We start from the raw sequence: 229,630 nt of genomic DNA, 5'->3' as shown, positions 1-229,630 counted from the left end.
GTTTTAACTCGCTGGCGCACTGGGACAATCCAAAGGCTGACCGCTATTCCGTTGAACTGGAGATCATTTCTGCGGAGCTGAATCTGCAGGGTGGCGCTGACGGCGAAGCGTTTCCGGCTATCGAAATTTTAAAAACCTATATCGTGGATCATCACACCGGTGAGCGCAGCGAAGGCATTGTGGGAAATAATTTCTCATCCTACGTGCGTGATTATGATTTCAGCGTGGTGCTGGCAGATTTTAATAAAGGGCAGACTGAATTCAGCACGCCCGCGGATTTTGGCCAGCTGCACGGTAACATTTTTAAAAGCTTTGTTAACTCAGCGGTCTATAAAGAGAATTTCAGCAAATCACCGGTTATCTGCCTGAGCGTGTCCAGCAAAAACACCTATGTGCGCACCGGCAATCAGCATCCCATTCTGGGCATTGAATATCAGCAGGATGCGCCCTCACTGACCGATTTCTACTTCGGGAAAATGGGCCTGAAAGTGCGTTTCTTTATGCCGCAGGGCAGCGTTGCGCCGCTGGCGTTCTATTTCCACGGTGATCTGCTCAGCGATTACACCGACCTTGAGCTGATCGGCACCATCAGCACTATGGAAACGTTCCAGAAGATCTATCGCCCTGAAATCTATAACGCGAATTCCGCTGCCGGTCACTGCTATCAGCCGACGCTGCAGCATCAGGATTACTCATTAACCCGGATTGTTTACGATCGTGAAGAGCGCAGCCGGCTGGCTGTTGAGCAGGGGAAATTTACTGAGGCCCATTTTATTAAGCCTAATCAGACCCTGCTGGCGCAATGGTCCGCTGAATCCGTTCTTTAATTAAAATTAAAAGGTCACCTGCTATGAAAACCTTATTACCGACATCCACCGCCGGCAGCCTGCCAAAACCCTCCTGGATTGCACAGCCAGAGGTGCTCTGGTCACCCTGGAAACTGCAGGATGATGAGTTAGTGGCGGGTAAATTAGATGCGCTGCGTCTCTGCCTGGACGATCAGGTGCGGGCGGGGATCGATATCGTCAGTGATGGTGAGCAAACCCGTCAGCACTTCGTCACGACCTTTATCGAACACCTCAGCGGCGTGGATTTTGAAAAGCGCGAAGTGGTGCGTATCCGCAATCGTTATGATGCCAGCGTCCCGACCGTGGTGGGTGAAGTCTCCCGTCAGAAGCCGGTCTTTGTCGAAGATGCAAAGGTTTTACGTAAGCTGACCGATCGTCCGATTAAATGGGCGCTGCCGGGGCCGATGACCATGATCGATACCCTCTACGACAACCACTACAAAAGTCGCGAAAAACTGGCGTGGGAATTTGCAAAAATCCTCAACCAGGAGGCAAAAGAGCTGGAAGCCGCAGGCGTGGATATTATTCAGTTTGATGAGCCGGCTTTTAACGTCTTTTTCGACGAAGTTAACGACTGGGGTATTGCGGCATTAGAGCGCGCTGTCGAAGGGCTGAAGTGTGAAACCGCCGTGCATATCTGCTATGGCTATGGCATCAAAGCGAACACCGACTGGAAGAAAACGCTGGGAACCGAGTGGCGCCAGTATGAAGAGGTCTTCCCGAAACTGCAGCGCTCATCGATCGATATCGTCTCACTGGAGTGTCAGAACTCGCGGGTGCCGATGGATTTGATCGAGCTGATTCGCGGTAAAAAAGTGATGGTCGGCGCCATCGATGTGGCAACCCATAATATTGAGACGCCGGAAGAGGTCGCCAGTACGCTGCGCAAGGCGTTGCAGTTTGTGGATGCCGAAAATCTCTATCCTTCGACCAACTGCGGCATGATCCCGCTGCCGCGTCATGTTGCCAATGGCAAGCTCAACGCGTTGAGCGCAGGCGCAGAGATTGTCCGCAGAGAAATTCTGGGCAAATAAGCGTTTCCTGAGCCCGTTCAGTCCGGCGAATGATTTCATTTTCACAATGCGATCGGCCGGACTGAATCTTAATCCTGCTTTTGCCCGTCTCATTTCCCGCTAAACTCTTCAGCACTGCGCCCGTGCGCGATGACAAATGCGCATATAAACCGCTCAACCTGCCGGATTTCACCCGGACTATCCTGACCTGATCTTTATCGTCGCTGAATGATTCCGCCCATCAGGCGGACGACAGCATCACTGGTAAATGTTCGCCACAACCGATATAACAGATTGATAACAATCAATCTCAGAGGCAGTTATGGCGCTTTCGCATGAATTACTCCTGATTTTCACCACCTACTTTGTCGCCACGGCCAGCCCGGGTCCCAGCAATATGGCGATAATGGGAACGGCGATGAAAAAGGGCAGGGGAGCCGCCCTGGCGCTGGCAGCAGGTGTGGTGAGCGGCTCGATGATCTGGGCGCTACTGGCCGCCTGTGGCGTGCTGACGGTGCTCGCCACCTTCGCAAAGTTGCTGATTGTATTGAAGGTTGGCGGCGGGTTATATCTGCTCTGGCTGGCATTTAAAGCGGGTAAATCGGCCCTGCGCCGCACGGAAGCGACAGACATTGATGCCAGCACTGAGCGGGTCGCCTGGGGCAGACTGTTTCGCCAGGGAATACTCATGCATGTCGGCAATCCCAAGGCGATTCTCACCTGGGTGGCGATCATCTCTTTTGCCCTGAAGCCCGATATGGCTGCCTCCACGGTACCGCTGATCATCGCTGGCTGTGCAACGATCTGTCTGCTGGTGTTCGGTGGATATGCGCTGCTCTTCTCGACGGCGGTGATGAGCGCGTTCTATCGCCGCATCCGTCGCGGACTGGAGGCGCTGTTAGCCTGCTGCTTTGCGCTGGCGGGGCTGAAACTGGTGTTCAGTCGCCACTAAGTCGGGGATGGCCGTTCGCGACTTCTGCATGAAAATGGCACACCCTGTGCTGATGCAAACAACGGTTTCGCCAGGGTGTCACTGCAATCAGGGGGGCATCCGCAGCGGTGGCCTCTCTCATTACATCAACAAGGCGGTGAAATGAAAGGCTCGTGCTTGTGTGAAACGGTGGTTTTTGAGCTGGCAGCGCCACCCACGCTTTACTACCGTTGTCACTGTTCGCTGTGCAGAAAGCAGAGCGGAACCGGCTATAACCTGGCGACGCTGGTGAAAGCGGGGGAGTTCCGCTGGACTGGCGGAGAAGATCACCTGGCGTCATGGCAAAAAGCCAGCGGTTATCGCAACGATTTCTGCACCCGCTGTGGCTCCACCGTGCCCAACCCGCTGCGTGACCGGCCTTATGTGTGGATTCCTGTGGGTTTACTCAATGAGGCGGTGGATATGCAGTGTGTCGGCGACTTCTGCACCGATGATGCGATGCCCTGGGACACGACCCGCTCAGCAACCACCCATGCCGGACCGGTGCCGTCGCTGACGGCGCTGCTGACCCATCTGAAACTTGCTGATGAATCGCCATAGTTTCTCTGACGGTTTCTGTCTGCATTCCTGGCCGTTGGCTGGTTATGTTCCAGGGTGTTTTAGCTGAAGTCCCCACTCTTCCGCGCAGATATTCATGGCGCGAGGAGAACTGAGCAGCAGTTTTGGCAGCGTGAGCGAGTCATAGAGCTGCCTGTGCCGCTTCCGGTTCTGAGGGGCGATGCGGGCAATGTAGTTTATCATCGCCAGGCTTACCGGCTCTCTGTGAGTCCTGAGTCCCCCGATCCGCGGCGTGGAGGAGTAGCATCGCCGGACATAGCGCAGCAGCGCTAAGGGCACGCTGACATCCAGAAGAATCAGTCCGGTGGCCCGGGCGAGCCGTGCTTCAATACACTTGGTGTAGTTGCCTTCCATGATCCATCTCTCCTGACTGACTGCTTCGGCGTGTAAACGAAGGAACTCGTCCGGCTCCCTGGGCACCCACTGACTGCCTGGAATATGATGTAACTGATCCAGGTGCACCACAGGCAGACCTGTTTTGCGTGACAGGGCCTCAGCCAGCGTAGATTTTCCGCTGTTAGAAGGCCCGAGAATACAGATGCGTGGTCCCAGCGCGTCTGACGAGATTAGCCTGTTCACAGATAGCTCCCTGTTAAAATCCGGTAAATGCGCGCTGAGGGTAATTGCGTCTGCATCCGGAACAGCAATCCTACTCCACGGGTTCATCGCCTGGCGATAAGTCTCTCATAACCTGATAAAATCGGGCACAGGACAAATAAAAATCCCATGAACACATTTACAAATTTAAATGTGTAAATATAATGTCGCCTCTTCAAACACCAGAGGATTTTTTAGTCATGCCATCACTTTTTACCCCCCTGAGCCTGGGCGACCTTCAGCTCCGTAACCGCATCGTTCTGCCGCCGCTGACCCGCTGCCGCAGTGAGCAGCCAGGCAATGTTCCCGGTCCGATGATGGTGGAATATTATCGCCAGCGCGCCAGTGCCGGACTGATGATCACTGAAGGCACCCAGATTGAGCCTCGCGGGCAGGGCTATGCATGGACGCCGGGGATACACAGTGAAGCGCAGATTGCGGGGTGGAAAAAAGTCACCGAAGCAGTGCATCAGGAAGGTGCCACTCTTTTCTGCCAGCTCTGGCACGTGGGGCGGGTGTCCCATAATGAGCTTCAGCCAGGAAAAGAGGCCCCGGTTGCGCCGTCAGCGATAGCCGCCGATAACGTCCGGGTCTTTATTGAAACCGGACCGGGTGCCGGAATGTTAACCGCGCCCAGCGAGCCGCGGGCACTGACGAACGCGGAAGTGAAAGAGATTGTGGCGCTTTACCGGCGGGCGGCGGAGAATGCCAAAGCGGCCGGGTTCGATGGCGTTGAGCTTCACTCCGCCAACGGCTATCTGATTAATCAGTTTATTTCTGAGCACACCAACTTCCGCACGGATGAATATGGTGGCTCGCCTGAGAATCGTCTGCGTTTTCTGCGTGAAGTGGTTGAAGCGGTAAGTTCGGTCTTTGGCAGTCATCGTGTCGGCGTCCGGTTTGCCCCGCTTTTCAGCAGCACGGACGAAGATCGCGTCTATCTGGGCCTGGTCGAAAGTGATCCGCATGCGACTTATATCCGCGCCGCGCAGCTGCTTAATGAGCTGGAAATCGGTTATCTCTCTATCGCCGAGGCGGACTGGGATAACAGTCCTGACCTGCCGGAGAGCTTCCGGATTGCGCTGCGGGAAACCTTCCGCTCGCCCATTATCTACTCAGGCCGTTACACCGCCGAAAAAGCACAGCGGATGCTGGATAAAGGCTGGGGTGACCTGTTTGGTTTTGGCCGCACCTTTATCGCCAACCCCGATCTGCCCGCGCGGATTAAAGCAGGCAATCCGCTGAATCCTGTGGATCACACCTCCCTGTATGGCGGAACGGAGAAAGGGTATACTGACTACCCTGTTTATCCATCCTGATGTTTTGTGAGGCGGCATGTCACCCGAAGAGGCCCTGAAGTTACTGGCCAATCCCACCAGAATGGCCGTGCTGATGTGGCTCAAAAACCCTGACGAAGCGTTTGCGGGCTATGCCCAGCTCTATCCCTTCGACCAGTATGGCGTCTGTGCCAGTCTCATCCAGGACAAGGCGGGCTTATCACAGCCCGCCACCTCGTTATGCCTGAAAGCCCTGCAGAGTGCCGGACTGGTGGAAACCAGCAAAGTGGGTAAATGGACCTACTATCGCCGCGCCGAACCGCGTATTCGGGAAGTCACCGACGCGGTGACGCACTCCCTGCAGGCGCTGCTATAGACGTCGCCGCGCGCCTCTGATCCGGTAGCGACATCTTTCCTTGTCTCTCTCTTTCTGCGTCGCGCCCCTGCACACTGCTTGACGAAGCTGTTCGCTTCACTTACAACTAAACCCGTCAGGGGAGTCTCGCCGGAGAGACTGAGAGGCTGATAGCGCACCCGCGCGGCTCAGCGACCCTTAGAACCTGACCCAGTTGATACTGGCGTAGGAAGACGGGTATCGCATCAGATACTTGCCGCAGGAGCGCATTCGCGTCGCTTCTGCCTATTCCCTCTGTATCACGGGTCTTCGTTAACGGATAACGAGGCGAATGTGACCCACTCAATCCTGAATCTCTCTTCTTCTGTGGCGGGCAGCCAGGGCCGCTGGTCGGTGCTGGGCAGCGGCGTCGCCGGACTCTGTGTCGCCACCCTGCTGGCGGAACGGGGAGAAGCTGTCGAAATTATTACTCAGCCTGACTGCCGGGCAGCCTCGCACTGGGCGGGCGGCATGCTCGCGCCCTGGTGCGAGGCAGAAAGTGCACCGCCAGAGGTGATCGAATGGGGCCAGCATGCCGCGGGCTGGTGGGCAAAGCGTGTCGATGGCGTGGTGCAGCAGGGCACGCTGGTGGTTGCACCGCCGCGTGACAGCCGTGAGCTGACGCGCTTTGCCAGCATGACGCAGCAGCATCAGTGGGTGGCCCCCGGCGACGTTGAACCGGCGCTGGAAAACCGCTTCGCTCGCGGCCTTTTCTTCGCCCGGGAAGCGCATCTCGACCCGCGTCGGGCGCTGCAGCAGCTGCAGGATACGCTCAAAGAGGCGGGCGTGCCGTTTCACAGCGGTCAGCCCGGCGGAAAGATTATCGACTGTCGCGGCATCCACGCCGCCGATCAGCAGCCCGCGTTGCGTGCCGTGCGCGGCGAAATGGTGATCCTCCATACCCCCGACATTTGCCTCTCCCGTCCCGTCCGGCTGCTCCATCCGCGCTTTCCCTGCTATCTGGTGCCTCGTGCCAATGGGCACTTCATGCTGGGTGCCACCATGGTCGAAAGCCATGACAGCAGCCCGATTAGCGCGAAAGCGATGATGGAGCTGCTGAGCGCCGCTTACAGCCTGCATCCGGCGCTGGCTGAAGCGCGTATCGTCGAGAGCGGCACCGGGTTGCGTCCTGCTTACCGGCAGAATCTGCCGGAGGTGCGCTACGAAAATGGCCGCTTCTCGCTTAACGGCCTCTACCGACACGGCTTTTTACTGGCCCCGATAATGGCTGAAAACCTTATGCGGCGACTGACTCAGGAGACACCCCATGCGAATTGAACTCAACGGACGCGCGATCGAAACCGGCGCAACAACCCTGGCGGAGCTGATGCAGGAGCAGCAGATCGATCCGCGCACCGTCGCCACCGCCCTGAACGGTGAGTTTGTGCCGCGCACCCGTTACGCCAGCCAGCGACTTGAGGCCGGGAATCAGCTGGAAATTCTGTCCCCGATGCAGGGAGGTTAATCATGTTTTATCAGTTTGCACCGACATCCCGTTTTCTGCTCGGCACCGCCGGTTACCCCTCGCCGGAGATTCTGCATCAGGCGATCGACGCGTCAGGCGCGGAGATCATTACCGTGAGCCTGCGACGAGAGGGGCGGGAAGGCGCGGCCTTTCGCACGCTGCTGCAACAGCTCAACAAACGGATTCTGCCGAATACGGCCGGCTGCCATTCGGTTAAGGAGGCGGTGACCACGGCGCAGATGGCGCGTGAACTGTTTGATACCCCCTGGATCAAGCTGGAGGTGATTGGTCATGCCGACACGCTGCAACCCGACCCCTTTGCCCTGGTGGAAGCCGCCCGCATTCTCTGCGCTGACGGATTTCAGGTGTTTCCCTACACCACGGAAGATCTGATTGTCGGTGAAAAACTGCTGGAAGCCGGCTGTGAAGTGCTGATGCCCTGGGGGGCGCCGATTGGCTCCGGCCAGGGACTGCGCAATATCGAGGGGCTGCGCGCCATGCGTGCCTGGTTTAAGGATATTCCGCTGATTATTGATGCGGGGATCGGCGCACCGGGCCAGGCGGCTCAGGCGATGGAGATGGGCTTTGATGGCGTGTTGCTCAACACGGCCGTAGCAAAAGCTCGCGATCCGGTCCGGATGGCCGGTGCCTTTGCCGCCGCGATCCATGGGGGACATGAGGCGTTTCAGGCCGGGCTGATGGAGCCGCGCGATATGGCATCGGCCTCCACGCCCCTGTTTGGTCTGGCACAGTTCAGTTAAGGAGCGCCAATGGATCGTTATCAGCGACAGACGATGTTACCGGAAATTGGTGATGCGGGGCAGCAGCGACTGAGCAGGGCGCGGGTGCTGGTTGTGGGCGCAGGCGGTCTCAGTGCCACGCTGCTGCCCCTGCTGGCAGGTGCCGGAGTAGGGTTCATTCGTCTTTACGACGGCGATCGGGTTGAACTGCACAACCTTCACCGGCAGACGCTGTTTGGTGTGGACGATGTCGGGCAGCCAAAAGCCCTCTGCGCGCAGCGTGCACTGGCGCAGCGAAACCCTGAGTGTGAAGTCGACGCGCATCCGCAGTCACTGAGCGCCAGTCTGCTGCCGCAGGCGCTGGCGGAGATTGATGTGGTGGTGGATGCGGCGGATAACTTTGCCATTACCTATCAGCTTTCGGACGCCTGTTATGCGCGCGGCCTGCCGCTGATCTGTGCCTCAGTGCTGGGGCGCAAAGGCTATGTCGGCGGATTCTGCGGTGGTGCGCCCGGCTATCGCGCGCTGTTTCCACACTTGCCCACTGCATCGGCTGACTGTAACACCGCGGGCGTTATGGGGCCTGCGGTGGCGACGCTGGGGGCCATGCAGGCACAGATGGTGCTCACGGTATTGCTGAAACTGACGCCTTCACCGCTGGGTTGTATGATCCACTGCGACCTGGCCTCGTGGCATATGCGACAGTTCCGCTTTGACGATGCCCCGGAACCGGAGGCGCCGGGCACGCCGTTCATCGACCTGGCCATGCTCACTGGTGAGGACTGCATTGTGGAGTTGCGCAGCGCCGAAGAGGCCCCGGTCAGCGTGGCGGAAGGGGCGTTGCGCATTCTGCCAGAGCAGATCGCCGGCTGGCAGCCGCCTGCCGATCGACGCGTGGTACTGGTGTGCGCCAGCGGAATGCGGGCCGCGCGTGCGGCTGAAAATCTTGCCGCACGCGGGGTCACGCGTCTGGCGCTGATGGCGGCAAAGGCGCTGTAACTGCCGGTTCAGATCACCTCGACCAGCTGGAACGTTTCGAAAATCAGCTCCATCTCAGGGTGAAAAGAGCCTTCCCGCTGAAAGTATCGCTGATGTTCCTGACGCCAGTAGTCGAGGCTGAGATCGCCTTCACCTTCAAGCATCGCCATCTCCGGCGTCACACGGTCAAAGCGCGTCAGGAACAGCCCGGTGGTGCGGATCACGCAGACGGGCTGCTGTTCACCGTTGAGAACAATGCTGTAACCGCCCGGCTGGGGCAGTTTTTCCTGATCCTGCCAGCTGGCTGCCGATCCACAGGTGGCCACTTTTTTACCCGCAATAATCAGCGTACTTAACGCGTTCGCCAGCTCGGGTGAATCACCAAATGCATCGACCATCGCATCCGGATATTTTTCCTGCAGTTGTTCCAGCGTCATCGCCATCAGCAAATCCTTATGAAAGTGGGTACGTGCCTGCATCATTGGAGCAGGCTGCCTGTCGCCGAACAGCTTACCCGGCATTCCGGCAGGAAAACAGGCGAATCTCCGGGATAAGCCGTTTTGCCCGCCGATGTCGTGCACAAGCGCCGCTGTCAGGCAAAGCAGTGGCTCAGGAGAGACGAACTAGCGTTTCAGGAAGCTCGCCCACTGCTCAATGTCATCACCGCTGCTAATCTCAGGCTGCACCAGGCCGTTAACCATAAAGGTAGGAGAGACGTGAATGCCATTCTGGCGGGCGTATTTGCAATGCCACTTGATGGCGTTCTGCAAATCGGGCCGATCAAATGCCGCCATGGCGTCGACGCCACTGTAGGTTTTCAGGCGTTCCAGAATCTGATTCGGGGTGGCATCGCGGTTCGGACCGGTGCAGTGGTCGGTAAATTCAAACTCTTCGCGGTGATCGGCAACGGCCTGCATCACCTGTCTGGCGGCCGTTTTACTTTCGCAGGCCGCGGCGAGGATATAGCGCACAACGAGACCCGAATAGAGGTGCCACGGCTGGGATTGCAGACGGATCTTCAGAGTGATGTTCTCTTCGCCTGCGTGCGCCAGTAAGGCGTCGAATTTATTGAAAGCGCGAACGGAAAACGGACAGGTAGGTTCCAGAAAGACTTCGAAGATCGCAGGACCCTGACCCCAGACCAGAACATCAGCGTGCTGATTCATTAACCACTCCTTAAGTTTAAACGTAACGGGAAGTCGTTTTACTCTGGCAAATCTGCGGCACAGCAGCCAGTTAAGAATGGGGCTCAATTGTTACAAAAATCGGCAATCAGAAGCGGAGCCGCAGGTAACAGGCGACAGGCAGGGCTCTGAATCGTTAGAATTATCCGTTCTGGCAATCTTCGCCGCGGGTTCTGGACGGCCGCTGGCGAGTCGCTATAGTTAATCAGCAGCGTTCATTCGCCTGAATGAGAAGATCCTTTCTGTGACTTCCCTGTCGGGGATACACGGGAAGCGGATACGTGTTAGAAGAGGCTAAATTTGTATACCGATCTCACCTGGAAAACACTCTATCGCATTATTAACCAGACGATCGCGGACATGCTGGATGAACAGCAGACCCTGGATGTCCTGTCACTGCGCGCCCGTCTGCTTGAACGGGCGGAAAAAGAGGAGGATGAGGTGATGGTGCTCTGCTACTGGCAGGCCTGCAAAATACTGAGGCGTTTACCTGCCACCGTGACTGCCAGCCAGTTAATGCTGGCTGCCCGCCATGCTTTTCGTGCGCCGCTGGATAACGATCTGCCCTGAGTGAAGCGGACTGGTGCGCGTCAGCCGTGAACATAACAGAAAGGGCGACGCCTGAACCGGAGAGAGATCCCTGCGGGTCTTAGCGCAGAGCGCCCATTCATACCTGATTTAACGATGGACTGCTTAAAGATCCCCATTCTGGAATTCATAAATATTTTTTGAAAATATAATGGGTAATTAAAGTGATCATATTATTTATCACATCCTGTCGTTTATTTTCCGACTATTTAAGTCGGGATTGCTGGAATTGATCCTGCTCAATTAACCTCCTCAATATTAAATCTCAGAGCCGGATAAATCTGCTCGTTTAAGTTTCGTCTATCTTTGTTTAATTAATATACCCGCAACATAGTAAACAGCGCGTTATTATGTTGGCGCATTCTTATCGATGCATATTTATCCATCAGGTGGTTGGTTGCGGCCACTTTGCATGTTCTGAAAAGAGAAACAGTTGATGAATATCAGAAAACGTATTCTGCCAGTGGCGCTGGCGGGCCTTATGATTTCCGGATCAGCATTCGCCACCCCGACTGACGGCCCATCCCCTATTAATACGAATCCGGGAACGGCAGCGGGAACGCAGGGAGCCGGTGGTGAAGTTAAATTTACCGGTGAAATTACCGATGTATCCTGCAACGTGACAACCGCCAGTAGTAAGCAGAGTATTGATTTAGGTAAATGGGCCAAATCCTATTTCGAAAGCCGTACGGAAACCACTGAAACGCCGTTCACTATTTCAGTCACAGACTGCCCGACATCCGTCAAAAAAGTGGCGGTGCTTTTCGATGGCGATAAAGACAGTGGCGACAGTACCCTGCTTAAAGTTGCCAGCGGCGGGGCGTCCGGTGTCGGCGTGAAACTTTATGAAGCTGACCGTCAGACTCAGGTGGCTATCGGCGCCGTCTCCAAAAACGTTGATGTAGTGGCAGCCAGCACGGGGGGGCACGCCGATTTAAAATTCTATGCTGATTACAAAAGTGACGGTGCCGCTATTAATGTGGGCGCGGCCAATGCCGTATCAAATTTTGTGATGGTTTATAACTGATTCATAGCAGGGGCAACCCTGCTTTCCCTCCGTAATTCAATGGCGTAACGCTCTATGATTAAGGTAATAAGAATTATTTCGCTCATTTCGGCGTGTCTGCTTCATCTTGCGGCGCATGCAGGTGTGGTGATGGGAGGGACCCGGGTTATTTTTACTGAAGGAAAAAAGGAAGCCACACTGTCGGTGACAAATCAGGATAAAACGACACCCTATCTGATCGAATCCTGGATCGAGAATGCTGATAAAAATAATCACACCCGCGTCCCTTTTATTGTGACGCCCCCGCTGTTTCGCCTGGATGCCAATAAAGAGAACCTGCTCAGGATTAATTATCTGGGCATGCCACTGCCGAAAGATCGGGAGTCTGTTTTCTGGCTGAATGTCAAATCGATCTCACCCACACCGCGCGATAAAAGCAATCAGCTGCAGGTCAATATTAAATCGAAATTTAAACTCTTTTTCCGGCCAAAAGGGCTGGCGGGAAATCCGGCTGACGCCTGGCAGGATATCGCGTTTCGCCAGCAGGGCAACCAGCTGGTTGCGCATAACCCGACGCCCTATTTCGTCTCCTTTTACACGCTGAGCGTGAATCATCAGGCGATCAACGATCCCGGCATGATTGGTCCGGGTGAAGATCGTCACTGGACGGTCAGCCATGCCGGCCCGGTGAGCTGGTCTGCCATCAATGACTATGGCGGCGTTACTGAAGAACGTACACGCTGATGGGTTTTGTTGTTGTTTTAATGATCTGATGCCGGGGCCTTAACCGTGAAAGTGACACAGCACGCGCAGTTAAAGAAGAGAAAACATGCAAAGACGTGGCATGCCTCTTCATGGCTGGCGGGTGTGCCGGGAGTGATACTGATGGTGTTCTGCCCGTTGCGGGCTGCCCGCGCCGACGACTACTTTAATCCGGCGGCGCTGGAGTTTTCATCCGATCAACACACGGCCGCCGATCTGCACTATTTCGCCCGTGAGGGCGGCCAGCAGCCCGGCACCTATCATGTCTCGCTGTTGCTCAACAACAGAGTGATCGATAGCCGTGATGTCTCTTTTATTGAGGGTAAAAACGGGCTGATTCCCCAGCTGACGGTAGCCGATCTCTCCGCGATGGGGGTAAACGTTGAGGGTTTCTCTGCATTCAGCCACCTGAAGAAAGATGAGGCGATTGCTGAGCTGGGCGATTATATTCCCGATGCCTCAAGTGACTTCGATTTTGCGCACCAGCAGTTAAACCTTTCCATTCCGCAGATTGCCCTGAAGATGAAAGATCGTGACTATGTCGATCCCGCCAGCTGGGATGAGGGCGTATCAGCGGCTTTCGTGGACTATAACCTCTCTGGCAGCAGCGGCCGCAATCAGAATGACCACTGGAACTCGACGCTGCTGAGCCTGCGCAGCGGGGCTAATCTTGGCGCATGGCGTCTGCGTAACACGTCCAGCTGGCGCTACGATCTGGTCAGTCACTGGCAGTCTCAGACGACCTGGCTGGAGCGGGATCTTAAGACGCTGAAAAGCCAGTTCCGGGTCGGTGATACCTACACCTCAGGTGACGTATTTGACAGCGTGCAGTTTCGGGGGGTGCAGATGATGTCTGATGACACCATGCTTCCCGAAAGTCAGCGCGGCTTTGCCCCGGTGATCCATGGCATTGCCCACAGTAATGCACGGGTGACGGTGAGTCAGCATGGTTATGTGATTTATGAAACCGTGGTCGCACCGGGTGCTTTCGAGATCAAAGATCTCTATCCCACCGCTCAGAGCGGCGATCTTGATATCACTATCCATGAAAGCGATGGTTCGGTGCGCACCTTCACCCAGCCTTACTCTGCGGTGCCTTATATGCTGCGTCAGGGACATCTGAAATATAGCGTCAGCGGTGGTCGTTATCACTATTCAGGCAGTCACAATCTGCGCTCACCTGAATTTGTCCAGTCCACGCTGTTTTACGGGCTGCCGCATGACTTTACTGCCTTTGGTGGCGTACAGCTCGCGCAAAACTATCATGCTGTGGCGGCGGGGCTGGGCAAGAGTCTGGGTGATTTCGGCTCGCTGGGAATGGATGTGACCTTCGCCAGCACCCGGTTACCGCAGGGGCTGAGCCGAAGTGGTCAGTCCGTGCGCGCACAGTATCAGAAAAATTTTGCCTCCACGAATACCACTTTCAGCATGGCCAGCTATCGCTACTCCTCCAGCGGATTTTATGCCTTCAGCGAAGCCAATGCGCTCACCAGCCCGGCGAGTTTTGTCGATAACAAGCGCAGTCGTTCAGAAATTGCCGTCTCCCAGGGTATCGGTGACGCTGGCAGTCTCAGTGCGTCTGCCTATATGCAGCGCTACTGGCGATCAAACAGAAACGACCGCACCCTGCATCTGGGTTTCTACAGCAATTATAAAGCCATCTCCTGGGGCGTGGCCTGGTTTTACACCGACTCGACCCAGGCCCGGAAAGCTGACCGCGCTATCTCCTTCAATATTTCGGTTCCACTGAGTGCCTTACTGCCGGACAGTTCGGTCAGTTACAGCATGAATGCCAGCAATCGCGGGGATGTCTCGCAGCAGGTCGGCCTGTCAGGCAGTGCATTGCAGAACAATAACCTGCACTACACCCTGCAGCAGGGCCACGACAGTCAGGGGCAGAATGTGAACAGTAGCGGCTCGCTGGACTATCGCGGCAGTCAGGGCAGCGTCAGTGTCGGAGTTGGTCATGATCGTCACAGTACGCAGTACAGCTATGGTCTCTCGGGCGGGATCGTGGCCCATGTGCACGGCGTGACGCTAAGCCAGCCGCTGGGGGATACCTTCGCGATTGTCCGGGTTTCGGATACCGCCAATGTGGGTATCCAGAGCGGCAGCAATGTGTTCACGGACGGCCGCGGCTATGCAATTGTGCCTTCACTCTCGCCGTATCATGAAAATGCCATCGAGCTGGAAACTGAAACGCTGCCCGACAATGTAGACGTGGAACTGGATGGGCAAACGGCTATCCCGACCCGCGGGGCGATTGTGCTGGCTGACTACGCGACCCATGTGGGGAACCGGGTGCTGTTCACGCTTACCAGGCAGCATACCTTCCCGCCTTTTGGTGCCACAGGGCAGATTGCAATCCATGCCGGGGGGAATCAGAGCAGCACAAGCGGCATTGTCGCAGAAAAGGGCGAACTCTATCTGAGCGGTGTGCCCGCTCAGGGGACGGTTGAAGTGAAGTGGCAGGAAGAGGGGAAACAGAAAAGCTGTCGCGCGCCGTTCCGCCTGTCTGACGCCAGCGGCACGAATCCGGTCAGACTGGTCTCTGCGGTTTGCCAGTAATTCACAGGAGTTTCAGATGAAATCAATTCAGCGTGTCATTAAAGGGATCGTGCTGCTCATCCCGGCACTGGTCTGCTGGCCCTCTCTGGCCCAGGAGTCGTGTCAGGGGGTAAGCCAGGTGGTCGTGCAGGTGCATAACGTCAATTATGTGCCGGGCGCCGCTGACGGCACCCCCATCTCTGCGCAGATGCCCGTGCAAAGTACGAATGCCTTTACCTGCAATAAAAACAGCGGTGAGCAGGGCTATGCCTGGAAAGATATGGGGTTTCAGATTAATGCTGAAGAGTCAGGATTACAGACCTCAATTGCGGGAGGGCACACGACGCCAATCTATCGCGTACCGGGTGTTGAGAGCATCGGATTCGCGATCGGATTTAAAGAGCCTTCATATTGCAACAGCGGCTTTTTCGACACTACCGGCAAAGGCAAAACCAGTTCGATCTGTAACTCGCAGGTCAGTCCACAGTTCAATGCGGCACACGACATCAAACTGCAGTCCTATGTGGTGTTTTACAAAATTCCGGGGCAGCGTTCACCACTGAATCCAGGCAACCAGCCTGCTAATGTCGGTGAGGTAAACATCGGTAATGCCAGCTTAAAGGTGGGGAACAGTGCGGCCAGCAGCCAGCCGATTAACGACAAGCCGCAGCTCTTTCTCTCCAGCTTCACGGTGCAATATGGCAGCTGTGCCGTTGTCACATCCCAGTCTGCGATTAACGTGGAGATGGGAAAAGTGAGTAAGGCGGAGTTCACCGGCATCGGCAGCCGGGCGGGAAGCGAAAAAAGTTTTCAGATTCAGGTGATGTGCGAACACAGCGCCGCAGTCAAAGTGGGCTTTTTTGGCATGGCGACCGCTGGCGACAAGGATGCCATCAGCCTGACACCACAGAGTAACGCCGCGTCAGGGGTGGGCATTGCCCTGACCTATGGGCCCGGTCTGCAGGTCGCAGAAGGCCAGCGCGTGCCGCTGAATGTGCCGACCGATCAGCTGCCGGTGCTGACTACCGTCTCCTCACCCAATCAGGCGAAGTCGATGTCGTTTAATGCCCAATATATTCAGACCGACAGCCAGGTGATGGCGGGTAAAGCGGACGGGACCGTCACCTTTAATCTGGTGTATAACTGAGCCGTTGCCGCTGACGCGGATTCACCGGTTATGGCGACCGGTTTCCCTTCCGGGTCCGGCTACCTGGGTTATCCGCTTTATCATCTGCAGTAATTGTTAAAACCCGCCAAACCCGCCCGGCTGTTTTGGCCAATCTCTGTTAAAATTGAACCTCTGCGCCACTTTGCAGGATGCATGTTCGGGAGAAGCTATGTTGTGGATTTGGAATGCCCTGATTGTTCTGGTCACCGTGATCGGCATGGAGATAACGGCTGCGCTGGCGCACAAATATATTATGCATGGCTGGGGCTGGGGCTGGCATCTGTCGCATCATGAGCCGCACAAGGGCTGGTTCGAGGTTAACGATCTTTATGCTGTGGTGTTCGCGGGCCTGTCGATTTTACTGATCTGGCTGGGCAGCACGGGCGTCTGGCCGTTGCAGTGGATCGGCGCCGGAATGACGCTCTATGGCCTGCTCTACTTTATTGTTCATGACGGCCTGGTTCACCAGCGCTGGCCCTTCCGCTATGTTCCGCGCCGGGGCTATTTACGTCGGCTCTATATGGCGCACCGGATGCATCACGCGGTGCGCGGAAAAGAGGGGTGTGTCTCGTTTGGCTTCCTCTATGCGCCACCGCTGTCAAAACTGCAGGCGACGCTGCGTGAACGTCACGGCGTTAAACGGGGCGCTGCCAGAGGTGAGCGGGGCGTGGAGCAGGACGCGCCATCCGGGAAGTGACCGCCTGACCTGACGCCGCCATCAGCATGACCAGTTTCTCGGGTGTGCTGGTGGACAGGCGCTGATCCCACGCCGCTGGCCCTGCCTGAATCACCTTCATGCCGATTTTACGATAGACCTGCTTCGCGGTTGCGATTGCCCATGCCGATCGCAGCGGCAGGCCTGGCAGACCTGCCGTGGCCGAGTGATAGTAGGGCTCCGCCGTTTCAACCAGGCGACGGGCGACGCGGCTTAGCGCCTGACGGTGTTGCGGCGCGGCCAGAGTTTCCCGTGTAAGCCCCTCTTCAGCCAGCCACGCTTCAGGCAGATAACAGCGGTCTGCGGCCGCATCTTCGACGATGTCCCGGGCAATATTGGTCAGCTGAAACGCCAGACCGAGATCGCAGGCGCGATCCAGCGTGACCCTGTCGCGCACCCCCATGATCTGCGCCATCATCAGACCGACCACGCCCGCCACGTGATAACAGTAGCGCAGCGTGTCGTCCAGGGTCTGATAGCGCGTCTCACGCACATCCATCGCAAAACCGGCCAGATGAGCAAAGGCGTAGTCAGGCAGAATATCGTGCGCCATCGCCACCTCCTGAAAGGCCGCAAAGGCAGGCTCATGCATCTGCAACCCGGCATAAGCCTGACGGGTTTTTGTCTCCAGCTGCGCCAGACGCTGTTCGGCGGAGAGTCGCGACGGCGTATCGTTGCTGAAGCCCAGCACCTGATCGTCAATCACATCATCACAGTGACGGCACCAGGCGTAGAGCATCAGCACACTGCGTCGGGTTTTGGCATCGAACAGTTTCGATGCCGTGGCAAAACTTTTTGAACCCACTTCCATAGTTTCTACAGCATGATCGAGCAGTGACGGACTGTTCAAGCCAGATCCTCCAGCATCAATCCTGCCGTGGCTTTCGCCGAGCCCACCACGCCAGGAATGCCTGCGCCCGGATGCGTGCCTGCGCCGACCAGGTAGAGGTTACTGAGGTGTTTATCGCGGTTATGTGGCCGGAACCAGGCGCTCTGGGTCAGGATGGGTTCAACCGAGAAGGCGGAGCCCTGATAGGCGTTCAGCTCATCGCGGAAATCGAACGGCGTAAAGATGCGGTGCGTCACCAGCTGACTGCGCAGGCCCGGCATGTAGTGCTGTTCCAGATAGTCAAAAATACGGTCGCGCAGGCGCGGACCTTCAACCGCCCAGTCGATATCAGCCGTGCCGAGATGCGGCACCGGGGCCAGCACGTAGTAGCTGCCGCAGCCTTCCGGAGCCAGTGAGGGATCGGTGACACAGGGGGCATGCAGGTAGAGCGAGAAGTCCTCGGCCAGGCCATCACGATTGAAGATCTCATCGATCAGTTCACGATAGCGCGGGCCGAAGCAGACGGTGTGGTGAGCCAGCTGGTCATGATGATGATTCAGGCCAAAATAGAGCACAAACAGGGAGTTGCTCATGCGCTTGTTCTGCAGTGTCTTTCCCTGAGCCACAGAAGGGGGATGCTGACGCAGCAGATCATGATAGGTGTGTACCACGTCTGCGTTGGAGGCGACGGCGCGGGTCGGGAGTACCCGGCCATCTTCGAGATGGACGGCCGTAATCCGGTTTTCCTGCGTTTCCAGTCGGGCCACGCTGGCATTCAGTTCCACTTCGCCGCCCAGATCCTCGAACAGTTTTACCATGCCCTGCACCAGTGCGCCCGTGCCGCCGCGCGGGAACCAGACTCCCCATTCACGTTCCAGCGCATGAATCAGCGTGTAGATGGAGGAGGTGGCAAAGGGATTGCCGCCGACCAGCAGCGAGTGAAAGGAGAACGCCTGACGCAGGTGTTCATCCTCAATGTAGCTTGCCACCTTGCTGTAAACACTGCGCCAGGCCTGCAGTTTTGCCAGCTGCGGCGCGGCACGCAGCATGTCGCGGAACGAGAGAAACGGCACGGTGCCCAGTTTCAGATAGCCTTCGGCGAACACAGCGCGGGAGTAAGCCAGAAAACGGCGATAGCCTTCGACATCACGCGGATTAAAGGCGGCGATCTGCGCTTCCAGTTCGGGCTGATCGTTGTCATAACTGAAGACCCTGCCGGACTCCCAGCAGAGACGATAAAAGGGCCTGACCGGCAGCAGCTCAACATAGTCAGCGAGCTTTTTACCCGCCAGCGTAAATAACTCTTCAATCGCGCTGGGATCGGTGATCACCGTCGGGCCGGCATCAAAGGTGTATCCCTGGTCCTGATAAACATACGCCCGGCCGCCTGGCTTATCGCGCTTCTCCAGCAGTCGGGTGGGAATGCCTGACGCCTGAAGGCGAATCGCCAGCGCCAGACCACCAAAGCCTGCGCCAATTACTGTCGTTCTGTTCATTGCATCGCCTGTTGACGGTGAGGAGTCATGATAGCCTGTAACGCCGCCAGTACGGGGACCGGGGGCTTGCCGCTTAAAATACGCAGCCGATCAGGCAAAGTAAGTTTTCCCGCATAAAAACGGGCGATCAGACCTTCGGGAAGGCCATAAAAACGTTGCATCACCTGCCAGCGCTGCCCGGCCGGCCCCGCCAGAAACAGCATCCGGTTCAGCATGCGAAAGAAGCGCTGCTGCTGCCAGGCCTGGGAGGCCACCTGTCTGATAGTGGCGTTGAGTGAGGCCGATGTCATTACGGGCATCTCCGCCAGCCGATCAGCCAGCGCCACTGCCAGCGGCAGTGAGTAGCCGGTGGTGGGATGAAACAGCCCGGCGCGTAAGCCGCTGCACGGCAGGTCACGCTTCTGCCAGAATGCGTCAACGTCGCCTGTCAGCGTGATGGGCAGGGCACCCTGTTCCTCGCGCAGCAAACGGGCCAGCTGCCAGCCCTGCTGCGCCGCATAGTCACGAATATTCTGGCGGGCGCGTTCACCGTCCAGCGTGGCGCGGTCGATATAATGGGTGTCTTCAATCAGCAGCGTATCGGCCGAAAAGGGCAGGCTGTAGACAAAGCGATAGCCGGCCTGCTGGTCAACCGTGGCATCCATAATAATTGGCGCGGTCAGCCCGTGTGGAGCACCCAGCTGCCACTCCTGGCCGACAAACGACTGGAAGCCCATGCGCAGCGCGCCATCGGGCTGGTAGCCCCGGCCATCAATCACGGCACCCGCTTCCACTACCCGCCCATCCTCCAGCGTAACCGAGTGTGAATCGAGCGTTGCGACACGCGTATTCAGCAGCAGGTCAGCGGCAAAGTGATCACGCATGACCTGAGCGAAGCGCTCTGCGGTGACACAAAAATAGCCACTGTTCAGATGGCGCTGACGTTGCGGAAAGCGCACCTCATAACCGGGCCAGTGATGCACCACCAGCGGGGCGATCCAGCGGTGCTGCGCTTCAGTCAGGTCGTCTGCATGAAAGGACCAGGTGTGATGGGCGCCAGGCTGACTCTCCGCGTCAATCAGCAGTATGCGCAGCGACGGGCGCTGCTGGCGTAGGCGCAGCGCAATCAGCCCGTTGGCCAGCCCCGCGCCCACCAGGATCAGATCATACCGTGGCATAGGCACTCCCGTTCAGCACGGGCTGGCGGGTCAGCATCGCCTGCTCGACGATATCCGCTGCCAGCGAGGCACCACCCGCCTGACGAAGCGCGGCGCGCAGGGGCTTCATCTGCTCAGCATAGTGCGTATCCGTCAGTAAGGTCTGAAGCTGGCGGGCCATGGCGTGGCTGGTGGTAAAGCGTGAGGCGCGGCGCCCGATACCGTGCCAGACCACCCTGGCTGCCACGCCCGGCTGATCGAAGGCCAGCGGGATTGTCAGCAGAGGCGTCAGATGGTTAATCGCATCCAGCACCGTGTTCATGCCGCCGTGGGTAATGGCCAGGTCAGCCTGGGCCAGCGCGGCGGCCTGGTCAGCAAAATCGACAACCTGAACATGACTGGCCTGCGCCAGTTTCTCCGCCTGAAACGGCGACAGGCGGCCACAGTGGGCCAGCAGTAACTGCGCGTCGATCTCCTGACAGGCGCGGACGATCGTTTTAAACAGGCCGTAACGGTGTCCCTGCAGGGTGCCGAGGGAAGCAAAAATGCGCGGCCTGTTGCCATGCGGAAAATAGCGCGGCTGTGCGGCCTGGGGCGCGTCCGGGGCGCGCAGCGGGCCAACAGCATGAAAATGGTCGGGCAGCGCCTGACGGGGAAAATCCAGCGCCGGGATCAGCTGGCTGATCTGTGCCAGCGGAGAAAAACAGTGGTGCAGCTTTTCCCGCGGTGACAGCCCCATTGCATGGGCGTTACGGGCGATTACCCTGTCGTGGCGGCGCATCAGCCAGTCGTAGATTTTTTCACTGGCACGATAACGTTCGCGCGCCTGGTCGCTGGTGCCATAGTCAAACGGCATCACTGCCAGCGGGAAATCCGCTTCACGGTTAAGCGGCAGGGCACAGGCCACCGAAACATAAGGCAGATCGAGTGCTTCAGCGGCCAGCGCGCCGGCAGGCTCCATCTGATCGACAATCACGCCATCCACTGCCAGCGTATTCAGCACCACCGGCAGTTCGCGACAGAGCATATCGCTGCTGCGCGCCATCTCACTGATCAGTTTCAGCATCGACGGGCCAAGGGGGTGTGCAGCCAGCTGCAGGGTATGCGCCAGACTCCCGGCAGGATGCGAGGTTAAGCCCAGCGGAAAAAAGCCGATGCGGCGGTCGGTGAGCAGTGCGCTGACGTCCGTCTGCTGAATAAAGGTAATACGGTGTCCGCGTGCTATCAGGGCCTGGCTGAGATGCTGAAGCGCCTGCACATGGCTATAGAAGGGCGGTGCAATAACCGCAAAGTGGCTCATGCAGCATCCTTAACTGACGGCAGCGAGTTTTTTCTCAAACCAGGCCTGAACAAAATGATGGGTGGCGTAACCGTCGCGGCAGGCGGAGAGCAGGTGTTCTCCGGCGCAGCGCAGATGGTCGCGCAGTTGCGATTCCACCGCTTTTGCGCCGAGAAGATTCACCAGCGTCGATTTTCCCTCATCCTGATGGGCATCTTTACCGGTGTCACTCATTCCATCAGTGAGATCGTCCAGCAGCTGAAACGCCTGACCGAGATTCAGCGAAAAGCGGTGCAGCTGTTCGCGGGCTTCTTTGGGGGCTTCCGCGACGATAGAGGCCATCTGCATAGAGGCGCAGAACAGGGTGCTGGTTTTGAAGTGATTGGTCATCAGAATGGCGTCGGCGCTGCGGGGTTTATCTCCCTCCGAGAGATCCTTGAACTGCCCCTGCACCAGCCCCTGCATCCCAACCGCCTGAGACAGCTCTGCAACCGCGTCCGTTCTGGCGCTGGCGGTTAAGCCCTCTGCCACGGCGACCAGACCAAAGGCCTTACTCAGCAGGGCCACAGCAGCGAGGATGGCGACATGTTCACCATACTGACAATGGATGGTAGGGCGTCCGCGCCGCAGCTGCGCATCATCCATGCAGGGCATATCGTCCAGGATCAGCGAAGCGGCGTGCACCATCTCAACCGCGCAGGCGAGGTCAAGCAGACCGGCTGCGCTGGCATTGCACCCCAGATCGCGCGCGGTCAGCAGCAGCAGCAGCGGACGAATACGTTTTCCCGGCGCCAGCGCGCCGTCACGCATTGCCGCGCCGACCAGGTCACGTTCACTGTCGACCGGTAAAAGCTGATCGAGCCGTTGCTCGATATCGTTCAACAGAATCGCTGCATCGCTGTGTATGACATTGACGTGTTTTTCTGCGCAGACCGTCATCAGGGCTGTCCTTATCTACAGAGGAAGTCACAGCAGGTCGAAATGATTCGATGCCATCTTCAATCATCGTCCCCGGCTGCCCCGGCATAGTGGGCAGGTTTTCAAAGAACGGCGGGTAAATCCATTACAACTAAGCGTAGCTTACGGTAATAAAAAATGTCGGGAAATTCAGGAGCATTCCGCAATTTGCGGCGTCAGCCGGGTGAAAACTAAGCGGTTATCAGCCCAGCAATGCCCGTAGCTGTTTCATCACGCTGGTGACGTTGTCAGCAGATAATGCGCCATCTTTAGCGAAGCGCACAATACCTTGCTGATCAACGACCACGACGGCTGCGCTTTCTGGCTGAAGATGCCAGCTATGCGCCGTCACGCCGCTGCTGTCGATGATGAATTGCTGCCAGGGAGCGGCTTTTTTGCTGGAGGCGATGCTGCGCACCACAAAAATGGCGCTGCCGGGCAGGGCGTCGTCGGTATTCACGATGGTGGTGGTCTGAAAGCGGTCGCGCGGCAGACTGGCCTGCTGAACGGCCTCAATCAGGGCAGCACTCTGCTCTTTGGCTGAAAGACGGCCCGCGACATGGATCACCAGCCGCACTTTGCCGGTCAGCGCCTGACTGTTCCAGCGCTGGTAGCTGATATCGCCCTGATTCAGGACCATTTCGCCTTTATCGGCCACAAAGACCGGCGGAACCGGCTGGCCGGGTGTCAGGGTGTGGGCGGACGCAACGCCGGAAAACAGCAGGGCTATCATCAATCCATAATGGCGCACAGGTTCCTCACTTCTTTCTCGGTTTGCGGTGGGCGAGGCGAGCTTTCTCATCAGCAGGCAGAAGATTAGTACCACATCCATGTTTCAGATCAATAAAAGCAGTAAAGAATTAGCCTGAGAATGCAGAGGAAAGTTAATTGCCGGAGGTGGAAGATGAGTGCTGCACTGATGACGTTGCCTGAATTTGCCCGTTACATTGGTATTGCCACGCCGACCCTGGCGCGCGCCTTTTGCTGTCGGGGTTCACTGGATGGGGTGCCGCTGCCGCAGGCACTGGATGATGCGCCGCTGACGCAGCGCCACTGGTTACTCGACGATGTGCGTCAGTTTGACCACGTTTATAAACGGGTTCAGGCGAAGCAGCCCCGTAACCGGGAGTAAGGAAGATGATCGCCGCACGGGAATCGTCCCGCGCGGCGCTTTTAATTGAAGCGTGGCGCTGCCTGCGACCTCACCGGGAAAGGCAGCGCGTTTTTTATGCAGCGTGATCGGGCCTGATCAGAAAGCAGACCAGATTGGCATCCCGGTCACCCGTGATTTCACTCCCGGCCACCAGCCCGCTGACCGCATCACCCCGACCCAGTCGCGCCTCGCCGATACGAATGCTGCCTTCCAGCACGACGAGATAAGCCACATAGCCCGACAGAGCGGGCACGTCCAGCGTGTGGTTGCGCTCCAGCAGGGTGTCATAGATATAGGCTGCCTGACGCAGTTCCAGCGGGGCGTCTGACTCCTCCGGCCCGGCCAGTTCGGTCCAGCCATTACTCATAATGCCCTGATCGCGCTCCAGCACCTGGGTCATCGCTTCACCCCCAGGCTGGGCGGGACGGATAACCGCCTGTAACAGTTCCGCTTCAAACAGAGGCACCGACTCTTCGTACTGAACGCCGTCACCCGCATTGACCACCATCACCCGCTTAGCGGAGAGCTGGGTCCGCTCGCCGTTACTGTCCTGATGCTGCATCGATCCCCGCCACAGATAGGTAAAAACCTCTTCATTCCAGTGCTGCTGCATCGGGATCCGGGCATCCAGCTTCAGCGTCATCAGGTCAACGCTGACCAGCGGGCTTAGCGCCTCGCCAGGTCGCTGACGGCGGACGGTAAAGGGGCCGTACTCAAACAGCTGTTCAGGATTAGCACGCAGGATGTTCATGATTTGCCTTTAAACAGAAGGGTAAGTGACAACGATCATAGCCTTTAGTGAGAGAATGAAAAGCCGGGAAATTTGCCCGGCTTCGTCAGTTATGTTGAAGGAGAGACTGCCAGCGGAGGCGACAGCCTATTTGCCCTGCTCATCGCTTTCACCCAGGAAGAAATACCAGAGTGGAATCGACAGCAGTCCGGTAAAGACCGTGGAGTAGAGCAGAATCATCATCGCCTGCGTGATATACATCGTCAGCGACCAGTGGCTGAAGGGGATCTGATACTGATCAATCACGCCGCCTATCATCGCATTCGCCATCACCGAGATCACAATCAGCGCCAGAACCGTCACACTGCGCAGAAAATAGCGCATCTCTTTGCGCTTCACGGCGAAGCGGGACTGCACGATCGCCAGCGGCGACTGCTTGTCGGGTGCAATCTCGGTGCGGGCCTGGCTGCGACGCCGGGCGCTGCGCCAGCGCTGAATATCCAGCAGCAGAAACAGCAGCAGGCTGATGCCCATGACCGGCAGGGCATAACCGAGCGCCAGCATCACAATCAGGCTGGTGCCCTGCGCATAGCGTGGCAGCGCCAGCCAGGCGGTTAACAGCGTCTGTGATGGGTTAAGCTGCGGAACCGCCGGACGACGAATCCACCACATGCGGTAGCCCAGCACAATCATCGTGCAGAGTCCGAAGCCAAAGAGCGCCAGAATCAGCTGATTAGGCAGGCCGAACAGCACACCCATGTGCGCATCGACGCCCCAGCGGGTCAGTTTCGCCACCAGCGGAAAGCTGGCGAACGCCACTTTGTCGACCACGGTGAAGTCGGCCGGATTAAGTGAAACGGCATCCACCTGACTTGGCCAGCTGCGGTCGATCTCCGAAACCGTCCATGCCTGTCCGGCGTTTTTGGGCTGGCGCAGTTCGAGTTTTGCCGCCTTCAGTCCTGCCTGACGGGCGGCAGACAGGGCCTGATCCCAGCGGGCATCCGGCTGATTAGGAATGACCCGCGCGGGAGTCTTAGCGGGCATCGTCATGCCCGACATGGTCATCCCTTCCATTGCGCCGCGATGCTCTGCGTGGGGATCGGCAGATTCAGCCGGGGCGTCACCGTTCAGCGCGGTTTTCACCTGCGGCGTTTTCCAGTTCAGGTCGCTGCGCATCTTTTCAATGTTGCTGCCCGCCCACTGCGACCAGGTCAGCCCGGTCACCGAAAAGAAGATCAGGCCCAGGGCCAGCAGCAGTCCCAGCGTGACGTGCCAGTGACGCACGGCGGCAAACCCGCTGCGGACGTTCTTTCGGGTACGGGGAGGGCGGGTACCGGCCCACAGGATGAGCCCGCCCAGCGCGGCGACCCAGAGCCAGGACGCGGCCAGTTCACTGTAGTTACGGCCGAAATCGCCCAGTAACAAGCCACGATGCAGCTGATCCAGCCACATGCGCAGCGGCAGCACGCCGCTGGTGCCATATACGGTCATATCCCCCCTGACCTGCAGGGTATAGGGATCGATAAACACCGAGCGTGACTCAGAGGGACCCGCATCCGCGGCAGTGAACTGCACCCGCGTCGTATCCCCGGGACCCGGCGCGGGACGTACGGCGTAGATGTGCACTGACTGGCCTGCCCAGGCCCGTGCAGCGGCAACCTGCGCGGAGAGCGCCTGCGGCTCGCCCTGCGCACGAGTCGTCAGGGCATCGTGATAGATCGCCTGTTCCAGCTGCGGAGTCAGAACGTAGAGCGTACCGGTGAGGGCCGCGATGAAAATGAACGGCGCAATAAACAGACCAATATAAAAATGCAGGCGGCGTAGCAGATTAAACAGCGTGCCGCGTGGTGCAGGGGATGTTTCCTGATAAGAGGACATAGCATTCCACACTTTTCAAAAGACAGGGGCGATCGGGTGACGTTGTCACGCAATCGAAATGTTATGGTGTCAGTGTGATGCGTAACAGGGCGGTGCCCGGGGGCGATGAAGGCGCAGCGTTCGCCGCCGCCGGAGCGGCGTGACCGCTCGGGGCGGCGGGGCGCGACTGATGAGGCACATCCACCAGATGAACGGGACAAAGTTCCAGAGCATCAGGGGCACATGCACCAGTAAATCACAGTATCCGCAGGCAAAGCCTGCATCGGACATCATCACAGGGTCCATCATGGACATCTCGCCGTGATGATGCATCATCGGCATCTCTGCGCTCATGCTGACGTGCTGCATCCTGGCATGATCTGCCGCAAGGTTTTTAGAGACCATCGGTGCAACAAACAACAGCAGCACGGCCAGTATCGCAATACCGGCTGTGAGTCGTTGTCTGAATAAGCATTTCGGCATCATTTACACAGGCACAATGGGACAAATTTCCGGGCGGCAGTGTAACGCGAAGGGAATAAAAGGGTTAAATAAAGTGGCTGCTGAAGCAAAGAAATTCGCACTCTTTGAACATATTCACTTTAATTTCAGCTTCATTTAACTTAGTTGTTACCCGCTGAACACATACAGGTAACATCACGGCTGAGCCTGTGGATGACACTCTGAGCAATTAAGGACAGATAATGAAAATAGTTATGCTGGATGGCGATACGCTGCCGCTCTCACTGCCGATCGAACAGCTCCAGGGTGAGTGGGAGATCCGCACACACACGCCGGTTAATGAGATCGTGTCTGCCCTGCAGGGGGCGACTATCGCGATCACCAATAAAGTTCCGTTACGCGCCGCCACACTCAGGCAACTGCCGGATCTGCGCTTTATCTGTGTTGCCGCAACCGGCTATGACTGTATCGATCTCGTCGCCTGTCGCGATCGCGGGATCACCGTCAGCAATGTGCCCGGCTACTCCACGCAGAGCGTCTCCGAGGCGGTAATTGCAGCCCTTTTCGCGCTGCGCCGGCAGTTATTTGACTATGCCAGCACCACCCGCCGGGACTGGCCGCAGGCGCAACACTTCTGTCTGCATCGTCGGCCGATTCAGGATATCGGCGGGGCCATGCTGGGTATCGCGGGCCGGGGCGAAATCGGTCAGGCGGTAGGAAGGCTGGCGCAGGCGCTGGGGATGCAGGTCCAGTTCGCCGAGCGCAAAGGGAGTCAGACTGTGCGTGACGGCTATGTCAGCTTTGAGCAGATGCTGGCCACCAGCGATGTGATTTCACTGCACTGTCCGTTAAGCGATCAGACCCGACAGATGATTGACCGTGAGGCGCTGGCTAAGATGAAACCGCAGGCGCTGCTGATCAATACCGCGCGTGGCGGATTAATCAATGAAGCCGATCTGGCGGCTGCCCTGGCGCAGGGCGTCATCGGCGGAGCGGCGCTGGATGTGCTGAGTAGCGAACCGCCTGCTGCCGATAATCCGCTGCTGGCGGATCTGCCGGGTCTGCTGCTGACACCGCACATTGCCTGGGCAAGCCGCAGCGGCGCAGAGAATCTGGTGAAGGGGGTGATGAAAAATATCGCCGCCTCTCTTCAGGGCGAGCCGATTAACGTAGTGAGCTGAACCTGGTCTGAGTGGGGGCATCTTCGGCAGTTTCGGCATGGGGCGGCGCAAGACGCTTTCTGCACTGAAAAGCGGTATGGACCGCCATACCATTCTGCAAATGACCGGGCTGAGCGAAGCGGAACTGGCGGATATCCGTCAAACAGACTGAGACATGCTCTCAGTCTGTTATGCAGACTATGATCCCACTCCCCGGCGTCCGGAGTCGTCGTGCCTGTTCATCATCATACCGCCTTGCACAGATGACTACTCTACTTCGTCGGGTCCCAGGGTCAGAAAATAGAGCGACCCAGCTTTTCCGTCAGTAACTCCAGCACCGCCGTGCCGGCCAGGGAATTACCCGCGCCATCGAGTCCGGGTGACCAGACGGCGATGCTCATCTCACCGGGAATAATGGCAATGATCCCGCCACCTACCCCTGACTTTGCCGGCATACCGACCCGCCAGGCAAATTCGCCTGCGCCATCGTACATCCCGCTGGTGATCATCAGCGCGTTAATCTGGCGCGCCTGACGCGCGGTAATCATCTGGCTGCCATCCAGCGTCCGGCCCTGATTCGCCAGATAGATAAATGTGCGTGCCAGTTCAACGCAGCTCATTGACAGTGAGCAGTAGTGAAAATAGGTCTGCATCACGCTGGTCACATCGTTATCGAAATTCCCGAACGACTTCATCAGCCAGGCAATCGCCGCGTTGCGGGCCGAGTGTTCAAACTCGGAACGGGCAACGTGGCGGTCATAGTTGATGTCCGGCTGCTGACTCAGCTGCCGGACAATCTCCAGCATACGCTGACGCGGCGCGGTCAGCCGGGTTTCCAGCAGGTCGCAGATCACCAGGGCACCCGCATTAATGAAGGGATTACGCGGTTTACCCTGTTCCAGTTCGAGCTGCACCAGCGAATTAAAAGGCTGACCCGACGGCTCTTTTCCGACCCGCTGCCAGATTTCGCTATCGTCATAGCGGGTCAGCGCCACGGTCAGCGACAGCGCTTTAGAGATCGACTGAATCGAAAAGCGCGTTTGGGCATCGCCCGCCTGAAAGAGGGTGCCGTCAGGCAGGCAGACAGCGATAGCCAGCCGGTCTGCGGCCACATCGGCCAGCGCGGGGATATAGTCCGCCACTTTTCCCTGATGAACCAGCGGACGCACCTCATCCAGGATCGCCTGTAACAGCGCATTATTCAGTTCAGACACACTCGCTTCTCCTGTCGCTTCCCGCCGGTCGCTGATGCTGTGCATCAGCGACCGGCAGATCATATTGTTAAGGTCTGATGGCGGCATGGCCGCACGTTCAGCTGATGGGTTTTGACTGTGCGGCCAGGGGGGCCAGCAGCATCTGAAGCAGGCTCAGCAGCACCAGTACGCTGAAGGGGATCGTCCAGTTTCCGCTCTGCTCATGGAGCACGCCAAACAACAAAGGACCGAGCGCGGCCAGCGCATAGCCGACGCACTGGGCCATACCGGAGAGCTGTGAAGCCTGACGATGATTGCTGGCCCGCAGATTAAAGAGGGAGAGGCAGAGCACCAGTGAGGCGCCTGCGCCCAGACCGGCCAGGGTCAGCCAGATCGCCGCCCACAGCGGGTTAAGCAGTAGCCCCAGCATGCCGAGAAAGATAGCCGACGAGGCGATGAAGGCGGTGAGGCGGGCATCCTTCACCCGCTTCAGCGCCATCATGCAGCCAAGATTGGCGACAATCGCGATGGCCTGATACCAGAACAGCAGCCAGCCCGCCGTGGCCTGACTGAAACCCTGGTCCTGGGCGAATAGCGTAAACCAGTCGATCAGGGTATAAAAGGCCAGCGACTGCAGCGCCATAAACAGGGCAATCTGCCAGCCGCCTGCCGAGCGCCACGGATGGCGATGGAGAACTGTCGTCTCGCCGGATGCCTGCTTTAACGGACGCTGGCGTAGCAGTGGCAGCCAGGCCAGTAGCGCAATCAGCCCTGGGATCGCCCAGACCACCAGCGACAGTCGCCAGCCTGCGGAGGAAAGCTGGCTCAGCGGAACGGCAATCCCGGAGGCCAGGCTGGCAGTAATCGACATGGTGGCGGCGTAAAGCCCGATATAGCGGGCAGTATGGGCGGTAAAATCGCGTTTAATCAGCGGGGGCAGCAGGACGTTGGCGGCAGCAATCCCGGCGCTGAGCAGCAGGGTCCCGCCCCATAACGCCGCCTCCACAGGCAGCCAGCGCAACAGGGAACCCGCGGTCATCAAGCAGAGTGCACCCCACAGGCTGCGTTCGAGTCCGATGCGATTACCGAGCCAGGCGGCTGGTGGCGCAAGCAGGGCAAAGAGGATCAGGGGAATAAAGTTGAACAGACCCGCTTCACCGGCACTCAGTCCAAAGGTCTGACGGATATCCTGCAGAACCGGGCCGACCACAGTCACCGGTGCGCGAAGGTTGGCTGCGGTCAGCAGCAGCACAAATAAAAAAAATGAGGCGCCGGAGAGCGCAGCATGAGGTTTAACACTAAGTTGCAGAGGCTTCATGGCAGGGATCATCACAGGCAGCAGCGCTGCGGGGGCGTTGGTTGACGTTAACGCTTACGCATCAGAAATGATGTCTGGGCGCTACTTTACTGACCGGCCCTCGGCGTGTAAAGCCTTGGTATGCGATGAAATAGCGCAAATGCGATCCCGTAACACAGTGTGCGGGTGTGTCAGTGAAATTCCGGTTCGGGAAAGTGACCGCAGTCATTCTGGCTGGGATTGGTGCCAGGCTGGCAGGTCTGCTGACGGGTTTCTGCCGCCGGGACCGGTTTTTCGGCGCCCCAGGGTCCGCTGCAGGCACTGAGAAGGGAAATCAGAATCGCTACACTGATTACGCGCATATCCGCTCCTTATATGAGTGATGAGCAAGCCGACATCAGCGATCGGCGCAGAGCGGGTCAATGACGTCTAATCTGAGTGTGGTCGGTAAGGCGAAAATGTCAATTAAAACAGCGCGAACATCAGCGCGACGGGAAAACTCATCGGCCAGGTGGCACCCACCAGAAAGGCGCTGAGCAGTTTAATGCTGAGCTTATCTTTGGCGATGAAGAAGGTGATCAGCGTAGCGAACAGTGCAACAACGGCATAAAAAATCAGCATACCCTGGTACAGTGTCATCAATATCTCCGCAGCATCGTAAAGGTTTTCGCTGCGCATGATGCGGATTTTTGTGATCCAGATCAAGTGACTAAGGGTTTAGCATCTAAAGAAATTATCCGGTCAGGTGGCGCATGCACCGCAACCTGCAGAAAACTCGCGGGCGATTTCAGGCTGAAACGGGCATCAGAAAATCGAGAAAACCCCGGCCGTCACCGCGCTGACTGGCTTTATCCGCCCTGGCGAATCGCGACAGATCCAGCACGATAAAAAAGCCCGCTGGCGTGAGCGGGCCTGACGTCAGCGGCGGATAAGCTGGCGCGCGTTAACTCTGACGGTAGAGCGCCATCACCGCCTCAAGATCGGGCGTGCGCGGGTTGCCACCGGTACAGACATCATCCAGCGCGGCCTGCGCCAGGGCCGGGATATCAGCCTGCTGTAAACCCACTTCACGTAAGGAACGCGGGATGCCCACATCCCGACAGAGCTGACGAACGGCATCAACCGCGGCCTCCCGCGCCTGCTCCAGCGAGAGGGTGTCGACCTGCTTCACGCCCATTGCGCGCGCAATGTCGCGATACTTTTCGCTGGTCCAGGCGGCATTCCACGCCATCACCTGCGGCAGCAGAATGGCGTTAGCAATGCCGTGTGGCACATCATAAAAGGCGCCCAGCGGATGAGCCATGCCATGAACCAGCCCGAGTCCGACACTGGAGAAACCCATCCCGGCGACATACTGTCCCAGCGCCATCTGCTCCACCGCGTCGGGATCCCCCGCCACCGACTTGCGCAGTGACTGGCTGATAATCTCAATGGCTTTGAGATGCAGCATATCGGTCAGCGTCCAGGCGCCACGCGTGATATAGCCCTCAATCGCGTGGGTCAGTGCATCAATACCGGTTGCGGCTTTCAGTGAGGCGGGCATGCTCGCCATCATTTCCGCATCAACAATCGCGACTTTCGGAATGGCATGCGGATCGACACAGACAAACTTACGGCGTTTCTCTTCATCGGTAATAACGTAGTTGATGGTGACTTCAGCGGCGGTGCCTGCGGTGGTCGGGATAGCGATAATCGGAACGCAGGGATGGCGGGTGGGGGCCACGCCCTCCAGGCTGCGCACATCTTCAAATTCGGGATTGTTAATAATTATACCGATCGCCTTGCTGGTATCCTGAGGTGAACCGCCCCCGATCGCTATCAGATAGTCTGCCCCCGATGCCCTGAAGGCCGCCACGCCCTGCTGCACCACCCGAATGGTGGGATTGGGCACCACCTCATCGTACACCGTCCAGGCAAGCTGGTGGCTGGCCAGCCGATCGGTCACCCGCTTCAGCGCACCCGCTGCCACCAGTGCACGGTCAGTAACAATCAGGGCTTTGCGCATTCCACGACGCTCTACTTCTTCCGGCAGATGGCGTAACGCGCCGGCACCAAACCAGGCCGTTTCATTCAGAATCATACGTTGAGTCATAAAAACATCCTCTGTTTGTGAATGCGCTCTAACTTCCACCATTCCCTATCAGGGTTCTGCGCAGAACCTCTCAGTTTCGGATAAAGATATTTGATAAAAATCAATAAATTAGTCAGGAGTGGCGCGATGCCTTTGCCTGATGCCGCGCCAGGCGCTGAACGAGACGGGCTGATACGCCGGGTTTCGCAGTGGATTTCTCCCCGTCTGGCGGTTATGTGCAACACTTGTTTACTTCCCCTTCGCACGCCCATGAGGAATAGAGAGATGACCCGATTTGTACTGAATAACAAGGACGACCTCGTCGACAGCGCGTTAGATGGCATGATTTACGCCAGCCCGTGGCGCAATCTGGTGCGGCTACAGGTCGCGCCGCGAATCCGCATTGTCATGCGCAGGGACTGGCAGAAACAGCAGGTGGCGCTGATCTCCGGCGGGGGAGCCGGACATGAACCGGCGCATGTCGGATTTATCGGTAAAGGGATGCTGACGGCCGCCGTTTGTGGCGATCTCTTTGCTTCACCCAGCGTAGACGCGGTGTATCACGCCATCGTCAATCTTACCGGGGAAGCCGGATGCCTGCTGATTGTAAAAAATTACACCGGCGATCGGCTTAACTTTGGCCTGGCGGCAGAGAAGGCGCGTAAGGCGGGATACAGCGTCAACATGGTGATTGTCGGTGATGATGTGGCCCTGCCGGAGAATCCTCAGCCGCGCGGGTTGGCCGGTACCCTGCTGGTGCACAAGGTGGCGGGCTTCGTCGCCGAACGGGGTGACGACCTGGCGGCGGTCACCGCGGCCGCGCAGGCGGCCAGCCAGGCCATCGCGTCGATGGGCGTGGCGCTCTCCGGCTGCCATCTGCCGGATGAGCCGGTCAGCCAGCGGGTGCCGGAAGGCAGTGTCGAAATGGGACTGGGCATTCACGGAGAACCGGGTGTTGAGGTGATGCAGAGCCAGAACAGTCAGCAGATTGTTCAGCAGCTGCTGGAGAAGGTGATGCCGGAGAATGAGGAACCCTGCGCGCTGCTGGTGAATAATCTGGGCGGTATGTCCGCGCTGGAGATGAGTCTGGTGACGCGGGACCTGATTGCGTCACCGCTCAGCCGGGGCAGTAACTATCTGATGGGGCCTGCGCCGCTGATGACCGCACTGGACATGAAAGGCTTTTCCGTGACCTGCATGAGGCTGACTCCCCTCTTCGAAGAGGCCCTCTGCGCGCCGGTTGAGGTCACCGGCTGGGTAACCCCAGTGAGAATCGCCCCACTGGAACCGGTAAGTGCCGCCACTCCGGCTTCAGCCCACCCGGTCCAGCCCTCTGCAAACCCCCAGGTTGCCGCTTACGTTAACACTATCTGTGAAACCCTGATGGCCTGCGAAAGTGAGCTGAACCGGCTGGATGCGCAGGTCGGAGACGGTGATACCGGTTCGACCTTTGCCGCGGGTGCGCGTCAGATCCAGCGCGAATGTACCGATAATCAGCTGCCACTGAATGCCTTACCCGAGCTGCTCGCGGTCACGGGAGAGCGGCTGGCGACGGTGATGGGCGGCTCCAGCGGCGTGCTGATGGCGATCTTTTTTACCGCTGCCGCCCAGCAACTGGCGGAGGGCGATACCCTGCCTGTTGCCCTGCAGCAGGGGCTGGAGAAGATGAAGGAGTATGGCGGGGCAAAGCCGGGCGACCGGACACTGATCGATGCCCTGCAACCGGCCATTGAGGCGCTGGTGGCGGGCCAGTCACTGGAGGCGGCAGCAGAAGCGGCGCAGCAGGGCAGTGAGGCGACGGCCACCATGGGAACCGCAAAAGCGGGTCGCTCCTCCTATCTGAACAGCACAAACCTCAATGGCGTGCCCGATCCGGGTGCTGTCGCGGTCGCACGCGTCTTTACGGCCCTGAACAAAGTGAAGTGAAAATGCTGACGCGGCTGTGCGGCCTTTGTTGCGTAGCCGTCAGAGTAAGCAGGCAATGACAAAATGTAGCGGGACAATTTTCTCAGGTACTATCTGATAAGGAGTGACGGTTGAAAAAATTACTCTGCGCGGCGGCGCTGGCCGTTCTGCCCATGACCACGCTGGCGGCATCCGTGTTTACGTTGCAATCCCGGGACTTCAGCGACAATGCGCTGCTGGACAAAAAGTTTGCCGGTGCTAATAAAAGTAATCCTTCCTGTACCGGTGAGAATGTCTCTCCTGAACTCAACTGGTCGGCTATTCCGGCGGGCACCCGCAGTCTGGCGCTGCTGATGACCGATCCGGTGGGGGCCAGGGGGCTGGGCGTCACCCACATGGTGGCTTACAACATTGCCCCCACGCGTTCATCGTTTGCTCAGGGCGCCCTGACGGAGGGGAAAGGGTATACCGGCGGAAAGAATACGCCGGGAACTACACACTATTATGGCCCCTGTCCGCCAGCGGGTAGCGGTCTGCACCACTATAACTTTGTGCTGATCGCCACCGATTTGCCGCCGGGCCAGTTAAAAGCGGGTTTAACCCAGGCGGAACTGATTGCACAGCTGAAGGGGCATGCGCTGGGCGCGGCCAGTACGGTCGGCCGGTTCAGTAATGAATAAAGGAAGGGAGAGGCACAGAGGCGGTATCGGATAGCTTCTGTGCCCCTTTTGTCAGTCGCCGCTGAACATCTCCCGGATACGCGTTGCAATGTGCTGAGTATGGGTCTCCAGCGCGAAATGCCCGCTATCCAGCATCTCAACCACCGCCTGCGGATTGTCACGCTGCCAGGCTGCTGCCCCCGGCGGGATAAAGAAGGGATCGTGTTTCCCCCAGATCACCAGCGTCGGCAGCTGCTTTTGACGGAAAAAGGCCTGAAATTCCGGGTAGCGCTGCAAATTACTGGCGTAATCGAGAAACAGCGCCTGCTGAATCGCTTTATTACCGGGTCGCTCCATCAGCAGGGTGTCCAGCGTATACGTCTCCGGCGCAATTAACTGCGGATCGCTGACGCCATGCGTGTATTGCCACTTGATCGCTTCCGGCGTCAGGACGGTGTCGCGCACCACCTGACCCTTAGCTTCGCTGGGGTCGTCCCAGTAAGCACGCACCGGCGCCCAGGCTTCTCCCAGTCCCTCCAGATAGGCATTGCCGTTTTGCGATATCAGTCCGCTGACACGCTCAGGCCGGGCGAGGGCCAGACGCAGACCGGCAGGGGCACCATAGTCGAAAACATACAGGGCATAACGTTTCAGACCCAGCGCATCCACGAAAGCGGTCAGCGTCTGACCGAGTGCGTCGAAAGTCCAGCTGTAGTGACGCTCAGCGGGAACGTCAGTAAAGCCAAAGCCGGGCAGATCGGGCGCGATAAGGTGAAACCTGTCAGCCAGCAGAGGAATAAGGTGACGAAACTGATGTGACGAGGTGGGAAAGCCATGCAGCAGTAACAGTACCGGGTGGGAAGGATCGCCCGCTTCCCGATAGAAGATATTGACCCCATCGGCCTGCAGATAGCGATGTTGAATAGCGTGGTCGGTCATAGCTGACACTCCTGTAACTGGTAAATTCGTTTATTAGAGGTTACTGATGCTGATTATGCTGCCTTTTGGTAACCTGTCAATGATGATTTAAGTGGTTACATGGTCTGTTTGTAACTGTATAATGCGTCTTTTATCGATGACACTGGTGTCAGGCGAGACTCCCAGGAGAGGCATTAACATGGCAGAAACACAATCATCCACCGCGCAGGGGCCGTGGTTTCTGGCCGATCATGCGGCGCTGGACTTCATTAATACCGTCGCCATCGTGGACGGTCAGCCGCACGATTTCTGGCAAACCGATGAGGATGTTGACGCATGGCTTCAGCAGGCCGGACTGGCTACAGACGGCCCGGCAGCGCACTCTGAAGCTGGCACGCTGTTGCAGGCTGCCCGTCAGCTGCGCGACAACATTCGCGACATGGTGCAGCAACAGAAGGCGGGTGAAGCGATAGATGTGCGGGTGCTGAATGCCTGGCTGGGCGAGGCGATCAGCCATATGCAGCTCGTCACAGAGCAGGGGACGTTGCAGATCCGCCGGATTTATCCTGCTCAGAGCGCAATGCAGCGACTGGGGCGGGTTGCAGAACAGGCTGCCAGCCTGCTGGCCCAGGCGGATTTCAGCCGGGTACGCGCTTGTGAACATCCCGCCTGTAACCTGTGGTTTTACGATCGTACCAAAGCGCATCGCCGTCGCTGGTGCAGCATGGCGCTGTGCGGTAATCGGGCGAAAGTGGCGCGTTTCCGGCAAGGCGTGAAGTCAGAGGGATGACGACTCCGGGCGCTGAGGTGATGCCGGAAAAAGAGGAAGAGGCGTCAGATAAAAAAACACCCTGCAGAGCAGGGTGTTTTCAGGCTTAATGCGCGGCGGGCGCTGAAGGTTTTGAGCGCTTGCGCAGCTTATCAATCAGGCGATGCGCTTCCGCTTTGGTCGCCACCGCTGGCGATGAACCGGTCAGCGGCTGCCGGGCGGTTTCACGGACGGTCAGAATAGTCAGCAGACCGATGATGCCTGCACCCATCATGTAGTAGGCCGGCATCATGGTGTTTTTACTGGTATCTACCAGCCACGCCGTAATCAGCGGGGTGGTTCCGCCAAACAGGGAGACCGACAGGTTAAAGCCAATGGCCAGCGCACTGTAACGAATATCGGTCGTAAACAGCGCAGGCAGCGTTGAAGGCATGGTGCCGCTGAAGCAGGTGTGCAGCACGCCCAGAATCAGCAAGCCGCCGAATACTGCCCACATGTTACCGGAACCGATCAGCATAAAGCTCGGAATCGCGAGCAGGATCAGACCCACCGCACCAAAGCCAATCACCGGCCGACGCCCGATGCGGTCCGTCCAGCGGCCCCACAGCAGCGTCAGTGGCATCATCACAAACATCGCCACCATCACCAGCAGCAGGCCACTCAGTTCAGGCAGACCCAGTACGCCGGTCAGATAACTTGGCATATAGGAGGTCAGCATGTAGTTAGAGACGTTAAACAGCAGCACCAGACCGATACATTTCAGCATCGGCGCACGGTATTTGCTCAGCATCTGCATCAGGGTCAGGCGCGGTTTGCTCTGCTCCAGCGCCTCCTGTTTTTCCATGTGCTGCTGGAAGGCCGGAGTCTCTTCCAGCTTCAGTCGCACATAGAGACCAAACAGACCCAGCGGCGCGGCGATAAAGAAGGGCACGCGCCAGCCCCAGGACATCATCGCCTCGTTTGACATCAGGGTAGTCATCACCGTCACCAGGCTGGCACCCAGCAGGTAACCACCAATAGTGCCGAACTCCAGGAAGCTGCCCATGAAGCCACGGCGTTTATCGGTGGAGTACTCCGCAATAAAGGTCGCTGCGCCGCCATACTCGCCGCCGGTCGAAAAGCCCTGGATTAGACGCGCCAGCAGCAGCAGGATCGGTGCCATGATGCCAATGGAGGAATAGGCCGGGATCAGCCCGATGCAGAATGTGCCAATCGACATCATGATCATCGTCATCGCCAGCACTTTCTGTCGGCCGATGCGGTCACCCAGCGGGCCAAACACCAGGCCGCCAATCGGACGGACCAGGAAGGCCGCAGCGAACGTACCGAAGGTGGCGATCAGCTGCACGGCGTTGTTGGCGTCCGGGAAGAAGACCTTGCCGATGATGACGGCGAGGTAGCTGTAAACGCCGAAGTCGAACCATTCCATCGCATTACCTAACGCGGCTGCGCCAACGGCACGCTTCAGCATGTCGTTATCGATCACGGTAATGTCATCAACAGTCAGCTCTTTTTGCTTCCTGTTCCAGAAATGTTTCTTTGCATGGTCAGACGATCTGTTTCTGGTGTCCATAAACTCCTCAACTGCTGAATGAAGGAGTCTTATAGCTTTCGCAGCCGAAAATAAGGGTCAGAAGAAACCGTGGAAATGAAAGCTATAAGAAGCCGAATAAGTTTTAAGTGAAGCGGCAATTAACCGCAGGGGCAAACCTTAGACCACAATTGTAAGGTATTGCAAGTTTTCAGCGGAAATAACTACTTTTACTGACAAAGTCAGCATAGTAATCTTATTCATCTCTGCTTACGGCCATAAACATTTCGTAACATCCGGCGCAGGATGATTCCGGCCAGCAGGCGTCGCCAGGCCTGACGCGCGCCAGAATGTCTCACCCGGCAACCAGAGTAATCTGCGGATCATTTGACTGGGGTGCAGCGCGATATTTCCGTTCGCCGCATATCCATAGCAGGATTAGTTGGTAGTTAACGCATAAATGCAGTGGCAGTGTACTGCTATTCCAGACCAACAGAGTGTTAAACATGGGCGCGTTAACATCAGCAGAATTACCGGTTATTGATTTCGCACTGTTATCGGGAGATCAACAGCAGCAGCAACAGTCACGCGAGAAACTCAGCCAGGCGGCGCGTGAGGTAGGTTTCTTCTATCTGATCAATCACGGGATCGACCGCGCGTTATCCGATGAGGTTCAGCAGGTCGCACGCCAGTTTTTTGCCCTGCCACAGGCGGACAAAAGTGCCGTCAGGATGGCCAATTCGCCTCATTTTCGCGGTTATAACCTGGCTGGCGTGGAGATAACCCGCAGCCAGCCCGATTTTCGCGAGCAGTTTGACATTGGTGCTGAACGCGAAGCGCTGCCCTTTACCGCCGACGCGCCCACCTGGCAACGGATGCAGGGCCCCAATCAGTGGCCTGAAGCCCTGCCGGAACTGCAGACCGTCGTCACCCGCTGGCAGCAGCAGATGACCGCCGTTGCGCTGGAGCTGCTGCGCGCCTTTGCCGAAGCGCTCCATCTGCCGCGCAACGCCTTTGACAATCTCTATGGCGACTATCCCAACGAACATATCAAGCTTATTCGCTACCCCGGCCGTAGCGAGGGCGAATCCCGCCAGGGCGTCGGCGCGCACAAAGATTCCGGCTTCCTGACGATGCTGCTGCAGGACGATCAGCCGGGTCTTCAGGTGGAAGTGACGCCGGACAACTGGATCGACGCCTTACCCAAACCGGGCGCGTTTGTGGTGAACATTGGCGAGCTGCTGGAGCTGGCGACCAATGGCTATCTGCGCGCCACCGTTCATCGGGTGGTATCGCCCCCGCAAAGCCGCGAGCGCCTCTCTATCGCCTTTTTCCTCGGTGCGCAGCTCGATGCCGTTGTGCCGATCTACCCGCTGCCCCCGCAACTGGCCGGGCTGGCTCAGGGACCGGCCAGCGATCCGCTCAACCCGCTGCTGCGTGAAGTCGGCTGGAATTACCTCAAAGGCCGGCTGCGTTCGCATCCGGAAGTTGCAGAGCGTTTTTATCCTGAACACACCTCCCACTAAAACCATAAGAGATAAATGATGATGATTAAAAAGCGCGTTCTGGCTCTGGCCGGTCTTTCACTGCTGATTGCTCAAAGTCTGCAGGCTGCGCCGCTGCGTGTGGCTGCGGATCCGGTGCCACATGCCGAAATTCTGGAGTACGTTAAAACGCTGGATCCCAAACTCGACATCAGGATCGTGGAGCTGAGCGGTGGGGTAAACGCCAATGAACTGCTCGCCTCCGGGGATGTGGATGCAAACTACTTCCAGCATCTGCCCTACCTGAAAGATCAGGAAAAGGCGCTGGGCAAAACCTTTGCCGTCGTCGCCAGTGTGCACATTGAGCCGCTGGGGATCTACTCGCGCAAAGTGAAGTCGCTGGCGGCGTTGCCAGAGGGTGCCAGCATTGCGGTACCCAACAACACCACCAACCTGAGCCGTGCGCTGTGGCTGTTGCAGGATAAAGGGGTCATTAAACTCCGGGCGCAGGGTGAGGCGGGCTCCACGCTGGTGACGCCGAAAGATATCAGCGAAAACCCGAAGAAAATCAAAATCATCGAGATTGAATCGCCTCAGTTGCCACGCTCGCTGGATGATGTTGATGCCGCGATCATCAACGGCAACTATGCGCTGGAAGCGGGGCTGAATCCGGCCAAAGATGCGCTGGGTCTGGAGTCCGCTGCGCATAACCCGTATGCCAACCTGCTGGTCACCACCCCGGCACTGGAGAAAGATCCCCGCGTCGTGCAGCTGGCAAAGGATCTGCGTTCGCCGCAGGTGGCCGCGTTTATCCGGAAAAACTACCAGGGCTCCGTGATTCCGGTCGCGGATAATCAGCATGATTAATATCCGTCACCTCAGCAAACAGTATGCTGGCGCACCCGCGCCAGCGTTAGACGATATCTCTCTCACCATCAGTGAAGGGTCGATCTTCGGCATACTGGGGCGAAGCGGGGCGGGTAAAAGCACGCTGCTGCGCTGCCTGAACCGGCTGGAGAGTCCCTCCAGCGGTCTGATTGAGATCGATGGGGAAGATATCTCCCGGCTGAGTCTGGCGCAGCTCCGTCAGCAACGGCAGCAGATGGGGATGATCTTTCAGCACTTTAATCTGCTTCATTCCCGCAACGTGCGGGACAATATTGACCTGGCGCTGGAGATTGCCGGGATACCCAGGGCCGAACGCCACGCCCGCGTGACTTCGCTGCTGGATCTGGTGGGACTGACAGCCTTTGCAACGGCCTGGCCCTCACAGCTCTCCGGGGGACAGAAACAGCGTGTCGGGATCGCCCGCGCGCTGGCAGCCCGTCCCCGCTATCTGCTGTGCGATGAGGCGACCAGCGCACTGGACCCGGAAACCACCCTCTCCATTCTTGATCTGCTGGCAGATATTCAGCAGCAGCTGAATATCACCATCGTCCTGATCACGCATGAGATGGCGGTCGTGAAACGTATCTGTGACGGTGCCGCGCTGCTGGAGAAGGGGCAGCTGGTGGAAAGCGGCACTCTCAGCCAGATCATGGGACGCGAAGAGGGCCGTCTCCGCACGATGCTGCTGAAGGATGGCGAGGCGGACAGGGCGTTTATCGAAAAATATCAGCGGGAGGCTCTTACCCGATGCGTAGCATGACCCGCGATCGTTTTCAGGAACTGCTGCTGAATGCCACAGGCGAAACGCTCTATATGGTGCTGCTGGCAGCGCTTTTTACCGTCGCTATCGGATTGCCGGTGGGTGTCCTGCTGTTTCTGACCCGTCCACAGGGTATTTTGCCCAATCGCGCTATCTCTCTCCTGCTGAATACGCTGGTGAATACCGGACGCGCGCTGCCGTTTGTCGTGCTCCTGATCGCGCTTATCCCCTTTACCCGCCTGCTGGTTGGCACCACGCTGGGCAGTACCGCTGCGATCGTACCGATTACCCTGGGGGCGTTTCCCTTCTTTGCGCGCATCGTGGAGAACGCGCTGGATGAAGTCGATCGCGGCCGCATTGAGGCGGTGGTGTCGATGGGGGGCAATCTGTGGCATATCGTCAGCCGCGTGCTGCTGCCGGAGGCGCTGCCTGCGCTGGTGGCAGGGATCACCCTGACGATTGTGATGCTGATCGGTTTCTCCGCGATGGCCGGCGTGGTCGGCGGCGGCGGACTGGGGGATCTGGCGATTCGCTACGGCTATCAGCGCTTCGATAATCAGATTATGGCAGCGACCATTGTCGTGCTGCTGGCGCTGGTGATGCTGATTCAGAAACTGGGCGACTGGCTGGTGCGCTCGCTGGCTTATCGTCGTTAACGGCTGGCCGCAGGGCGATGAGCGGGTTTAACCCTGAATGCGGTCAGCAGAATCTCTGCATACGTTGCCACTTGCTAACCTACTAACCGTAACCTACCTTTAGTAGCTTAATGGCTAATCAGGTAAGGTGACGACGATGCATGCACTCATAGTAACTGCCCATCCCAATCATGATGCTCACACCCACCGCATTGCGGACCAGCTTGCGCAGGGCGTTATGGCCTCAGGCCACCATACGGTTGAACAGGCCGATCTCGCCGCTGAGGGGTTCGACCCGCGTTTTACGCTCAGCGATCACCAGCGTTTTAACGGTAAGGCTGCAACTCCGCCGGATGTGCTGGCCGAGCAGCAGCGGCTGGATCGCGCTGATGCGCTGGTGCTGGTCTACCCGATTTACTGGTGGTCATTTCCGGCACAGCTCAAGGGCTGGATTGACCGGGTCTTTATTGCAGGCTGGGCCTTCGACGAGCAGGATGACCGGATAGTGAAACGCCTCGGACATCTTCCCGTGCATCTGATCGCGCTGGGTGCAGCCGATACGCGAACTTTCATGCGCCGCGGCTATTTCGGCAGCATGCGGAATCTGATCGATCACGGCATCTTTGATTATTGTGGCGCGCCGGTGGTTACCAGCGAGTTGCTACTGACCAGCGACGAGGGATTTCCTGAGTCACACTATCAGCGGGCGCAGCAATGGGGGCAACGGATTTTTGCCCGAGAGGAAACCGCATGACCGCGAAAAAGTCTTCCCCTAAACGTCTGTCACGCGAGGCGCGTCGCCGACAGCTGTCAGAAGTCGCCTGGCAGATCATGCAGGCCGAAGGCAGCGAGGCGCTGACGCTGGCCCGGGTGGGTGAGGCAGCGGGCGTCAGTAAGCCCGTCGTTTACGATCACTTCACGACCCGTCATGGTCTGCTGGCGGCATTGTATGACGATTTCGACCGCCGCCAGACCGATCGGATGGAAGCGGCCATGGAGGCTGCGCCGATGCAGATGCAGCAAAAAGCGGCCGTGCTCGCAGCCTGTTACGTGGATTGTGTGATGACGGAAGGACGTGAAATTCCTGAACTCCTTTCCGCGCTCAGCACCACGCCTGAACTCGCTGCGGTAAAACGTCACTATCAGCTCGACTTTATCGCCCGCTGTCAGCGCTGGTTTGCTCCGTTTACGGGCAGCAGTGGGATGGCCGAAGCAGGCATGTGGGGCTTGCTGGGGGGCGCAGATGCTATCGCAGGCGCGGTGGCACGGGGCGATATCGATAAACAGGCAGGCGAGCAGGCGATCACCGCGCTTGTCGTGGCGCTGGTGGCAGGCAGCCGTACACCGGCAGAGGAAGCGTAAAAAAAGGCGGCCCGCAGGCCGCCGAATCCTTCAACCACAACAGAGGTTGTGTAAGCAGTGGCAACGTACAATGATGATCGTTTAGCCTTTCACCCCGCCCGCGGTTAAGCCGCTGACCAGCCAGCGCTGGGCCAGCAGGAAGACCAGGGTAATCGGAATCGCAGAGAGCACCGCAGCGGCGGCAAAGTCGCCCCACAGATAGTTCTGCGGATTGAGATACTGCTGCATCCCGACCGCAAGGGTGTAGCTGTTAACATCGCGCAGCAGCAGCGAGGCGACCGGCACCTCTGTCACCGCCGCGATAAAGGCCAGAATAAACACCACCGCCAGAATCGGCACCGACAGCGGCAGCAGCACCAGCCGGAACGCCTGCCACGGGGTGGCACCATCCAGCGCCGCCGCCTCTTCCAGCGAACCGTCGATGGTTTCGAAATAGCCTTTTATCGTCCAGACATGCAGCGCAATGCCGCCAAGATAGGCGAAGATCACGCCGCCGTGGGTATTCAGCCCGATAAACGGAAGATACTGGCCGAGCCGGTCAAACAGCGCGTAGAGGGCCACCAGCGACAGAACCGCCGGGAACATCTGGAAAATCAGCATCCCCTTCAGCAGGCTGGCACGGCCGGTAAAGCGCATGCGGGCAAACGCATAGGCGCAGGTGGTGGAGAGCGCCACGATGCCCAGCGCACTGATGGCCGCGATCTTAACCGAGTTCCATAACCAGAGCAGCACCGGGAAGGGTGGCGGTGTGACCCGTCCATCCGCATGTTCCACACTGAAACCCAGCGCCAGACGCCAGTGCTCCCATGAGATCTGCTCCGGGATGAGGCTGCCGGTGGCGAAATTACCGGCGCGCAGCGAAATCGCCACCACCATCAGCAGCGGAAACAGAATCGCCGCGATAAATAACAGCAGCAGCAGATGCGTGGTCAGCAGACGCAGCCGTTGCGATTTGGGTTGTACCATAGCCATAACAACTCCTTAAACCTGGTCCATCAGGCGATTTGATTTGTCAGTCTGAACCCGGATCGTGCTTACCATCCTCACGGTCCGGGTCTGCGCCTGTCGGGCCAGACGCTTAGTCGAATTTCATCCGCGAGGCTTTCAGGTTGATCACCGCCAGCGCACCCACCAGCAGGAAGATCAGGGTGGCAATCGCCGCCGCCAGACCAAAGTCCTGCCCGCCGCCGCCTTCAAAGGCGATACGCCAGGTGTAGTTCACCAGCAGATCCGTATACCCGGCTGGCGTGGTGGTACCGAGACGATCGGGCCCGCCGTTGGTCAGTAACTGCACCAGCACAAAGTTATTAAAGTTGAAGGCAAAGCTGGCAATCATCAGCGGCATCAGTGGTTTCAGCAGCAGCGGCAGGGTAATCAGGAAAAAGTTCTGCAATGGGCCAGCGCCATCCATCGCCGAGGCTTCATAGAGATCGTCCGGAATCGCCTTCAGCAGCCCCATGCAGAGGATCATCATGTAGGGGTAGCCCAGCCAGGTATTCACAATGATCAGCATGGTACGCGCCAGCGTCGGATCGCTGAACCAGGCGGGTTTCACACCAAACAGCGCGCTGAGCATCACGTTGATCTCACCGAAGCTCTGGTTAAACAGCCCCTTGAAAATCAGAATCGAGATAAAGGCGGGCACGGCATAGGGCAGGATCAGCATCACACGGTAAACGGCTTTGCCGCGCAGCGCCTCCCACTGCACCAGACAGGCGAGCACCATGCCGACGGCGACGGTGAGCACCACGGTGATCAGCGAGAAGAAGAGCGTCCAGCCAAAAATCGCCAGGAACGGTTTCTGAATCCCTTCGTCGGTAAAGACCCGCGCGAAGTTTTTCCAGCCGGTATTCACGGTGAAGCCGGGGCTCAGCGTTTCGTTGTCCCATTTGTGCGCGGCGTTGACGGCCTGATAAAAACCGGTCTGCGGATTGGCGCGGTAGTGCACGCCACTCTGCTGATTGATCAGCTCATCGGGCGCGCCCACCCGGTAGAGCGGCTGAGTTCCGGAGAACTGGCGCAGCGAACTCATCCGCAACTGACGGCCATCCGGCAGTTCAGCACGGATCTGGCTCAGCGCCTGGCGATTGGATGTGATGACCCTCAGGGTCGCCCGCTCACCCGCTGGTGGCGTCGCGGGGGCCATTTTCAGCGTCTGTTCAGCGCCAAACTGAAACGGCGGCGAGACAAAGTCTGCTTTGCCATCGTTCAGCACCAGCTGCCAGCGGTCGCCTGCCGGGAAGAGTGCGAAACTGACGGCGTCCCCCGACTGGAAGGTGCGGCTCAGCAGTACCTGTTGAGCGCGCTCAAAGGTCAGCTGATTGGTGCTGCTGTAGTTGGTGAACGCAATGGCCACGGTGCAGGCGAGGGGGAACAGGACAAACAGCGCCATCCCGGCCACGCCGGGATAGACATAACGCCACGCATAGGCGCGACGGTTGGCGTAAATCCACAGCCCGGTCGCACTGAGGATCAGCGTCAGCAGCGCAAACAGATATTCGCCCTGCGCGTACATCAGCACCAGCAGATAGCCGACCAGCAGACAGCCCATTCCGATGAGAACGCCCTTTAACAGCAGACGGTGCGTTTTCGGTTTTCCTGACATGATGCGGTTTTCCTTAACGGTCACTCAGGCCGGGTTGCCCCGGCGGCGGGGAAAAATTATTTCTTCAGACGCGCCTGGGCATCTTTCAGTGCGGCGTCAACGCTCTGACGACCGCCCAGGGCATTCAGCGTGGCGGTGCGCATCGCGTACCAGAATGCGGCCATCTGCGGGATATTCGGCATGATGTCACCCTGACGGGCATTGGTCATGGTGGCGGCGATACGGGAATCTTTCTCCAGCGTCTGCTGGAACGATTTCAGCGCCACCGCGCCCAGCGGCTTATCTTTATTGACCGCATCCAGGCCGGCGTCGGTCAGCAGGTAGTTCTCCAGGAACTCTTTCGCCAGCTCTTTATTGGGACTGGCAGCATTGATCCCGGCACTCAGCACACCAACAAACGCCTTAGAGGGTTTACCGTTCAGCGTTGGCAGCGTGGTCACGCCATAATCGATCCCGCTCTTGTCGATGTTGCTCCATGCCCAGGGGCCGTTGATCGTCATCGCGGTTTCCCCTTTGTTAAAGGCCGCCTCGGCAATCGAATAATCGGTATCCGCATTCAGGGTTTTGGCTTTGACCTGATCGACCAGGAACTGCATCCCGGCTTTCGCGCCCGCGTTATCCACGCCGACATCCTTCACGTCATAGCGCCCGTCGGTCAGCTTAAAGGCGTAGGCTCCGCCAGCGGCCAGCAGTGGCCAGGTGAAGTAGGGTTCCTGCAGGTTGAACATAATGGCGCTTTTGCCCTTAGCGCGCAGTTGCTTATTGAGACCGGCCATCTCTTCCCAGGTTTTTGGCGGATTGGGCAGCAGCTTTTTGTTGTAGATCAGCGAGAGTGACTCGACCGAGATCGGATAGCCAATCAGCTTGCCGTCAAAGCGAACCGCATCCCAGGTGAAGGGGAAAATCTTCTGCTGGAAGCTGGCGTCCGGGCTGATTTCCGCCAGCAGGCCCGACTGCGCATAGCCGCCAAACCGGTCATGCGCCCAGAAGATAATGTCCGGACCATCGCCCGTCGCCGCTACCTGCGGATACTTCTCTTCCATTTTGTCAGGATGTTCAACGGTGACTTTGATGCCGGTCTCCTGCTCAAATTTCTTACCCACTTCAGCAAGACCGTTATAGCCCTTGTCTCCGTTGATCCAGATGACCAGTTTACCTTCCTCAATCTTTGCCATCGCGCTGGCCGAAAAGAGCACGGCAGAGAGGGCCGAGAGGGCCAGAATTCTTGCTCCGGTTTTCATCGTCATAAATTCATCCTGTTAGCGGAAGTGGTGAAGACTCTGTCGGCATCATTGTGCGTATCCACACCGGCATCTCATCCTCCTCTGCTCTACGCCCCGCCGCCCATCACTGTGATCGCGCTGGCAAAAAGCGTCCGGAGCGGGAGATGGCGCGGCAAAAAATCGTGCAGGTCTGCGTGAACGATCACAAAAAACCGCGGCGGCGCGCTGGCTGCCTCGTCTGCCACGGTTTCTCCTCCTCCCGTCTCCTCCCCCAGTGGATTGCGCTGCGGTGGAGGATGTGACCGCCAGTTTCCTCTCGCATAGTGAGCCCCGGAACCCGTCTGCCGCTGAGCAGACACGAATGTGCAGCTAAGAGGGAAGGGATCATGGCGAGCGTTGTGCTACGCAATGTCACAAAAGCCTGGGGCGAAACGGTGGTGTCGAAAGAGATCGATCTCACCATTCGTGAAGGGGAATTTGTTGTTTTCGTCGGCCCGTCGGGCTGTGGCAAATCGACGCTGCTGCGCATGATTGCCGGACTGGAAACCATCACCAGCGGCGAGCTGCTCATTGGCGACCGGCGCATGAATGAGGTGCCGCCTGCCGAGCGCGGCATCGGCATGGTGTTTCAGTCTTATGCGCTCTATCCGCACCTGTCCGTAGCGGAAAACATGTCTTTTGGCCTGAAACTGGCCGGGGTAAAAAAGGCCGAAATCCATCAGCGGGTCAATCAGGTGGCCGAAATTCTGCAGCTGGCGCACCTGCTTGATCGCCGGCCAAAAGCCCTCTCGGGAGGGCAGCGTCAGCGCGTCGCCATCGGCCGCACGCTGGTGGCGGAACCGCGCGTCTTCCTGCTGGATGAACCGCTGTCCAACCTCGACGCAGCCCTGCGCGTTCAGATGCGCATTGAGATCTCTCGTCTGCATAAGCGCCTGAAGCGCACCATGATTTACGTGACCCACGATCAGATCGAAGCGATGACCCTGGCTGACAAAATTGTGGTGCTCGATGCCGGGCGCATCGCGCAGGTCGGCAAGCCGCTGGAGCTCTATCACTATCCCGCCAACCGCTTTGTCGCCGGATTTATCGGCTCACCCAAAATGAATTTCCTGCCGGTCAAAGTGACCGCCACCGCCCTCGATCAGGTTCAGGTCCGTCTGCCGAATCAGCAGCTGGTCTGGCTGCCGGTTGACAGCGCCGGCGTACTGGTCGGCAGCAATATGTCACTGGGCATTCGCCCGGAACATCTGCTCTCCAGCGATATCGCCGACGTCACCCTTGAAGGGGAAGTGCAGGTGGTGGAACAGCTGGGGCATGAAACACAGATCCACATCGAGATTCCCGCAATCCGTCAGAACCTGGTCTACCGCCAGGAGGACGTCGTGCTGGTAAAAGAGGGCGCGATCCTGGCGATTGGCCTGCCGCCCGAGCGTTGTCACCTGTTCCGCGAGGACGGGAGCGCGTGCCGCAGGCTGTACCAGGAGCCGGGTGTGTAGCCCTGCCAAAACAATAAAAGCCATGACCTCAGGAGATAGAAAATGTTAACTCTGCGCAAACTTCCCCTTGCCGTTGCCGTCGCGGTGAGCACGCTCTCCGCCCCGACGATGGCGGTCGATTTCACCGGCTATGCCCGTTCCGGCATCGGCTGGACGGGCAGCGGTGGCGAACAGCAATGTTTTCAGGCCACCGGTGCTCAAAGTAAATACCGTCTGGGTAACGAATGTGAAACCTACGCCGAACTGAAATTAGGCCAGGAAGTGTGGAAAGAGGGCGACAAAAGCTTCTATTTCGACACCAACGTGGCTTACTCCGTAGCCCAGCAGAACGACTGGGAAGCCACCTCACCGGCATTCCGTGAAGCCAACGTAAAAGGAAAAAACCTGATCGATGCGCTGCCAGGATCGACCCTCTGGGCCGGTAAGCGTTTCTATCAGCGTCATGACGTTCATATGATCGACTTCTACTACTGGGATATCTCCGGACCGGGTGCCGGTCTGGAAGATGTCGATCTCGGCTTCGGTAAGCTCTCCTTCGCGGCAACCCGCTCCTCGGAAGCGGGCGGCTCTTACACCTTCTCCAGCGATCGTATCCGTGACTTCGCCACCAGCACCGCGAATGACGTGTTTGATGTGCGCCTGGCGGGTCTGGAAACCAACCCGGATGGCGTGCTGGAGCTGGGGGTCGATTACGGTCGTGCCAATACCCGTGACGACTATCGTCTGGAAGATGGCGCCTCAAAAGATGGCTGGATGTTCACCGCCGAACATACCCAGAGCATGCTCAAGGGCTACAACAAGTTTGTACTGCAGTACGCCACCGACGCGATGACCTCGCAGGGCAAAGGGGTGCCGCAGGGCACCAGTCTCAATAACAACGGGGACATGTACCGCATCCTCGACCACGGGGCGATCTCGCTGGCAGAACGCTGGGACCTGATGTACGTCGCCATGTATCAGAACATCGATCTGGATAACGACCGTGGCACCGAGTGGTACACCGTCGGCGTGCGTCCGATGTACAAATGGACGCCGATCATGAGTACGTTGCTGGAACTGGGCTATGACAATGTGAAGTCACAGCAGGCCAGCGAGCGCAACGGCCAGTACAAAGTGACGCTGGCACAGCAGTGGCAGGCGGGTGACAGCATCTGGTCACGTCCGGCGCTGCGTCTGTTCGCTACCTATGCCAAATGGGATGAGAAGTGGGGCTACAACAAAGACAGCGCCGGCGATCTCACCACCTTCGCCTCGGCTGACTCTACCGGCAACGGCATCCTGACCAACAGCCGCGGTAATAACGATGAATTTACCTTCGGCGCGCAGATGGAAATCTGGTGGTAAACCCGCACCGTTTCTGACGGGCGTGCCTGCACGCCTGATGAATCTCTCTGGTCGCGGTGTGCCATTGCCTGGTGCATGCCGCGACCTGTAATAAGGTACGCATAATGAAAATGAAAAAGACGCTGACCGCACTCTGCCTGAGTGCAGCATTACTGGCCGGACAGAGCCTGCCCGCCCTGGCGGACGTCAACCTGGTGCCGCAGGATCTCACCTCCGCCCCGGTTGTCCCTGCTGAAACCCTGCAACACCTGAGCTGGCAGCCGCTGGCCGCCTCACAGACCCAGACGACCAGACTCGCCAGCAGCGGGCAGACGCTCAACGCACCGCACATTGCCGGACCGGTGGCGGCCTACAGCCTGCCAGCGAATATCGGCGAACTGACGCTGACGCTGAGCAGTGAAGTAGCCAACGGGCAGGTTTTTGCGCCTAACGTGCTGGTACTGGATGAAACTCTGCGGCCCGCCGCCTGGTTCCCCAGCCGCTACTTTACCTACCAGAAGCCAGGCGTGATGGCGGCAGACCGGCTGGAAGGGGTGATGAAACTGACCCCGGCGCTGGGCCAGCAAAAAATTTACCTGCTGGTGTTCACCACCGACAGCGATCTGACCCAGACCACCACCCTGCTCGATCCGGCTAAAGCCTACGCGCAGGGCACCGGCCATGCTGTGCCGGACATCCCCGACCCTATCGCCAGCCACAGCCGGGAGGGCACCCTCAAACTGAAAATGCAGACCAGTTCCGGCTCCTCCATTCTGGTCGGGCCGCTGTTTGGATCGTCCGGTCCCGGCCCGGTCACCGTCGGTAACACCGCGCCTGCGCCCGCTTATCGTTCAACCCCTGCCGCCACGGCCGCGCCTTTGCCAGCGACGAAAACAGCGGCAGAACCGATCATGAGTGACACTGAGAGCTACTTTAATCAGCAGATCACTCAGGCGATTAACAGCGGCAATATCGACAAAGCGCTGAAGCTGCTGAATGAAGCTGAACGGCTGGGTTCTACCTCCGCCCGGCAAACCTTTATCCGTGGTGTTAAAGGCAAGGGGTGAAACCGCCCCGACACCAGGGATGTTGTCCCATCTGGTGCGCTCCGGCGCACCTTTTTTTGGATTGAAATAATGTTGAATGAGGGAGAGATATGACCTGTGAGCGGATTCAGTGACAGAGATGTCAGGAGAAAGAGCCGTTGTCTGCCATTAAGGTTAAAGCGTTATTCATGCAATACAGCGCGGTCATCCCTGATCCGCGCTGATTTCAGCTTTCCTGATTCATGCTGACTGCTTCCGTCGCGCCGTCAGATCCCGCAACAGTGCACGGGTTTCCGCATCACTGAACAGCGCCTCCAGCGTGACGCTCAGCTTGCGTCGCCAGTTCGGGTATTCATCGCTGGTGCCGGGGATATTGACCGGCGTGGCCATATCCAGCCAGTCCTCCGGTTGCAGACCCAGCAGGGCGCTGTGACTGTCCGCCAGATAGCGCTGCATCGCCCGGTTCAGCGCCTTGCTCATCCCGGTACGTCCGGCAGACCGTCCGGCCCGTTTCGGCAGGGCGCCCACCTGATGCAGGCTGTTCAGCAGCGCCTGCTTTGCCCGCAGCCGATCCTGATACAGCCCGGCCAGCACCACCTTGTCCGGGTAGAGGCCCAGCCGGGCACCCGTGGTCAGATCGTCGCTTTGCCACCAGCCGCGCAGCGTCGGGAGATCATGGGTGGTCGCGACGGCCATCGCCTGCCGCGGCCAGGCGGCGGGTGGACGGAATCCCGACGGGGAGGTCTGTTCAAACCAGAGCACTTTATAGGAGTAAACACCGCCATCCCGCAGCTTATCGACAATCGCCTCCGGCACCGTGCCGAGATCTTCCCCAATCACCATGCAGCGATGCCGCTGGCTCTCCAGCGCCAGAATCGCCAGCAGATCGTCGATGGGATAGTGAACATAGGCTCCGTGCATCGCCGGTTCCCCGGCCGGTATCCACCAGAGTCGCATCAGCGCCATCACGTGATCGATGCGCAGTGCGCCGCAGTGGCGCATATTCGCGCGCAGCAGGGCAATCCACGGCTCCCAGGCGCGCTGCTGCATGACCTGCGGGTCCATCGGCGGCAGTCCCCAGTCCTGACCGCGCGGGCCGAGGATATCGGGCGGGGCTCCGATGCTGGCCTCCATGCAGTAGAGGTCGCGATCGCTCCACGTCTCGGCTCCTCCTTTGGCCACCCCGACCGCCAGATCGCGGTAGAGGCCGATGGGCATTGCCTGCTGCTGGCAGCCGTGCCAGCAGTCAGCAAACTGCTGCGCGGCCAGCCACTGCAGCCAGAGCCAGAAACGCACCTGATCGGCATGCTGCTGCAGAAAGGTCTTCACCGCCGGGCTGGCAGGGTCCTGCAACGCCTCCGGCCACATCGGCCAGCCCCAGCGCTGACTATCCTGCGCAATCTGATCGGCGTGCAGGGCATCAAACAGCGCCTGATGCTGCAGACTGACGCCACCCTCTTTGATAAAGGCGTGGAATGCCTGCACCTCAGGATCGGTGGCCTCACGCCGGCTGAACTGCGGCCATGCCAGGCTCAGCGCCGTGATTTTCAGGCGGGTGACCGCCGCATAGTCGACCCACTCCGCGGCGCGCGCCTGCGTCAGCGCCTGCTGTGTCTCCGGCTGCTGCCACCAGGCCTGGGCGGCGCTGCTCTGCCGGAAGTCACTGACCGCATTCACATCGATATAGAGGACATTGAGCCAGCGCCGGGAGGAGGGGCTGTAGGGACTGGCACTCTCCGGGCTGGAGGGAAACAGCGCGTGAATGGGATTCAGCCCGATAAACGCGCCGCCGCGTGCCGCGACAGCGGGCAGCATCCGGCGCAGATCGCCAAAGTCGCCAATGCCCCAGTTCTCCGCCGAACGTAATGTATAGAGCTGCACACAGGCTCCCCACAGCGATTCCCCCGCCTGCAACGCTGGTGGCTCATAGCAGCGGGGCGGAGCAATGATGATTCGGCACGACCACTGCCGGGCACCCTGCTGCAGCGTCAGCTGATGGTAGCCCTCCGGCAGCGGCGGCAGATGCAGCGGCTGAGCGGGATGACAGCGACCCGAAGTGACTTCTCCCGCCTCACGGGTGAGTTGCCACTGCGCATCCTGCGTCAGCTGAGGGGAGAGGCTCAGCAGATCGCCGCTGCGAAAGATCACCACCGGCGGCAGCGGCGTGCTCTGCTGACGCGGTGGCTGCATCACCGCCAGCAGACGCTGGCGGGTCAGGGCCGGGATCGCCTGCGGTCTGCCGTGGGCGTTAATATATTCCGCAGCGATACCCGCCACGGAAAAATCATCCTTAACCGGATTCGTTTTCATGGCGTTCCTCAGCGTTTCGCTTGCCAGATGCGCTGCTGGTAATCGCGGATAGCGCGGTCGGCGCTGAACATCCCGCAGCGCGCGGTATTCAGGATAGTGGCACGGGTCCAGGCGTCCTGATCGCTCCAGAGGGCTTCCACCTGCGCCTGGGCCTCCAGATAGGGCTGAAAGTCGGCCAGCACCAGATAGGGGTCGCCACCCTCCGGGCCAAGACTGTGCAGCATCGCGTCAAAGGCGTGACGATCGCCCTGGCTGAAGGTGCCATCCTCCAGCGCCTGCAGCACCTGGTTAAGCTGCGGATCTTTTTTACGCCACAGAGCGGGATCATATCCGCCAGCTTTTAAGGCCACGACCTGTTCAACGGTATGCCCAAAGATAAAGATGTTGTCACTGCCAACCTGTTCAGCGATCTCAACGTTTGCGCCGTCGAGGGTGCCGATGGTCAGGGCACCGTTCAGCGCCAGTTTCATGTTACCGGTGCCGGAAGCCTCTTTGCCGGCGGTCGAGATCTGCTCGGAGAGATCGGCGGCCGGGATCAGCCGTTCCGCGACGGAGACGTTGTAGTCGGGGATAAAGACCACCTTCAGACGGTTGCCGATGCGGGGATCGTGATTGATCACCTCAGCCACTTTATTGATGGCATAGATGATGTTCTTCGCCAGGGCGTAACCCGGCGCGGCTTTGGCGCCAAACAGCACTACGCGCGGCACACGATTCGCCTGCGGATCGATCACCAGCGTCTGCCACAGCGCGATGATATGCAGCAGGCTCAGATGCTGGCGTTTGTACTCATGCAGGCGCTTAATCTGCACGTCGAACAGCGCCGTGGGATCGATCGCAATGCCGGTGCGGTTTTTGACCCAGCCGACCAGCGCCTGTTTGTTCTGCTGCTTGATGGCGTGGTATTCGGCGCGGAACGCGGCGTCATCCGCAAAGGCTTCCAGCCCCTGCAGCGCATCCAGATCGTTCAGCCAGGGTGTGTTCAGGGTTCGGGTAATCAGGGCACTTAGCGCCGGGTTGCACTGATTGATCCAGCGACGCGGGGTAATGCCGTTGGTCACGTTGTGAAATTTCTCCGGCCAGAGCTGGTGATACTCCGGGAAGAGATCCTGCACCACCAGTTTCGAATGCAGCGCGGCCACCCCGTTTACCGCAAAACCACTGGTGACGCAGAGGTTCGCCATCCGCAGCTGATTATTGTGGACCAGCGCCAGCTTCGCCCATTTCGCCTCATCCTCCGGCCAGCGTGCTGAGACCACGGCTTTCAGCCGGGCGTTGAGCGTGTTGATGATCATCATATGGCGCGGCAGCAGGCTGCGAACCAGCCGGACATCCCAGCACTCCAGCGCTTCCGGCATCAGCGTGTGGTTGGTGTAGGCAAAGGTGTGGCGGGTAATCTGCCAGGCCTGATCCCAGCTCAGCTGGTGCTCATCCAGCAGCAGACGCATCAGCTCCGGGATCGCCAGCGTAGGGTGGGTATCATTCAGCTGAATGACTTCATGATCGGGCAGGGTTTCAATCGACCGTCCGGCCAGATGATGGCGGCGCAGAATGTCCGCCAGCGCACAGGCGCACTGAAAATATTGCTGCATCAGACGCAGTTTTTTACCGTTCTGATGGTTGTCATTGGGGTAGAGCACCTTCGTCAGTTTTTCAGCGTCGATGCCCTGCTGCTCTGCGCGCAGAAAGTCGCCGTCGTTGAAGCGATTAAGGTTAAACGGCTGAGCGTGTTTCGCCTGCCACAAACGCAGCGGCTGGGTAATGCCATTCCGGTAGCCAACGACCGGCAAATCCCAGGCCTCACCCACCAGTTCAAACGCCGGTTGCCACTGAGGCTGCCCCTCTGTGGTGACCACTTTGCCGCCGAGTCCGACCCGAACGTTAAGCGCCGCGTTATGATTGAACCAGGGGTAACGATCGCGCTGCCACTCATCCGGCGTTTCGTGCTGCGCCCCCTGTTCAAAGCGCTGGCGGAACAGGCCATATTGATAGTTGAGGCCATAGCCGGTTGCAGGCTGGCCCACACTGGCCATAGAGTCGAGAAAGCAGGCGGCCAGCCGACCCAGTCCGCCGTTACCCAGCGCCGGATCGGTCTCATTTTCCAGCACGTCAGTCAGCGAAATATGCCACGCAGAGAGCGCGTCATTAACCGCGTCATACCAGCCCAGATTCAGCAGGTTGTTACCGGTCAGACGGCCAATCAGAAACTCCATCGACAGATAGTTAACGTGGCGCTGTGTTGCGGGTGCCGGGGCGCCTGGCTGTGCGGCCAGCATATCCGCCAGCGCACTGCTGAGGGCCTGCCACCACTGTGATTGCGTCATTTCCTGCGCTTCGCGCAGGCCAAAACGCTGCCACTGACGGGTCAGGGCGGCATTGAACTGAATCGGGTTAAATTCGGGCTGTGTCGTCATGGTTGATCTCCTGGAAAAACAGAAAAAGGGGTCAATATGGCGACAGTGTGCCCGCGCGAAAGCTGGCGCTCCTCCTCCTGAACAGAATTAGCGCAGGAGGATAGGGAGGGTGGAGAGGATGAGGCTAATCCGAAATCGGTTCAGGAGTGTGATAGCGCACACTTTTGTAAAGTTTAATTAATGGGTTTGCTTGCATTCATCTGACGAAATGCTGAACCTGTGTAAGGAATAATTACGAAGCGTAAAATAATGCTGCGCTCGACAAACGGAGATACGCGCGCCCATGTTAATACCCGCTAAACTCAGCCGCCCGGTGCGTCTTGATGGCACCGTCATCCGTGAGCGCCTGCTGCAAAAGCTCACCGCAGCCGGAAACTATCGTCTGGTGCTGGTCACCAGTCCGGCGGGCTACGGCAAAACCACGCTGGTGTCACAGTGGGCGGCGGGGAAAAGCGATCTGGGCTGGGTCTCTCTGGATGAGGGCGACAACCAGCCGGAGCGTTTTGCCGATTACCTGATTGCGGCCCTGCAGCAGGCCACCCACGGTGGCTGTCCGCGCAGCGAACAGCTGGCGCAGAAGCGGCAGTATGTCAATCTTAACGCCCTGTTTTCACAGCTGTTTATCGAGCTGGTGGAGTGGCAACAGCCGCTGTGGCTGATTGTCGATGATTACCACCTCATCACCAATCCGGTGATCCACGATGCGATGCGCTTTTTCCTGCGTCACCAGCCTGAAAATCTGACGCTGATCCTGATGTCGCGCAATCTGCCCCAGCTGGGTATTGCCAACCTGCGGGTGCGCGAGCAACTGATTGAACTGGGCAGTCAGCAGCTGGCGTTTACCCATCAGGAGGCGCGGCAATTCTTCGACTGTCGTCTGGCGGCCCCGCTGGAGAGCGAAGAGAGCAGCCGGTTATGTGACGATGTGGCGGGCTGGGCGACCGCGCTGCAGCTGATTGTGCTGTCGGCGCGGCAGGGAGCCAGTTCGGCTCAGCATTCGGCCCGTCGTCTCTCCGGCATCAATGCCAGCCACCTCTCTGACTATCTGGTGGAGGAGGTCCTGGATCATGTCGATCTCCCCACCCGCCATTTCCTGCTGAAAACCGCGCTGCTGCGCTCCATGAATGATGAACTCATCGCCCGGGTTACCTGCGAAGAGAACGGCCAGATGCGGCTTGAAGAGATCGAGCGTCAGGGGCTGTTCCTGCAGCGCATGGATGATTCCGGCTGCTGGTTCAGTTACCACCCGCTGTTCGGTAATTTCCTGCGGCAGCGCTGTCAGTGGGAGCTGGCGGCGGAGCTGCCCGCGCTGCACCGGGCGGCGGCTGAGAGCTGGATGGCGCAGGGTTTCCCTGGCGAGGCGATTCATCATGCGCTGGCGTCCGGCGACGCCAGCATGCTGCGCGACGTGCTGCTGGAGCACGCCTGGACACTGTTCAATCAGAGTGAGCTGCCGTTGCTGGAGAACTCCCTCAGGGCGCTGCCGTGGGAGATGATGCTGGAGAACCCGATGCTGGTGCTGCTGCAGGCCTGGCTGATGCAGACTCAGCACCGCTTTTCCGAGGTGGACAGCCTGCTGGCACGCTTTGAACAGGCCAGCCGCTGCGAGATTGATGCGGCGCTGCGCGGCGAATTTAATGCATTACGCGCTCAGGTAGCGATTAACGACGGCAACATCGACGAAGCGGAGCGACTGGCAAAAGTGGCGCTCGACACGCTGCCCGGCAATCGTCACTACAGCCGTATTGTGGCGATGTCGGTGCATGGCGAAGTGATGCATTGCAAAGGCGAGCTGGAGGATTCCCTCAAGCTGATGCGTCAGACCGAGCAGCTGGCGCGCCGCGATGAGGTGTGGCACTACGCCCTCTGGAGCCTGATACAGCAGAGCGAAATTCTGTTTGCCCAGGGCTTTTTGCAGGCAGCCTACGAAATCCAGAGTCGCGCCTTTGTGCTGGTGGAAGAGCAGCATCTGGCGCAGTTCCCGCTGCATGAGTTTTTGCTGCGCATTCGCGCTCAGTTGCTGTGGGCCTGGGGACGGCTGGAAGAGGCGGAACAGGCCGCCCGCGACGGCATCAGCGTACTGAACGGTTTTCAGCCGCAGCAGCAGATCCAGTGTCTGGGCCTGCTGGTGCAGTGCTCACTGGCGCGGGGCAATCTGGATAATGCCCGCAGCTACCTGAACCGGCTGGAAAACCTGCTGAACAACGGCAACTGGCACAGCGACTGGATTGCCAATGCCGATAAGGTTCGGGTGATCTACTGGCAGATGACCGGCGACAGTCAGAACGCACGCGACTGGATGCGCCAGACGCCAAAACCTGCCTTTGCCAACAACCATTTTCTGCAGGGGCAGTGGCGCAACATCGCCCGTGCGCAGATCCTGCTGGGCGATGTCAGCCAGGCGGAAGTGGTGCTGGAAGAGCTGAACGAGAATGCCCGCGCCCTGCGCCTGATGAGCGATCTGAACCGCAACCTGCTGCTGCTGAATCAGATCTACTGGCAGACTGAACGCAAAGCGGAGGCGCAGCGTGTGCTGATCGAGGCGCTGAAGCTGGCGCGCAGTACCGGTTTTATCAGTCACTTTGTGATTGAAGGCGAGATGATGGCACAACAGCTGCGGCAGTTGATTCAGCTGAATACCCTGAATGAGCTGGACAGCCATCGCGCCCGCCGCATCCTGCTGGAGATCAATAAATATCACCGTCACAAGTTTGCCCATTTCGATGAGGGGTTTGTCAGCCGGTTGCTCAACCATCCTGACGTGCCGGAGCTGATCCGCACCAGCCCGCTGACACAGCGTGAATGGCAGGTGCTGGGGCTGATCTATTCGGGCTACAGCAACGATCAGATTGCCGGGGAGCTGGCTGTGGCCTCCACCACCATCAAGACCCATATCCGCAATCTCTATCAGAAGCTGGGCGTTTCTCACCGCAGTGAAGCGATGAACCAGGTGCAGTCGCTGCTCAAAATGATGGGCTATGTCTGACGTCTGACGCGATGTCCGTCTCCCGAACAGCATCGCGTCACGATCCCGGTGACAGAAAGACAATATAGTTTTCCACCACCCTGTTTAATTATTCATCCGGTACAATTCTTATTAACGCTGTGTTAATATTCCGGCGCTTATTCAGGCGTCCTGCCGAGCGATCTATTTCCGGGAACGCAGTATGACCGTAAAATATCCTTTTTATCTGAATGCCTGTTTGCTGCATTCCCTGCGCCCTGTCTGCAGAAGCGTCCTGACACTCATTATTCTGCTGCTGCTCATTCCTCATCTGGCTTATGGCGAAATACGGGATGGCAAAGCCAACCGTATCGTCAGCGGAATTATCAGCTTCAGCCACTGGCCCGGCCTGAACAGTCCGCCCCAGTTATGTGTCTTTTCATCGGCACGGCATCTCTCCCTGCCGGAAAATAGTACTTCGCCTGCTGCAACCTTTACCGTTGTCTATATAGCGACTGTCAGCCAGCTTACGACGCGCCGGTGCGATGCACTCTATTTTGGCGCGGAAAACTCGCAGCAGCAGGCAAAAACTATTCAGCAGCTACAGGGCAGAGCGGTGCTTACCCTTGCAGAGAGCAGCCCGGAGTGCACCGTGGGGGCCGCTTTTTGCCTGATATTTCAACCGGACCGAACGCTTTTTTCCGTTAACCTTGACTCACTTGCCAGAAGTGGCGTCAGGGTGAGTCCGGATGTGCTTTTGCTCTCCCGCCAGAGAGTCGAATAATATGAAATTCGATAAAGTAAGAAACGACAAATCATCAATACGTAATAAGCTGCAGAAAATAAGCACCATCAATGCGGCGGTAATATTACTGTTGTGCTGGCTGCTGCTCTCCTCGACCTCGCTGCTCTTCATTAAAAATTATGAGAAATGTAATCTTGAACTGATCGGCTCCACGCTCAGCACGACGCTGACCGCCGCGACCGTTTTTGCCGACAGTTACGATGCGCGTAATAAAATTGAACAGCTCGGTGAGCAGGGCCTTTATGCCTCTGCAAAGCTCGTCACCCGGGATCATATTGAACTGGTCCGCTGGCATGCGCAGCAGGAACCGACGGGCTGGTATTCACGCTGGTTACGCGAGTGGATGTATAGCAAACCGCTTAATGTCGCCATCAATCACGCTGACGTCACGGTCGGCACACTGACGCTGGAAGGGACCGTGACCGGCGCGATGCGATTTATTCGCTACTCCTTCCTGATCCTGACCAGCGGAATGCTGTGTGTGCTGATTGTCTCGCTGATGCTGAGCGCCTTCCTGCATCGGGGGATCGTCGCGACGCTGCGCAACATTACCAGTTCCATTCACTATGTGATTCATTCGGGTGATTTTTCCCTGCGCATACCCGGCAGCCCGACGAGTGAGTTTCAGCTGTTCTCCGATGATCTCAATTCGCTGCTGAAGGAGATGCAGTCGCTGAAGGCTTCGCTGATCCGTGACAATCGCTCGCTGGCGGCCAAAGCGCTGGAAGATCCGCTGACCGGGCTGGCCAATCGCAGCGCCTTTACGGCGCATCTCGCCCGGCTTCTGGATCGACAGCAGGAGAAGGGGCGCTTTGCTCTGCTGTTTCTGGATGGCGATCGTTTCAAGAGCATCAACGACAGCTGGGGTCATGCCGCAGGCGATGACGTTTTAAAAGCGATAGGCTCACGCCTCCTGTCTCTGGCGGCCGATCAGGATCTGGTTGCCCGCTTAGGTGGCGATGAGTTTGCCATGCTGGTGAGCAGTCGCGTCAGTGAGGAGGAGCTTCAGCGTCTGGTGCAGTGCATTCATGAGGTTATCACGCAGGCGATCACGCTTGCCGGGGATACGCAGATAACGACCTCGGTGACCATTGGCTATGCCTGGTCACAGCAGGGTGACACGGTCGCGGCCATTCTCGAACGTGCCGATATGAACATGTACAGGAATAAACGAGCAGGTAAGGCGAAAAGATGAGAATGAAATTTTCCCTGGTATTACTTGTGATGGCGCTGGCGGGCTGTCAGTCGACTTCGCGCTTCAGTGAGGCGCAGATCGCTGCGATGAAAAGCGCCGGCTTTACGCAGAACATGGAGGGCTGGGGATTGGGCCTGTCCGATAAAATCCTGTTTGGTATCAACGAATCCGAACTGACCCCTGCCAGCAAAACGACCATTCAGACGATGGCGAGAAACCTGGCCTCGACCGGTATTGAGCATGTGCGCATTGACGGGCACACCGACAACTACGGCAAACCGGATTACAACCAGCAGCTGTCACTGAAAAGGGCAAACGCGGTTGCGGCGCAGTGGGCGCAGGGCGCGGCGATCCCCCCTGAGAATATCATCACTCGCGGGTTAGGCATGAGCGCCCCGGTGGCCAGCAACAGCACTCCTCAGGGGCGGGCGCAGAACCGCCGTGTGGCCATCGTGATCACGGCGCCGTAATCCTCCCGGCAGGCCGGACGCAGGGTTCCGGCCTCGCTATGACACGACGCTGGCAGCGTGGCGCGCCTGGCGCACGAAGAGAGATTAGCGGATGGTCAGTTCATTCAGCGCCGACAGCAGCGCGTCCACTTTGGGCAGGAACTGTTTGCGCCGTGGCCATACCACGCTCAGCGTCAGCCCGTCAGGCTGCAGTTCCGGCAGAATAATGTCGAGTTCACCCGCGTCCACGGCGCGCTGGATCAGCCAGGATGGCATCTGTGCCACACCCAGCCCGGCGATAACCGCCTGTAACTGCGCATCAACGTCCCCGACAGCCAGCCGCCAGGGCACCTCCCGCCAGTGCGCCTGCCCATCCTGGGTGGTAAACAGCCAGGGTTTGGTGCTGCCATCTACCCGCTCATAAAGGATGGCGGGGTGATTCAGCAGCGCCGCCTCATCTTCCGGGCGTCCCTCACGTGCCAGATAAGCGGGTGACGCACAGAACTGCATCTTCTCGCGACCCATATTGCGCCAGCCCAGAGAGGCAGGCAGGTCAGGTGCCCCGCCAATCCGTACCGCGACATCCACCCCCTCTTCAAACAGGTCAACAAAGCGATCGGACAGACTCAGGCTCAGCGCCAGTTCGGGGTGCTGCTGACAAAAGGGCATCAGCAGCGGCATGACGTTAAGACGGCCATAGGTGGTGGGCACTGCCAGCCGCAGGCGGCCGGAAGGAATGGTGCGCTGCGCCGCCAGCACCGCTTCTGCTTCGGCCAGATCCTCCAGCACCCGCAGGCAGGTCTGGTAATAGGCGCTGCCCGCGTCGGTCAGCTGCAGACTGCGCGTCGTGCGTTCCAGCAGGCGCGAGCCTAAGCGTGTTTCCAGCCGGCTGAGGCTTTTACTGACCGCCGAGCCGGTGACATGCAAACGTTCGGCCGCCGCGGTGAAACTGCCGCATTCGACGCTGGCAACAAACGGCAGGATATCTTTCAGGCGATGATCGTGCATCGATTCGTGAACTCAGGTTGAGAATGATGTGAATAAATGACAGAGATAAGAACTGAATTCTCTATTAGGCTTAGCATTACGCAAATTGAGGAGAAATCAAATGAAAAAGCACGCTTTGATTGTGGGCATCAGCGGCGTAATCGGTCGCGCACTGGCAGACAAATTACAGCAGGAAGGCTGGCAGGTCAGCGGCCTGTCACGCGGCCGTGGTGCCGTGCCAGCGGGTGCGACCAGCCTGACCGCCGATCTGACCGACGCCGATGCGGTGCGTGACGCGCTGAAATCGGTCAAACCGGATGCGCTGTTTTTCAGCGTCTGGGCGCGTCAGGAGAATGAAAAAGAGAATATCCGCGTCAACGGCGGCATGGTGCGCAACGTGATTGAAGCACTGGGCGATCGCCTGCAGGGTTCTCACGTGGCGCTGGTCACCGGACTGAAGCACTATCTGGGCCCGTTTGAAGCCTACGGTAAAGGTGCGGTGCCGGTTACGCCATTCCGCGAAGAGCAGGGCCGTCAGCCGGTTGATAACTTCTACTACGCGCAGGAAGATGAACTGTTCGCGGGCGCTGAAAAGTATGACTATCGCTGGAGCGTGCATCGTCCGCACACCATCATCGGCTATGCGGTAGGCAATGCGATGAACATGGGGCAGACGCTGGCCGTTTACGCCACGCTCTGTAAAGAGAAGGGCTGGCCGTTTATCTTCCCGGGTTCGCCTGAGCAGTGGAACGGTGTGGCGGATATGACCGATGCGGGTCTGCTGGCTGAGCAGCTGCTCTGGGCCGCCACCTCGCCTAATGCCGCTAACCAGGACTTTAACGCCGTAAACGGCGATGTCTTCCGCTGGAACTGGATGTGGCCGAAACTGGCAGAATACTTTGGTATCGAGGCCGCGGACTATCCGGCGCAGATGATGCCGCTGGAAGGGCGGATGGATGAGGCCGCCAGCGCATGGCAGGCGATTGCAGAGAAGCATCAGCTGCGTGAGGCGGATATCAATAAACTCGCCTCCTGGTGGCACACTGATGCCGATCTGGGACGTCCGATGGAAGCCTTTACCGACATGAGTAAGAGCCGCAAAGCGGGCTTTACCGGCTATCGCAGCACGCTGGACTCCTTCACCCAGCTGTTCGATAAGCTGAAAGCGGAAAAAGTGATCCCTGAGTAAAAACCTGCAGGCGCCCTATCCGGCGCCTGTTTCGTTTCCGGCATATTTGATCATTCAGTGGAGGTTCAGAACCCATGGCGAGATGTTTCATTATCGGGGCTGCGGGCAAGGTGGGTAAGCAGCTGACCCGTCAGCTGAGCAGCAAAGGGCACAGGGTAACGGCACTGCACCGCAAACCGGAGCAGGCTGAGACGTTGCAGGCAGCAGGCGCAACGGCTGTGTCAGGCGACCTTCAGCAGCTGAGCGTCCCGGAGCTGGCACAGCTGATGGCTGAGCATGATGTCGTGGTGTTTACGGCGGGGGCCGGTGGCGCCGGAATCGCGCTGACCAATGCCATTGATGGTGAGGGGCTGACACTGGCCGTGGCAGCAGCAGAGCAGGCAGATGTTCCACGCTTTATGCTGGTTTCGGCCTTTCCCGATGCAGGTCGCGGCAAAACTCCTTCAGAGGGTTTTGAGAACTACATGCGGGTCAAACGACAGGCTGATGCTGAGCTGGTGGCGAGCCGCCTGGAGTGGGTGATCCTGCGCCCTGGCACGCTGACTGACGAAGCGGGCACCGGACGGATTCATGCCGACCTGGCGATCCCCTATGGCGTGGTGCCGCGGGCAGATGTGGCGGCAACCCTGGTCGGGCTGATCGAACAGCCAGCCATTAAATATCAGATCATTGAACTGACTCAGGGCGACAGCCCGATCGATGAGGCGTTGCAGCGGTTGCAGCGTGGCTAAAAAGGATTCGATAGCTTTTTTGCAGACTGACGCTGAAGACAAAGCAGGGTGAATCTGACAGCAGTAAATTTGCTCAGGGCGCGGGGAACGGGGTCAGAGGAGGAAAGCGTCCCGCGCCAGGACGGCGCGGGCCGAGCGTGTCATGGATGACGGCTCTTGCGTCTTTCCGATCTGACCCCGTTCCCTGCGCAGGCTCGCTACCACAGCCAGCTTTTCCTTTGAGATCTTCAAAAAAAGCCCCCGAAATCGGGGGCTTTTTCATAACTTAACGCATCTCTTACTTCACACATTTCGCGCAGTGCGCGCGCTCAATATGCTGGAAGAAATCGTTACCTTTATCATCGACCAGGATAAAGGCCGGGAAGTTCTCGACCTCAATCTTCCAGATCGCTTCCATCCCCAGCTCCGGATACTCCACGCACTCCAGACTCTTAATACTCTGCTGCGCCAGCACCGCTGCCGGGCCGCCGATGCTGCCGAGATAGAAGCCGCCATGCTTGTGACAGGCATCCGTCACCTGCTGGCTGCGGTTGCCTTTTGCCAGCATGATCTTACTGCCGCCGTGTGCCTGCAGCAGATCCACGTAGGAGTCCATGCGTCCGGCGGTGGTCGGGCCGAGTGAACCGGAGGCGTAACCTTCAGGTGTTTTGGCCGGGCCAGCGTAATAGACCGGGTGATCCTTAATGTACTGCGGCAACCCTTCACCGTTATCGATACGCTCTTTGAGCTTCGCGTGCGCAATATCACGCGCCACAATAATGGTGCCGGTCAGAGACAGACGGGTAGAGACCGGGTAGGCGGAGAGCTGCGCCAGAATCTGCTCCATCGGACGGTTGAGATCAACCTGTAAGACTTCACCTTCGCCCTGCTGACGCAGCGCTTCCGGGATCAGTCGGCCCGGGTTGGCTTCCAGTTTCTCAATCCAGATGCCTTCGCGGTTGATCTTCGCCTTGATGTTACGGTCAGCGGAGCAGGAGACGCCCATGCCGACCGGGCAGGAGGCACCGTGGCGCGGCAGGCGAATCACGCGAATGTCGTGCGCGAAATATTTGCCGCCAAACTGTGCGCCCAGACCCAGCTTCTGCGCGGCTTCCAGCAGTTCCTGCTCCAGCTGCACATCACGGAATGCCTGACCATGTTCGTTGCCTTCGGTCGGCAGACCATCGTAGTAATGGGTCGAGGCGAGCTTAACCGTCTTCAGCGTACTTTCCGCTGAGGTGCCACCGATAACAAATGCGATATGGTACGGCGGACAGGCGGCCGTGCCCAGGGTGCGCATCTTATCCACCAGGTAATTTTTCAGCTTGCCGGGACTCAGCAGCGCTTTGGTCTCCTGATAGAGATAAGTCTTGTTGGCAGAGCCGCCCCCTTTGGCAATACAGAGGAATTTGTACTCGTCGCCATCCACGCTGTAGAGGTCAATCTGCGCAGGCAGGTTGGTGCCGGTGTTCACCTCTTTGTACATATCCAGTGCGGCGTTCTGGGAGTAGCGCAGGTTATCTTCGATGTAGGTGTTATAGATACCCTGCGACAGCGCGGCTTCATCCCCGCCGCCGGTCCAGACGCGCTGACCCTTTTTACCCATGATGATAGCGGTGCCGGTATCCTGACAGGTTGGCAGCACGCCTTTGGCGGCAATCTCAGAGTTGCGTAAAAACTGCAGGGCGACATATCTGTCGTTGTCGCTGGCTTCCGGGTCAGCAAGGATTGAGGCAACCTGCTGCTGGTGAGCCGGACGCAGCATAAAAGAGGCGTCGTGAAAGGCCTGCTGAGCCAGCAGCGTCAGCGCCTGCGGGTCAACTTTCAGGATCTCCTGACCTTCAAATTCGGCGACTGAGACATGCTCACGGCTCAGCAGATAGTATTCGGTTTCTTCGTGGGACAGCGGAAAAGGGTTCTGATAGACAAAAGGTTTGTTCGACATTTTTTCTCACTTAATGACCGGCTGAACCACCGCGAGCAGGCTGCGGGGCGCAACATCATAGGCGAATTAATCGTTTATTATGCTTCCCCGCCGCGGGTGCCGCGGGGAAGTGCAGGAATGGTATATTATAACGCGTTGATCTGCATGTTGTATCCGTCAGAACATCCACACCATCCACGGATAGGCAATCACCATCATGGAGACCAGGAAGATAGCGCCGAAGATGGTACCCAGACGCCAGTAGTCTTTAGTCGGCAGATAACCGCTGCCGTAGTAAATCGGACTTGGGCCGGTGCCGAAAGGGGTGATGATGCCCATCACACCCAGAGAGGTACAGAGCATCAGGCAGAAGACCGGCATATTGATGCCAGGAATCGAGGCGGCAATGGTCAGCATGGCCGGTAACAGCGCAGTGGTGTGCGCGGTGGTACTGGCAAACAGGTAGTGCAGCAGGAAGAAGGCGATTAACAGGACGACGGCTGAAATCTGCGGGTCATAGCCCTGCAGCAGCATGCCACCTTCTTTACCTAACCAGGTGATGAAACCGACGCGAGCCAGACCGTCCGCCAGCGCCACCAGGGTAGCGAACCAGGCAAAGGTGTTCCAGGCGGGTTTATTGCTGGTGATGTCGTTCCAGCTGAGCACCCCTGTCCACAACATCAGGACCACGACCAGCAGTGCCGCCAGGGCGGGCTCAATCCACGAGGTCGCGAAGATCCACATCAGCAGGGCGCAGACCACGAACACCAGCAGCAGGATCTCATTGCGGGTCAGTCTGCCCAGTTTCTCCAGTTCAGCCATTGCCCATTTTGGCACTTCATCGTTGATTTTGACTTCAGGCGGATAGAACCAGTAAGCCAGCAGCGGCATGGTCAGAATCAGCAGCAGACCCAGCGGCAGGAAGGCCAGGAACCACATGCCCCAGGAGATATCAAAACCGATGATGCTTTTCACCAGCGCCAGGGCCAGCAGGTTGGGTGCCAGTGCAGAGAGGAACATTGAGCTGGTGATACAGGCGGCGGTAATGGCGACCCACATCAGATAGGAACCGATTTTGCGGGCGCTTGGGTCATTCGGTTTAGAGCCGTAGAGCGGAGGCAGGTTGGCGATAATCGGATAGATGGTGCCGCCACTGCGCGCGGTGTTCGACGGGGTAAAGGGTGCCAGCAACAGGTCAGCAAAGGTGATGGCATAACCCAGCGTCAGGCTGCGGCGACCCAGATATTTTACCAGGATCAGCGCCAGGCGACGACCAAACTGCGTTTTGTCATACCCTGCGGCGAACATAAAGGCACCGAAGATCAGCCAGACCGTGGAGTTACCGAAACCGCTGACCGCCCACTTAAAGGATTCACTGGCGACTTTGAATTTCGGATTAGCCAGCTCTGCCGGGCTGAAAAGCAGGAACTGACTGAACAGCGCGATGACGACAACGCCCGTCAGGCCGATCACGGCGCCGGGCAGAGGTTCAAAGATCAGGCCGACGATGACGCCGACGAAGATGGCGAAGAAGTGCCAGGCGTAGGGTTCAAGGCCCGCAGGTGTCGGCACCAGCAACAGCAGCACGGCCACCAGCACCGGCAGCGCCAGCATGATCGCTTTCTTTTTCCCCGCACCCGCAGGTGCGGCTTTTGGGGGTTCAGTTACAGCTGAGAGTGTTTTCATAGTGTTTTATCTGCAAGTTAAGAAGAATACGATTTGCGCCCCGGACCTTCACTGATGAATTTCGTTCTTATTCTTGATAGTGTGAATAAACCGCGATGCACTGATTTTTTTAATCCGCTGCCTGAGGATTGAGCAGCATTTTTAAAAGCCTGTAAATATGATGCGATTTCTGCAAATATAAATTTTGATCCAGATCAAAGAAATTAATTCATTATTCGCGATTTTTTAACATTTATTTTCTATTTATATTTCTGCCACCGGCATTCTGACACTTTTGTGAAGCGGGTCAACAAATGAGCAGGGCGGAAAAGCAGGAGGTTATCACATAACATTCTGATAATGAAAAACTTTATTTCAATGTAAACAAATGGTTGATTTTTGGTTACCATTGATTAACAATAAATATAACTTTAGTTCCGCCATTCAGCAAATAAAAACTCCAGATGCTTTAAAAGTTAAATAAGTAAATTTATCGCTTACGTAAGCAAAGAAAGGCGTATATTAACAGCATGACATCGGACCACTTAATTAAGCGATAATTTGCGTCCGCTAAAAAATTTCCAGACTTTTAAATCTTGGAGTTTATCGCAATGAATACACTCACTCCCATCCTTAATCCACTGACTCTGCCAAATGGCGCCGTGTTAAAAAACCGACTGGTGATGGCCCCGATGACCACCTGTACCGGTTTCTATGACGGCACGGTCACCAGTGAACTGGTTGAATACTATCGCGCACGGGCAGGCAGCATCGGAACCGTGATTGTCGAGTGCTGCTTTATCGATAACCGCGGCCCGGCCTTTCCGGGTGCCATTGCCATCGACAGCGACAATAAAATCCCCGGTCTGAAACGCATTGCGGACGCGATCAAATCTGAAGGTTCTACCGCCATTTTACAGATCTATCACGGCGGCCGTATGGTCGAGCCGGAGCTGATTGGCGGGAAAACCCCGGTTGCGCCGAGCGCCATCGCGGCGCCGCGTGAAGGTGCCACCCAACCGCTGGCGCTCAGCGCTGAAGAAGTCGACACCATGATCACCAAATTTGGTGATGCGGTGAACCGTGCAATCAAGGCGGGTTTCGATGGCGTGGAAATTCATGGCGCCAATACCTATCTGATCCAGCAGTTCTATTCACCCAACTCTAACCAGCGCGATGACAAGTGGGGCGGCAGCCGCGACAACCGCGCCCGCTTCCCGCTGGAAGTGCTGGAAATCACCCACAAGATGGCGGAGCGCTTCGCCCACAACTCCTTCATCATCGGCTATCGCTTCTCGCCTGAAGAGATCGAAGTGCCCGGCATTCGCTTTGACGACACCCTCTATCTGCTGGAAAAACTGGCCGCGCGTGGCCTGGATTATGTCCACTTCTCTGTGGGCCAGCTGCTGCGTCCGTCGATTGTGGATACCCAGGACCCGACGCCGCTGATCGAGAAGTACCTCGCCATGCGGTCGCCTGAACTGGCAAAAGTGCCGGTGATTGGCGTTGGCGGCGTTGTGAACCGGGCCGATGCCGAGATGGCGCTGGAGAAAGGCTACGATCTGGTGGCGATTGGTAAAGCCTGTATTGCCTACCCGAACTGGGCTGATCGGATCATCAACAACGAGCACCTTGAACTCTATATCGACAGCAACAAACGCGAAGAGCTGCAGATCCCGGAACCGCTGTGGCGCTTCTCGCTGGTCGACGCGATGATCCGCGACATGAGCGAATCGGGCCGTAAATACAAAGCGGGCGTTTATCAGGAAAAAGTGGAAGCAGAAGCGCTGAAGCTGAAAATCAACGTGACGCTAGACACGGACCGTATCACCGACATTTCACTGGTGCCGGATGACACCCTGGATGTCGATTTCACCACCACGTTTGAAAGCCTGCGTAACCGCATTCTGGTAGCAAACAGCCCGCACGTCGACGCCATTACCGGCGCAACCACCCAGAGTGAGGCGCTGAAAAAAGCGGTTTCACGCGCCATGACCACCTCCAGCAAAGCGCATGTGATTGAAGAGGGGGGCAACCCGAATGCACCGCAGAATTACGATGTGGTGATTGTCGGCAGTGGCGGGGCAGGTCTGGCTGCGGCAATTCAGGCGCACGACGAGGGCGCTCGCGTCGTCATCATCGAGAAGATGCCGACCATCGGGGGTAACACCATCAAGGCGTCGGTCGGTATGAATGCTGCCGAAACCCGCTTCCAGAAACTCAAAGGCATCGAGGACAGCAAAGAGCTGTTCTATGAGGAGACGCTGAAGGGCGGTCAGTTCAAAAATAACCCGGTGCTGCTGCGTGAGTTTGTGGATCTGGCGCCGGAAGCGATCGAATGGCTGGCTAACCACGGAATCGAACTCAACGACATCACCATTACCGGCGGGATGAGCATTGACCGGACTCACCGTCCGGCTGACCGTTCCGCGGTGGGGGGCTTCCTGATCAGCGGTCTGGTGAAAAACATCAACAGCCGTAACATCGAAGTTCTGCTGGAGACCTCAGTCGCAGAAATCCTGTATGAAAATGGCGCGGTCACCGGCGTGAAGGTGGTCGATGAGTACAATGACAGCCGCATCCTCTACGCGAAAAGCGTGATTGTGGCGACCGGCGGATTCAGTGCCAACCGTGAGCTGGTGGTGAAATACCGTCCTGAACTCGATGGCTTTGTCACCACTAACCATAAAGGCGCTACCGGCAGCGGGATTGCGATGCTGGAGAAAATCGGCGCGGGCACGGTGGATATGGGCGAGATCCAGATTCACCCAACGGTGGAGCAGACCACCTCTTATCTGGTCTCTGAATCCATTCGCGGCGGCGGGGCTATTCTGGTCAGCCAGGCGGGCAAGCGCTTCTATAATGAAATGGAAACCCGCGACAAAGTCTCGGCGCAGATTATCGCCCTGCCTGAGAAGAGCGCCTGGATTGTATTTGACGAACAGGTGCGGATGAATAACAAAGCGGCCGACGAGTATATCGCTAAAGGCTTTGTCATCAGCGCGCCTACCGTGGCGGAGCTGGCGGTGAAACTTAACATGGGCGAACATCACACCCTGGAAGCGACACTGGCCCGTTACAACAACTTTGTTATCCAGCAGAAAGATGAAGATTTTGGTCGTCAGACCGCGCTGCGTCACCCGCTGAGTGAAGGTCCCTTCTACGCGATTCGTATCGCACCGGGTGTTCACCACACCATGGGGGGCGTGACCATCGACACCACGACAGCGGTGCTGGACACTCAGAAACAGGTGATCAACGGTGCCTGGGCCTGTGGTGAGGTGGTTGGCGGTATCCACGGCGCGAACCGTATCGGCGGGAACGCCGTCGCCGATATCATCATCTTTGGTATTCTGGCCGGTGGTAACGCCGCCGCTTACGCCCGACGTTAACGGTCCTCTCCGGCATCCGCCTCTGGCGGGTGCCGGTTTTCCCTTTCTGAAGCAGAGTCGCCTATGTTAACTGAAGCGCGTGTCTATGCTTACTCCGCCGTCCTGATGGGGTCACCCATCCTGCTCAAACTCTTCGAAGACAATCAGACCCTGGCCGCACAGGTTTTCCGGCTCATCAGACAGCAGGAGAATCTCTTCACCGTGAACCGCGCCGCCTCTGAGGTGATGGCGATCAACCATGCGGCAGGGCAGCATCCGGTGGTGGTCAGCCAGCCGGTGTTCGATCTTATCGCCTGCGCGCATGCGGTGAGCCTGCTGCCCGACAGCCTGTTTAATCTGGCGATCGGTCCACTGGTGAAGTGCTGGAAAATCGGTTTTCAGGGGCACAGCGTGCCGTCACCAGCGGAGCTTCAGGCTCGCAGGGCGCTCATCGATCCCCATGAGGTCATGCTTGACGCCGACGCCCGCAGCGTAATGCTGGCCAGACCGGGCATGGAGATTGACCTGGGGGCCATCGCCAAAGGCTATATCGCCGATCTTGTGCAGGCCTTTCTGCGCCAGCAGCAGGTCAGCCATGCGCTGATCAATCTGGGCGGCAACGTGCAGACCGTGGGGGCACCCCCTGATGAACAGGGCTGGGCAATCGGACTGAAAAAACCGTTTGGCGCAGCCGACGAGCTGATCGGCGTGATTGGCGTCAACAATCGCTCCGTGGTGACATCCGGCATCTATGAACGTTACTTTGAGCTGAACGGGATCTGTTATCACCACATTCTGGACCCGCGTACCGGGTATCCGCTGGATAACGAACTGCTGAGCGTTACCGTAATTTCTGACCGGTCGCTGGATGGCGATATCTACACCACGCTGCTGTATGGTCTGGGCGTGGAACAGGGCATTGCCTGTCTGGCGGACAAACCGGGTATTGAAGCCCTGTTTGTGACCCGCGACAGGCGGGTCATCTGTTCGTCACAACATCACTTTTCGTTTCAGCTGCTGGATGACGATTACCGGCTGGTTCACTGACAGTACTGTTTGAGCAGGGTGTGATATTCCGGCTGCAGGCGGTAGCGATAGACCGGGCGACCGGTGACGCCATAGTGAATACTGGTGAACAGAATATTGATCTGCGCCAGCCAGATGAGGTATTTGCGGCAGGAGACGCGGGAGATATTCACCTCGGTTGCCAGCTCGTCGGTCGAGAACTCGGTACCCGGATGGGCGTCGATCCACAGGCAGAGCGTCCGCAGCGTCTGCGGCGTCAGTCCCTTCGGCAGGCGTTTCTGTTCGCTGGCCCCCGGCGGGTTGCCATGCAGAAGCTGGTCCACGTCTGACTGCTGGTAAAACTGATGATTATCCATCAGCGACTTCTTCTGTCGCCAGCCGGTGAGCGCCTCTTCAAACCGGGCAAACTGGAAAGGTTTGATCAGGTAATCGACCACCCCGTAGTTAAGTGAGGTTTTGATGGTGGCGGCATCGGCAGCAGACGAGATAATAATCACGTCAACCGGACGGCCTGCGCTGCGCAGCTCCGGGAGCAGGTCGAGGCCGTTTTCCTGCTGCATATAGATATCCAGCAGAATCAGATCCACCTGCGGCTCGGCCTGGGCCAGCCGCTCTTTCGCCTGCTGTAACGTCGAGGCCGTTCCGCAGCAGGTAAATCCCGGGATCTGCCCGATATAGCAGCGGTTCAGCTCCGCGACCATGGCGTCATCATCGACAACTAACACATTAATCATTGGGTAATCATTCCTCTCTCCCACGGAAGTTGTACTAAGAATTGGGTAAAGACGCCGGGTTCTGACTCGACGCTGACGCTACCCCCCAGGCTTTCGGTCTGCTGTCTGACCAGAAACAGTCCGACACCGCGATCCTCACCCTTTGTGGAGACGCCCCGTTCAAAGATGGTGTTCAGCTGCGCGGCATCAATGCCGGGACCATCATCACTCACTTCGCAGGCTAACCAGCCATTCTGATAGTGCAGCATGAGGTGGATTTCACCCTCGGTCTCCGGATCCAGCGCCTCAAGCGCATTCTCAATTAAATTGCCCAGCACCGTAATCAGCACCGCGCTCTGCTCCTCACTGCCGCAGTCGGGCAAAAAACTGGCCTCATCGATAATCAGCTGATGGCCCTCATCGGTAACCCGGTTGATTTTACTGAGCAGGAAACCGGCAATGATCGGCGATTTGATCTTCTGCAGCAGCGAACCGATCTCCGTCTGATAGGCGTTGGCGGTTTTGAGAATGTACTCTTCCATCTGCGCATAGTTTTTCATATGCAGCAGGCCCAGAATGACATGCAGCTTATTCATGAATTCATGGGACCGCTCACGCAACGCATCCACATAGTTTACCATGCCGTCCAGACGCTGCATCAGCTGGCTGATCTCGGTTTTGTCCCTGAAGGTGGTCACCGCCCCGATAATCCGGTCACGGCTGCGCACCGGTACGGTGTTGGTGATTAGGATGCGATTTCCCAGCGTCAGCTCTTCATCATACCAGGCTTTCCCGGCATGCAGCGCATCCTGCTGGTGGCGGTGCATCACGCTCTCTTCAGCAATCAAATCGCCGCTGGCTGGCGTTTTCTGCGTGGTCTCATGCAGCAGTTGCTGCGCGGCCTGATTGATCAGGCTGACGCGGGAGTGATCGTCTACCGCGATCACCCCCTCTTTGATGGAGTTAAGAATGGCCTGGCGCTGCTCAAACAGACTGGAAATCTCGTGTGGCTCCAGGCCCAGCAGGATGGTCTTCAGCCGCCGGACCAGAATCAGGATACCCAGCAGCCCGACCACGCCGCCAAACAGGCTGGTCCAGACGATGTTCCAGCGGCTTTTCGCTATCTGCGCCGCCACATCATTCAGCGCAATTCCGATCGCCACCACGCCGATCTGCTGATGCTGCGCGTTAAACACCGGTGTAAAGACCCGCAACGCTTCCACCAGCACACCATGATTGACCGCCACATTCTCCCGACCGCTCAGGGTGGGATAGATATCGTTACCGACAAAGTGCTTGCCGATCACCGCAGCATTGGGATGCGAAAAGCGAATGCCGCGCATATCCGTCACCACCACAAACAGCAGGCCGTTGCGTTTACGCGCCGCCTCAGCCAGCGGCTGAATCTGGCTGCTGCCGTCAGCCAACAGCAATCCCCGCTGAATTTCCGGGCTGTCCGCCAGCGTTCGGGCGACCGCCATCGCCTTATCTTTCAGGTGCGACTGGGCAAAGTTATCGATCTGAACGAAATAGAGCAGATGGACAGCCAGCAGTACGGTGAAGATAACCGCGGTCATCATCAGTGTGGTCAGGGTACTGAGTTTCATGGGTCGTTTCGTCACGGCGTGTCGGTTCTGTGGTTGGCTTGTCATAGGCTTTCAGTACGGATGGGAGATCGCCGGGAAACATACGCTAACTCGCCGCATCAGTACAGTTTTAGCGGCCTGACCGCCGTCGGTTTCAGTAAGAATATTTGTGTTAGGGGATTGTATAATTCAAAGGACACCCTTAATGTGTGGTTAAAATAATCGCTCAATAAAGTAAGCCTTTTGTAATTAAATTAAGGCTAAATTGCTATTTTTAATTTTATAACTAATTTCGCATTAACTCGTAAATAACATTATTTTAAACTTTGAGGACTTTTTTTAACCAGTACGGTCCGAGCTGTAGATTAAAATGATGAATTCACAAAAAGTTATTCCCGCGCTGTCTCTTGCGGCCCTGTTAGTTTCATCCGCACTTCACGCTGAAACCTCACCAGAAAAAACCGATGTTCTGTTAATTGGCGGCGGCATCATGAGCGCCTCCATGGGCACCATGCTGGAAGAGCTGCAGCCTGGCTGGAAACAGATCATGGTTGAGAAGCTGGATGGCGTGGCGCTGGAATCCTCAAACGGCTGGAACAACGCCGGTACTGGTCACTCTGCCAACATGGAGCTGAACTACACGCCTGAGCGTAAAGATGGCTCTATCGACGTGTCCAAAGCGCTGGAAATCAATGAAGCCTTTATGGTTTCACGCCAGTTCTGGACCGCACAGGTCAAAGAGGGCGTGATGCACGATCCGCGCTCTTTCATCAACTCTACACCGCACATGAGCTTCGTCTGGGGCGACAACGTCGACTTCCTGACCAAGCGCTATGCTGCACTGCAGAAAACCGCGCTGTTCCAGGGCATGAAATTCTCCACCGATCACAAGCAGATCGAACAGTGGGCGCCGCTGGTCATGGAAGGTCGTGATCCGCAGCAGAAAGTCGCGGCAACCTGGACCCCGGTCGGCACCGATGTTAACTACGGTGAAATTACCCGTCAGCTGATCGGCAGCCTGAAGAAGAATAACAACTTCCGTCTGGAAACCTCATCTGAAGTTACCGAGTTCAAGCGCAACGGCGACAACTCCTGGCACGTCACCATTAAAGATGTCAAAAATGGCAGCGAGCGCGCGGTCGATGCGAAATATGTCTTCATCGGTGCCGGTGGCGGCGCACTGAAGTTACTGCAGAAAACCGGCATCCCGGAAGCGGACAACTATGCGGGCTTCCCGGTTGGCGGCTCGTTCCTCGTGACCGAAAACAGCGCGATTGCGAATCGTCACCTGGCGAAAGTCTATGGTCAGGCTTCCACCGGTGCACCACCGATGTCTGTTCCGCATCTGGATACCCGTTATCTGGATGGCAAGCGCGTCGTGCTGTTCGGACCGTTTGCGACCTTCTCTACCAAGTTCCTGAAAAACGGCTCGCTGTTTGACCTGCTGAGCACCACCACGACCCATAACATCGTGCCAATGACCGATGTCGGTATCGATAACTTTGACCTGGTGAAATACCTGATTGGTCAGGTGATGCTGAGTGATGAAGATCGCTTCGACGCGCTGAAAGAGTACTATCCGGACGCGAAGAAAGAGGACTGGAAACTGATTCAGGCCGGTCAGCGTGTTCAGATCATCAAGAAAGATGCTGAGAAAGGTGGCGTGCTGAAACTGGGTACAGAAATTGTGACCGATCAGCAGAAAACTGTCGCAGCCCTGCTGGGTGCCTCGCCTGGCGCGTCAACCGCTGCTCCGATCGCGTTAAGCGTGATGCAGAAGCTGTTCCCGGAAGAGTTTAAGTCAGCAGAGTGGCAGGCCAAGATCCACAAAATGATCCCTGGTTATGGTCAGAAGCTGAACGACAACGTGCCGTTGCTGCAGCAGGTTTGGAATGACACTGCGGCAACCCTGCAGCTGACCACGCCGCCTGTGATCAACATGGATGGAAAATCAGCACCGGCGCCAGCGGCTCAGCCTGAGCAGGCAGCGCCTTCAGCCAAACACGACATGGCGCTGTAATCGCGTCCTGATGTGAAAAGCCCGCGCGGGTCACCCTGCGCGGGCTTTTTTATTGCGTGCTGTTCAGTGCTTCAGGCTGACGGCTTGCCATGCCATCGGCTCCCGGCAGGCGAGCAGTTGTGTTTGATGTCAGGCAAAGAGGGTGTTTTAAGGCTTGTGGTGGTTGCAGGTGATAGATGTCTGATTTGAGCTAAGAGCAGAAATTACCCCAAACAATAATAGCTGTCGGCTGAAGCATTCGCCCTGCAAATTGAAAAAGTAATTGATACAAGTGAGGTAGCACAATAGATCTCGTATGAGATGCGTTATTACATACTGAGCAGCCAGACTATAAGTCATCACGATGGGTGCGAAAGTGAGGTAAAGTAACTGCAGAAAGGGTGCAACAGTGGCATTCATGGTGAGAACGAATGTAGTCGTGCTCCGTTCACTTAGACTTGCACAGCTGCTCCCGGCTATTATATAGGCTGTAATTAAATCTTAAAAATTATGCAGACTAATCATGAGTAACAAGCAACTTAACGAAATAAGCAAGTTCCTGAGTTATATCTTGCGCCATGAGCCTCACACTATTGGATTGCAACTCGATGCAGAAGGCTGGGCAGACATTAACTCTTTGATTACCGGCGCAGCGAATGAAGGTCATATACTTGATCTGGCACTGATTCAGACAATTGTGAATAGCAGTGATAAGAAACGGTTTACCCTCTCCGACGATGGTCAGCGTATACGTGCTGCTCAGGGGCACTCAGCACCAAACGTGAATCTCCAGCATAGAGAAAAAGAACCGCCAGAACTCCTCTACCATGGCACTGCAACACGCTTCATTGAATCTATTTTTCAGCAAGGATTGATTGCAGGCTCACGCCACCATGTGCATCTATCGCAGGAAACCCGGACGGCTATTGTTGTCGGACAACGCTACGGTAAACCAGTACTGCTGGAGATTGAATCCCAGCGAATGTACCAGCATGGATATAAATTTTTCCAGGCTGAAAACGGGGTTTGGTTAACCGAAACAGTTCCCATTAATTTTATTTCATTAAAAAGTTAATCACCTGGTAGTTCATCAGATACCTTCTCTGTTAGCAGTTATTGTTCAGCAATAATGATTATGTCGGCTGTTGGCACAGAGCGGACGATGTGCAGGCCAATGTCCACTAATAGCGAAAAGCGGACATTGATAACAGCCTTCTGTGTGAATTATCCTGTAGCAGGTCAGAAGGTGTAAAGAACACCTTTGCATTAGATCAAATTTAAATCAGTATCATCTAGGGATCATTTTATAAACGTTGATATTCTGGTCCGGACTCACGGACCGGAGAAGCTTTACATGTCTGAATATACCTTGCAGGACTGCAACATTACGGTGCCTGACGTATTTCGCGATCGCACCATGAACCTCTTTACCCTAAGCCATACGAATGCCAATGAATTCACCTTTGTGATTTCACGTGCAACCGCTGCTGCAGAAGACACGCTTCAGTCAGTATCCCAGAGACTGTCTTCCGAACTGCAGGCGACTTTGCAGGATCTCTCACTCAATCATGCCCGGCTCACTGAACTGAATGGCAGGCAGGCCCTGGAACTGTTTTACAGTTTCAAATCTGGCGAAAGAATCATCTTTCAGAAGCAGAGGGTGGTACTGACATCTGAAAATAATACGGGTAAAAAGCTGCTCTGTTTCATTGGCACCTGCCCGGATGCGTTTGACGATTACCATGGCCGTATCTATGACAACATCACGGACAGCATTACCTTTCCGGACGATGCACCAGATTCTACCGCAAGGGGGAGCCAGATCCCCGCCGACAGCCAGGAACTCTTCTTTAGCTTTGACCGTGATAGCCGCGAACTGAATGTGTTCCCTTCAATTTCTGACCTCTACTCATCGATTGATCTCAGCCGGGCCAGGAACGGCAACTATCTGTTCTTTGACGCTGTCGGTGAACCACTGATGTTGTCTCCGATACCTGATGGCGAGCATGCTGGCCGCTTTACGCTGTGGGAGATGGCAGGTACCAGGAGACCTGGACTGATATCAAGTTTGCTTCTGGCCAGAACTGTCCGGGGTATTGACGGCCTTGATACCACTGAAGTCGTTGAGGCTTACCTCCGCCAGCGGATAAATGAAAAATGAGTGGTGCCGCTGAAGCTTTTTCCGCTGCACGCGTGGGGGACGGCATAGAACACTCCGCCTCTAAAGGCTGGCTGGTGCTCGGTCTGATAGGCGGGGCCATTGCCGGTGCGGCGTTCACGCTGGCCACGGGGGGCGTCGGAACAGTAGTCCTGGCCGCGACGCTCGCAGGCGCGGCTGGCGGCGGCGGACTGGGAGAAGTTCTCGGCAGTATGTCATGGGCACCCCACCACGAAACCGGCCATCTGGTTACTGGTTCATCAAACGTATTCATCAACGGAAGACCGGCGGTGATGTCGCATATGTCTGTAGGTGACTGTGACGAGCATGGCCCGGCTTTACAGCGGGTGGCAGAAGGATCTTCACGCGTCTGTATCAACGGACTACCCGCTGCCAGGATGGGGGACCGCCTGACTTGCAGTGGGGTCATCAGCGGCGGATCTACTAACGTCATTATTGGTGGCATTAAAGAGCAGACTGACGTAATCAGTCCTGAAATTCCTGACTGGGTGGACAGAGTACTGCTGGGCGTGGGCCTTGCGGCCACGACCGTTCTGGCAGGACCGGCGATAGCCCTGCTGGGTTTTGCGGGAGGTCTTGGTGGAGGTTATGGCGGCGCTTACATAGGCGGGAAATTATGGGGAGAAGGCTCTGACGGTCAGAAGTGGCTTTCATTAGGCGGTGCGTTTGCAGGCGGCCTTGCAGGTGCAAAAGGAGGCGCAGCCTTTAATGCGTGGCGTAACACGCCTAAGAGCCTCATCAACCTTAAAGAAATAGAACCCCAACTGGCCACTGATCCGGACAGTGCCTTTTTCTGGTCAGGACGTACTGAAGGTGTCGGCGGTCCTGACGTCGCAGAAGCCATCGCGAAGTCCCGGGGCGGTGTCACGCTCGAATCCATAATCAAAGATAAAAATATTAAAATGCCTGAATGGGATTTCGATAACCCGCAGAGCATCAAGGCCTGGGAGGATGTCTCCGCGTCTTATGCAAAACAGGTCTCTGGAGAAGTCAGGGCCGTAGTGGGGCAGTCCCTGCGTGAAGGTAATATATGGGAAAACGTTGAGTTACCGCGCCTGATGGGCAATGATAATGTCACGAAAATCAGTACAATCGATCCGATATCACAGACGGAAAAAGTCATTTTTGTAAGGGATAACTGATATGAAAATTACAGGCACAAGTTCATATGTGATGCTTGATATCGAGGGCAAAAAAATCAGGGCAGAAGGTGAAATGGTCGTGGGTGGTTTTGTGGCTGAAAAAAGCACCATGAAACAGTTTGAACCCCCCTATGAAAGTGAACCTGTGACTGATGCTGTTCGCCAGCATTATATTGATGAAGCAGTCAAAAAAACCCAGGGATCTCATATGGTCCTGAAATTTGTTTAAATCTGTACGGTGAAGGTAGCCTGCTAATTACTTTCACATATTACTTCCGCCACAGTATTGAGACAGGTGGTGCGGGAGGATGATCCGTTTTGACCAGCCCTCCGTAAACTAACATACCATGTCGCAAGCATCGTCCGCTTCTGGCACCAAGCGAATATGCCCCCGTTTCAACGCGATTGCCCCAGGCTAAACAGCGAACCGGCAACACTCCCCACTGGGCATATCATGCTCGCGAGCACCGCTGCCGCCCTGAAAACGGTATCAGCCGCCAGCCATCATTAGCGTGCCACCCGCAGCAACCGGGTCATGCATAAACTGAAATCGATCAGGCGCTGTCAGGAAGGGGACTTGCGACGGCACGCGGTCTGGTCTTTAAGCGGAAAGTAGGGCGCGCTTAAATGAGAAAATATGCGCACGTGCGGCTTCGGCTGCACGTTGCGTATCGCCTGATTCCAGCGCGGCAATGATTTCATTATGCTCAGCGATCACTTCATCCATATGCGCCACGTTGGAAAGGGTGGTGGCCCAGAAGCGCTGCGCTTGTGCATGAATCACGCTAAGGATATCGGCAAGATGGCGATTACCGGCAATCTCGGCCAGGACCTGATGAAACTCGCGATCCAGCAACATCATCTGTTCGCGGCTGCGTAACTGGCTCGCCTCATCAATTTGCTGATTAAGATGACGCAGACGCTCAAGCTGCGCATCCGTTACTTTCTGGCTGCCAAGCTCAACACAGAGCGTTTCATTTACCAGCCGTACTTCAATTAACTCGAGTGCATCATCAATCGATAATGGCGCCACCATGACACCTTTACGCGGGATAATTTGCAGTAAACCTTCGGTTGCGAGGCGATGAACCGCCTGATTAACCGGTGTGCGGCCTATCGCCAGATCATCCATCACCTGAGCGGTATTAAGGTATTCGCCAGGTTTGTAGCGCAACGTAATGAGCTTGTGCCTGAAAGCCAGATAGGCTTGTTCATTAAGAGAAAGGCTTTTATCTGCACGGCCTGGGTTCACATTTTCCGCCACTGATTCACTCATCACCACGTTCCTTTTTTTACCTGTAAGACATCTTACACAAAAATCTGGCATGAAAATCGCTAGTTTAAAATTACTGTGAAATTTCACTGTGATTTTTCAATCGGAGGTTTTCTCATGCAGTTGCGATTCTCTACGGGCGATAAAGCCGCGACCACACTGAACGTGGACATTACGCATTTCATTATTGCTGGCTGGGCCGGCCGCGATAAGGAAGCCGTGTTGCACCATATTCGTGAATTAGAAGCCCTCGGCGTGCCCGCACCCGGTGCAGTACCGCTTTTTTACCGGGTTGCGGTTAATCAGCTCAGCCAGCAATCAGAGCTTGAAGTGGTAGGCGAGCAGACCTCCGGCGAAGCCGAACCCTTCGTTTTCTCGCATCGCGGCGAATTATGGGTGTCCCTCACGTCTGATCATACCGACCGCCATCTGGAAACCTTCAGCGTTGCGCTCTCTAAGCAGGCGTGTATCAAGCCGGTTGCCAGCGCCGCATGGCGCATGAGCGACGTTACCGAACACTGGGATGTGCTTGAACTCAGCTCATGGATTAAAGAGCAGGGTAAATGGGTCATCTATCAGCAGGGCACGCTGGCCTCACTGCTGACACCACAGGATTTGCTTGCGCGCTATTTTGCTGGCGGTGTCGTGGAAGAGGGCGTTGCTATGTCCTGCGGCACGCTGGGCGCCATTGGCGGCATCCGGCCATCCAGCCAGTTCCGCATGGCGCTGCACGACCCGGTGCTTAATCGCACGCTGGAACACACTTACACCACCGGCGCGCTGCCGGTGGTGGCATGAGGAGAGCGCCGATGACCACACTCTGGCAAGCCAGTCAGCAGTTGCAGAGCGGCGATGCTCTGCCCGAAGCCTTTACTGAATCCGCGTTGCAGGCCGCGCAGGATCCTGAACAACAGGGTGCTCTGGTGTTCACGCAACGCTACGCCGCGTCTTGTAGCGCGGCAAACGCCCGCTGGCAGGCAAAGCAGGCGCTAAGTCCCATCGATGGACTGCCAGTCAGCATTAAAGATCTGTTCGATGTCGAGGGAGAGGCGACCACGGCCGGGTCACGCTTACTGGCCGATGCGCCCGTGGCGGCTGCCAATGCCAGCGTCGTCGATAAGCTACTGCTGGCGGGCGCCGCCATCGTTGGTAAAACCACGATGACGGAGTTCGCTTTTTCCGGCTTAGGCATCAATCCCCATTACGGCACGCCAGTCAATCCGTGGCAGCGCGAACAGCAGCGTATCCCCGGCGGATCGTCCTCTGGCGCGGCCGTGGCGGTTGCTGAGGGCATGTGTCTGGCTGCTGTTGGCACCGATACCGGCGGTTCGGTGCGGATCCCTGCTGCACTCTGTGGCCTGACCGGCTTCAAACCCACGGCAAAGCGCATCAACCAGCGGGGAACGTTGCCGCTTTCGACCTCACTCGACAGCATCGGGGTGATCGCGGACGACGTACGCAGCTGCTGGCTGCTGGATAGCGTCATTGCCGATCGGCCGCTGGCGTTACAGTCGCTGGATGTGCGAAACGCGCGCTTTGCTGTGCCACAAACGCGCGTACTGGATGGTCTGGATCAGCATGTGGCGCAGGCCTGGCAGCATGCCATCACGCTTCTGAAGCAGGCGGGTGCGATGGTTACCGACATCACGTTGCCTGAGCTGGATGAGCTGAATGCTATGAATGCGCGTGGCGGCATTACGGCTTATGAAGCCTGGCAATGGCATAAAAAAAGCGCGCAGGCACACCCTGAAGCTTACGATCCCCAGGTGCTGGTGCGCATCCAGCGTGGCAGCCATCTCACCGTGCAGGATGCCACCGAGCTTTACCAGCAGCGTGCTGCATGGCAACAGCGCATCAACGCAGCGCTAGGGGATTTTGATGCGTTACTCATGCCAACCGTTCCGCTTGTCGCGCCCACTATCGCGTCACTCAGTGATGCGCAGCGCTATATGGAGATCAACGCGCTGATGCTGCGCAACCCCAGCATTATCAACATGCTGGACGGCTGTGCGCTCTCTTTACCCTGCCATCAACCGGGCTCTGCTCCGGTTGGCCTGAGCCTTGCTTCGACTCATGGTGATGACGCCCGCTTAATCAGCTGGTCGCTTGCCGTGGAAACTGCCCTTAACCGGAGATCCTGATGATGACTCAACCCCACGGCATGCTGTATGTCGCCACCAACATTGGCGCTGAAGATGAGGCTGACTTTAACCAGTGGTATGACCATGAACACGTAGAGGAGCGTGTAGCCATTACGGGATTCCTGAGCGGTACACGCTATCAGGCAGTTAACGCTGAGTATCGATATCTCGGTTTATATGAAACCGACTCGCTGGACGCCTTTACCAGCGCCGATTATCACGCCGCATTCACGCACCAGACGGCATGGTCGGTACAGAATCTGCAAAAAATGGTTAACCCCATGCGCCGGGTGAGCACGGTCGTGCACAAGCATGGCAAAGGCACGGGCAATCAGTTAGCGGTGTTGACGCTGCAGGCGATCGATGGCAGTGCGCTAAGCGCCTGGCAGCAGCAGATAAGCCAGACGCCGGGCTACATCTCCTCCTGCGTGCTGATGCCAGACAGCATCCTGAGTTCGCCGTTACCGAAGGAAAGCCAGGATCAGCGAAAAATGCAGCCGATGCTGCTGATTCATTGCAGCGATGCACGGAGCTGCGATCGCCTCGCTGCGGACGCGGCACAGGTGTTTGCGGGAGAGATACAGCGTTATGCCCTCAACTGGCAGTTAACAAAACAGGAGCTGACCCATGGCTGATACCGATTCTCTGCAACATGCAGCAGGCGCCGTGCGCACCAAATCGAAGACCGGGCGTCTGGCTGCTGCCAGTTCGATTGGCACCGCGCTTGAGTGGTACGACTTTACCGTTTACAACATCATGGCCGCGCTGGTGTTTAACCATATCTTTTTCCCCAGCTTCGATCCGCTGGTCGGCACCATTCTGGCGTTTTCGACCTACGCGGTAGGCTATATTTCACGTCCGCTGGGGGGCTTTGTGTTCGGCCACCTTGGCGATGTCGCGGGGCGCAAAGCGGTGTTGATCATCACGCTGGTGATAATGGGCGTGACCACGGCGCTAATGGGCCTGCTGCCGGGCTATGCGGTCTGGGGCATCTGGAGTCCGGTTCTGTTAGTCGCACTGCGGTTTGTGCAGGGCATCGCGCTGGGCGGCGAATGGGCAGGGGCCGTGTTGTTATCGATGGAGCATGGCGACGCGAATAAACGCGGGCGCAACGCCTCCTTTGCGCAGGTTGGTCCATCCTGCGGCACGCTGATCGGCACGGGCTTTATTACGCTGGTTACGGTGATGATGAGCGCCGATCAGTTTCAGGCGTGGGGCTGGCGCATTCCGTTCCTGCTAAGCCTGGTACTGGTCATATTTGGCCTGTGGCTGCGTCGCGGTGTGGAAGAGACACCCACCTTTGTCGCAATGCAGGAACAGGAGAAAACCACGCACACCCCGTTAAAAGAGGTTTTCGTAAACTATCCGAAACAGCTATTTATTGCCGGAGGATCGCGTATCGGCTCTGATGTCCTTTACGCGCTGGTAGTCGTTTTTACGCTGACCTACGTCACCACCGTGCTGCAATTACCGCGACCGCTGGCGTTGATGGCTACAATGCTGGGCGCAATAGTTAACGCGATTACGGTGCCGATGTTTGGTGCGCTTTCAGACAGGTGGGGACGACGCCCGGTTTACATGACCGGCGCGCTGCTGGCAATTGTATGGTCATTTCTGTTCTTTGTGCTGCTTGATAGCGCGCATCCGGTATTGATCGTGCTGTCGGTGATTGGCGGTTTGCTGATCCATGCGATGATGTACGGGCCGCAGGCCGCGTTTGTCACTGAGCAGTTTCCGGGACATGTGCGTTACGCGGGCTCATCCCTGGCCTATACCCTGGCGGGCATTGTCGGCGGGGGCTTTGCGCCCCTGATCATCACCACGTTATTTAAAGAAATGGGCAGCACGCTGTGGGTCTCTTTGTACGTCAGTCTGGCACTGGCGATTACGCTATTCGCGTTGTGGAAAGCCAGAGAGACTGCTCATCGTCAGGATTAAGATTGGCAGGGCGAAGGATTGCCCTTGTCCGGGCTATCGCTGAACGTAATGGTGCGCATAATGTTCACCCGCGGGCTTGTTAATGCCGGGATTTGCAGCATCAGTAACAACAGTGGATAAGCTCAGACTCACCCCGGTTATGCTTAAGAGAAACAAGTGTGCTGCGTTACGCTTTTAGCGAGGCGAGATAGAGCGCTTCCACTTCCGCCCGCGCCCAGGGGGTGCGTCGCAGAAACTTCAGGCTCGATTTCACGCTGGGATCGTTTTTAAAGCAGTTGATGTTGACCCGATTTCCCAGCTCCGCCCAGCCATACTGCGCGACTAAATGGTTGATCTGCATCTCCAGAGTGACGCCGTGCAGAGGATCTTTTGAGGTGTGCGCGTTCATTATCTTTTCGCCTGATTCAGTCAATGGCGCACATCCTGACAACGGTAAAGCGGATGTGCAAGGGCTGAGGATGAAAAAGGTCTGTCACACCGTGCTAGCACCCTTTTTTTCTGTGTCCGCGCTAACGTGACGGGCAGAAGCGTGCGCAGCCGTGCAGCGATTGTGCTAATCATAAGCGACCCATGATTGACTGAGGATCGCCTGCCATGTCCGCTTCCGATACTGATCTGCTCAGCTCCCCCCGCCGCAAACGTGCCCTGATTGCCGGTTCGGTCGGAAATTTCATTGAATGGTATGAGTTTGCCGTTTATGGCTTTCTGGCTACCCTGATTGCGGAGAACTTCTTCCGGCTTCAGGGCGAATCCGCGCTGACCGGTATCCTGCTGACCTACGCCTCTTTTGCCATCGCCTTTTTCTTCCGTCCGCTTGGCGCCGTGCTGTTTGGCCGGATGGGCGACAGGATTGGGCGCAAGCCCACCCTGATATTTGTGCTGATCATGATGACGCTGGCCACCGCGGCTATCGGCCTGGTGCCGACCTATGCCCAGCTGGGCGTGCTGGCTCCCCTGATCGTTACCGGGCTGCGTATTCTGCAGGGGCTGTTTGCCGGAGGCGAGTATGGCGGGGCGGTGTCGCTGATGACCGAATTTGCTCCGCCCGGCAGGCGTGGCCTGTATGGTGCCTGGCAATCCTTTACCGTTGCGCTGGGATTGCTGGCGGGTGCAGCGATTGTTGCGCTGCTTTCGCGGCTGCTGACGCCGGAAGAGATGCAGAGCTGGGGCTGGCGCATCCCGTTCTTTGTTGCCCTGCCGCTGGGGGGTATCGCGCTCTGGCTGCGGGCTGGCATGGAGGAGACCCCGGCGTTTATCCGGCAGCAGACGCAGCCCAGCGAAAAAGTGACCGCCAGCCTGAGTGACACCCTGAAAACGATTCTGCTCGGCATCTGCCGGCTGATGGTGTGGTCGGCGGCCGGATACACCTGGCTGGTGATTATGCCGACCTTCCTGCAGGCCTCACTGCACACCGGCTTTAATGAGGCGCTGCTGATTGCGGTGATTTCGAACCTCGGTTTTGCCGTCACGATTATTCCGGCGGGAATGCTGAGCGACAGGATAGGCCGCCGGACGGTGATGGTCTCGGCGGCGATCCTGCTGCTGGTGCTCTCTCTGCCGTTGCTCAACCTGTTGCAGGCTGAGAACACCGCAACCGGGCTGAAAGGGCTGGTGGTCTTTATCGCAGGGGGTGTGGTGGGCCTGCTGGCCGGGCCGGGACCGGCGATGCTGTCAGAGATGTTTCCGACGCGGGTGCGCTACACCGGTCTGGGCCTGGCCTATTCACTCTCTAACGCGCTCTTCTCCGGCTGTGCCGGTCTGATCATCACCGGGCTGATTAAAGAGACGGGCAATCCCGATATTCCCGCCTGGTATGTCATGGCGACCGCACTGGTCAGTATTGTGGCGCTGATGACGCTGAACAAAGACGATCATAAGCGAGCGCTGGATGAGGGGTGACCGCAGGCTCAGCGCCCGGAGGGGGCATTCAGGCTGAAAATCTGATCGCGGTTGTGAACCTTAGTCCCGTGACTATCGGCGATCAGGATGATGGCGGCCATCGCTAACGCCAGAAGGAGGATGAAAATTTTACGCATGATAGTAAATGTGTATTCCTGACAGTTCAGTGAGGTCTGATACCGGGGCCGTAACGGCTGGCCAGCTCGGCTTTAATTACAACACCCATAGAGAGTGCCTGATGGCGGGATCGCATTCTTTGATCCTGATACTGAATTGACCGGAAAGCGGGAAAAGAGGGGAAACAGCGGCATAAAAAAAGGGCGCCTTCAGGCGCCCTTCAGAGTTTTAGCAGAACCGTTAAACCAGCTGCTGAGCCGTGGTTTCTACCAGCGTCAGCAGGATTTTAATGTCTTCCAGCGTCACGGTCGGGTTGAGCAGCGTCATCTTCAGACAGGTCACGCCATCGTGCTCGGTCACGCCGACGTTAGCGCGGCCCGACTCCAGCAGGGCATCCCCGATACGCTGGTTCAGCAGCGCGATATCCGCGTCGCTGAGGTGCGCCAGATGCGCCGGACGGTAGCGGAACAGCACGCTCGCCAGCTGCGGCTTCATTACCAGCTCCAGCGCCGGCTGCGCATCCACATACGCTGCAACGTCCTGTGCCAGCGTCACACCGTGGTCGATGATGGCGGCATACTGTTTCTGACCCAGGGCTTCCAGACCCATCCACAGTTTCAGTGCATCAAAACGGCGGGTGGTCTGCAGGGATTTCGACACCAGATTCGGTACGCCCTGCGCTTCGTCAAACTCAGAGTTCAGATACGCAGCCTGGTAACGCATCAGCTCGTAGTGACGTGCTTCCTTCAGCAGGAAAGCGCCACAGCTGATGGTCTGGAAGAACTGCTTGTGGAAGTCCAGCGTAATGGAGTCCACCAGCTCAATGCCGTCCAGATAGTCGCGATACAGCTCGGAGAGCAGCAGTGCACCGCCCCACGCAGCATCCACGTGAACCCAGATGTTCTCTTCAGCCGCCAGCGTGGCAATTTCACGCAGCGGATCGATCGCACCGGCATCGGTGGTGCCTGCGGTGGCAACAATCGCCAGAATATGCTCGCCGTTGGCTTTAGCTGCGGCCAGCTTGTGACGCAGGTCATCCATATCCATGCGGGCAAAGCTATCGGTTTTCACCTGCGTGACGGACTGATAACCCAGACCCAGCAGCGCCATGTTCTTCTGAACGGAGAAGTGCGCATTTTCTGAACAGAAGACTTTCATCTTCTTCAGGTCACCGGTTAAGCCATCCTGCTGAACAGAATGACCCTGACGGGCATACCACGCGTCACGCGCCAGCATCAGGCCCATCAGGTTGCTCTGAGTGCCGCCACTGGTGAAGACACCGGCATCGCCCGGCTGATAACCCACCTGGGTACGCAGCCATTCGATCAGCTTCATCTCAATCAGGGTTGCAGAGGGAGCCTGATCCCAGGAGTCCATACTCTGGTTGGTGGCGTTGATCAGTACTTCCGCCGCCTGGCTGATCACCAGGCTAGGGCAGTGCAGGTGCGCCACGCACTGTGGGTGATGCACCGACAGGCTGTCTTTCAGGAAGTACTCAATGGCACGTTCAATCGCAGCCTGGTTGCCCAGGCCGTCAGGATTGAAGTCCAGCGTAATACGCTCGCGCAGCTCTGCGACGGTTTTTCCCTGATACATCTCAGGTTGTTCCAGCCACTTAACGACCGCCGCGCTACTCTGGGCGATCGCCTGCTGGTAGGCCTCGGTACTCTGAGATGAGGCCGCCAGGATTGGGTTTAACCGGGACATTGCATTCACTCCACTTATACTGGTTTCACGCCAGCTGACAGCAGGGCGTTTTCAAATTTATCCATAAACACGTCAAGTTCAGCATCGGTGATCAGCAGGGAAGGCAGCAGGCGCAATACGCTACCGTGACGTCCGCCGCGCTCCAGGATCAGGCCGTTCTCGAAACATTTCTTCTGTACCAGCGCAGAGAGCTCGCCGTCAGCCGGGAAGCTGCCCATGTGATCAGCGGCTTCGTCAGGTTTCACCAGCTCGATACCGATCATCAGACCCAGGCCACGGACGTTGCCAATTACCGGGTAGCGCTGCTGCAGTTCGTTCAGTTTGCCTTTCAGCAGTTCGCCCTGTGCCGCGACTTTATCTGCGATGTTGTTCTCTTTCAGCAGTTTCAGCGTGGTCAGGCCGGTTGCCATCGCCAGCTGGTTTCCGCGGAAGGTGCCGGTGTGATGACCCGGTGACCAGGCATCGAACTCTTTCTTAATGCCCAGCACGGCCAGTGGCAGACCACCACCCACAGCTTTGGACATCACGATGATGTCTGGCTCAATACCCGCGTGCTCGAAGGCGAAGAATTTACCGGTACGGGCAAAGCCTGCCTGAACTTCGTCGAGGATCAGCAGGATGCCGTGCTCCTGGGTGACTTTACGGATGCGCTGCAGCCATTCCGCCGGAGCCGGGTTCACGCCGCCTTCACCCTGAACGGCTTCCAGAATGACCGCCGCAGGTTTACGCACACCGCTCTCAACGTCGTTGATCAGGTTTTCGAAATAGTAGGTCAGCGCTTTCACGCCCGCTTCGCCGCCAATGCCCAGCGGGCAGCGGTAGAGGTGCGGATAAGGCATGAACTGCACTTCCGGCATCATGCCGTCAACGGCTTCTTTCGGTGACAGGTTGCCGGTCACTGACAGCGCGCCATGGGTCATACCGTGGTAGGCACCGGAGAAGCTGATAACACCGGAACGGCCGGTGTGCTTTTTCGCCAGCTTCAGCGCTGCTTCCACGGCATCGGCGCCGGACGGGCCGGTAAACTGCAGGCAGTAATCCTTGCCCTGGCCTGGTAACAGGGAGAGCAGGTACTCAGAAAACGCGTCTTTTAACGGCGTGGTTAAATCCAGAGTATGTAACGGCAAGCCGCTGGTAATGACATTTTGAATGCTCTGCAGAACGTCTGGGTGGTTATGGCCCAATGCCAGCGTTCCGGCACCCGCAAGACAATCAAGATACTGATTGTTCTCGACGTCGGTGATCCAGACACCCTGTGCTTTCGCGATAGCGAACGGCAATTTGCGCGGATAACTTCGAACGTTAGATTCAAATTCGGCCTGACGGGCTAAATAGGTCTCATTGGTTGCGTTTAATGTCTGTGCATTCGAACTGTCAATACGGACTTTATCCGTCATCATATCTCTCCTACAACCGCGACGGGAGTAACGTCTCAGTTGAATAAATGAATTAAAAAAGTCATGGGTATGTTTAAAGCGCGGCCAATATAGGGGTTTTTAAGGTCCGACTCAATGATTAATTTGATCAGAAAAAAAGTACTTCTTTGCTATAGTTATCAACCAGTTGTTGAGTTTGTGACCGCATGCTTTACTGCCGCTTCGCTAATGGTTAAATAATAAATGGCGAAAAAACACCGGCTTACAGCTCACAGCCTGTGCTAAGTCAATGATAATAATCTGTGTAAACAGCTGTTTCGGAGCCGAAACGCTATCAAAAAGGGCACTTTTCAGACAGAAAAAGCATAAGTCAGTTTAATTAGCGAAGCTGCATATATCCCGCTACAGATGTAATGACCAATTAAAATAATAAACCTTTTTTTAACATTTAATTAAAAACGTCCCGTGGCAGTTAGGTCAGTGCGCGTTTAAATCCCTTTATCCCAGCACACAATCTATAAACTGGTTTAAATCCGCCAGCGCTTCACGTGCCTTCGCTTCTGAGGGATTAACCGTCAGTAAATCGGCATAACCGTTAAGCATGGCGCTGATCTGCCTGGCGGTGCGGGCAACATCGGCGCAGCGCAGCGTCCCGTCAGTGACGCCGTCACGGATACCTGTCCTTTCCGTTGCGGCTCCCCGCAGCGCTCTTCTGACACTGAAAGCGCCTGGCCGTCGCCATCGCCGCAAGCTCTTCTTCACGCTGCTGCTGGTGGTCGCGGAAAATGTCATGTTTCTGCTTTATCCGCTGCTGGCGGGCTTTGCTATCAATGCCATCCTCTCCGGCAGAACCTGGCAGGCGATACTCTATGCGGCGATGGTGTTTACTATGTGGGCGATTGGCGCAGCCCGGCGCAGCGTCGACACCCACACCTTTGCCCGCATCTATGCAGAGCTGGCGGTGCCAGTGATTGTGGCCCAGCGCAGCGAAAATCAGAGCGCGTCGACGATTGCGGCAAGGGTGGCGTTATCACGCGAGTTTGTCGATTTCTTTGAGAAGCATCTGCCGGTGCTGATTACCTCGCTGGCGTCGATGACCGGGGCGGCGGTGATGCTGCTGGCCATTGAGTTCTGGACTGGCGCAGGGTGCCTGGCGATCCTGCTGTTTTTCGCCTGTTTTCTGCCAGGCTTTACCCGCAAAAATGATGCGTTGTTTAATCGACTTAACAACCGGCTGGAGAAAGAGGTGAATTTCGTTACCCATGCGAACGCCGCTTCACTCGGCCGTCACTATGGGGTTTTAGCCAGCCTGCGTATCCGTCTCTCTAATCGGGAAGCCTGCTGTTATCTGGCCATCGGCAGTATGGCCGCGCTGCTGTTTGCTGGCACCATCGCGTTAATGGCGGGCCGGGGTGGCACCAGCGCGGGTCACATCTATTCGGTGATGACCTATATGTGGATGTTTGCCATGAGCCTCGATGATGGCCCTCAGCTGCTGGAGAAGTATTCCCAGCTGAAAGACATTGGCCGTCGGGTGAATACCGGCATGCCGTAGTCGCCTGTGCGGATGGAACGTGCGCCAGATCACAAAATGGGTTGCCATGCGCGGCCTGACTTTTTATAGTCTGGCCGCTTCATCCGGACGGAACACGCTCTGCTTCCTTCCTCCGGCTCACTTCAGTTTTTCAGCTCAGGCCATTGGGAATCCATTTTGTTAAGAAAAGATCATAAAACCGACGATGCCGGTTTTGTCCGCTGGGCATTGCTGGCCCTTGCACTGGGCGGCTTCGGCATCGGAACCGGCGAATTCATCATGATGGGTCTGCTGCCGGACGTGTCGCGCTCGCTCGCCATCACCGAACCGCAGGCGGGCAACGCCATCGCCAGTTATGCGCTGGGGGTGGTGGTTGGCGCGCCATTTATTGCGGTGCTGGCGGCGCGGATGGCGCGTAAATCGCTGCTGCTCATCCTGATGGCACTGTTCAGCATCGGCAACGTCGCCAGCGCGATGGCCGACAGTTACCACGGCCTGATCGTGGCGCGTTTTCTGACCGGCCTGCCGCACGGCGCTTACTTTGGCGTGGCCTCACTGGTCGCGGCGTCACTGGTGTCGCCGGCGCGGCGGGGGCGTGCGCTGGCCTCGCTGATGCTGGGACTGACGGTGGCCACCCTGATTGGCGTGCCGCTCGGCTCCTGGATAGGTCAGCTGTTCAGCTGGCACGTGGTCTTCACCTTTGTCGGCGCGATTGGTCTGCTGACCTGTCTGCTGATTGGTCGCTATGTGCCTTATACACCCGGCGATTCAGAGGCTCATCCGCTGCGTGAACTGGGTGCGCTGAAAAACGCGCAGGTGCTGCTGACTCTGCTGGTGGGCGCCGTCGGTTTTGGCGGCATGTTTGCGATCTTCAGCTATATCGCCCCGACGCTGATCAATATTGCGGGTATCTCTCCCTCGCTGATCCCGTGGGCGATGGTGGCGTTCGGGCTGGGGATGATCATCGGTAATCTGGTCGGTGGCCGTCTGGCGGATGGGCCGGTGCTGAACATTATCGGCTGGACACTGCTCTGGAACGTGCTGGTGATGCTGGCCTTCCCGGTGCTGGTCCAGCATGTGGCAACCGGCCTGCTGGCGACCTTCCTGATCGGCACCTGTTCAGTGCTGCTGCCATCACTGCAGATCCGCCTGATGGATGTTGCCAATGAGTCACAGACCCTGGCAGCCGCGATGAACCATTCGGCGCTGAATATCGCCAATGCGATGGGCGCCTATCTCGGTGGCCTGACGGTGTCGCTGGGTTATGGCTGGCTGTCAACGGCGTGGGTTGGCGTGGCGCTGGGGGTCGGCGGCCTGATGGTCTTTGTGATGACGGCGCGGCATGCCGCCCGCCAGCAGGCTGAACTGGCCTGATAGCCGCCGGGCAGGGCGCAGCGGCAGCCGGGGTTGTCGCTGCGCGTGGCTGGCTGAGACCCGTGGGAAACGGGGTGCAGCCAGCCTCAGAATCGGGTTGCGGCTTTAAAGATTCAGCGTTCTTTATCTTTTCCGCCGTCCGGGAAATAAAAAAGGGCAGACAAATCAGTAAAGATGCCTGGCCGTCTGGATGTTAAAATTAAATTAAAATAATGTTTGCTAATGTCGGTCAGGCATGACTTAATAGCGTCATCGGTTTGGAACACAGACCTTATCAAAGCAGTTTTAGTCAAGCAGTCCTCAGTGCAAGCGATATCTCAAGATACCCCTTCTTCGTGAGTCTCCTCCTAAAATCCTGGTAAGTTTATTTCTGGAAGACAGGCCATCTCTGCCACCTTGTGGCTCATTATTAAGGAAGTATCGATGTCGAATAAAATGACTGGTTTAGTAAAATGGTTTGATGCGGGCAAAGGTTTTGGTTTTATCTCCCCGCAGGATGGCAGCAAAGATGTATTCGTTCACTTCTCTGCCATTCAGAGCAACGATTATAAAACCCTCGATGAAGGTCAGCAGGTCGAATTCACCATTGAAAACGGCGCTAAAGGCCCATCAGCGGCAAACGTTGTCCCGATGTAACGTCTGATGATCAATGCGGCTTACGATAGCGATGACGGCAACAGCCTGAGCAGTTAAGCGAGCATTGATGATTGAAAAAACCCGCCCTGTGCGGGTTTTTTGCGTTCTGAAGCCTGCCACTAAGCCATTCTCTCCTGGTTGCGGATGAGCCGCTGACCTCTTCATGCCGTAAAACGGTGAGAAAAAAAGATAAAATGCCGTCAGCAGGCTTATCGCGGCAGATAGCCGTTTATGGCTATGCGACTATAGAGGCAAAGAACTTCTCCTGCTGACGTTTACCACCCGGAAGGTTATCTGCTCTATGAACGCCTCTGCTGGCATCGCAATGAAGGTCATGGCTGCGTTGAGCTCCACGCTGATGCTGGCCTGTGTAAAACAACTGGATGGGGCGATACCGGTTGGCGAAGTGATCTTTTTTCGCTCGCTGCTGGCGCTGGTGCCGCTGCTCATCTGGCTGCGTATCCAGGGCAGCGTGCTGGACGGCATCCGCACCCGTAACATTCGCGGCCACGTTGTGCGTGGGCTGGCGGGGACCGGTGGGCTCTATTTCAGCTATCTTTCGCTGCTTTATATCTCACTGACCGATGCCACCGCGATCAACTATGCCGCGCCGCTGTTTACCGTGCTGCTGGCGGCGCTGCTGCTGCGTGAAAAAGTCCGTCATCACCGCTGGGTTGCCGTCTTTATGGGATTCACCGGCATTCTGGTCATGTTCTCCGGGCATCTCTCGCTGACGCAGCAGGGCAGCTTCTCGCTCTCCGCGTCGGCCGGGATCCTGCTGGCGTTAATGGCCGCATTCTGCACCGCCTGTGCGCTGGTTCAGATCCGCTTTCTTAACGGGAAGGAGAAGCCGGGAGCCATCGCTTTCTGGTTCGCCATCACCACCGCCTTAACGTCGCTGGTTACGCTGCCTGCCGGATGGAAGGTGCCGCAGGGCAATCAACTGGCGTTGCTGGTGGGCTGCGGGTTGCTGGGCGGCATCACCCAGATTCTGATGACGCTGAGTCTGCGCTACGCCGAGGCCTCACTACTGGCCCCGTTTGACTACACCACCCTGATCTGGTCGGTGGCGGTGGGCTATCTGCTGCTGGGCAACCTGCCGGACTCTGCCACCGTGGTCGGTGCGATCCTGGTGGTAACAGGGGGTCTCTACGCCGTGCTCTATGAGCGTTATCGTTTCCGCAAAACGCAGATAGTAAATGTCAGCTCGTGATCTGCTGCATCCCGCGCGCGTGTGTAAAGTGCGCAATGATAACTCAGCGTTAATAATTTGTGATCCCGGCGAGAGAAGCTCATTTTGTAATCGATTACTTTTACACTCAGACAAGGTAATCGATGACTCACGAGTGAGGTTCCTATGATTGCAACGGTGCAGGAGAGTGCAGGCCAGCGGGTGCAGCATAAGCTGCTGGTTCCGCGCCTCTCTCTGATGATGTTTATGCAGTTCTTTATCTGGGGCAGCTGGTCGGTGACGCTGGGCCTGGTCATGACCCGCCACAACATGCCGTTGCTGATCGGGGATGCCTTCTCTGCCGGGCCTATCGCCTCGATTCTGTCGCCGTTTGTGCTCGGCATGCTGGTGGATCGCTTTTTCCCTTCCCAGAAGGTGATGGCGGTGATGAATCTGGCCGGTGCGATGATTCTCTGGTTTGTGCCACAGGCACTTATGGCAGAGAACGGGGCGCTGCTGATCGCGCTCTTATTTGGCTACACGCTCTGCTTTATGCCGACGCTGGCGCTCGCAAACAACATCGCTTTTCACAGCCTCGCCAGCAGTGAGAAGAGTTTTCCCATCGTCAGGGTTTTCGGCACGCTCGGCTGGATTGCGGCGGGGATCTTTATTGGTGTCGCCGCGATCGCCGACAGTGTGGCCGTGTTTCAGCTGGCCGCACTCTGTTCCGTGCTGCTCGCTCTTTACAGCCTGACGCTGCCGCACACGCCAGCGCCGGCTAAAGGTCTGCCGGTGAAAGTCCGCGATCTCTTCTGCGCGGATGCCTTTGCCCTGCTTAAACAGCGTCATTTCTTTGTCTTTGCCCTGTGCGCCACCCTGATCTCGATTCCGCTGGGCACCTACTACGCCTTCACCGCCTCCTGGCTGGCGGATGCCGGTGTCCGCAACGTCAGCACACTGATGTCACTGGGCCAGATGTCTGAAATTCTCTTCATGCTGATCATCCCGCTGCTGTTTCGCCGCCTCGGCGTGAAGGCGATGCTGCTGATTGGCATGTCAGCGTGGTTTGTGCGTTATGCCCTGTTTGCACTGGGCATGAGTGATGAGACGCGCACCCTGATCTACCTCGGTATTCTGCTGCATGGCGTCTGCTACGACTTCTTTTTTGTGGTGGGATTTATCTACACCGATCGCATCGCCGGTGAAAAGGTTAAGGGACAGGCACAGAGCATGGTGGTGATGTTCACCTATGGCATCGGCATGCTGCTGGGTTCGCAAATCTCCGGCGCGCTCTACAACCATCTGGTTGCGGGCCAGGTGAGTGCGCAGAACTGGGCGCTGTTCTGGTGGATCCCGGCGGGCGCCGCCGCGCTGATCGCGATTATCTTCTTCTTCTCATTCCGTTACCGTGAATAAGCGCTGGCGGCGCGCAGGAGCGACAGATGAAAACAGTTAAAGGGCCGGGACTCTTCCTGTCACAGTTTATTACCTCTCAGCCTCCGTTCAACTCGCTGGCCGGACTGGCGGAATGGGCGGCGGGACTGGGATACCGGGCGCTGCAGATCCCCTGCCATCAGCCCGCCATTTTTGACCTCGAACAGGCGGCGGTGAGCCAGACTTACTGTGATGACGTGCGGGGGGTGCTGGCCGATTCTGGCCTCGAAATCAGCGAACTGTCGACGCATCTGGAAGGACAGCTGATTGCCGTCAATCCCGTCTTCGATAGCGCTTTCGATAATTTTGCACCGGCAACGCTGCGTGGCGATCCTGCCAGGCGCACGGAGTGGGCGATGACCACCCTCAGACGTGCCGCAGCCGCGTCGGAAAGGCTCGGCCTGCGCGCTCACGCCACCTTCTCCGGCTCGCTTGCCTGGCCCTGGTTCTATCCCTGGCCGCCCCACAATGCCACGCTGTTTGCAGAAGCCTTTGCCGAACTGGCGCGCCGCTGGTTGCCGCTGCTGGACGTTTTTGACCAGCACGGTGTTGATCTCTGTTATGAGATCCATCCCGGCGAAGATCTGCATGACGGTGTCACGTTTGAACGTTTTCTGGCTGAGGTCAATCATCATCCCCGCTGCAATATCCTGTTCGATCCCAGCCATCTTCACCTGCAACACATCGATTATCTGCAGTTCATCGACCACTACCATTCACGCATCGAAGCCTTTCACGTCAAGGATGCGGAGTATCAGATTAACGGGCGTAGCGGGGTCTATGGCGGCTATCAGCCCTGGCTGACGCGCGCCGGGCGTTTTCGCTCGCCGGGCGACGGCCAGATAGACTTCGGCGGCATCTTCAGTAAGCTGGCGCAGTATGACTATGGCGGCTGGGCGGTACTGGAGTGGGAGTGTTGCCTGAAGGCGGGTGAGACGGGCGCGCGGGAAGGTGCGGCGTTTATCCAGCGTCATATTATTCCGGTGGCCGATCGCGCCTTTGATGATTTTGCCGCGTCCGGTGAAAACCGCCCGTCAGTGCGTCAGCAGCTGGGGCTGGATCGCGACGCGTGAAGTGCGCGGAAAACCGGAACCGCACAGGATTAAAACAGGGAGCGCTATGTCTGTTCAGAAAATCGCCCGGATGGCCGGGGTGTCTGTCGCCACGGTTTCCAGAGTGCTGAATAACAGCGACCGGGTTAAACCGGCCAACCGGGAGAAAGTGCTGGCGGCGATAGAAGAGAGCCGCTATCAGCCCAACCTGCTGGCGCGACAGCTGCGCACCGCCCGCAGCTCGATGATTCTGGTGCTGGTCTCCGATATCTCTAACCCCTTCTGCGCTGAAGTGGTGAAAGGCATTGAGGCGCAGGCGGAGCAACAGGGGTATCGCATTCTGCTCTGTAATTCGGGGGCCGATATCGCCCGGTCGCGATCCAGTCTGCAACTGCTTTCCGGCAAGATGGTGGATGGCATCATCACCATGGACGCTTTCAGTAAGCTGCCGGAGCTGAGTCAGCTGATTGGCGCTGCGCCCTGGGTGCAGTGCGCCGAACATGATGATGAGGGGCAGGTCTCCTGCGTCGGCATTGACGATCAGCACGCCGCGCAGGCTGTGGTGCGACATCTGGCCGCCCGGGGACGCCAGCGTATTGCGCTGATCAATCATGATCTGAGCTACAAATATGCCCGGCTGCGGCAGCAGGGCTACCTCCGGCAGCTGGAAGAGGAGCAGCGGGAATGGCAGGCCATCATCTGCGCCAGCGCGTTGAGTTTTAGCGCCGGTAAAGCGGCGATGCTTGCGCTGCTGGCCGGAGAGACGCGGCCCGATGCGGTGTTTGCCGTTTCTGACACGCTGGCGGCAGGGGCAATGGCGGCGATCCAGCAGGCGGGCCTGCGGATACCCGATGATATTGCCGTGGTGGGGTTCGATGGCAGCGACCTGGCGGAGATGGTGTCACCCCCGTTAACGACCCTGGCACAGCCCTCAGGCGTGATGGGGCGCCGGGCCTGCGAGCTGCTGCTGCAAAAAATTGCCCAGCCCGATGTGCCGCCGCAGCGGGTGGTGATGCCGGCTGAGCTGGTGGTGCGGGCCAGTGGTTAAAGATGCGGATTCCGGCACAATGACGTGAGGTGAAGCGACAGCGGGGGACAATCCGGCATGAACCGGCTGCCGCTGGCAAGGCGCTCAGGCGGGTGAAAAGGGCGCAGTTGCGGCTGCGCCCTGTATGGGTCAGAGTGCGTTCAGGAAGGCCAGCAGATCCTGATTCAGCTGATCCTGATGCGTCACCGCAAAACCGTGTGGCGCATTGTCATAAACCTTCAGTTCCGCCCCCTCAATCATCTCTGCCGCCACTTTGCCGGTGGACTCAAACGGAACGACCTGATCGTTGCTGCCATGAATCACCAGCGTTGGCACCTTCACCTTCGCCACGTCTGCACGGAAATCGGTTTCGGCAAAGGCCGTCACGCAATCCACGGTGCTTTTCAGCGAGGCCAGCAGGGCAATGTTCAGCGTCTGCGTCAGGACGCCCTCGGAAACGGTCTGCCCGGCGTTGGTGCCATAGAAGGGGGTGGCAAACTCTTTGATAAACTGGGCGCGATCCTTAAGCAGGCCGTCGCGGATACCTTCAAAGACCGACATATCCACACCCTGCGGATAGTCTGCCGTTTTACCGAAGATGGGTGTAACGGCACCCAGCAGCACCAGCGCCGCCACGCGATCGCTGCCATACTGGCCGATGTAGCGCGTCACGTCGCCGCCCCCCATAGAAAAACCGACCAGCGTCACCTGCTGCAGATCGAGATGGGTGATGAGATCGTTGATATCTGAGGCAAAGGTGTCGTAATTATTGCCGTTCCAGGGTTGATCGGAGCGACCAAAACCGCGGCGGTCAAAGGCAATCACGCGATAACCGCGCCCGGCCAGGAAGTTCATCTGGCTATCCCACATATCCGCGTCCAGCGGCCAGCCGTGACTGAATAAAACAGGCTTACCGGTGCCCCAGTCCTTAAAATAGATTTGCGTGCCGTCGGTTGCTTTAAAGGTGCTCATGATATTGCCCTCTGTCTGACGTGATGGATGATATGTCGGTGATGCGCCCGTTAAACCGGGGCCACCACCCGCTGAGACGGGTCGGCCTTCCGCCCGCAATTGATAAAGCTTTAACGTGATGCTCAACTGCTGAAAACGCCTCTCAGTCTGTATGCCGGCGGTTAAGACTCTGCATCATCAATAGTAATCCGGTATTCGGGATTCATCATGAGAGGGTAGCACCTGTATGACTTTCGCCCCTGCAGACTCTGTCCTGAATTCAGTGGTCCAGAGACGAGCAGATTAAACAGCAATCTGTTGCAGGCTAAAGTCGGTTGACCTTTCTCATTCATCATCGAATGCGGAGATATGAGCTTTTCATGTTTCTAGTTACAACATACTTTAAAATTATCATCAGCCCACTGAGGCATTGTGCAGAAAAGGTCGGTCAGCCTGCAGGAGGAGATCAGCGTAATCGGCCCCTGAATGAGTACGGTAAAAAGTCATTACATTTAAAAAAAGCCTTAACTGTCAGCGATTAACCCGGATAAGCGTAGCCGTACAGATGGCGTAGTGGCTAATCCTCACTAAGCTTGTGAGGCAACCCTATAAATTCAGGGGTATTTTTCCAGCCGGAAGCTATTCGCAATGTCGCCATGGGGCTTATATGAGTGAAAATTACTGCACTATTGTTTTCAATGGTGAACGGATGCAGGGCCTGGCCGACCAGCCGCTGATCGATTTTCTGGATGCCCAGGGAATAAAATTGCCTCATGTCTGTTACCATCCGGCGCTGTCGCCCTTACAGAGCTGTGATGTCTGCTGGGTAGAAGCCAACGGTGAGCGGGTGCGGGGCTGTACGCTGCGAACCGAAGAGGGCTTAACGGTGCAGAGTGAAGGCCAGGTGCTGGAGGCGATGCAGCAGGAGGGGATGGATCGCCTGCTTAACCGTCATGAACTCTACTGCACCGTCTGCGAACACAATACCGGGGACTGCACGCTGCATAACGCCGTGGCCGATATGCACATTCCGATTCAGTACTATCCTCATCAGCCCAAGCCCTACGCGAAAGATCACTCTAATCCGTTTTACACCTACGACCCTGACCAGTGCATCCTGTGCGGTCGCTGTGTTGAAGCGTGCCAGAATGTCGAGGTTAACGAGACGCTCTCCATTGACTACACCCAGGCGCATCCGCGTGTGCTGTGGGATGGCGGCACCGAAATCGCCGGTTCCAGCTGCGTCAGCTGTGGTCACTGCGTCACCGTCTGCCCCTGCAATGCGCTACTGGAAAAAACCATGCAGCCCGATGCGGGGCCGTTCACGGCGATGGATGAAGGGCTGAAGCGCCCGCTTATCGACTTCGTCAAAGCGCTGGAGAACAGCATCGGCATGGAGCCGATCACCGGCGTTTCAAAAATTGATGTGGCACTGCGGCAGTCGGAAATCAAACGGACTAAAACGGTCTGTACTTATTGCGGCGTCGGATGCAGTTTTGAAATCTGGACCCGCGATCGCCACATCCTGAAAATTCAGCCGGTGGCAGAGGCCCCCGCCAACGGTATTTCCACCTGCGTGAAAGGCAAATTCGGCTGGGACTTCGTGAACAGTCCTGAACGACTGACCACCCCGCTGATCCGTGAGAACGGACGTTTCCGGCCCGCCAGCTGGGATGAGGCGCTGCAACGGGTGGCGGAGGGGTTGCAGGCCGTGGCGCGGCGTCACGGCGGGGATGCGATTGGCTTTATCGGCTCCAGTAAAGCCAGCAACGAAGAAGCCTATCTGACGCAGAAAATTGCCCGGCTGATCTTCGGCACTAACAACGTCGACAACTCCTCCCGTTACTGCCAGAACCCGGCGACAGAGGGACTGTTTCGCACGGTGGGTTATGGCGGTGACGCCGGAACGATTGCAGACCTGCAGCAGACGGAACTGATTGTCCTGGTGGGCAGTAACCTCTCTGAAAATCACCCGGTTATCGCCTCTCACATCAAACAGAGTCACAAACATCGCGGTCAGAAGCTGCTGGTTGTCGATCCGCGCCGTCATGAAATGGCCGAGCGTGCCGACTGCTATCTGCGCATCCGTCCCGGCACCGATCTGGTGTGGGCCTCAGCGATGGCGAAATATATGTTTGACCACGGTTATGCCGATGAGTCATTTCTGGCGCAGCGGGTTAATCAGGTGGAGGCGTACCAGGCTTCACTGGCTCCCTTTACCCTGGCTTTTGCCAGCGAGATCTGTGGCCTGAGCGAACCGGCGCTGATCGAAGCCGCTGAGATGATCGGCCAGGCGGGCAGTGCCTGTATTTTATGGGCGATGGGCATCACGCAGCACAGCCACGGCGCAGACACCAGCACGGCACTGTCGAATCTGCTGCTGGTCACCGGCAACTATGGCCGGCCCGGCACCGGTGGCTATCCGATGCGCGGCCATAACAATGTGCAGGGCGCCAGTGACTTTGGCTGTCTGAGTAATCTCTACCCTGGCTATGAGAAAGTGACCGATCCGGCAATGCGTGAAAAATGGGCGCGTGCCTGGGGCGTGGCACCGGAAGCGCTCTCCGACAAAGCGGGGGCCGATAACTTTAAAATGGTGAAAGAGGCCGGTGAGGGCACGATTCGCGCAATGTACATCACCGGGGAGGATACGGCGTTTGCTGATGCCGATTCCGCGTCGGTGCATGCTGCCTTCACTAAACTGGAATTTATGGTGGTGCAGGACATCTTTATGTCGCGCACCGCTGAATTTGCCGATGTCATCTTGCCCGGCTGCCCGAGCGTCGAAAAAGAGGGCACCTATGTCAACACCGAGCGGCGTATCCAGCACTTCTCTCCGGCGATGAAACCCCTGGGTGACAGCCGACCTGACTGGCAGATCTTTACCGAACTCGCCGCCCGTCTGGGCCACCCGTGGCACTATCCAAATCCCGGTGCGATCATGGCGGAGGCAGCAGGGATTGCAGAAATCTTTGCGGGCGTCAGCTATGAACAGCTGGTTGGCTGGCAGTCGCAGCTCTGGCCGGTGAGCGCGGCGGGCGAAAGCACTCCGCGGCTCTATACCGAGCGGTTTAACTTCCCGGATGGCAAAGCCCGGCTCTATCCGCTGAGCTGGCAGCCTCCCGCCGAGCAGGAGGATGCGGAATATAATCTGCTGCTGAATAACGGCCGGATGCTGGAGCATTTTCAGTCGATGAATCAGACCGGGCAGGGCGGACGCATGCTGTCACTCTCGCCCAACGCCTTTGTGGAGATCTCACCGGCGCTGGCGGCGTCGCGCAGCCTGACCGAAGGGGAGTGGGTGCGTATCACCTCGCGGCGCGGTTCGGTGGATGTGCCGGTTGTCATTACCGAACGCGTGGCCGGTCATATTCTCTTTATGCCAATCCACCACGGAAAGGATGGCGTTAATGCCCTGACCGGGGAACATCACGATCCTGACGTCAACACACCCGCCTATAAAGAGATTGCCGTCAATATGAAGCGTATTGACCGCCGTCCGCAGCCCGACCCGATACCGCTTCACAACTTCCGGCACGGCAGCCGGACCCCACTCGATCATCTGCCGATTGAGCAAAAGTGGCAGCAGGCTGGCTATCGTGAGCCGCCTGAACATGTTGAAAAACCGGAGAAATTTTAATGGCTGAACGGATAACATATCAGGTTACGCCTGCGCGAACCGAACCGACCGCCAGAGAGGCGATGGATGAGCTGATTGAAAATCTCCACCAGCACGGTTTTCTGCGCCTGGCGAACGATCTGGTGAAGTCGAATAGCGAGGTGGGTAAGATTCTGGTGTCGGGCCTTAATCAGCCCGGCACGCAGAATGCCCTTCAGAACATTTCGCTGCTGATGATGACGCTGGGCAGTGTGCCGCCTGAGCGGTTCAATCATCTGTTGCAGGCGATCCGTGATGCGGCAATGGCCGTCAAACCGGCGCGGGAAGAGGCCCGTCAGGAAAAAGCCGCGCCGGGCATTCGCGGCATCATCCGTCTGCTTAATGATGAGGAGCTGTGGCGCGGCCTGCGTCCTCTCCTGACGGCGCTGGATGTCTTCTCTCAGCAGATCGACAGGGAAGAGGAGAAACCGATCACCCGTTTCAGCGGCAAACCGAGCCGGGAATAGTGCTTCCCGGCTGGCTCAGCGGGTCGGCGTGTAAACCAGATGACCCGCGATCCCACCGGCACCGCCATCTTTGGGGTGATTCATGCCATCGGAGACCGGCACGTCGGTGAAATCAAAGGGCGAAACCCCGTCCAGGCAGGCGACGTTCACGCCGAACTGATCGGGTTGCGAGCGGCTCTGATGGAAGGTGTAGATGCCGCAGACCGAGCAGAAGTAGTGTCCCACCTGTTTGCTGTTAAAGCGATATTCGGTGAGCTGCGCGTCACCCTGCGTTAACGCCACGTGGGTGGCAAATACCACGACTGCGCCGCGCATCCGGCAAAATGAGCAGTTGCAGCGGCGCACCGTGTTAAACCCATCTTTCAGCGTCACCCTGAATGCCACTGCGCCACAGTGGCATTGAGCCGTTAGTTCTTCGTGCATTGCCTTCTCCCGTGTCGTAATTCCAGCCAGCTTTCAGCCTACGCCAGAACCGGGGGTTTGGCAGCCTTCGCGTCGGATTTGTTGTTAATCAGCAGATAAAGTCTTATCACCCTGATCTCGATCGGGGAAAAAATGCTTTCGCTGTGAAATGGTGCCCTGTTTTCAATGACGTTAACTTTCATTCAACAAGGAGCATTAACTATGATGGAAATATCAACGCATAAGCTGACTGACGGTATCGCGCTGACGTTGCGTCAGCCAGCAGGAGAAAAGCCTGCCCCGGTCATTATCCTGTGCCACGGCTTTTGTGGTATTCAGGGCATTCTGTTGCCTGCCTTCGCAGAAGCGTTTACGCAGGCGGGCTTTGCGACGGTAACCTTCGACTATCGCGGATTTGGTGACAGCGAGGGTGAACGCGGTCGCCTGGTTCCGGCGCTGCAGATTGCTGACATTCTTTCGGTGCTGGCGTGGGTAAAAGATCAACCGGCGCTGGATGCGAACAGAACAGGTCTGTGGGGAACGTCGTTCGGTGGTTGTCATATCTTTGGTGCCGCAGCCGGTAATCCTGATGTGAAATGTCTGGTCAGTCAGCTCGCCTTCGCTGACGGAGAAGAGATTGTTACCGGGAAACTGGATGCGGCTGAAAAGGCTGCTTTCATCGCAACCCTGGAGAAAATGGACCAGAAACGCCAGAGCAGTGGCAAAGAGATGTTCGTTGCCATCACTCGTGTGCTGAATGATGAGGAATCTAAAACGTTCTTTGCGGAGAACCGGCAGCAGTTTCCCGCAATGGATATTAAAATCCCATTTTTAACCGTGCTGGAAACGCTGCGCTATAAGCCTGCCGTCAATGCGGCAAAAGTGACCTGTCCGACACTGGTGGTGGTTGCCGGTCAGGACAGCGTAAATCCCCCTGAACAGGGGCGCGCACTCTTTGAAGCCGCCGGGGCAGCGGAAAAAGAATTTTTTGTCGCTGAGCATGCCCGTCACTATGATCTCTACAGTGGCGACCACTTCGCTTCAGTCATCAAGGCGCAGATTGCGTGGTTCACCGCGCATCTCTGAACCCGTCAGCCTTGCAGCCTGACCCAGCGGCGGCCCGCCAGCACCGTCAGAGCCACGATGGTCAGGCCTGCGGCCAGATGCATGGAGAAGTCGATGGCATGCAGGTGGGTTTCATGGCATAGCGACAGCAGCATAGATGAGGTGAATGCGCTGCTGCAGCCGGTCAGGGCCAGACTGCGCGCCGGATGGAGTGATCGGGTACGCTGCAGGGCAACCACGGAGATCAGCATCATCGGCACACTGGCAGAGAGCATAAACAAATAGCAGTGTATCCCTTCACCAAACCGGCCTGCTGCCGCTGGCGGTTCTGACGATGACATATTAATCAGATTCAGCGCCAGCCAGATCGCCGTCAGCACTGCCGAACCGCGCAGGCTGAGGGGTTTCCTTCCCGCAATGCTCAGTGTAAAGGCTGCCGCCAGCATGTTGCCCGCGATGATAAGTGACAGCACCAGGCCAGCAAGCGCCAGTAACGCGCCGGGCTGCGACCAGTCTGTGAGCCTGGTGTGAAATGCCCAGCTGCTCAGCGCACCGCATGGCAGGGCCAGCGCGATCCAGCCCGCCACCCGCCAGGGTGTTGGCCACACCCGTCGTACCGGCTGTGCAGAGGCGCTGAGCTGATTGATTAACTGGTCATGATTTTTCATGATGACCCCGTCCATATTTACGAAGATTAACCATTGCGCGATGCAACAGGGATTTAACCGCAGAGAGCGACTGATGCGTTTCAGCGGCCGCCTGCGCCAGGCTCTGCTCACGCAGATGTACGGATTCAACAATTTCCCGCTGACGAAGCGGAAGGGTGTCCAGATAACCCGAGAGGATATCGGCATCGGCGGCGCTGTCAGCCCCGGCAGCAGGCTGGCGTTGCAGCACCTCCTCATCCTGGACTTCCTGACGTCGGCCATGCTGACGCAGCGCATCAATGGTCCGGGCAGCGGTGATAGCCGCTACCCAGGGGAGGATAGGACGCTGCGGGTCATAGGTATGCCGCACCCGGTGGATCGCCAGCAGCGTCTCCTGAATCACATCCTCAACCAGGGCCTCGTCGCGGATTTTTTTGCACACCAGTGCCCGGATGGCCGGAACCATCGCTTTCAGTAACTGGTTATAGGCCGCTCTGTCGCCCGCCTGTGCGCGTGCCATCAGCGCTGGCCACTGCTGTGCGCGCCGATCAGTTTCTGGCATCGGACATTAGCCGGTCAGCGCCCCAGGCGCCTGTTGGTTCAGTCGTTTCAGGTTTTCTTTCCTTTTTCCGTCGCCTTATCCAGCGCTGATATGACAATCCCCGGCGTCAGCACCTGTGGCAGCACTTCCGGTTTCCCTCCGTCAGCCGGGTAGACCACGTAGAGCGGGAGTCCGCCACGACCGAAGTCGCTGAGTGCCTGTTCCACATCAGGATTGTACTGGGTGGAGTCCGCCACCATGTAGATCGTACTGGTGCGCGCCATCGCGGCTTTTACCGCCTGCGTCGACAGCGAGGTGCGGTCGTTGACCTGACAGGTGATACACCAGGAGGCCGTGAAGTTCACTAAAATGGGCTTGCCCTGGCCTTTGATCGCGTCAACGTTTTGCGGTGACCAGGCAACGGCAGCGGCCGCCTGTGAGGCGGTATCTGTGTCGGCAGGTGCGGCGGCAAAACTGTTGAGGTTCATCAAAGGCACCACGACCAGCGCGAGGAAAAACGCGGTGGCAACATGCAGCATCCCGTGACGCTGACCCATCATACGGCGTTTCTGCGCCATGCCATACAGCCACGCTGCAAAACTCAGCAGCAGGCAGCAGGCCAGAATCGCGGCCAGAGCGGCTGAGCCTGCCTGACGTTCCAGCACCCAGATCAACCAGCCCACCGCGCCGAGCATCGGGAAGGCCAGGCTCTGTTTGAGCGTGTTCATCCAGGCGCCCGGTTTTGGCAGAATCCGCGCCAGTACCGGGAAAAAGGAGATCAGGGTGAAGGGGGCAGCGAAGCCCAGCGCCAGCGCGATGAAGATCACCAGGCTGACCAGCGGGGGCTGCGTCAGCGCGTAGCCTACTGCGCTCGCCATAAAAGGTGCGCTACAGGGCGTGGCGACGATAATAGCCAGCGCGCCGGTCAGTGCCGACCCCACCAGACCACCGCGGTCGCTTCCCACGCCGCCAACCCGCTGTATCGACAGCCCGACTTCAAACAGTCCGAGCAGGTTCAGCGCCGAACCCAGCATCACCAGAATCAGGGCAGCAATGACCAGTGGCGATTGCAGCTGAAAGCCCCAGCCCACCGATGCACCGCCTGCCCGTGCCAGCAGCAGCACCGCCGTCAGGGCGACCATGGTCACCACGACGCCCAGCAGAAACGCCACGCCCTCCGCTCTGGCGTGCGAAGGGGTGGCATGATGGCGGATCAGGCTCAGCGCTTTCAGTGAAATCACCGGAAACACGCATGGCATCAGGTTCAGTATAATGCCGCCCAGAAAGGCGGCTGCAATCGCAGTCAGCATGATTTACCTGCTCAGATGATGAAGTTATGCCGGGTTGGCCTGACGATATTTCTTAACGGCATCCATGGCTTTCTGGATATGCGCGTCAGGGTTTTTATCGGTGTAGCTCAGCAGGATTTTCCCATCGGGCGCGATGACGTAAGAGGTGCGGTCTGACACCTTCTGCCCCTTCATCTCCATCGTGCTCTTATACTCTGCGGCCACTTTCGCACCCGGATCGGCGGCAACGGTAAACTTGTCACGGCACTCAAGCTGAGAGAACTTCGCAATCTGATCGGTGTTACCCGCGGTCACGCCAATGACGGTCGCACCCAGTTTACTGAACTCGTCGGTCGCTTCAGCAAAATCGTGCGCTTCCAGCGTACAGCCCGCACTGAAGGCCGCAGGGAAAAAGTAGAGCACAACCGGGCCTTTTTTCAGGGCCTGTTGCAGTGAAAAGGTGGTGGATTTACCCGCGAGGGCCGCATCCAGTTTAAAATCTGGCGCTTTCTCTCCAGCCTGTAATGCCGCAAAGGCGGAGGTTGCCGGAACACTCAGGGCCAGCAGCGTCGCGACAGCCAGGGTTTTCAGGGTCTTTTTCATTGGCTTTACTCTCTCTCCATTGACGATCAGACGGGGTTGTCTGACGTCCCTGTAAACAGGTTCGTTCAAAAACGGAAAAAGTTGCGGCGTCTGAAAATTTTTTTATCGTTTTTTTAATCCACTGTTATCTGCCGGTTATGCAAACAGAGCGTGTCACAAGCTGAATCGAGTAAAGCCAGGCCAGTTCAATTTCACAAAATCCGTCGTGATTATTCATTTTCGGACGCTTTTTATGTGATTCAGCCCGCATTACTGTCGCTAAAACAGAGCCATTTCACGTCAGGTGAGCATCGTCACGTTTCTTTTAACCTTCAGTCAGTAAATTTTACTTATGTTATGAAAAAACGATTCAGCTAACGGAGCGATGAATGAAGATTAAACTGGCGTTAACGGTACTGGCGGTGCTGGTTTCAGGTTCTGCTGCGGCAAAAACCTGGGTGCTGACGAGTGCTGAACAGGGCACTGAGCAGGGAAACTGGCAGATTTCCAGCGGTGAGCTGAAGTTGCAGGGCAAACCGTTCAGCATCGAACAGAAAGTGCTTCATGGCGGTAAGCAGGAGGGCAGTAAGATCCTGACGATTCGCAGTCAGGATGGCCTGACCATTACGCTGAGTCCGACCCGCGGGATGAATCTGTTGCGCGTGGAAGGATTTGGTTCCCGTATGGGCTGGGACTCTCCCGTGAAAGAGGTGGTCAACCCGGCTTACATCAACCTTGAAAGCCGTAATGGCCTGGGCTGGCTGGATGGCTTTAATGAGATGATGGTGCGCTGCGGCTATGAATGGACCGGTCATCCGGTGACGGACGAAGGGCGCATTTATACGCTGCACGGCAAAGCCGGTAACACACCTGTCTCTCAGCTGGAAGTTGAAGTGGCTGATGCGGCACCCCATGAGATCCGCATTCGGGGTCTGATTAAAGAGAGCACTTTTAAGAAAGCCGATTTGCAGACCCTGACCGAACTGCGCTATGTGCCGGGCAGTAACAGCTTCAGCCTGCATGATGTGCTGACCAACCATGCTGACTATCCGCACGACTATCAGATCATCTATCACAGCAACTTCGGCACGCCGATTCTGGAAGAGGGCGCACGCTTCCTGGCACCGATGTCCGGCATTAGTCCGTTCAACGACTATGCCAAAGCCGGATTAAAAGAGTGGCAGACCTATAAAGGTCCGACCAAAGATTTTGATGAGATGGTGTTTAACATCAAGCCGCTGTCGGACAGCAATCACCAGACCGTTGCCGCAGTCATCAATAAAGCCGGGACGGGCGGTGCCTCAATTCAGTTTGATACCCGCCAGCTGCCGATGCTGACCCTGTGGAAAAATACCGACACCCTGAAACAGGGTTATGTCACCGGCATTGAACCCGGTACCAGTTATGCCTATCCGGTGACGATTGAACGTGAGCAGAAGCGCGTGAAGCAGCTGCAGCCGGGTGCCAGCACCGCGTTTGATCTGACTTACACCCTGCTGCACAGCAGCGAGCAGGTCAGTGACGTAGAGAAACGCATCAGCAGCATTCAGGGCGAGACGAAGATTGACGAGAGTGAGACGCCGATCGCGAAAGAGTAACGCGTGATTCTGACCCCGGCTAAATTGCCGGGGTTTAACGTTATGTATCAGCAGTGCCATTGCGCGAGCACACCGTTGGCCGATGCAAAGTTACTTATTCGGCAAAATTGCCGGAACTCATGAAGCCGAAAGTTGATGGGGAAAGATAACTCTGAAATACTAATAGTTATTAACTGATAGTAACCCGGAGGGAGTGTCATCATGCCAACAAGCGTAGCCCTAAGCCCTTATTTTGAAGCATTTATACGAGACCAGATAGAAAGCGGGCGATATAACAACACCAGTGAAGTGATCCGTGCGGGACTCAGAGCGCTTGAAGAACGTGAGCAACAGATGAAACTTGATGCTCTGCAAAAAGCAGTCAGCGCTGGCATAGAGAGCGGCGAGAGTAAAAACGCGGAAGAGGTGTTTAGTCGCCTTTCGCAGAAATATCGGCGGCAGGCCGAAGGTGGTAAAGCGTAATGAAACTGGGTCTGTCGCCTCTGGCAGAACAGGATCTGGAGGCCATCGGTGACTATATTGCGCAGGATAACCCGATTCGTGCGATAAGTTTTACGGAAGAACTGTATCAGCAGTGTCTGTTGATAGCGGAGTCACCAGCTATCTACCGGGAAAGACCGGAACTGGGTCAGAGCGTCAGAAGTTGTGCTTACGGACGATATCTTATTGTGTTCAGGGTGATGGATTACGAAGTACGTATAGAAAGATTTCTGCATAGCTCACGGGATGTTATTACGCTTTTATCTGAGCGGGAGCCGCCAGAAAGCTAATTTTGACCGGACTAACTGAGTACATCACCGCTGAAATTAATCATAAAAACTCTTCCGGAGTAGTGACGCTACTGCCTCCATGTGATTAAAGAACCTGAACAGGAGGTGAGTTGATGTCGCATCGCCCCCCCTGAATGTCTTAGAGACTTTATTTAACATAAGATAGATTATGCGCATATGAGTGTCGGTAAGGTTAAGTACCTGCTCAGGCACATCAAGGGTGTTTTTTATCGTGATTAAGCCAGCCAAAGTCAGGAAGTCACAGGAAGGAAATAATGATGGCTGGCTGAGTTGCTCTATTCCCAGCCCAATTCATGATAACTTCTGCTATCCTGGTCAGGAAAAGACGTGCTATATCGACCCCAGCCCATATATTCATAATAGCGTGTCATTGCTTCATAATGGCTGACAGCATCAACTTCCCATACAAGTTTTGCACCTGATTCTAATAACGATCTTGCATTGTTTCCCCGAACGCCTTTCAGACAAAAGGTCTGACATCCATCAGGCTCGACCCAGAGTTCATGTATCAATGGCCACCTTCCTTTTAATTCATCAATCCTGGCAATCATTTCATAACAGCGTTTGAATTAACAGGCAGTCATGCGCTTCAGACGAACCTCTCAGGTTCGTTTGCATCCTGTACGTTGTTTATCGATTTTCTGCATCAGCGGTTCACGTCCGTCAGAGGGTAACTTATGAAGCAGAAGAGATGCATCGGCGGGTGCGGGACGATCACTGGCTTCATCTCTCTGGCGACCCCGCCAGTGCAGAGGGCCAGAGGATCAAAGCAAACCTTGTCGAAGGATTATGGCCCTGCGATGCAGACTGGCGGGCGTTAGTGGCTTTCCGCACGCAGCAAATCTTTGAGCGCGGCTGGCGTGCCCTGATTTCACAGTCTGCCGTAAAAAGTCATCCGCGCGGTTTCGGATAGCGCAATGCCGGGCTGCGTGTTGTAAGCCAGCACCGCCAGCATGCGGGTCACCTCACCTTCGGTCGGGGTCACGCGGTGCAGGGCGTTGCGCCCGCGAAACAGCACCAGATCGCCGGGCTCAATCGCCAGGGCCTCGACCGGCTGGCGTTCATCCAGCACCGCCGCGACGCCTGCATAATTCATCTCACCGGCATCGGCATCCCGCAGATCCTTCACATACTGAAACACCCCGCCCGCCTGCGGTTTTTGCACCAGCAGGGTGATAGCAAAAGAGGAGTTGTCAAAGTGCCAGCCCAGCTCCTGGCCGTGAGGCGCATAATGCAGGTTGATCGACGAAAGCGGATCGGCATAGGGATAGAGCGCGTCCTCTCCCAGCACGTCGCACAGGAACTGTTTGAACAGCTCATCCGTATAAAGCTGACGCAGCGGGGAGTCGGTCGCGATAGCGTCATCGGTAATGCAGCCTTTGGTGCTGATCACGTCACGATTGCGCGGATGATCGGCGCTGAAGGCCGCATCAGGTTTCATCAGATAAACGTTATGTTTGCTGAGCGTGTGATAAGCCAGGTGACGCTGGGCGTTGCCCTCCTGAACTATCGCTTCCAGAGCGGCGGTCTGTAAGAACTGACGCAGGACCAGCGCGCCAGCGTGGTTCAATTGTTCACGACAGCGGTGACGCCAGCCACGATCGGCCAGCGGATGAAGATCAAGACGAACCAGGGAGTCAGTCATAGCAACAGTTCTCATCATGAGCAGGAGTAATGCTACTCTACCTGTCGCCTGGTAAGCCTGTGTAACGATAAAAACTTAATACCCTGATAAGGAAGCGTTAATGCCTGCCCACTCACCCCGGTTGCCCAAAATCAGTGTTATCCAGTCCTTCAAAGTGGCCGCCGAACTGGGCAGCCTGGCGAAAGCGGCGGCCCAGCTGGCATTGACGCCGGCGGCGGTGAGCCAGCAGATTCGTCAGCTGGAGGAGCAGCTCGGCAGCGCGCTCTTTTTACGCACCCAGAGCGGCGTGATGCTGACTGACACCGGCAAGGCCTATCTGCGTTACGTCACCGAAGCCTTTGATATTCTGCACCTGGGCCAGCAGAATATCCGCCATGCAGCGAAAGCGCCGACACTCACGCTCTATGCCTTACCCGCGCTGGCGTCCAAATGGCTGTTGCCCCGGCTGGCGAGCTGGCGCGCCTGTTGCCCCGATAGCGATCTGTCGTTACACGGCACGCACGCGCAGGTTGATTTCACAGCGATGCCTGCAGACTTCGTCATCTGCTTTGGCGAAGATCGCTATCCGCAGCTGGACAAACAGTGGTTATTCCATGATGAGGTGCTGCCGGTTGCCAGCCCCGCCTTACTCCAGCGCTATACGCCAGAAACGATCTTCCGTAAGGCACCTTTAATTCACCTCGACTGGGGCAATGAGGGCCGGTTCCTGCCAGACTGGCGAAGCTGGTTTCAGGCCAGAGGCGTGGACGAACCGGCTCCGCAGCCCGCATTCAGTTTCAATCTGACCTCGCTGGCGATTGATGCTGCCGTGGCGGGGGCCGGTCTGCTGCTGGGGCAGCGCCGCCTGATCGCGGCGGAGCTGGCGCGGGGCGAACTGGTGATCGTCGACGATTTCAGTCTGCCGCTGAGCAAACCCTATTATCTTGCCTGGCCGCAGCGCACGCTGAGTCAGCCGGGCAGCGAGGCGCTGATTACCTGGCTGCGTGAAGCGGGCGCAGGCTAAGGAGCGTTCTGCGTGACAGGTGACACTGTCACGCAGGGCTGTTAAGACCGATCTTCAAGGATGATGGCCACCCGCTGTCCTGCCCGCACAGCGCTGCCCGGCTGCACGCTGACCTGCTGAATCACCCCGTCACAGGGGGCCAGCAGCGGAATCTCCATTTTCATCGATTCCAGCACCACTAGTGTATCGCCCGCCTTCACGCGGCACCCCGCTGCCGTCTGAACCTGCCACAGGTTGCCGGAAACCGGACTTTCGACGCCCTGCTCCCCGGCCTCAAGCGGCGCGTCTCCCGTTTCCGCCACCTCACTCTCCTGCGTGGTGTAATGTGCCTGCCCGCTGGCTATCCACCGGTCACGCTCAGCATTGAACGCCTGTTGCTGATGTTGACGAAACGCGCTGATGCTCCCGGCTTCACGGTCGAGGAAATGCTGATATTCCGCCAGCCGCAGCGTGCCCTGCTCTATGCGCAGTGGATAGCGTCCTACGGGAAAATCGCGACGGATCTGCAGCAGCTCATCAGCCGAAACCGGATAGAAACGAATCTGGTCGAAAAAGCGCAGCAGCCAGGGCTTACCTCCAAAATCGGCGACATCGCGATAGCGATTCCACATCTGCAGCGTGCGGCCAACAAACTGATAGCCGCCAGGCCCTTCCATGCCGTAGACACAGAGATAAGCCCCGCCAATGCCCACCGAGTTTTCGGCTGTCCAGGTGCGTGCCGGATTGTATTTCGTGGTGACCAGACGATGGCGGGGATCCAGCGGTGTGGCGACGGGCGCGCCGAGATAGACGTCGCCCAGCCCCATCACCAGATAGTGGGCATCAAACACCGTCTGCCATACGGCCTGCTTATCCGGCAGATCGTTGATCCGGCGGATAAACTCCAGGTTGTCCGGGCACCAGGGGGCGTCCTGCCGCACGGTGGTCATATATTTTTCGACCGCTTTCTGACAGGCGGGATCGTCCCAGGAGAGCGGCAGATGCACCACGCGCGTTGGCACCTGAAGGTCATCACTTGTGCAGACGCTCTCCCACGCCTCCCGCACCCACGCCAGCAGCGCCTCCGGGGTCAGGGTTTCCGGCTGGAAATGGATCTGCAGGGAGCGGATGCCGGGCGTGATATCAACGACCCCCGGACGGGATTGCGCTTCCATCGCCTGCATCAGCGCGTGGATGCGAAAACGCAGCACCAGATCCAGTTCCGGCTCGCCAGCTTCCAGCAGCAGATGCGTATCGCCTGAGAGACGCGCCACCAGACGCTTATCCTTTTCACCGCAGGTCATCACGACAGGCGACGTGAGCGGTGCCGGCTGCCAGGCGATCGCCTGTGGCTCGAGCGTTGCCAGCTCGGCACGTCCTCCTGCGGCCAGTCGGCGGGCGGTGGGAATGTCCACCGCCACAAACTGCACCTTATCACCGGCTTTAAGCTGGCCCAGCTGCCAGAGATCCGCTTCGATGACCGTCACCGGGCAGACGAAGCCGCCCAGACTGGGGCCATCGGGACCGAGAATGACCGGCATGTCGCCAGTGAAATCCACTGCGCCAATCGCGTAAGGATTATCATGAATGTTGGAAGGATGCAGTCCCGCCTCACCCCCGCTCTCGCGGGCCCAGATCGGCTTCGGTCCAATCAGGCGAACACCGGTACGGCTGGAGTTGAAGTGCACTTCCCATTCAGTGGCAAAAAAAGTCCCGATATAGTCGGGCGTAAAAAACTCCGGCGCGCCGTGGGGGCCATAAATTACCCTCAGCGTGCGCACCGCGGCCAGCCCCGTGCAGAGCGAGGCGGGCAGTGCTGTGCCCGTCACGTCTGCCGGGCGCGGTGCCAGGTGAAGCACATCGCCGCTGCGCAGCGCCCGGCCTCCGTGTCCCCCGAACTGGCCGAGCGTAAAGGTGCTTTTGCTGCCCAGATAGTCCGGCACCTGAATTCCGCCGCTCAGGCAGAGGTAGCTTCTGACGCCTGAACCTGCGATCGCGCCCAGCTTCAGCGTTGAGCCCGCCGGAACAGTAAAGACGGTATTCATCGGCTGATCGACCCCATCCAGCGTGACGGGGAGCGGCGCTCCGCAGACCACCGCCTGCACATCGGTATTCAGTTTCAGGGTCGGGCCGTTAAGGGTGATCTCCAGCGCGGCGTCGCCCTCAGCGTTGCCCAGCAGGCGGTTGCCGAAGCGCAGCGCGCGGTCATCCATCGGTCCCGAAGGCGGCACCCCCACCGCCCAGTAGCCCAGACGGCCGGGATAGTCCTGCACGCTGGTCTGGGTTCCGGCACTCAGCACCTCCAGCGTAGCCGCCTGATAACCGAGCTGCTCCAGACAGCGGGTCCAGGGTTCCCCCGTGGTGAATGGCGCAAAAGCCAGTATCTGCAGCAGATAGAGGCGATTGGTCTCCACGCCATATAACCGGGTTTCCGCCAGCGCCTGAGCCAGCGTGGCAATGGCTTGGTCGCGAGTGGGACAGCAGGCGATGGTTTTCGCCAGCATCGGATCGAAAAAGGGCGGCACTTCACTGCCCGCCTCCACCCAGCGGTCGATACGCAGCGTCTTTCCTCCGGCTGGCGGTAAAAAAACATCGGTCAGCAGACCGGGTGATGGCTGAAACTGCCGTCCCGGATCTTCCGCGTAGATCCGGGCCTGAATGGCGTGGCCCTGTGGTTTCAGCGTGGCGGCTAAACGATCCAGCGGCGGGAGCTCCCCGGCGGCCAGTTCTATCATCCACTGCACCAGGTCAACCCCCCACACCTGCTCCGTGACCCCATGTTCGACCTGAAGGCGGGTGTTCACTTCCAGAAAATAGAAGTGCTGCGCCGCGCTGTCATAGACAAATTCCACCGTTCCGGCGCTGCGATAGTTCACCGCTTTGCCCAGCGCGATGGCGGCGGAACAGAGTGCCTCTGCCATTCCGTCAGGCAGATTGGGTGCCGGTGTCTCTTCAATGACTTTCTGATTACGGCGCTGAACCGAGCAGTCACGCACCCCCAGCGCAATCACTCCGCCTTTGCCATCACCGAAAATCTGCACCTCAAGATGACGGGCGCGTTCGATATATTTTTCGAGAAAGACCCCGGCATCGCTGAAGTTGTTCTGGCCAAGACGCTGCACGGTGTCAAACGCGTCGGCGAGTTCATCCTCATCGCGGCAGACGCGCATACCTATGCCGCCGCCGCCTGCGGTGCTTTTCAGCATGACCGGATAGCCGACCTGGGCCGCTGCCCGGCGGGCTTCATGGCGGTCCGCCAGCAGTTCACTTCCCTCCAGCAGCGGAACGCCTTCGGCTTTCGCCAGCGCGCGTGCCGTGTGTTTCAGGCCGAAAGTACGCAGCTGCTGCGGCGTGGGGCCGACAAAAATCAGGCCCGCCGCCTCGCACGCCTCGGCAAAGGCGGCATTTTCCGAGAGGAAACCGTAGCCGGGGTGGATCGCTTTCGCCCCGCTCTGCCGTGCGGCGGCGATGATCTTCTCCGCCACCAGATAGGTTTGCGCGGCGGGCCCGTCGCCCAGGCTGATCGCGCTATCCGCCTCACGGATATGCAGGCTGCTCAGGTCAGCCTCAGAGTAAACGGCGACGCCTTTCACCTGCATGGCGTGCAGGGTACGCAGAATGCGGCAGGCGATCGCGCCGCGATTGGCAATCAGTAACGTATCAAACATAGGTGATGCTCACAGGGAGGCGGGTCGTCCCGCAGAATTCGCTATTCCCTGGGGCCGTCCCCGGGGATGACCGGCACCTGAACAGTGCAGCGGCGGTAGAGGCAGACAGGCGATCGATCAGAGCGGGAATGTCAGGCCCGGCTGTCGCGCTGTCAGATGCAGATTCAGTTCCACACCAGCACCTCTGCAGGCGTCGGGTTCCAGCCGTTGCAGGGGTTATTGAGCTGGGGACAGTTCGAGATGAGCACCATCACGTCACACGCCGCGATCAGATCAACATATTTGCCGGGGGCTGACAGTCCATCTTCAAAGGTCAGCCGCCCTTCCGGCGTCACCGGAACGTTCATAAAAAAGTTGATATTGGCGCCGATATCGCGCTTGTGGAGGCGGCCATCATGCAGGCAGGCGCAGAGAAAGTTATCCCGGCAGCTATGCATGTAGCGCTTATCGTGGGCATAGCGCACCGTGTTGCTCTCCTGGGAGCAGGCCCCGCCCAGGGTGTCGTGGCGTCCGCAGGTATCGGCAACCAGGGTCAGCAGCGGATTACCGAGATTGGAGTAGAGCACGCTGCCGGTAGTCAGATAGACCTTTCCCTGACGACGCAGGGTACGCTGGGGATCGTAACGCTCGCGGGGGTTATCGGCGCGATAGAACAGGGTATCGATCGCCTGGTTACCTTCGAGATCGAGCAGCCGCAGCCGCTGCCCTTTTTTGACCTCGAACAGACAGGGCTCCCCGGCCGGGATCACATGACGCCAGACTGCCGTTTCAGGATGATAATCAGGGGTAATCGCTGTCATCACAGCCTCCTTACAGGGAAAAGTGTTGGGTGTTTTGCATGGCGCGCTGATTTTCATCGCGGGTGAAAATGGCGTCGCTGAGGGCCTGACCCGCATCGGCCTGATACCAGTTCAGCTGAATCGGGCGCGGCAGATACTGAGTGGCGGGATCCTGAGGGTGAGGCAGCGCGGTCAGGACGATCAGCACGTCCATTGGCGCATACAGCTCAACGAAATCGCCGGGCTGACTGTTGCCTGAAATGAAGGCAAAGCGCCCCGCCTCATCCACCGTGACTTTGCTGAAAAAGTTCACCACCATCAGCAGGTCTTCCAAGCCGAGATCCCATTTGCCCATCTCCACCAGCAGGTTATCGACGCCGTTACGGTAGAAACCGTTGCGCAGTTCCTGATAGCGTCCGCTGCCGTACTTGTCGTGCGTCTCGGTGGCGTTAAGGACGCCGCCGAACGGGTCATGCCAGCCGCAGCTGTCCGCCACGATAGCCGCCAGGACGCGACCCATATCAGAGTAAAAACAGTGGCCGGTGGTCAGCCGCGCGGTGTGCTGACCCTTGAGGGTGTCGGGCAGGTTCAGCCGTTCACTTTTTTCGTGCGGATTGAGCATCATGGCGCTGACGTTAGCCCCGCCGTTGATATCGGTCAGGCGCAGGATCCCGCCCTTACGCAGGATCAGCGAGGTATGCGCGCCGCCAGGAAGCTGCTCTTCGCGCAGGCTGGGGCCGGAGTGAAAAAGTGCCGTCATTGAGCGTTCTCCTTTAAGGGGTAAATGTTGTCTTTGCGGCCGGTCGCCAGCTGGGACAGCCGCGTTTCGTTGAGCGGAATGTCATAGGTGATACGCGCCCCCCACGCATTGGGTGCCTGGGGATCGAGGCGCACCTTGTCAAAAACCAGCAGCCGGGTGCCCAGGTTGAACCCTTCGGCAAGGTCGTGCGTGACCATAAAGACGTTCATGCGGGTTTCGCTCCAGAGCTGAAGCAGCAGGGCGTGCATATCTTTGCGGATGCCGGGGTCGAGTGCGCCAAAGGGCTCATCCAGCAGCAGCACCCGTGGCTGCATGACAAACGCCTGGGCAATCGCCAGCCGCTGCTGCATCCCGCCCGACAGCTGCGCCGGATATTTGTCGAGCGCGTGGCTCAGCCCCACTCGCTCCAGCATCTCTCTGGCCTGATGACGCGCCTGACGTTTTCGGGCGCCCAGCAGCCGGCCCCACAGCGGTGACGCCGGCAGTTCCAGACCGATGGTGACGTTATCCAGCACGTTGAGATGAGGAAAAACCGAGTAGCGCTGAAAGACCACGCCGCGACTGCGATCGGGCTCCGCCGGCAGCGGCTCACCATCGAGCGTGATGGTGCCGCGCGTTGGTTGCTCCTGACCGAGCAGCAGTCGTAAGAAAGTCGATTTCCCGCAGCCGGAGGCACCCACCAGCGAGCAGAACTCCCCTTCCCTGACCTGCAGATTGATGCGCTCCAGCACCACGTGGTCGCCATATTCCTGCCAGATGTTTTTGATATCGATAAAACTCATTCCCGGCCTCCTTCCGCCCACGGGAAACAGGCTTTGTGCAGCTGACGCAGCGCCAGATCCATCAGCCAGGCCAGCAGGGTTATCCAGATGACATAAGGAATGATGACGTCCATCGCCATGTAGCGGCGGACGAGGAAGATGCGGTAACCCAGCCCGGCGGTGGCAGAGATGGCTTCGGCGGAGATCAGGAACAGCCACGCCGAACCCAGCAGCAGGCGCAGCGAGGTAATGAGTCGCGACAGCAGCTGGGGCAGCACTACCCGCAATACCACCGTCCAGCTGTTCGCGCCCAGCGTCTGGGCTTTGATGAAAAGCTCGATGGGGATCTCCCGCGCCCGCTGTTCCAGGTCGCGGGCCAGCATCGGGGTGATGCCGATGACGATGAGCATCACTTTTGACAGCTCATCCAGCCCGAAGACGATAAACAGCATCGGCAGCAGCGCCAGCGGCGGGATCATCGACACGACGGTCATAAACGGCGACAGCGCCGCGCGGGTCATGGGAAACACCCCGGCGGCAATACCGATGCCCAGGCCGATCAGCGCAGAGATCATCAGGCCCGTCAGCAGACGGGTGAGACTGATCAGCGTATCCGCCCACAGCAGAAACTCACCGCTGCGTTTATCGGGCGTGAACGCCATCCGGTCAACAGCAGCGATCATCTGCGACAGACCGGGCAGCAGTTTATCCTGCGGGTTTGCTTCCAGCCGCACCGCCGAGCTGATAAACCAGGCGGCGATCAGCAAGACAAACGGCAACAGCATCAGCGTCAGGCGCATTCCCTGTCGGGGATAACGGTTAATGTGGCGCATGGCGTAAGCTCCTCAGCCCGGAATTCAGAGCTGGCCTGCCGCGGCCATCTTCAGATAGCTGTCGTCAAAGCGCAGTCTGATGTTGGCTTTGTCGCCGAGGGTCTGGTTGCCGGGAAAGGCCATACCGATGAAGTCAGCGCTTTGCGCACCCTCGCCGAGTAGCCCCTTATCAAAAGAGAACGCGGCCACGCGCTGCATGGTTTTTGCCAGGTCGGGCGAGGCGACAAAGGCCTCTGTGGCGGCGGGAGTCGGGAACAGATGGGTGGTTTTGAGCTGTGCCTGATAACCGGCGAGGTCAGTGCCGGAATCCGCGGCCATTGCACTCAGCGCCTGGGTATCGCCCGCCTGCATTTTTGCCATCATCTCAAACCATGCACCGGTCAGCGCTTTGCCCAGTGCGGGGTTATCGTGGAGGGTTTCTGTGTTCACGACCATCATATCGATCAGCTCGCCCGGCACGGCGGAGGAGCTGAACACTTCTGTGGTCTGCGGACTCTTTTTGATGACGGAAAGCTGTGGGTTCCAGGCCACTGCGGCTTTGACACCGCTGGTGCCGAAGGCGGAGACGATATCGGCATCGGAGGTGTTCACGACCTTAACATCCTTCTCCTGCAGTCCGGCCTTTTCCAGACCGCGCACCAGCAGATAGTGCGATACGGACAGCGCGGGCAGATAAACCGACATGCCTTTCAGGTCGCTGAGTTTTTTATTCACGCCTTTCAGAACGATGCCGTCGTTACCCTCGGAGTAGCTGCCGGTGATCAGCGCCGTGGAATCGACGCCGCCCGCGGCGGGAATGGTCAGGGCATCCATATTTGTCATGGTGCAGCCGTCGAACTGCCCTGCGGTGTACTGGTTGATCGATTCGATATAGTCATTCAGCTGGACGATATTGATTTTAATGCCATATTTGCTGGCCCATTTATCGATGATTTTTTCATTAGCGATCGTGCCCCAGGGCATCCAGCCCGCATAGATGGTCCAGCAGACGTTGAACTCTTTTTTAACTGCGGCGAAAGAGGGCACACTGGCCAGCAGTGCCAGGGAGAGAATGAGCGTGCGGAGAAGGGAAAATGTCTTCATGGTTGACCTCTGGTTGGCACAAAAAAACGGGAGCAGCGCAAGACACCAGATGGTGCCGCTGTCTCCCGGGCTTTTGTCCCGCCGTGTAACCTCGCAGAGGTCGCCAGCTCTCGGACCAGACATTCACCTGCGTGAACCGGAACCCTAGCCAGCTATTCAGTATCAGTTGTGTAGTGCGCTGCTTACTGAACGGGTTATTGCAATTGGCGTACCAGAATTTAAATTCTATTTAATCATGCACTTATAAAGGCTGTAAAACGGCAGGCCCCGTGATGGTGAGTCAGCAGCGTGCGTTGCACATAATCAGTGCCGGGATTCACTCCTCTTCACGATGCCATTTCTGAGCGCAGGTGAACTCAGCTGTGACGCGCCTCGCCTGTCGCTAAAACAGCGGTTTCAGGATGTGGATATGCAGGCTCTGGCGAATCGCTTATCAGGGAAGTGAATAGCGGCGGCGCTGCGGGCGGGATGAATAACGGCAGCGCGCTGCACCGCCGTTTTGCAAGGGCGTCAAAACTCTTCGGGTTCTCCCGGCAGTGGTTCGGTCAGCGCCTGTCCTTTGACCCCGGCATAGGTAATCACCAGCTCGGCGGGCTCCTCCAGCGTGTAACCGCGGTGCGCACTGTTAACCGTCTCATTCAGCGCTTCTCCGGCGTGGAAGGTACGCTGCTCCCCGCTCGCTTTGTCTTCCACAATCAGGGTGCCTGAAAGGATAAACGCCGCATTTGGCATCGGATGCGTGTGCCACGGCAATGACGTATGGGCAGGCAGTGACAGGCGCATTACGGTCAGTTCCGGCTCGCCGTGCGGATAGGATTCAATGACCTCTCCGTTCCAGGCCTCCCCGCTGCGCATGACTTCAACCGCTTCGATCCCGTTCTTTTCATCTTTTGACATCAGTATTCCCTGTTAACAATCAATGCAATGCTGCGAACCGCAGGCTTTAAGCGTAGAAGAGAATGCGCGTACTGGCTGAGGGGATGTTGACCGGATGAGTGCGCCAGAGGAATAAAACCGCCCGGACAGCCGCGAATGGCATCGGTTAATTCGCGGGCATAAGCCGCCAGCCTGATGAATTAATGAACAATATCCGGTATGTGGTTATAAGATATATCCCTCCGTCAGTTCGCAACCTGACATTTCTGTATTATCTTTGAAGCCATCAATTCTCTGAGGGATTTCTGATAATGAAAGGTTTGTTTGCCGCATTACTGGCCAGTTCTGTTTTATTATTATCCGCCTGTTCTAAAGATGACGATAACAAAGTCAAAGTGGCGATTAATACCGGGCCGGATGAAGCGATCTGGCAGGTGGTGAAACAGGTTGCAAAAGATAAATATCAGCTCGATGTCGAAGTGCTGAACTTCAATGACTATGTACTGCCGAACGAAGCGCTGAATAACAAGGAAGTTGACGCCAACGCTTTCCAGAGCCTGCCTTATCTGGAAGATCAGTCTAAAGAGCGCGGCTATAAATTTGCGGTAGTTGGCAAGACGTTCGTCTTCCCGATTGCTGCCTATTCGCACAAAATCAAGAACATCAGTGAGCTGCAGAATGGTGCGACAGTGACCATCTCTAACGAAGCCACTACCCTGGGACGCAGCCTGCTGCTGCTGCAGGCGCAGGGCCTGATTAAGCTGAAAGAGGGTGTGGGTTATTTACCCACCTCACTGGATATCATCGAAAATCCTAAAAACCTGAAACTGGTTGAAGTGGATACGCCGCAGCTGACCCGCACGCTGGATGATCCGAACGTGGCGTTCTCGATCATTAATACGAACTTCTCGGCTCAGGCAGGATTATCCGCTCACCGCGATGGTTTATTTATGGAGAGCGCCTCTTCGCCTTACGTCAATGCCCTGGTTTCACGCGAAGACAATAAAGACAGCGATAAAATTCAGAAGCTGAAAGCGGCGCTGCAGTCGCCTGAAGTCGCGGCTAAAGCGGAAGAAGTTTATAAAGGCGATGCAATTAAAGGCTGGTAATCGCCCGCAACGCATCCCTGGGATCAAAAAATCAAAAAAGGCCGCGTTCCGATGCGGCCTTTTTTATGTCAGCACAGTATGAGCGGATGCCTGCGCCTTACCCTCTGCCAGTCACGCCGCGCCAGCCCGCCAGGCCAGAGGCACCGCTACGCAGCGGCCCCTTTTGGCTGAGCGGAAAGATGCGCTGCCCACAGGCTTGCCACCCATTTAACCCCTTTTGCAGTAAAACGCGCCTGTGAGAAGGCGTGCTGGTTTTCGCCGGTGCCGGTGTGCAGCGTAAAGTAGCCGGCCTGCAGATGGTAATGCTGCGGCGTCAGGGTACCTTTGGCGCGGTACATGATATTGCGCTCCAGCAGAAACTGACGAAACTCCGGCTCTTTCGCTTTCAGCATTTTGCAGAGCTGACGAAAGCCCAGCGAGTCATCCACCTGAACGAAGTTATCAAAGAAGGCGGCCTTAGGCGCGGAGAGAGCCAGCTGCTGCTCCGCCGCCTGACGCTGTTCAAACTGTTCAGCCCAGGCACGTGCAGCCTCAGCCGGGTTGGTAAAGTCCGGCAGATGGGTGGTTCTTTCCCGGTCCTGCCAGCGATCCAGCACTTCGGCCGTAAAGCCTGGCGACAGGCGTGCCACGGCCAGCAGGGAGTCACGCTTGCTCAGGCGGTACTCCTGACGCACCTCCCCTTCGCGCTCATAGTCATTCACTTTGAGCGGCTGAGAAAGACGCTGAGCCGTTTCCAGACTTTTGATTAACCGCTTCACTTCTCCATGTGTAATACCGGTCATCTGAGCCAGCTCACGGCTGCTCATTGTGACCGATTGTTCCAGAGATTTGAGGCTTTCAGTCGAAATCATCATGGGTTCACCCCTCGCTAACGCTACCAATACCCGGCGGGTAGTCCATTTATTATACAAAATACTGTTCAGATATCCAGTATTTTATTTAAGCAGTTTCATAACCGGAAGCTGTTACGCAAACCGGGCGGTGAAAGTGATTTTGCGGGCAGGATCAGGCGTCTGAACGGCTCTGGCGGTTGTCTCACAGGGTTTAATGCCCGCAAAGAGAGGAAAGGTCATTCACACATAATGACAATGGTGGACACAGGCTGTTTACATTACAGTATAGTGATGAGAGTCAGCAGGTTACCGGCCTGTCCGGCTTAACGTTTCATCCGGGGTTCAGGGACGTCATCGCGCTCATTACCACGGGATATTACCTTTTACTGGAGTAAGTCATGCAGCCGTTGAAAGTCGCCTTTATTAAAGCTAACTGGCATAGCGAAATCGTTTCTCAGGTTCTGACCGGATTTGAACAGGAGCTGGAGAGCCGGGGAACCTCCTATGAGCTCAAAACCTGGGATGTGCCAGGCGCCTTTGAGATGCCGCTGCTGGCACAGCGTCTGGCGCAGACCGGCAACTTTGATGCGATTGTCTGCGCGGCGCTGGTCGTGGATGGCGGCATCTATCGCCATGATTTTGTGGCTCAGGCGGTGGTAAGTGGTCTGATGCAGGCCCAGCTGGCCACCAACGTGCCGGTCTTCTCGGTCTCTCTGACGCCGCATAACTTCCAGCCTTCGGCGGAGTTTATCGACTTCTACACCCAGCACTTCGTGAAAAAAGGTCAGGAAGCGGCCCGTGCCGTCTGCCAGATCCACGCGCTTGAACTTTAATATGGCCGTAACTCAGCCCGGGAGCGATAACATCCGGGCCTTTGTGCCGTTAAGGAGAAACATTGGAAACTTCACGTCCGCCCTTACCCCCTTTTACCCGGCCTGAAGAGGCGGCAGAGAAAGTACGTCTGGCTGAGGATGGCTGGAACAGCCGCGATGCCGGGCGGGTAGCCCTGGCCTATTCTGTGGACAGCCAGTGGCGCAACCGCGATACCTTCCTGACCGGCCGCAGTGAGATCATCGCCTTTCTGGAGCAAAAATGGCAGCGGGAGCAGCAGTACCGGCTGATAAAGGAGCTGTGGAGTTTCGATCAAAACCGGATAGCGGTGCGCTTTGCCTATGAATGGCACGATGAGCGGCGGCAGTGGTATCGCTCTTACGGCAATGAGAACTGGGCGTTTGACGAGCAGGGTCTGATGAAGCAGCGCTTTGCCAGCATCAACGATCTGAAAATCAGCGAAGCGCAGCGGCTTTTCCACTGGCCGCAGGGACGCCGGCCTGACGATCACCCTTCCCTGAGTGAACTCGGCTTATAACGCGGCGCGTTCAGCGGAGAGCGTTGCTCTCCGCTATCCTCTGCTCAGCCCTGCTCGTCCTTATTCTCGACAAAGGTGGCTTTGTTGCGGGTGACCGTATAGGCCACTTTCTTGACGTCCTGAGGTGACGTGGTCACTTCCACCGGTGCGATGGTGACGCGCCCCATCCCGAACAGCGTCGGTACATAACCGCCAATCTGGTGTTTTCCGGCCGGAACGTGCAGCAGCATGCTTTCGCCATTCGGTAATTTACCGGCATCTTTGCCATCTACCGTCAGGAAGACGCTTGAACCATCATCGGCACGGGTTTTAATGTGTGAGACATCAATCTGCGTCGGACCCGCAGCAAATTCATCTGGCGTATCGCTGGGCGTCTGTTTCGCACAGCCGGTTAATAACGCAGCAACCGTCAACGCGGCGAAGGTAAAACGATAAGGCATTGGGCACTCTTTCTCCTGATCATCAGAACCCCATATTTTAGTCGTTTGCCTGGCAGATAAAAGAGGAGGAGAGATCGGTATCCTCTTAAAAAAGTTAAAATATCCCTGGATTGCCCGGTATAGTTGCGTAAAGAATTTTTACTGAATAAATAAACAGTCTTTTTTTTCACGGGCCGCAGATTTTTTAACCTGCTGATCAGCCTCAATTTACCCGGCTGCTCACGACGAATAAGCGCAGCGTCACGCCGCGTGGCCGCTGTTTTTCCTCCGGATCCCCCCTGTTCATTAGCGGTTATCAGGTTCATAGTAGACGTTCATCCCCGGTTAACCCCGGCGGCCATTCCCTCAACAGAGGGCACGATATGCTTTTTCATACAACGGAAACGGTCTGTGCAATAACCGGCACGCATCCTGCGAACCTGAAGCGCTGGGTGAAGCAGGGGTTACTGACGCCCAGACAACACGCTGAACACTGGAGTGACGCACAGCTCAGTGAAATCCGCACGCTGGTTGACTTAACTGCCACGGGCGCGACGCCTGAGGAGATCAGACAGGGGCAGCAGACCGCCACCTCGATCATGACCCACGGCTGGGCGGCGCGTAAAGGTGACATGCTCTGGCAGCTTGAATTCGGGACACCCCTGTCGCTTTCGCGCCAGATGAACAATATGTCCGGTAACTACAGCGGTGATGACTTCATTATTAATCTGCTGCGCCCTCTGAGTGTCTGGCTTCACGCAGACCGGCGTCAGGGGGCCACACGCCGTCTTGCCCGGTTTGAAAAAACGGTGCAGCAGCAGGCTGACCTGATGATGCGTGACGCGGCGCGAAACCACGCCTCTGTTCCGCTGTTTCTGGAAGCCGTGAGCGTCCTGGACAAAACCGAAATCTGGCTGGAAGCCATTCGTCTGACCGCGATGGGTTTTAGTGTCGAGGTGGATGCCAGTGCCAGCGGACAACCGGCGTTTAACACCGGACGCCATGCGCATCATGTCATGTGGTGTGGTGCCGGCATCAGTCAGGTGATGCAGGACTATTTCAGACAGCAGAGTCAGCAGGGGCATCCCGTCATGCTCAGTGGTCCTGATTGCCGCCTTAGCCTTTCCCGGTCAAACGCCTCAAGCGCTGCCTGACAGCAGGCAGCCTTTCCCCCTCTCCGCTTTTTCCGCGCCAGTGAATATTTTTTTCTGTTAAGAACCGCTTAAGGCGGCTTCGTATACTGTTGTCTCCACCTCCTGACTCATAGATGAGACGACAATGAAAAAGACCTTACTGGCCTTCAGCCTTTGCCTGCTTCCCCTGACCTTCACGGCGGCGCATGCCGACTCTGCGTTAACCGGTTGTGCAGCAAAAAAGCAGGAGATTGAGACGCAGCTCTCCTTTGCCCGACAGCACAATAATTCTCACCAGATTGCCGGGCTGGAAAAAGCGCGGCGTGAAGTTGAAGAGCACTGCACCGAAAGCGGCCTGCTGAAGCAGCGACAGGAAAAAGTGGCCGAAAAGCGCAGTAAGGTTCAGGAGCGTGAACAGGAACTGGCTCAGGCGAAAGCCGAAGAACGCAGTGCCAGCAAAATCCGCAAGCGTGAAGAGAAGCTTGCTGAGGCGCGTCAGGATCTGAAGGAAGCGGAACAGGCGCTGACTCACTAATCTGATAAGGCCAGCCAGCAGCGCTGGCCTCTTATTTTTTATTTTTTCCCGGCTGTTTCCTAACCTGCTGAATAATCACCGCTATTCACCTTTTATCCATTACTTAATGTAATCGGTTGATTACTTATTCTCATGCACTTAATTGGTGCAATAAAGTCAATATCGCGTCGATCAATTCTTTAACTTTTTGAACGCCTTCAAAGAATTGAAAGATAGCGAGTTTTCTCACGCTATGCACAAAATACGCACTTCACGCGCATCATTATTCGCCTTGTGCGGGGTGTAATCAGCAAACTATTCACTTTGTCTGCCCCAGAATGGGGCATAACCCGGTCGGGGCCGGGCGCCTGCCACATCTTATTTGTTTCAGGAGTGTTAGATTATGACGGCGCAAAACAGTACGCGCGTCATCCACGGCTCCACACAATAAATAACTTCATTAAGAAAGGTTTTTTATGGATAAGTTATCTTATGCGTCTGAAAGCAGCACATCTGCCTGGTCAACCTACCTGCAGCAAATCGACCGGGTGGCGCCCTATCTGGGCGATCTTTCACGTTGGATAGATACTTTACGTCATCCCAAGCGGGCACTGATTGTCGACATTCCCCTGCAGATGGATGATGGCTCAATTCGCCATTTTGAAGGGTATCGCGTTCAGCACAACCTTTCACGCGGTCCCGGCAAAGGGGGCATTCGCTATCATCCGGATGTCGACCTTAACGAAGTCATGGCGCTTTCGGCCTGGATGACCATCAAGTGTGCGGCCGTCAACCTGCCCTACGGTGGCGCTAAAGGGGGCATCCGCGTCGATCCTTTTAAACTTTCTGAGGGCGAGCTGGAGCGTCTGACACGCCGGTATACCAGTGAGATTGGCATCATCATCGGGCCGCAGAAAGATATCCCGGCTCCGGATGTCGGCACCAACGGTAAAGTGATGGCGTGGATGATGGACACCTACTCCATGAACCTCGGCACCACCGTCACCGGCGTCGTCACCGGTAAACCCATTCATCTGGGCGGCTCGCTGGGCCGTGAGAAAGCCACCGGCCGCGGGGTGTTTATCACCGGACGCGAAGTGGCGCGTCGCGCAGACATTGAAATTGAAGGTGCCCGCGTGGCGGTTCAGGGGTTTGGTAATGTCGGCAGTGAAGCGGCCCGACTGTTTGACGAGGCGGGCGCGCGCGTGGTGGTGATTCAGGATCACACGGCCACCCTGTTCAATGCCGACGGTATCGACATGGCAGCCCTGACGGAATGGCAGATTGCGCACAAGCAGATCGCCGGTTTCCCGGGCGCACAGAGCATCGAGAAAGAGGCGTTCTGGACGACGGAGATGGACATTCTGATTCCGGCGGCGCTGGAGGGTCAGATTACCCGTGAGCGTGCAGAAGTGCTGAGCTGCAAAATCGTGCTGGAAGGCGCGAACGGCCCCACCTACCCTGACGCCGACGACATGCTCGCTTCGCGCGGCATTATCGTGGTGCCGGATGTGGTCTGCAATGCGGGCGGCGTAACCGTCAGCTACTTCGAATGGGTGCAGGACATGGCCAGCTTCTTCTGGAGTGAAGACGAGATTAATCGTCGCTCAGACAAGATCATGACAGAAGCGATGGTTCACGTCTGGGACAAGTCGAAAGAGAAAGCGTGCTCGCTGCGCACCGCGGCCTACATCGTGGCGTGTGAGCGTATCCTGATGGCGCGTAAAGATCGCGGGATCTATCCGGGCTGATCCCGGTGGCGCTGTTGTCTGCAACAGCGCCATTTCCTCTCTACTTCATCAGCACCTGAAACTGCGGGTTAAACTCATCGAAGATGGGCAGCGCGGCGGCACCCAGCGCGGCGGTATCGCTGCCGGTCATGCCGGTCTTCAGTCGCATCGCATTCAGATAGCGTCCGCGTACCGACTGATAGAGTGGTGGTAACTGCGCAACCATCTGTTCCAGCAACGGCGCGGGCATCATCCCGCCGATAATCACCGCTTCTGCATCAAACACCGACTCCAGAATATTGATTGCCTGGCGCAGTGGCGTCTTTATGCTTTCAATCCAGGCACTGAAACGCGCAGGATCAATCTGCAGCAGGTCGTCAGGCAGCGCCCGCATCGGATCGAGGCCGCAGAACTCATAGGCAGCCTGTAACGAGACATAACGCTCAAGACAGCCCTGATTGCCGCAATAGCAGTCGCGCCCGCCCGGCTCGACCACGATGTGGCCGATCTCACCCGCGTTATGGGCATGGCCGGTGTAGATGTGGCCATCGGTAAAGATCCCCGCGCCCAGGCCGGTGCCGATATAGAGATAGATAAAGGAGTTAAGCTGACGGGCGATGCCATGAAACCGTTCACCAATGGCGGCCACGGTGGCGTCATTCTCCAGCGTCACCGGCAGGCCACTGATCGCGCCAAGTTCAGCTTCAATATCGACCTGCTCCCAGCCGTTCAGGGTGGTCGGTCCCACCGATGAGATGCCCTCTACGCCAAACGGTCCCGGCATCACCACGCCTATGCCTAACACCTTTTGCCACTGCGCGCCGAGAAAGGCCCGCATCTGCGTCAGCACGTCAGCAATGCACGCCAGGGTAGCAGCAGGCTGGGGCTTCTGCACCAGCAGGAGGCGGCGGAAGTGGACTTCGCCGCTGAGATCGACCAGAACCAGCAGCAGGGTCTGGTGATCGAGGTGAATCCCGATCGACCAGGCACTGGTCGGATTCAGCGTGACCGGAATGGAGGGCTGACCACGCCCGCTGCGGCGTGGCTGGCGGCTGGTCAGCAGTTCAGCCTGCTCCAGCTCTGCCACAATGTTGGAGACGGTCTGCGGCGTCAGCGCCGTCAGCCGTGCCAGTTCGGCACGGGTCAGCTCACCATGCAGACGAATCGCTTCAATCACCACACGGCGGTTATGCGCCCGCGCATGTTCAAGGTTGGTGCCTGAGGTTCTCATGTTGTTTTCCCTTACAGCGCGACCTCACAGTATTGGTATGCGGAGCAATGGAGGCAAACAATATCTTTGATCGTGTACGCAATTTCCGCGGTTCAGGATAGGCAAGGCGGCGATAAAAGCGCAGGCTGGGCGCCAGCGTTGTTACGACGTTGTTAATGTTACCGCCCTTTACTGGCACGTCCTTTGCTTAATTCCTGACAGGTCAGCCTGCCCGCTGACCATTACGCCCCTGATTAAATCAATCAAATTGATTTAATTAACCGACAGCCTGTTGCTGCATAGTGGAGAAGACCATGTCACAGCGTTATACCCCCCGACTCAAAGCCGGCTTTGCCGCCTTACTGATGTTAAGCGCAGGCAGCGCAACGGCGGCCACGCAGATTAATGCCCTGTTTATGACGCAGGCCGCCTACAGCGAAAATGATATCCGCGCCATGACGCAGAACTTTCAGAAAGCGCATCCGGATGTCAGCGTCAATCTGGAGTTTGTTCCCTATGAAGCCCTGCATGACAAGATCGTGGCGGCGCGTGGTGCGGGCGGCAATGGCTATGACGTGGTGCTGTTCGATGCCATCTGGCCGGCAGAATTCAGCCGGTTCGATCTGCTGCAGGATGTCTCATCACGCATTACCCCCGACGAAAAAGAGAAGGTTTTCCCGGGTGCGATGAACACGGTGGTCTTCAAAGGCAAAACGCTCGGCATGCCGTGGATCCTCGACACCAAGTACCTCTATTACAACAAAGCGATGCTGGCGAAAGCAGGCATTACGACGCTGCCAGAAACCTGGCAGCAGGTGCTGGATGACGCGAAAATCATTAAAGAGAAAAAGATCGTCACCTATCCGCTCGTCTGGAGCTGGTCTCAGGCGGAAGCGCTGGTGTGTGATTACACCACGCTGGTCTCCGGCTTTGGCGGCCAGTTTTATCAGAACGGCAAGCTCAGCTTCTCCAGCCCGGCCTCTCTGAAGGCGCTGGCGCTGATGAAAAGCTCACTCGATCAGGGGCTGAGCAATCCGGCGTCGCGTGAATATCTGGAAGAGGATGTGCGTAAATCGTTCTCCAATGGCGATGCGGCGTTCGCGCTGAACTGGACCTACATGTACAACATGGCCAACGATCCAAAGCAGAGCAAAGTGGCGGGTGAGGTGGGCATCATGCCTGCGCCGGGGGATGCACCGGGCAAAGTGGGTGCGGTCAACGGCTCAATGGGGCTGGGTATCACCAAAGGCAGCAGCCATGCGGATGAAGCGTGGCAGTACATCCGCTATATGACCTCTCAGCCGGTGCAGAATCAGTATGCGAAACTCAGCCTGCCGATCTGGAAATCGTCCTATCAGGATGAGGCGGTGAAAAAAGGTCAGGAGAGTCTGATTGCCGCGGCGGATAAATCGCTTAACGTGATGCTGTCACGTCCTGAGACGGCCGACTACTCGCGCCTGTCGAACCAGCTCCAGCAGCAGTTGCAGCAGGTGTTACTGGGCAAAACGTCGGCCCAGGATGCGATGGCGACGGTCGATAAAAGCGCCGCCCGGCTGCGTTAAGGAGTGATGATGCTGAGTCTGCGTCAACGCGAACAGCGTCAGGCATGGGTGCTGCTGGCACCCATGCTGCTGGTGATGCTGCTGCTGACCGCCTGGCCCCTGGTGCGCACAATCTGGCTCAGCTTTACCGATGCTGCGCTGATTGGCAGTGGGGAAACGCCAGGCTGGGTCGGGCTGGAAAACTACCTCTATGCGCTGAGCGATCCCGATTTCCGGGCTTCGATCTGGCGCACCCTCTATTTCACCGTGGTTTCTGTGGTCTGTGAAGGGATCATCGGCGTGCTGGTGGCGCTGCTGCTGAATCAGCGATTCCACGGACGCAACGTGCTGCGGGTGCTGGTGATCCTGCCGTGGGCGCTGCCCACGATTGTCAACGCCATGATGTGGCGGCTGAACTTCAACCCCGACTACGGCAGCATCAACGCCCTGCTCACCCAGCTGGGCATTATTGACGGCTATCGCAGCTGGCTGGGGTCGCCGGATGCCGCGCTGAATGCAGTGATGTTTGCAGACATCTGGAAAAACTATCCGCTGGTGACCCTGCTGGTGCTGGCTGCGCTGCAGTCGATCCCCGACGATCTGTTTGAGGCGGCGCGACTGGATGGAGCCTCCGCCTGGCGTCGTTTCCGGGCGATCACCTTCCCGGCGATTGTCGCGCCGCTGGGCGTGGCGCTGGTGTTGCGCACCATCGATGCCTTTAAAATTTTTGACATCATCTATGTGATGACGCGCGGCGGGCCGGTGGACAGCACCAAAACCCTGAGCTTCTTCGTCTATCAGGAGTCGTTCAGCTACCTGCGCGCGGGCAGCGGCGCTGCCTACGCGATCCTGATGACCCTGATGTGCGCCCTGCTGATCACGCTCTATCTGCTGATGTTATGGCATCAGCGCCGCCGGAGTTCCGCCTATGAAAACTAAACTGCGCCAGGGGCTGCGTTACGGGGCTGCGCTGCTGGTCGCCCTCAGCATTCTCGCCCCGATGGGCTGGCTGTTTCTGATGAGCGTCAGTTCCGCCAGCGATCTCTCCCGGGTGCCGTTAGAATGGCTGCCGCGCCAGTGGGATTTCAGCCGCTATCAGGGGCTGATTTCGCTGGCACCTGGCCAGCCGGGCGCGATCTTCCTGCATGCGCTGGGAAACAGCCTGCTGGTCGCGTCGGTCGCCACGGCGATCTCCCTGCTGCTGGCGATCCCGGCGGCGTTCAGCTTCTCGCGCTACAGCGGTCGCGAGGCCTGGCTTTCCGGCGCCCTGGCGATCTATATGGTGCCGCCCGTGGCCTTTGTACTGCCGCTCTACTTCCTGCTGCAACAGCTAAGTCTGCTCAACACCCGTCCCGGTCTGGTGATGGTCTACTGCTCGCTGATCCTGCCGTTTCTGACCTGGATGCTGAAGAATCAGTTCGACGCCCTGCCCCGTGATATCGAACAGGCGGCCCGGCTGGATGGCCTGCGCTTCTGGCAGGTTCTGCTGCGCATCACGCTGCCGCTGGCAAAACCGGTGCTGGGTGCCGCTGCCCTGTTTGGCTGGCTGCTCGCCTGGGATGAGTTTTTTTACGCGCTGCTGTTCACCAGCAATCTGTCGGCCCAGACCCTGCCGGTCGCCATTGCCGGTTTTACCGCCGGACGGGCGACGGATGACGGGCTGATCGCCGCCATTGGCATTCTGGCATCGGTACCGCCTCTGTTTATCGCCATCTGGCTGCAGAAAACGCTGGTCAGTGGCCTCACCAGCGGGGGAAGTAAGGGATAACTATGAACCATTCCACTGTCGCCACCCTCTATGTGGTGGGCAATATCAACGTCGATTTAATCATGAGTACGCTCAGTGACTGGCCGCAGCGCGGCACCGAAGTGATGCTGCAGCACAGTGAGCTTCGTCCCGGCGGCTCGGCCGGAAACTGCGCGCTGGCGCTGGAGGCGATGCAGGTGCCGCATCGCGCTATCGCTAACCAGGGTAATGATGGTCTGAGTCACTGGCTGGCCAGCCATTTTCCGCACAGCGCGAAGCAGTGGCCGCGCTACGCCTGCGAGACGTCACTGACGGTGGGCGTCACTCACCCCGATAACGAACGCTCCTTTCTCAGCAACTACGGGCACATCACCCTGCTGACCGTCGACGATGTGCTGGCTCAGCTGCCGCCCCAGGCCGTCCCGGGTGACATCGTGCTGCTGTGCGGCACCTTTCTCTGCCTGGAACTTTATGCACACTATCCCGCGCTGCTGGCCACCTTACAGCAGCGTGGTTTTTGTGTGGCGGTGGACACCGGCTGGCCGCCAGCGGGCTGGAGCGATGCCCTTCGCTTACAGATTGCGGCATGGTTAGCGGACTGCGACTGGCTGCTGCTGAATGAGGTGGAGGCGCTGGGTCTGGCGGGCGCAGAGTTGCTGGAGCAGAGCGGCAAACAGCTGTCAGCGCGGCTCAGCGGCCGCGGCGGATGTGTGATCAAGTGCGGCGCGGAGGGCGCACGCCTCTGGTCTGCCGCCTCTGTGCAATTTGCCGCCGCACAACCGGTAACGGTGGTCGACACCATCGGTGCGGGGGACAGTTTCAATGCTGGTTTCCTCACGGCTCTGCTCTATCAGCACTCCTCTCATACCGCCCTGCGCTGGGGCATTGACGTGGCGTCACAGGCAATCAGTAGCTCACCGCGCCGCTATCCCAGCTGGCAACAACTCCAACTTTCAAATGAGGTGCGCTGACCATGGCCAGTGTTGAACTTGTACAGGTGGCGAAGCGCTACGGTAAACAGAGCGTACTGCAGCCGCTGGATTTAACTATTCCTGACGGCACTTTTACCGTGCTGGTCGGTCCCTCCGGCTGCGGTAAATCCACCCTGCTGCGGCTGCTTGCGGGTCTGGATAGCGTCTCTGACGGCGACATCCTGCTCGACAAAAAGCGCATCAACGATCTCGACCCCGCCGACCGGGATATCGCGATGGTGTTTCAGAGCTACGCGCTCTATCCGCACCTGACCGTTGCTGAGAACCTGGCGTTTCATATGCAGGTGAAAAAGGTGAAGCGCGAGGAGCAGAAGAGCAAAATCGCCCGGATTGCGGGCATTCTCGGCATCGATCAGCTGTTGCAGCGCTATCCCCGGGCTTTATCGGGCGGACAGCGGCAGCGCGTGGCGATGGGCCGGGCGATGGTGCGCAACCCGCAGGTATTTTTGTTCGATGAGCCGCTCTCGAACCTGGATGCGCAGTTGCGGATGGAGCTGCGCGCCGAAATCAAATCGCTTCATCAGCGTTTTAAAACCACCATGGTTTATGTCACCCACGATCAGGTCGAAGCGATGACGCTGGCCGATCAGATCGTGGTGATGAAGGATGGCGTTATCGTGCAGCAGGGTGCGCCGCTGGCGATTTATGATCGCCCGGTTAACACCTTCGTGGCGCGGTTTATCGGTTCACCGCCGATGAATCTGCTGGATGCCCGCTTTGAAGTACGGGACGCCGTGCCAGGCGTCTGCTGTGGTGAGCAGTGGCTGCGGCTTCCTTCCCGCTGGCACCGTGCCGCACAGCAGCAGGCGGGTCAGCCGGTCACGCTGGGCGTGCGCCCTCACGATCTGATCACCGATGTCAGCGGGCAACCGGCAACGGTGAATATCGTCGAGATTACGGGGGAGTCGACGCTGTTACATCTGGCGTGGCAGGGATTTTTGCTGCATATGCAGCTGAGCGGCCGCAGTGATGCCGTGCCGGGTGGCACGCTGCCGGTAACGGTTAATCCGGACAAGATGCACCTGTTTGATGCCGTCAGCGGTGAGCGCCTGACAGAGGCGTAATGAATCTGCATCAGACAGCCCACACAGAGGGCTAACCCGCCAGGGATGGCGGGTGTTGCGACTTTGCGGAAGGCATCTGCTCCGTCGCCCTGTCCGGCAGCGACGGCGTTGTCAGTGCGTTTTATGCCAGGTGAAACTGCTCCACCGTCTGCGCCAGCTGCTGCGCCTGATCCTCCAGTGAACTGGCGGCGGCGGACATCTGCTGCACCAGCGCGGCGTTCTGTTGGGTGGTGCCATCCATCTCGTTGACGGCAATCGTGACCTGACTGATGCCACGCGCCTGCTCGTCAGAGGCAGTGACAATCTCACCGATAATTCCCTGCACCGAGTTCACCGCCTGCATCATCTCCTGCATGGTCTTACCGGCATCGTTCACCAGCCGGACGCCGCTTTCGACCCGCACGCTTGACTCTTCGATCAGCGCGCCAATCTCTTTCACAGCGTTGGCACTGCGCTGAGCCAGATTACGCACCTCACTGGCGACCACGGCGAAGCCGCGTCCCTGTTCACCAGCACGCGCCGCTTCCACTGCCGCATTCAGCGCCAGAATATTGGTCTGGAAAGCGATGCTGTTGATCATCGTGGTGATATCGCCAATTTTCTTCGAGCTGTCATCAATCTGCGCCATGGTCTGCACGACCTCACCGACCAGCGTGGCACCGCGGCTGGCGATGTGCGTGGCGTTTTCGGTCAGGCTGGTCGCCTGCTGTGCGTTGTCGGCGTTCAGACGAATCGTGGCGCTAATCTGCTCCATGCTGGCGGCGGTCTGCTCCAGCGCGGCAGCCTGCTCCTCGGTGCGCGACGCCAGGTTGAGGTTGCCACTGGCAATTTCCCCCGCCCCCTGACGCACCGATTCACTGGCATCTTTAATCTGTCCCACAATCTGTCGCAGCTGGGTCTGCATGGTCTCAAGGGCAAAGAACAGGCTGCTGCGATCGCCCTTCTGCACGGCAATCGCGTTATCCAGTTTGCCATCGGCTACCGCCAGCGCGATCTGCGCCGCTTCAATCGGCTCGCCGCCAATCGGACGCAGCACCTTACGGCTGAACAGCATACCCAGCACCGTACCGACCAGCAGAATGCTCACCACCATCAGGATCACCGCCCACATCAGCTGGCGGTTGGCGGCGGCCATCACCTGGCTGACCGGCGCGACCACACCCAGATACCAGGGCTTATCGCTGTTGCCGATCACGACTGGCTGCCAGGTGACCAGCGCCTCTTCACCCAGTACCGCATCAAAATGCTGCACCACCTTCGAGGTAAAGTTATCGGTTTGGCCTTTCCAGGGTTTTCCGGCCTCCTCTTTAACCGGCGATGAGACCACATTGCCGCCATTGGAGAGCAGCAGCGCATAGCCGGTGCCCTGCCAGGGTTTAATCTGGTTCACTTTCGCTTGCAGCGAGGCCAGCGAAATATCTGACGTGACGACCGCCTTCAGCGTGCCCTGATCCATAATCACCGCAGCCACCGAAGTGAGTAATGTCGGCACGCCGTTATAGGCGTAGCTATAGGGTTCGGTAAGCGTATCTTTTTGGGACTTTTGCGGGATGAGATAGTAGTCGCCCTGTCCCGGCGTGAGGTAAGAAAGCAGCGGATGCATGGCGTAATGGCCTGAGGCATCGCGGTCAACAAACCAGGCATAGCGGCCCTGTGGCGCCTGACCCTGCTGGGTGGCGAACTCCGCATCGCGGCCATCGAACGCATTCTGTTCGAATATCACTGACATCGACAGATACTCAGGATTGGCGCGCAGCGCATATTCCATCACTTTGTCCGCTGCCTTGCGATCGGTAATGCCTGCATGCGGTAAAGCGATCAGACTTTGTCCAAGATGACTGGCCACATCGCGCGCATGCGTCAGCTCCTGCTGCACCTGCAGACCCCGGCTCTGGGCAATCTGCTGCAGATACTTCTCTGCCAGCGCTTTCTGCTCTTTACCGGACTGCCAGCTGAGGACACCTATGGTGACGGTAAAGCCCAGCGTGATGGTTAAACCGCCCATGAGCAGCATCTGCGCACGGGTACTCATTTTTTTCTTTTTTAGTAACGAACTGGACATAATTTTTTCCCCTGGAAATGATCCTGCTCTTTACCTCCTTGTGGTTATAGTGCTCCTGAGATCATCTATCGGCGGCGTTTTTTTGAACTTTACCCTGCGCTCAGCCTGCGGCACCCAGAACGCCGCCTGATTATTTCGGGGAAATTGATCGCTAAGGGATTATGTCGTGAATGGTGAACGGGATTTTTTTGATCTGCGACAATACAGCCGCTCTCCACAACTGTCAGTTTATGTAAAACATTGCTGCAGACCCTTATCACTGTGGAGAGAAATCAATGATTGGTAAATTCGGTTTAACAGGTGGGTTAATTATCTGGCTGGCTTATGTTGCCTGGATTGTACATTACTACTCAGACACCTTTATTCAGTTCTCCCGCTAAACAGACAGGGCCTTCGGGCCCTTTTTTCTGTCCTCAGGTTCGCCAGCGTATTCTGTGAGCCGATTGTTTGTTATTATCGCCTCATTCTGTGAGCCGAATAAGATGCGTGATTCGGCTCATTTCCTGACCCTGAGCTGACGATGAACACCCACTGGATCTGGCAACAGGCCGACTGGCCCCACTTTCACTGGCAGGATGCTGTGCTGTTACCGCGCCTGCGCCATCTGCAGCAGCAGCGCGGCCTGCTGCTGGGCCGCGCCAGTCTGCACCCCGACAGCGAAAGCCAGACGCTGGATACCCTGCTCAGTAATATCCTCTCCTCATCGGCCATTGAAGAGGAGCGGGTTAACGTGCAGTCGGTCCGCTCGTCGCTGGCGCGGCGGCTGGGCGTCACGGAAGAGCAGCCCTGGCCGGTCTCTGACCGCTCAGAAGGCCTGGCGGCGATGATGCTGGACGCGATCAACAACCGCAGCCAGCCGCTGACGATGGAGCGACTGTATCAGTGGCATCACTGGCTGTTTCCGGCAGATGAATGGACGGTGCAGCGTCTGAGCGTCGGGATGTTGCGTGGCAGCGAGCCGATGCAGGTGGTTTCAGGGCGTATTGACCGGCCTACCATCCATTTTGAAGCCCCGCCGCGTGACGGACTGGAGCCGCAGCTGGCGCAGTTTATAGCGTGGTTTAACCAGAGCCAGCAGGACGTCATGCTCGACCCGTTGCTGCGGGCCGCGATCTGTCACCTCTGGTTTGTGACCCTGCATCCCTTTGATGACGGCAACGGCCGCATCACGCGGGCACTTACCGACCTGGCACTGGCGCAGGCCGACAGTCAGAGTATTCGTCTCTACGCCATGTCTCCCGCTATTCTGGCGCACCGTGCGGACTATTACCGCATTCTGGAACAGACGCAAAAAGGCGACACCGACATCACCCGCTGGCTGGTGTGGTTTCTGGATATCCTTGATGAGAGCCTGCAACAGGCGATGAGCGTGATTGACCGCACGCAGATTAAGGCGCGATTCTGGCTGCGCTATCAGGGAACGGGACTGAGTCAGGAGCAGGTTAAAGTGCTGAACCGGCTGCTGGATGGCGGCGAGCAGGGATTTGAACAGGGGATCAGCGCCAGTCAGTATCAGAAGGTGGCAAAAGTCAGTAAAGCGACTGCAACCCGACATCTGGCGGATCTGGTCGAAAAAGGGTGCCTTTACCGTCTGGAAGGCGGCGGCAGGAGCACCCGCTATCAGGTTAATACTGGCGAGACACCCTGACTCAGCCGGTTTTGCACGGAGGGAAAAGAGACCGCAGGCAGCGCGATGCCGCTTTCCCGCGGCGATCACCCTTTCAGCGATCCTCCTCGGGTGGCGATGACCTCTTTATACCAGTAGAAGCTTTTTTTGCGGCTGCGCGCCAGTGAACCCTCACCGTTGTCGTCGCGATCGACGTAGATAAATCCGTAGCGTTTAGAGAGTTCGGCTTTCGATGCGCTGACCAGATCGATCGGGCCCCAGCTGGTATAGCCCATGACCTCCACGCCATCTTCAATCGCCTCACGGACCTGCACCAGATGATCGTTGAGGTAGCTGATGCGGTAGTCATCCTGCACGACCCCGGCGGCATCGGGTTTATCTTTCGCGCCAAGCCCATTCTCAACGATAAACAGCGGCTTCTGATAGCGATCCCACAGCAGATTGAGCAGCGTGCGCAAGCCGATCGGATCAATCTGCCAGCCCCATTCAGACGCGGGCAGATGGGGGTTCGGCACCATACTCAGGATATTGCCCCGCAGCTGCTGATTCAGCGCGTCATCGGCGGTGACGCAGCCGGTCATGTAGTAGCTGAAAGAGATGAAATCGACGGTCGATTTCAGCGCTTCACGGTCGGCGTCGGTGATCTCAAGGGCAATTTGGTTGTCGCGGAAGAAGCGCAACATGTAGCCCGGATAAGCGCCACGGCACTGAACGTCGCCAAAGAATTGCCATATCCGGTTCTCCTGCAGCGCTTCCAGAACATCTTCGGGTTTGCAGCTCAATGGATAGACCAGCCCACCCAGCAGCATGTTGCCGATTTGGGCGTCAGGGATAATCTCATGGCAGGCTTTTACCGCCAGCGCGCTGGCGACCAGCTGATGATGAATCGCCTGATACACCTCCCCTTTGCTGGCGGTTTCCGGCAGACCCACCCCGGTCAGCGGAGCATGCAGCGACATGTTAATCTCATTAAAGGTCAGCCAGAGTCTGACTTTATGCCGGTAACGGGTAAAGACGGTGCGGGCGTAGTGACTGAAGAAATCAATCACCCGCCGATTGCCCCAGCCCCCATACTGCGTCACCAGACCCCAGGGCATCTCATAGTGTGACAGTGTCACAAGTGGCGTGATGTTGTGCGCGGCCAGCTCGTCAAACAGCCGGTCATAAAAAGCCAGACCTGCCTCGGCAGGCTGCTGCTCATCACCCTGCGGAAAGATGCGTGTCCATGCAATTGAGACCCGCAGGCAGCTGAAACCCATCTCGGCAAACAGGCGGATATCCTCCGGATAGCGGTGGTAAAAATCAATCGCCACATCCTTGAGGCTGTGACTGCCGGGGCCCCGCTCGCAAACCGGACCAAAAATCCCCTGCGGCTGAAGGTCGGAGGTCGAAAGGCCTTTACCCGCCTCACGCCAGGCCCCTTCCACCTGATTTGCGGCAACGGCGCCGCCCCATAAAAATGAATCCGGGAAAGTTTTCATGCTGTTCTCCTGTTATTGATGGCTGAGGCTGAGTAACGGTTGTCCGGCCGTCACGGTGCTGGCTGCAGCCGTGATGACATCAGCGTAGTCATCGCTGTTACTGATAATGATGGGAGTGGTCAGGTCATAGCCGGCATCAAGGATCGCCTGGCGATCAAATTCCAGCAGCAGATCGCCCGGTTGAATTTTGTCGCCTGCGCTGACGTGTGCGATAAACGGCTCGCCGTCGAGCTTCACCGTATCGATGCCGACGTGGATCAACAACTCGACGCCGCTATCACTCAGCAGGCCGATGGCGTGCCGGGTCTGAAACAGCGAGGCGACCTCACCAGCAAATGGCGCGATGACTTTGTTATCAAGCGGAATGATGGCGACACCGCGTCCCAGCAGGCCACTGGCGAACGTGGCATCCGGCACCTGATCGAGCGCCAGCACGGTGCCAGACAGCGGGGAAAGAATCGCGTTTTCGTCTGAGGAGCGGGCTGTCGCCGCCACAGGGGGGGCGGCTTTGGGCATACCGGCAAGCAGGGTCATGCCACAGCTCAGAACCAGCGCCAGCACTGTTCCGGCAATCCCGCCCCATAGCGTGGCATCGACCCCACCGGGCGGGATCATCTGAGCAATCGTGAAGACGTTGGCAAAGCCAAAGGAGTAAACGTGTGTGTGGCTGAAGCCGACAATCGCCCCGCCGATAGCACCCGCCACGCAGCCAAAAATAAAGGGACGACGCAGCGGCAGATTGACGCCATACACAGCCGGTTCGGTAATTCCAAAAATTCCTGCCGTCACGGACGAGCCAGCCAGCACCTTCTGTCGGGCATCGCGGCTGCGCAGGAAAATCCCCAGCGCGGCGCCAACCTGACCCATGACGGCGGGCAGCAGCATCGGCAGCATTGAGTCGTGCCCCAGCACCGCCAGGTTGTTGATCATGAGAGGCACCAGCCCCCAGTGCAAACCAAAGATCACACAGACCTGCCACAGCGCACCCATGGCGGCGCCAGCCAGCCAGGGGGCCAGTGCATAAATCCACTGGTAGCCGTTGGCCAGCATCATGCTCAGCCAGGTGGCCACGGGGCCAATCACCAGAAAAGTCAGCGGCACGGTAATGCCCAGGCAGATCAGGGGCGTAAAAAAGTTCTTCATGGAGGCAGGAAGCCGCCTGTTGCTCTGTTTTTCCAGCCAGCAGCTCACCCACGCGGCAAGAATCACCGGAATGACCGACGCACTGTAGTTGAACCAGGTGACAGGGATACCCAGAAACGCGTCCGCCATTGCACCGGTCTGCTGGCTGGCATTAAAGGCGGCGATCATGGTCGGATGGGTGAGTGCCCCACCGATTACCATGGTGATGAAGGGATTGCCACCAAACTTCTTACCGGCGGTATAACCCAGCACCAGCGGGAAAAAGAAGAACAGCGCATCACTGGCAGCAAACCAGATTTTATAGGTGCCGCTCTCAACGGAAAGCCAGCCGCAGACCACAGCCAGGGCCAGCAGGCCTTTAAGAATGCCCGAAGCGGCCAGAATGCCGATAAAAGGGGTGAAAATACCTGAAATGATGTCAATAAGCCGGCTGAAAAGGTTACCGCCACTGGCGTTTTCATCCGTTGCGACAGGAGCGTCATCGCGCAGTCCCGCTTCAGCGCGAACCGCCTGCCAGACCGCATGCACATGGTTGCCGATGACGACCTGGAACTGCCCGCCGCTTTCAACCACCATAATCACACCCGGGTTTTTCTTCAGTGCCTCCGCATCCGCCTTATGACTCTCTTTCAGTCTGAAACGAAGCCGGGTGGCGCAATGCTCCAGGCTGACGATGTTCGCTTTACCACCCACATGGCTGAGGATCTCCTGCGCCAGTTTCTGATATTCCATCTCTCTTTCCTTACAAGCAATGTCCGCAGACATCCGTTGAGGGAGCCAAAAATAAAAAAACCTGAGAACGACCTCTTTTCAGAGGCCGCGCTCAGGTTTTGCCTGCACGACGCAGTAACAATCCAGTTTAAGGGGGTTTAACGCCCCTCTTTTCTCACCCGTTCGATATGAATGGCGAGAAACATCATCTCTTCCGCTGTCAGATCGCGCTGATAGCTTTGCTGCAGATGCTGCGCGATCTTCACCGCGCATTTCCACGCTTTGGGATAGTTCTCTTTGACCGCGGTATGGAGTGACACATCATCGTCATCAACGACGGTGCGTGTCAGCATCCGCTGGGCAAAAAACTTCAGATGGGTGACGAACCGCTGGTAACTCAGCGATGACTCGTCATAGTCCAGCTGCAGCTGATACTTCACCAGTTGCAGAACGTCCTGCATCACCCGCGTCACATCCATCACTTCCGGCATTTCGTTGTTGAGCTGAGCCGTTACCAGATGAAGCGCGATAAATCCGGCTTCATCCTCAGGCAGTTCCACATTCAGACGACGGGCGATGATGGCGCGGGCTTCCTGACCCAGCTCGAACTCCCGGGGATAGAGTCGCCTGATATCCCAGAGCAGCACGTTTTTTATCGCCAGCCCCTTCTTCTGCCGCTCGATGGCAAAGAAACAGTGATCCGTTAATGTGATGTAGAGACTCTCCTGCAGTTTCCCTAATCGCTGTGCTGCCAGGTTGATAATGCGGTCACAGGTCGTCATGACCTCAGCAGGGATCTGGTTCAGTAACTCCTCAAGACGGCGCACCAGAAGATCGCTTTGCAGCGCGAATACTTTCTCAATCTGCGCGGTATCAAGACTGTCCCCGACACGCTTCTGAAAAGCCAGTCCGCGTCCCATCACGACCTGCTCACGTCCCTGTTCGTCCTGAACCACCACCACATTGTTATTAAGCACTTTGGCGATTTTCATCCAGACCCCAAAAACAAAAAACCTGACCTCCGGCTGACGCCAGAAATCAGGTTTTGCCTGCCTGAGCAGTAACAATCCAGTACGCGCACTCTACCATTTTTAAGGCGGACCTCAATCTGCCTCGGTGAAAAGCGTGACGGCGATCCTGCTGCACAGGGAAATTTAAAATGTCACCACGGTTTTACGTTTCGTCACCCAGGCATCCTGAGTGCGGGCGATACCCGCCGGGTGATGCCAGTACTGAATGCCGGGCTGCATTTCCAGCCAGCTGAAGGGACGAGCAAGGCAAAAAAAACCTGAGCGCCTCACAGTGGCAGAAACCGTGAGACGCTCAGGTTTTCCTGTTAAACAATAACAGCTCTTTGCAGATAAAGGGGCCACACTAATATCGATTGCATGCAGTGAAAAAACCGGGGAGTTTCTGTTTCAGAAAAAGTGTGAGCGAATTAACATGCCGCAGATACTGAGATCGCGAAAGCATAATAAAAAACCGGAAAAAGACATCCTGAATAATGACAAATAATTTAACGACTCCTTCCGGATATCAGGATGGAGAAGGTTTATTATTTTTTTATGAAGATGAGCTGGCTTCCGGATTATTGACAGCCTGTTCAGGTTATGCAACCATCAATTGAAGGCAAAATTATTTTTTAATAAATTTGCCATTTATTATTGTGATAAGGAAATTTCAATGCGTGAACTAACTCTGACCGAAGTAAACTCAGTCTCAGGTGGCAATGTTGGTGAAATTATTGTTGGTGGTGTTAAGCTGATTAACGATTTATTCAATACCTCCCTGCTCTCTTTTCCAGGGAGGCTTTTGGATACCATCGGGTTAGGAAGCATTCATCACGCCCTTGATTCAATCGGCTTTGCCATATTTACAACGATTGCTTCATTAGGCAGTGCGCTGGGTGGCGATGCCAGTCAGATTAACTACCATTTCAATGAAGAATGGGGGGGTTAAATATAATCTATCCGGATATGAAGCCACAGTTTATGTGGCTTCATTCACAGTGACCGAATGATGACTACAAGGTCGCTTTAAAAAGCCTCCTGGTTAGAGGTGAAGAGTAGAGGTAATGAGGGTCATACTTATCGAGCGTCGCTTTTGCAAAACGCCAGTCATATCCATCGGTGATACCCTGAGTTAAGCTATCAGGAATAAGGGTGTCGATAACAGTCTCATTATCCCAGGCATCTTTTTCTGAATATCCCCAGCCTTTGCTCCACTCAACGCGTACCGTTGCATAATCGCCAGAATAGTGATTAAACACCCACTCTTCCAGCTCTCTGAAAAACTTCAGTGAGTCGGGTGTGCCAGGCATTGTCAGATTATCCAGCCAGATTGCAACATCCCATTCAGGGTGAGCATCAACAGGCCGGGCTGCGGAGAGTGCAGGAGGAACAGCTCCAGCAATATCGGTATCAGCTGGATTATCTAAACCGGTCACACGAATTTCAATCGGACCATTCATGGGATAAGCGTTGGATTTTTTATAGATATCCACCATGCTCTCATACTTCGCCTTAAATTCACTGAGTACCTTTTGAATGTTCTCTCTGCGGGTGATGATGACATAGCCGTTAGCCGTCACCCGAAGGGTGTCTGGCTTGATATACATCAAGACGTCTTTGCTCCACCCCCACAGGTCGCTACTGATTGTCGCACCAAGTCCGATATTAACCAGATTGAACATCACGTTTCCTAATGAAGGTGTGAGTTCCGGAAAGCCATTATGAATCTTACTGACCAAATCGGAAACCTGAACAGGAATATTATCCGAAAAAGGATAGTTAAAGGGAGAATGGACGGGTTTGGATATCCTGTTGTAGGCTGGAGATTCTGTCCAGATTTTTAACCATGGTGTGGTAGTAAACGGAAACCAGATGATCTCAGCACGACCGCATTTATCCAGATAAGAGGTATAGGTTCTGATACCTTCACCCTCCTGACCAAATAATTCGACGGCGGGAACATTGACAAAACTTTGGCAGCGTAAACGCTTGTTGCGCGGCACCTGAAGTTTAACTTCATAAATAAATGCTCTCCCGACATGCACCATAAATGCTGATATCTCCGGGTTGGTTCTTTCGAACGTTTTCAACACGTACTGCTTAAGATTGTCATCCCATACAATAGCTTTAAGTTCGACAATGTTATTGCTGACCGTTCCCCAGCTCCCCCCTGCGGGGCGTTCTTCATTGACAGAGGCGATGCCGGTCCCATGTCCTCCTATTGCGAGGACACCGCCAAGCGTCAGATCGCCTGGTGCAGGCATGCTGTAAAAGCCTAGTTTCTTTTTCTCAAGCAGAGTAACCAGAGCTTCCATCTGAATGCCGGTCTGAGCCGTGACATAGCCGTAATCACCATGTTTGACTATCGTTGCAGCATTAAGATGTTTCGTCATATCAACCAGAACAACGTCGCTGTTGTCAGCATTATTATCAATAGTCAATCTTGACCAGTTATGCTGAATGCCTACCGGGCGGACTTTAAATTTATTATCAACAGCCCAGTTAATGACATCAAGTAACTCAGCACTGGTCTTAGGTGAACATGAGAGAATATTTTTTCCGGATGTCTCTTTTGACCAGTTTAAAAAATCAGTGCGGTACGTTTTTAACGGGAATGCAGTTGCAATCAGGTTGTTCATAGAATGTCCTTATTTATACTCTTCAGATTTAACGGTAAACACATCCACCACAGAAAAATGAGACAGCCCCACTTATAACAATGGCTTCATACAGACTCAATCCATAATTAACACATATAATACCTCCAAGAAGTCCCCAGAAAATTGAGATGGTCAGCGCAGATAAAAGTGTTTGTATCGTTGGAACTGCTCTTCCTGCGTGAGCACTTAACAGATATCTTGTTACGCCACCGAAAAAGGATATCAGCAAGAAGACCACCAGCCAGATTGTTTCAGGTTCACTTCTCATATATCTCCCCTGACATGTTAACGCCTCCTGTCGCACCAGGAGTGGTTATAGTGATAAAGAAGATCAGTGCAATGCTCAAATAAAAAACAGAGTGCGACGTGTAAATTTTCTGAGCCAGGTCATTTTCTTTTGTAAAAAGAAATAGAGCTTTTCATTACAGGTGATAAAAACGAGGCTTTTGGGTATAAAAAACTGAACGCCTTTGCTTTTTGAGTAAGTCAGGTTCAAAAGGGGGTCTATTATCTGAAGTTTTTTTCTCAACAGATAGAAAAGCTGAGAGATATTATTAGCAGAGATGGATTTATATCTTGCTTCCCATATCTGTAAGATTAAATCTGCAACATCAATCTCCCTTACCTTCCTGCTTTTGATCATAAAAATAAAAAGTGTGAATTCGTTCCTGCTCAGGGAAATTACCTTTCCTTTACAAAACAGGCTTCTGGTTTTTTTATTAACAAGTATAATCAAAATCGAACCTCCTCTCCGTTTTTTATGATCTCTATACATGACAGGCGGTAGATGTTAATTAAAAAGAAGTCCAATATGATAATTTTTTTGGAAAGGGCGTTTTTAATGTACAGATTCATAAAATAATTAAAAAATTCAGTAGCATCTTCCTGTTCAATGATTGGGGGGGGCGGAAGGGTTTCCACATTCTCTTTCCGGACTTAAGCAGGGTTTACTCTATTTCTGGGGAAATGATTTATTGCAGAAGAGATTGATAAAAGCGGAACAGGCATGCTGATCCTGTCTGAGCGCGACCGTCATCACTGATGGGTCGCACAGAAAGGCAGAGGAATAGTGCGGGCAAAGAATTTTGATGAGCTTATATTTTACAGAAAAGAATTTTAATGTGCATTGCCCCCCCGCCTGTTCTGTCATAATCAGAGCGCTCAGGAATAACGATGAACGATGGGGCTCATTCAAGGAGATAATACGGATGAGACGGAAAGAGAATATAAAGCCAGGAGAGTTACAGTCAGAAACACAACGCCGGAAGGTTCGCTTCCGGCGTTATAGAGAAGATTAGGCCGCTTTTACTGCGCGCACTTTCTTAGCCGCAGGCTCATCAGCCTGATTGTCAGCATCATCTGAGCGGGAAGCGTGGGTCGTCGCCTCCGGCAGTTTGCTGGTGCGAAGGATATGCTGTACCGACTCTTTCTGCTCAGCAATCAGCAGGCCCAGCGTTTCCGCCTGTGCTTCATCCATCGCGGGCTGATGCTGTAACAGCCAGTCGGTGAAGGCTTCGGCCATATCGAGCATTTTGTCGTAGGCATCGGCCTCTTTCTTATTGGCAAACGTCATCTTCTCTTCACCCTTTCTGACTACTACAAATTTTGTTTCAACAGCCATCTTTTCGCCCTCAGGTACTGTGTATACATACAGTATATCATGCTCGGTTTGCTTTGCCAGCAGAGAATGGAGTTTAACGGGAACAGGCAGTCAGACCTTGTTATTGCGCAGGGTTTGTTACTCAGACGCGAACTCAACGGTGAGTTTGCCGCAATCCAGCATGCCGTACTGCTTTTTGCCCGTAACGCGTTCTGCATAAAAAGGGACCAGCCATTGCTCAGCCGGGCCGCTTATCTCTGCGTCAATGAACCGTATGCCCTTCTGGCGGGCGACTTCGGCTGCTTCATGCCAGTTTTGCTAGTCGTTGGGTTGTCTCAGCCAGGCACTCAGCACGGTCTGTTTTGCCTGCTCAACCGTGTAATGTTTGCACGCCGCAAGATTTTCCTCACTGTAGTACTGGTCACCCGTTTTCAGATAGATCAGCGCTCCTGTCCCTGTCAGGGCCAGCAGAACAAGCCCCGTAAAACCGAACACTGTACCCTTCACAACACTTCTGATCATAACGCCACGCATTGATTGATTTTAAGCAGCCACTCTCTGAGCAGGCGATACAGGCATTACACCAGCAACTCTTCCAGGAACTGTGCCAGCGCTTTACGCGGATCATCCTCTTCCGAGACGATCACTTCGATCCCCCACTGCCCCAGCACCTCTTTGGCCACCGGGTTGTTGCGGTTGGTAAACAGGTACGATTTTGGCCGGGCCGTTGCCAGCCCGGTGCGACCCCACATTTTCGTCAGGCGGTAAAAGAGCAGGCGAATGTTAAAGTCACTGATGCTGTAGCCGACAAACAGCACCGAATTGCCCATCACGTCGTGGGTGAGTTTGATGTCGAGCGGCGAGTCGAAATAGAGACGCTCAAAATAGCTGCTTTCGTCCAGCACGATGGAGGTATCGTCGTCGAAATCGCCGTGAAGTTTGATGATATGTCGCTTCTCTTCGGTCAGCGACACCAGATCGGCGGCGTTCGCCACTTTATAATAGGGAACCCCATGCGCGTCGTGCGCCGCTTCCAGCCAGCGATCGTAGTTAGTGGTGTAGATACGGGAGAAATTACCCTGCGTAATCATGGTGTGAATTTCAGAAGAGCGGACATCAATATCGGGCCGGTGCCACTCGCGATCCATCCAGCTGCGCAGCGGACCCAGCGAGCCTTTTTTCTGTTTGTAATACTCCGCCAGCGACAGGTGCGTGCCGTAAGTATTGAAGATTTTTGGATCGTAGCCCAGTTCATGCGCGAGGTGCGCAATCAGCTCATGCCACTCCGGCAGGCCGAAATTGCGTGAGATACCGGCACCGGCAAACAGAATCAGTTTGCCGGAATCATAGGCGCGTTTGAGTTCAGGTTTCATGCCACTCCCCGGGCGGTTTTCAAAAAGGTGGCGAAGCGATCCAGAGCAATGCGCCGCATGGAGATCTCATTCTTGAGTTCACCCATTTCGGCAAAGGTCTGCTCATAGCCTTCGGGAATAAAGACGCAGTCCCACTGAAAGCCGCGCGTGCCAGCAGGTTTTGCCGCGATGGTGCCGCGCAGCTCGCCTGAAAACTGATACATCTTGCGGCCGTCACAGTAACCCAGCACCGTTTTGGCCGTGACGGCCTGGCTGTCGAGACCCTGCACCAGCGCCGTAAAGCGCTCGGCATCGAGGCGATTCCAGAAGATGCGGGTCAGACCCGCGGGCAACCCATTCAGGCCATCCAGATAGAGGCCGGTGTGCTCAACAAACAGCGGCCGCCCGATCAGCGCGAAAGCTTTGGTCAGCTTGTCACGCACCAGGTCAAGCTCGTTTTCTGTCTGTATTTCTTCGATGCGACGGGCGATGGGCAGCACTTCGACCCCGACAGGTTCGAGTATCTTGCGCACCTCCGCCAGCTTTTGCTCATTGGCAGAAAGGAATCTGATTTTCATGGGCTTCCAGGGCTGAAACTCCGCCACACAACAGAATTTTTTATGAATTTGAGAGGGCAGGATAAAACAGTCACGCCGGAGAGTGTAGTGCAATTATCGGCTTATCAGCATGCCATGCACCAGACCGGTTACCACAGTGCAACCGGTCTGGCGGTGTCAGTAAACGATACCCGGCGGGTTTATCAGGGAGTGGTCGACGGCCTCATCCTGTTCACCCCAGCGGGCCAGCACCTGCTGATACTGGCCGCCCGCGATGGTGCCATCCAGCGCAGTCTGCAGTGCCGGGGCCAGGCCATTGCCCTTTTTGGTGGTGACGGCGACCCAGGCACGAAACGGCCCGTTGCCCACCAGTCGGGTCTGGCCGCGCGACGCGGCTTTCCAGGCGGCCATAGAGTGCGGGCCAAACAGGGCGTCGGCCCGTCCCGACAGCAGCGTCAGCGTCGCAGAGGCATCATCGGTCAGATAGATTGGCGTCACGGCAGGCAGGCCTTTTGCCCGGTTCTGCGCATCCCAGCTCAGCAGGATCCGCTCCTGATTGGTGCCCGACGACACGATAATGCGCTTCCCGGCAATGTCAGCAGGCGCACTGATCTGACTGATCGGACTCTCCTTTTTCACCGCGAAAGCGTGGTTGTCGGCACGATAGGTGGCAAAGTCGAACTTCTTCTTACGCTCTTCGGTGACGGCGATATTAAACATTGCCACATCATAGCGCCCGGCGCTGATCCCCAGCGGCCAGTCCTCCCATGAGGCCGGCACCAGCTTCAGCTTTAACCCCAGACTGTCAGCCAGCAGCCTGGCGATGTCGGGATCGCTGCCGATGCGGGTCACGTTGTCAGAGGCCAGCAGCGCCAGCGGCGGCGAGTTTGTGGCTGAGGTCGCCACGGTCAGGGTACCCGGCTCGATAAAGTGATAGTTCGCCGGAATTTTAGCGATCGCCAGCGGATTAGCCGGAGCATGGATGGGCGTTTCGTTGCGGCGGATGTCGGGCTTTTCCGGGGCGGCCATGGAGAGCGCCGGGATCAGCCCCGCGAAAGCCAGCGCCAGGGGCGTCAGGCGCCTCATAAGACGCGCGCCAGGAAGCGACGGGTGCGCTCGTGACGCGGATTGCTGAGCACCTGCTGGGTCGTGCCCTGCTCCACAATCCGGCCATCCACCATAAAGACCACATGGTCAGCCACTTCGCGGGCAAATCCGATCTCGTGCGTCACAATGACCAGCGTGGTGCCGGAGCGCGCCAGCTTCTTGATCACATCGAGCACTTCGCCGACCAGTTCCGGGTCCAGCGCCGAGGTGGGTTCATCGAACAGCATCACCCTGGGATTGAGCATCAGCGCCCGCGCGATAGCGATGCGCTGCTGCTGCCCGCCTGACAGGTGGCGCGGCCAGGCATCAGCTTTGTGGCGCAGGCCGACAATGTCCAGCAGTTCACCGGCCCGCTGAATCGCCGCCTGCCGGGAGAGCTGGCGATGCGCAATCGGTGCTTCAATCAGGTTATCCAGCACGCTCAGGTGCGGGAACAGGTTAAAGTTCTGGAAGACGTAGCCGACGTTTATGCGCTGCCGCAGAATCGCCTGCTCCTTCAGCTCATAGAGCTTGTTGCCGCGCTGCTGATAGCCGATATAGTCGCCATCAATCTGAATAAAGCCTTCATCGACCCGCTCCAGATGATTGATGGTGCGCAGCAGGGTGGATTTACCGGAGCCGGAGGGGCCGAGGATCACCGTGACCGAGCCAGGCGGCAGGGAGAGCGAGACATTATCCAGCGCTTTATGTTTGCCAAAACGTTTGCTGACGCCGGTGATGCTGATGGCCCCGCTGGTGTGAGAAAGGCGATAATCAATGGCTTCGGACATGGCTGATCTCCTCGGTCGGTTGAAGTGGCGAGACGCGGTTGCGCCATTGACGCCAGCGAGAGGGTTGCGGTTCACGCGTTACGCTGCGGGCCATCCAGCGTTCTGCGTTGTACTGAATGACGGAGAGCACGGTGGTGATAATCAGATACCACGCGGCACCCACCATCAGCAGCGGAATGACCTCCTGATTGCGGTTATAGATCATCTGAATGGTGTAAAAGAGCTCCGGCATGGCCAGCACATAAACCATCGTCGTGCCTTTCGCCAGGCTGATGATCTCGTTGAACGTGGTCGGAATAATGGTGCGCAGCGCCTGCGGCAGAATGATGCGGAAGGTGCGGCGCGTGGCAGAGAGGCCGAGCGCAGAAGCCGCCTCCACCTGCCCCTGATCGACACCGAGAATGCCGCCGCGAATGATCTCCGCGCTGTAGGCCGCCTGCACCAGTGTCAGGCCGATGACCGCGGCCGGAAACTGTCCCAGCACATTGATGGTCTGAAACGCGCCCCACGACAGGCCGGTAAACGGAATCCCTATCGAGAGCGTTTCATAGAGATAGGAGAAGTTATAAAGAATAATCAGCACGACGATCAGCGGCAGTGAACGAAACAGCCAGATGTAGCCCCATGCCAGCGTGCTCAGCAGCCAGGAGGAGGAGAGGCGCGCCAGAGCCAGCAGACCGCCAGCCAGCAGGCTGAAGATCGTCCCCAGCAGGGTGAGCAGCAGCGTCTGTCCCAGACCGTGCAGGATCACCGGATCAAAGAACCAGCGTGCAAACACCCCCCACTCCCAGCGCGGATTAAAGGCCACCGACTGCACGACGCCTGCCAGGATAAACAGCGCAACGATCGCGCCAGCGGTGCGTGCCGGATAACGGGCCGGCACCACCTGTAACTGTTGATGCTGAGGTTTACTCATCGTCGATCCTTAACTCGCTTCCGCGACGTTATACACGCCAATCACTTTAATAAAACGCAGTCGCCCGTCGTGGGGCGGCTGACCGTAACGCTCCAGATCGCCGCTGAGATCGAACTGAGGCTGATAACCGTGACCGGTGTAGAGCCGGACGGCCTCAGGCTGACGGAAGCCGGTGGTGAGAAACAGCCGCTGGTAACCCGCCTGCAGGGCCCGACGCTCCAGCTCCTGCAGGACCACCAGCGCCAGACCCTGACGGCGCAGATCGCTGCGGGTCCAGATGCGCTTCAGCTCGGCGGTCTGCGGGTCATAAGGTTTGTAGGCGCCCATCGCGATGATCTCGCCGTCGCGCTCCAGCACGATAAACAGCCCCTGCGGCGGCAGATACCACTCTGTCAGCTCCTGCTCCTTAAGCCGGGCAAAATAGTCGCCGTAGCGTGCGGCATATTCACCGAACAGGCCGCCCAGGATCGGTTGCAGCTCCGGCGCCTCGGGCGACACCTCGCGAAACGTTAATTCACTCATCTCAGCTCCTTAATCGCCCAGTCCGGCGGGATTAACTTCAGAATGACCAATCTGCTCAACGCCTTCGCCCCAGCGGTTAAGCACCTTCTGATAGTCGCCATTGCCGATCACGCCATTCAGCGCCGTGCTAATCGGTTCGGCCAGACCGCTGCCTTTTTTCACCGTCACCGCAATGTGAGCCGCTTTTGGCCAGCCCCCATCCACACTCCCCACCAGCCGGGTTTTCCCGGTCAGAGCCGCCTTCCAGGCCCCGATCACATTCGGCCCGAAATAGGCGTCTGCCCGACCCGACTGGAGCGCCAGCGTCTGTGCGGCATCATCTTTGGCATAGATCGGCGTAAAGGGTTTCAGGCCCTTAGCCTGATTCTCTTTATCCCACGCGAGCAGGATCGCCTCCTGATTGGTGCCGGATCCCACGATGATCCGCAGTCCGGCAATCTCCTCCGCTTTGGTCAGCGACTGAATCGGGCTGCCGGTCCGGACATAAAAGCCCAGCGAGTCTTTGCGATAGGTCGCGAAGTCGAACTTCTCTTTGCGTGGCTTCGTCACGGTGATGTTCGAGATTGCCGCGTCATACTTGCCCGAGGCGACGCCGAGCGGCCAGTCCTCCCAGGAGGTCGGGACAACATTCAGCTTCAGTCCCAGGCTGTCGGCGACCAGCCGTGCGATATCCACCTCGCTGCCGAGCAGAGTTTTGTTGTCGTCAGAAAAGACCGTAAGCGGCGGAGAGTTAAGCGCGGCCACCGCCACGGTAAATGCGCCCGGCACCACAAAATGGTGACCGGCGGGCAGCTGCGCGATGGCCTCCGCATTTTTCGCGGTGTTGATCGGCGCTTTATTGGCTTCCACGCTGACACGCTGGCCGTTGTAGGAGACGCTGGTGCCCTCTGCCAGAGCGTGGCTGCTGGCGGCCAGCATAAGCAGAGCGATGAGACGTAAGGGTTTTTGCATGATCCGGACTCTTATTGTGAGGTGAACTGATTAATGGGGGATTTCAGGGCGAAGCTGTCGCGCAGGGTGGTGCCCGGATAGTCACGGCGCGTCAGGCCGCGTGCCTGCAGAATCGGCACCACCCGATCGACAAAGCGTTCAAAGGTGTCAGGCGTGCCGCCATTGATGATGAAGCCGTCAGTGGCGTGGGTTTCAAACCAGAGCTGCAGGCCATCCGCCACCTCTTCAGGCGTGCCGTGAAACAGGGGGCGCGGGGTGGCCGCTTCCAGTGCCGCCTGACGCAGGGTGTGCCCCTGCTCTTTCGCTTTGCGTTTGATCTCGTCGGTGGTGCTGCGGAAGCTGTTCTGTCCGATGTCGCCGATATCGGGGAACGGCTGATCCAGCGGGTACTGCGAAAAGTCGTGATGGTCAAAGAAGCGTCCAAGGTAGTTCAGCGCATCAGTCACCGAAACCAGCGCCGCAGTGGTCTGGTACTGCTGTTCGACGTCATCGGCGTTATCGCCCACAATTACGCTGACACCCTGAAAGATGTGCAGCTCTTCCGGCTGACGGCCATTGTCTACCAGTTGCTGCTTCACATCCTGATAGAAGGCCTGCGCCTCTTCGCGCGTTGGCTGATGGGTAAAAATGGCGTCGGCATGGCGCGCCGCCAGCTTTTTGCCGTCTGCGGATGCGCCCGCCTGGAAGATAATCGGACGCCCCTGCGGGGTGCGGCCGATATTCAGCGGCCCCTGCACCTGGAAGAAGTCACCGTGATGATCCAGGGTGTGCAGCTTAGCCGGATCGAAAAACTGCCCGCTCGCCTTGTCCCGCACAAACGCATCCTGCTCCCACGAATCCCACAACCCTTTCACCACCTGCAGATACTCATCGGCAATGCGGTAGCGCAGCGCATGTTCCGGATGCTGCTGACGGGAGAAGTTTTTTGCCGATCCTTCCAGCGGTGACGTCACCACGTTCCAGCCTGCGCGCCCGCCGCTGAGATGATCGAGGCTGGCGAACTGACGCGCCACGGTGAACGGCTCGCTGTAGGAGGTGGAGACGGTGCCGACCAGCCCCAGGTGCTCCGTGACACCGGCCAGCGCCGAGAGCAGCGTCAGCGGCTCAAAGCGGTTAAGAAAGTGGGGAATCGATTTCTCATTGATAAACAACCCGTCGGCGACAAACAGAAAATCGAGTTTGCCCTGCTCCGCCTTACGGGCGATTTTTTTGGCGTAATCCAGGCTGATGCTGGCATCGGCCTGGGCCGCCGGATGGCGCCAGGCGGACATGTTGCCTGAGGCGCCATGCAGAATGGTGCCCAGCCGAAGTTGTCTTGTGGTCATGATGTTCTCTCTTTTTTAGTCGTCGCGGTGCCTGACGACGCTGTTCAGCACCGTCGTGCGGTTACGGCAGCAGATAAATGCTATTCAGAGTGGAAGGGATGCCTGACATCGCGCACTGAGATGTTGCAGCGCCTGGCGGGCCAGTTGAGCGAAGTAGTCAGCGGCGGGCGCAATCAGCGCCTCGTCGGGGGTAAAGCTGGCGTGATGCAGGCCAAACTCGCTGGCGCTGCCGATGCTGACAAAGGCGCCGGGCACCTGTTGCAGATAAAAAGCAAAGTCTTCACCCAGCAGATGCAGTTCGGCGGTCTGCACCCGGTAACCCGCCTGGCGGGCCACATCGCTGCAGAATCCTGCCCAGTGGTGATCGTTGATCAGCACCGGCGGGCCAGGCTGCCAGGTCAGGGTCGCCTGCGCGCCATTGGCCGCGGCAAACTGCTCAACCAGGGTACGCACCCGCTGCTCCAGGTCGGCGCGCACCTGCAGATCGTGCGTACGCGCCGTGCCGCCAAATTCCACCCCGCCCGGCAACACATTCCAGCTTTTGCCGCCGTCGATGCGGGTGATGCTGAGCACCAGGCTGTCGAAGGCGTTAAAACTGCGGCTGGTGAGTCCCTGCAGTGCCTGAATAATCTGGCTGGCCGTCACGATGCTGTCGACGCCCTGCTCCGGGTAGGCGGCATGGGCACCTTTGCCGGTCACGCGGATGATGAATTTGTCGGCATTGGCGTAGAACGCGCCGCTGCGGGTGGCAAACGTACCAAGCGGCAGCGAAGGTTCGTTGTGCATCCCGAAGATAGCCTGCACCTCATCCAGCACGCCCGCCCCGATGAACTGCCGGGCACCACGCGCAATCTCCTCGGCGGGCTGAAACAGGATGCGCACCCGTCCGGACAGGGTGTCGGCCTGAGCCTGAAGCTGCAGGGCCGCGCCCAGCATCACCGCGCTGTGCAGGTCGTGACCGCAGGCGTGCATCACGCCGGGATGACGGGAGTGAAAGCGCACCCCGCTCGCCTCATGGATCGGCAGCGCGTCAATGTCGGCGCGCAGAGCAATCGCCGTTTTACCCTGGCCGATTTCAGCAACCACGCCGGTTTCCAGCGGGTAATCGCGCAGCCGGATGCCTGCGGCCTGCAGCCAGCCGCGCAGCCGTGCGGTCGTCGCAAACTCCTGACCGGACAGCTCCGGCCAGGTATGCAGTTCGCGTCGCCATTCAATCAGTTGTGATTCAGGGTACATGATGACTCTCCGCTGGCTGGGATTCAGGCCGCAATCAGATGGTGGGTGGCCAGCAGTTCCAGCGAGCGCTGGCGGGCAACCGGATCGGTGACGGGCGTATCGATGACGAACTCGTCGATAGCAAAGTGATGATGCAGGGCGTCCAGCTGAGCATGCACCTGCGCCGCCGTGCCTTTCAGCAGTGACGGGGTGCGAGGTTCAATCTGATAGTCGCGATAGCCCCCCTGACGCACGTAGCGCTCCGCCTGCTCCAGGCTGGCGACGTTGACACCCGGGCCCCCTTTTACCGCCACATGATAGTGGCGCAGAGAGGCAACCAGCAGGTCAGCTTCGGCGGGCGAGTCAGCCACCACCACCTGAACCGCAACCAGCGCGCGCTGACCGTGACTCAGGCGGGTGTAGGTACTCAGCGCATGCTCAAGCAACGCGCGGTCACCATTCAGATGCGCCGCAAAGACAAACTGCCAGCCCAGCGAGGCAGCCAGCCGCGCGCTCTCTTCGCTGGCCCCCAGCAGAAAACGGCTAGCCGGACGCGCAGGCAGCGGTGTCGCCGCCAGCCCCTCTTCATCCGGTTTCGGCTGATCCGGTTTCAGCCAGCTATCCAGCAACTGAAGCTGTTCGGCAAAGCTGCCTTTACTGGTGGCATCAACACCCCGCTGCAGCGCCTGGGTGGAGAGCGGTAATCCGCCTGGCGCTTTGCCGACGCCGAGATCGATGCGCCCCGGCGCCAGCGAGGCGAGCAGGTTGAAGTTTTCGGCCACTTTATAGGGGCTGTAGTGCTGCAACATCACGCCGCCCGATCCGACCCGGATATGGCGGGTCTGCGCAATGATCCAGGCGATCAGAAGCTCCGGTGAAGGGCTGGCAAGCTGTGCAGTGTTGTGATGTTCCGCCAGCCAGAAGCGGTGATAGCCCCACGCCTCTGCCCGCTGCGCCAGTTGCAGCGTGCGCTGAAGCGCCGCCGCAGGCGTCTCGCCCTGCAGGACGGGCGCTTTGTCTAACAGACTTAATTGATATGCCATTCACCTGGTCCTTATTGATTCCGGTTGCTGACCAGTGTGCTGCGCAGGCGATTATTGGTAAAACATCATATTGTTTTATGCTTTATTGAATTCGTCATATTGGCGGGGCGCGGCGAAATAAAAGACAAATAAGCGACGAAAGCCCCAAAACCGGGCCTGCTATCGCCTTATCAGGGCGGGTTCAGAGTGAATAAAACGTGCAGAGTGGCAAAGGATTGCACAAAATCGTCTTATGTGAAGCGCTGAATTGCCGGCTTTATTCAGGGGCGCTGAGAGTTCTGCTTCAGTGGAAAAAAGCGGGTGTTGATAATCGCCACATTAACCTCGCAGGGAACGCCATCATCGAGAAAAACCGTCTCATTAATCTGGATAACCGCATCCCCTGCCCCTAATTTCAGTAATGCCAGCGTCTCAGCCTGCGTCAGGTTAATGGCCGTTAAATGCTGGTCGCGCAGCTGCACTTTTTTTCCGGTCACTTCCTCGATATAGGCATATTTCGACACTTCCAGTTTGCTGAACTCCATGCTGTTAAACATATTCACCGGCAGATGAATATGTTCCAGCGCCACCGGCGTCTCATCGAAGCACATCAGTCGTAATATTTTATAGATCGGATCGCTGGTTTTAATGCGCAGCGCCTGCGCCATCTCTGCCGATGGCACCCGGATAATGCTGGCAGAGATAATTTTGCGGACGCCTTTGTGCCCGTTTCTCTGCGCCTGATAATCAAACGGGGAAAGCACGTGATATCGGTGAGCCTGGCTACTGATCTCCGTCGCACCCACAAATATCCCCGATCCCTTCACCCGATAAATACGCTGCTGCTCCACCAGAATTCGGGTCGCTTCACGCACCGTTGTGCGGGTAATACCGAGGCACTTTGCGATGGCTATTTCCGTATCCAGCTTTTCACCGGGTTGAAGGCCGTCATCTTTAATCCGCGTGAGGATGTAATCGACCACCTCTTTCTGCTTTTCAGTCATGCCATCAGCCATCGACGTTCTTCCCATTTGCGTGAAGGAGAGACTCCCTGTATCCGTGCCACTCCCTTTCTGCCTGACATTGCCGGAGAAGTACTACTCCGGTCAGGTGAATATGTGACCAACCTATCAAATTGGCACAGATGTTAAGCCTGTGTAGCCATATTTTAATTTTAGCGGTTGTGTCCCTACACGTCGAAGGACATCATCAGGATGACTAGACATCTTTAACCTGTACAGATGTGTTGCCGGGTCACTCATCCACCGGCTGGCCCCCTCACAGCGGGAAGTCGTCAGGGCGAATCTCCGGAAAGTGTCTGTACAGGTTCAGGGAGAGTTAACGAACGCAGCCGTTCCGATGAGCGCGGCGACGCGCAAAGGGTATCTGCGTGGCGTTAACTTTGAACACGCAACGAGAGACAGGATTACAACGATGTCACATCTGGCGGATTGGTTGAATAGCGAGCGAATTCAGTACGTGGAGCGCGTGGCTGACTGGCAGGAAGCGATTGTGCTGGCGGGGCGTCCTCTGCTCAGCGAAGGCGTCATCTCACAGGCTTACATTGATGCCATCATCCAGCAAAAAAAGGCGATCGGACCCTTTTTTGTTATCGCTCCGCAGATTGCCATGCCTCACGCTCGTCCGGAACAGGGCGCGCTCGGACTGGGGCTGTCGGTGCTGCTGCTGGAGTCGGCGGTGGAATTTGATTCTGAAGAGAACGATCCGGTGAAAGTGCTTTTTATGTTTGCCGCACCGGACAGTAACAGCCATATCGAAATGATTTCCCAGCTGGCGGAAGTCCTCTCCGATGAGAACATCATGGCGCAGGTTTTTAATGCAGACAGCCATGAAGCGCTGCTGGCAATTTTGTCAGGCGTCTGATTTACCCGTTAACACGTTAATTTTGATCACCAGAGAATGAGGTCGGATATGAAGATGATGGCAGTGTGTGGTTCAGGTCTGGGCAGCAGTTTCATGATGGAAATGAACATCAAAAAAGTGCTGAAGACATTAGGGGTGGAGGCTGAGGTTGAACATTCCGATCTCGGCTCGGTAACGCCCGACGTGGCGGATATTTTTGTGATGGCAAAAGATATTGCCTACAGCGCCAATCTTCCGGAAGAGAAAATCATCATCATCAATAACATTATTGACCTGAAAGAGATTGAGCAAAAAATACGAGACTATTTTGAGAAAAACGGACAGTTATAAGCCGATAAACACTTACCCTCGAGGTTAATATGTTTACTCAAAATCTTTTGCAGTTTGTCGTCGACGTGCTGAAAGTGCCCTCTATATTAGTCGGACTGGTGGCATTTTTCGGCCTGGTTGCGCAGAAGAAACCCTTCCCGGATGTGATTAAGGGCACGGTAAAAACGATTCTGGGCTTCCTGGTGCTGGCCGGTGGCGCGACCGTTCTGGTCGGTTCCCTGACGCCGCTTGGCGATATTTTTAAACATGCGTTCAATGTTCAGGGCATTATCCCGAATAATGAGGCGATGGTCTCTATCGCACTGGCAAAATATGGTGCGCCGACCACGATGATTATGGCCTTTGGTATGGTCGCCAATATCCTCGTCGCCAGGTTCACCCGGCTTAAATATATTTACCTGTCAGGGCATGTGACCTTTTATATGGCCTGCATGATCGCGATCATATTATCGGTCGCGGGTTTTGAAGGCATTCAGCTCATCTATACCGGTTCGCTGGCACTGGGGATACTGATGGCCACGTTTCCGGCGATCGCTCAGCCCTATATGCGGAAGATCATTGGCGGTGACCAGGTGGCGCTGGCGCATACCGGCACCATCGGTTATGTCCTGTCGGGCTGGATCGGCTCTCTGGTGGGAAAAGGCTCGCGCTCGACCGAAGAGATGAACATGCCAAAAAACCTGAGTTTTTTGCGCGACAGTACCATCTCCATCTCACTGACGATGATGATTATCTACTTAATCCTGTCGATCTCGGCCGGTAAAGCCTATGTGGAATCCACCTTCAGCAATGGTCAGAACTACCTCGTTTACTCGTTTATTCAGGCTATTACCTTTGCCGCAGGCGTCTTCATCATTCTGCAGGGGGTTCGCTTAATCCTGGCTGAAATTGTCCCGGCCTTTACCGGTTTTTCAGAAAAACTGGTGCCGGAAGCCCGCCCGGCGCTGGATTGCCCGATTGTCTTCCCCTATGCCCCGAACGCGGTTCTGGTTGGCTTCATCTCCAGCTTTGCCGGGGGTCTGGTGGGGCTGTTTGTCCTCGGCCAGCTGCACTGGGTTTTGATTCTGCCGGGTGTGGTTCCTCACTTCTTCTGCGGTGCCACCGCGGGGGTGTTTGGTAATGCGACCGGCGGCAAACGCGGGGCGATTTGCGGTGCCTTTGCACATGGGCTGTTAATCACCTTCCTGCCGGTGGCGCTGCTGCCCGTGCTTGGACAGATTGGGCTGACCAACACGACCTTCTCGGACACCGACTTCGGCGTTACAGGCATTCTGCTGGGCAACATGGCTCGCTTTATGGATAAGGGCACCATTACCCTGATCGTTACCGGTATTTTCGCCCTGTTAGTGCTCTATAACTTCACCGCCAGAAAGAAAGTGCCTGCCGAAACCGATGCAGGTTAGTTTCCATCTTTAACTCCCAACCAGAAAGGGCAAGCGTGACTTTCTGGTTGTTTCTTTTCAGGTGAGTGCCGCCCTTCTCAGACCCGTTAAACGCCCCTTTATCATCCCCTCTCCGTTCCCTTCTGCTCCGCCTGCAGGCGCTATTTTGCCTGTTTCACTGCCTTTTGCTGGCCCTGAAAGCCGCAAAAAAAGGACTATTCCGATTCAGAAAAGTGATCTGAGTCACACTTTCAACATTAGATGCGCTAATAAATAAAATTTAACAACAAAACATTTGAATGATAATGATTAACATTTACACTCTCATCCGCATATAACAACGCGATAAACGCGGCCTAATCCACAAAAAATATGCGGTATTTACCTGTTTCAGGATGAAAACCCTGGTCCCCAGGATTGTCAGGGCTTTTATCTGGTTAGTCATTTTTATGTTTACTGGAGTTTTGAGCGGATATCCCACGCTGCTGATTCAGGTCGGCAGGGTTATGGTTTTAACGCACAGGAACTGAACATGCTTTTACGCTCATCTATTCAATCGGCACAGGACTTCGAACCGGCCTCCACTGCCTGCACGGCTGAAACGGCGATTTTCAACGATCGGCAACTGGCTGCCTGGTCGCAGCAGACGCAGGAGGTGCTGGCGCTGATGACCCGCACCGTCACCGGTGTTGAGAAGCCGTTCAGCGGCATCCTGCCTCATGAACTGGCGGCGGAATTCAGCGATGTCGATCTTGACCGTCCTCTGGGTAACAACGATGACGCTCTGGCGGAGCTGAGTCAGCTCTATCTGCGTGACGCCGTCTGGTTCCATCACCCGAAATATCTGGCACACCTGAACTGCCCTGTTGTACTGCCTTCGCTGATGGCTGAACAGATCATGGCGGCGGTGAACAGCTCGGTGGATACCTGGGATCAGAGCGCAGGCGGCACCCTCATTGAGCAGAAGGTGATCGACTGGACGCTGGGCCGCATCGGCCTGCCCGCCGGATCAGACGGGATCTTCACCAGTGGTGGCACCCAGTCGAATCTGATGGCGATGCTGCTGGCGCGTGACAGCTGGTGCGCGGCGCATCATCCCGGTCACCTGATCAAGCAGCGCGGCCTGCCAGAGACCGCACCGAAGTGGCGCGTCTTTACGTCGAAGCTCAGCCACTTCAGCATCCAGAAATCGATGGCGATCCTGGGGCTGGGTTACGATGCGGTGATCGCTATCGATCACGACGAGCAGTTCCGCATGGACCCGGCCCTGCTGGCGCAGGAGATTGAGCGCTGCCGCAGCGAAGGGCTGATCCCGATTGCGGTTGTCGCCACCAGCGGCACCACCGATTTTGGCAGCATCGATCCGCTGCCGGAAATCGCCCGTCTCTGTGACGATTACGGTTTATGGATGCACGTTGACGCCGCCTATGGCTGCGGGCTGCTGGTCTCTGAGCAGCATCGCTCACGCCTGAACGGCATTGAACGGGCGGACTCCGTCACCGTCGATTATCACAAATCCTTCTTCCAGACCGTCAGCTGCGGGGCCTTCTTCGTCCGGGATAGCCAGAACCTGAAGCATGTCACCCACCATGCCGACTACCTGAATCCGCTCAGCGCCCAGCAGGAAGGGACGCCAAATCTGGTCAACAAGAGCATTCAGACCACCCGCCGTTTTGATGCCCTGAAAATGTGGCTGACGCTGCGCGTCATGGGGCCGGCGGCGCTGGGTGAAGCCTTCGATACCCTGATCGCGCTGACGCAGACGGCGCATCAGTTGCTGAGCGATCACCCATCTATCGAAGTGCTGCACGCCCCGGAGCTGACCACCCAGATTTTCCGTTACGTGCCGGGCAAACACGCCAGTGATGCGCAGATCGACGAAATCAACGCCGCAATCCGCAAAGCGCTGTTCCGCTCCGGAAATGCCGTGATTGCCGGCACCAAAGTCGACGGCCGTCAGTATCTGAAATTTACCCTGCTAAATCCGACCACGACCCCTGCCGACCTCGAAGATGTGCTGAGTCTGATTGCGCACTATGGCCGCGAGCAGGTCCGGGCGTCTGCGCTGCGCGCGGCGAACCAGGGAGAGATGTGAAATGAAGAGTCCTGTTTACGATTTTATTGGCATCGGCATCGGCCCTTTCAACCTGAGTCTCGCCTGCCTGAGTGAGCCGGTTGAGGGTCTGAACGGTCTTTTCCTGGATGAGAATCCGGGATTTGACTGGCACACCGGCATGATGCTGGAAAGTGCCCATCTACAGACCCCGTTCATGGCTGACCTGGTGACGCTGGCCGATCCGACCAGCCCGTACAGCCTGCTTAATTACATGAAGGAGAAGGGGAAACTCTACTCGTTCTACATCCGGGAAGACTTCTTCCTGATGCGCAAGGAGTACAACCAGTATTGCCAGTGGGCCAGCTCGAAGCTGTCGAATCTGCGCTGGAACAGCCACGTCGAGTATGTCAGCTACGATGAGGCCTCCGGTCTCTATCAGCTGGAGGTCAGGGAGACCCGCAGTGACGAGAAACAGCGTTATCAGGCGCGTCATCTGATTCTCGGCACCGGCCCGGTGGCCTGGATGCCGGAGTGCAGCCAGCCGCATCGTCAGCGCCTGACCCACTCCAGTCACTATCTGGCGAACAAAGCCGCGTTGCAGCAGAAGCGGTCGATTACCGTGCTGGGCAGCGGTCAGAGTGCAGCGGAGATCTACTATGACCTGCTGACCGATATCGATCGCTTTGGCTATCAGCTCAACTGGATCACCCGAGCGCCGCGCTTTTACCCGCTGGAGTACACCAAGCTGACGCTGGAGATGACCTCGCCGGAGTGGGTGGACTACTTCCACGCCCTGCCTGCCAGCACCCGCGACGAACTCAATGCCCGGCATAAGAACCTCTACAAGGGGATCAACAGCAGCCTGATTAATGACATTTACGATCTGATGTACGTCAAACAGCTCGATGGCGATCTGAACGTCAATCTCTTCACCCACTCGGCCCTGACCGCGATGCGCTGGCTGCCGGAGGGGGAATTTGAGCTGACGCTGCATCAGGAGGAGCAGGACTGTACCTTTACCCGCCGCACCGAAGGGCTGGTGATGGCAACCGGCTATCACTATCGGCCACCGATGTTTCTGGAGGGGATCACCGCGCGTCTGCGCTGGGATGAGAAAGGTCGCTACGACGTGCAGCGCAACTACAGCATCGACCATCACAATCAGGTCTTTGTCCAAAACGCCGAGCTACACACCCACGGCTTTGTCACCCCGGATCTGGGGATGGCCTGCTACCGCAACTCGGTGCTGCTGCGCGAACTGACCGGACGCGAGGTTTACCCAATCGAGCGTCAGATCGCCTTCCAGACTTTCCCGGCTAAAACGGAGCGCTGAAATGAGTTCATCTATCCTGTTCAGCGCCCGCCGTCCCGCGGGTCTGTTCACCCTTCGTCCGATGCAGGCCAGCGATGCGCCGCTCATCCACAGCTGGGTCACCCGCGACTATGCGCGCTTCTGGGGCATGCAGCAGCAGAGCCTGGAGCAGGTTGCGGCGTTCTATCATACACTGACGGCACAGGATCCCAAAGCGGCACTGATTGGCTGCTGCAACGATGAGCCGATCTGTCTGATTGAGTGCTATCGCGCCTGTGATGATGAGATTGGAAAATTTTACCCGGCTGCGCCCGATGATTACGGCATGCACATCCTGATTGCCCCGGCCAGCAAGCCGATCCGCGCGTTCAGCTGGCAGGTCTTTTCGCTGGTGATGGACTATATGTTCAGCCGTCCCGAAGTGAACCGCGTGGTGGTCGAGCCGGACGTGCGTAACGAGAAGATCCACGTTCTGAACAGGCGTGCCGGTTTCCGCTATCAGCACACCCTCGACCTGGGCCATAAAACCGCCTGGCTGGCCTTCTGCCAGCGGGAAGATTATCAACACGCGTTACTGCAGGAGTCGCAGACTATGACCACCCCCTCTTCACTGATGAACGGCACGCATCTGACGGGCGACAACTGGGCGCAGGCAAACCGCATGCTGATCCGCAAAGCGATTGCCGAGTTTGCGCATGAAAAAATCATCGCGCCGCAGGAATCCGGCAACGGCAGCTATCAGCTGGCTGTACCGGCTGGCGAGGCGAGCTACCATTTCCGCGCGGCGCGGCTGGCGCTGGATCACTGGGAGATTGACGCGGGTTCGCTGCGCAAGCAGGAGAATGGCCATGATCTGCCGCTGGATGCGCTGAAGTTTATCGTGGAGTTCAACGGGGAGATCGGCATTCCCCAGGCGCTGCTGGCTACCTACATGGAGGAGATCAGCAGCACCCTCTGCAGCGCTGTCTATAAGCTGCAGAAGCACAATCCGGACAGTCAGGCGCTGGTCTCCGCGGATTTCCAGACCGTTGAAGCGGCCATGACCGAAGGGCATCCCTGCTTTGTCGCGAACAACGGCCGCATCGGCTTTGATGCGCAGGACTATCTGGCCTATGCACCCGAAGCCGCCGCGCCGGTTCACCTTATCTGGGTCGCGGTCCATCGCCGCAATGCGCATTTCGCCAGCCTGAGCGAGCTGAGTTACGAGCAGCTGCTGCGTGATGAGCTGGGCCAGAACACCGTTGAGCAGTTTAATGCGCAGCTGGAGCAAAAAGGGCTGGCGGTTGAGGAGTATATCCTGATGCCGGTGCACCCGTGGCAGTGGCAGAACAAACTGCTGACGGTTTTCGCCGCGGACATCGCGAATCACGATATTGTCTGGCTCGGCACGGGCGACGACGCCTATCAGGCGCAGCAGTCCATCCGCACCTTCTTTAACCGCAGTCAGCCGGAAAAGCGCTACGTGAAAACCGCGCTTTCGGTACTGAACATGGGCTTTATGCGCGGTCTGTCGCCCTACTACATGGCGACCACACCAGCCATCAACGGCTGGCTGGAGCAGCTGGTGACAGGCGATGCCTGGCTGAAGAAGTGCGATTTCCGCATCCTGCGCGAAGTTGCTTCGGTCGGCTATCACAACCGCTATTACGAGCAGGCGATTAAAGGCGACTCCGCTTACAAGAAGATGTTTGCCGCCCTGTGGCGGGATAATCCGGCGGCCAGCCTGCAACCCGGTCAGCGTCTGATGACCATGGCCTCGTTCCTGCACGTCGATCACCATCAGCAGGCGTTGCTGCCCGCGCTGATTGCCGATTCCGGTTTACCCGCGAAGCAGTGGATTGAACGCTATCTGACCTGCTACCTCAGTCCGCTGCTGCACTGCTTCTATCAGCATGACCTGGTGTTTATGCCGCACGGTGAAAACCTGATTATGCTGCTGGAGAACAACGTCCCGGTCAGCGCCTATATGAAGGATATCGGCGAGGAGATCGCGGTGATGAACCCGGATGCCGTGCTGCCGGAAGGTGTGCAGCGACTGGCGGTGGATGTGCCGGAGGAGCTTAAACTGCTGTCGATCTTCACCGACGTCTTTGACTGCATTTTCCGCTTTATCAGCGCGATCCTTGACCAGTCAGGCACACTGCCTGAGGAGCAGTTCTGGCAGTCGGTAGCGGAATGCGTGAAGGATTATCAGCAGGCGCATCCGCAGCTGGCGACGAAGTTTGCGCGCTATGACATGTTTGCGCCAGAGTTCACCCGCTCCTGCCTCAACCGCCTGCAGCTGGCCAACAACCAGCAGATGATTAACCTCACCGACCCGGCGGAAAACCTGAAATTTGCCGGCACCCTGGTCAACCCGATCGCGCGCTGGCGCTAAGCGTTACCCTGTCACGTAATGGTCAGGCGGTCACCTGGGTGGCCGCCTTTTTTTTAATGAGTTATCGCAGGAATCTGTAATGTCCTCTTTTATTCCGGTCGCAAAGCTGACCCGGCGGCATCTGATCTTTCCCCTGTCGCTGGTGCTGTTTGAGTTTGCGACCTATATCGCCCATGACATGATCCAGCCCGGTATGCTGCTGGTGACTCAGGAGTTTAAGGTGGGGCCGGAGTGGGTCTCCACCTCCCTGACTGCTTACCTGGCCGGTGGCATCCTGCTGCAGTGGCTGCTTGGCCCGCTCTCGGACCGCATCGGACGGCGTCCGGTGCTGATCGGTGGCGTGACCTTTTTTATGCTCTCCTGCGTCGCAACGCACTGGGTACAAAGCATTGAGCAGTTCGTTCTGCTGCGCTTCCTGCAGGGGATCAGCCTCTGTTTCATCGGTGCAGTGGGTTATGCGGCGATTCAGGAGGCGTTTATCGAGTCGCTCAGCATCAAAATGATGGCGCTGATGGCCAACGTCGCCCTGCTGGCTCCGCTGGCCGGGCCGCTGGCGGGCGCGGCGTTTCTGACCATGGGAGAATGGCGCACGCTGTTCTGGCTGATTGGCGCTGTTGCGGCGCTGGCGCTGGCCGGGCTCTGGTATGCCATGCCCGAAACGGCGGGCGATCGTCAAAAAGCGCTGTCGCTGCGATCGATTATCAGCGGTTACGCGGCGTTGCTGAAGGATCGTCAGGTGATGCGCGGTTCACTGGCTATCGGACTGGTCAGCGTCCCCTGCATTGCCTGGGTGGCGCTTTCACCCGTCATCCTGATCCACGGCGCGCAACTGAGCCGCATCGACTATGCCCTGCTTCAGCTGCCGGTCTTTGCCGCGATGATTGCGGGCAACCTGACGCTGGGCCGTTTATCCAGCCGTCTGCCGATTGAACAGCCGGTAAAGCTGGGTGCCTGGCCAGTGGTCTGCGGACTGACCGTTGCGGTGGTCGCTACCCTGCTGAATCCGCAAAGCTATCTGTGGCTCACGGCCGGAATGAGTCTCTACGGCTTCGGCACCGGGCTGATTAACGCCGGACTTTACCGTATGACGCTCTTTTCCAGCAGCGCCGGAAAAGGCAGCGTCGCGGCACTGCTGGGCATGGTGAGCATCCTGATTATTGCGCTGGGCATTGAAGCCGCGAAAACGGCTTATTTCAGCTTCGGCACCGGCGGCTTTAGCCTGGTGAATCTGACCTGCGGTCTGCTGTGGCTCGTTCTGGTCAGCGCGTTTCTGCGCGAAAGTCAGTGTCGCCAGCAGGCACTCTGTACTGAGTAGCGTCTCGTCAGGGTAAGGGGCCGGACGCAGGCCTCTTGCTCTGACGGCATCACAACGCAGTCACTCAATCTTTATAAGCTTCTGATTTGTTGTGCAATTCTGTTCACCTGTTCGACCGCGACAAACAGCGCATTCACCACCGGGACGGACAGATGCGTTGATATGCCTGCCAGCCAGACAGATTCAGGCGACACGCTGTGGGCCAGGTGCAGCTGTAAATGGTTATTCAGCCGGGGCGGTGCGGCTGAAGCGTCACGGGCATCCGCGAGGATCAGCCCATTATGGGTCATCGAATGTCTGGGCGGTGCGTAGCCGGTGGCACAGACAAGGGCGTCAAAGTGTGTGATTTCGCCCTGCGGGTTGCTGAGGGTCCAGCCCGAATCTGATTTCTGCAGAGATTCAGCCCTCAGTTTTTCAACGCTTAATAACCCGCTATCAACATAACCAAGCAATTTTTCGGCATTCTTTAAGGGCATGGCGCTGATATAGCGTCCTGTTGCCCGCAGAAAGGCGCTCAGGGAGTGCTTAACCGCCTCGGGGAGTGTGTGCGAATGCTGATTGATTGCGTTAATCATTCCGACAATCCTGTACTGCCATTCCGTTTTGTCCTGACGCGCCAGTTCACTCTCTTCCCGCAGTCGCTGGATACTCTCCGCCTCTGCGACAAACTGCTCTCTGAGGGAGGTCGCCGAGGCGTGAGCCAGCAGCCGGATCACCCATTTTCTGATGTCCGGCCTGACCTGTTCACTGATTACCGCGCTGTCTGTAAGCCAGGCGAGTCGCGAAGCCTGAATGGGTCTGAGCATGACGGCAGAGCGCACCGCCGGCAGGTCGCCGGAGGGAGAAACCAGGCTGACGCGGCACCCCTGTCGGCAAAGAACTAATGCCGCATCTATCGCGGAGAGCCGTGTTCCCACGATGAGGACATGACTATCCGGCCGGATCTTTTCCAGCATCAGTTTTTCCGGATAGGGTGAAGCAAAAAACAGAGGATCGCCCTGATAAGATGACAGGGCCTCAGGAATCGCGGGATGCGTGTAACCGGTGCAGACGATTACCGCATCGGCTGTAATGGTGCCGCTCTGCCGGGTTTCGATCAGATAATCACCGCCCGGTTGACGCATAATCTGTTTCCCCGCATCCCTGATAAAGGAGACGCTTATGCCCTGCTGATAAGCCAGCGAGAGATAACGGGTATATCGATCCTGAATATAATCTCCGATGATTTTACGGGAAACAAAATCTGCCAGCGTAATCTCGTTATTTGTATGCTCATGCAGGTAATGAAGTAAATCGTGATAGTGCGGCGGTAACAGAGACATTAATTCGACAGAGGTATTACAGAGGAGTTCCGGATGCTGACTGGCATAAACCTGCCCGATGGCGGGCCCCGACGCATCCAGCAGTGTAATGCGTTTGCAGGCCCCCTGTCGGACAAGGGCAATAAACGCGGCCACGCCGGTTGCGCCAGCACCAATAATAGCAACATGCAGATTATTCATAGAAACTCCATCGGGATAGGGTTATCTGTTAGCTACGAACAAAATATGCACAATTATAACCGCTATCATAGAGAGTGGCGGATGATTCGACTGGTATGAGAAGCTGACAGCAATCCGCATTTATTTTTTTCAGATAAGCTTTGACCAATTCGTTTCTTTATCTGCGCCCTGCGTCATTCGATGATGATTCCGCCTGCTGAGGCAATTAATAACAAAGGAATTTATCATGAAGACGTTATTTCACCCTGCGCCATGCTTTCCCTGCCCGCTCTGATTCATGCCCAACCTTTTTTGCCTGGGCCAGCCGCCTGATGCTGACGCCGGGCGAGCCTTTTCTGCCGGAAAAACAGGGATAACCATGACATTGCCTTTAACCGAACAGCTGGTGCAGTGGCGGCGTGAACTGCACCAGCATCCTGAACTCTCCAATCATGAATTTGCCACCACGGAACGCCTGAGCCGCTGGCTCACCGAGGCCGGAATACGGCTGTTGCCGCTGGGGCTGAAAACGGGCGTGGTGGCAGAAATGGGTCACGGTGAAGCGCTCATCGCCCTGCGTGCTGACATAGATGCGCTACCGATTGAGGAGATCACCGACCGCCCGTGGCGATCCCGCCAGCCGGGTGTGATGCACGCCTGCGGCCATGACGTTCACAGCGCCGTCATGCTGGGCGTTGCCCTGCAGCTGAAGCAGCAGGAAAGCACGCTGCCAGGCCGGGTGCGGATTCTGTTTCAGCCTGCTGAGGAGACCTTCGATGGTGCGCAGCAGCTGATCGCGGCGGGTGCGCTGGAGGGTGTGAAGGCGATATTTGGCCTGCATAATGCCCCCGACCTGCCGCTGGGCACCCTGCGCAGCCGCCCGGGCGCGTTTTATGCCAATGTAGATCGCTTTGTGATCCGCGTTACGGGCAAAGGCGCGCATGCTGCCCGCCCCCAGGAGGGCATCGATTCTATTGTGGTGGCCAGCCATATTGTGACGGCCCTGCAGACCCTGCCGAGTCGGGTGTTCAGCTCGCTGGAAACCGTCGTGCTGAGCGTCACGCGCTTTACCGCCGGGAATACCTGGAATGTGCTGCCCCAGACCGTCGAACTGGAGGGAACCGTGCGCACCCACAACAGCGCGATCCGCGAGCAGATCCCGCATCGCATCCGGACGCTGATTCAGGGCATTGCTGGCGGATTTGGCGCGACCGCGGAACTGGCATGGACGGCTGGCCCGCCTGCGCTGATCAATACCCCGGCGTGGGTGGAGGTGGCGCTGGATGTCGCCCGCGAGAGCGGCTATCTCGCTGAACAGGCGGAGACGCCACAGATGGGTGGCGAAGATTTTGCTTTCTACCTGCAACAGGTGCCGGGCGCCTTTGTCAGCATCGGCAGTGCCAGCGAGTATGGTTTGCATCACGCCGCTTTCGATCCGGATGAGGCGCTGATAGGCCCGGCCGTGGCGTACTTTACCCGGCTGGTGCCGCGCGCGCTGCAGAGAGTGGTAGCGCAATGACGAAAAAAAAGCGTACGACGATCGCTGTTCCGGTGCCGCAACCGGTTCTCGACCACGCGGTCATTAATGTGGCCGACCAGCTGGATAACGCCAGCGCCCGCTTCCGGCGGCTCGGCTTTCAGCTCACCGAGCGGGGCCACCACTCGCTGGGATCGAGCAATCATCTGGCTATTTTTGGCGAAAATTATCTGGAGCTGCTCGGCTATGAGCCCGGCAAAGGCAGCCAGCGTGCCGACCTGTGGAATTCACCGCTGGGACTAAGCGGACTGGTGTGGAAAAGCAGCGATGCAGAGAGTGAGTTTCTGCACCTGGAAAGACAGGATCTGGATGGCGACCCGCCTGCCGTCTTCTGGCGGCCGGTGACCCTGCCGGATGGCTCGGTCACTGAAGCGCACTTCCGGACCGTGCGGCTGCGTGCCTCACTGATCCCCAATGGACGATCCTTTTTCTGCCAGCATCTGACGCCGGACACGGTGTGGCAGCCCGCCTGGCAGCGCCATCCCAATGGGGTGCAGAATATCAGTGAGTTTGTCATCGTCGCGCAGGACCCGGCGCACGCGGCGCAGGTCTACAGCCGGCTTTTTGGTGCCGCAAAGGTTCTCGCCTGTCCGGAAGGCGCTTTCGTGCTGCGTGCCGGGGCTGCCACGGTGCGCTTTGCCTCCGCCGACTATGCGCAACAGCGCTTCGGCCCATTGCCGGAGGATTATGATGGCAGCGCCCGGATGGTGGCGCTGGGGTTTGCCACAACGGATCTCGCCCTGGTGAAAAACGCGTTGCTGGCAGGGAATATCCTGTTTCACGAGCAGGCTGACGCGATTGTCGTGGCGTCCGGAGAGGGCTTTAATCTGGCGCTGCGTTTTGCCTGAAGGCGGCGTGATCCAAAAAAAACGCCCCGGCTGAGGCGTTTTTCATGGAGTGCGATCAGAAGGTGTAGCTGGCGGTGACCGAGAAATTACGCGGCTCGCCGTAGACCACCGAACTGGCGACGCTGGTGTCATACGCCTTGTCGAACAGGTTATTCAGGTTGCCCTGCAGCGACAGATTTTTATTCACCTGATAGCGGGCAAAGAGATCAACCAGCGCGTAGCTGCCCTGACGCGCCCGCCAGGTGCCATTGCCTTCCGGTGCACCGACATCGTTCCAGATGTGCGTCTGCCAGTTGACGCCGCCGCCCAGCGTCAGCGCCTGCAGAGCAGGCAGACGGTAGCTGGTGAAGAGGTTGAAGCTGGTCTGCGGCAGTTGCGGATTGAACGTCGTGCCATCGCGGTTTTCTGCGATGTAGCGCGTGCCGCCAAAGGTCATCTGCCAGTCATCGGTTAATGCGCCGTTGACCTCAAACTCCACGCCGCGACTTACCACGCCTTTGCGGCCAATATAGGCCACATCGCCGGAACCCTGAACGATCTGCGTGGTGGCTTCACCGACATTATCCAGTTCGGTGCGGAACACGGAAAGTGAGGTGGTGAAGCGGCTGTTCATCCAGTCTGATTTCAGACCGGCCTCATAGTTTTTGCCGATCACCGGCGACAGGTACGCCCCGCTGACATCGCGATAATCCTGCGGCTGGAATACCGAGGTGTAGCTGGCGTAGGCAGACCAGTTTTCGGCGAAGTCATAAATCAGACCGCCATACGGCGTGGTGTTGTTCTTCTCCATCTCACCGCCGGGTGTTTCGCGATTCCAGTTGGTGTAACGGGCGCCGAGGATCAGATGCAGCGGATCGGCCAGCGACAGACGGGTCGCCATATAGGTCGACTTCTGGTGCACCAACTGGGTATCGCTGGCCGGCAGGCGCGGTGTCCAGGCTGATTCCGGATACTGGCCGTTGAAATCGTTGAAGTTGCCCAGCGATTCAGGGGAGATGTTCTCAAACGTACTGAAATATTTATTATCCTGACGGCTGTAACTGACGCCCACCATCAGCTCATGCTGACGTCCCAGCAGCTCATACGGGCCGCTGGCAAAGGCATCGACCGCATCCACCTTACGTTTTCCGGTGTTGTAACCGGTCCCGCCCACCACCGGGTAGTTGGCATAGGAGGAGACACCCGCGCCGCTGTTGCGATCGAAGAAGCCATCGAGATAGATCTGCTTACTGTCCAGACGCATCTCATTATGCGTGCCGTTCAGCGTCAGGTTCCAGCCGTTAGCGAAGTCCTGTTTCAGGTTGACGAAGAGCTTGCGGTTTTCTTTGTCGTTGTAGGCCCAGTCAGGCGCGGTGTTATAGCCGCGACGGGCGTGGATCTGCGTTCCGTCGGTATACCAGCGCGGCGCGCCCCCCCACATCGTGGAATCGGTGTTAACCTGGCTGAACTCATACCCGACCGAGAGCGTGGCAGAGTCGGTCAGGTCGGCATCAACCACGCCATAGATAAACTGTTTTTTAGCGCCGTAGCGCTCAATGAAACTGTTGTTATCCTGCCAGCCCGCGATCAGGCGGCCACGGACATTGCCGCTGTCACTGAGCGGTGCCGAGAGATCGGCCACATAACGCTGTTTGTTCCAGCTGCCGTAGCTGGCAGAGACGGTGCCGCCGAACGTTTTGCTGTCCGCATGTTTGCGCACCATGTTAATGGCGGCCGAGGGATTGCCCGGACCGGTCAGCAGACCGGTTGCCCCGCGCACCACTTCAACACGCTCATAGAGCGCCATGTCGGTCTGCGCGTCACCCAGATTCCAGCGCTCGGCAAACGCGGTCGGAATACCATCGACCATATAGTTGTCGATCAAAAAGCCGCGGGAGTAGTAGCTGGTGCGATCCATATCGACACTGACGCCGCGGATGCCGGTGGTGTTAGCCAGAACGTCATCCAGCGACTGCAGTTGCTGGTCAGCCATCCGTTGCGAACTGACGATGCTGACAGACTGTGGCACATCCCGCACGGTACCGAGCATTTTTGTGCCCGCACGGGTAACCGGTACGCTGTAATCGGAAGCTGGTGACGTTGTCACGCCGTCATTGGCAGAAGCATTGACGGTGAGCGTCTGCTCATCGCTGACGGCGGGCGCCGCGCTTTCTGCGGCACGGGCCACATTCTGTCCCAGTGAGGTGGCGACCAGTGCAGCCAGCAGGGAGAGGCGGAACAGGCGGTGCGAAGCCGTCGCGCCCGTTTCCCCGGCACGCTGAAATTCAAATGCGTTCATTTATTCCTCAGTTATCTTTATGATTTTTATCTGCCACTGTCACGACCGTGCATCCTGCGGACATCGCTGCCCTGCTTTTGGTTTGAGGAACCAGAAACGTTTTCCCTGTGCGCCTGAGGCGGGTGTGATAAACCTTTAAAGCAAATGAGAAATATACGCATTGCGATTTTCATTGCAAGATTTTGTTAACAGATGATGCCGCTTTTTTCAGGAAATGATCGGTGCCATAGAAGCCGGGAAGAGGGAGATGGGAAAAGCTGCCCGATAAATCCCGACGGCTTTATCAGAAAAATTCGGGTGCCGTTTCGCTTACCGTCACTATAATATCCCGTAAGGGCCGTTCATTGACCTGAAGTTGTCACTCTTCATGCCACAATACCCGCCTTAACCCTTTTATTACCTTATTAAACACCAGAGATTGCAGGAATTCGCACATGCGCAAAACATCCCTTTTCAATGCGCTGATGACGACGACCGTTTTGAGTCTGTTTTCAGCCCCTTCTGCCTGGTCTGCCACGCTGGTGCAGAATGTCAGTGCTGGCTGGAACACCTTCAGCAATAACGTTGCCACGACCTGGCAGCAGCCACAGGGTATCGATTTTTACCTGCCCGCTATCACGTGGCACAACCGTGCGACCTACGACCGGGAACATATTGATAAATATAATGAAAGGCCCTGGGGCGCCGGTGGCGGGATCTCCCGCTACGATGAGAAAGGTAACTGGAACGGTATCTACTTAATGGCGTTCAAGGACTCCTTTAATAAGTGGGAGCCCTTTGGCGGCTACGGCTGGGTGGCGACGTGGCGTCCGCTGGCCGATCAGAATTTCCACTGGGGCGCGGGTTATACCGCCGGTGTGACGGCCCGTCACAACTGGGATTACATCCCGGTGCCGGCGATACTGCCGCTTGCCGCCATCGGCTATGGCGATCTCGATTTCCAGATGACCTACATCCCCGGCACGCACAATAACGGCAACGTCTACTTTGCATGGCTGCGTTACCACTTCTGACGGTCCGGTCAGCGCGCCATCGCCATGATGGCGCGCTCGTCGAGTAACAGGGTTTCACCCTCATAGCGGTGTTGCAGCTGATGATAACTTTCGCAGGCGATGATCTGTTCAACGGCAGCAGAAAAACGGTTCATGGCGATGCGCATCTGGCTCAGGTAGTCATGCGTGTCATAAACCCGATCGATCCCTTCCAGCGCATGGTTCATGATTTTGCGGGCAACGTCGTTGGGCGTGTCGAGCGCAGAGAGTTTGGATCGCGCAGTGCGGCGCAGGTCGCGCGGCGTGAAGGCTTCCAGTCCCAGCCCGCGCGGGGCGCGGATCATCCGGCGCAGCGCCTGATTGAGCGCACCTTTAGAGAGCGGCTGCTGCGGATCGCGGGGGGCGGGCACCAGCCAGGGGGAGTCCGGATCGGCGGCCTGCATCAGAGCCTCGATGCACTGACGCATCAGCGGTGAGATTGGCAGCACGTGTTCCCGCTGCGATTTATTACGCGTGCCCTGCTTCCAGAGTTCCAGCTGCAGATCAAACTCCGCTTTCTGCGCCTGCACAATCTCATCCGGTCGCCGGGCGCTGACCAGACACAACCGCAGCGCCCAGCGCGCCTGTTCCGACAGTGCCCAGTTATCCAGCCCGTGCCAGAAAACCCAGATCTCCGCATCGCTCAGCTGGCGACTGCGCGGCGGTGATGCCCGGCCCGCTACATCGCGCTTTTTCATTGAGGCAATCGGGGAGTGATCGAGATAGCCCTGCATCTCGGCCCAGGCCAGAAACTGTTTCGTCAGTGCAAAGACCCGCCGCGCCTCCTCCTTTTTCCCTTCCGCAATCAGGATGTTATAGAGCCGGTTGAGACGCAGACGCGTCAGATTTTTCAGCGGCTGAGAACCGATACCGGGCAGAACATGTTTCAGCAGAGAAGAAACGGCGATCTCCGGGCGGCGGCGGCTGATCAGCAGCGACAGTTTGACCCAGACCTTCATGACCTGCTCTACGGTTCCTTCATCCCCGAAGTTATCCAGCTCACCTAACGAGGCGGCCTTGACCTGCTCCAGCCAGATCATGACGTGCTGGCCGACATGCGCGGAGCGCACCGGGCTGGATGTCCGATCGATCACATGACTCTCCCTTTCACTTAACAGGCGGGCCATTCTACTGATTCAGTCGCTGTGACTCCAGACCTATTAAGTCTGGAGTCACGGAAACGCATTCTGATGAAATCTGAGAATTAAAACGGGCCATGACACAGAACCCGACGCCTTCCGTCTGTACGCTTTCTGCACGAATTTGCCGCTCTCTGAGGCGACAGCACGATCGCGAATGCGGGAATGTAAAGATCCCCTGCTGCGATATACAATGCGAACTATTATCATTATCATACGCATTTGCTTACATACATTAACGATTCAGGGAGAACTTCTAAGTGAATGTAACCATGCGTGTCCATAAGCGCCCTGCTGCGCTGCTGCTGGCTGGCGTATTAAGTACTTCTGCCAATGGGGCGAGTCAGGAAGAGACGGAGAAGCTGGCCGACGATCAGACCATGCTGGTCACCGCCGAAGAGGAGTTAAAGCAGCAGCCGGGGGTATCGGTGATCACCGCGCAGGACATCAGAAAGAATCCGCCGGTCAATGACCTCTCCGATATTATCCGCAAAATGCCGGGTGTTAATCTTACCGGCAACAGTGCTAATGGTGTGCGCGGCAATAATCGCCAGATCGACATTCGCGGCATGGGGCCGGAAAACACCCTGATTCTGATCGATGGCGTTCCCACCACGTCGCGCAATTCGGTTCGATACAGCTGGCGCGGCGAGCGTGACTCCCGCGGTGACTCTAACTGGGTGCCACCTGAAATGGTCGAGCGGATTGAAGTCATTCGCGGACCGGCGGCAGCCCGCTATGGTTCCGGCGCGGCCGGCGGTGTGGTGAACATCATTACCAAACGTCCCACCGATCACTGGAGCGGTTCGCTGTCCCTCTACACCAATCAGCCGGAAGATAATAAAGAAGGCGCAACGCGCCGCGCTAACTTCAATCTGAGCGGGCCGCTGGCAGGCGATGCGCTGACCATGCGTCTCTATGGCAATATCAACAAAACCGACAGTGATGCCTTCGATATTAACCAGTCGCAGAACGGCTCGGCTGCCGCCGGTCGTGAAGGTGTGCGTAACAAAGACATTAACAGCGTGCTCTCCTGGAAGATCACGCCGCTTCAGGTGCTGGATTTCAGTTACGGCTATAGCCGCCAGGGCAATATCTATGCCGGTGATACGCAGTACAGCAACGGGGCCGGTAATGCGCTGATCGAATCGCTCGATGGCGCGGAGACCAACCGGCTCTACCGTCAGACCTGGGGGCTTGCCCACAATGGGATCTGGGACTGGGGACAGTCGAAACTCACCTTCAACTATGAAAAAACCAACAATACCCGCCTGAACGAAGGCACAGCCGGTTCAGGTGAAGGCCGGATCAACAGCAGAACCTTTTCGACCAGCCGTTTCGACAGTTATCGCGCTGGCGGAGAGATCAGCTTCCCGGTGGAACTGCTGCGTGAACAGACCGTGACGCTGGGCGCCGAGTGGAACCGGGATGAGCTGAACGATCCCAACTCCATGAACGGCACCCGTGCGCCAGGCGTTTCGATCAATGGAGTCAGTGGTGACCCCGGCAGTCGCAACAGTAAAAACAGCGCCACGCTCAGCTCCCTCTACGTTGAAGATAACATCGCCCTGACGGACAGCACTGAAGTGATCCCCGGATTGCGCTTTGATTATCACGATACGTTCGGCGCGAACTGGAGTCCGTCGCTGAATATCTCGCAGGGACTGGGCGACAGTTTTACGCTGAAGGCGGGTATTGCCCGTGCTTTTAAAGCCCCCAACCTCTATCAGTCCAGTGAAGGGTATTTACTGGCGACCCGGGGCAACGGCTGTCCGGTCAATGTTGCGCGCGGCAGCTGCTATCTGCTGGGTAATGAAAATCTTGATCCGGAAGTCAGCGTTAATAAAGAGCTGGGTATTGAGTACAGCCAGCAGGGATATATTGCGGGGATCACCTGGTTCCGCAATGACTATAAAAACAAAATCGTCTCCGGTACCGAGGTGCTGGGCTATGCCTCCAATGGCAATAATATTCTGCAATGGAGTAACGGCGGCAAAGCGGTGGTTGAGGGGCTGGAGGGTAACGTCACGATCCCACTGGTCCAGGACACACTGGAGTGGCGCACTAATGCCACCTATATGATCGAGTCTAAGGATAAGGAGACCGGTAACCCGCTGTCGATCATCCCGAAATATACCATTAATACCCTGCTCGACTGGCAGGTTACGCAGGATTTCTCGACTGACCTGAACTGGACGATGTATGGGCGTCAGAAACCGCGCCGCCATGCCGAGTCGCGGACGGAAAATGGATCGATGTCTGATCGTGAAGTAGGTGCTTATTCCGTCTTTGGCATTAACTTTAATTATGATATTACAAAAAACCTGCGCGCCAATGCCGGGATTAATAATCTGCTGGATAAACAGCTGTATCGCGAAGCTGACGGGGCTTCAACGTATAATGAACCGGGTCGCGCCTACTATGCCGGTCTGACGTTCACCTTCTGAAAATAACGCGCTTCCCTCCGGAAGCGCTTTTTCAGTGTCACATCAACTCCTGAGCTCAATACCCCAGCCATCCACGCCCGGACTCTGCTATTTAAAGTCCACCTGCATCAGTTCTGCAATCGTGGAATTGCGCGTCGTCACCACACAACGATCCAGATAATCGGTGAAGCGTGAAGGCCTGCTCATTCCCAGCTGCAGTAATTTTGAATTATCAAAGACCACATTCAGATTGGAAAAATGACCATATAAATTCATGGCACGCAGCATGATGCGTTCGTTGCAGGGCCCAAACAGATCTTTAAAGGTTCTTCTGCTCTCCGCCAGGTGTTTATAGGAGACCTTCTGATAATCCGGTCCCAGGGCTTTTTCACCGGATGCTCTGGCCATCGCTTCGTCAATTTCCGCGAAGGTGACACTGCTCTGCGCCCCGGCAGAAATGTGAATGACTTCATTGATCACCGCTTCCGCATCAAGCAGCAGTACCAGTGCCTCTGCGCAGTAATCAACCGGCACCACATCAATCCTATCGCCAAGTTCGCAGGTGAATTTACCCAGCGCGAGCACCATCCGGAACACCCAGAAAATGCTGGCTGAGGGCAGACAACCCTGATCGGAATGGCCCACGACAATCGAAGGACGCGCGATAACCAGCGGCAGCCCGGGCAGCTTTTCCGTCATCAGTTTTTCAATTGAGGCTTTACTCCAGGTGTACTCGACAACGTGCTGATCGCGGCTGGAGTCCAGCTCGCTCTCGGTCACCAGCGATCCCGGTTCCGGGGCGCAGGACATGGCCGTACCCACGTGGATAAACTTCTTCAGCCCCGCAACGCGGCTCATGCGCTCGGCAAACTGAAACGTGCCCTCAACATTTACTTTCCAGATAAAGGGGTTGTTGCCAAAGGATGCGACGGCGGCGCAGTTAATCACGTGCGTCACGTCGTCAAGGCGCGTGTCGTGGATAAAGTTTTCCGTGAAGGCGAGGTCGCCCAGAATGATATTTTCACTCTCTATCGTGCTGATTAATGACTCATCTAACCCAAAGTTTTTCAGGTTTGTTTTAACGCGGTTTACCCCCTCCTCAACATTTTCGCCTCTGACAAGGAGCAGCAGTCTGTCCCTGGGACTGTTCTGCAATAAACGGGCGACGACAGCGCCGCCTAAAAAACCTGTTGACCCGGTAATGAGTATATTTTTCATGATAGTGTCATTCGTTCTGGTTAATCACAGGAAAGCATTAAAGAATGTTTTCCAGAACAGGAGTGAAATTCAGTTCAGTGAACTCCCCTGCATGGCGTTAAATAATTTTACCGTGCTCATCTATTTAGATTGTGTTTATCTTTCAGCTGTGAAAGCTAAACAACAATTAAATCGACTCCGGCTGAACCTGCCGCCTGATTTCAACAATCTTTGCCATATGGGATCAACTCATTTTTTAATTTTTTTCGCTGAACTAATAAACATTTTCAGGAATGAAAATAAAAACGGACTATTTATTTTTTTGCTTCATTGCAGTCTTCAATATTCTCATCGCCGGTTAAACAGAAAGAAAAGAGATGATTGCATTCTGCTTTCGTTTATCTGGCGTTTAATTATGATCCAGTATGACACCCGTTGAAATAAATCAGTCATTGCGGTCAGGAACGCCAAAAGCGTAACGACCGGTAACTAACTTCGCGATAACTCTGACCGGGCCAGCCTGAAGTGAAAAAAAGCGGCTATGCTCTGTCGGCATGAACATACAACCACGAACACCAGGACAGGAAGAGATGAAAAAATTATCAGTTATCGTTATGGCTACCGGTCTGTTTTTGTCCGTCAACCTGCAGGCTAACGCTGCCGGATGTCTGAAGGGTGCCGTAGCAGGCGGCGTGGCAGGTCATCTTGCCCATCATGGTGTGGCTGGCGCCGCAGCCGGATGCGCAGTCGGTCATCATATGGCAAAGAAAAAACAGAAAGAGGCTGAGCAAAACACGCAGGCACAAAAATAAACTGACCGCACGCCGCGTAATCAGGACGTCGCGCACAACAAAAGTTAATGCGTTGAGATAGCGATTATTCTTAATCTTATCCTAATATTTCTCCTGTACGATGGCGGAAGCAGACAAATATCAGATTGTGTGCATACATTCTGCTGGAACGATTAGCCTGCCTCGTGCAGGCTTTTTATTAACCCAAATCCGCCCCCGCCAGGCCTCCTCTTTTCGCGCTTCGCTTTCTGGTAGTACCAGCCAGAACTGGAATAAAAATCACGGACGTTACAGTATCCTTAGATATCTATATTTCTCATTAAAAAACAGTAACTTCTCCTCTGGTTACAGTTCACCTATGCTGGGGGCTCACACCGTTCCGCGTCAGAGGGATCTGTTATGTTTGATATGCCGTTATCCTACAGTGCAAAGACAGTTCAGGGCCTTTATGAGGTGCTTCATACTTTCAACCTTAACGGCGCACGCTGCCATGTCATCTATGACGGAAAAGCCACCCGCGCAGCCGTGATAGAGGCTAAATCGAGCGTTAAAGGGGGAGAGATGCGGCATCAGGTGCTTGCCGTGCTGGAGATGGAGCGCGTCGCCAGGATCAACACCACACTGCGTATTAAATCGTTCTGGGCTGATTCCGACGGCGAGCAGTCGGAATGTGGCGTGGTGGAACCTGACCGTCTGGCTAAAGCGCTGTATGAAACGCTGACCGCCCGGAAACGCATTACGCTGGTCGGCCTGTAGGCGTATTCAGCCCGCCCGGTGCGGGCTTTATGATGAAACGTCTATGGCTTCAGGCTATGCCGCCTTCGGCGTAAACTTCTCCCAGACTTTCAGCGCAGCCGTCACGGCTGCATCCAGTTCCTCTCCCGTTGCCCCATCCCGCGCTTCCGTCGAAAGTCCTGTCTCAAAACTGAGAAAGGTCTGTGCCAGCGCGCGCGCGTCGGTGTCGGCAGCCAGCTCGCCCGCCTCTTTGGCTCTGACGACACAGCGCAAAAACCCCGACCGGGTGCGCTGGCGTTGCGTTGCCAGTAAGGTGCGGATGTGCTCGTTTGAAGGGGAACAGGTATTTACGGACAAGGCGATCAGACAGCCGCTGGGATGGCCCGGATCGGTCTGCATCTTTGCGGAAGCGCGCAGTGCCTGTTCTATGGCATCAAACGGCCTGAGCTCGTCGTCCCAGAGACAGTCGTTAACCTGACCATATGAGGAGAGATAACAGTCGACAACCTCTTCAAACAGCGCCTCTTTTGAACCAAATGCGGCGTAGAAACTCGGTGCGGTAATGCCGTTGCCGAGACTGGCCTTGAGCAGAGCAAGCGAGGTGGACTCGAAGCCATGCTGCCAGAAAAGAAACATTGCCTGACGAATCGCCTCGTCCCGGTCAAACGAACGTGGACGTCCCATCTGAGCCATAGCCCCTCCTGTTCATGCCTGTGAGACTTAAATACTAATCGATACATATGTTCTTGACAAGTGACGATCCGATCTCTAGCTTCGATAAATATACCAATCGATACAAATGTCATGAAGGCCGCTGTCAGCGGCTTCTTTCCTTCAGTGAGATTAAAAGAGGTTACCGTGTCCGCCCATATCGAACCCCGTGAAGTCACCGCTCAGGCGGGTCTGCCGCTCGCCTCCCTGTTGGCCTTTGCCATGACCGGCTTTATCGCCATTCTGACCGAAACCCTGCCGGCCGGTCTGCTGCCGGACATCAGTCAGGGACTTGGCGTCTCTCAGGTGATGGCAGGACAGTTAGTGAGTCTCTATGCTCTGGGGTCACTGCTGGCGGCGATCCCGCTGACCGTGCTGACCAGCGGCTGGCGCCGCAAAAAAGTCCTGCTGCTCGCTATCGGGATCTTTGTGGTTTTCAACACCATCACCACCTTTTCTGCCAGCTACTGGCTCACGCTGGCGGCCCGTTTTATGTCCGGTGTGGCGGCCGGGCTGGCCTGGGGAATGCTGGCAGGCTATGCGCGGCGTCTTGTTTCGCCCGATTTACAGGGTCGCGCCCTGGCCATTGCGATGGTCGGCATTCCGGTTGCGTTATCCCTGGGCACACCCGCAGGCTCCTGGCTGGGAAACATGCTGGGATGGCGGGTCGCCTTTGGCGTGATGGCTGCCCTGGCGATTGTGCTGTTTATCTGGGCATGGGTTGCCGTTCCTGATCTGCCGGGACAGAAGGCAGACCGCCGTCTGCCCGTCTGGCAGGTTTTCAGGATGCCGGGTGTTCGCCCGGTGCTGGCGGTCATCTTTCTCTGGATGACGGCCCATAACATTCTTTATACCTTTATCGGGCCCTTTCTGGCGCTGTCGGGCATGAGCAACGCTGTTGGTCTTATCCTGCTGGTGTTCGGACTGGCCGCATTAACCGGGATCGGGATGACCGGCATCTGGGTCGATCGCCACCTGCGCAGGCTGGTGCTGCTCAGCCTGGCGGCACTGGCTGCGGTCTCTGTGGTGCTGGCTATGGGCATGCGGGAACAGATTGTTATCTTCCTGGCGGTTATCGTCTGGGGATGGTCGTTCGGTGGGGCATCAACCCAGATGCAGACGGCCGCCGCTGATTCGGCTGGCAACCATGTGGATGTGGTTCAGGCGATGGTGACGACCGCCTGGAATCTGGCGATCGCCAGTGGCGGCATTCTCGGCGGACTGTTGCTCAATCGTGCCGGTGCCGCTTCATTTCCGTGGGCGCTGATGGCGCTGATGGCTGTGGCGTTTGTAATCGCCTTTCTGGCTAAACAGCAGGCTTTCCGCCCTGGTGCCAGACATCACTGACCGGTTGCAGCGTTCACGCAGGCATAAGCATGGCGCATAGAGCAAAACAGATGCGGTCTGCGCAGCACGCAGCGGTGAACAGAAAGAGTAAAGCAGATAAACAAATGACGATGCGGGTCTGACTATTTCCGTCTTCTTCCCGCACTTATTAGCGCCCTCGCCTCAGCCCGCGACGATCGTTTACAGGATATTTCCCTTTCCTGTCGGGTCACTATTCAGTACGCCGTTTCTGGTTTTCTGATTATCCTGGCGGGCAATAAGAGGTGCTGACTTCTGTTATTTCACTCAACGCTGAGCTGAATCCTGATGTCGTGACGGGATTGACTTAGTACAGCGTGTTCATTTTTCCAGATAAAAATATTTTTCTTGTACTTTCTCTTTTTTGGGTGAAACAGAAACTCCATTTTTCAACACACGCAGACAATTGAATTTTAAGCAGAAAATAACCATTAAGCCTGACGGCAACCCGACAGCCGATCGGAAAACGAAACGCTAAGAAACAGAACGTAACATCACCGTTCTTTTTTAAATCAGATAACGAAGGCTTTTCACCCTCTTTATTTTAATCCGCAGGCGGAAATCGTCCTGACAATGAGCAGGCTGCTGAAATCGCCATATACTGAATGCATATTCTTTTCGGAATATAAACGTATTCAATTTATGGCAACGCAGCAGGCGGGATTTCCGCGCTACTGCTCAGGAGAGATTAACATGGATCAAACCGCATTTTTGATCGGGTTTTCGGTCATGGCAATTGCGTCACTGGTTATTTACGCCACCGGCGGCAAAACATTTCCTTCCCGTCATCATACCCTCATGCATGCATCCGTCCCGTTTATCGCCGCCACCGCCTATCTGGCCATGGCATTCGGGTTCGGTAATCTGACGCTGGACAGCGGCAGCACCGTCTATCTGGCGCGTTACGCTGACTGGTCGATTACGACGCCGATTTTACTGGCAGGACTGGTTATGCTCGCCTTCCACGAACACGGTAAACCCGGTGAAATGGGCGGTTTTCTCACTGCCATCATCGTGCTGGATGTCATGATGATTATCACCGGTCTGGTTTCGTCACTGGCTGAAACGGCGGCGGCGAAATGGGTCTGGTACCTCTGGTCCTGTGCCGCGTTTCTGGGTGTGGTTTACCTGCTGTGGGGACCGCTTCGCACCATGGCGGCCAATCGCGGCAGTGCACTGGCGGGTGCCTACAATAAAAATGTCGCACTGCTGACTGTCGTCTGGTTCATCTATCCGATTGTGTTCCTCGTCGGTCCGGAAGGCCTGAAAATCATTACCGATCCCTCATCGGTCTGGGCATTTTTAGTACTGGATATCATCGCGAAGGTCTTCTATGCCTTTTACGCGGCGGCTAACCTGAAAAAAGCGCTCGATCATACCCGCCGCACGGGTACCGTGAAGTGATAACACGATCAGGGGCCGGATGGATGGCTCTGTGGGGGGCAGCCCTGGCTGCCTCCTTCTGCCCGCTGTCCGTACAGGTGCTGTTTGCGGTTATCGCTATCGGGATTATCGGCATGGCGCACGGCGCCAGCGATCTGGACGTGGTTCAGCGTCGCCGCCGGCTGCCCTTTCTTGCCCTGTATGGCGCAGTGATTGCGCTCTGTCTGCTCTGGTGGCACCGCGCGCCAGGGCTGGCGTTGCCCGGCTTTCTGATCGCCTCAGCTGTCCATTTTGCCCTTGAGGATGCACCGCACGGCGGACTGACAGAACGTCTGGCGCGGGGGATCACGATGATAGCGGCCCCGGCCACCCTTCATCTGCCCGCGTTCAGGTCTATCCTGCATCAGGCCGGACTGGCATCCATGATGCCGGGGTCTGTGACGGCGGCCCTTGCGATCCTCGGTGGCATTGGTGCGCTGGGGCTGACCCTCACCGGGCTTCTTCGGCGGGATGGACATCTTATCGCGGGCATTCTGGCGCTGCTGCTGCTGCCGCCTTTCGTCGGCTTCTCGATGGGATTTTTGATTCTGCACGCGCTGCCGCAAACCCGACTGCGCCGCGACCAGCTGGGCTTTACCACGTACGCGGGCTATCTCCATCTGACGTGGCCGATATTGACCGCGGCCATAGTGCTGGCCTCGCTGATCATTTATATGATGTTACCCGGTGACGCTGCGGGCATCCGGTCGCTGTTTGCCGCTCTTGCCGCGCTCGCCCTTCCGCATATGCTGGTGACACCCTGGTTTGAACCGCCGCAGCAGGCGTGACGCGGTCTTAAAGGGCCAGTCCCGATTCAGCAATAAAATCGATAAAGCAGCGGACCCGGGCGGAGAGGTAGCGGCCGGAGGGCCACACGGCGGAGAAGTGCCCCTGCTGTGTACAGCAACCCTGCATTACTTCTTTCAGTCGTCCCTCAGCCAGCGCGTCGCGAACGACGAAGTCGGGCAGATAGCTGATACCCATTCCCGATAAGCTCAGGCCAATCGCCGCTTCAATGTTATTTACCGTCAACACCGATGCCGCTCTGGGTTCAGCGCCGGGCCGCAGCCCCTGAAGCTCCCACGTCTGTAGTAAGCCGGTGGCGGGCAGGCGGAAAAAAATGCACCTGTGCTCAGCCAGATCCTCCGCTGACGCCGGAACCCCGGAATTGTTCAGATAAGCGGGACTGGCGCAGAGGAGGAAGCGGAAATGACCCAGCTTCTTTGCCATCAGCCTGGAATCAGCTAACTCACCACTGCGGATCGCCACGTCAAACCCTTCGTCGATGATATTCACCAGCCGATCGCTGAAATCCAGATCCAGTTCGACCTGAGGATAACGGCGGGTAAACGCGGGGAGCGCAGGAAGCAGTAATCTGTAGCCCGCGGCGGGCAGTGAGACCCGGAGTCTGCCAGCAGGTTCTGCGGCACTGCTCGCCAGTGCTGACTCAGCTTCCTGAAGCTGTTCCAGGATCGCTTTGCATCGGGTCAGGAGTGCCGCCCCTTCCGTCGTCAGGCTCACATTTCTTGTGCTGCGGTTAAAAAGCCGCACGCCCAGTTTTTGCTCCAGTCTGGCGACGTTCTTACCGACTGCTGACGCTGAAATTCCCAGCAGTCGCGCAGCCTGAACAAAGCTCAGCGTCTCGGCTGTCCGTACAAAGGAGGTGAGAGAAGTCAGGCTATCCATCGATTATCAACTTTATGTCCATTGAGACCGTCCATCCAGTCTATTTATCCGCTCAGATGTCCGCAATAACATCGCAGCAGTTTTCTCTCATTCGCTGTCAGGATAAAAGGTCTTGTTATGTCATACAGAGCCCGCGCGCTTTTTCGCCACACCAGAACCCCAGCCGCTCTTACCGTTTTTATGGCGGCGCTGCTTTTGCCCTTGAGTTTCACCGGCGGTGTGGTTACCACGCCTGCCATCCAGCACATGCTGGGCGGTTCCCCTGGCGAGCTGTCATGGCTGACGAATGGATTTATGCTGACGTTTGGCAGTTTTCTGCTGACAGCAGGCATTGCTGCAGACGCCCTCGGCAGAAAACCTGTTTTTATCGCTGGCGCAGCGCTGTTCTGTCTCTGCAGTCTCATCATCGGCGTGATGAACAACCTGATAATGCAGGGCCTGCTCAGGTCCCTGCAGGGGCTGGCCGCGGCCATGCTCTTAGCCAGCGGCAGCGCGCTGCTGGCCGGGATCTATGAGGGCACAGACCGGACGCGGATGTTCAGCCTGCTCGGCACCCTCTTCGGCGCTGGCTTAGCGTTTGGACCGCTGGCGGTGGGCTTTATTACCGATACCCTCGGCTGGCGCTGGGTCTATACCCTGTTTGCGCTGCTTTCAGGGGGCGTGCTGCTCGCTGGCAGAGCATACCTGCCGCTATCGGCGCTGAACGCCTCTCATCCGGCAGATAAAGCCGGGCTGACGCTGTTTACGGGGGCGCTGATTCTGTTTACCACTGCGATGATGCTGTTACCCACGTTCGGGTTTTTATCCCCTCTGCCGCTGGTGCTGTTCCTCTGCGCCATACTGTTTCTGGGTGCATTTATTGTGCGTTGCCAGCGCATTGCCCATCCTGTGCTCGATATTTCCCTGCTGCGCAGCCCGCGCTTCGCCGGGATTCTGCTGCTGCCGGTGGCAACCTGCTACTGCTACGTAGTGCTGTTGATCATCGTTCCGCTGCACTTTATGGGGGGCAATGGATTCAGTGAGTCGCGAAGTGCGCTTTTTCTTATGGCGCTGACTGCACCGATGCTGGTTCTTCCCGCCTGCGCCGCCGTGCTGACGCGCTGGTTTTCACCGTCCGTGGTGTCAGCATCCGGGCTGATGATCGCGGCAGCCGGGTTACTTTTCCTCGGGCAGACGTTACAGGGTCACAGCACCCTGCTGCTTATCGTCGCATTGCTGATAACCGGTGCAGGCGCGGCGCTGCCGTGGGGGCTGATGGATGGACTTGCCCTCTCTGCGGTTCCGTCTGAAAAAGCCGGGATGGCGGCCGGCCTGTTCAACACCGTTCGTGTAGCGGGAGAAGGCATCGCGCTGGCGATGGTTTCCGCCTTTCTTACCAGAATGAACGCTATGAACCTCAGCAAAAGCGTTCAGGGGCTGACATCAGCGGAGATTCACCAGGCGGCAGCCTGGCTGGGAGGCGGCAATCTTCAGCAGGCAATAACACTTTTACCCGGCGTTTCCCGCGCAGTGGTCCAGAATAGTTATGACAGCGCCTATCTGTGCCTTTTCCGGGTGCTGGCAGCCATCACACTGTGTTGCGCGCTGGCCGTCCTGGCCCTGTCGGGCCAGCCGCGCCGGGAAAACACCTTTTCTGAGGAGAGTGAATAACCTATGCGAATCCCTGACTATCCCTCGACAGATTCAGATAAGTGGGCACAGGTGGATGCCTGGTTTTCTGAAAAGCTTGCGCCCGAAGATACTGAATTAAATTTCGCGCTCTCTAACAACGCAAAGCAGGGCTTACCTGCTCATGATGTGTCTGCTTTGCAGGGAAAAATGCTGTCACTGTTCGTCCGGATGTCGCAGGCCGTCCGGGTTCTTGAAATCGGTACGCTTGGTGGATACAGCACGATCTGGATGGCCAGAGCGCTTCCTCAGCATGGAAGCGTGACCACTATCGAATACAGTGAGCATCATGCAGAGGTCGCCCGCCAGAATATCCATCAAGCCGGGCTGACGCACTGCGTTACGCTGCACACTGGCGCAGCGCTTGATATCCTGCCTGACCTGGAGGCGCCCTTTGATCTGATTTTTATTGATGCCGACAAGGTGAACAATCCACGTTATCTGGAATGGGCCATCAGACTTTCTCGCCCGGGCACGGTTATCGTCGGTGATAACACGGTGCGTGGCGGACAGGTGCTTGATGCGGAGAGTCACGATCCTAATGTCCGGGGCCTGCGGGAGTTTGTCCGGATGATTGCTGAGGATGAGCGGCTTGACGCCACCGCCATTCAGACGGTGGGTGAGAAGGGATGGGATGGTTTTGTGCTGGCCCTGGTTAAGGCCGGGCGCGCTGTCAGTCCACGCTGATAACAATCTTCCCGAATGCGCCCCGGTCAAGATGCGCCAGTGCCTCAGGCAGTTCATCGAACCGGTAGGTTTTATCGATGACCGGCTTCAGGTTTATGACATCCACCGCCCGGACCAGATCTTCCAGCGCCCGCCGGTGCCCCACGCCGATGCCCTGAACCGTCGGAGACTTGAGCAGCAGCAGTCCGCCAGGGGCTGACGTATCGTGCGTGTCCATCATCCCGATCAGAGAGATGCGGCCATGTGAGGCGACAGCGCGGACAGAATCGGCGAAGTTACGCCCGCCGACGGTGTCTATCACATGGTCAATACCCCGATTGTGCGTCAGGCGGTAAACGGCTTCGACCCACTCTTCCTTTTGACGGTTAATGCCATGGGTTGCCCCCAGCGCGGTTGCTGCCGCCAGCTTCTCATCACTGGAGGAGGTGATAAAGACCTCTGCACCCATCGCACGGGCGATCTGAAGTGCAAACAGAGCCACCCCGCCGGTTCCCTGCACCAGAACGCTTTCGCCCGCTTTAAGGCCGCCGCGTTCAATCAGTGCAAACCAGGCGGTCAGCCCCGCACAGACCAGGGTGCAGGCTTCCGCATCGTTCAGCGTTTGCGGCGCGTTGACCAGCCACGCTTCGTTCATCACCACATATTCTGCCAGCACGCCCTGCAAGGCGTAGCCGAGGGTGTTGTAGTGCGGATTTCTGGCGTTGTTAACCGCCTTTCCCTCGATCCAGTCTGCGTTGAACGAGGAGATGACGCGATCACCCTGACTGAAACGAGACGTGCCCGGACCGACAGCCTCAACCACGCCGGCCATATCGGAACCTGGCGTAAAGGGCATCGGCATTCCTTTTCCCATCCCACCTTCAATAATGACCTTATCCCGGAAGTTAAGGGCAACGGCACTTACCCGGACCAGCACTTCGCCCGGCCCCGGCTGCGGGATGGCTGTCTCGGTGAGTGTCAGATGCTGACGGCCAATCTCATTCAGTGTCCAGCGTTTCATGGTGTGATTCATCGCGATTCCTGTAGGGGTTAAGAGCAGAGATCAGAATCGTAGCATTGCCTTTTAAGATACGACGGCGATACTATTTCTCTTCATTGATTCCGCTGAGGCGACAATATGAAAAGCGAAATGAACACCATTCCGGTATTTGTGGCCGTGGCTGAATCCATGAGTTTCTCTCAGGCAGCTGAGCGGCTGCACGTTACGCGCTCTGCCGTCGCAAAAACCATCGCCCGTCTCGAAGAGAGACTTGGCGTCACGCTGTTTACCCGCACCACCCGCAAACAGAGTCTTACCGATGAAGGCGCGCTCTATTATGAATATTGTCGCCGGGCGATGAACGAACTCAAGGCTGCCGAGGATCTGCTGGAGAGCAGCAAGCTGCAGGCCAGCGGTAAACTTCGCGTATCGGTGCCGGTGCTGCTGGGGCACCTCTGTGTCTCGCCTGTCTTCTCCGCGCTGGCGAAAGCGCACCCGAAGCTGGAACTGGAGATATCTTTCAGCGATCGTCAGGTCGATTTGTCCGGGGAGGGTTTCGATCTGGCAGTCAGGATTGGCGCGCTGGCTGACAGTAGCAGCCTGATAGCCCGACGGCTGGCTTATCACACGATGGTCTTCTGCGCGTCACCGGACTATCTCAGCCAGGCTGGCGAACCGGCTTCCCCGGATGAACTCCGGTACCATGCGGCAGTGGCCTACATCCGTGGCGGACAGGTGCTCAAGTGGCAGGTCAAAAATGAACGGGGTGACGCGGTGGAGATTTCGCCGCCTGCCCGATTCACCCTGGATGATATGCAGGCGGTAAAAGATATGACGCTGACGGGGGCGGGTATCGCCTGGTTACCCTACTGGCTGGTGCGGGACGACCTCATCAGGGGCAGCCTGAAACAGATACTGAAAGAACATACCTCCGGAAGCTGGCCGGTTTCTGTCGTCTGGCTGCGCACGCCGCATCAGTCGCTGAAAGTCAGGCTGGCTATTCAGGCGCTGTTCAGCGCCCTGCCAGCGATGATTGACGCTGCCGAAGCACAGGTCTGATGGCGTGCCATAAACATCAGACACAAACCTGATGCGTGATGACAGCGCCGCTGGCGTAGCGATGCACCATCAGCACCGGGGGATCATTGGCAGGAGGAACATTTTCGCTCCCAAACCAGACAGGATTCGCAGGGCAGATTGAACCACAAATGCTGGCAGGGATGCCTGCAAATACACCGGTTATGGAACGATGAACGTGGCCTGTGGCAACAGCCAGCAATCTGGCCGGGGCACGTCTGATCAATGCTTCCAGTTCAGTCAGGCCCCGGCACATCGTCTCATCCAGTGGCGCAATGCCTGAAGCGAAGACGTTGTGGTGCAGGAACAGAAAGCAGGGCGAATTGCCTGCATTGTTAAGCTGACGTTCAAGCCAGTCGAGATGTTCCGTCACGCTGCCGTAATCCTGGTGAACGACAGTTGAGTCCAGCCCAATCAGGCGAAGATCACCCCTGTGGTGAATCACATGCAGGGCATCGCCCTTTACATCCTGAGCCCATCGCTTTTCACCCCAGATCGCGCGCATCAGACTCCGATCATCAGCGTTACCCGGCAGGATGAGTGAGGGGAATCTTTGCTGACTCAGGCGGTGTGCAATCGCCCTGTACCCCTCCTGCCACTGTCCGTCCGTCAGATCACCGGTGATAACCAGGACGTCCGGCTGCAGGTGTGTAAGCCAGCTGAGTGCCCGGTCAAACCGGCTCAGGTTCTCATTACCGGGCGCGGCGTGAATATCCGTTACCTGCGCAATCAGCATAAAGGCCTCACCTGTTAAAAGTGGTAAAGGGACAAGGCGCATGCCGCAATCCCAGGCTTTCGCTCTGTGAGTAACTATAGACCGCCAAAAAAAAGCCCTGACAGGCTTGCCAGGGCTGAATAAAAAATCTCTCGAGGGTCATCTACCCATCGTTAAAGCCAATCTACCACAAAAAATGCCAAAGTAAATAGCAAGCGATAAAATCGCTAATTTATTTATAGCCTGCTATTCACATAGCCGCATAACCGCTTTTTCTCTGACACGACGCTGACGTTTCTTCATGCTGTTTCAGCCGCCTTCCCATCCCCCTCCCCCGCCGTCACAAGGAAAAAATCAAATTCCGCCGGGAACTGCCGATAACAGCAGATAGCGACATTGCCTACGCAGGAGAAAGCACCCATGTCATTACCCGATACCCATAGTGAGCAACAGGAAATCACCGAGATCACGGCGCGTGCGGGTGCTATCCTGCGGACGCTTCGGGACAGTCTGCAACAGCTGGGACTGGATAAAACCATTGCCGAGGTTGCGGGCAGCATCCCCAACGCGCGTGAAAGGCTGGGCTACGTGGTCACACTGACCCGTGAAGCCGCAGATGAGGTTATTAACAGCGTTGAAATCACTCAGCCGGTGCAGACTCAGTTGACAGAAAAAGCGGATCGATTACTGCAGCGCTGGAATGCCACGTCAGCAGAGCCCCTGACGAAAGAGCAAACACATCTGTTAGCGGCAGATACCGTTGCCCTGCTGGATGATGTCCCTCATGCCACGAATCTGACACGTCAGCATCTGCACGCCATTATGATGGCGCAGGGATTCCAGGATATTACCGGACAGATCGTGCAGGCGATGATGGCGGTGCTGAATCAGGCAGAGCAGCAGTTAATTCAGGTGATCCGCGATAAATCAGCCTCGCCAGCCAGCGCCGCGCGCGCTACGCCGCCGGCACCTGCGTTCTCCGCTGAACCAGCCGCCAGTCAGGATGATGTCGATGATCTGCTGGCCAGTCTGGGGATTTAGACCGGCTGCGTGAAGACGTATGGCGGCCATCAACGCCGCCAAAGGTCCTTCCTGTCAGTGATTGTGATCCCGCAGAAAAACGGTCAGCACATCTTTTGGCGGAACACCGCCGCACTCCGAGATTAGCCAGCCTGTTGCGCCGCGGTGGTAGCTTCCATGCAAAAGCATGTGATTCAGCATATCAACGGCCCTCATTCTGCCTTCGCCTCCATCGACAAAACGGAATGTAATCGTTTCGTCTAAATCGGCGGGAGAGAGTGCGCTGACATATTCAATATAGCCGTTGGTACAGGCGGCCATTTTAACTTCAAGCTCTTCTGCTGTGGGTGTTTCAGGCGTGTTCAGGGCCGTATAGCCGTGTGGCTTGCCCGAAATATTGGCGCTGAAAATCATGTCTGTCACATAGATGTGGTTCATCAGCCTTAACATCAGGTGACGTTTATGAGCATCAGCGTTGTCGCTGAGGCCTTTAATCGTTTTGAGGGTTTCGGCATCAATCCAGCGTTTGAATTTCAAAAGTGTAACCAGTGTGTCCCTGTCCATGCTTTTTCCTGATTAGCCTGTTCTGATAGCCTGACAATAATACATAGATTACTGCAGCGTTTAATCTTTCAGGTATTACCTGCTCTCACTCGTTTTTCAACCTGACGATGAGCCTGGCTGATAAGACTCCGCCAGCGTTGAGCGGAGTCTCTGTTACGGGGTTAATCAAATACACCGTTGATGACGGCGGTCACGATTGCCGTACTCAGGGCAATCAGCACTAAATCGTCGCCCACGGCTCGCCACTCGTAGCCCGGGTAGTAAGGCAGATCGTTTAGCATGGAAGCGGGCAACGCTTTTTTCGCAATGCCGGGCGGTAACGGTTTACCGCGTGCCACTTTCTTCGCGATGCCCGGCGGCAGGGACTGATAGCCGACCAGGCCATAGTTGACGGCAAGGCTCCGTGCACGAGAGAAGTTGATGTCGGCGTCTACGCGATCGGGTTTCCCGGCATTTTTACGATGTCCATGTTCGTTTTTTGATTTTGCGTTACCCGGCCCTTTATTGCCGTGCGCTCCATTGTTCCCGTGATTCCCGTTACCCTGACCTCCGCCGTGACCGTTGCCATTGCCATTGCCATTGCCAGGATTTGCATAAACCGGTGCAGCACAGACGGCCAAACCTATAACCAGCGCAACGGCTGCTTTAAGAGTACGTTGCTTAAGCATGATAGAATTCCTTAATATCGATTGCGTCTCTGAAATATTAGCTAACGCGGCAAAGTTGACAATCTCACGATCTCTCAAAGCCGCGTTTCCTGCTTTAAGAAAAAGATTATTTTAATGTTCGCACAGACAATGAAGAAATGGTGTTTTAACGCAAACTGGCCGCATAAAATAGTCATTCTGATTCTGTCTGAGGATTTTATTCACCGCCACTTCATGGTGACAGATGCCGGTATTAAGGCAGCAAGTCGAATCGCCTTTTTCAGCGCTTATTAACGCATGCAGACTTATTCAGAGAAGAATGATTCCAAATCGCTTCAGTAATATTGCCCAGAGGGCAAAGAGCACGACGGTTATCGCGCAGGCGATGAGCAGTGTCAGCCAGAAGCCAGCACGCGGGTAAATAAAGGGGAACAGGATAAACATCGGCAGTGTCGGCACCACGTACCAGAAGGTATACCAGGCGTGAGCGGCAATTTTTTCCTGTGCCTGCCCTTCCAGCTTCATCCAGATAAGCACCAGCAGGGTCACCAGCGGCAGGGCCGCGAGCAGGCCGCCGAGCCGGTCGCTGCGCTTTGCCACTTCTGAGATCAGTACAACCATAAAGGCCGTTATCGCATATTTTGTCACGAGCCAGATCATCACACTCTCCTGAATCTTAAACCCACAGGTCAGCCCTGCGGGTTTAATAAAGCACCAGCAACGGCAGCAAGACTCTCTGGCGGTAACGTTGTGAAGATCATCACGTGAATGCGCTTCACGCCATCGCAGCCATTATTTCTGCAGCCATTTTTCCAGCTGTTCGATTTCACCCTTCTGCGCTTTGATGATCTCCTGCGCCATCTTTCTCATTTCAGGATCTTTACCATATTTCAGCTCCGTTTCAGCCATGGCAATCGCTCCTTTGTGATGCTCGGCCATACCGCTGGCAAAGGCCCTGTCAGGATCCTGCTCCTTCATTGCCGCCATCATGTTGTGATGCATCTTCTGCATGCCCGCCATGTACTCTTTTGATGCGGGAGAATCCGGCATATCGTGCGTCATTTTCATCTCTGCTTTCTGCGCCATGGCCGTCACCGGCAGAACCACCAGCAGTGATAGCAGGGCCATCTGTGACTTTTTCATGTTCTTTTCCTTTTGCGGGTTAAGAATTCTGAGTGTAGCTGACGGCAACCTTCATTTGCGCTAACCTGGTGATTAAGCCGGTCTGAGCGGATTTGACCTCTGAGCAGAGATCGGGATGCAGAACAGACCTGAACCATTAAGCTCATCAGCGTGAGAGATCATGAAAAAACCCATCGTCCCTGAAGACTTTAAACACTATTACCATGACTGGCACTTCTCTCCGGTTATCGAATCCGATGGCACATTCTATCTCTCTGGGGTTACCGCTGCGCGTAAGGACAAACCGATAAGCAAAGATCCTGGCGAGCAATTTCATGATGCGTTTTATAAGCTGGGCGTCTACCTGAACGCTGCCGGTTTGACCTATGACAACATTGTGGAGATGACCACTTTTCATATCGACCTGAAAAAACATATCGCCCTGTTTTCCAGCGTGAAAGATGCCTATATCAAGGCCCCCTATCCGGCATGGTCTGCGATCGGCGTGTCGGAATTCATTCCGGAGAATGCGCTGGTGGAAATGCGGATCGTGGCCAGAAAATAGTGTCAGCCCGGCGTCAGTGTGAAGAAACGAAAACTGAGGCGTCCTGCGCAGGCGGAACAGCGAAGTGTTTCTGCATGCGTTTGATCTCCTCTGCCGGAGGCAGACCAAACAAGCGTTTAAATTCACGATTGAACTGCGAAGGGCTCTCATAGCCCACGGCGAAACTGGCAGAGGCCGCGGTCATCTGCTGACGAACCATCAGCATTCGCGCCTGGTGAAGGCGCACCGATTTCACATACTGCATCGGTGGCAAGCGGGTGATCGCTTTAAAATGAAGATGAAAGGTCGGCACGCTCATGCCCGCTTCATGAGCCAGCTCACTCAGCGTCACGGATTCTGCATAGGTGGCATGGATGCGCTGCAATACTTTTCCTATCCTGCTGAACTGCCCCTGTAACGCCAGCGCGGCTCGCATGGCGTTACCCTGCGCACCGGTCAGTACGCGAAAATAGAGCTCCCGCAATCGCGCCTGGCCAAGAATCTCAGCTTCAAGCGGATTGTTCAGGACCTTAAGCAACCCCTCTACAGCTGACCTCACCGGCTCATCCATCGGGCTGGAGATCATGCTCTGTGGCGCGGTTGCAGGGTGCAGCGCCTCATGCTGATCGATCTGCAACATAAGCTCAGCGGCCAGCTGAAAATCCAGATGCAGATAAATGGCCAGCAGGGGATGCGCTGCTGACGCGTCGGTTTCCATCGTAAACGGAACCGGCACGGACACCGCCAGATAGTGCTGTTCATCATAGATGTAGGTCTGCTGGCCAAAATAACCGCGTTTGCTGCCCTGACAGACAATCACGATCCCGGGATCATACAGCACCGGCGTTCTGGCCAGCGGGCGATCGGAACGCAAAATGCGCACACCCGATAACGCAGTCAGGTTGTAGCCCTCCTGCGGGGCAAGGGCTTTTATCAGGGTGATCATGTCGGACATCGCTGCACCTCATAAGATCAGGCAATAAAACGAGAAGAAAGGGCCTGAAAATCCGGCTCCACAGAGAATACCATGCAATTCCGACAATTCATGGAGGTTCTGATTATGACAACGGCAAAAACAATCTTAATCACAGGTGTCAGCAGCGGCTTTGGTCTTGCTCTGGCACAGGAGGCACTCAGGGCCGGGCATCGGGTCATCGGCACGGTGCGTAACCGCGCCGCGCTGGAGGCATTTGAGGCGCTGGATCCTGCGCGTGCGGCAGGCCGTCTGCTGGATGTGACAGAGGCTGAGCGTATTGATGAGGTGGTCAGGGAGATTGAATCTACCTTCGGTGAAGTTGATGTGCTGGTAAACAACGCCGGTTACGGCCACGAAGGCATCATGGAGGAGTCTTCTCTGGAAGAGATGCGCCACCAGTTTGACGTTAATGTCTTTGGCGCGGTCACGATGATCAAGGCTCTGCTGCCGGGCATGCGTCAGCGCCGTCGCGGCCATATCATTAACATCACCTCGATGGGCGGATTTATCACCCTGCCCGGCATCAGCTACTACTGCGGCAGCAAGTTTGCATTAGAGGGCATTTCAGAAACCTTAGGCAAGGAACTGGCACCCTTTAATATCGCGGTTACCGCTGTGGCCCCCGGCTCATTCCGCACAGACTGGGCGGGGCGTTCGATGGTAAGAAGCGCGCGCACGATTCCGGACTATGACGCATTATTCGACCCCATCCGTCAGGCCCGTGAAGAAAAGAGCGGAAAGCAACGCGGTAACCCCGCAAAGGCTGCCCGGGCCATACTGGCACTGATTGAAAGCCACAATCCACCCGCTCATCTGTTGCTGGGCAGTGATGCCCTGGACTTAGTGCGCCAGAAGCTGACGGCACTCAGTGCGGAGATCGATCGCTGGGAAACGGTTACGCGCTCGACGGATGACTAACCGGTTCCGCGACGGCGGGATGGAAGGGAAACGCTGGCTGAGACGTCCGTGCGCCCGGAGGTGCGCCGGATTAAGCGGATACTCAGCCCTGCTCCCACCGCCAGGCAGCCAGCCATCGTCAAAAGCGCAACGATAAACGCCTGCGAAATCCCGGCTGCACTTTTATCACTGCCGAGCAGGCTGTAGAAAAGTCCGCCGATGACGGCCACGCTGAGCGCCGTGCTGATTTGTAACGCGGCGCTGGTGACGCCCGCAATCATCCCTGAAAACGGCGCCGCAACCTGGCCTGTCACCATCCGCACCAGCGTTGGCATGGCCAGCCCCTGACCCAGCCCCGTCAGGAAAAGGAGCGCCGCGAGCGGCAGCATGGCGGGAGAGTGGCCTGTCTGCGTCGTGACGATCAGCCAGGCCAGCCCCGCCAGTCCCGCGGTCTCGCATCCCATCCCGATGGCGCTGAGCAGATTGCCGACAAAGCGTCTCAGGTAAGGGGTGAGCAGTGGCCCGATCAGAAATCCCAGACCAAAGGGCAGAAAAAGCGTGCCTGCTGTCAGCGCGTTCAGATGCAGCGCGCCCTGCAGATAAACTGAAAACAACAGAAAGAAGGTACCAATCGAATAGAACAGCAGAACGATGACCAGTCCCTGCCCCAGGCCCGGCGCGCGCAACACAGTCGGATTCAGCAGTGGTGTTCCGCCCTTCAGGCTGAGGCGATGCTCATAACGCCATAATGCCGAGGCCAGCAGCGGGACCGTCACAAAGAGCAGCCACGTCCACCAGGGCCACCCTGCCTCCCGGCCTTCAATCAGCGGAACAATCAGCGCGCTCAGCGTCAGCGTTGCCAGTAGTGTGCCAACAGGATCGAGTCGCTGAGCGGAAGGTGCCCGCGTTTCCTTCAGCAGCGGCAGGCCAAAAAGAACAACCAGCAGCGCTACCGGCAGGTTAACCAGAAAAATTGCCCGCCATCCGAGATGAAACAGATCGGCCTGAATCAGAATGCCCCCGAGCACCTGCCCGATAACAGAAGCCAGCCCAAACACGGCACCATAAATACTCAGCGCCAGCGGTCTCTCCGCTTCAGGAAAAATAGCCTGAACGGAAGCCAGCGCCTGCGGGGCCATAATGGCGGCTGTCATCCCCTGCAGTAGGCGTCCGGCAATCAGAACCCAGGGTGACCAGGCAAAACCACACAGCACAGAGGCAGCGGCAAAACCGATCAGCCCCAGAAAGAACATCTTTCCACGACCATAAATATCACCCAGACGCCCTCCGGTAATCAGCGTCACCGCATACACCGCGGCATAGGAGGAGATCACCAGCTGCTCCGCCGAGGATGACGTACCCAGTTCATGCTGAATCGCGGGCAGTGCCACGTTGACGATAAAGAAATCGAGCGGCGGCAGGAAAGCGCCGACAAGTAAAATGATAAACATGGCCCAGCGACGTGGCTCGGCCTGCGGGATGTGATGTATGGACATTAATCACTCCTTAGAAAATGGAAACGTCCCCCGTCAGGGACATGAAGCAAGGGATCGGAAGGGGCGTGTCGCCTCTGTCAGCCCAGCGGCGCGACAATCAGCGCATACCGCCGGAGGCCAGTATCACTTCACCGTTTATCCAGCCCGCTTCCTCTGAAGCGAGAAAAGAGACGATCGGTGCAACATCGTCCACCTGACCGATACGGCCGAGCGGCGTCTGCGCTTCATTCCACGTCTGAAACGCTGAATTCATTGCGCCAGCGCTGTGACTTCCTTCTGTTTCGATCAGACCGGGATTGACCGCATTTACCCGGATGCCGCGCGGGCCGAGCTCTTTTGAAAGAACCCCTGTGATGGCATCTATCGCGCCTTTAGCCCCGCTGTAGATGGCGCTTTCGGCGATGAAGACGCGGGTGACAAACGAACTGATGTTGATGATGCTGCCTCCCCTGCCCATGTAAGGGACGGCCGCCGCGGTGACTAACAACGGCCCCAGAACATTGATGTCGAACTGGCGGCGATAGAGCGCTTCGGTGCTCTCCTCAATGGCAGCGAACTGATAAACACCGGCGTTGTTCACCACAATATCCAGCTGTCCGTAATGCGCGAGCGTGGTGCTGATCAGAGCTTCAACGCCGGTCTGGCTGGTGACATCGGCCGCCACAGCCAGCGCCTCACCCGCGGCCGCGTCGATCGCGGCGACCACCTGCTCAGCCCCCTCTCTGTCTGAGAGGTAACTGACAACCACTTTCGCCCCCTCGGCAGCCAGCTGACGGGCTATTCCGGCTCCGATACCTTTTGAACCACCGGTAACAAGAGCGACTTTGTCTTTTAATCTCTTCATAGTTAGCTTCCTGATAAAGAGGCCTGCGGCGACCCGATGAAAGCTATGTTGATACCTTCAAAGTTGTTTGATAACTGACACTTTTGTATATTCGATGTTCATTTTTGTACGGAGGGCGCGGCTGTGGAGTGGAGTGATGTTCAGGTATTTCTTGCCGTCATGCGTAACGGCTCTTACGGGAAAGCGGCCCTGAGTCTGGGCGTAAGTCATCCGACGGTAGGACGCCGCATAAAGGCCCTGGAGGATGAGGCGCAGCAGGCACTGTTTCGCCGGACACAGGATGGCCTGGTGCTGACCGATGCCGGTGACGGCGTGATGAAGCTGGCCGAAGCGATGGAAAATTCGGCGCTGGCGATGGAGCGACGCCTGGCCGGAAATCACGAACGCCTTGAAGGGATTTTACGTATCTCAGCGGCAGAGTGGTTTACTAACTACGTGCTGGCACCGGTTCTGAGCGAACTGACGCGCCGTCATCCGGCGATCGTGCCGGAGGTGATCGCCAGCTTTCGCCTGCTCGATCTGTCGCGCCGCGATGCCGACGTCGCGTTTCGAATTGTGCCTTTTACCGATCCCGACATCGTTCAGCGACGTCTGATGAGCGTGCCTTATGCCCTTTACGGAACGCCTGAGAAGGCGGAGGCGCTGTTAAGCGCCCCCTCTTCGGTGGGGCTGATCCTGATGAACAGCGCACAGTCACACTTTCCTGACGTTTCCTGGCTTCTGGAACGGTTTCCGCAGTCGGCCCCGGCGTTCAAAAGCACCAGCCGGGCTGTTCAGGCACAGATGTGCCTGCGCGGAATGGGCGTCGCCGTGCTGCCTCAGCCACTGGGCGACGCCACGCCGGGCCTGCAGCGCATTGCCACGCCAGATATGCCGCCATCAAGGGATATCTGGGCAGGTTATCACCAGGACCTCCGTCATATGGACCGGCTGCGTGCCCTGCTTGATCTTGCAGAAACGATGCTGGCCCCGGAACCCGACTGACAGGACATGACGGCGTCAGGGGGCTTACACCGTCACTTTACGCCTGCGACCATTTTTAAGGGTCAGCGTGATGGCGGAAATCAGGAAATAGAAGACGCCAAACGCCGCGTAGGGGGCAACCGTGGTGACATCCAGATGCATATCACTGCTCGCCTGCCTGAACATAAAAATGCCCGCCAGCGCAGATTGCGCACCACTTAAAATCATCGCCCACTGCCCATTAGAAGAGTTCCAGCGGCGGAGGGACGCCGAAAGCTGAAGCAGGCCCGAAAATATTGCCCAGATACCAAAGACTTTAATGGTCGCATTTATGCTGACGGAGAGTGACCAGATAATGGCCGCCGCGACAATCAGGCTCACAATCAGGTTAAATTTCTGCGGTGGGTTTACCGCTAATCCGCCTGACTTCCTGGCATCTAAATAATTTGCGAAGGCGTCCCAGGCCGGATAGAGAATAAAGAGAACGGCTCCGATGGTGGGATGATCTTTACCAATCAACACCGCGAGCAGAATCCAGATAACAGATGCGGTCGCACGGATATAGTAATAAGACTGAAGCCATTGGTTCTGGGCGTGCGTAACAGATGGTTGAGGGGTCTGCATAATAACTCTCCGGTTTGATCTGAAGGTAAATACTTTCACAGGCGCTGACTGACTCAGAGCCAGGCATTTCAGTGAGACGGGGCAATATCATTCAGGTCGTTTTCGCTGATTCCCCTCCGGCGATAACCGGCTTTGTTTATCAGACGAACACTGCGTATTCGCAAAGGCCCTCCTCTGGGGCTCAAAGCAGGGAACCGGACGCTCTCAGGCGCAGTCCAGATAACAATCGGCGTTAACGGGCTCACACTCCCTGGCGGGTAAGGTAGCGGGCAGACAAACGGCACGTCCGGGATCAGTGAATAAACGTCAGCGTCACATCTCAACGCGAGTTCATTTTTATTCATCAGCTGGCACGGCAATGAAGCAGATTCACGATGCTCATCCGCATCACAGACGGCCTCAGAGACTCGCTTTCTGTCCGCCAGCAGTTGCGCAAGAAGGGCATCAATGTGCGTCCGCTGGGGAGTGGCAGCGATTGCTATCTTTTGCCCGGCGGGCAGCGGGACCTTATGAGCCAGTGAAAGCCGGACCTGATTCTGCAACTGCGTCTGAAAACCGGCTGCAATGGCGTCAGGCTGGTTACTCATTCTAAAACAGAATGGAGAGAGAACAGGTAATGATGGCAGAGCACGAACTGTCGTCATAAATAACTTCCTCGTGTTTGCTGAGACAAAAGCGATCTGTTCCGCCAGCGGATGCATGGCAGAGATTCCGGATAATGTAATTACCGGGGATAATTAACCGTTCTTCTGGATGGCCCACAATAAAATTCAGCAGCAGCGCGCTGAATTAAATGAAAGCTGGAAAATAGTAACAGGTGCCGCAAAAGCGACTATTTATTCGGACTCGCTTAATGACTTTTCAGTAATCGTTTTATTACCGGTTCGACAATTTGCAGGAATATGTCAGGATTATTCAAAGCGCGTGCAGCAATAATCGCACCATGTACCGTCGCCATAACCGATTTCGCTTCTGCTGCTGCACTTTCCTGCAGGTTAAAAACGTGGCTCTTATTTCCCCTGTCGAGCACGGCGGTCAGCCATTCCGTGAGATCGCTAAAATGTCCGGTCACTTCCTGAGCGACCTCTTCAGGTAAAACCGGTAACTCCACAGCCAGCATCACACAGATACAGAAAGGCGAGTTGTTCTCTTTTATGCAGGTGGCCCAGAAGTTCACATAGCTGTTAATTTCCCCCAGGGCGTCTCCGGCGAAGTGCTGACTGATTGCCGCCATGCCTGTCTGTGCCTGCTGACGATAATCACCCACCACCGCCTGCACCAGATCTGCTTTAGCGGGGAAATGGTGATGAATACTGGATTTGCGGATTTTTACCCGCTCAGCCAGATCGGCATAGCTGAAGCTGTTATATCCGCCGGAGGTGAGCAGCATTCGGGTATGGTGCATTATCTCTTCGGCTTTCTGTGAACGTTCGGTACTCATGCATGCTCCGGCAGTTGAGATCAATTAACGGCAAATCGGTAAACGGCCCTGAACCTACTGACCGCCATGCGGGTTGTCAAGCGAGCCTGGCGCGCCTCCTTTACGCTTACTCAGGCCAGCCATACTGCTGAACACCCCATCGCGGAGTATCAATCCATGGAACAGGGCAGCGGCAAGATGCAACATCACCGTCATGAAAAGGGCCAAAGCAACCCAGCTGTGAAGCGGCCGCAGCAGAGCATAGGCGTCGTTGCTGACAGGAAAAATGGCCGGCAGCACCCGGTCACCCAGGGTAATGGGATAACCAGCGGCCGACTGCATCGCCCAGCCGATGAGAGGCTGAGCCAGCATCATGGCATACAGCGCCCAGTGGGACAGATGCGCTAACCCCTTCTGACAGCCCGGTAGCGTGGCCGGCAGCGCAGGTTTAGCGGTAGTGAAGCGCAGCCAGAGCCGCACAATCACCAGCAACAGAATCATCAGGCCCAGAGGTTTATGTATGGCCCGCGGCATCGATAAAATTAAAGGCGTTCAGGCTGTTAAAGCGATCGCTTATCCAGCTGGAAGAAGGCACTGCTTGCTTTGCCCAGCCAAAAAAGCGTTTGATCTCCGGGTGCTGCTGCACAAAAGCCTGAACTTTAGCGGGATTGGGTTTACCCGTTCTGGCATCCGGCAGCGTCGCGACCTGCAGATCGTAAAAACCCTCTACGCTCTGGACCGGAAAGAACGGCATCGCATTCATGCCGGTTCGCCACTGTTCACCGTTTTTCTGATAAAAGGCCAGCGCCATGCTGCGCACCGGCACCGTATAGTCAGGCGCATGGGGATTGCCGCCTGCAATTGCCAGACGACCCACCACAGGCGTCACTCCTGGCGCGAACAGCGCGGCGCGCGACAGGGCAGTGGCGTTACCGTTTGCCGAAAAGTCGCCCAGAATACAGACGCCTTTAGCATGATTGCGGCGAAAGCCTGGATGCCTGCCGCCCGACTTTTCTAAAGCCGTGACCAGCTTATCCGAAGTCAGCCGCGACCTGTCCAGCCAGCCACCCGCCCACAGTATGAGCGCAATCAACAGTAACGGTATGACCGCGATTATCGCCAGACGCGCTAATTTCTGACGGTTAGAAAGAGAAGATTTATTCATTAACACACTCAACATTGCAGAAATTAACGTCAACGCTCATTCGCGCGTCATCCTTCACGTTTTGCCTCTGACAGAACGATGAACCCGTTAATCGCGCCGGGCCTGCAATGAATCTACTAGTAGGTAGGCTAAGGTGTCAAACGACTTTGCGTCTTTCTTTTAATCATCTGTGCTTCAGAGAGGAAGCTGGATGAGGGGCGTAGCAGGAGTTACAGACAGCGTCTTTTCCGGCCGGTACATCGCGACAAATGGCGTCCACTCTTCCGGACGCCCTGCCCACCCGGCACGCTGTTTACTCAGTAAACCCTGAGCCGGTTACTGCGACATCTGTTGGGCAGATTTCAGGTGCTCCCCGACAACCGGGGTATGCGCGTCGGCCAGCGCTTTTACATCCGGATCTTTTATCGTCTTAGCATCACTTTCCAGCGTTGACAGCACCATTTTATGGTCTTTCAGGCCGGCATTTTCCATATACATTTTGTCAAATGCCCCGCCGCTCTGCTTTTCCAGTTCCAGGGCCATCGCCTTATGGGTGGCATCCGGCTCAGTGGGTAACGCGACCCCTTTTTGCTGAGCGACCGTCTGCACTTTGGTCAGGGCAGCGCCGTGATCGGCAACCATCTTCTGAGCGAAGGCCTTAACGTCAGCGCTTTGCGACTTACTGAGCGCGATTTTTGCGGCGGCAATTTCATTGATATTGGCCTGCGCCATCTCTTTAATCGCTTTCTGGTCGCCTGCGCTGAGTTTTCCGTTCGATGCGGAGGAGGGATTACCGCTTTGCGGTGTGCTTGTCTGCGTCTGAGCCTGCACGCTGGCAGTAGAGAACAGGGTCACTACTGCTGAGACAGCCAGCAGCCCTTTCACCGTTTTTGTATATTGCATTGTGTACTCCTGAATAGAGCGGAAGAAAATGAACCCTGCCCGGCACAAAGTTCCGGACAAAGTAGTCATTGAATGATTTGAATACCGTGCAGAAATAGCGTGGTCAGGCACGGGTTTCCTGCGTTTTACCGCGGCGGCTCACTGACCCCCCTTTACGTCCCGCTTCAATGGCGCGTTCAGGGTTATTTTTAAAATTCCCACTACTGGCTTTTCCGCCGAGCCGTCCCGCTTCTGAAGCCCGCTGGGGATTTTCTGCGAAATTACCCGATCCGCCTCTGTGCTTGTTCATATTCATCTCACTTTTGATGTTAATGACTTAACAAGCGTGGTTTGAATACTATTTAAACACAAACTTTTAGTATTATTTCCTTTGAGACAATCATCGCGTTAAATATTCCCGCTTCGCTCAGAAAAAAATATATCGTCTTTATAAGCAACAGGTTCACTCTGAAATCTGTACCAAAGCGAAAATCATTGCATCGCTTTTCTGATGCGTTTTTAAGACGATTCTTAGCCGTAACCCGGACAGAGATAACCTGTTGCCTGATCAGCATGTTAAATAATCTTACGAGCCTGATGCCACGCGTAAAATCAGCAGAACTGGCACTAAAAGAAGAAAATCACAGACTGTTTTTACGAAATAAAGCGTAAGCGGCAAAAATTAAAAAAACGGGAATGAGACAAAATCGTGAAGCTGGAATTTTCAGTAAACGTTTCCTGTTTCCGGTCCAGCCGTTGTCATGGATGGCAGATAAATGAACTGCACCAGTAAAGTACCGTTTCCCTTAAACGTGGCAATCTGTCAGAGGGCCAGGAGCAATCCCGAATCGATGAAAATAAATTTTACGGGATTACTGCCAGCGGCGCGGGACGCAATCCGGAAATCAATTCAATCTGCGTTTCCGACTGAGTCAGGTTCAATGGCCTCAATCAGAGATTTACCCTGATTATGAATGTTGCCGACTTTGCGGGTAACAGGATGCCAGGTAAAGGCCGTCTCAGGTAAGGCTGTGTCACGTGCGATCTCCTGCGCACGTTCTGGCGTGGTTTCTGCACTCAGCCATTCGCGTACTGCATCGGCACGCAAAACCAGCGGGCGACGGTCATGAATATCGACCATGCCTTGATTGCTCGCGGCCGTTACGATGACAAACCCCTCGCGCCCGTGATCCCTGCCGTAAGGCGCCCTGCCAATCGCAGCAAAGAATAGCGGCTCCTGCTTTTTGTGGCAGATAAAATAGGGCTGTTTTGCATTGCCGTCCCGCTTCCACTCAAACCAGCCATCTGCCGGAACAATAGCGCGTCCATGCTCCCAGAGAGGTTTAAACATACGCCCTGTGGCAGCCGTCTCACCGCGAGCGTTAATGAGTGGCTGCTTGTGCCACCAATCCGGACCATAACCCCACCAGACCGGGTCAAAGTGGATCGCCTCCTCCCGCTCATTGAGCAGCAGGACGTTTGTTCCAGGCGCAACGTTGTAGCGCCCTATCGGTTCCGGATCGTAAATGACCTCATCGGGCGTCAGCCCCAGTGCGTCAAAGTATTCATCTCTGCTGCTGTACTGCGCAAACCGTCCACACATAGTCACCTCCTCAGCAAAGGATAGTGTGTTACGGGCAGGCCGCTCAGGCTATTTTCAGGATGCGCTACTCTTATTCTGGTAAGCGTCAGCGAATACTGAGGTCACGACGCAGCTCATCAGAAAGAGGACGCGAAAATGAAAATTACGGTGGTTTTTGAAGATACAGGCGTGGAAGAAGAGCATGACTTTGACGCGAAACCCCGCGCAGGCGATTTAATTACGTTGCCGCGCGACGGAAAAGGAGAGGATTTTATCGTGCTGATTGAGCCCGATCCTGATCACACGCATGACGATGGCCGCGACGGACATCCCACTAAGGCCAGGGTCCGGCCTGCGTAGTGCCCCATTTGATCAAAATCGGCGAACCTGCGTTTAACCGATCCTGGCCGCCCGGCATATGCCACACCGGGCGGCCCTTTCATGACAACGCAATAATCATCAGGTGCGCACGCGCAGTGCGGCCTCAATCCTGTCGGCAATTTTCGTGACCACATAGGCAATCACCATGTAGAACGCTGCCGCAATCAGGAAGGCTTCGAGATAGTAGAAGTTCAGGGCTGCCGTTAACTGGGCCTGAGCAAATATATCCACCACTTCGATGGCAAACGCCAGCGACAGGGCTTTCATGATCACCATAAACGCATTCGCCAGATCGGGGATTGCCGCCACGATGATCTGTGGAAACATCACCCGACGGAACAGCTGTCCGCCGCTGTAGCCGAGCGATAAGGCGGCATCCGACTGACCGCTGTCGAACGAATTCAGCGCGCCTTTCCACACTTCAGCCTGGAACGCCGCTACGCAGGCACTCAGCGCCACAATGATGATGACCCAGTTCGGCAGAGAGTGAGCATTGACCGCTATTCCGGACAGCGTGGCGACAAAGTGCAGCGCCGGGGGCAGACCGTAGTAGGCGAGGAAAATCACCACCACCATCGGCACACCTTTGAAGGCAATTTTGTAGGCGATGACCAGCTGCCGCAGCACCGGGATGCGCTGATACTCAATAAAGGCAAACAGTCCGCCCAGCAGCGTCGAACAGATGAATATCGTCACTGCCATCAGCAGCGTTACCGGCACCGCATCCAGAATGCTCCAGAAGTCCGGCAGTAACACCTCAGCATCAAACATAGTTTTTCTCCCCTGCTCAGACGCTGGTGGTGAACTTCACGCGCGGTGCAGACTTAGCGCTGTACTTCGCATGACGTTGTTCGAAGAAGCGGATAACCAGCCACGCCACACCGCACAGCAGTGAATAGAGCACGGCCAGCACCAGATAGGTGCCGAACTGATACTGGTTGTAATCGCGTTCCATAATCAGGTGCGCGGTTGCCATCACATCAGCTGCACCGATGTACATTACCAGCGCCACATTATGAATCAGATAGATAATGGCATTGCCGTAGCCCGGCAGCGCAAAGTGCACCGCCTGTGGGCCGATGACACGCAGCATTTTCTGGCGGAAGCTGTAGCCCAGGCTGTCGGTGGCATCGTGCTGACCACGCTCAACCGCAAGATAGGCCGGGCGCATCACTTCCGACAGGTAACCCCCGTGATAGAGGCTCAGGCCGATCATCGCCGCCACGTTGGCGGTGAAAAAGTCGCGAAAACCGAAGTTATCGGTAATCAGTGGCATGCCGTAGAAGGCGACAAACAGCTGCAGCACCACAGGCACGCTGCGCGCGTAGGAGACATAGAGATCGGCCAGCTGGCTGATCACGGGAAGACGGCGCACGCGGAAAAACGTGGCGATAAGCGCCAGAAAGAACCCGATAATCATCGCCACAAACATGATGCCGAGCGTCAGAGGCAGCGCCGACAGCAGTTCTGGGATCATGGAGGATAGATTCACGGTGAAACACTCCTGCTAAAAAGGACAGCCTGCGCCCGATCTGACACCGGGCGCAGTGAATCTGTTACTTCATGTACTTCGTCACGTCTTCGCCAAACCACTTCTGCGCCAGCTTATCCAGCGTGCCATCCGCTTTCAGCGCCTTCAACGATTGAGCGATGTCATCACTCAGCGCCTGGTTCTCAGCGGAGCGGTGGATCAGCACATAGGTGTTGTTAATCACCACCGGCTCACTGGCTTTGATCGCCAGCTTCTGGTTGTCGATGACCGTCTGCTCACCCAGATTTGACGGCAGGATCAGCGCGTCATATTTCCCGTTCTGCACCTCTTTCAGGCGATCCGGGTAAGGCACACCCGCGCTGGACGCTTTGATGGTGATTTTGTCGTTCGGATTATCCTGCTGCCACTGGGTGACAAACTTATAGACGCCACCGCCTGCGGTCACCGGCACGATATTCTTACCGACCAGATCTTTCATGCTGTTGATGTTGCTGTCGCTGCGACTGTAGATCTTCATCAGGCTGGCACCGATCGGTGCATCCGGGATCAGGAACTGTTTACTGCGGGCAGGCGCTTTATAATATCCGCCCGTCGCCATGTCATATTTGCCGGTCACCAGGCCGGTTTCCTGGGCAATATCCGCCGCGCCTTCCATCACAAACTTATACTGTGGCAGTTTCGCGTTGATCGCTCTCAGTACGTCCGGCTCGTAGCCCTGTGGCTCATGGCCGATTGCGCCCCATGACAGGGGTTTGGACTCTGCTGCGGTAGCGATCTTAATGGTGCGAACGGCACCCGCAAAGCTGTTACCGCTAATCAGGGCCAGTGCGATGATGCCAGGCGCGGCCAGGCGACGTAATGTGGTTTTGATTGCAGGCATGTCTCTGACTCCTGTGATTATTAGAATACTTTTTCTGAGTTGAGGAACTGGGCAAGGCGCGGCAGCGTGGGGTTATCAAACATCTCTGCTGGCGTCCCCTGCGCAGCCACCACACCCTGATCCATAAACACGATGCGGTTCGAAATGCTCTTCGCAAACTGCATTTCGTGCGTCACCAGCAGCGAGGTAATGCCGGATGACGCCACATCTTTGATCACTTTGAGCACTTCCCCCACCAGCTCGGGATCGAGCGATGAGGTCGGTTCATCAAACAGCATCACATCGGGACGGACTGCCAGCGCCCGGGCGATACCGGTACGCTGTAACTGCCCGCCAGACAGCTGTGACGGATAGTGATGGTGCTTCGCCCCCAGGCCTACGCGCTCCAGCTCCTGCACGGCGATGTCGCGCGCCTGCTGTCGGGTTTTACGCTGGATGACGATCAGCGGGTCCATCACGTTCTCCAGCACCGTCATATTCTTGAAGACGTTAAACTGCTGAAACACCATGGCGGTACGCAGACGGATCGCCTGAATCGCCGCTTTGTCGGGTGACTGATAATCCATGCGGATCTGATCGAGCTGAATCGTCCCCGCAGAGGGCTTCGCCAGATAGTTGATGCAGCGCAGCAGCGTGGTTTTCCCGGTGCCGCTTGGCCCGATGATCGACACCACATCGCCACGTTTGACCGACAGGTCGACGCCTTTAAGAATCGGGTTGCTGCCGTAAGCGAGCGTAATATTGTTGAGTTCTAACATCCGGTGCAGCCCTTATTTGTTCAGGTCAGCATGGCCGAGCACATGCATCAGACGGTTGGCCCAGCCAAAGATGGCGATGGCGTGGATGAGATCGATGATCTCCTGATCGTTCATGCCGACAGCGCGCAGAGCGGCCACATCGTCCGGCGTCGCCTCAGAGGGCGTGACCGATAAACGACGGGCAAAGTGATAGATCGCCGCGTCGCGTTCACCTAATACATCGGCCCTGTCGAAGTAGACCGCACTGACCACCGCGTCATTCCCGGCCAGCTGGGCATGACGGCGCGCATGCACCACTGCACAGTAACGACAACCGTTGACGATGGATGCACCGAGCGCGCCCAGCTCTCGATCCGCGCGGTCCAGTCCCCCTTCAACATACATAATGGCGTTGAACAGGCCGGTGCGGGCGGTGTAACTTTCGGGATCGTGCACCAGCGTGCGCACGTACTCTGAGATTTTCTTGTTGGAGGGCGTCACCTTCATCGCATCAAGCTGTGCCGGTGTCGCCTGTTCAACCTCGACCGGCGTGATATAGGGATGCCAGTGCAGTGGTTTGAGGTTAACTGACGGAATCATGCGGACCTCATCAGGCGTAAGCCAGCCGCGACGCGCGTCTGGAAGTTAACAAAGGCGATCAGTTCCGAGAGCGCGACGATTTGCGGGTTGCTTAACCCGGCCTGCTCAAGCAGCCGGATATGCTGTTCGGTCGCCTGAATGGGTTGCTGCGTCACCAGATCGGCATGGCGCACAATCGTTGCCAGCGGCTCTTCACTCACCCCACCGCCCGCGGCCAGGGTCAGCAGCACGTCAGACGGATTTAACGCCGCCAGCTGAGCCTGGTAATCCCGTTGCAGCGCGGCATCGTCGTTCTGGTGTGCCATGCGCTGGGCCAGCGCCAGACGCAGATCCGCCGGTAAACCCTGTTTATCTTCGGGCGCCAGCACGGACAGACGGCACGCTTCTGCACCCTCAACAAATTCGGGGCGCAGGCGGCGCGTCTGATACAACGCCTCATCGGGTGTTAATCCGGCTGCCTGATCAATAACGTCGATCACAACGCGTTCTCCTGTTTTAGTTGCGGGGTTGAATCCACCCATTCATCGCCCTGCAATTCAGGGGTGTCATAAGCCTGTAAACTGGCGAAGTGCTGTTCGACATCCTCGGCAAACAGCGAGGCCGTTATGCCGCGCACCAGACGATCGGCCCCTGCACTCACGGCCGGGATATCGCCGGAGACTTTGCCGTGCGTCAGCATCGCGGCATCGTTAAAGCAGTGAATGTGTGCCAGCATCGGGCAGGCCCCTGGCGTCACTTCGCGAAACTCAAAGGAAGGTCCCAGATCCGGCGCGTCTAGCAGGTTCTGACGTGCTGGCCCCATCTCTGGCTGATAGCGGCCGTCGGCCCAGCTGCGGATATGCGGCGCGATGGCAGCAAACTCCGGCCGGCCGTGGAAATCGTTGGTGAAACCGGTGGCGGCAATCAGGAAGTCGTAGCGCAGTGCGCCCTGGGTGGTTTCGATCACCAGGCCCTCTGCTTCCTGCCTGACGGCGTTAATGGCACAGTCGAGAAAGAAACGCGCATTGTCATGACGGGAAACGCGCAGGGTTGACGCGCGCGGCGGCGGCGTTTGTGTCGCGGCGGTGTAGTCGACAAACTTCCATTTCCACGCATCCGGCAGAGAGTGCATGCCGTGTATCACCCCCTGGCTGCCGATGCCGGTCATCTTGTTGATACGCGGCATCGCTTTGCGCCGGATCAGCAGATCGACCGCTGCGGCACCCTGCTCCAGTGCGGTGGCGGCGTTATCCATTGACGACGCGCCTGCTCCAATCACCGCCACGCGTTTGCCCTGTAACGCCGCAAAATCGATCTCATCGGCGGAGTGTGCCCAGAACCGGCGATCAATACCCTGCAGGAAATCCGGAACGGCAAACCCGCCCAGTCCTGAACGTCCGGTAGCCAGCACCAGACGGCGTGTGTAAACACGGCCGGTTTCGGCGCCGTCCAGATCCAGCGCAATGACATCTCCGGCCTGGGCGATAGTGCAGACCCGCACGTTGTTCTGCACCGGCAGATTCAGCACCCTGCGATACCAGATCAGATAATCCATCCACTGCGCTTTAGGGATTTTATCCAGCGCCTGCCAGGCTTCCTTGCCCCACTGCGCCGTAAACCATGCGCGGAAGGTCAGCGGTGCAAGACCCAGTGCCGGGCCCTGCAGCGTTTTCGGCGAGCGCAGGGTTTCCATGCGTGCAAAGGTCACCCAGGGGCCTTCCCGCCCTGCCGGTGCGGCGTCATACGCCACCACATTGCTGATGCCGGTGAGCTGTAATTTAGCGAGCGCAGCCAGACCGCACATACCGGCACCGATGACCACAACATCGCGAACCGGCGCCCCCTGCCAGGTGCGCTCCGGCACCCAGGATTTGGCGGGCAGTTCCAGACATTCCAGATCCTGCTGCAGCTGAGCTTCAAGCGCGGCAAGGCCTTTGGCGGCATACGTCATATAAAGATTTCCCTGGTGTCAGCGATCGCCGGATAGCGGGCGAAAACGATTAAAACGCGCCGATGACCCTGCTTTTTATTATCTTAAAAACACATAGTAAGCGGATAAGAATCATCATAACGCATAGTAAGAACTCAGCTTTCGCATATTCCTCTTGCCCTAAATCCGAGTCAAGAAGCACGCTCACCCATTGACCAATGGATTTCTTATATCTTATGCCGCATAAGTTATAAGCATTGAAATTACAGGGATTATTCAGAAGCCTGCGTCTGGTTAACCCTGACGGGTATCTGTTAATTTTAGCTGGACGAGAGGTCACCCTGCCAGGTGACCGGGAGAGGCGGTGTTAATTCTGGTTGATAATACGCATGATGCGGGGATGTTCACTGGCTGTCAGACGTTCAAACCCCGGCAACAGGTGTGCGGCGGCATCGGCCAGGGCCTCCACCAGCGCCTGAGCCGCACTGGAAATCTGGCGGCCCTGCGGGGTGATGACGCCAAAGAAGTAAGGAATATCTTCCTGAATCGGGCGGATTGCCACACCGGCCAGCGGCATCCCCCAGCCCGTTACCGGTTCGAGGATAGCCACGCCTAATCCAGCCCGCACGCAGCCCAGGATATTGGCCGAGGAGTTGGTTTCAATGGTTTCCAGCAGCGGGGCCCTGACCTTTTTCAGCGCTTTTTCATAGCGTCCGCGTAAGCGCTGCGGGCTGAAGGGAGCGATCAGCCGGCGGCCTGCCAGCTGGCTCAGCGAAAGCTCACTGTTCGCCGCCAGCTCATCCTCTTCCGGCAGCGCCACGACGCACTGCGACTGTCCAATCCAGTGCAGTTCAACCGCATGATGTTCCAGCGGCAGACTGCATAAACCGATGTCAGCCTCTGCGGTGATCACCGCGTGCGCCGTCTGAACGGCAGATTCACTGATGATCTGGACTTTGTTCTGCAGGTTGAGTGCGGCCAGCGCCTGCGGCAGTAATCCCGCCGCCAGCGCAGGCGTAGCAGCAATACTGAGCGGGCGATGCTGCTGATGCGCAATCTCCTGGGCGCGTAAGCGGATCTGCTGCAAAGAGAGCAGTGCTTTTTGCACATACTGATGCAGCTGTAACGCCTCTTCAGAGGGATGAATGCGTGGGCCGTTGCGGATAAACAGAGGGTAGCCCAGCGACTGCTCCAGCTCCTGAATAAGACGGGAAACAGCGGGCTGCGAGCGGTTCAGTGCTTTGGCTGCCGCCGTGACGCTGCCCGCAGAAATTACCGCCGAGAAGGCCTCCAGCTGACGCAGATCGAGGTCATTTAACATGGTCATCGCGAAGATACTTCCCTGAGTCGTTGATCGTTCCCGACAGAGAGTCGGAAAAAAGTCATCATAGAGAGAGTGTGCAGAATTAGCCACCACGAGCAATCTGCGGGGCAGCGCAGTCCGTCATCCGCCATCACCCTGCTGCGTGTGAACTCTGGTAAAGAGATAACGGAAATGTCACCCTTCCATGATGCTGATTACTCAGGAAGGTCCGGGTATCCGGAAAGAGAATTAAGGAAAGGAGACGCTGGCGTGACGGTTTCTATAGGTGTACTTGCAGGTATGGGACCCCGTTCTACGGCCCCGTTCATTGATATGCTGGTGACAGAGTGCCAGCTGGGCTATGGTGCAAAATATGATCTGGATTTTCCTAAAATGCATATCATCTCTTTGCCGACCCCGTTCTGGCCCGGCAGGGACATTGACGATTACGCTATGGTTACCGCCCTGCAGGAGGGCATTGCCGACCTTGTTAAGGCCAGAGTCAGCCTGATAGCCGTTCCCTGTAATCTTGCACACTGCTATTTCGCCGAAATGAAAAAGGCCTGTGGAGATATTCCCCTTCTTCATATTGCAGAGAGTGCCCTGGCGTCGCTACCCGCAGAAGCCAGCAGAATCGCAGTACTGGCGACAGAACCTACCCTCGAAGCCGGTTTCTATCAGGCACGCATAAAAGCGTCTGGCCGCGAGATGATTGATTCACAGCGGCTTCGTGAAATGACAACAGCTTTAATCGGGCAAGTGAAAGCAAAAGGCTTCCAGGATGCTGAGGTGCAGGCAGGATGGAAGACGTTAGTCGCTGAAGTGGAAAGGCTTGAGGCAGAGGCGCTTCTGATTGCCTGTACCGATCTCAGCCCCCTGATAAAGGATCACTCTTACCGCTTTACCATTGCCGATACTGCAGCAACGCTGTCCAGGGCAACCATCCAGACCTTCAGGCTGCTAAGTGGTTAAAGATAAAAAAGATCCAATGCCGTGGTGATCGCCACGGCATTGCGCTTTCAACTGATGACACGGCTGGAAGCCGATCCTGTATCACCATAAATCATCAATGAATTAGTGGCCGCTCATCAGCTTTTTTACCTCTTCAGGTTTGTCATGCACGCCGAACCGGTCAACCAGCGTCCGGGTCGCGTCGTTCATTCCCCTGATGTCGACATCGGTGCCCTCACGGCGAAACTTAATCACAATGCGGTCCAGCGCGTTGACTGCGGTGATATCCCAGAAATGGGCGTGCGTCACGTCGATCACCACACGATCCAGCTTCTCGCGAAAATCGAAATGGCGGGTAAACCGGTCAGCTGAGGCAAAGAAGAGTTGTCCGCTCACGGTATAGGTGCGGGTATTGCCCTCTACGGCAGAGGAAACGGCCATAAAGTGGGCCACCTTAGTGGCAAAGTTCAGTGATGCAATCAGTACCCCGGTCAGCACGCCAAAGGCCAGATTATGGGTGGCGACCACCACGGCCACGGTCGCCAGCATCACGACGCTGCTTGAAAGCGGGTGGGTGCGCAGGTTCGTAAGGGATTGCCATGAAAAGGTGCCGATGGAAACCATAATCATCACCGCAACCAGCGCCGCCATGGGTATCTGCGACACCCAGTCGCGCAGAAATACCACCATCAACAGCAGCACCACGCCCGCCGTAAGCGTGGAAAGCCGTCCCCGCCCACCCGATTTAACATTGATTACCGACTGGCCAATCATGGCACAGCCCGCCATCCCGCCAATAAACGAAGTGCAGATATTGGCAATACCCTGTGCTTTGCACTCGCGGTTCTTGTCACTCGCTGTGTCGGTCATGTCATCCACAATCGTGGCGGTCATCATGGATTCCAGCAGCCCTACCACGGCCAGCCCCGCCGAGTACGGCAGAATGATCAGCAGGGTATCAGGGTTAAGCGGGATATCCGGAATGAGAAACACCGGCAGGCTGTCAGGCAGTTTGCCCATATCGCCCACCGTGCGAACGTCCAGGTGCAGCCAGACAGAGATAGCGGTCAGCACGATGATGCAGACCAGGGGAGAAGGAATCGTTTTATTCAGGTACGGGAAGAGATAAATAATGCCGAGTCCGGCAGCCGTGAGCGCATAGACGTGCCAGGTGACATGCGTCAGCTCCGGTAACTGCGCCATAAATATCAGTATCGCCAGAGCGTTCACGAAGCCGGTCACCACTGAGCGCGAAACGTAGCGCATCAGGCTGCCGAGCTTGAAGTATCCGGCTATCAGCTGAAATACGCCGGTCAGCACAGAGGCCGCAAGCAGATATTGCAGTCCGTGGTCTTTAACCAGCGTGACCATCAGCAGTGCCATTGCACCGGTTGAGGAAGAGATCATCGCCGGGCGGCCACCAAAGAAGGCCATGACGATGGGGATACAGAAGGCGGAATAGAGGCCGACCTGGGGATCGACACCAGCAATGATGGAAAAAGCGATCGCTTCCGGAATAAGCGCGAGCGCGACAACAATACCGGCAAGGACGTCACCACGGACGTTACCCAGCCAGTCCTTACGCGTCGAGGACAGCAGCATAATAATTTCTCAGATTTTGAATAAAGTCAGCCCGCAGGGGCAATAATTTTCAGATACGAAAAGATCCATCCGCAGACGGGATGTTCAGGGCGCGCAGCTGAGCGGGCTCAGTGCGACAGAGGAGGGGTAAGACTCAGGGTGGCGTAAGACGCATGATTTTAGGTTCTCCTTTACGGCAGCAGCGTGCCTTCAGGACGGAAGTCATCCCGCGCAATGCTGTTCTGAACGCGGGCCGTGATATCTGATCAGAGCGAAAAGCTGACCAGACAGACCCGTTACTATAAACGAATGCCATGACCGATCAACCCCGGCTGCAACAGGTCAGCGCCTTTCCGCGCAGGGCGCGCGGGTGTCAATGCGCCAATCCGTGGCTATTCTTACCTTGCAACCAGCCAGCTCTGTAAATGAAGGTTTCTGTCCAGTCCGATGGTCAGGAAAGAGAGGTGACAGAGTGGCTTTATAAGGACAGCGGACGAAGGCCTGATGCGAAGCCGCGACGATAAACTGATTAAAAAGGTGACATGATGTCTAAAACGCGGTGGCTTCTTCTCCGGCTGACCCGACAGCTCTGGTTTCGCAGTTCATTATTTGCGCTGCTGGCGATTATCACTGCCCTTGTCGCTATCGCCATAAAACCCTTTATACCGGTTTCGGTATCAGGGATTGTGGGCAGTGACGCGGTCGATAAGATCCTGACGATACTCGCCTCGAGTATGCTGGCCGTCACCACCTTCTCGCTCAATATCGTGGTTACGGCTTATAACTCTGCCAGCAGCAGCGTGACGCCACGCGCTACGGTGCTGCTGCTTGAAGATGGCACAACGCAGAATGTGCTGGCGACCTTTATTGGCTCCTTTCTCTACAGCCTGGTGGGCATCATCGCCCTTGGCATGGGCGCCTATGGCACCCAGGGGCGGGTGATTCTCTTTTTTGTCACCCTGGTGGTCATTGCCACGATTGTCGTGACACTGCTGCGCTGGATACAGCATCTGGCTCAGTTTGGCTGCATGTCTGACACATCACATCGCGTCGAAGAAGCCACCACGGCAGCCCTGCACGATCGCCTCCGGCAACCCTGTATGGGCTGCTCTGCCTGGAACGGTGTTCTGCCAGAGAATCGCGCCCCACAGAGCATCTTTCATCCGCAGACCGGCTATCTGCAACATGTTGACCTGCAACATCTTTCCGACTTCGCTCAGGAGAACGACTGTCATCTTTATCTTGCCGCTCAGCCGGGAAGTTTTATTCATCATGGCGCCCCGCTGCTCTGGTGCGATCGGCCACTGAAGGAGGATGAGAGGCAGAGAGTGTGTCATGCCTTCACCCTGGGTGAGCAGCGTTCCTTTGAACAGGACCCCCGCTTTGGGCTGTGTGTCCTGTCCGAAATCGCCTCACGCGCACTATCTCCGGCGGTTAACGATCCGGGCACTGCGATCGATATTATCGGCCGGGCGGTCAGGTTGTTTACCCTGCCCGCCTCTGCAGACTCTGCCACCACGCTCTACCCGCGGCTCTTTATGCAGCCCGCGCAAATCTGCGACATGTTTGACGATATTTTCACCGGGATTGCGCGCGATGGTGCCGCACTGGTCGAAGTTCAGCTGCGCCTGCAGAAAGCGCTGCACTCGCTAGCGGTGATTTCACCTCAACGTTATGCCGCAGAGGCGCAGCGCCATGCCCTGCTTGCGCTGACGCGTGCCAGTCACGCGATGCATTGTGAGGCAGATAAAGAGGCAGTTAAACGTGCTTATGGCTGGCACTATTTAAACGGGACGGGAATAAGTGAAGAAGAGAGCCTGATATGAAACAATGTTGGCTGGCAGAGAAAGGATTTAATTAAAGTTGCCAGTAACACTGCGGCAGCGCTTATTTATTGACAATGGTTTCGTAAATTAATCCTCATCTCTCAATGTATTAAAACTGAAAGCCCCGACAGGAATGCCGGGGCCTGAGGCTAAATCAGAATTAACATCTCTGATTATTCAGACTTACGTCCGCCCCCGTGGCTATTCTGGCCACCTTTCTTGCCCGCTTCTGAAGCTTTCTCACGGTCATTGGCGAAGTTACCGCCGCTGTTTTGCCCGCCTTTTTTACCCGCTTCAGATGCTTTCTCAGGGTTTTCTGCAAAATTACCTGAACCACCACGATGTTCGGCCATATTATCCTCCTGGATAACTTTTCTAAAAATAGATGGTAACCGGCATGATAAATATCGCCAGCCGTATTCGTGTTACACTGTTTATTCTAGAGAGGGCAGGAATGTTTGCAAGCGGACCCGTTTAAACTCTGCGGGGAAAAAGCATAAGCGAGACGCACGCCAGGCGAAATAAGCCAGACGACAGGGATGAAAATTTTAAAATTAAAACAAATTCTTATGACACTGAGTTGAAAGTTATATTTTCCGCACCCCGTTAATAAAATATTACCTTTGTTAAAATTTATAAAAACAGAGCACTGTGACGCTGTGCTGAAGCATGCTTGTTCAATCGAAAAGAGTTCAGGTGGGTTCTGACTCACTCATGCTGCAGAAAGAGTGGCAGATAAGCGTAACCGGGTCTGTAAAAGCCCGTATGATTTTACTCAGTTCCAGGTTCAGAAAAACACCAGGTGCAGTTTGTTAGCAGCCTGATGGATCTGCAGCGCGGCTTGGGGCGCCTGGCCATCCGCCGGAAACACACCTTAAGGATTCAGCCCTTTCAGTGGCTATCTCACAATAATTTACGCTGGCAAACAGTCTGTTTTAGTCAGAATCAGCAGGCGTTTTGACTCCTTTCTGATGTGCGATCCGCTTAACCCAGCTCCTCTGGATTCGTAGTGTATCTTCAGCGCGCCTGTTGAAGAGCCCTCCAGCCTCGCCGTGCCAGTTTGTCCTGAATGCAACAGATCTGCTCTTAAACAGTTTCTGCATTAATCATTAAATAATCAGAATTAAAGAGGTTACAACCTTCTGAAATGCAATTTTTTCATTAACTATCCAATTTTTTAGATAAACATAAAATTAATGCTTAATAAAAATGTAATACGTTTCAGCCTGTAAAAGCTGTTACCGTGAACTGTATATCACTTTCAGAGCTGGCCTGACAAAACAGCACCCGCCAGAAAGATACATTAAAGATCTAACAAACCTACCTGCTACTTTACACACAACAGTTAATCACCAGACACTTCTTATTACATCTGCATCCCTTCTCTTTTCATGCTTTTTTTAATTTACTTCAGGCAACCCCACGGCGGGGTTATCAGCAACGTGTTTTTTACTCATGTATTTCTTACTTTAAGGATGGACTATGAGACTCAATAAAATCACTTTTGCGTTAGGAGTTTTGCTAATTATGTCATCCCGGCTATCAGTCGCAGCGCTGTTGGACAGTGAGGCTATTAAATCCGACTCTGCGAAGCCCTATGTGTTAATCGGCGATGCGAATGGCGCTGCAGGTGCTGCAGGAGGTAATGGGGGGAATGGTGGGAATGATAATTCACCGGGAGCGCCAGGCGGGGATGGCGGCAATGGTGGTAATGGTGGTAATGCCGATAGCGGGAATGGCAGCAGCAATGGTAATGACAGTGGAGATAATAACGGTACCGGTAATGGTGACGGAAGCGATAATGGCGACGGAGATGGCGGAGGAGATAATGGTGGTGATGGTGGTTCATAACAGGCTGCTTTAATTTTAATACGCGGCGAATGATTTCTCCGCGTTTAATTTATGGAGATATAAAATGAAAGTTCGTTCATTAACCATCAATATAGTTATCCTTTCAACTATTTTAGTCAGTGCTTTGAATGCTCAGGCCTCAAACAGGCATCATCATAAACATAATGACTGCTCATATCTGAATGGGAAAGATGGCGGCACGACTAAAAGCGGTGACGCTAATGGTGAGAATGGCAGGCAAGGTGTGTCGGGAACCCCATGTATCAATGGCGGCAATGGCGGTAATGGCGGTAACACGCCTGATGGAAACGCAAATGGCGGAAACGGTGCGCCCGGAGCTAATGGAGCTAATGGATGAATAACAAAATAAATACATTTTTCTCGTTAAGCCTGTTTAGCGTAGTAATTCTCAACTCAATGACCAATGCCTGGGCAAACAAGGAGAAAAAAATTGTAATACCGGCTTCTCATTTGTTTCATCTGACAGCTGATGGCGGCAATGGTGGTGATGGCGGAAGTGGCTCAGCCGGGGGCAATGGCGGGAATGGTGGAAATGGCGGGAGTGGGCCTGATGGTGGCAATGGGGGCAACGGCGGGAATGGTGGAAATGGTAATAGTGCTGATTCACCCGGCGGGAACGGAGGTGACGGTGGTGATGGGGGCAACAGTGGTAACAGCGGGCACGGAGGTGAAGGCGCGGCCGGGGGAAATGGCGCTGATGGTGGAGATGGAGGTGATGGGGGCAGTAATAATTCACCTGGCGGAAATGGCGGTGACGGTGGAGATGGCGGGGATGGGGGAAACACTTAATCAGATAATGTAACAAATTCATTTAAGGAGATTCTGAATGCAATATTTTAGTTTGCGCGTCTTTTTAAAGTCATCAGTCATAATAACTCTCATAACACTTCGGGTATTAATTTTTTGCACACCTTCTATTCTGTTACCGGCATTAACTTTTGCCATTAGCTTTAATGCTATCGCAGACGATGGAGATGGAGGTGATGGAGGTGATGGCTCCGGCAATGGTGACGGCGGTAACGGCGGAAATGCCGGAGCCGGGTCTGATGGAAACGGAGGTAATGGGGGAAGTGGTGGCGAAGATGGAGGTAACGGTGGAAATGGCGGTAATGGTGATGGTTCAGGTAACGGTGGAAATGGAGGTGATGCGGGCCCCGGGGGGTTAGGTGGTCAGGGTGGTCAGGGTGGTACCAATGGAGGTCACGATGGTTCTCCGGGGATGAGCGGTGCCAGAGCGTCTAAGTAGACAGACTTTTCGTAATGAATCTCTTTCAGTCAGGTTGATGTAATTCAGGTATTAAAACCTGATATCGCTCTGGCTGAACGTCTGACTTTTCACAAGGTCCGCTTTGTACCAGAAGCGGCCTCTTCGCTTAAATCTGTAAAGAACAGAGCGTTTGCTTTTTTGAATGGAGACCTTAAATGAATCATTTCATCTAAAGTTTTATGTCGCTCTGTCGTTACTTAAAAAAACCATCGATATTTATCACGGACTGAGTGTTGTTCAGGATGGAGAGGCATTGGCAATAAACATCAATACGTTAACAGGCAGAATCCATCTGTATCAGTTAAAACCCCTGAAAGCTCCAGCCTCTACCCTGCCAGCGAGAGCAACGCTACAGTCGTGCAGCCTGTCTCGTCAGGCCAGTCTACGATAAGTGGACGAGGACTGATGATGTCTCGTCTTTTTGGTAAGGTAAGCACCTTACCTGAAATGCAGACTCAGCTTACCAAAAATAACCAGGGAATGGATGCCTCTGTTTTTCTGACGAAGAGCGATTTGGGCGCACTTTCACATCTCTATGATCAGGCACAGACACAGGGAGCTGACTTACGATATGTTGATGATATAGCACGCGATTTAGGTAATTACCGTAAGTTCGGAAGCGTGTCAGGTAGTTATAATACAGGGAATAGTCACGATACGACTGGTCGGGTTCAGACGGTATCATTTACAGATAAAGATGCTGCAACAGCATCCCGTATTCTGAGCGGTGATAACCTTGCAAACTCTGGCCTCGACCCTGCTTTTATCAGATATGAACTCGACCCTGGGTATTCTTTCAGTCATACCGCGAGTTTTGACTATCTGGAATCCATCATGAAAACTACCGGTTCTGATGCGACATCGAAAAGCCAATTCATGGCATCTCCGTTCGCAACTTATGTAAGTCAGGGACAGAATAACTACATAATAAATACGGCCAGCGAAGCCACACTGAAAATTGAAGAACCTGATGTCATCAGCAAAGATGGTGTATTTACTGTCACCGAAGCCGGCAAGAAGCATGGATTCAGATTAGAAGGCAATGATCTCATACAGGATAAAAACACAGGCATAAATGACACTCAGTATGGAAAGCGCAGGGACAAAACGTTAATGGACTACTTCCTGAACCTGAAGAATACATAAGATATTAATCCTGAAAATTCAGAAGCCAGAACTGTTTGATCTGCTTAATCAGTAACTTTTATCAATAACGCCTTTCAGTTCTATCTGCAGTCGACGGCTCTCAGACTGGGCATGAGATTGCTTTTAGAAGAATGATCATTTGCTCAGAATCACAAAGAAAATGGGGCCTCAGGGCCCCATACATTCTTCACGGAATCTTCAGCATCCGCTATTCAGGTAAAGCGTAAACCACCACCTGGTCGCCCACCTGATCCTTGAGGATGGTATTACCGCCGGCGACAAACGCCACGTACTGGCGGCCTTTATACTCATAGACCGAGGGATTGGCTACCGCAGGGGCTTCTGCCTGATCGGACCACAGCTCCTCGCCACTCTCCACGGAATAGGCACGAACCTTCGCATCCATTGACGCACCAATAAATATCACGCCGCCCGCAGTGACTGCCGGGCCGCCGATGGTCGGTGAGCCCCAGCTTTCTGGCATAAAGAAGCCATACTGCTGAGATGCGCCAACAGGACGACGCCATTTGACGTCACCGGTGTGCATATCAATCGCCACGATTTCACCAAAGGGTGGCTGCCAGCACGGCATGCCCAGCCAGTTATTGGCAACCATGAGACGCATGCCGTAAGGCGCGCCTTCCTGTGGTGCAAAACCATTCTCATTGCCCGCGCCATTATCCGCTTTTTCATAATCTTCGCGGCTGTAGAGCTTCACGTACTGCACGATATGGGAGGTGTTAACGATCGCGATCTGCTTTTGAGGATCGAACGCGACGCCGCCCCACTGCACGCCACCCGCACTGTCCGGATACGTCAGTGTGCCTTCGCCTTTGGTGACAGGCGGCGTGTACATGCCTTCGTAGGTCAGCTTATCCCACAACCTTGAACACTGACCTGCCCCCACCATATCCGCCAGTTTCCAGATCGCTGGCTTTTTCGACTGGTCAAGCAGCGGTGCAGGTTTTGTCGGGAATGGCTGCGTGGGTGAAAGAACTTCACCCTGAACCGAGCCATCACCCTGCGGCACAGGTCGCTCTTCAATCGGCCAGACATCCTCACCGGTCAGCCGATTCACCACAAACAAAAAGCCCTGCTTGGTTGCCTGAATCAGTGCCGGGATCGGTTTGCCATTGACCGTGATATCCATCAGTGTCGGCGCCGAGTTGATGTCGTAGTCCCACACATCGTGGTGCACCCACTGACGGGACCAGACGACTTTACCGGTGTTCACATCCAGTGCGGTGGTTGAGGTAGCCAGTGGGATAGGTGCAGTGCGGTTACCTCCCCAGTAGTTGGGAGAAGGCGATGAGACCGGCAGATACACCAGTCCATGCGCCTCATCAGCTGACATATGTGTCCAGACGTTAGCCGTACCGGTCCGTTTGCGGACCGCTTCCGGAATAGCGTCAAACGTCCATTCGCGTTTGCCGGTCTGCGCATTCACAGCGAAAACCGTGCCCGGAGGCGCTTCAGCATAGGCCCAGTCCTTGCCTGCCCAGCCAATCAGCAGGCGGTTACCCACGACCGTTGGCGGCTGCAGAACTGAAAGCGGATATTTGGCATTAATCGTGTTCCACTGATTCAGATCGAGAACACCCTTATCAGCAAAGTCGCTGCATGGCTTACCGGAATCGGCATCCAGCGCAAAGAGCTTGCCATCAACCGTACCCATATAGACAATTTTCTGACACGCCTGTCCGGCGACGGGGGTTTTTGCCTGCCAGTAAGAGACGCCCCGGTTTTTCAGAACGGGCTGGGTCAGGGCTTTACGCGGGGATTTGGTGTCGTAGTGCCATTTCTCTTTGCCCGTACCGGGATCGAGGGCAATCAGGCGATCGAAAGGCGTACCGATATACAGGGTCTGATTGGCAAAAATAGGGGTGGCTGACCAGACGGTCGCGGGCGTGTCACCCTTGCCGTCCGAGACATCACCGGTATGAAATTCCCAGATCTTCTTTAACTGGCTGACGTTGTCGGTATTAATCTGCTTCAGCGGGCTGTATTTCTGCGCGTTAAGCTGACCGTGGAAGCTGTCCCAGGTCGCACCCGATGGCACCAGAGAAGTCGGGGGATTGTCTGCCGTTGCGACCTTATCTCCATCACGCTTGCCGGTTGAGGCATCGTCTGTGGTGTTAGTGGTACCGGGAGATTGGTGATCAGCCGCATCCGGACTGACCTTCTCCCGCGCGCCCATAGAGGCCTCTGCAGCGTTATCCTGCGCATGGAGTGCCAGTGGGGTAAGCAGCAGCGCCAGCGCCGTCATGCCGACTTTCATTACCGGAGTCGTTTTATTGTTCTTCACGAAGATTTCCTCAGGCTTTAACGCGATGGTCAGGACGGGCGGGGTTTCTGCAGAGCGTAATCAGACCAATAAGGCCTGCAACCATCGCTGCCGTAATGATGTACTGATGCAGCAAGGCGGCGGCAAAAGCAGTACCGAATAACACGAACAGGGTCAGAACAATTACTGTCGCACGTGCACCGCGACCGGATGCACTACGCAGAATAAATGTCAGTATCGCCAGAATGACGCTGGCGATAGCCACACCTAACGCGCCGATTGTCCCGGTCACACCGGTCAGTGGCGTCAGCCACGCATACAAAGCCACCGCGAAACCGATCGCTGCCGCGATCAGCAGCAGTAAGCCGCCCGGACGTGAAGATTGAGGTTGCAACATAACAGGAAGTCCCATGGTGTTTGATTAATCATTAAATATGGCGCACTGGCAGGTTTATGCGGCTGTTTTTCACCGGAAAATGATAAAAAAACCTGCCATCTGTAGCGGGCTGAACATTCAATGTATTCAGATCACAGGACAAGACGTGAGCTTCCTCAGGGAAGCTGCGCACCTCAGGCCTGGAAGAAAAACGAAATTCCGCAAGCCGGGATTTGTTGCGGGGAAAAAGTAATCTGAATAGAAAAGCCGATTTTATGAAGTGTGTGAAACCTTGAAAAGGTTATTAACTCATTCCAGAATTGCATAATCAGTTATCTCATCCATGCTTAATCTGTAACCTTAGCTGAGGAGATATCATGTCAGACGAATATAAAAAATGCATCGAATCCTGTTACCTGTGCGCAACTGCGTGTGATAACTGCGCGGCTTCATGTCTCGAAGAAGAGAATCTTGAAATGATGCGTGAATGCATGAAGCTGGATATGCAATGTGCAAATATCTGCCGTCTAGCAGCTCAGTTCATGACACTAAATAGCGACTCAGCACAGGCGCTCTGTCGTCTTTGCGCTGACGTTTGTCAGAAGTGCGGTGATGAGTGTGGAAAGCATGAACATGACCATTGTCAGGAGTGCTCCAGAGCTTGTCATCACTGCGCTGAACAATGCAGAAAGATGGCAGCCTGAGAATGATTTAAATTTGCCAAACCCGCTTCGGCGGGTTTTTTATTCTTGGTGGTAAGCCCGCTTATGCCAGAAGCGGACGCTAAATGCAGGCCTGAATATTTAAACTTTAAACCGCGCAGGCGTCGTACCAAATACTCTGCGAAACAGGGCGATGAAGGCACTCACATTGTTGTACCCAAGTGCCAGTGCAACTGTTGTCACTTGCTTGCCTGAAGCCAAAAGCTCAAGAGCCTTGAGTAGCCGTATGCGCTGTCGCCATTCATTAAAGGTAAAACCAGTTTCAGCGTTAAACCGACGAGACAGTGTGCGCGAAGATATTCCTGCCCAGACAGCCCATTCCTTAAGTCCGCGATCGTCGTTCGGGTTGTCAGATAGTGCCTGAGCAATTCTGACGAGCCGGACATCCTGCGGCATGGGCAGCCCAAGATCGACCTCAGGAAGGGAGCCTATTTCATCCAGAATAACGCCAGCTAAACGTTTTTGGGGCGCATTTAACTCTGCATTTTCCCATGAGGCTGCCCGTTTTATTGCCTCACGCAACAGATTTGTAATTGAGAGAACAACAGGTTTATCAGTTAGTTCACTGCATAGGGTGGCAGACACATAGATACTCCAGCCTGAATAAGGGCCGTGCGAGCGTAGTCCATGCGAAACATCTGGAGGTATCCATACGGCATGCGTTGCCGGTACGACCCACCGATAATCTCCGGCATCGACCGTAAGCAGCCCATCCTCTGCTCCGAGTAATTGTCCACAGGAGTGATGGTGGCGAGCCGTTTCCCTTATTGCATCAGACTGGCTGACTGTGACAATCAATGGGGGGCCATCTGGAGCTAAAGTCCGGGTGAACGAAATCAATGGTTCAGTCATATTGGCGTGTCTGAGGTATTTGATGTCTTTTATACCGTACCGAAGCCATCGGGTCGATTGTAAAGTATGCCTGACTTTTACTAAGGGCAGACCATGAAAATGATTTCTATTACTGACGTACTGGATGAGATTCTTAACCAACAGCAGATGCCACTCGATGTGATAATTAATCGCTATTTTAGTCCCGGTTATCGGCAGCGTACTGATAACGCGTGGGAGGACTTAGATGGATTTACTCAACATGCACGTAAACTTCGCGAGATCATTGCTTCCGGCATAATTGAGATGCACGACGAGTTACGGGATGGAAATCGCTATGCTTCAAGGCATCGTGTTTTGTGTTTTAAGCGTGATGGTGAAGAGGCAGATATGGAAGTGTATATGTTCGCTGAAACAGATGATTCTGGACGATTTATTCGTATCGAAGAAGCCACACTTATGATTAAAGGTCTGGAAAGTGACCGAGACTTAGGAAGCGCCAGATAATCAGGTTTTTATATCTGCTGTTCGCTCACAGGCGGCAACCCGAATAACATCTCCTGACCCGATTGAGATTGAACATGACAACATCATCCTGCAATAAAAGCCACATTCCTGGCCAGAAGCGGTCATTTTCAGCGCCCAAAAAGACAGAGGAAGTGGTTGTGGCCTGATGTACAAATCTGCTTGAGCAGATTACACACAGGATGACACCCAGCGTTATCATAATCATTACCGGGCTTACCGTTTCAGACAGCAGCGTTGCCGAAATTCCGAGACCCAGCAACGGCTGCAGCAACTGTAACTGTCCTTAGGAGGCGATGCCGCCAGCGGCCAGCCCTCTGGCCATGTCTCCATAGAGGCACTCAACATCAGCGGCAGCGAAATAAGCATGGCCCGGCCGATCACCGGTTACTGAGACAGAACCCGCTCAGCTGATGCTGTCGGTCTTCTGCCTGCCATAAATGGCAACCTGCCTGGGCACTTCAAACTCAAAAACGCGAAGTCGCCCAGCATCAGTCGGGTAATGTTTGTTCACATCAATAATGTGCTGTGCATGGGCGTTTTGACACCACTGCTCATTTCAGCAACCGGAAAAATAGAAATATGGCTAAGCGACGCCAGCGTTATCAGCATGCCTCAGGCCTTTTGCCCCCACAGTTCAGGGAGACTACAGCGGCGCAGTTGGCTGACTATCAGTAGCTCCCAGGTGGCATTCACTGAGACGCATAAATCAAGAGCTGCACCAACAGCTTACTGAGCCTGCAAGCCTTAATATCTTAAAAGATCAGCGGGCTTCGTCCTGCAGCCGGTGGCGATAATGTTTCAGGACAACGTGTGTCACGATCTGACCGTAAATAAAGCCGCCCAGCCCGCCACATATTACGGCGCCGGTTATGCCGCCACAGTATGCTCCCGCGCCACCGAGGGCCCCGCAGAGCATGAGTCCCACCCAGGTCTGCCAGTGCCGGAAGGCCGATTTATATGCTCTACGCCAACGACTTCCCCGCTCCCGAAAAGATAGGTCTTTTAGTTCGGGAATACTCTTTTGTGTTCAGTAGATTTTCACGATACTGTCCTTGTTACGATTGCCAGGCGAAGAAAAACATAATGTGCTGGCCCAGAAAAGGTTTATCCGCCCGGCGCTTTTCGATCATCGCGGAAGCTGGCCTGACGTCAGTCCGCTTTGTGTCAGAAGCAAACGTTGAAGCCGTAATACCATTTTTGCAACATTACAGGTATGAGGCATTTGTATTTTCTGGCAGCCTTCGGATAAGGCTATTCTTCCCTGAACATCTTTAATCCGGAGAGGCTCTCGCGATCTGCCTTCGCATCATCAGGTGAAATTATTTTATTCCCGGAATATCTTTCAGCCGCGTTGTATAGCGTGGCGACAACCTTTCACGCTTCATCTGCCATGAGCTGTCGCGCGCTCCCTGCCCCGCAAACCAGACCTTTCCTTTCCCTGAACGATTAATGCCGTCCAGTGCCGCCATTAAAGCATCTGCGTTTGCACGGGGCTGCTGCTCACTGAACAGGTCAAACTGCGTCATGCCGGACGGGTAAAAATCACCCAACATCACCCCAGCTTTGGCATAGCGGAAGCCCTCCCGCCAGATAGTGCTAAGACCGCGAAGCGCTGATTCTATAATGTCCCGCGTATCACTGGTCGGATAATCGCACATGCAGGATGCCGTGTTGGAATATCGCGGCTCATCGCCATGTCTGCCGGTGGCAACTGAGACACTGATATGCCTGCAGCGTGAATTCTGCTCTCTGAGCTTTTCTGCCGCACGCGTGGCATACAGCACGATTGCCTGCTGCATCTCTTCCAGTTTTGTGACTCTTTCACCAAACGACCGCGAGTTCAGTATGTGCTCTTTTGGCGGCGGTGCATCCTCAAGCGCAATGCAGGACTCACCATTCAGCTCACGGGTGATACGCTCAACGATGACGTCAAAATTTTTCCGTATCATGCTGATGTTGCTGTCTGCCAGCTGCAGAGCCGTTGTTATTCCCAGCTGATTCATGCGTTTACTGATGCGCTGACCAATGCCCCAGATATCGCTGACGTCGGTCAGGTGCAGGAGCTTTCGCTGCCGGTGTCTGTCGGACAGGTCCACGACGCCATTAGTCTGTGTCCATTTCTTGGCCGCATGGTTGGCCAGTTTCGCCAGCGTTTTCGTCGGCGCAAACCCCACGCCAATGATGAGTCCCGTTTCCCTGCGGATACGCTCGCGCATCTGCTGTCCGAAGGTCTCAAGCGGGATAAGGCTGTTAATCCCTGTAACGTCCAGAAAACACTCGTCAATTGAGTAAACTTCCTGCCCCGCAGCCATCTCCCCCAGTATCGCCATCATGCGTGCCGACATGTCGCCATACAGCTCGTAGTTGGAGCTGAATAC

213 protein-coding genes, 6 pseudogenes and 2 riboswitches (2 of these 221 only partly in view) are annotated in these 229,630 nt (G+C 56.5%); of the genes and pseudogenes, 110 read left to right on the top strand and 109 right to left on the bottom strand.

Annotated features, from left to right (window positions below; genetic code table 11):
- The 4 genes from HFD92_RS07810 to HFD92_RS07795 form a co-directional block, all read left to right on the top strand.
- Positions 1-827 carry the 3' portion of a DUF1852 domain-containing protein gene (locus HFD92_RS07810; RefSeq protein WP_046102876.1) on the top strand. 157 nt of this gene lie to the left of the window's left edge, so 827 of the gene's 984 nt are visible here — the last part of the coding sequence; its start codon lies beyond the left edge, outside the window; it ends in the stop codon at positions 825-827.
- A 23-nt stretch (positions 828-850) separates the two neighbouring features.
- Positions 851-1,882: a methionine synthase gene (locus HFD92_RS07805; RefSeq protein WP_009093105.1), complete on the top strand. Its 1,032-nt coding sequence runs from the start codon at positions 851-853 to the stop codon at positions 1,880-1,882.
- Positions 1,883-2,183: 301 nt separating this feature from the next.
- Positions 2,184-2,813, top strand: coding sequence for a LysE family translocator (locus tag HFD92_RS07800; RefSeq protein WP_167428682.1), 630 nt, complete (start codon positions 2,184-2,186; stop codon positions 2,811-2,813).
- A gap of 141 nt (positions 2,814-2,954) precedes the next feature.
- Entirely contained in the window at positions 2,955-3,392 is a 438-nt protein-coding gene (locus HFD92_RS07795) for a GFA family protein (protein ID WP_009093102.1), read from the top strand.
- Positions 3,393-3,434: 42 nt separating this feature from the next.
- Here the strand turns inward: HFD92_RS07795 and HFD92_RS07790 are convergent, their stop codons facing one another.
- Positions 3,435-3,989 carry an AAA family ATPase gene (locus HFD92_RS07790; RefSeq protein WP_167428681.1) on the bottom strand — a complete coding sequence of 185 codons (555 nt, stop codon included), beginning with the start codon at positions 3,987-3,989 and terminating at the stop codon, positions 3,435-3,437.
- Positions 3,990-4,207: 218 nt separating this feature from the next.
- Here HFD92_RS07790 and HFD92_RS07785 point away from each other — a divergent pair, with 218 nt between their 5' ends.
- From HFD92_RS07785 to HFD92_RS07760, 6 genes are all read left to right on the top strand, one after another.
- Positions 4,208-5,326, top strand: coding sequence for an alkene reductase (locus HFD92_RS07785; RefSeq protein ID WP_167428680.1), 1,119 nt, complete (start codon positions 4,208-4,210; stop codon positions 5,324-5,326).
- Between the two features lie 16 nt (positions 5,327-5,342).
- Positions 5,343-5,660: a helix-turn-helix transcriptional regulator gene (locus tag HFD92_RS07780; RefSeq protein ID WP_009093099.1), complete on the top strand. Its 318-nt coding sequence runs from the start codon at positions 5,343-5,345 to the stop codon at positions 5,658-5,660.
- Positions 5,661-5,767: 107 nt separating this feature from the next.
- A riboswitch (TPP riboswitch) is annotated at positions 5,768-5,888 on the top strand.
- A gap of 84 nt (positions 5,889-5,972) precedes the next feature.
- Positions 5,973-6,956 (top strand): FAD-dependent oxidoreductase, encoded by a 984-nt coding sequence (locus tag HFD92_RS07775; protein WP_185185193.1) that lies wholly within the window; start codon positions 5,973-5,975, stop codon positions 6,954-6,956.
- A complete protein-coding gene (gene thiS, locus HFD92_RS07770) occupies positions 6,946-7,143 on the top strand; it encodes a sulfur carrier protein ThiS (RefSeq protein ID WP_009093097.1) in 198 nt (65 codons plus the stop codon). The genes HFD92_RS07775 and thiS overlap by 11 nt, the downstream gene beginning before the upstream one ends.
- Positions 7,144-7,145: 2 nt before the next feature.
- Positions 7,146-7,904 carry a thiazole synthase gene (locus tag HFD92_RS07765; protein ID WP_167428679.1) on the top strand — a complete coding sequence of 253 codons (759 nt, stop codon included), beginning with the start codon at positions 7,146-7,148 and terminating at the stop codon, positions 7,902-7,904.
- 9 nt (positions 7,905-7,913) lie between these two features.
- Entirely contained in the window at positions 7,914-8,882 is a 969-nt protein-coding gene (locus HFD92_RS07760; RefSeq protein WP_167428678.1) for a HesA/MoeB/ThiF family protein, read from the top strand.
- An 8-nt stretch (positions 8,883-8,890) separates the two neighbouring features.
- Here HFD92_RS07760 and HFD92_RS07755 read toward each other — a convergent pair whose 3' ends face one another.
- Both HFD92_RS07755 and HFD92_RS07750 read right to left on the bottom strand, forming a co-directional pair.
- On the bottom strand, positions 8,891-9,304 hold the full coding sequence (locus tag HFD92_RS07755) for an ASCH domain-containing protein (RefSeq protein ID WP_046102990.1): 414 nt from the start codon (positions 9,302-9,304) through the stop codon (positions 8,891-8,893).
- A 180-nt stretch (positions 9,305-9,484) separates the two neighbouring features.
- Positions 9,485-10,027: a thioredoxin domain-containing protein gene (locus HFD92_RS07750; protein WP_167428677.1), complete on the bottom strand. Its 543-nt coding sequence runs from the start codon at positions 10,025-10,027 to the stop codon at positions 9,485-9,487.
- A gap of 318 nt (positions 10,028-10,345) precedes the next feature.
- On the opposite strand from HFD92_RS07750, the gene HFD92_RS07745 reads away from it, so the two are divergent.
- The 6 genes from HFD92_RS07745 (at position 10,346) to HFD92_RS07720 (ending at position 16,813) form a co-directional block, all read left to right on the top strand.
- Positions 10,346-10,615: a hypothetical protein gene (locus HFD92_RS07745; RefSeq protein ID WP_046102883.1), complete on the top strand. Its 270-nt coding sequence runs from the start codon at positions 10,346-10,348 to the stop codon at positions 10,613-10,615.
- Between the two features lie 454 nt (positions 10,616-11,069).
- Positions 11,070-11,660 carry a fimbrial protein gene (locus HFD92_RS07740; protein ID WP_009093091.1) on the top strand — a complete coding sequence of 197 codons (591 nt, stop codon included), beginning with the start codon at positions 11,070-11,072 and terminating at the stop codon, positions 11,658-11,660.
- Positions 11,661-11,714: 54 nt separating this feature from the next.
- Positions 11,715-12,383 (top strand): molecular chaperone, encoded by a 669-nt coding sequence (locus tag HFD92_RS07735; RefSeq protein WP_167428676.1) that lies wholly within the window; start codon positions 11,715-11,717, stop codon positions 12,381-12,383.
- Between the two features lie 141 nt (positions 12,384-12,524).
- Complete coding sequence (locus HFD92_RS07730; protein ID WP_167428719.1) at positions 12,525-14,969, top strand: fimbria/pilus outer membrane usher protein; 2,445 nt, start codon at positions 12,525-12,527, stop codon at positions 14,967-14,969.
- A gap of 16 nt (positions 14,970-14,985) precedes the next feature.
- Positions 14,986-16,095, top strand: a complete 1,110-nt coding sequence (locus HFD92_RS07725; RefSeq protein ID WP_167428675.1) for a fimbrial protein — start codon at positions 14,986-14,988, stop codon at positions 16,093-16,095.
- 190 nt (positions 16,096-16,285) lie between these two features.
- Complete coding sequence (locus tag HFD92_RS07720) at positions 16,286-16,813, top strand: sterol desaturase family protein (protein ID WP_009093087.1); 528 nt, start codon at positions 16,286-16,288, stop codon at positions 16,811-16,813.
- Here HFD92_RS07720 and crtB read toward each other — a convergent pair.
- The 6 genes from crtB to HFD92_RS07690 form a co-directional block, all read right to left on the bottom strand.
- On the bottom strand, positions 16,752-17,681 hold the full coding sequence (gene crtB / locus HFD92_RS07715) for a 15-cis-phytoene synthase CrtB (protein WP_167428674.1): 930 nt from the start codon (positions 17,679-17,681) through the stop codon (positions 16,752-16,754). The genes HFD92_RS07720 and crtB overlap by 62 nt on opposite strands.
- Positions 17,678-19,156 (bottom strand): phytoene desaturase, encoded by a 1,479-nt coding sequence (locus tag HFD92_RS07710; RefSeq protein WP_046102889.1) that lies wholly within the window; start codon positions 19,154-19,156, stop codon positions 17,678-17,680. Before HFD92_RS07710 ends, crtB begins: the two co-directional genes overlap by 4 nt.
- The gene (gene crtY, locus HFD92_RS07705) at positions 19,153-20,313 is read right to left on the bottom strand and encodes a lycopene beta-cyclase CrtY (protein WP_167428673.1); all 1,161 of its coding nucleotides are present in this window, start codon (positions 20,311-20,313) and stop codon (positions 19,153-19,155) included. Before crtY ends, HFD92_RS07710 begins: the two co-directional genes overlap by 4 nt.
- Entirely contained in the window at positions 20,300-21,592 is a 1,293-nt protein-coding gene (locus HFD92_RS07700; RefSeq protein ID WP_150028997.1) for a glycosyltransferase, read from the bottom strand. Before HFD92_RS07700 ends, crtY begins: the two co-directional genes overlap by 14 nt.
- 9 nt (positions 21,593-21,601) lie before the next feature.
- Positions 21,602-22,510 (bottom strand): polyprenyl synthetase family protein, encoded by a 909-nt coding sequence (locus HFD92_RS07695; protein ID WP_009093081.1) that lies wholly within the window; start codon positions 22,508-22,510, stop codon positions 21,602-21,604.
- A gap of 220 nt (positions 22,511-22,730) precedes the next feature.
- Complete coding sequence (locus HFD92_RS07690; RefSeq protein ID WP_167428672.1) at positions 22,731-23,261, bottom strand: YtfJ family protein; 531 nt, start codon at positions 23,259-23,261, stop codon at positions 22,731-22,733.
- Positions 23,262-23,432: 171 nt separating this feature from the next.
- On the opposite strand from HFD92_RS07690, the gene HFD92_RS07685 reads away from it, so the two are divergent.
- Positions 23,433-23,660, top strand: coding sequence for a hypothetical protein (locus tag HFD92_RS07685; protein WP_009093079.1), 228 nt, complete (start codon positions 23,433-23,435; stop codon positions 23,658-23,660).
- Between the two features lie 94 nt (positions 23,661-23,754).
- On the opposite strand, the gene HFD92_RS07680 is transcribed toward HFD92_RS07685, so the two are convergent.
- The 3 genes from HFD92_RS07680 to HFD92_RS07670 all read right to left on the bottom strand — a co-directional run bounded on the left by HFD92_RS07680 (position 23,755) and on the right by HFD92_RS07670 (position 26,751).
- Positions 23,755-24,432 (bottom strand): pirin family protein, encoded by a 678-nt coding sequence (locus HFD92_RS07680; protein ID WP_167428671.1) that lies wholly within the window; start codon positions 24,430-24,432, stop codon positions 23,755-23,757.
- A 126-nt stretch (positions 24,433-24,558) separates the two neighbouring features.
- Positions 24,559-26,289: a DUF2534 family protein gene (locus tag HFD92_RS07675; protein WP_167428670.1), complete on the bottom strand. Its 1,731-nt coding sequence runs from the start codon at positions 26,287-26,289 to the stop codon at positions 24,559-24,561.
- Positions 26,290-26,358: 69 nt separating this feature from the next.
- Positions 26,359-26,751, bottom strand: coding sequence for a DUF2946 domain-containing protein (locus HFD92_RS07670; RefSeq protein WP_033736836.1), 393 nt, complete (start codon positions 26,749-26,751; stop codon positions 26,359-26,361).
- A 221-nt stretch (positions 26,752-26,972) separates the two neighbouring features.
- Between HFD92_RS07670 and HFD92_RS07665 the strand changes: the two genes are divergently transcribed.
- On the top strand, positions 26,973-27,911 hold the full coding sequence (locus HFD92_RS07665) for a D-2-hydroxyacid dehydrogenase (RefSeq protein ID WP_167428669.1): 939 nt from the start codon (positions 26,973-26,975) through the stop codon (positions 27,909-27,911).
- A gap of 272 nt (positions 27,912-28,183) precedes the next feature.
- On the opposite strand, the gene glsB is transcribed toward HFD92_RS07665, so the two are convergent.
- The 5 genes from glsB to fucO all read right to left on the bottom strand — a co-directional run bounded on the left by glsB (position 28,184) and on the right by fucO (position 32,472).
- Entirely contained in the window at positions 28,184-29,149 is a 966-nt protein-coding gene (gene glsB, locus HFD92_RS07660) for a glutaminase B (RefSeq protein WP_167428718.1), read from the bottom strand.
- Positions 29,150-29,201: 52 nt separating this feature from the next.
- Positions 29,202-30,401 (bottom strand): MFS transporter, encoded by a 1,200-nt coding sequence (locus HFD92_RS07655; protein ID WP_111207313.1) that lies wholly within the window; start codon positions 30,399-30,401, stop codon positions 29,202-29,204.
- Positions 30,402-30,571: 170 nt separating this feature from the next.
- On the bottom strand, positions 30,572-30,742 hold the full coding sequence (locus tag HFD92_RS07650; protein WP_167428668.1) for a hypothetical protein: 171 nt from the start codon (positions 30,740-30,742) through the stop codon (positions 30,572-30,574).
- A gap of 103 nt (positions 30,743-30,845) precedes the next feature.
- On the bottom strand, positions 30,846-31,019 hold the full coding sequence (locus HFD92_RS07645; protein WP_009093071.1) for a GhoT/OrtT family toxin: 174 nt from the start codon (positions 31,017-31,019) through the stop codon (positions 30,846-30,848).
- A 304-nt stretch (positions 31,020-31,323) separates the two neighbouring features.
- Positions 31,324-32,472 (bottom strand): lactaldehyde reductase, encoded by a 1,149-nt coding sequence (fucO, locus tag HFD92_RS07640; RefSeq protein WP_167428667.1) that lies wholly within the window; start codon positions 32,470-32,472, stop codon positions 31,324-31,326.
- A gap of 264 nt (positions 32,473-32,736) precedes the next feature.
- Here fucO and HFD92_RS07635 point away from each other — a divergent pair, with 264 nt between their 5' ends.
- Together HFD92_RS07635 and HFD92_RS07630 are read left to right on the top strand one after the other, a co-directional pair.
- Positions 32,737-34,377, top strand: a complete 1,641-nt coding sequence (locus HFD92_RS07635; RefSeq protein WP_167428666.1) for a dihydroxyacetone kinase subunit DhaK — start codon at positions 32,737-32,739, stop codon at positions 34,375-34,377.
- 110 nt (positions 34,378-34,487) lie between these two features.
- On the top strand, positions 34,488-35,036 hold the full coding sequence (locus tag HFD92_RS07630; RefSeq protein ID WP_167428665.1) for a YbhB/YbcL family Raf kinase inhibitor-like protein: 549 nt from the start codon (positions 34,488-34,490) through the stop codon (positions 35,034-35,036).
- A 51-nt stretch (positions 35,037-35,087) separates the two neighbouring features.
- Here HFD92_RS07630 and HFD92_RS07625 read toward each other — a convergent pair whose 3' ends face one another.
- On the bottom strand, positions 35,088-35,954 hold the full coding sequence (locus HFD92_RS07625) for an alpha/beta fold hydrolase (RefSeq protein ID WP_009093067.1): 867 nt from the start codon (positions 35,952-35,954) through the stop codon (positions 35,088-35,090).
- Positions 35,955-36,132: 178 nt separating this feature from the next.
- Between HFD92_RS07625 and HFD92_RS07620 the strand changes: the two genes are divergently transcribed.
- Complete coding sequence (locus HFD92_RS07620; protein ID WP_167428664.1) at positions 36,133-36,723, top strand: ABATE domain-containing protein; 591 nt, start codon at positions 36,133-36,135, stop codon at positions 36,721-36,723.
- An 85-nt stretch (positions 36,724-36,808) separates the two neighbouring features.
- Here the strand turns inward: HFD92_RS07620 and proP are convergent, their stop codons facing one another.
- Positions 36,809-38,275 (bottom strand): glycine betaine/L-proline transporter ProP, encoded by a 1,467-nt coding sequence (gene proP / locus HFD92_RS07615; protein WP_167428663.1) that lies wholly within the window; start codon positions 38,273-38,275, stop codon positions 36,809-36,811.
- A 464-nt stretch (positions 38,276-38,739) separates the two neighbouring features.
- On the opposite strand from proP, the gene HFD92_RS07610 reads away from it, so the two are divergent.
- The 6 genes from HFD92_RS07610 (at position 38,740) to HFD92_RS07585 (ending at position 43,362) form a co-directional block, all read left to right on the top strand.
- Complete coding sequence (locus tag HFD92_RS07610) at positions 38,740-39,759, top strand: isopenicillin N synthase family oxygenase (protein WP_167428662.1); 1,020 nt, start codon at positions 38,740-38,742, stop codon at positions 39,757-39,759.
- A gap of 21 nt (positions 39,760-39,780) precedes the next feature.
- Entirely contained in the window at positions 39,781-40,584 is an 804-nt protein-coding gene (locus tag HFD92_RS07605) for a MetQ/NlpA family ABC transporter substrate-binding protein (RefSeq protein WP_033736835.1), read from the top strand.
- Positions 40,577-41,365, top strand: coding sequence for a methionine ABC transporter ATP-binding protein (locus tag HFD92_RS07600; RefSeq protein WP_009093061.1), 789 nt, complete (start codon positions 40,577-40,579; stop codon positions 41,363-41,365). Before HFD92_RS07605 ends, HFD92_RS07600 begins: the two co-directional genes overlap by 8 nt.
- Positions 41,353-42,021, top strand: a complete 669-nt coding sequence (locus HFD92_RS07595) for a methionine ABC transporter permease (protein WP_033736777.1) — start codon at positions 41,353-41,355, stop codon at positions 42,019-42,021. Before HFD92_RS07600 ends, HFD92_RS07595 begins: the two co-directional genes overlap by 13 nt.
- Before the next feature lie 136 nt (positions 42,022-42,157).
- Entirely contained in the window at positions 42,158-42,754 is a 597-nt protein-coding gene (locus tag HFD92_RS07590) for an NAD(P)H-dependent oxidoreductase (RefSeq protein WP_167428661.1), read from the top strand.
- Complete coding sequence (locus HFD92_RS07585) at positions 42,751-43,362, top strand: TetR/AcrR family transcriptional regulator (protein ID WP_140029228.1); 612 nt, start codon at positions 42,751-42,753, stop codon at positions 43,360-43,362. The genes HFD92_RS07590 and HFD92_RS07585 overlap by 4 nt, the downstream gene beginning before the upstream one ends.
- Before the next feature lie 81 nt (positions 43,363-43,443).
- On the opposite strand, the gene malG is transcribed toward HFD92_RS07585, so the two are convergent.
- From malG to malE, 3 genes are all read right to left on the bottom strand, one after another.
- Positions 43,444-44,334, bottom strand: coding sequence for a maltose ABC transporter permease MalG (gene malG / locus HFD92_RS07580; protein WP_009093054.1), 891 nt, complete (start codon positions 44,332-44,334; stop codon positions 43,444-43,446).
- A gap of 106 nt (positions 44,335-44,440) precedes the next feature.
- Positions 44,441-45,967 (bottom strand): maltose ABC transporter permease MalF, encoded by a 1,527-nt coding sequence (gene malF / locus HFD92_RS07575; protein ID WP_167428660.1) that lies wholly within the window; start codon positions 45,965-45,967, stop codon positions 44,441-44,443.
- 56 nt (positions 45,968-46,023) lie between these two features.
- The gene (malE, locus tag HFD92_RS07570; RefSeq protein ID WP_167428659.1) at positions 46,024-47,214 is read right to left on the bottom strand and encodes a maltose/maltodextrin ABC transporter substrate-binding protein MalE; all 1,191 of its coding nucleotides are present in this window, start codon (positions 47,212-47,214) and stop codon (positions 46,024-46,026) included.
- 362 nt (positions 47,215-47,576) lie between these two features.
- Here malE and malK point away from each other — a divergent pair, with 362 nt between their 5' ends.
- From malK to malM, 3 genes are all read left to right on the top strand, one after another.
- Positions 47,577-48,686, top strand: coding sequence for a maltose/maltodextrin ABC transporter ATP-binding protein MalK (gene malK, locus HFD92_RS07565; protein ID WP_009093048.1), 1,110 nt, complete (start codon positions 47,577-47,579; stop codon positions 48,684-48,686).
- A gap of 42 nt (positions 48,687-48,728) precedes the next feature.
- Positions 48,729-50,030 (top strand): maltoporin, encoded by a 1,302-nt coding sequence (locus HFD92_RS07560; RefSeq protein ID WP_167428658.1) that lies wholly within the window; start codon positions 48,729-48,731, stop codon positions 50,028-50,030.
- Between the two features lie 104 nt (positions 50,031-50,134).
- Positions 50,135-51,076, top strand: a complete 942-nt coding sequence (malM, locus tag HFD92_RS07555; protein ID WP_167428657.1) for a maltose operon protein MalM — start codon at positions 50,135-50,137, stop codon at positions 51,074-51,076.
- A gap of 219 nt (positions 51,077-51,295) precedes the next feature.
- Here malM and malQ read toward each other — a convergent pair whose 3' ends face one another.
- Positions 51,296-53,365, bottom strand: coding sequence for a 4-alpha-glucanotransferase (gene malQ / locus HFD92_RS07550; RefSeq protein WP_167428656.1), 2,070 nt, complete (start codon positions 53,363-53,365; stop codon positions 51,296-51,298).
- An 8-nt stretch (positions 53,366-53,373) separates the two neighbouring features.
- A complete protein-coding gene (malP, locus tag HFD92_RS07545; protein WP_167428655.1) occupies positions 53,374-55,779 on the bottom strand; it encodes a maltodextrin phosphorylase in 2,406 nt (801 codons plus the stop codon).
- Positions 55,780-56,062: 283 nt separating this feature from the next.
- Here malP and malT point away from each other — a divergent pair, with 283 nt between their 5' ends.
- A complete protein-coding gene (gene malT / locus HFD92_RS07540; RefSeq protein WP_009093041.1) occupies positions 56,063-58,765 on the top strand; it encodes an HTH-type transcriptional regulator MalT in 2,703 nt (900 codons plus the stop codon).
- Between the two features lie 88 nt (positions 58,766-58,853).
- On the opposite strand, the gene HFD92_RS21775 is transcribed toward malT, so the two are convergent.
- Positions 58,854-59,123 carry a hypothetical protein gene (locus HFD92_RS21775; protein WP_255461712.1) on the bottom strand — a complete coding sequence of 90 codons (270 nt, stop codon included), beginning with the start codon at positions 59,121-59,123 and terminating at the stop codon, positions 58,854-58,856.
- Between HFD92_RS21775 and HFD92_RS07535 the strand changes: the two genes are divergently transcribed.
- Genes HFD92_RS07535 through HFD92_RS07525 form a run of 3 tightly spaced genes read left to right on the top strand, consistent with a single transcriptional unit; the run spans position 59,019 to position 61,193 of the window.
- A complete protein-coding gene (locus HFD92_RS07535) occupies positions 59,019-59,507 on the top strand; it encodes a YfiR family protein (RefSeq protein ID WP_255461711.1) in 489 nt (162 codons plus the stop codon). The two genes, HFD92_RS21775 and HFD92_RS07535, sit on opposite strands and share 105 nt — an antisense overlap.
- A 1-nt stretch (position 59,508) precedes the next feature.
- Positions 59,509-60,723 (top strand): diguanylate cyclase domain-containing protein, encoded by a 1,215-nt coding sequence (locus HFD92_RS07530; RefSeq protein WP_167428653.1) that lies wholly within the window; start codon positions 59,509-59,511, stop codon positions 60,721-60,723.
- Complete coding sequence (locus HFD92_RS07525) at positions 60,720-61,193, top strand: OmpA family protein (RefSeq protein ID WP_033736773.1); 474 nt, start codon at positions 60,720-60,722, stop codon at positions 61,191-61,193. Before HFD92_RS07530 ends, HFD92_RS07525 begins: the two co-directional genes overlap by 4 nt.
- Positions 61,194-61,277: 84 nt before the next feature.
- Here HFD92_RS07525 and HFD92_RS07520 read toward each other — a convergent pair whose 3' ends face one another.
- Complete coding sequence (locus HFD92_RS07520) at positions 61,278-62,180, bottom strand: LysR family transcriptional regulator (protein WP_009093037.1); 903 nt, start codon at positions 62,178-62,180, stop codon at positions 61,278-61,280.
- 100 nt (positions 62,181-62,280) lie between these two features.
- Between HFD92_RS07520 and HFD92_RS07515 the strand changes: the two genes are divergently transcribed.
- Positions 62,281-63,348 carry an SDR family oxidoreductase gene (locus tag HFD92_RS07515; RefSeq protein ID WP_046102918.1) on the top strand — a complete coding sequence of 356 codons (1,068 nt, stop codon included), beginning with the start codon at positions 62,281-62,283 and terminating at the stop codon, positions 63,346-63,348.
- 74 nt (positions 63,349-63,422) lie between these two features.
- Positions 63,423-64,079 (top strand): SDR family oxidoreductase, encoded by a 657-nt coding sequence (locus HFD92_RS07510; RefSeq protein ID WP_167428652.1) that lies wholly within the window; start codon positions 63,423-63,425, stop codon positions 64,077-64,079.
- Positions 64,080-64,356: 277 nt separating this feature from the next.
- Here the strand turns inward: HFD92_RS07510 and fumA are convergent, their stop codons facing one another.
- Both fumA and HFD92_RS07500 read right to left on the bottom strand, forming a co-directional pair.
- Positions 64,357-66,003, bottom strand: a complete 1,647-nt coding sequence (gene fumA / locus HFD92_RS07505) for a class I fumarate hydratase FumA (RefSeq protein WP_009093034.1) — start codon at positions 66,001-66,003, stop codon at positions 64,357-64,359.
- Positions 66,004-66,159: 156 nt separating this feature from the next.
- Positions 66,160-67,668 carry a DASS family sodium-coupled anion symporter gene (locus HFD92_RS07500; protein WP_167428651.1) on the bottom strand — a complete coding sequence of 503 codons (1,509 nt, stop codon included), beginning with the start codon at positions 67,666-67,668 and terminating at the stop codon, positions 66,160-66,162.
- A gap of 590 nt (positions 67,669-68,258) precedes the next feature.
- Between HFD92_RS07500 and HFD92_RS07495 the strand changes: the two genes are divergently transcribed.
- A complete protein-coding gene (locus tag HFD92_RS07495) occupies positions 68,259-71,039 on the top strand; it encodes a flavocytochrome c (RefSeq protein WP_111207310.1) in 2,781 nt (926 codons plus the stop codon).
- Between the two features lie 63 nt (positions 71,040-71,102).
- Positions 71,103-72,065 (top strand): FAD:protein FMN transferase, encoded by a 963-nt coding sequence (locus HFD92_RS07490; protein WP_167428650.1) that lies wholly within the window; start codon positions 71,103-71,105, stop codon positions 72,063-72,065.
- On the opposite strand, the gene dcuR is transcribed toward HFD92_RS07490, so the two are convergent.
- Together dcuR and HFD92_RS07480 are read right to left on the bottom strand one after the other, a co-directional pair.
- Positions 72,059-72,778 (bottom strand): two-component system response regulator DcuR, encoded by a 720-nt coding sequence (gene dcuR, locus HFD92_RS07485; protein ID WP_009093030.1) that lies wholly within the window; start codon positions 72,776-72,778, stop codon positions 72,059-72,061. The genes HFD92_RS07490 and dcuR overlap by 7 nt on opposite strands.
- Entirely contained in the window at positions 72,775-74,364 is a 1,590-nt protein-coding gene (locus HFD92_RS07480; protein ID WP_221412761.1) for a sensor histidine kinase, read from the bottom strand. The genes dcuR and HFD92_RS07480 overlap by 4 nt, the downstream gene beginning before the upstream one ends.
- 349 nt (positions 74,365-74,713) lie before the next feature.
- Here HFD92_RS07480 and mqo point away from each other — a divergent pair, with 349 nt between their 5' ends.
- The 5 genes from mqo to HFD92_RS07455 all read left to right on the top strand — a co-directional run bounded on the left by mqo (position 74,714) and on the right by HFD92_RS07455 (position 79,892).
- Positions 74,714-76,363 (top strand): malate dehydrogenase (quinone), encoded by a 1,650-nt coding sequence (gene mqo, locus HFD92_RS07475; protein ID WP_046102922.1) that lies wholly within the window; start codon positions 74,714-74,716, stop codon positions 76,361-76,363.
- A 502-nt stretch (positions 76,364-76,865) separates the two neighbouring features.
- Positions 76,866-77,417 (top strand): RNA 2'-phosphotransferase, encoded by a 552-nt coding sequence (locus tag HFD92_RS07470; protein ID WP_167428648.1) that lies wholly within the window; start codon positions 76,866-76,868, stop codon positions 77,415-77,417.
- Positions 77,418-77,696: 279 nt separating this feature from the next.
- Complete coding sequence (locus HFD92_RS07465) at positions 77,697-78,503, top strand: DcrB-related protein (protein WP_167428647.1); 807 nt, start codon at positions 77,697-77,699, stop codon at positions 78,501-78,503.
- On the top strand, positions 78,500-79,663 hold the full coding sequence (locus HFD92_RS07460) for a PAAR domain-containing protein (RefSeq protein ID WP_111207137.1): 1,164 nt from the start codon (positions 78,500-78,502) through the stop codon (positions 79,661-79,663). The genes HFD92_RS07465 and HFD92_RS07460 overlap by 4 nt, the downstream gene beginning before the upstream one ends.
- Before the next feature lies 1 nt (position 79,664).
- Positions 79,665-79,892: an Imm74 family immunity protein gene (locus HFD92_RS07455; protein WP_111207136.1), complete on the top strand. Its 228-nt coding sequence runs from the start codon at positions 79,665-79,667 to the stop codon at positions 79,890-79,892.
- Positions 79,893-80,264: 372 nt separating this feature from the next.
- On the opposite strand, the gene HFD92_RS07450 is transcribed toward HFD92_RS07455, so the two are convergent.
- Positions 80,265-80,939 carry a GntR family transcriptional regulator gene (locus HFD92_RS07450; RefSeq protein WP_167428717.1) on the bottom strand — a complete coding sequence of 225 codons (675 nt, stop codon included), beginning with the start codon at positions 80,937-80,939 and terminating at the stop codon, positions 80,265-80,267.
- Between the two features lie 114 nt (positions 80,940-81,053).
- On the opposite strand from HFD92_RS07450, the gene HFD92_RS07445 reads away from it, so the two are divergent.
- From HFD92_RS07445 to HFD92_RS07430, 4 genes are read left to right on the top strand one after another with little or no spacing between them, the layout of a single operon-like run.
- Positions 81,054-81,734 (top strand): DUF2848 domain-containing protein, encoded by a 681-nt coding sequence (locus tag HFD92_RS07445; RefSeq protein ID WP_009093024.1) that lies wholly within the window; start codon positions 81,054-81,056, stop codon positions 81,732-81,734.
- Between the two features lie 11 nt (positions 81,735-81,745).
- The gene (locus HFD92_RS07440) at positions 81,746-83,077 is read left to right on the top strand and encodes an amidase (protein ID WP_111207134.1); all 1,332 of its coding nucleotides are present in this window, start codon (positions 81,746-81,748) and stop codon (positions 83,075-83,077) included.
- Positions 83,077-83,712: a DUF4286 family protein gene (locus tag HFD92_RS07435; RefSeq protein WP_185185192.1), complete on the top strand. Its 636-nt coding sequence runs from the start codon at positions 83,077-83,079 to the stop codon at positions 83,710-83,712. The genes HFD92_RS07440 and HFD92_RS07435 overlap by 1 nt, the downstream gene beginning before the upstream one ends.
- Positions 83,705-85,015: an MFS transporter gene (locus HFD92_RS07430; protein WP_167428646.1), complete on the top strand. Its 1,311-nt coding sequence runs from the start codon at positions 83,705-83,707 to the stop codon at positions 85,013-85,015. The genes HFD92_RS07435 and HFD92_RS07430 overlap by 8 nt, the downstream gene beginning before the upstream one ends.
- Positions 85,016-85,190: 175 nt before the next feature.
- Here the strand turns inward: HFD92_RS07430 and HFD92_RS07425 are convergent.
- Positions 85,191-85,403: pseudogene (locus HFD92_RS07425) on the bottom strand (VF530 family DNA-binding protein); the annotation flags it as partial.
- 206 nt (positions 85,404-85,609) lie between these two features.
- On the opposite strand from HFD92_RS07425, the gene HFD92_RS07420 reads away from it, so the two are divergent.
- A complete protein-coding gene (locus HFD92_RS07420) occupies positions 85,610-86,914 on the top strand; it encodes an MFS transporter (RefSeq protein ID WP_167428645.1) in 1,305 nt (434 codons plus the stop codon).
- A gap of 357 nt (positions 86,915-87,271) precedes the next feature.
- On the opposite strand, the gene HFD92_RS07415 is transcribed toward HFD92_RS07420, so the two are convergent.
- Entirely contained in the window at positions 87,272-88,738 is a 1,467-nt protein-coding gene (locus HFD92_RS07415; protein ID WP_111207130.1) for an aspartate aminotransferase family protein, read from the bottom strand.
- 14 nt (positions 88,739-88,752) lie between these two features.
- A complete protein-coding gene (locus HFD92_RS07410) occupies positions 88,753-90,138 on the bottom strand; it encodes a diaminobutyrate--2-oxoglutarate transaminase (protein WP_009093017.1) in 1,386 nt (461 codons plus the stop codon).
- A 577-nt stretch (positions 90,139-90,715) separates the two neighbouring features.
- Between HFD92_RS07410 and HFD92_RS07400 the strand changes: the two genes are divergently transcribed.
- The 7 genes from HFD92_RS07400 to HFD92_RS07370 all read left to right on the top strand — a co-directional run bounded on the left by HFD92_RS07400 (position 90,716) and on the right by HFD92_RS07370 (position 98,363).
- Positions 90,716-91,669 (top strand): ABC transporter six-transmembrane domain-containing protein, encoded by a 954-nt coding sequence (locus HFD92_RS07400; RefSeq protein ID WP_255461705.1) that lies wholly within the window; start codon positions 90,716-90,718, stop codon positions 91,667-91,669.
- A 156-nt stretch (positions 91,670-91,825) separates the two neighbouring features.
- On the top strand, positions 91,826-93,022 hold the full coding sequence (locus HFD92_RS07395) for an MFS transporter (RefSeq protein WP_009093014.1): 1,197 nt from the start codon (positions 91,826-91,828) through the stop codon (positions 93,020-93,022).
- Positions 93,023-93,445: 423 nt separating this feature from the next.
- On the top strand, positions 93,446-93,658 hold the full coding sequence (gene cspA / locus HFD92_RS07390; RefSeq protein ID WP_003855207.1) for an RNA chaperone/antiterminator CspA: 213 nt from the start codon (positions 93,446-93,448) through the stop codon (positions 93,656-93,658).
- A 301-nt stretch (positions 93,659-93,959) separates the two neighbouring features.
- On the top strand, positions 93,960-94,871 hold the full coding sequence (locus HFD92_RS07385) for a DMT family transporter (RefSeq protein WP_167428643.1): 912 nt from the start codon (positions 93,960-93,962) through the stop codon (positions 94,869-94,871).
- Between the two features lie 144 nt (positions 94,872-95,015).
- Positions 95,016-96,245: an MFS transporter gene (locus HFD92_RS07380; RefSeq protein ID WP_167428642.1), complete on the top strand. Its 1,230-nt coding sequence runs from the start codon at positions 95,016-95,018 to the stop codon at positions 96,243-96,245.
- A gap of 26 nt (positions 96,246-96,271) precedes the next feature.
- Positions 96,272-97,336 carry a sugar phosphate isomerase/epimerase gene (locus HFD92_RS07375; RefSeq protein WP_167428641.1) on the top strand — a complete coding sequence of 355 codons (1,065 nt, stop codon included), beginning with the start codon at positions 96,272-96,274 and terminating at the stop codon, positions 97,334-97,336.
- 46 nt (positions 97,337-97,382) lie between these two features.
- Positions 97,383-98,363: a LacI family DNA-binding transcriptional regulator gene (locus HFD92_RS07370; RefSeq protein ID WP_167428640.1), complete on the top strand. Its 981-nt coding sequence runs from the start codon at positions 97,383-97,385 to the stop codon at positions 98,361-98,363.
- Between the two features lie 129 nt (positions 98,364-98,492).
- On the opposite strand, the gene HFD92_RS07365 is transcribed toward HFD92_RS07370, so the two are convergent.
- The gene (locus HFD92_RS07365; protein ID WP_046102644.1) at positions 98,493-99,314 is read right to left on the bottom strand and encodes an alpha/beta fold hydrolase; all 822 of its coding nucleotides are present in this window, start codon (positions 99,312-99,314) and stop codon (positions 98,493-98,495) included.
- Between the two features lie 646 nt (positions 99,315-99,960).
- On the opposite strand from HFD92_RS07365, the gene fdhF reads away from it, so the two are divergent.
- The gene (gene fdhF / locus HFD92_RS07360) at positions 99,961-102,933 is read left to right on the top strand and encodes a formate dehydrogenase subunit alpha (protein WP_167428639.1); all 2,973 of its coding nucleotides are present in this window, start codon (positions 99,961-99,963) and stop codon (positions 102,931-102,933) included.
- Positions 102,933-103,418, top strand: coding sequence for a DUF1641 domain-containing protein (locus tag HFD92_RS07355; RefSeq protein ID WP_140029194.1), 486 nt, complete (start codon positions 102,933-102,935; stop codon positions 103,416-103,418). Before fdhF ends, HFD92_RS07355 begins: the two co-directional genes overlap by 1 nt.
- A gap of 15 nt (positions 103,419-103,433) precedes the next feature.
- On the opposite strand, the gene HFD92_RS07350 is transcribed toward HFD92_RS07355, so the two are convergent.
- Positions 103,434-103,841 carry a GFA family protein gene (locus HFD92_RS07350; RefSeq protein ID WP_111207122.1) on the bottom strand — a complete coding sequence of 136 codons (408 nt, stop codon included), beginning with the start codon at positions 103,839-103,841 and terminating at the stop codon, positions 103,434-103,436.
- Between the two features lie 204 nt (positions 103,842-104,045).
- On the opposite strand from HFD92_RS07350, the gene HFD92_RS07345 reads away from it, so the two are divergent.
- A complete protein-coding gene (locus tag HFD92_RS07345; protein ID WP_167428715.1) occupies positions 104,046-104,906 on the top strand; it encodes an alpha/beta hydrolase in 861 nt (286 codons plus the stop codon).
- A 5-nt stretch (positions 104,907-104,911) separates the two neighbouring features.
- Here the strand turns inward: HFD92_RS07345 and HFD92_RS07340 are convergent, their stop codons facing one another.
- The 4 genes from HFD92_RS07340 to HFD92_RS07325 are packed head-to-tail and all read right to left on the bottom strand — an operon-like array spanning position 104,912 to position 107,965.
- Positions 104,912-105,553 (bottom strand): NrsF family protein, encoded by a 642-nt coding sequence (locus HFD92_RS07340; protein ID WP_167428638.1) that lies wholly within the window; start codon positions 105,551-105,553, stop codon positions 104,912-104,914.
- Positions 105,540-106,094, bottom strand: a complete 555-nt coding sequence (locus HFD92_RS07335) for a sigma-70 family RNA polymerase sigma factor (RefSeq protein ID WP_167428637.1) — start codon at positions 106,092-106,094, stop codon at positions 105,540-105,542. The genes HFD92_RS07340 and HFD92_RS07335 overlap by 14 nt, the downstream gene beginning before the upstream one ends.
- A 47-nt stretch (positions 106,095-106,141) precedes the next feature.
- Positions 106,142-107,383: a protein-disulfide reductase DsbD gene (locus HFD92_RS07330; protein WP_167428636.1), complete on the bottom strand. Its 1,242-nt coding sequence runs from the start codon at positions 107,381-107,383 to the stop codon at positions 106,142-106,144.
- 24 nt (positions 107,384-107,407) lie between these two features.
- On the bottom strand, positions 107,408-107,965 hold the full coding sequence (locus HFD92_RS07325; protein ID WP_009092991.1) for a peroxiredoxin: 558 nt from the start codon (positions 107,963-107,965) through the stop codon (positions 107,408-107,410).
- Positions 107,966-108,333: 368 nt separating this feature from the next.
- On the opposite strand from HFD92_RS07325, the gene HFD92_RS07320 reads away from it, so the two are divergent.
- The 4 genes and pseudogenes from HFD92_RS07320 to HFD92_RS21770 form a co-directional block, all read left to right on the top strand.
- On the top strand, positions 108,334-109,542 hold the full coding sequence (locus HFD92_RS07320; protein WP_167428635.1) for an aldose 1-epimerase family protein: 1,209 nt from the start codon (positions 108,334-108,336) through the stop codon (positions 109,540-109,542).
- Between the two features lie 201 nt (positions 109,543-109,743).
- Positions 109,744-110,004 (top strand): type II toxin-antitoxin system ParD family antitoxin, encoded by a 261-nt coding sequence (locus HFD92_RS07315; RefSeq protein WP_009092989.1) that lies wholly within the window; start codon positions 109,744-109,746, stop codon positions 110,002-110,004.
- Complete coding sequence (locus HFD92_RS07310; protein WP_167428634.1) at positions 110,004-110,312, top strand: type II toxin-antitoxin system RelE/ParE family toxin; 309 nt, start codon at positions 110,004-110,006, stop codon at positions 110,310-110,312. The genes HFD92_RS07315 and HFD92_RS07310 overlap by 1 nt, the downstream gene beginning before the upstream one ends.
- Before the next feature lie 694 nt (positions 110,313-111,006).
- Positions 111,007-111,246, top strand: a pseudogene (locus HFD92_RS21770) (DUF2817 domain-containing protein); the annotation flags it as partial.
- Here the strand turns inward: HFD92_RS21770 and HFD92_RS07300 are convergent.
- A complete protein-coding gene (locus HFD92_RS07300; RefSeq protein ID WP_009092982.1) occupies positions 111,205-111,978 on the bottom strand; it encodes a 2OG-Fe(II) oxygenase family protein in 774 nt (257 codons plus the stop codon). The pseudogene HFD92_RS21770 and the gene HFD92_RS07300 overlap by 42 nt on opposite strands.
- Before the next feature lie 100 nt (positions 111,979-112,078).
- Between HFD92_RS07300 and HFD92_RS07295 the strand changes: the two genes are divergently transcribed.
- Positions 112,079-112,981 carry a LysR substrate-binding domain-containing protein gene (locus HFD92_RS07295; RefSeq protein WP_167428633.1) on the top strand — a complete coding sequence of 301 codons (903 nt, stop codon included), beginning with the start codon at positions 112,079-112,081 and terminating at the stop codon, positions 112,979-112,981.
- Positions 112,982-113,022: 41 nt separating this feature from the next.
- Here the strand turns inward: HFD92_RS07295 and uca are convergent, their stop codons facing one another.
- The 7 genes from uca to HFD92_RS07260 all read right to left on the bottom strand — a co-directional run bounded on the left by uca (position 113,023) and on the right by HFD92_RS07260 (position 121,741).
- A complete protein-coding gene (gene uca / locus HFD92_RS07290) occupies positions 113,023-116,628 on the bottom strand; it encodes an urea carboxylase (RefSeq protein WP_167428632.1) in 3,606 nt (1,201 codons plus the stop codon).
- A 164-nt stretch (positions 116,629-116,792) separates the two neighbouring features.
- A complete protein-coding gene (locus tag HFD92_RS07285) occupies positions 116,793-117,428 on the bottom strand; it encodes an urea amidolyase associated protein UAAP2 (RefSeq protein ID WP_009092979.1) in 636 nt (211 codons plus the stop codon).
- A gap of 10 nt (positions 117,429-117,438) precedes the next feature.
- Positions 117,439-118,167, bottom strand: coding sequence for an urea amidolyase associated protein UAAP1 (locus tag HFD92_RS07280; protein ID WP_167428631.1), 729 nt, complete (start codon positions 118,165-118,167; stop codon positions 117,439-117,441).
- On the bottom strand, positions 118,164-118,949 hold the full coding sequence (locus HFD92_RS07275; protein WP_167428630.1) for an ABC transporter ATP-binding protein: 786 nt from the start codon (positions 118,947-118,949) through the stop codon (positions 118,164-118,166). Before HFD92_RS07275 ends, HFD92_RS07280 begins: the two co-directional genes overlap by 4 nt.
- On the bottom strand, positions 118,946-119,761 hold the full coding sequence (locus HFD92_RS07270) for an ABC transporter permease (protein ID WP_009092975.1): 816 nt from the start codon (positions 119,759-119,761) through the stop codon (positions 118,946-118,948). The genes HFD92_RS07275 and HFD92_RS07270 overlap by 4 nt, the downstream gene beginning before the upstream one ends.
- Before the next feature lie 24 nt (positions 119,762-119,785).
- Positions 119,786-120,844: a putative urea ABC transporter substrate-binding protein gene (locus HFD92_RS07265; RefSeq protein ID WP_140029175.1), complete on the bottom strand. Its 1,059-nt coding sequence runs from the start codon at positions 120,842-120,844 to the stop codon at positions 119,786-119,788.
- A 60-nt stretch (positions 120,845-120,904) separates the two neighbouring features.
- Positions 120,905-121,003: riboswitch (guanidine-I (ykkC/yxkD leader) on the bottom strand.
- Between the two features lie 351 nt (positions 121,004-121,354).
- The gene (locus HFD92_RS07260) at positions 121,355-121,741 is read right to left on the bottom strand and encodes a cupin domain-containing protein (protein ID WP_009092973.1); all 387 of its coding nucleotides are present in this window, start codon (positions 121,739-121,741) and stop codon (positions 121,355-121,357) included.
- 290 nt (positions 121,742-122,031) lie between these two features.
- Here HFD92_RS07260 and HFD92_RS07255 point away from each other — a divergent pair, with 290 nt between their 5' ends.
- Positions 122,032-122,829, top strand: a complete 798-nt coding sequence (locus HFD92_RS07255; protein WP_009092972.1) for a MetQ/NlpA family ABC transporter substrate-binding protein — start codon at positions 122,032-122,034, stop codon at positions 122,827-122,829.
- Positions 122,830-122,975: 146 nt separating this feature from the next.
- On the opposite strand, the gene HFD92_RS07250 is transcribed toward HFD92_RS07255, so the two are convergent.
- Complete coding sequence (locus tag HFD92_RS07250; protein ID WP_009092970.1) at positions 122,976-123,683, bottom strand: phage antirepressor KilAC domain-containing protein; 708 nt, start codon at positions 123,681-123,683, stop codon at positions 122,976-122,978.
- Positions 123,684-124,060: 377 nt separating this feature from the next.
- Between HFD92_RS07250 and HFD92_RS07245 the strand changes: the two genes are divergently transcribed.
- Both HFD92_RS07245 and HFD92_RS07240 read left to right on the top strand, forming a co-directional pair.
- Entirely contained in the window at positions 124,061-124,495 is a 435-nt protein-coding gene (locus HFD92_RS07245; protein ID WP_167428629.1) for a 6,7-dimethyl-8-ribityllumazine synthase, read from the top strand.
- Positions 124,496-124,557: 62 nt separating this feature from the next.
- Positions 124,558-125,031 carry a nuclear transport factor 2 family protein gene (locus HFD92_RS07240; protein ID WP_009092968.1) on the top strand — a complete coding sequence of 158 codons (474 nt, stop codon included), beginning with the start codon at positions 124,558-124,560 and terminating at the stop codon, positions 125,029-125,031.
- A gap of 44 nt (positions 125,032-125,075) precedes the next feature.
- On the opposite strand, the gene HFD92_RS07235 is transcribed toward HFD92_RS07240, so the two are convergent.
- Together HFD92_RS07235 and HFD92_RS07230 are read right to left on the bottom strand one after the other, a co-directional pair.
- Positions 125,076-125,471 carry a hypothetical protein gene (locus HFD92_RS07235; protein WP_046102667.1) on the bottom strand — a complete coding sequence of 132 codons (396 nt, stop codon included), beginning with the start codon at positions 125,469-125,471 and terminating at the stop codon, positions 125,076-125,078.
- Positions 125,441-125,776, bottom strand: a complete 336-nt coding sequence (locus HFD92_RS07230; protein ID WP_167428628.1) for a hypothetical protein — start codon at positions 125,774-125,776, stop codon at positions 125,441-125,443. Before HFD92_RS07230 ends, HFD92_RS07235 begins: the two co-directional genes overlap by 31 nt.
- Positions 125,777-125,833: 57 nt before the next feature.
- On the opposite strand from HFD92_RS07230, the gene HFD92_RS07225 reads away from it, so the two are divergent.
- From HFD92_RS07225 to HFD92_RS07215, 3 genes are all read left to right on the top strand, one after another.
- The gene (locus HFD92_RS07225; RefSeq protein ID WP_167428627.1) at positions 125,834-126,604 is read left to right on the top strand and encodes a MerR family transcriptional regulator; all 771 of its coding nucleotides are present in this window, start codon (positions 125,834-125,836) and stop codon (positions 126,602-126,604) included.
- A gap of 124 nt (positions 126,605-126,728) precedes the next feature.
- Positions 126,729-127,118, top strand: a complete 390-nt coding sequence (locus HFD92_RS07220; RefSeq protein ID WP_046102669.1) for a DUF1090 domain-containing protein — start codon at positions 126,729-126,731, stop codon at positions 127,116-127,118.
- Between the two features lie 455 nt (positions 127,119-127,573).
- Positions 127,574-128,848 (top strand): Glu/Leu/Phe/Val dehydrogenase, encoded by a 1,275-nt coding sequence (locus HFD92_RS07215; RefSeq protein WP_009092964.1) that lies wholly within the window; start codon positions 127,574-127,576, stop codon positions 128,846-128,848.
- A 40-nt stretch (positions 128,849-128,888) separates the two neighbouring features.
- Here HFD92_RS07215 and HFD92_RS07210 read toward each other — a convergent pair whose 3' ends face one another.
- Entirely contained in the window at positions 128,889-130,058 is a 1,170-nt protein-coding gene (locus HFD92_RS07210; RefSeq protein WP_167428626.1) for an ROK family transcriptional regulator, read from the bottom strand.
- 293 nt (positions 130,059-130,351) lie between these two features.
- Between HFD92_RS07210 and HFD92_RS07205 the strand changes: the two genes are divergently transcribed.
- From HFD92_RS07205 to HFD92_RS07185, 5 genes are read left to right on the top strand one after another with little or no spacing between them, the layout of a single operon-like run.
- Positions 130,352-131,599 carry an extracellular solute-binding protein gene (locus HFD92_RS07205; protein ID WP_167428625.1) on the top strand — a complete coding sequence of 416 codons (1,248 nt, stop codon included), beginning with the start codon at positions 130,352-130,354 and terminating at the stop codon, positions 131,597-131,599.
- A gap of 9 nt (positions 131,600-131,608) precedes the next feature.
- Positions 131,609-132,517 carry a carbohydrate ABC transporter permease gene (locus tag HFD92_RS07200; protein WP_058958074.1) on the top strand — a complete coding sequence of 303 codons (909 nt, stop codon included), beginning with the start codon at positions 131,609-131,611 and terminating at the stop codon, positions 132,515-132,517.
- A complete protein-coding gene (locus HFD92_RS07195; RefSeq protein WP_167428624.1) occupies positions 132,507-133,346 on the top strand; it encodes a carbohydrate ABC transporter permease in 840 nt (279 codons plus the stop codon). The genes HFD92_RS07200 and HFD92_RS07195 overlap by 11 nt, the downstream gene beginning before the upstream one ends.
- A 2-nt stretch (positions 133,347-133,348) precedes the next feature.
- Positions 133,349-134,296 (top strand): carbohydrate kinase family protein, encoded by a 948-nt coding sequence (locus HFD92_RS07190; RefSeq protein ID WP_111208732.1) that lies wholly within the window; start codon positions 133,349-133,351, stop codon positions 134,294-134,296.
- A 2-nt stretch (positions 134,297-134,298) separates the two neighbouring features.
- Positions 134,299-135,381, top strand: a complete 1,083-nt coding sequence (locus HFD92_RS07185) for an ABC transporter ATP-binding protein (RefSeq protein WP_140029167.1) — start codon at positions 134,299-134,301, stop codon at positions 135,379-135,381.
- 121 nt (positions 135,382-135,502) lie between these two features.
- Here HFD92_RS07185 and HFD92_RS07180 read toward each other — a convergent pair whose 3' ends face one another.
- The gene (locus tag HFD92_RS07180; protein ID WP_167428623.1) at positions 135,503-137,443 is read right to left on the bottom strand and encodes a methyl-accepting chemotaxis protein; all 1,941 of its coding nucleotides are present in this window, start codon (positions 137,441-137,443) and stop codon (positions 135,503-135,505) included.
- 520 nt (positions 137,444-137,963) lie between these two features.
- Between HFD92_RS07180 and HFD92_RS07175 the strand changes: the two genes are divergently transcribed.
- Positions 137,964-139,091, top strand: coding sequence for a Fic family protein (locus tag HFD92_RS07175; protein WP_140029165.1), 1,128 nt, complete (start codon positions 137,964-137,966; stop codon positions 139,089-139,091).
- A gap of 65 nt (positions 139,092-139,156) precedes the next feature.
- On the opposite strand, the gene HFD92_RS07170 is transcribed toward HFD92_RS07175, so the two are convergent.
- From HFD92_RS07170 to HFD92_RS21665, 4 genes and pseudogenes are all read right to left on the bottom strand, one after another.
- Positions 139,157-140,551, bottom strand: a complete 1,395-nt coding sequence (locus tag HFD92_RS07170) for a glycoside hydrolase family 1 protein (protein WP_167428622.1) — start codon at positions 140,549-140,551, stop codon at positions 139,157-139,159.
- A gap of 12 nt (positions 140,552-140,563) precedes the next feature.
- Entirely contained in the window at positions 140,564-142,426 is a 1,863-nt protein-coding gene (gene bglF, locus HFD92_RS07165) for a PTS beta-glucoside transporter subunit IIABC (protein WP_167428621.1), read from the bottom strand.
- A gap of 137 nt (positions 142,427-142,563) precedes the next feature.
- Positions 142,564-143,397 carry a BglG family transcription antiterminator LicT gene (licT, locus tag HFD92_RS07160; RefSeq protein WP_009092953.1) on the bottom strand — a complete coding sequence of 278 codons (834 nt, stop codon included), beginning with the start codon at positions 143,395-143,397 and terminating at the stop codon, positions 142,564-142,566.
- Between the two features lie 162 nt (positions 143,398-143,559).
- Positions 143,560-143,676: pseudogene (locus HFD92_RS21665) on the bottom strand (hypothetical protein); the annotation flags it as partial.
- Between the two features lie 412 nt (positions 143,677-144,088).
- Between HFD92_RS21665 and HFD92_RS07150 the strand changes: the two are divergent.
- Positions 144,089-144,364 carry a hypothetical protein gene (locus HFD92_RS07150; protein ID WP_167428620.1) on the top strand — a complete coding sequence of 92 codons (276 nt, stop codon included), beginning with the start codon at positions 144,089-144,091 and terminating at the stop codon, positions 144,362-144,364.
- Between the two features lie 64 nt (positions 144,365-144,428).
- Here HFD92_RS07150 and HFD92_RS07145 read toward each other — a convergent pair whose 3' ends face one another.
- The 3 genes from HFD92_RS07145 to HFD92_RS07135 form a co-directional block, all read right to left on the bottom strand.
- A complete protein-coding gene (locus HFD92_RS07145; RefSeq protein ID WP_167428619.1) occupies positions 144,429-146,054 on the bottom strand; it encodes a cholesterol oxidase substrate-binding domain-containing protein in 1,626 nt (541 codons plus the stop codon).
- Positions 146,055-146,082: 28 nt separating this feature from the next.
- Positions 146,083-146,343 carry a phage holin family protein gene (locus HFD92_RS07140; protein WP_167428618.1) on the bottom strand — a complete coding sequence of 87 codons (261 nt, stop codon included), beginning with the start codon at positions 146,341-146,343 and terminating at the stop codon, positions 146,083-146,085.
- 1,026 nt (positions 146,344-147,369) lie between these two features.
- Entirely contained in the window at positions 147,370-147,696 is a 327-nt protein-coding gene (locus HFD92_RS07135; RefSeq protein WP_046102677.1) for a YebG family protein, read from the bottom strand.
- 66 nt (positions 147,697-147,762) lie between these two features.
- Between HFD92_RS07135 and HFD92_RS07130 the strand changes: the two genes are divergently transcribed.
- A complete protein-coding gene (locus tag HFD92_RS07130; RefSeq protein WP_167428617.1) occupies positions 147,763-148,212 on the top strand; it encodes a hypothetical protein in 450 nt (149 codons plus the stop codon).
- Between the two features lie 41 nt (positions 148,213-148,253).
- Here HFD92_RS07130 and HFD92_RS07125 read toward each other — a convergent pair whose 3' ends face one another.
- The 11 genes from HFD92_RS07125 to HFD92_RS07075 all read right to left on the bottom strand — a co-directional run bounded on the left by HFD92_RS07125 (position 148,254) and on the right by HFD92_RS07075 (position 158,428).
- Positions 148,254-149,048 (bottom strand): SIR2 family protein, encoded by a 795-nt coding sequence (locus HFD92_RS07125; RefSeq protein WP_009092947.1) that lies wholly within the window; start codon positions 149,046-149,048, stop codon positions 148,254-148,256.
- Positions 149,045-149,605: a non-canonical purine NTP pyrophosphatase gene (locus HFD92_RS07120; protein ID WP_009092945.1), complete on the bottom strand. Its 561-nt coding sequence runs from the start codon at positions 149,603-149,605 to the stop codon at positions 149,045-149,047. The genes HFD92_RS07125 and HFD92_RS07120 overlap by 4 nt, the downstream gene beginning before the upstream one ends.
- 156 nt (positions 149,606-149,761) lie before the next feature.
- Positions 149,762-150,613 carry an ABC transporter substrate-binding protein gene (locus tag HFD92_RS07115; protein WP_370525224.1) on the bottom strand — a complete coding sequence of 284 codons (852 nt, stop codon included), beginning with the start codon at positions 150,611-150,613 and terminating at the stop codon, positions 149,762-149,764.
- 53 nt (positions 150,614-150,666) lie between these two features.
- Positions 150,667-151,461: an amino acid ABC transporter ATP-binding protein gene (locus HFD92_RS07110; RefSeq protein WP_009092943.1), complete on the bottom strand. Its 795-nt coding sequence runs from the start codon at positions 151,459-151,461 to the stop codon at positions 150,667-150,669.
- A complete protein-coding gene (locus HFD92_RS07105) occupies positions 151,445-152,377 on the bottom strand; it encodes an amino acid ABC transporter permease (protein ID WP_167428615.1) in 933 nt (310 codons plus the stop codon). Before HFD92_RS07105 ends, HFD92_RS07110 begins: the two co-directional genes overlap by 17 nt.
- A 9-nt stretch (positions 152,378-152,386) precedes the next feature.
- Positions 152,387-152,899 (bottom strand): GNAT family N-acetyltransferase, encoded by a 513-nt coding sequence (locus HFD92_RS07100; protein WP_167428614.1) that lies wholly within the window; start codon positions 152,897-152,899, stop codon positions 152,387-152,389.
- A gap of 9 nt (positions 152,900-152,908) precedes the next feature.
- On the bottom strand, positions 152,909-153,850 hold the full coding sequence (locus HFD92_RS07095; RefSeq protein WP_058958193.1) for an ABC transporter substrate-binding protein: 942 nt from the start codon (positions 153,848-153,850) through the stop codon (positions 152,909-152,911).
- Between the two features lie 11 nt (positions 153,851-153,861).
- A complete protein-coding gene (locus HFD92_RS07090; protein ID WP_167428613.1) occupies positions 153,862-155,175 on the bottom strand; it encodes an LLM class flavin-dependent oxidoreductase in 1,314 nt (437 codons plus the stop codon).
- Between the two features lie 84 nt (positions 155,176-155,259).
- Positions 155,260-156,411 (bottom strand): amidohydrolase, encoded by a 1,152-nt coding sequence (locus tag HFD92_RS07085; RefSeq protein WP_167428612.1) that lies wholly within the window; start codon positions 156,409-156,411, stop codon positions 155,260-155,262.
- Positions 156,412-156,434: 23 nt separating this feature from the next.
- The gene (locus tag HFD92_RS07080) at positions 156,435-157,433 is read right to left on the bottom strand and encodes an MsnO8 family LLM class oxidoreductase (RefSeq protein ID WP_167428611.1); all 999 of its coding nucleotides are present in this window, start codon (positions 157,431-157,433) and stop codon (positions 156,435-156,437) included.
- Positions 157,434-157,693: 260 nt separating this feature from the next.
- On the bottom strand, positions 157,694-158,428 hold the full coding sequence (locus HFD92_RS07075) for a GntR family transcriptional regulator (RefSeq protein ID WP_009092935.1): 735 nt from the start codon (positions 158,426-158,428) through the stop codon (positions 157,694-157,696).
- Between the two features lie 418 nt (positions 158,429-158,846).
- On the opposite strand from HFD92_RS07075, the gene HFD92_RS07070 reads away from it, so the two are divergent.
- The 7 genes from HFD92_RS07070 (at position 158,847) to HFD92_RS07040 (ending at position 168,068) form a co-directional block, all read left to right on the top strand.
- Entirely contained in the window at positions 158,847-159,296 is a 450-nt protein-coding gene (locus HFD92_RS07070) for a PTS sugar transporter subunit IIA (RefSeq protein ID WP_167428610.1), read from the top strand.
- A 48-nt stretch (positions 159,297-159,344) separates the two neighbouring features.
- A complete protein-coding gene (locus HFD92_RS07065; protein ID WP_009092933.1) occupies positions 159,345-159,626 on the top strand; it encodes a PTS sugar transporter subunit IIB in 282 nt (93 codons plus the stop codon).
- Positions 159,627-159,655: 29 nt separating this feature from the next.
- On the top strand, positions 159,656-161,029 hold the full coding sequence (locus tag HFD92_RS07060; RefSeq protein ID WP_167428609.1) for a PTS ascorbate transporter subunit IIC: 1,374 nt from the start codon (positions 159,656-159,658) through the stop codon (positions 161,027-161,029).
- A 511-nt stretch (positions 161,030-161,540) separates the two neighbouring features.
- The gene (locus tag HFD92_RS07055) at positions 161,541-163,103 is read left to right on the top strand and encodes an aspartate aminotransferase family protein (RefSeq protein ID WP_009092931.1); all 1,563 of its coding nucleotides are present in this window, start codon (positions 161,541-161,543) and stop codon (positions 163,101-163,103) included.
- Position 163,104: 1 nt separating this feature from the next.
- Positions 163,105-164,397 carry a lysine N(6)-hydroxylase/L-ornithine N(5)-oxygenase family protein gene (locus HFD92_RS07050; RefSeq protein WP_167428608.1) on the top strand — a complete coding sequence of 431 codons (1,293 nt, stop codon included), beginning with the start codon at positions 163,105-163,107 and terminating at the stop codon, positions 164,395-164,397.
- A gap of 1 nt (position 164,398) precedes the next feature.
- A complete protein-coding gene (locus HFD92_RS07045) occupies positions 164,399-166,753 on the top strand; it encodes a GNAT family N-acetyltransferase (protein WP_167428607.1) in 2,355 nt (784 codons plus the stop codon).
- Positions 166,754-166,832: 79 nt separating this feature from the next.
- Entirely contained in the window at positions 166,833-168,068 is a 1,236-nt protein-coding gene (locus HFD92_RS07040) for an MFS transporter (protein WP_167428606.1), read from the top strand.
- Positions 168,069-168,139: 71 nt separating this feature from the next.
- Here HFD92_RS07040 and HFD92_RS07035 read toward each other — a convergent pair whose 3' ends face one another.
- Positions 168,140-169,570, bottom strand: a complete 1,431-nt coding sequence (locus HFD92_RS07035) for an FAD/NAD(P)-binding protein (RefSeq protein ID WP_167428605.1) — start codon at positions 169,568-169,570, stop codon at positions 168,140-168,142.
- Positions 169,571-169,928: 358 nt separating this feature from the next.
- On the opposite strand from HFD92_RS07035, the gene HFD92_RS07030 reads away from it, so the two are divergent.
- Entirely contained in the window at positions 169,929-171,068 is a 1,140-nt protein-coding gene (locus HFD92_RS07030) for an amidohydrolase (RefSeq protein WP_167428604.1), read from the top strand.
- Between the two features lie 20 nt (positions 171,069-171,088).
- Positions 171,089-171,934: a VOC family protein gene (locus tag HFD92_RS07025; protein WP_167428713.1), complete on the top strand. Its 846-nt coding sequence runs from the start codon at positions 171,089-171,091 to the stop codon at positions 171,932-171,934.
- Positions 171,935-171,989: 55 nt separating this feature from the next.
- On the opposite strand, the gene fhuE is transcribed toward HFD92_RS07025, so the two are convergent.
- Positions 171,990-174,212 (bottom strand): ferric-rhodotorulic acid/ferric-coprogen receptor FhuE, encoded by a 2,223-nt coding sequence (fhuE, locus tag HFD92_RS07020; RefSeq protein WP_167428603.1) that lies wholly within the window; start codon positions 174,210-174,212, stop codon positions 171,990-171,992.
- A 434-nt stretch (positions 174,213-174,646) separates the two neighbouring features.
- Between fhuE and pagP the strand changes: the two genes are divergently transcribed.
- On the top strand, positions 174,647-175,225 hold the full coding sequence (gene pagP / locus HFD92_RS07015; protein WP_276047261.1) for a lipid IV(A) palmitoyltransferase PagP: 579 nt from the start codon (positions 174,647-174,649) through the stop codon (positions 175,223-175,225).
- An 8-nt stretch (positions 175,226-175,233) separates the two neighbouring features.
- Here the strand turns inward: pagP and HFD92_RS07010 are convergent, their stop codons facing one another.
- Entirely contained in the window at positions 175,234-176,283 is a 1,050-nt protein-coding gene (locus tag HFD92_RS07010) for a site-specific integrase (protein WP_185185197.1), read from the bottom strand.
- A gap of 371 nt (positions 176,284-176,654) precedes the next feature.
- Here HFD92_RS07010 and HFD92_RS07005 point away from each other — a divergent pair, with 371 nt between their 5' ends.
- Positions 176,655-178,829: a TonB-dependent siderophore receptor gene (locus tag HFD92_RS07005; RefSeq protein ID WP_185185196.1), complete on the top strand. Its 2,175-nt coding sequence runs from the start codon at positions 176,655-176,657 to the stop codon at positions 178,827-178,829.
- 87 nt (positions 178,830-178,916) lie between these two features.
- Here HFD92_RS07005 and HFD92_RS07000 read toward each other — a convergent pair whose 3' ends face one another.
- Positions 178,917-180,026 carry an SDR family oxidoreductase gene (locus HFD92_RS07000; protein WP_140029146.1) on the bottom strand — a complete coding sequence of 370 codons (1,110 nt, stop codon included), beginning with the start codon at positions 180,024-180,026 and terminating at the stop codon, positions 178,917-178,919.
- A gap of 569 nt (positions 180,027-180,595) precedes the next feature.
- Here HFD92_RS07000 and HFD92_RS06995 point away from each other — a divergent pair.
- Both HFD92_RS06995 and HFD92_RS06990 read left to right on the top strand, forming a co-directional pair.
- Positions 180,596-180,817 (top strand): hypothetical protein, encoded by a 222-nt coding sequence (locus HFD92_RS06995; protein WP_009092919.1) that lies wholly within the window; start codon positions 180,596-180,598, stop codon positions 180,815-180,817.
- Between the two features lie 378 nt (positions 180,818-181,195).
- Entirely contained in the window at positions 181,196-181,552 is a 357-nt protein-coding gene (locus HFD92_RS06990) for a hypothetical protein (RefSeq protein ID WP_167428600.1), read from the top strand.
- A 54-nt stretch (positions 181,553-181,606) separates the two neighbouring features.
- Here the strand turns inward: HFD92_RS06990 and HFD92_RS06985 are convergent, their stop codons facing one another.
- Positions 181,607-182,224 (bottom strand): TetR/AcrR family transcriptional regulator, encoded by a 618-nt coding sequence (locus tag HFD92_RS06985; RefSeq protein WP_167428599.1) that lies wholly within the window; start codon positions 182,222-182,224, stop codon positions 181,607-181,609.
- A 165-nt stretch (positions 182,225-182,389) separates the two neighbouring features.
- Between HFD92_RS06985 and HFD92_RS06980 the strand changes: the two genes are divergently transcribed.
- The 3 genes from HFD92_RS06980 to HFD92_RS06970 all read left to right on the top strand — a co-directional run bounded on the left by HFD92_RS06980 (position 182,390) and on the right by HFD92_RS06970 (position 185,817).
- Entirely contained in the window at positions 182,390-183,589 is a 1,200-nt protein-coding gene (locus HFD92_RS06980; protein ID WP_167428598.1) for an MFS transporter, read from the top strand.
- Between the two features lie 711 nt (positions 183,590-184,300).
- Positions 184,301-185,011 (top strand): bacteriorhodopsin, encoded by a 711-nt coding sequence (locus HFD92_RS06975; RefSeq protein WP_167428597.1) that lies wholly within the window; start codon positions 184,301-184,303, stop codon positions 185,009-185,011.
- Between the two features lie 23 nt (positions 185,012-185,034).
- On the top strand, positions 185,035-185,817 hold the full coding sequence (locus tag HFD92_RS06970; RefSeq protein ID WP_167428596.1) for a Brp/Blh family beta-carotene 15,15'-dioxygenase: 783 nt from the start codon (positions 185,035-185,037) through the stop codon (positions 185,815-185,817).
- A 7-nt stretch (positions 185,818-185,824) separates the two neighbouring features.
- Here HFD92_RS06970 and HFD92_RS06965 read toward each other — a convergent pair whose 3' ends face one another.
- A complete protein-coding gene (locus HFD92_RS06965; RefSeq protein ID WP_167428595.1) occupies positions 185,825-186,715 on the bottom strand; it encodes a LysR substrate-binding domain-containing protein in 891 nt (296 codons plus the stop codon).
- Positions 186,716-186,832: 117 nt separating this feature from the next.
- On the opposite strand from HFD92_RS06965, the gene HFD92_RS06960 reads away from it, so the two are divergent.
- Both HFD92_RS06960 and HFD92_RS06955 read left to right on the top strand, forming a co-directional pair.
- On the top strand, positions 186,833-188,365 hold the full coding sequence (locus HFD92_RS06960) for an MFS transporter (protein ID WP_167428594.1): 1,533 nt from the start codon (positions 186,833-186,835) through the stop codon (positions 188,363-188,365).
- Between the two features lie 3 nt (positions 188,366-188,368).
- Positions 188,369-189,070 carry an O-methyltransferase gene (locus HFD92_RS06955; protein WP_167428593.1) on the top strand — a complete coding sequence of 234 codons (702 nt, stop codon included), beginning with the start codon at positions 188,369-188,371 and terminating at the stop codon, positions 189,068-189,070.
- Here HFD92_RS06955 and HFD92_RS06950 read toward each other — a convergent pair.
- On the bottom strand, positions 189,057-190,082 hold the full coding sequence (locus HFD92_RS06950; RefSeq protein ID WP_167428592.1) for an NAD(P)-dependent alcohol dehydrogenase: 1,026 nt from the start codon (positions 190,080-190,082) through the stop codon (positions 189,057-189,059). The genes HFD92_RS06955 and HFD92_RS06950 overlap by 14 nt on opposite strands.
- Before the next feature lie 105 nt (positions 190,083-190,187).
- Between HFD92_RS06950 and HFD92_RS06945 the strand changes: the two genes are divergently transcribed.
- Complete coding sequence (locus HFD92_RS06945; RefSeq protein WP_167428591.1) at positions 190,188-191,108, top strand: LysR family transcriptional regulator; 921 nt, start codon at positions 190,188-190,190, stop codon at positions 191,106-191,108.
- 16 nt (positions 191,109-191,124) lie between these two features.
- On the opposite strand, the gene HFD92_RS06940 is transcribed toward HFD92_RS06945, so the two are convergent.
- On the bottom strand, positions 191,125-191,862 hold the full coding sequence (locus HFD92_RS06940; RefSeq protein ID WP_167428590.1) for a metallophosphoesterase: 738 nt from the start codon (positions 191,860-191,862) through the stop codon (positions 191,125-191,127).
- Positions 191,863-192,261: 399 nt separating this feature from the next.
- On the opposite strand from HFD92_RS06940, the gene HFD92_RS06935 reads away from it, so the two are divergent.
- Positions 192,262-192,882, top strand: coding sequence for a protein phosphatase CheZ (locus tag HFD92_RS06935; protein WP_009092907.1), 621 nt, complete (start codon positions 192,262-192,264; stop codon positions 192,880-192,882).
- Between the two features lie 54 nt (positions 192,883-192,936).
- On the opposite strand, the gene HFD92_RS06930 is transcribed toward HFD92_RS06935, so the two are convergent.
- The 4 genes from HFD92_RS06930 to HFD92_RS06915 form a co-directional block, all read right to left on the bottom strand.
- Entirely contained in the window at positions 192,937-193,425 is a 489-nt protein-coding gene (locus HFD92_RS06930; RefSeq protein ID WP_140029137.1) for a DinB family protein, read from the bottom strand.
- Between the two features lie 161 nt (positions 193,426-193,586).
- The gene (locus tag HFD92_RS06925; protein ID WP_167428589.1) at positions 193,587-194,093 is read right to left on the bottom strand and encodes an anti-virulence regulator CigR family protein; all 507 of its coding nucleotides are present in this window, start codon (positions 194,091-194,093) and stop codon (positions 193,587-193,589) included.
- 288 nt (positions 194,094-194,381) lie between these two features.
- The gene (locus tag HFD92_RS06920; RefSeq protein ID WP_009092904.1) at positions 194,382-194,732 is read right to left on the bottom strand and encodes a DUF3147 family protein; all 351 of its coding nucleotides are present in this window, start codon (positions 194,730-194,732) and stop codon (positions 194,382-194,384) included.
- Positions 194,733-194,864: 132 nt separating this feature from the next.
- Positions 194,865-195,200: a DUF305 domain-containing protein gene (locus tag HFD92_RS06915; RefSeq protein WP_370525223.1), complete on the bottom strand. Its 336-nt coding sequence runs from the start codon at positions 195,198-195,200 to the stop codon at positions 194,865-194,867.
- 175 nt (positions 195,201-195,375) lie between these two features.
- On the opposite strand from HFD92_RS06915, the gene HFD92_RS06910 reads away from it, so the two are divergent.
- A complete protein-coding gene (locus tag HFD92_RS06910) occupies positions 195,376-195,759 on the top strand; it encodes a Rid family hydrolase (protein WP_140029134.1) in 384 nt (127 codons plus the stop codon).
- 13 nt (positions 195,760-195,772) lie between these two features.
- On the opposite strand, the gene HFD92_RS06905 is transcribed toward HFD92_RS06910, so the two are convergent.
- Entirely contained in the window at positions 195,773-196,693 is a 921-nt protein-coding gene (locus tag HFD92_RS06905) for an AraC family transcriptional regulator (RefSeq protein WP_111208768.1), read from the bottom strand.
- 105 nt (positions 196,694-196,798) lie between these two features.
- On the opposite strand from HFD92_RS06905, the gene HFD92_RS06900 reads away from it, so the two are divergent.
- The gene (locus HFD92_RS06900) at positions 196,799-197,632 is read left to right on the top strand and encodes an oxidoreductase (RefSeq protein WP_167428587.1); all 834 of its coding nucleotides are present in this window, start codon (positions 196,799-196,801) and stop codon (positions 197,630-197,632) included.
- On the opposite strand, the gene HFD92_RS06895 is transcribed toward HFD92_RS06900, so the two are convergent.
- Together HFD92_RS06895 and HFD92_RS06890 are read right to left on the bottom strand one after the other, a co-directional pair.
- The gene (locus HFD92_RS06895; protein WP_167428586.1) at positions 197,629-199,107 is read right to left on the bottom strand and encodes an MFS transporter; all 1,479 of its coding nucleotides are present in this window, start codon (positions 199,105-199,107) and stop codon (positions 197,629-197,631) included. The two genes, HFD92_RS06900 and HFD92_RS06895, sit on opposite strands and share 4 nt — an antisense overlap.
- Positions 199,108-199,204: 97 nt before the next feature.
- Positions 199,205-199,951, bottom strand: a complete 747-nt coding sequence (locus HFD92_RS06890; protein WP_167428585.1) for an SDR family NAD(P)-dependent oxidoreductase — start codon at positions 199,949-199,951, stop codon at positions 199,205-199,207.
- Positions 199,952-200,074: 123 nt separating this feature from the next.
- Between HFD92_RS06890 and HFD92_RS06885 the strand changes: the two genes are divergently transcribed.
- Positions 200,075-200,935, top strand: coding sequence for a LysR family transcriptional regulator (locus HFD92_RS06885; protein ID WP_111208772.1), 861 nt, complete (start codon positions 200,075-200,077; stop codon positions 200,933-200,935).
- 24 nt (positions 200,936-200,959) lie between these two features.
- Here HFD92_RS06885 and HFD92_RS06880 read toward each other — a convergent pair whose 3' ends face one another.
- The 8 genes and pseudogenes from HFD92_RS06880 to HFD92_RS06845 form a co-directional block, all read right to left on the bottom strand.
- Positions 200,960-201,577, bottom strand: a complete 618-nt coding sequence (locus HFD92_RS06880) for a DUF308 domain-containing protein (protein ID WP_255461704.1) — start codon at positions 201,575-201,577, stop codon at positions 200,960-200,962.
- Between the two features lie 29 nt (positions 201,578-201,606).
- Positions 201,607-202,239 (bottom strand): hypothetical protein, encoded by a 633-nt coding sequence (locus HFD92_RS06875; protein ID WP_167428584.1) that lies wholly within the window; start codon positions 202,237-202,239, stop codon positions 201,607-201,609.
- A gap of 149 nt (positions 202,240-202,388) precedes the next feature.
- Positions 202,389-202,979: a TetR/AcrR family transcriptional regulator gene (locus tag HFD92_RS06870; protein ID WP_167428583.1), complete on the bottom strand. Its 591-nt coding sequence runs from the start codon at positions 202,977-202,979 to the stop codon at positions 202,389-202,391.
- A 54-nt stretch (positions 202,980-203,033) separates the two neighbouring features.
- Positions 203,034-203,483 (bottom strand): annotated as a pseudogene (locus HFD92_RS06865) (cytochrome b); the annotation flags it as partial.
- Positions 203,482-204,123: pseudogene (locus HFD92_RS06860) on the bottom strand (catalase); the annotation flags it as partial. The pseudogenes HFD92_RS06860 and HFD92_RS06865, both read right to left, overlap by 2 nt.
- A gap of 315 nt (positions 204,124-204,438) precedes the next feature.
- The gene (locus tag HFD92_RS06855) at positions 204,439-205,005 is read right to left on the bottom strand and encodes a DUF4142 domain-containing protein (protein WP_167428582.1); all 567 of its coding nucleotides are present in this window, start codon (positions 205,003-205,005) and stop codon (positions 204,439-204,441) included.
- 103 nt (positions 205,006-205,108) lie between these two features.
- Positions 205,109-205,294 (bottom strand): general stress protein, encoded by a 186-nt coding sequence (locus tag HFD92_RS06850; protein WP_167428581.1) that lies wholly within the window; start codon positions 205,292-205,294, stop codon positions 205,109-205,111.
- A gap of 600 nt (positions 205,295-205,894) precedes the next feature.
- A complete protein-coding gene (locus HFD92_RS06845; RefSeq protein ID WP_167428580.1) occupies positions 205,895-206,587 on the bottom strand; it encodes an SOS response-associated peptidase family protein in 693 nt (230 codons plus the stop codon).
- A 135-nt stretch (positions 206,588-206,722) separates the two neighbouring features.
- Here HFD92_RS06845 and HFD92_RS06840 point away from each other — a divergent pair, with 135 nt between their 5' ends.
- Positions 206,723-206,926 carry a hypothetical protein gene (locus HFD92_RS06840; RefSeq protein ID WP_009092886.1) on the top strand — a complete coding sequence of 68 codons (204 nt, stop codon included), beginning with the start codon at positions 206,723-206,725 and terminating at the stop codon, positions 206,924-206,926.
- 99 nt (positions 206,927-207,025) lie between these two features.
- On the opposite strand, the gene HFD92_RS06835 is transcribed toward HFD92_RS06840, so the two are convergent.
- The 8 genes from HFD92_RS06835 to HFD92_RS06800 all read right to left on the bottom strand — a co-directional run bounded on the left by HFD92_RS06835 (position 207,026) and on the right by HFD92_RS06800 (position 213,892).
- Entirely contained in the window at positions 207,026-207,718 is a 693-nt protein-coding gene (locus HFD92_RS06835; protein ID WP_058957117.1) for an amino acid ABC transporter permease, read from the bottom strand.
- 16 nt (positions 207,719-207,734) lie between these two features.
- Positions 207,735-208,424, bottom strand: a complete 690-nt coding sequence (locus HFD92_RS06830; protein WP_009092884.1) for an amino acid ABC transporter permease — start codon at positions 208,422-208,424, stop codon at positions 207,735-207,737.
- Positions 208,425-208,503: 79 nt separating this feature from the next.
- Positions 208,504-209,319 carry a transporter substrate-binding domain-containing protein gene (locus HFD92_RS06825; RefSeq protein WP_167428579.1) on the bottom strand — a complete coding sequence of 272 codons (816 nt, stop codon included), beginning with the start codon at positions 209,317-209,319 and terminating at the stop codon, positions 208,504-208,506.
- Between the two features lie 20 nt (positions 209,320-209,339).
- Positions 209,340-210,077, bottom strand: coding sequence for an amino acid ABC transporter ATP-binding protein (locus HFD92_RS06820; RefSeq protein WP_009092882.1), 738 nt, complete (start codon positions 210,075-210,077; stop codon positions 209,340-209,342).
- A gap of 12 nt (positions 210,078-210,089) precedes the next feature.
- Positions 210,090-210,656 carry a peroxidase-related enzyme gene (locus HFD92_RS06815; RefSeq protein ID WP_046102724.1) on the bottom strand — a complete coding sequence of 189 codons (567 nt, stop codon included), beginning with the start codon at positions 210,654-210,656 and terminating at the stop codon, positions 210,090-210,092.
- Positions 210,653-211,135, bottom strand: coding sequence for a CMD domain-containing protein (locus tag HFD92_RS06810; RefSeq protein WP_046102725.1), 483 nt, complete (start codon positions 211,133-211,135; stop codon positions 210,653-210,655). The genes HFD92_RS06815 and HFD92_RS06810 overlap by 4 nt, the downstream gene beginning before the upstream one ends.
- A complete protein-coding gene (locus HFD92_RS06805) occupies positions 211,132-212,586 on the bottom strand; it encodes an NAD(P)-binding domain-containing protein (protein WP_167428578.1) in 1,455 nt (484 codons plus the stop codon). The genes HFD92_RS06810 and HFD92_RS06805 overlap by 4 nt, the downstream gene beginning before the upstream one ends.
- Before the next feature lie 346 nt (positions 212,587-212,932).
- On the bottom strand, positions 212,933-213,892 hold the full coding sequence (locus HFD92_RS06800) for a LysR family transcriptional regulator (RefSeq protein ID WP_111208784.1): 960 nt from the start codon (positions 213,890-213,892) through the stop codon (positions 212,933-212,935).
- Positions 213,893-214,138: 246 nt separating this feature from the next.
- Between HFD92_RS06800 and HFD92_RS06795 the strand changes: the two genes are divergently transcribed.
- Positions 214,139-214,840, top strand: coding sequence for an aspartate/glutamate racemase family protein (locus tag HFD92_RS06795; RefSeq protein ID WP_167428577.1), 702 nt, complete (start codon positions 214,139-214,141; stop codon positions 214,838-214,840).
- Between the two features lie 102 nt (positions 214,841-214,942).
- Here HFD92_RS06795 and HFD92_RS06790 read toward each other — a convergent pair whose 3' ends face one another.
- The gene (locus HFD92_RS06790) at positions 214,943-216,421 is read right to left on the bottom strand and encodes a SulP family inorganic anion transporter (protein ID WP_167428576.1); all 1,479 of its coding nucleotides are present in this window, start codon (positions 216,419-216,421) and stop codon (positions 214,943-214,945) included.
- A gap of 521 nt (positions 216,422-216,942) precedes the next feature.
- Between HFD92_RS06790 and HFD92_RS06785 the strand changes: the two genes are divergently transcribed.
- Positions 216,943-218,226 (top strand): DUF2254 domain-containing protein, encoded by a 1,284-nt coding sequence (locus tag HFD92_RS06785; protein WP_370525220.1) that lies wholly within the window; start codon positions 216,943-216,945, stop codon positions 218,224-218,226.
- A gap of 173 nt (positions 218,227-218,399) precedes the next feature.
- Here the strand turns inward: HFD92_RS06785 and HFD92_RS06780 are convergent, their stop codons facing one another.
- A complete protein-coding gene (locus HFD92_RS06780) occupies positions 218,400-218,579 on the bottom strand; it encodes a general stress protein (protein ID WP_009092874.1) in 180 nt (59 codons plus the stop codon).
- 1,129 nt (positions 218,580-219,708) lie between these two features.
- Between HFD92_RS06780 and HFD92_RS06775 the strand changes: the two genes are divergently transcribed.
- The 5 genes from HFD92_RS06775 to HFD92_RS06755 all read left to right on the top strand — a co-directional run bounded on the left by HFD92_RS06775 (position 219,709) and on the right by HFD92_RS06755 (position 222,511).
- Positions 219,709-220,077 carry a hypothetical protein gene (locus HFD92_RS06775; protein ID WP_111208788.1) on the top strand — a complete coding sequence of 123 codons (369 nt, stop codon included), beginning with the start codon at positions 219,709-219,711 and terminating at the stop codon, positions 220,075-220,077.
- Between the two features lie 64 nt (positions 220,078-220,141).
- Complete coding sequence (locus HFD92_RS06770) at positions 220,142-220,435, top strand: hypothetical protein (RefSeq protein ID WP_071987830.1); 294 nt, start codon at positions 220,142-220,144, stop codon at positions 220,433-220,435.
- A gap of 132 nt (positions 220,436-220,567) precedes the next feature.
- Positions 220,568-220,900, top strand: coding sequence for a hypothetical protein (locus HFD92_RS06765; RefSeq protein WP_009092872.1), 333 nt, complete (start codon positions 220,568-220,570; stop codon positions 220,898-220,900).
- Between the two features lie 136 nt (positions 220,901-221,036).
- The gene (locus tag HFD92_RS06760) at positions 221,037-221,264 is read left to right on the top strand and encodes a hypothetical protein (RefSeq protein ID WP_167428574.1); all 228 of its coding nucleotides are present in this window, start codon (positions 221,037-221,039) and stop codon (positions 221,262-221,264) included.
- A 506-nt stretch (positions 221,265-221,770) separates the two neighbouring features.
- Positions 221,771-222,511, top strand: a complete 741-nt coding sequence (locus HFD92_RS06755; protein WP_255461701.1) for a hypothetical protein — start codon at positions 221,771-221,773, stop codon at positions 222,509-222,511.
- Between the two features lie 208 nt (positions 222,512-222,719).
- On the opposite strand, the gene HFD92_RS06750 is transcribed toward HFD92_RS06755, so the two are convergent.
- Entirely contained in the window at positions 222,720-224,777 is a 2,058-nt protein-coding gene (locus HFD92_RS06750) for a pyrroloquinoline quinone-dependent dehydrogenase (protein WP_370525222.1), read from the bottom strand.
- A gap of 49 nt (positions 224,778-224,826) precedes the next feature.
- Entirely contained in the window at positions 224,827-225,192 is a 366-nt protein-coding gene (locus tag HFD92_RS06745; RefSeq protein ID WP_111207305.1) for a hypothetical protein, read from the bottom strand.
- Between the two features lie 356 nt (positions 225,193-225,548).
- On the opposite strand from HFD92_RS06745, the gene HFD92_RS06740 reads away from it, so the two are divergent.
- The gene (locus HFD92_RS06740) at positions 225,549-225,875 is read left to right on the top strand and encodes a four-helix bundle copper-binding protein (protein WP_167428572.1); all 327 of its coding nucleotides are present in this window, start codon (positions 225,549-225,551) and stop codon (positions 225,873-225,875) included.
- Between the two features lie 99 nt (positions 225,876-225,974).
- Here the strand turns inward: HFD92_RS06740 and HFD92_RS06735 are convergent, their stop codons facing one another.
- A complete protein-coding gene (locus tag HFD92_RS06735) occupies positions 225,975-226,745 on the bottom strand; it encodes a helix-turn-helix domain-containing protein (protein WP_167428571.1) in 771 nt (256 codons plus the stop codon).
- Positions 226,746-226,844: 99 nt separating this feature from the next.
- Between HFD92_RS06735 and HFD92_RS06730 the strand changes: the two genes are divergently transcribed.
- The gene (locus HFD92_RS06730; RefSeq protein WP_167428710.1) at positions 226,845-227,231 is read left to right on the top strand and encodes a nuclear transport factor 2 family protein; all 387 of its coding nucleotides are present in this window, start codon (positions 226,845-226,847) and stop codon (positions 227,229-227,231) included.
- 163 nt (positions 227,232-227,394) lie between these two features.
- Here HFD92_RS06730 and HFD92_RS21760 read toward each other — a convergent pair.
- Together HFD92_RS21760 and umuC are read right to left on the bottom strand one after the other, a co-directional pair.
- Positions 227,395-227,568: pseudogene (locus tag HFD92_RS21760) on the bottom strand (EamA/RhaT family transporter); the annotation flags it as partial.
- Positions 227,569-228,571: 1,003 nt separating this feature from the next.
- Positions 228,572-229,630: the 3' portion of a translesion error-prone DNA polymerase V subunit UmuC gene (gene umuC, locus HFD92_RS06725; RefSeq protein WP_167428570.1), read on the bottom strand. The gene runs 204 nt beyond the window's last position; the window shows 1,059 of its 1,263 coding nt (coding positions 205-1,263); its start codon lies off the right edge, out of view; the stop codon is at positions 228,572-228,574.

The sequence above is a fragment of the Pantoea sp. EKM101V genome, assembly GCF_011800325.1.
GTDB lineage: Bacteria > Pseudomonadota > Gammaproteobacteria > Enterobacterales > Enterobacteriaceae > Pantoea > Pantoea anthophila.
This window is presented reverse-complemented; position numbering and strand designations above follow the sequence as displayed.

Bases quoted from the DNA above. Each gene is read 5' to 3' on its own strand.
- HFD92_RS07515 (WP_046102918.1), top strand. From the start codon at position 62,281: ATGAAAAAGCACGCTTTGATTGTGGGCATCAGCGGCGTAATCGGTCGC.
- HFD92_RS07150 (WP_167428620.1), top strand. From the start codon at position 144,089: ATGCGTGAACTAACTCTGACCGAAGTAAACTCAGTCTCAGGTGGCAAT.
- HFD92_RS07190 (WP_111208732.1), top strand. From the start codon at position 133,349: ATGAACCATTCCACTGTCGCCACCCTCTATGTGGTGGGCAATATCAAC.
- HFD92_RS07455 (WP_111207136.1), top strand. From the start codon at position 79,665: ATGAAAATTACAGGCACAAGTTCATATGTGATGCTTGATATCGAGGGC.
- bglF (WP_167428621.1), bottom strand. From the start codon at position 142,426: ATGGAATATCAGAAACTGGCGCAGGAGATCCTCAGCCATGTGGGTGGT.
- HFD92_RS06745 (WP_111207305.1), bottom strand. From the start codon at position 225,192: ATGTTGCAACCTCAATCTTCACGTCCGGGCGGCTTACTGCTGCTGATC.
- HFD92_RS06800 (WP_111208784.1), bottom strand. From the start codon at position 213,892: ATGACCATGTTAAATGACCTCGATCTGCGTCAGCTGGAGGCCTTCTCG.
- HFD92_RS07435 (WP_185185192.1), top strand. From the start codon at position 83,077: ATGATGACTCAACCCCACGGCATGCTGTATGTCGCCACCAACATTGGC.
- HFD92_RS07690 (WP_167428672.1), bottom strand. From the start codon at position 23,261: ATGATAGCCCTGCTGTTTTCCGGCGTTGCGTCCGCCCACACCCTGACA.
- HFD92_RS07610 (WP_167428662.1), top strand. From the start codon at position 38,740: ATGGGCGCGTTAACATCAGCAGAATTACCGGTTATTGATTTCGCACTG.
- HFD92_RS07805 (WP_009093105.1), top strand. From the start codon at position 851: ATGAAAACCTTATTACCGACATCCACCGCCGGCAGCCTGCCAAAACCC.
- HFD92_RS07145 (WP_167428619.1), bottom strand. From the start codon at position 146,054: ATGAACAACCTGATTGCAACTGCATTCCCGTTAAAAACGTACCGCACT.
- HFD92_RS07675 (WP_167428670.1), bottom strand. From the start codon at position 26,289: ATGTCCTCTTATCAGGAAACATCCCCTGCACCACGCGGCACGCTGTTT.
- HFD92_RS07175 (WP_140029165.1), top strand. From the start codon at position 137,964: ATGAACACCCACTGGATCTGGCAACAGGCCGACTGGCCCCACTTTCAC.
- HFD92_RS06870 (WP_167428583.1), bottom strand. From the start codon at position 202,979: ATGAGTACCGAACGTTCACAGAAAGCCGAAGAGATAATGCACCATACC.
- fucO (WP_167428667.1), bottom strand. From the start codon at position 32,472: ATGACTCAACGTATGATTCTGAATGAAACGGCCTGGTTTGGTGCCGGC.
- HFD92_RS07265 (WP_140029175.1), bottom strand. From the start codon at position 120,844: ATGAAGACATTTTCCCTTCTCCGCACGCTCATTCTCTCCCTGGCACTG.
- HFD92_RS06935 (WP_009092907.1), top strand. From the start codon at position 192,262: ATGTCATTACCCGATACCCATAGTGAGCAACAGGAAATCACCGAGATC.
- HFD92_RS07325 (WP_009092991.1), bottom strand. From the start codon at position 107,965: ATGAAAAAGACCCTGAAAACCCTGGCTGTCGCGACGCTGCTGGCCCTG.
- HFD92_RS07075 (WP_009092935.1), bottom strand. From the start codon at position 158,428: ATGGCTGATGGCATGACTGAAAAGCAGAAAGAGGTGGTCGATTACATC.
- licT (WP_009092953.1), bottom strand. From the start codon at position 143,397: ATGAAAATCGCCAAAGTGCTTAATAACAATGTGGTGGTGGTTCAGGAC.
- HFD92_RS06905 (WP_111208768.1), bottom strand. From the start codon at position 196,693: ATGTCCGACATGATCACCCTGATAAAAGCCCTTGCCCCGCAGGAGGGC.
- malF (WP_167428660.1), bottom strand. From the start codon at position 45,967: ATGTCAGGAAAACCGAAAACGCACCGTCTGCTGTTAAAGGGCGTTCTC.
- HFD92_RS07780 (WP_009093099.1), top strand. From the start codon at position 5,343: ATGTCACCCGAAGAGGCCCTGAAGTTACTGGCCAATCCCACCAGAATG.
- HFD92_RS06975 (WP_167428597.1), top strand. From the start codon at position 184,301: ATGGATCAAACCGCATTTTTGATCGGGTTTTCGGTCATGGCAATTGCG.
- HFD92_RS07335 (WP_167428637.1), bottom strand. From the start codon at position 106,094: ATGCCAGAAACTGATCGGCGCGCACAGCAGTGGCCAGCGCTGATGGCA.
- HFD92_RS07370 (WP_167428640.1), top strand. From the start codon at position 97,383: ATGTCTGTTCAGAAAATCGCCCGGATGGCCGGGGTGTCTGTCGCCACG.
- malG (WP_009093054.1), bottom strand. From the start codon at position 44,334: ATGGCTATGGTACAACCCAAATCGCAACGGCTGCGTCTGCTGACCACG.
- HFD92_RS07415 (WP_111207130.1), bottom strand. From the start codon at position 88,738: ATGTCCCGGTTAAACCCAATCCTGGCGGCCTCATCTCAGAGTACCGAG.
- HFD92_RS07465 (WP_167428647.1), top strand. From the start codon at position 77,697: ATGTCTGAATATACCTTGCAGGACTGCAACATTACGGTGCCTGACGTA.
- HFD92_RS07300 (WP_009092982.1), bottom strand. From the start codon at position 111,978: ATGACTGACTCCCTGGTTCGTCTTGATCTTCATCCGCTGGCCGATCGT.
- HFD92_RS07045 (WP_167428607.1), top strand. From the start codon at position 164,399: ATGAGTTCATCTATCCTGTTCAGCGCCCGCCGTCCCGCGGGTCTGTTC.
- HFD92_RS06805 (WP_167428578.1), bottom strand. From the start codon at position 212,586: ATGACGTATGCCGCCAAAGGCCTTGCCGCGCTTGAAGCTCAGCTGCAG.
- HFD92_RS07595 (WP_033736777.1), top strand. From the start codon at position 41,353: ATGCGTAGCATGACCCGCGATCGTTTTCAGGAACTGCTGCTGAATGCC.
- HFD92_RS07120 (WP_009092945.1), bottom strand. From the start codon at position 149,605: ATGAAAATCAGATTCCTTTCTGCCAATGAGCAAAAGCTGGCGGAGGTG.
- HFD92_RS07730 (WP_167428719.1), top strand. From the start codon at position 12,525: ATGGTGTTCTGCCCGTTGCGGGCTGCCCGCGCCGACGACTACTTTAAT.
- HFD92_RS07760 (WP_167428678.1), top strand. From the start codon at position 7,914: ATGGATCGTTATCAGCGACAGACGATGTTACCGGAAATTGGTGATGCG.
- HFD92_RS06765 (WP_009092872.1), top strand. From the start codon at position 220,568: ATGGCGGCAATGGTGGTGATGGCGGAAGTGGCTCAGCCGGGGGCAATG.
- HFD92_RS06950 (WP_167428592.1), bottom strand. From the start codon at position 190,082: ATGAATCACACCATGAAACGCTGGACACTGAATGAGATTGGCCGTCAG.
- HFD92_RS07750 (WP_167428677.1), bottom strand. From the start codon at position 10,027: ATGAATCAGCACGCTGATGTTCTGGTCTGGGGTCAGGGTCCTGCGATC.
- HFD92_RS06970 (WP_167428596.1), top strand. From the start codon at position 185,035: ATGGCTCTGTGGGGGGCAGCCCTGGCTGCCTCCTTCTGCCCGCTGTCC.
- HFD92_RS07800 (WP_167428682.1), top strand. From the start codon at position 2,184: ATGGCGCTTTCGCATGAATTACTCCTGATTTTCACCACCTACTTTGTC.
- HFD92_RS07635 (WP_167428666.1), top strand. From the start codon at position 32,737: ATGACCCGATTTGTACTGAATAACAAGGACGACCTCGTCGACAGCGCG.
- HFD92_RS07765 (WP_167428679.1), top strand. From the start codon at position 7,146: ATGTTTTATCAGTTTGCACCGACATCCCGTTTTCTGCTCGGCACCGCC.
- fhuE (WP_167428603.1), bottom strand. From the start codon at position 174,212: ATGAACGCATTTGAATTTCAGCGTGCCGGGGAAACGGGCGCGACGGCT.
- HFD92_RS07590 (WP_167428661.1), top strand. From the start codon at position 42,158: ATGCATGCACTCATAGTAACTGCCCATCCCAATCATGATGCTCACACC.
- HFD92_RS07795 (WP_009093102.1), top strand. From the start codon at position 2,955: ATGAAAGGCTCGTGCTTGTGTGAAACGGTGGTTTTTGAGCTGGCAGCG.
- HFD92_RS07185 (WP_140029167.1), top strand. From the start codon at position 134,299: ATGGCCAGTGTTGAACTTGTACAGGTGGCGAAGCGCTACGGTAAACAG.
- HFD92_RS07000 (WP_140029146.1), bottom strand. From the start codon at position 180,026: ATGAAAAATATACTCATTACCGGGTCAACAGGTTTTTTAGGCGGCGCT.
- HFD92_RS06920 (WP_009092904.1), bottom strand. From the start codon at position 194,732: ATGATCTGGCTCGTGACAAAATATGCGATAACGGCCTTTATGGTTGTA.
- HFD92_RS07280 (WP_167428631.1), bottom strand. From the start codon at position 118,167: ATGACGGCACTTTTTCACTCCGGCCCCAGCCTGCGCGAAGAGCAGCTT.
- HFD92_RS07320 (WP_167428635.1), top strand. From the start codon at position 108,334: ATGAAGATTAAACTGGCGTTAACGGTACTGGCGGTGCTGGTTTCAGGT.
- HFD92_RS07260 (WP_009092973.1), bottom strand. From the start codon at position 121,741: ATGTCAAAAGATGAAAAGAACGGGATCGAAGCGGTTGAAGTCATGCGC.
- HFD92_RS06825 (WP_167428579.1), bottom strand. From the start codon at position 209,319: ATGCCTGCAATCAAAACCACATTACGTCGCCTGGCCGCGCCTGGCATC.
- HFD92_RS07450 (WP_167428717.1), bottom strand. From the start codon at position 80,939: ATGAGTGAATCAGTGGCGGAAAATGTGAACCCAGGCCGTGCAGATAAA.
- HFD92_RS07785 (WP_167428680.1), top strand. From the start codon at position 4,208: ATGCCATCACTTTTTACCCCCCTGAGCCTGGGCGACCTTCAGCTCCGT.
- HFD92_RS07055 (WP_009092931.1), top strand. From the start codon at position 161,541: ATGCTTTTACGCTCATCTATTCAATCGGCACAGGACTTCGAACCGGCC.
- malT (WP_009093041.1), top strand. From the start codon at position 56,063: ATGTTAATACCCGCTAAACTCAGCCGCCCGGTGCGTCTTGATGGCACC.
- HFD92_RS07510 (WP_167428652.1), top strand. From the start codon at position 63,423: ATGGCGAGATGTTTCATTATCGGGGCTGCGGGCAAGGTGGGTAAGCAG.
- HFD92_RS07085 (WP_167428612.1), bottom strand. From the start codon at position 156,411: ATGTACCCTGAATCACAACTGATTGAATGGCGACGCGAACTGCATACC.
- HFD92_RS06740 (WP_167428572.1), top strand. From the start codon at position 225,549: ATGTCAGACGAATATAAAAAATGCATCGAATCCTGTTACCTGTGCGCA.
- HFD92_RS06840 (WP_009092886.1), top strand. From the start codon at position 206,723: ATGAAAATTACGGTGGTTTTTGAAGATACAGGCGTGGAAGAAGAGCAT.
- HFD92_RS07255 (WP_009092972.1), top strand. From the start codon at position 122,032: ATGAAAGGTTTGTTTGCCGCATTACTGGCCAGTTCTGTTTTATTATTA.
- HFD92_RS06925 (WP_167428589.1), bottom strand. From the start codon at position 194,093: ATGCTTAAGCAACGTACTCTTAAAGCAGCCGTTGCGCTGGTTATAGGT.
- HFD92_RS06945 (WP_167428591.1), top strand. From the start codon at position 190,188: ATGAAAAGCGAAATGAACACCATTCCGGTATTTGTGGCCGTGGCTGAA.
- HFD92_RS06910 (WP_140029134.1), top strand. From the start codon at position 195,376: ATGAAAAAACCCATCGTCCCTGAAGACTTTAAACACTATTACCATGAC.
- HFD92_RS07735 (WP_167428676.1), top strand. From the start codon at position 11,715: ATGATTAAGGTAATAAGAATTATTTCGCTCATTTCGGCGTGTCTGCTT.
- HFD92_RS07480 (WP_221412761.1), bottom strand. From the start codon at position 74,364: ATGAAACTCAGTACCCTGACCACACTGATGATGACCGCGGTTATCTTC.
- HFD92_RS07250 (WP_009092970.1), bottom strand. From the start codon at position 123,683: ATGATGATTTCGACTGAAAGCCTCAAATCTCTGGAACAATCGGTCACA.
- HFD92_RS07740 (WP_009093091.1), top strand. From the start codon at position 11,070: ATGAATATCAGAAAACGTATTCTGCCAGTGGCGCTGGCGGGCCTTATG.
- HFD92_RS07365 (WP_046102644.1), bottom strand. From the start codon at position 99,314: ATGAGCACCTTTAAAGCAACCGACGGCACGCAAATCTATTTTAAGGAC.
- thiS (WP_009093097.1), top strand. From the start codon at position 6,946: ATGCGAATTGAACTCAACGGACGCGCGATCGAAACCGGCGCAACAACC.
- HFD92_RS07170 (WP_167428622.1), bottom strand. From the start codon at position 140,551: ATGAAAACTTTCCCGGATTCATTTTTATGGGGCGGCGCCGTTGCCGCA.
- HFD92_RS06955 (WP_167428593.1), top strand. From the start codon at position 188,369: ATGCGAATCCCTGACTATCCCTCGACAGATTCAGATAAGTGGGCACAG.
- glsB (WP_167428718.1), bottom strand. From the start codon at position 29,149: ATGCACAGCATCAGCGACCGGCGGGAAGCGACAGGAGAAGCGAGTGTG.
- HFD92_RS07650 (WP_167428668.1), bottom strand. From the start codon at position 30,742: ATGCGCGTAATCAGTGTAGCGATTCTGATTTCCCTTCTCAGTGCCTGC.
- HFD92_RS07230 (WP_167428628.1), bottom strand. From the start codon at position 125,776: ATGAACCTGATAACCGCTAATGAACAGGGGGGATCCGGAGGAAAAACA.
- dcuR (WP_009093030.1), bottom strand. From the start codon at position 72,778: ATGATTAATGTGTTAGTTGTCGATGATGACGCCATGGTCGCGGAGCTG.
- HFD92_RS07460 (WP_111207137.1), top strand. From the start codon at position 78,500: ATGAGTGGTGCCGCTGAAGCTTTTTCCGCTGCACGCGTGGGGGACGGC.
- HFD92_RS07210 (WP_167428626.1), bottom strand. From the start codon at position 130,058: ATGAGAACCTCAGGCACCAACCTTGAACATGCGCGGGCGCATAACCGC.
- malK (WP_009093048.1), top strand. From the start codon at position 47,577: ATGGCGAGCGTTGTGCTACGCAATGTCACAAAAGCCTGGGGCGAAACG.
- HFD92_RS07500 (WP_167428651.1), bottom strand. From the start codon at position 67,668: ATGAAAACACTCTCAGCTGTAACTGAACCCCCAAAAGCCGCACCTGCG.
- HFD92_RS07495 (WP_111207310.1), top strand. From the start codon at position 68,259: ATGAATACACTCACTCCCATCCTTAATCCACTGACTCTGCCAAATGGC.
- HFD92_RS07115 (WP_370525224.1), bottom strand. From the start codon at position 150,613: ATGGCCGCCCCGGAAAAGCCCGACATCCGCCGCAACGAAACGCCCATC.
- HFD92_RS06750 (WP_370525222.1), bottom strand. From the start codon at position 224,777: ATGACGGCGCTGGCGCTGCTGCTTACCCCACTGGCACTCCATGCGCAG.
- HFD92_RS07600 (WP_009093061.1), top strand. From the start codon at position 40,577: ATGATTAATATCCGTCACCTCAGCAAACAGTATGCTGGCGCACCCGCG.
- HFD92_RS06940 (WP_167428590.1), bottom strand. From the start codon at position 191,862: ATGCTGATTGCGCAGGTAACGGATATTCACGCCGCGCCCGGTAATGAG.
- proP (WP_167428663.1), bottom strand. From the start codon at position 38,275: ATGGACACCAGAAACAGATCGTCTGACCATGCAAAGAAACATTTCTGG.
- HFD92_RS07050 (WP_167428608.1), top strand. From the start codon at position 163,105: ATGAAGAGTCCTGTTTACGATTTTATTGGCATCGGCATCGGCCCTTTC.
- HFD92_RS07205 (WP_167428625.1), top strand. From the start codon at position 130,352: ATGTCACAGCGTTATACCCCCCGACTCAAAGCCGGCTTTGCCGCCTTA.
- HFD92_RS07350 (WP_111207122.1), bottom strand. From the start codon at position 103,841: ATGCACGAAGAACTAACGGCTCAATGCCACTGTGGCGCAGTGGCATTC.
- HFD92_RS07315 (WP_009092989.1), top strand. From the start codon at position 109,744: ATGCCAACAAGCGTAGCCCTAAGCCCTTATTTTGAAGCATTTATACGA.
- HFD92_RS07680 (WP_167428671.1), bottom strand. From the start codon at position 24,432: ATGAACATCCTGCGTGCTAATCCTGAACAGCTGTTTGAGTACGGCCCC.
- HFD92_RS06820 (WP_009092882.1), bottom strand. From the start codon at position 210,077: ATGTTAGAACTCAACAATATTACGCTCGCTTACGGCAGCAACCCGATT.
- HFD92_RS07620 (WP_167428664.1), top strand. From the start codon at position 36,133: ATGGCAGAAACACAATCATCCACCGCGCAGGGGCCGTGGTTTCTGGCC.
- HFD92_RS07090 (WP_167428613.1), bottom strand. From the start codon at position 155,175: ATGACCACAAGACAACTTCGGCTGGGCACCATTCTGCATGGCGCCTCA.
- HFD92_RS06735 (WP_167428571.1), bottom strand. From the start codon at position 226,745: ATGACTGAACCATTGATTTCGTTCACCCGGACTTTAGCTCCAGATGGC.
- HFD92_RS07180 (WP_167428623.1), bottom strand. From the start codon at position 137,443: ATGTCCAGTTCGTTACTAAAAAAGAAAAAAATGAGTACCCGTGCGCAG.
- HFD92_RS07235 (WP_046102667.1), bottom strand. From the start codon at position 125,471: ATGCCTTATCGTTTTACCTTCGCCGCGTTGACGGTTGCTGCGTTATTA.
- HFD92_RS07380 (WP_167428642.1), top strand. From the start codon at position 95,016: ATGATTGCAACGGTGCAGGAGAGTGCAGGCCAGCGGGTGCAGCATAAG.
- HFD92_RS07125 (WP_009092947.1), bottom strand. From the start codon at position 149,048: ATGAAACCTGAACTCAAACGCGCCTATGATTCCGGCAAACTGATTCTG.
- HFD92_RS07560 (WP_167428658.1), top strand. From the start codon at position 48,729: ATGTTAACTCTGCGCAAACTTCCCCTTGCCGTTGCCGTCGCGGTGAGC.
- fumA (WP_009093034.1), bottom strand. From the start codon at position 66,003: ATGTCGAACAAACCTTTTGTCTATCAGAACCCTTTTCCGCTGTCCCAC.
- HFD92_RS07010 (WP_185185197.1), bottom strand. From the start codon at position 176,283: ATGATCTGGCTGGAGCAGGTCAAGGCCGCCTCGTTAGGTGAGCTGGAT.
- HFD92_RS07130 (WP_167428617.1), top strand. From the start codon at position 147,763: ATGGAGTTTAACGGGAACAGGCAGTCAGACCTTGTTATTGCGCAGGGT.
- HFD92_RS06875 (WP_167428584.1), bottom strand. From the start codon at position 202,239: ATGCATCCGCTGGCGGAACAGATCGCTTTTGTCTCAGCAAACACGAGG.
- HFD92_RS06990 (WP_167428600.1), top strand. From the start codon at position 181,196: ATGTTTGATATGCCGTTATCCTACAGTGCAAAGACAGTTCAGGGCCTT.
- HFD92_RS07670 (WP_033736836.1), bottom strand. From the start codon at position 26,751: ATGCCGAAATGCTTATTCAGACAACGACTCACAGCCGGTATTGCGATA.
- HFD92_RS07285 (WP_009092979.1), bottom strand. From the start codon at position 117,428: ATGACAGCGATTACCCCTGATTATCATCCTGAAACGGCAGTCTGGCGT.
- HFD92_RS07490 (WP_167428650.1), top strand. From the start codon at position 71,103: ATGTTAACTGAAGCGCGTGTCTATGCTTACTCCGCCGTCCTGATGGGG.
- HFD92_RS07195 (WP_167428624.1), top strand. From the start codon at position 132,507: ATGAAAACTAAACTGCGCCAGGGGCTGCGTTACGGGGCTGCGCTGCTG.
- HFD92_RS07275 (WP_167428630.1), bottom strand. From the start codon at position 118,949: ATGAGTTTTATCGATATCAAAAACATCTGGCAGGAATATGGCGACCAC.
- HFD92_RS07710 (WP_046102889.1), bottom strand. From the start codon at position 19,156: ATGAACAGAACGACAGTAATTGGCGCAGGCTTTGGTGGTCTGGCGCTG.
- HFD92_RS07755 (WP_046102990.1), bottom strand. From the start codon at position 9,304: ATGGCGATGACGCTGGAACAACTGCAGGAAAAATATCCGGATGCGATG.
- HFD92_RS07105 (WP_167428615.1), bottom strand. From the start codon at position 152,377: ATGAGTAAACCTCAGCATCAACAGTTACAGGTGGTGCCGGCCCGTTAT.
- HFD92_RS07720 (WP_009093087.1), top strand. From the start codon at position 16,286: ATGTTGTGGATTTGGAATGCCCTGATTGTTCTGGTCACCGTGATCGGC.
- mqo (WP_046102922.1), top strand. From the start codon at position 74,714: ATGATGAATTCACAAAAAGTTATTCCCGCGCTGTCTCTTGCGGCCCTG.
- HFD92_RS07295 (WP_167428633.1), top strand. From the start codon at position 112,079: ATGCCTGCCCACTCACCCCGGTTGCCCAAAATCAGTGTTATCCAGTCC.
- HFD92_RS06895 (WP_167428586.1), bottom strand. From the start codon at position 199,107: ATGTCCATACATCACATCCCGCAGGCCGAGCCACGTCGCTGGGCCATG.
- HFD92_RS07385 (WP_167428643.1), top strand. From the start codon at position 93,960: ATGAACGCCTCTGCTGGCATCGCAATGAAGGTCATGGCTGCGTTGAGC.
- HFD92_RS07345 (WP_167428715.1), top strand. From the start codon at position 104,046: ATGGAAATATCAACGCATAAGCTGACTGACGGTATCGCGCTGACGTTG.
- HFD92_RS07215 (WP_009092964.1), top strand. From the start codon at position 127,574: ATGGATAAGTTATCTTATGCGTCTGAAAGCAGCACATCTGCCTGGTCA.
- malM (WP_167428657.1), top strand. From the start codon at position 50,135: ATGAAAATGAAAAAGACGCTGACCGCACTCTGCCTGAGTGCAGCATTA.
- pagP (WP_276047261.1), top strand. From the start codon at position 174,647: ATGCGCAAAACATCCCTTTTCAATGCGCTGATGACGACGACCGTTTTG.
- HFD92_RS07220 (WP_046102669.1), top strand. From the start codon at position 126,729: ATGAAAAAGACCTTACTGGCCTTCAGCCTTTGCCTGCTTCCCCTGACC.
- HFD92_RS06850 (WP_167428581.1), bottom strand. From the start codon at position 205,294: ATGAACAAGCACAGAGGCGGATCGGGTAATTTCGCAGAAAATCCCCAG.
- HFD92_RS07420 (WP_167428645.1), top strand. From the start codon at position 85,610: ATGTCCGCTTCCGATACTGATCTGCTCAGCTCCCCCCGCCGCAAACGT.
- HFD92_RS07470 (WP_167428648.1), top strand. From the start codon at position 76,866: ATGAGTAACAAGCAACTTAACGAAATAAGCAAGTTCCTGAGTTATATC.
- HFD92_RS07245 (WP_167428629.1), top strand. From the start codon at position 124,061: ATGCAGCCGTTGAAAGTCGCCTTTATTAAAGCTAACTGGCATAGCGAA.
- uca (WP_167428632.1), bottom strand. From the start codon at position 116,628: ATGTTTGATACGTTACTGATTGCCAATCGCGGCGCGATCGCCTGCCGC.
- crtY (WP_167428673.1), bottom strand. From the start codon at position 20,313: ATGCCACGGTATGATCTGATCCTGGTGGGCGCGGGGCTGGCCAACGGG.
- HFD92_RS06965 (WP_167428595.1), bottom strand. From the start codon at position 186,715: ATGGATAGCCTGACTTCTCTCACCTCCTTTGTACGGACAGCCGAGACG.
- HFD92_RS06985 (WP_167428599.1), bottom strand. From the start codon at position 182,224: ATGGCTCAGATGGGACGTCCACGTTCGTTTGACCGGGACGAGGCGATT.
- HFD92_RS07110 (WP_009092943.1), bottom strand. From the start codon at position 151,461: ATGTCCGAAGCCATTGATTATCGCCTTTCTCACACCAGCGGGGCCATC.
- HFD92_RS07030 (WP_167428604.1), top strand. From the start codon at position 169,929: ATGACATTGCCTTTAACCGAACAGCTGGTGCAGTGGCGGCGTGAACTG.
- HFD92_RS06960 (WP_167428594.1), top strand. From the start codon at position 186,833: ATGTCATACAGAGCCCGCGCGCTTTTTCGCCACACCAGAACCCCAGCC.
- HFD92_RS06845 (WP_167428580.1), bottom strand. From the start codon at position 206,587: ATGTGTGGACGGTTTGCGCAGTACAGCAGCAGAGATGAATACTTTGAC.
- HFD92_RS07355 (WP_140029194.1), top strand. From the start codon at position 102,933: ATGGCTGAACGGATAACATATCAGGTTACGCCTGCGCGAACCGAACCG.
- HFD92_RS07520 (WP_009093037.1), bottom strand. From the start codon at position 62,180: ATGCACGATCATCGCCTGAAAGATATCCTGCCGTTTGTTGCCAGCGTC.
- cspA (WP_003855207.1), top strand. From the start codon at position 93,446: ATGTCGAATAAAATGACTGGTTTAGTAAAATGGTTTGATGCGGGCAAA.
- HFD92_RS07060 (WP_167428609.1), top strand. From the start codon at position 159,656: ATGTTTACTCAAAATCTTTTGCAGTTTGTCGTCGACGTGCTGAAAGTG.
- HFD92_RS07135 (WP_046102677.1), bottom strand. From the start codon at position 147,696: ATGGCTGTTGAAACAAAATTTGTAGTAGTCAGAAAGGGTGAAGAGAAG.
- HFD92_RS07005 (WP_185185196.1), top strand. From the start codon at position 176,655: ATGCGTGTCCATAAGCGCCCTGCTGCGCTGCTGCTGGCTGGCGTATTA.
- HFD92_RS07080 (WP_167428611.1), bottom strand. From the start codon at position 157,433: ATGGCATATCAATTAAGTCTGTTAGACAAAGCGCCCGTCCTGCAGGGC.
- HFD92_RS06815 (WP_046102724.1), bottom strand. From the start codon at position 210,656: ATGATTCCGTCAGTTAACCTCAAACCACTGCACTGGCATCCCTATATC.
- HFD92_RS07525 (WP_033736773.1), top strand. From the start codon at position 60,720: ATGAGAATGAAATTTTCCCTGGTATTACTTGTGATGGCGCTGGCGGGC.
- malQ (WP_167428656.1), bottom strand. From the start codon at position 53,365: ATGAAAACGAATCCGGTTAAGGATGATTTTTCCGTGGCGGGTATCGCT.
- HFD92_RS07330 (WP_167428636.1), bottom strand. From the start codon at position 107,383: ATGCTGACTGCGATTGCAGCCGCCTTTCTGGGCGGCATTATACTGAAC.
- HFD92_RS07625 (WP_009093067.1), bottom strand. From the start codon at position 35,954: ATGACCGACCACGCTATTCAACATCGCTATCTGCAGGCCGATGGGGTC.
- HFD92_RS06775 (WP_111208788.1), top strand. From the start codon at position 219,709: ATGAGACTCAATAAAATCACTTTTGCGTTAGGAGTTTTGCTAATTATG.
- HFD92_RS07685 (WP_009093079.1), top strand. From the start codon at position 23,433: ATGAGTGCTGCACTGATGACGTTGCCTGAATTTGCCCGTTACATTGGT.
- HFD92_RS07725 (WP_167428675.1), top strand. From the start codon at position 14,986: ATGAAATCAATTCAGCGTGTCATTAAAGGGATCGTGCTGCTCATCCCG.
- HFD92_RS07445 (WP_009093024.1), top strand. From the start codon at position 81,054: ATGCAGTTGCGATTCTCTACGGGCGATAAAGCCGCGACCACACTGAAC.
- HFD92_RS07340 (WP_167428638.1), bottom strand. From the start codon at position 105,553: ATGAAAAATCATGACCAGTTAATCAATCAGCTCAGCGCCTCTGCACAG.
- HFD92_RS07140 (WP_167428618.1), bottom strand. From the start codon at position 146,343: ATGAGAAGTGAACCTGAAACAATCTGGCTGGTGGTCTTCTTGCTGATA.
- HFD92_RS06830 (WP_009092884.1), bottom strand. From the start codon at position 208,424: ATGATCCCAGAACTGCTGTCGGCGCTGCCTCTGACGCTCGGCATCATG.
- HFD92_RS07225 (WP_167428627.1), top strand. From the start codon at position 125,834: ATGCTTTTTCATACAACGGAAACGGTCTGTGCAATAACCGGCACGCAT.
- HFD92_RS06915 (WP_370525223.1), bottom strand. From the start codon at position 195,200: ATGGCCCTGCTATCACTGCTGGTGGTTCTGCCGGTGACGGCCATGGCG.
- HFD92_RS07310 (WP_167428634.1), top strand. From the start codon at position 110,004: ATGAAACTGGGTCTGTCGCCTCTGGCAGAACAGGATCTGGAGGCCATC.
- HFD92_RS07040 (WP_167428606.1), top strand. From the start codon at position 166,833: ATGTCCTCTTTTATTCCGGTCGCAAAGCTGACCCGGCGGCATCTGATC.
- HFD92_RS07605 (WP_033736835.1), top strand. From the start codon at position 39,781: ATGATTAAAAAGCGCGTTCTGGCTCTGGCCGGTCTTTCACTGCTGATT.
- malP (WP_167428655.1), bottom strand. From the start codon at position 55,779: ATGACGACACAGCCCGAATTTAACCCGATTCAGTTCAATGCCGCCCTG.
- HFD92_RS07200 (WP_058958074.1), top strand. From the start codon at position 131,609: ATGCTGAGTCTGCGTCAACGCGAACAGCGTCAGGCATGGGTGCTGCTG.
- HFD92_RS06930 (WP_140029137.1), bottom strand. From the start codon at position 193,425: ATGGACAGGGACACACTGGTTACACTTTTGAAATTCAAACGCTGGATT.
- HFD92_RS07665 (WP_167428669.1), top strand. From the start codon at position 26,973: ATGAAAATAGTTATGCTGGATGGCGATACGCTGCCGCTCTCACTGCCG.
- HFD92_RS06755 (WP_255461701.1), top strand. From the start codon at position 221,771: ATGATGTCTCGTCTTTTTGGTAAGGTAAGCACCTTACCTGAAATGCAG.
- HFD92_RS07695 (WP_009093081.1), bottom strand. From the start codon at position 22,510: ATGACGGTCTGCGCAGAAAAACACGTCAATGTCATACACAGCGATGCA.
- HFD92_RS06770 (WP_071987830.1), top strand. From the start codon at position 220,142: ATGAAAGTTCGTTCATTAACCATCAATATAGTTATCCTTTCAACTATT.
- fdhF (WP_167428639.1), top strand. From the start codon at position 99,961: ATGAGTGAAAATTACTGCACTATTGTTTTCAATGGTGAACGGATGCAG.
- HFD92_RS07645 (WP_009093071.1), bottom strand. From the start codon at position 31,019: ATGACACTGTACCAGGGTATGCTGATTTTTTATGCCGTTGTTGCACTG.
- HFD92_RS06835 (WP_058957117.1), bottom strand. From the start codon at position 207,718: ATGTTTGATGCTGAGGTGTTACTGCCGGACTTCTGGAGCATTCTGGAT.
- HFD92_RS07410 (WP_009093017.1), bottom strand. From the start codon at position 90,138: ATGATGACGGATAAAGTCCGTATTGACAGTTCGAATGCACAGACATTA.
- HFD92_RS07095 (WP_058958193.1), bottom strand. From the start codon at position 153,850: ATGCAAAAACCCTTACGTCTCATCGCTCTGCTTATGCTGGCCGCCAGC.
- HFD92_RS06995 (WP_009092919.1), top strand. From the start codon at position 180,596: ATGAAAAAATTATCAGTTATCGTTATGGCTACCGGTCTGTTTTTGTCC.
- HFD92_RS06785 (WP_370525220.1), top strand. From the start codon at position 216,943: ATGATGTCTAAAACGCGGTGGCTTCTTCTCCGGCTGACCCGACAGCTC.
- HFD92_RS07655 (WP_111207313.1), bottom strand. From the start codon at position 30,401: ATGAAGCCTCTGCAACTTAGTGTTAAACCTCATGCTGCGCTCTCCGGC.
- HFD92_RS06855 (WP_167428582.1), bottom strand. From the start codon at position 205,005: ATGCAATATACAAAAACGGTGAAAGGGCTGCTGGCTGTCTCAGCAGTA.
- HFD92_RS06790 (WP_167428576.1), bottom strand. From the start codon at position 216,421: ATGCTGCTGTCCTCGACGCGTAAGGACTGGCTGGGTAACGTCCGTGGT.
- HFD92_RS07375 (WP_167428641.1), top strand. From the start codon at position 96,272: ATGAAAACAGTTAAAGGGCCGGGACTCTTCCTGTCACAGTTTATTACC.
- HFD92_RS07065 (WP_009092933.1), top strand. From the start codon at position 159,345: ATGAAGATGATGGCAGTGTGTGGTTCAGGTCTGGGCAGCAGTTTCATG.
- HFD92_RS07035 (WP_167428605.1), bottom strand. From the start codon at position 169,570: ATGAATAATCTGCATGTTGCTATTATTGGTGCTGGCGCAACCGGCGTG.
- HFD92_RS06890 (WP_167428585.1), bottom strand. From the start codon at position 199,951: ATGAAGAGATTAAAAGACAAAGTCGCTCTTGTTACCGGTGGTTCAAAA.
- HFD92_RS07100 (WP_167428614.1), bottom strand. From the start codon at position 152,899: ATGAGTGAATTAACGTTTCGCGAGGTGTCGCCCGAGGCGCCGGAGCTG.
- HFD92_RS07440 (WP_111207134.1), top strand. From the start codon at position 81,746: ATGACCACACTCTGGCAAGCCAGTCAGCAGTTGCAGAGCGGCGATGCT.
- HFD92_RS06730 (WP_167428710.1), top strand. From the start codon at position 226,845: ATGATTTCTATTACTGACGTACTGGATGAGATTCTTAACCAACAGCAG.
- HFD92_RS07430 (WP_167428646.1), top strand. From the start codon at position 83,705: ATGGCTGATACCGATTCTCTGCAACATGCAGCAGGCGCCGTGCGCACC.
- HFD92_RS06780 (WP_009092874.1), bottom strand. From the start codon at position 218,579: ATGGCCGAACATCGTGGTGGTTCAGGTAATTTTGCAGAAAACCCTGAG.
- HFD92_RS07070 (WP_167428610.1), top strand. From the start codon at position 158,847: ATGTCACATCTGGCGGATTGGTTGAATAGCGAGCGAATTCAGTACGTG.
- HFD92_RS07585 (WP_140029228.1), top strand. From the start codon at position 42,751: ATGACCGCGAAAAAGTCTTCCCCTAAACGTCTGTCACGCGAGGCGCGT.
- HFD92_RS06900 (WP_167428587.1), top strand. From the start codon at position 196,799: ATGACAACGGCAAAAACAATCTTAATCACAGGTGTCAGCAGCGGCTTT.
- malE (WP_167428659.1), bottom strand. From the start codon at position 47,214: ATGACGATGAAAACCGGAGCAAGAATTCTGGCCCTCTCGGCCCTCTCT.
- HFD92_RS07270 (WP_009092975.1), bottom strand. From the start codon at position 119,761: ATGCGCCACATTAACCGTTATCCCCGACAGGGAATGCGCCTGACGCTG.
- HFD92_RS07700 (WP_150028997.1), bottom strand. From the start codon at position 21,592: ATGAGCCACTTTGCGGTTATTGCACCGCCCTTCTATAGCCATGTGCAG.
- HFD92_RS07400 (WP_255461705.1), top strand. From the start codon at position 90,716: ATGGCGCTGATCTGCCTGGCGGTGCGGGCAACATCGGCGCAGCGCAGC.
- HFD92_RS07530 (WP_167428653.1), top strand. From the start codon at position 59,509: ATGAAATTCGATAAAGTAAGAAACGACAAATCATCAATACGTAATAAG.